Annotated in this window: 229 protein-coding genes, 2 tRNA genes and 1 pseudogene (2 of these 232 cut by a window edge); 125 read left to right on the top strand and 107 right to left on the bottom strand. The window is 70.6% G+C overall.

Annotated features, from left to right (window positions below; all coding sequences use genetic code 11):
- On the top strand, positions 1-390 hold the final stretch of the coding sequence (locus A3CE_RS0115890) for an alpha/beta hydrolase (protein WP_020641083.1). The gene continues 672 nt to the left of window position 1, outside the view; the window shows 390 of its 1,062 coding nt (coding positions 673-1,062); the start codon falls outside the window, past its left edge; the stop codon is at positions 388-390.
- Positions 391-453: 63 nt separating this feature from the next.
- Here A3CE_RS0115890 and A3CE_RS0115885 read toward each other — a convergent pair whose 3' ends face one another.
- The 3 genes from A3CE_RS0115885 to A3CE_RS0115875 form a co-directional block, all read right to left on the bottom strand.
- Positions 454-1,656, bottom strand: a complete 1,203-nt coding sequence (locus tag A3CE_RS0115885; RefSeq protein WP_020641082.1) for an acyl-CoA dehydrogenase family protein — start codon at positions 1,654-1,656, stop codon at positions 454-456.
- Between the two features lie 20 nt (positions 1,657-1,676).
- The gene (locus A3CE_RS0115880) at positions 1,677-2,972 is read right to left on the bottom strand and encodes an acyl-CoA dehydrogenase family protein (protein WP_020641081.1); all 1,296 of its coding nucleotides are present in this window, start codon (positions 2,970-2,972) and stop codon (positions 1,677-1,679) included.
- 100 nt (positions 2,973-3,072) lie between these two features.
- A complete protein-coding gene (locus tag A3CE_RS0115875; RefSeq protein ID WP_020641080.1) occupies positions 3,073-4,278 on the bottom strand; it encodes a low temperature requirement protein A in 1,206 nt (401 codons plus the stop codon).
- Positions 4,279-4,397: 119 nt separating this feature from the next.
- Here A3CE_RS0115875 and A3CE_RS0115870 point away from each other — a divergent pair, with 119 nt between their 5' ends.
- From A3CE_RS0115870 to fxsT (A3CE_RS0115855), 4 genes are all read left to right on the top strand, one after another.
- A complete protein-coding gene (locus A3CE_RS0115870) occupies positions 4,398-5,330 on the top strand; it encodes an effector-associated domain 2-containing protein (protein ID WP_020641079.1) in 933 nt (310 codons plus the stop codon).
- A gap of 93 nt (positions 5,331-5,423) precedes the next feature.
- Complete coding sequence (locus A3CE_RS0115865; protein ID WP_020641078.1) at positions 5,424-6,911, top strand: VMAP-C domain-containing protein; 1,488 nt, start codon at positions 5,424-5,426, stop codon at positions 6,909-6,911.
- Positions 6,889-7,947 carry an AAA family ATPase gene (locus A3CE_RS0115860; protein WP_043792336.1) on the top strand — a complete coding sequence of 353 codons (1,059 nt, stop codon included), beginning with the start codon at positions 6,889-6,891 and terminating at the stop codon, positions 7,945-7,947. The genes A3CE_RS0115865 and A3CE_RS0115860 overlap by 23 nt, the downstream gene beginning before the upstream one ends.
- A 1-nt stretch (position 7,948) precedes the next feature.
- Positions 7,949-12,409: an FxSxx-COOH system tetratricopeptide repeat protein gene (gene fxsT, locus A3CE_RS0115855; protein ID WP_084641579.1), complete on the top strand. Its 4,461-nt coding sequence runs from the start codon at positions 7,949-7,951 to the stop codon at positions 12,407-12,409.
- Positions 12,410-12,416: 7 nt separating this feature from the next.
- On the opposite strand, the gene A3CE_RS0115850 is transcribed toward fxsT (A3CE_RS0115855), so the two are convergent.
- Positions 12,417-13,925 carry an aKG-HExxH-type peptide beta-hydroxylase gene (locus A3CE_RS0115850; protein WP_245589532.1) on the bottom strand — a complete coding sequence of 503 codons (1,509 nt, stop codon included), beginning with the start codon at positions 13,923-13,925 and terminating at the stop codon, positions 12,417-12,419.
- Between the two features lie 706 nt (positions 13,926-14,631).
- On the opposite strand from A3CE_RS0115850, the gene A3CE_RS0115845 reads away from it, so the two are divergent.
- The 5 genes and pseudogenes from A3CE_RS0115845 (at position 14,632) to fxsT (A3CE_RS56510) (ending at position 22,508) form a co-directional block, all read left to right on the top strand.
- Complete coding sequence (locus A3CE_RS0115845) at positions 14,632-15,525, top strand: effector-associated domain 2-containing protein (protein WP_026468529.1); 894 nt, start codon at positions 14,632-14,634, stop codon at positions 15,523-15,525.
- Positions 15,526-15,639: 114 nt separating this feature from the next.
- Positions 15,640-15,918: pseudogene (locus tag A3CE_RS59885) on the top strand (effector-associated domain 2-containing protein); the annotation flags it as partial.
- Between the two features lie 72 nt (positions 15,919-15,990).
- Entirely contained in the window at positions 15,991-17,178 is a 1,188-nt protein-coding gene (locus A3CE_RS0115840; RefSeq protein ID WP_376741591.1) for a VMAP-C domain-containing protein, read from the top strand.
- Positions 17,156-18,220 carry an AAA family ATPase gene (locus A3CE_RS0115835; protein ID WP_020641073.1) on the top strand — a complete coding sequence of 355 codons (1,065 nt, stop codon included), beginning with the start codon at positions 17,156-17,158 and terminating at the stop codon, positions 18,218-18,220. The genes A3CE_RS0115840 and A3CE_RS0115835 overlap by 23 nt, the downstream gene beginning before the upstream one ends.
- Position 18,221: 1 nt before the next feature.
- Positions 18,222-22,508, top strand: coding sequence for an FxSxx-COOH system tetratricopeptide repeat protein (gene fxsT / locus A3CE_RS56510; RefSeq protein ID WP_026468526.1), 4,287 nt, complete (start codon positions 18,222-18,224; stop codon positions 22,506-22,508).
- Positions 22,509-22,514: 6 nt separating this feature from the next.
- On the opposite strand, the gene A3CE_RS0115825 is transcribed toward fxsT (A3CE_RS56510), so the two are convergent.
- Positions 22,515-24,293: an HEXXH motif domain-containing protein gene (locus A3CE_RS0115825; RefSeq protein WP_063714207.1), complete on the bottom strand. Its 1,779-nt coding sequence runs from the start codon at positions 24,291-24,293 to the stop codon at positions 22,515-22,517.
- A gap of 460 nt (positions 24,294-24,753) precedes the next feature.
- Positions 24,754-25,932 carry a TetR/AcrR family transcriptional regulator gene (locus A3CE_RS0115820; RefSeq protein ID WP_020641070.1) on the bottom strand — a complete coding sequence of 393 codons (1,179 nt, stop codon included), beginning with the start codon at positions 25,930-25,932 and terminating at the stop codon, positions 24,754-24,756.
- Between the two features lie 149 nt (positions 25,933-26,081).
- On the opposite strand from A3CE_RS0115820, the gene A3CE_RS0115815 reads away from it, so the two are divergent.
- Together A3CE_RS0115815 and A3CE_RS0115810 are read left to right on the top strand one after the other, a co-directional pair.
- Positions 26,082-27,293, top strand: coding sequence for an acetyl-CoA C-acetyltransferase (locus A3CE_RS0115815; RefSeq protein ID WP_020641069.1), 1,212 nt, complete (start codon positions 26,082-26,084; stop codon positions 27,291-27,293).
- A gap of 8 nt (positions 27,294-27,301) precedes the next feature.
- Complete coding sequence (locus tag A3CE_RS0115810; protein WP_020641068.1) at positions 27,302-29,473, top strand: 3-hydroxyacyl-CoA dehydrogenase NAD-binding domain-containing protein; 2,172 nt, start codon at positions 27,302-27,304, stop codon at positions 29,471-29,473.
- A 77-nt stretch (positions 29,474-29,550) separates the two neighbouring features.
- Here the strand turns inward: A3CE_RS0115810 and A3CE_RS0115805 are convergent, their stop codons facing one another.
- The 3 genes from A3CE_RS0115805 to A3CE_RS0115795 all read right to left on the bottom strand — a co-directional run bounded on the left by A3CE_RS0115805 (position 29,551) and on the right by A3CE_RS0115795 (position 33,466).
- Positions 29,551-31,608 (bottom strand): MMPL family transporter, encoded by a 2,058-nt coding sequence (locus A3CE_RS0115805; RefSeq protein WP_020641067.1) that lies wholly within the window; start codon positions 31,606-31,608, stop codon positions 29,551-29,553.
- A gap of 114 nt (positions 31,609-31,722) precedes the next feature.
- Positions 31,723-32,391 carry a response regulator gene (locus A3CE_RS0115800; RefSeq protein WP_020641066.1) on the bottom strand — a complete coding sequence of 223 codons (669 nt, stop codon included), beginning with the start codon at positions 32,389-32,391 and terminating at the stop codon, positions 31,723-31,725.
- 7 nt (positions 32,392-32,398) lie between these two features.
- On the bottom strand, positions 32,399-33,466 hold the full coding sequence (locus A3CE_RS0115795; protein ID WP_020641065.1) for a sensor histidine kinase: 1,068 nt from the start codon (positions 33,464-33,466) through the stop codon (positions 32,399-32,401).
- 142 nt (positions 33,467-33,608) lie between these two features.
- On the opposite strand from A3CE_RS0115795, the gene A3CE_RS0115790 reads away from it, so the two are divergent.
- Both A3CE_RS0115790 and A3CE_RS0115785 read left to right on the top strand, forming a co-directional pair.
- Positions 33,609-34,058 (top strand): DUF3761 domain-containing protein, encoded by a 450-nt coding sequence (locus tag A3CE_RS0115790; protein ID WP_020641064.1) that lies wholly within the window; start codon positions 33,609-33,611, stop codon positions 34,056-34,058.
- A 91-nt stretch (positions 34,059-34,149) separates the two neighbouring features.
- Positions 34,150-35,556: an MFS transporter gene (locus A3CE_RS0115785; protein ID WP_026468524.1), complete on the top strand. Its 1,407-nt coding sequence runs from the start codon at positions 34,150-34,152 to the stop codon at positions 35,554-35,556.
- On the opposite strand, the gene A3CE_RS0115780 is transcribed toward A3CE_RS0115785, so the two are convergent.
- The 6 genes from A3CE_RS0115780 to A3CE_RS0115755 all read right to left on the bottom strand — a co-directional run bounded on the left by A3CE_RS0115780 (position 35,553) and on the right by A3CE_RS0115755 (position 41,443).
- Positions 35,553-36,350 (bottom strand): SAM-dependent methyltransferase, encoded by a 798-nt coding sequence (locus tag A3CE_RS0115780; RefSeq protein ID WP_020641062.1) that lies wholly within the window; start codon positions 36,348-36,350, stop codon positions 35,553-35,555. The genes A3CE_RS0115785 and A3CE_RS0115780 overlap by 4 nt on opposite strands.
- Before the next feature lie 262 nt (positions 36,351-36,612).
- Positions 36,613-37,416, bottom strand: a complete 804-nt coding sequence (locus tag A3CE_RS0115775) for an SAM-dependent methyltransferase (RefSeq protein ID WP_020641061.1) — start codon at positions 37,414-37,416, stop codon at positions 36,613-36,615.
- A gap of 43 nt (positions 37,417-37,459) precedes the next feature.
- On the bottom strand, positions 37,460-39,022 hold the full coding sequence (locus A3CE_RS0115770; RefSeq protein WP_020641060.1) for an acetolactate synthase large subunit: 1,563 nt from the start codon (positions 39,020-39,022) through the stop codon (positions 37,460-37,462).
- Between the two features lie 73 nt (positions 39,023-39,095).
- Positions 39,096-40,481: an FAD-binding oxidoreductase gene (locus A3CE_RS0115765; RefSeq protein ID WP_020641059.1), complete on the bottom strand. Its 1,386-nt coding sequence runs from the start codon at positions 40,479-40,481 to the stop codon at positions 39,096-39,098.
- Positions 40,482-40,589: 108 nt separating this feature from the next.
- On the bottom strand, positions 40,590-41,066 hold the full coding sequence (locus A3CE_RS0115760; protein WP_020641058.1) for a roadblock/LC7 domain-containing protein: 477 nt from the start codon (positions 41,064-41,066) through the stop codon (positions 40,590-40,592).
- 5 nt (positions 41,067-41,071) lie between these two features.
- Positions 41,072-41,443: a hypothetical protein gene (locus tag A3CE_RS0115755; protein WP_020641057.1), complete on the bottom strand. Its 372-nt coding sequence runs from the start codon at positions 41,441-41,443 to the stop codon at positions 41,072-41,074.
- Between the two features lie 215 nt (positions 41,444-41,658).
- On the opposite strand from A3CE_RS0115755, the gene A3CE_RS0115750 reads away from it, so the two are divergent.
- Complete coding sequence (locus A3CE_RS0115750) at positions 41,659-42,480, top strand: aldo/keto reductase (RefSeq protein ID WP_026468522.1); 822 nt, start codon at positions 41,659-41,661, stop codon at positions 42,478-42,480.
- A gap of 47 nt (positions 42,481-42,527) precedes the next feature.
- Here the strand turns inward: A3CE_RS0115750 and A3CE_RS0115745 are convergent, their stop codons facing one another.
- Both A3CE_RS0115745 and A3CE_RS0115740 read right to left on the bottom strand, forming a co-directional pair.
- Positions 42,528-43,025, bottom strand: coding sequence for a DUF3830 family protein (locus A3CE_RS0115745; RefSeq protein WP_020641055.1), 498 nt, complete (start codon positions 43,023-43,025; stop codon positions 42,528-42,530).
- 2 nt (positions 43,026-43,027) lie between these two features.
- Complete coding sequence (locus tag A3CE_RS0115740; RefSeq protein WP_020641054.1) at positions 43,028-44,284, bottom strand: aspartate aminotransferase family protein; 1,257 nt, start codon at positions 44,282-44,284, stop codon at positions 43,028-43,030.
- A gap of 90 nt (positions 44,285-44,374) precedes the next feature.
- On the opposite strand from A3CE_RS0115740, the gene A3CE_RS0115735 reads away from it, so the two are divergent.
- From A3CE_RS0115735 to A3CE_RS0115725, 3 genes are read left to right on the top strand one after another with little or no spacing between them, the layout of a single operon-like run.
- Positions 44,375-45,838 (top strand): NAD-dependent succinate-semialdehyde dehydrogenase, encoded by a 1,464-nt coding sequence (locus A3CE_RS0115735; RefSeq protein WP_020641053.1) that lies wholly within the window; start codon positions 44,375-44,377, stop codon positions 45,836-45,838.
- The gene (locus tag A3CE_RS0115730) at positions 45,835-46,893 is read left to right on the top strand and encodes a tartrate dehydrogenase (RefSeq protein WP_020641052.1); all 1,059 of its coding nucleotides are present in this window, start codon (positions 45,835-45,837) and stop codon (positions 46,891-46,893) included. The genes A3CE_RS0115735 and A3CE_RS0115730 overlap by 4 nt, the downstream gene beginning before the upstream one ends.
- Before the next feature lie 60 nt (positions 46,894-46,953).
- Complete coding sequence (locus A3CE_RS0115725; protein WP_020641051.1) at positions 46,954-47,424, top strand: DUF4262 domain-containing protein; 471 nt, start codon at positions 46,954-46,956, stop codon at positions 47,422-47,424.
- Positions 47,425-47,584: 160 nt separating this feature from the next.
- Here the strand turns inward: A3CE_RS0115725 and A3CE_RS0115720 are convergent, their stop codons facing one another.
- The 3 genes from A3CE_RS0115720 to A3CE_RS0115710 all read right to left on the bottom strand — a co-directional run bounded on the left by A3CE_RS0115720 (position 47,585) and on the right by A3CE_RS0115710 (position 49,854).
- Positions 47,585-48,304: a GntR family transcriptional regulator gene (locus A3CE_RS0115720; RefSeq protein WP_020641050.1), complete on the bottom strand. Its 720-nt coding sequence runs from the start codon at positions 48,302-48,304 to the stop codon at positions 47,585-47,587.
- 1 nt (position 48,305) lies between these two features.
- The gene (locus A3CE_RS0115715; protein WP_020641049.1) at positions 48,306-49,052 is read right to left on the bottom strand and encodes a maleate cis-trans isomerase family protein; all 747 of its coding nucleotides are present in this window, start codon (positions 49,050-49,052) and stop codon (positions 48,306-48,308) included.
- A gap of 61 nt (positions 49,053-49,113) precedes the next feature.
- Positions 49,114-49,854 (bottom strand): maleate cis-trans isomerase family protein, encoded by a 741-nt coding sequence (locus A3CE_RS0115710; RefSeq protein ID WP_020641048.1) that lies wholly within the window; start codon positions 49,852-49,854, stop codon positions 49,114-49,116.
- A gap of 101 nt (positions 49,855-49,955) precedes the next feature.
- On the opposite strand from A3CE_RS0115710, the gene A3CE_RS0115705 reads away from it, so the two are divergent.
- From A3CE_RS0115705 to A3CE_RS0115695, 3 genes are read left to right on the top strand one after another with little or no spacing between them, the layout of a single operon-like run.
- Positions 49,956-50,954 carry a D-2-hydroxyacid dehydrogenase gene (locus A3CE_RS0115705; protein ID WP_026468521.1) on the top strand — a complete coding sequence of 333 codons (999 nt, stop codon included), beginning with the start codon at positions 49,956-49,958 and terminating at the stop codon, positions 50,952-50,954.
- Complete coding sequence (locus A3CE_RS0115700; RefSeq protein ID WP_026468520.1) at positions 50,951-52,333, top strand: amidase; 1,383 nt, start codon at positions 50,951-50,953, stop codon at positions 52,331-52,333. The genes A3CE_RS0115705 and A3CE_RS0115700 overlap by 4 nt, the downstream gene beginning before the upstream one ends.
- Positions 52,334-52,391: 58 nt before the next feature.
- Positions 52,392-52,649 carry a hypothetical protein gene (locus A3CE_RS0115695; protein WP_020641045.1) on the top strand — a complete coding sequence of 86 codons (258 nt, stop codon included), beginning with the start codon at positions 52,392-52,394 and terminating at the stop codon, positions 52,647-52,649.
- 428 nt (positions 52,650-53,077) lie between these two features.
- Here the strand turns inward: A3CE_RS0115695 and A3CE_RS0115690 are convergent, their stop codons facing one another.
- A complete protein-coding gene (locus tag A3CE_RS0115690) occupies positions 53,078-53,755 on the bottom strand; it encodes an ArsR/SmtB family transcription factor (RefSeq protein WP_026468519.1) in 678 nt (225 codons plus the stop codon).
- A 64-nt stretch (positions 53,756-53,819) separates the two neighbouring features.
- On the opposite strand from A3CE_RS0115690, the gene A3CE_RS0115685 reads away from it, so the two are divergent.
- Positions 53,820-54,269, top strand: coding sequence for a MaoC family dehydratase (locus A3CE_RS0115685; RefSeq protein WP_020641043.1), 450 nt, complete (start codon positions 53,820-53,822; stop codon positions 54,267-54,269).
- Here A3CE_RS0115685 and A3CE_RS0115680 read toward each other — a convergent pair.
- From A3CE_RS0115680 to A3CE_RS0115645, 8 genes are all read right to left on the bottom strand, one after another.
- On the bottom strand, positions 54,247-55,479 hold the full coding sequence (locus A3CE_RS0115680; protein WP_020641042.1) for an MFS transporter: 1,233 nt from the start codon (positions 55,477-55,479) through the stop codon (positions 54,247-54,249). The two genes, A3CE_RS0115685 and A3CE_RS0115680, sit on opposite strands and share 23 nt — an antisense overlap.
- A gap of 100 nt (positions 55,480-55,579) precedes the next feature.
- Positions 55,580-56,110, bottom strand: coding sequence for an ArsR/SmtB family transcription factor (locus A3CE_RS0115675; RefSeq protein ID WP_020641041.1), 531 nt, complete (start codon positions 56,108-56,110; stop codon positions 55,580-55,582).
- Positions 56,111-56,164: 54 nt separating this feature from the next.
- On the bottom strand, positions 56,165-56,998 hold the full coding sequence (gene pqqB, locus A3CE_RS0115670; RefSeq protein ID WP_020641040.1) for a pyrroloquinoline quinone biosynthesis protein PqqB: 834 nt from the start codon (positions 56,996-56,998) through the stop codon (positions 56,165-56,167).
- Entirely contained in the window at positions 56,995-58,059 is a 1,065-nt protein-coding gene (gene pqqE, locus A3CE_RS0115665; RefSeq protein WP_020641039.1) for a pyrroloquinoline quinone biosynthesis protein PqqE, read from the bottom strand. Before pqqE ends, pqqB begins: the two co-directional genes overlap by 4 nt.
- Positions 58,050-58,316 carry a pyrroloquinoline quinone biosynthesis peptide chaperone PqqD gene (gene pqqD, locus A3CE_RS0115660; protein WP_020641038.1) on the bottom strand — a complete coding sequence of 89 codons (267 nt, stop codon included), beginning with the start codon at positions 58,314-58,316 and terminating at the stop codon, positions 58,050-58,052. The genes pqqE and pqqD overlap by 10 nt, the downstream gene beginning before the upstream one ends.
- Positions 58,313-59,002 carry a pyrroloquinoline-quinone synthase PqqC gene (gene pqqC, locus A3CE_RS0115655; protein ID WP_020641037.1) on the bottom strand — a complete coding sequence of 230 codons (690 nt, stop codon included), beginning with the start codon at positions 59,000-59,002 and terminating at the stop codon, positions 58,313-58,315. Before pqqC ends, pqqD begins: the two co-directional genes overlap by 4 nt.
- A 3-nt stretch (positions 59,003-59,005) precedes the next feature.
- Positions 59,006-59,092, bottom strand: coding sequence for a pyrroloquinoline quinone precursor peptide PqqA (pqqA, locus tag A3CE_RS51165; protein ID WP_043790872.1), 87 nt, complete (start codon positions 59,090-59,092; stop codon positions 59,006-59,008).
- A 116-nt stretch (positions 59,093-59,208) separates the two neighbouring features.
- The gene (locus A3CE_RS0115645; protein WP_020641036.1) at positions 59,209-60,573 is read right to left on the bottom strand and encodes a WS/DGAT/MGAT family O-acyltransferase; all 1,365 of its coding nucleotides are present in this window, start codon (positions 60,571-60,573) and stop codon (positions 59,209-59,211) included.
- Between the two features lie 80 nt (positions 60,574-60,653).
- Between A3CE_RS0115645 and A3CE_RS0115640 the strand changes: the two genes are divergently transcribed.
- From A3CE_RS0115640 to A3CE_RS0115605, 8 genes are all read left to right on the top strand, one after another.
- The gene (locus A3CE_RS0115640; protein WP_020641035.1) at positions 60,654-61,829 is read left to right on the top strand and encodes an NAD(P)/FAD-dependent oxidoreductase; all 1,176 of its coding nucleotides are present in this window, start codon (positions 60,654-60,656) and stop codon (positions 61,827-61,829) included.
- Between the two features lie 71 nt (positions 61,830-61,900).
- Complete coding sequence (locus A3CE_RS0115635) at positions 61,901-63,496, top strand: thiamine pyrophosphate-binding protein (protein ID WP_020641034.1); 1,596 nt, start codon at positions 61,901-61,903, stop codon at positions 63,494-63,496.
- Positions 63,493-65,514, top strand: a complete 2,022-nt coding sequence (locus tag A3CE_RS0115630; protein WP_020641033.1) for a hydantoinase/oxoprolinase family protein — start codon at positions 63,493-63,495, stop codon at positions 65,512-65,514. Before A3CE_RS0115635 ends, A3CE_RS0115630 begins: the two co-directional genes overlap by 4 nt.
- Entirely contained in the window at positions 65,511-67,211 is a 1,701-nt protein-coding gene (locus A3CE_RS0115625; protein WP_020641032.1) for a hydantoinase B/oxoprolinase family protein, read from the top strand. The genes A3CE_RS0115630 and A3CE_RS0115625 overlap by 4 nt, the downstream gene beginning before the upstream one ends.
- Positions 67,212-67,213: 2 nt before the next feature.
- Positions 67,214-67,993, top strand: coding sequence for an SDR family NAD(P)-dependent oxidoreductase (locus A3CE_RS0115620; protein ID WP_026468516.1), 780 nt, complete (start codon positions 67,214-67,216; stop codon positions 67,991-67,993).
- Between the two features lie 4 nt (positions 67,994-67,997).
- Entirely contained in the window at positions 67,998-68,696 is a 699-nt protein-coding gene (locus A3CE_RS0115615) for a GntR family transcriptional regulator (RefSeq protein WP_020641030.1), read from the top strand.
- A gap of 5 nt (positions 68,697-68,701) precedes the next feature.
- On the top strand, positions 68,702-69,892 hold the full coding sequence (locus A3CE_RS0115610; RefSeq protein WP_026468515.1) for a CaiB/BaiF CoA transferase family protein: 1,191 nt from the start codon (positions 68,702-68,704) through the stop codon (positions 69,890-69,892).
- A gap of 94 nt (positions 69,893-69,986) precedes the next feature.
- Positions 69,987-71,255, top strand: coding sequence for an aminotransferase family protein (locus tag A3CE_RS0115605; RefSeq protein WP_020641028.1), 1,269 nt, complete (start codon positions 69,987-69,989; stop codon positions 71,253-71,255).
- A 204-nt stretch (positions 71,256-71,459) separates the two neighbouring features.
- Here the strand turns inward: A3CE_RS0115605 and A3CE_RS0115600 are convergent, their stop codons facing one another.
- The 7 genes from A3CE_RS0115600 to A3CE_RS0115570 form a co-directional block, all read right to left on the bottom strand.
- Positions 71,460-71,897, bottom strand: a complete 438-nt coding sequence (locus A3CE_RS0115600; RefSeq protein ID WP_026468514.1) for a VOC family protein — start codon at positions 71,895-71,897, stop codon at positions 71,460-71,462.
- Positions 71,876-72,073: a hypothetical protein gene (locus A3CE_RS0115595; RefSeq protein ID WP_004561810.1), complete on the bottom strand. Its 198-nt coding sequence runs from the start codon at positions 72,071-72,073 to the stop codon at positions 71,876-71,878. The genes A3CE_RS0115600 and A3CE_RS0115595 overlap by 22 nt, the downstream gene beginning before the upstream one ends.
- 134 nt (positions 72,074-72,207) lie before the next feature.
- On the bottom strand, positions 72,208-72,753 hold the full coding sequence (locus A3CE_RS0115590; RefSeq protein WP_260473721.1) for a GNAT family N-acetyltransferase: 546 nt from the start codon (positions 72,751-72,753) through the stop codon (positions 72,208-72,210).
- Positions 72,743-73,528: an IclR family transcriptional regulator gene (locus A3CE_RS0115585; protein ID WP_026468513.1), complete on the bottom strand. Its 786-nt coding sequence runs from the start codon at positions 73,526-73,528 to the stop codon at positions 72,743-72,745. Before A3CE_RS0115585 ends, A3CE_RS0115590 begins: the two co-directional genes overlap by 11 nt.
- Positions 73,529-73,658: 130 nt before the next feature.
- Positions 73,659-74,354 carry a 3-keto-alpha-glucoside-1,2-lyase-like domain-containing protein gene (locus A3CE_RS0115580; protein WP_020641024.1) on the bottom strand — a complete coding sequence of 232 codons (696 nt, stop codon included), beginning with the start codon at positions 74,352-74,354 and terminating at the stop codon, positions 73,659-73,661.
- Between the two features lie 81 nt (positions 74,355-74,435).
- Complete coding sequence (locus tag A3CE_RS0115575) at positions 74,436-75,956, bottom strand: PH domain-containing protein (RefSeq protein ID WP_020641023.1); 1,521 nt, start codon at positions 75,954-75,956, stop codon at positions 74,436-74,438.
- Between the two features lie 56 nt (positions 75,957-76,012).
- The gene (locus A3CE_RS0115570; protein ID WP_020641022.1) at positions 76,013-76,564 is read right to left on the bottom strand and encodes a PH domain-containing protein; all 552 of its coding nucleotides are present in this window, start codon (positions 76,562-76,564) and stop codon (positions 76,013-76,015) included.
- A 194-nt stretch (positions 76,565-76,758) separates the two neighbouring features.
- Between A3CE_RS0115570 and A3CE_RS0115565 the strand changes: the two genes are divergently transcribed.
- Both A3CE_RS0115565 and A3CE_RS0115560 read left to right on the top strand, forming a co-directional pair.
- Positions 76,759-77,667, top strand: coding sequence for a proteasome assembly chaperone family protein (locus A3CE_RS0115565; protein ID WP_020641021.1), 909 nt, complete (start codon positions 76,759-76,761; stop codon positions 77,665-77,667).
- On the top strand, positions 77,664-78,398 hold the full coding sequence (locus A3CE_RS0115560) for a class I SAM-dependent methyltransferase (protein WP_026468510.1): 735 nt from the start codon (positions 77,664-77,666) through the stop codon (positions 78,396-78,398). Before A3CE_RS0115565 ends, A3CE_RS0115560 begins: the two co-directional genes overlap by 4 nt.
- Positions 78,399-78,606: 208 nt before the next feature.
- On the opposite strand, the gene A3CE_RS0115555 is transcribed toward A3CE_RS0115560, so the two are convergent.
- Together A3CE_RS0115555 and A3CE_RS0115550 are read right to left on the bottom strand one after the other, a co-directional pair.
- Positions 78,607-79,593, bottom strand: a complete 987-nt coding sequence (locus tag A3CE_RS0115555) for an MCE family protein (protein ID WP_026468509.1) — start codon at positions 79,591-79,593, stop codon at positions 78,607-78,609.
- 68 nt (positions 79,594-79,661) lie between these two features.
- On the bottom strand, positions 79,662-80,849 hold the full coding sequence (locus A3CE_RS0115550) for an FAD-dependent monooxygenase (protein WP_020641018.1): 1,188 nt from the start codon (positions 80,847-80,849) through the stop codon (positions 79,662-79,664).
- A gap of 111 nt (positions 80,850-80,960) precedes the next feature.
- On the opposite strand from A3CE_RS0115550, the gene A3CE_RS0115545 reads away from it, so the two are divergent.
- On the top strand, positions 80,961-81,620 hold the full coding sequence (locus A3CE_RS0115545) for a TetR/AcrR family transcriptional regulator (protein WP_020641017.1): 660 nt from the start codon (positions 80,961-80,963) through the stop codon (positions 81,618-81,620).
- Here the strand turns inward: A3CE_RS0115545 and A3CE_RS0115540 are convergent.
- The 3 genes from A3CE_RS0115540 to A3CE_RS0115530 form a co-directional block, all read right to left on the bottom strand.
- Positions 81,617-81,892: a YggT family protein gene (locus A3CE_RS0115540; RefSeq protein WP_020641016.1), complete on the bottom strand. Its 276-nt coding sequence runs from the start codon at positions 81,890-81,892 to the stop codon at positions 81,617-81,619. The two genes, A3CE_RS0115545 and A3CE_RS0115540, sit on opposite strands and share 4 nt — an antisense overlap.
- 320 nt (positions 81,893-82,212) lie before the next feature.
- Positions 82,213-83,373, bottom strand: a complete 1,161-nt coding sequence (locus A3CE_RS0115535) for a right-handed parallel beta-helix repeat-containing protein (protein WP_020641015.1) — start codon at positions 83,371-83,373, stop codon at positions 82,213-82,215.
- Positions 83,374-84,113: 740 nt separating this feature from the next.
- Positions 84,114-84,186 (bottom strand) — tRNA-Arg (locus A3CE_RS0115530).
- 149 nt (positions 84,187-84,335) lie between these two features.
- Between A3CE_RS0115530 and A3CE_RS0115525 the strand changes: the two genes are divergently transcribed.
- Positions 84,336-85,436 carry an epoxide hydrolase family protein gene (locus A3CE_RS0115525; RefSeq protein WP_020641014.1) on the top strand — a complete coding sequence of 367 codons (1,101 nt, stop codon included), beginning with the start codon at positions 84,336-84,338 and terminating at the stop codon, positions 85,434-85,436.
- Here A3CE_RS0115525 and A3CE_RS0115520 read toward each other — a convergent pair.
- Positions 85,433-86,269: an SDR family oxidoreductase gene (locus A3CE_RS0115520; RefSeq protein WP_020641013.1), complete on the bottom strand. Its 837-nt coding sequence runs from the start codon at positions 86,267-86,269 to the stop codon at positions 85,433-85,435. The genes A3CE_RS0115525 and A3CE_RS0115520 overlap by 4 nt on opposite strands.
- A gap of 106 nt (positions 86,270-86,375) precedes the next feature.
- On the opposite strand from A3CE_RS0115520, the gene A3CE_RS0115515 reads away from it, so the two are divergent.
- The 5 genes from A3CE_RS0115515 (at position 86,376) to fxsT (A3CE_RS58625) (ending at position 89,957) form a co-directional block, all read left to right on the top strand.
- A complete protein-coding gene (locus A3CE_RS0115515; RefSeq protein ID WP_020641012.1) occupies positions 86,376-86,795 on the top strand; it encodes a MarR family winged helix-turn-helix transcriptional regulator in 420 nt (139 codons plus the stop codon).
- Positions 86,796-86,949: 154 nt separating this feature from the next.
- Positions 86,950-87,870, top strand: a complete 921-nt coding sequence (locus A3CE_RS0115510; protein WP_020641011.1) for a cation diffusion facilitator family transporter — start codon at positions 86,950-86,952, stop codon at positions 87,868-87,870.
- A 66-nt stretch (positions 87,871-87,936) separates the two neighbouring features.
- Entirely contained in the window at positions 87,937-88,281 is a 345-nt protein-coding gene (locus A3CE_RS0115505) for an RIP homotypic interaction motif-containing protein (protein ID WP_020641010.1), read from the top strand.
- Between the two features lie 7 nt (positions 88,282-88,288).
- Positions 88,289-88,438: an RIP homotypic interaction motif-containing protein gene (locus tag A3CE_RS58630; protein WP_020641009.1), complete on the top strand. Its 150-nt coding sequence runs from the start codon at positions 88,289-88,291 to the stop codon at positions 88,436-88,438.
- On the top strand, positions 88,419-89,957 hold the full coding sequence (fxsT, locus tag A3CE_RS58625; RefSeq protein WP_084641576.1) for an FxSxx-COOH system tetratricopeptide repeat protein: 1,539 nt from the start codon (positions 88,419-88,421) through the stop codon (positions 89,955-89,957). Before A3CE_RS58630 ends, fxsT (A3CE_RS58625) begins: the two co-directional genes overlap by 20 nt.
- Here the strand turns inward: fxsT (A3CE_RS58625) and A3CE_RS0115490 are convergent.
- Positions 89,954-90,661, bottom strand: coding sequence for a DUF305 domain-containing protein (locus A3CE_RS0115490; RefSeq protein ID WP_020641007.1), 708 nt, complete (start codon positions 90,659-90,661; stop codon positions 89,954-89,956). The genes fxsT (A3CE_RS58625) and A3CE_RS0115490 overlap by 4 nt on opposite strands.
- A complete protein-coding gene (locus tag A3CE_RS0115485) occupies positions 90,658-91,491 on the bottom strand; it encodes a thioredoxin-like domain-containing protein (protein ID WP_020641006.1) in 834 nt (277 codons plus the stop codon). The genes A3CE_RS0115490 and A3CE_RS0115485 overlap by 4 nt, the downstream gene beginning before the upstream one ends.
- 196 nt (positions 91,492-91,687) lie before the next feature.
- On the opposite strand from A3CE_RS0115485, the gene argS reads away from it, so the two are divergent.
- The 8 genes from argS to prfA all read left to right on the top strand — a co-directional run bounded on the left by argS (position 91,688) and on the right by prfA (position 102,225).
- Complete coding sequence (gene argS / locus A3CE_RS0115480) at positions 91,688-93,349, top strand: arginine--tRNA ligase (protein ID WP_020641005.1); 1,662 nt, start codon at positions 91,688-91,690, stop codon at positions 93,347-93,349.
- 3 nt (positions 93,350-93,352) lie between these two features.
- On the top strand, positions 93,353-94,783 hold the full coding sequence (gene lysA, locus A3CE_RS0115475) for a diaminopimelate decarboxylase (RefSeq protein ID WP_020641004.1): 1,431 nt from the start codon (positions 93,353-93,355) through the stop codon (positions 94,781-94,783).
- A 5-nt stretch (positions 94,784-94,788) separates the two neighbouring features.
- Entirely contained in the window at positions 94,789-96,099 is a 1,311-nt protein-coding gene (locus tag A3CE_RS0115470) for a homoserine dehydrogenase (protein WP_020641003.1), read from the top strand.
- 76 nt (positions 96,100-96,175) lie between these two features.
- Complete coding sequence (thrC, locus tag A3CE_RS0115465) at positions 96,176-97,237, top strand: threonine synthase (protein ID WP_020641002.1); 1,062 nt, start codon at positions 96,176-96,178, stop codon at positions 97,235-97,237.
- Between the two features lie 73 nt (positions 97,238-97,310).
- Positions 97,311-98,195, top strand: coding sequence for a homoserine kinase (gene thrB / locus A3CE_RS0115460; protein ID WP_020641001.1), 885 nt, complete (start codon positions 97,311-97,313; stop codon positions 98,193-98,195).
- Between the two features lie 410 nt (positions 98,196-98,605).
- The gene (gene rho, locus A3CE_RS0115455) at positions 98,606-100,648 is read left to right on the top strand and encodes a transcription termination factor Rho (RefSeq protein ID WP_020641000.1); all 2,043 of its coding nucleotides are present in this window, start codon (positions 98,606-98,608) and stop codon (positions 100,646-100,648) included.
- Positions 100,649-100,830: 182 nt separating this feature from the next.
- The gene (rpmE, locus tag A3CE_RS0115450; protein WP_020640999.1) at positions 100,831-101,061 is read left to right on the top strand and encodes a 50S ribosomal protein L31; all 231 of its coding nucleotides are present in this window, start codon (positions 100,831-100,833) and stop codon (positions 101,059-101,061) included.
- 96 nt (positions 101,062-101,157) lie between these two features.
- Positions 101,158-102,225: a peptide chain release factor 1 gene (gene prfA / locus A3CE_RS0115445; protein WP_020640998.1), complete on the top strand. Its 1,068-nt coding sequence runs from the start codon at positions 101,158-101,160 to the stop codon at positions 102,223-102,225.
- Here the strand turns inward: prfA and A3CE_RS0115440 are convergent.
- From A3CE_RS0115440 to A3CE_RS0115420, 5 genes are read right to left on the bottom strand one after another with little or no spacing between them, the layout of a single operon-like run.
- Positions 102,213-102,608, bottom strand: coding sequence for a VOC family protein (locus A3CE_RS0115440; RefSeq protein WP_020640997.1), 396 nt, complete (start codon positions 102,606-102,608; stop codon positions 102,213-102,215). The two genes, prfA and A3CE_RS0115440, sit on opposite strands and share 13 nt — an antisense overlap.
- Positions 102,609-102,639: 31 nt before the next feature.
- The gene (gene wsfD, locus A3CE_RS0115435) at positions 102,640-104,103 is read right to left on the bottom strand and encodes a glycan biosynthesis hexose transferase WsfD (protein WP_020640996.1); all 1,464 of its coding nucleotides are present in this window, start codon (positions 104,101-104,103) and stop codon (positions 102,640-102,642) included.
- A gap of 18 nt (positions 104,104-104,121) precedes the next feature.
- The gene (locus A3CE_RS0115430) at positions 104,122-104,553 is read right to left on the bottom strand and encodes a GtrA family protein (RefSeq protein ID WP_026468508.1); all 432 of its coding nucleotides are present in this window, start codon (positions 104,551-104,553) and stop codon (positions 104,122-104,124) included.
- Positions 104,550-105,542 carry a glycosyltransferase gene (locus A3CE_RS0115425; RefSeq protein WP_020640994.1) on the bottom strand — a complete coding sequence of 331 codons (993 nt, stop codon included), beginning with the start codon at positions 105,540-105,542 and terminating at the stop codon, positions 104,550-104,552. The genes A3CE_RS0115430 and A3CE_RS0115425 overlap by 4 nt, the downstream gene beginning before the upstream one ends.
- A 31-nt stretch (positions 105,543-105,573) precedes the next feature.
- Positions 105,574-105,819: a hypothetical protein gene (locus tag A3CE_RS0115420; protein ID WP_020640993.1), complete on the bottom strand. Its 246-nt coding sequence runs from the start codon at positions 105,817-105,819 to the stop codon at positions 105,574-105,576.
- A 147-nt stretch (positions 105,820-105,966) separates the two neighbouring features.
- Here A3CE_RS0115420 and prmC point away from each other — a divergent pair, with 147 nt between their 5' ends.
- Entirely contained in the window at positions 105,967-106,833 is an 867-nt protein-coding gene (prmC, locus tag A3CE_RS0115415; RefSeq protein ID WP_020640992.1) for a peptide chain release factor N(5)-glutamine methyltransferase, read from the top strand.
- 233 nt (positions 106,834-107,066) lie between these two features.
- On the top strand, positions 107,067-109,040 hold the full coding sequence (locus A3CE_RS0115410; RefSeq protein ID WP_020640991.1) for a M6 family metalloprotease domain-containing protein: 1,974 nt from the start codon (positions 107,067-107,069) through the stop codon (positions 109,038-109,040).
- A gap of 39 nt (positions 109,041-109,079) precedes the next feature.
- Here A3CE_RS0115410 and A3CE_RS0115405 read toward each other — a convergent pair whose 3' ends face one another.
- The gene (locus A3CE_RS0115405) at positions 109,080-111,581 is read right to left on the bottom strand and encodes a hypothetical protein (protein WP_020640990.1); all 2,502 of its coding nucleotides are present in this window, start codon (positions 111,579-111,581) and stop codon (positions 109,080-109,082) included.
- Positions 111,582-111,731: 150 nt separating this feature from the next.
- On the opposite strand from A3CE_RS0115405, the gene A3CE_RS0115400 reads away from it, so the two are divergent.
- From A3CE_RS0115400 to aroA, 13 genes are all read left to right on the top strand, one after another.
- The gene (locus A3CE_RS0115400) at positions 111,732-112,382 is read left to right on the top strand and encodes an L-threonylcarbamoyladenylate synthase (protein WP_020640989.1); all 651 of its coding nucleotides are present in this window, start codon (positions 111,732-111,734) and stop codon (positions 112,380-112,382) included.
- 74 nt (positions 112,383-112,456) lie between these two features.
- Positions 112,457-113,614 carry a glycosyltransferase family 4 protein gene (locus tag A3CE_RS0115395; protein WP_020640988.1) on the top strand — a complete coding sequence of 386 codons (1,158 nt, stop codon included), beginning with the start codon at positions 112,457-112,459 and terminating at the stop codon, positions 113,612-113,614.
- Between the two features lie 61 nt (positions 113,615-113,675).
- Entirely contained in the window at positions 113,676-114,119 is a 444-nt protein-coding gene (locus A3CE_RS0115390) for a Cg1360 family ATP-synthase-associated protein (RefSeq protein ID WP_020640987.1), read from the top strand.
- A gap of 541 nt (positions 114,120-114,660) precedes the next feature.
- On the top strand, positions 114,661-115,446 hold the full coding sequence (gene atpB, locus A3CE_RS0115385) for a F0F1 ATP synthase subunit A (RefSeq protein ID WP_026468507.1): 786 nt from the start codon (positions 114,661-114,663) through the stop codon (positions 115,444-115,446).
- Between the two features lie 55 nt (positions 115,447-115,501).
- The gene (locus A3CE_RS0115380) at positions 115,502-115,759 is read left to right on the top strand and encodes an ATP synthase subunit c family protein (protein ID WP_026468506.1); all 258 of its coding nucleotides are present in this window, start codon (positions 115,502-115,504) and stop codon (positions 115,757-115,759) included.
- Between the two features lie 29 nt (positions 115,760-115,788).
- Positions 115,789-116,349: a F0F1 ATP synthase subunit B gene (locus A3CE_RS0115375; RefSeq protein ID WP_020640984.1), complete on the top strand. Its 561-nt coding sequence runs from the start codon at positions 115,789-115,791 to the stop codon at positions 116,347-116,349.
- A 6-nt stretch (positions 116,350-116,355) separates the two neighbouring features.
- Positions 116,356-117,180, top strand: a complete 825-nt coding sequence (locus tag A3CE_RS0115370; RefSeq protein WP_020640983.1) for a F0F1 ATP synthase subunit delta — start codon at positions 116,356-116,358, stop codon at positions 117,178-117,180.
- A gap of 57 nt (positions 117,181-117,237) precedes the next feature.
- Entirely contained in the window at positions 117,238-118,878 is a 1,641-nt protein-coding gene (gene atpA, locus A3CE_RS0115365; protein WP_020640982.1) for a F0F1 ATP synthase subunit alpha, read from the top strand.
- Between the two features lie 11 nt (positions 118,879-118,889).
- Positions 118,890-119,828 carry a F0F1 ATP synthase subunit gamma gene (locus A3CE_RS0115360; RefSeq protein WP_020640981.1) on the top strand — a complete coding sequence of 313 codons (939 nt, stop codon included), beginning with the start codon at positions 118,890-118,892 and terminating at the stop codon, positions 119,826-119,828.
- Positions 119,828-121,255, top strand: coding sequence for a F0F1 ATP synthase subunit beta (gene atpD, locus A3CE_RS0115355; RefSeq protein WP_020640980.1), 1,428 nt, complete (start codon positions 119,828-119,830; stop codon positions 121,253-121,255). Before A3CE_RS0115360 ends, atpD begins: the two co-directional genes overlap by 1 nt.
- A 157-nt stretch (positions 121,256-121,412) precedes the next feature.
- On the top strand, positions 121,413-121,778 hold the full coding sequence (locus A3CE_RS0115350) for a F0F1 ATP synthase subunit epsilon (protein ID WP_013229521.1): 366 nt from the start codon (positions 121,413-121,415) through the stop codon (positions 121,776-121,778).
- Positions 121,779-121,803: 25 nt separating this feature from the next.
- Entirely contained in the window at positions 121,804-122,238 is a 435-nt protein-coding gene (locus tag A3CE_RS0115345; RefSeq protein ID WP_020640979.1) for a DUF2550 domain-containing protein, read from the top strand.
- Positions 122,239-122,341: 103 nt separating this feature from the next.
- Positions 122,342-123,580: a 3-phosphoshikimate 1-carboxyvinyltransferase gene (gene aroA / locus A3CE_RS0115340; protein ID WP_020640978.1), complete on the top strand. Its 1,239-nt coding sequence runs from the start codon at positions 122,342-122,344 to the stop codon at positions 123,578-123,580.
- Here aroA and A3CE_RS0115335 read toward each other — a convergent pair.
- Positions 123,577-124,149, bottom strand: coding sequence for a cob(I)yrinic acid a,c-diamide adenosyltransferase (locus tag A3CE_RS0115335; protein WP_026468505.1), 573 nt, complete (start codon positions 124,147-124,149; stop codon positions 123,577-123,579). The two genes, aroA and A3CE_RS0115335, sit on opposite strands and share 4 nt — an antisense overlap.
- 62 nt (positions 124,150-124,211) lie before the next feature.
- Between A3CE_RS0115335 and murA the strand changes: the two genes are divergently transcribed.
- Positions 124,212-125,486 (top strand): UDP-N-acetylglucosamine 1-carboxyvinyltransferase, encoded by a 1,275-nt coding sequence (gene murA, locus A3CE_RS0115330; protein WP_020640976.1) that lies wholly within the window; start codon positions 124,212-124,214, stop codon positions 125,484-125,486.
- Position 125,487: 1 nt separating this feature from the next.
- On the opposite strand, the gene A3CE_RS0115325 is transcribed toward murA, so the two are convergent.
- Complete coding sequence (locus tag A3CE_RS0115325) at positions 125,488-126,072, bottom strand: TetR/AcrR family transcriptional regulator (protein WP_020640975.1); 585 nt, start codon at positions 126,070-126,072, stop codon at positions 125,488-125,490.
- Positions 126,073-126,168: 96 nt separating this feature from the next.
- On the opposite strand from A3CE_RS0115325, the gene A3CE_RS0115320 reads away from it, so the two are divergent.
- From A3CE_RS0115320 to A3CE_RS51155, 4 genes are read left to right on the top strand one after another with little or no spacing between them, the layout of a single operon-like run.
- The gene (locus tag A3CE_RS0115320) at positions 126,169-126,594 is read left to right on the top strand and encodes a nuclear transport factor 2 family protein (protein WP_020640974.1); all 426 of its coding nucleotides are present in this window, start codon (positions 126,169-126,171) and stop codon (positions 126,592-126,594) included.
- Positions 126,587-127,405, top strand: coding sequence for an NmrA family NAD(P)-binding protein (locus tag A3CE_RS0115315; RefSeq protein WP_020640973.1), 819 nt, complete (start codon positions 126,587-126,589; stop codon positions 127,403-127,405). The genes A3CE_RS0115320 and A3CE_RS0115315 overlap by 8 nt, the downstream gene beginning before the upstream one ends.
- Positions 127,402-127,830, top strand: a complete 429-nt coding sequence (locus A3CE_RS58620; protein WP_245589531.1) for a hypothetical protein — start codon at positions 127,402-127,404, stop codon at positions 127,828-127,830. Before A3CE_RS0115315 ends, A3CE_RS58620 begins: the two co-directional genes overlap by 4 nt.
- Complete coding sequence (locus A3CE_RS51155; protein WP_245589530.1) at positions 127,779-128,591, top strand: alpha/beta hydrolase family protein; 813 nt, start codon at positions 127,779-127,781, stop codon at positions 128,589-128,591. Before A3CE_RS58620 ends, A3CE_RS51155 begins: the two co-directional genes overlap by 52 nt.
- Here A3CE_RS51155 and A3CE_RS0115305 read toward each other — a convergent pair.
- Both A3CE_RS0115305 and A3CE_RS0115300 read right to left on the bottom strand, forming a co-directional pair.
- Positions 128,588-129,214, bottom strand: coding sequence for a LysE family translocator (locus A3CE_RS0115305; RefSeq protein ID WP_020640972.1), 627 nt, complete (start codon positions 129,212-129,214; stop codon positions 128,588-128,590). The two genes, A3CE_RS51155 and A3CE_RS0115305, sit on opposite strands and share 4 nt — an antisense overlap.
- On the bottom strand, positions 129,214-129,837 hold the full coding sequence (locus A3CE_RS0115300; protein WP_026468504.1) for a LysE family translocator: 624 nt from the start codon (positions 129,835-129,837) through the stop codon (positions 129,214-129,216). Before A3CE_RS0115300 ends, A3CE_RS0115305 begins: the two co-directional genes overlap by 1 nt.
- A gap of 140 nt (positions 129,838-129,977) precedes the next feature.
- Here A3CE_RS0115300 and A3CE_RS0115295 point away from each other — a divergent pair, with 140 nt between their 5' ends.
- From A3CE_RS0115295 to A3CE_RS0115285, 3 genes are all read left to right on the top strand, one after another.
- Complete coding sequence (locus A3CE_RS0115295) at positions 129,978-130,499, top strand: YdbT family protein (protein ID WP_026468503.1); 522 nt, start codon at positions 129,978-129,980, stop codon at positions 130,497-130,499.
- Between the two features lie 60 nt (positions 130,500-130,559).
- A complete protein-coding gene (locus tag A3CE_RS0115290) occupies positions 130,560-131,075 on the top strand; it encodes a hypothetical protein (RefSeq protein ID WP_020640969.1) in 516 nt (171 codons plus the stop codon).
- 85 nt (positions 131,076-131,160) lie between these two features.
- Entirely contained in the window at positions 131,161-133,179 is a 2,019-nt protein-coding gene (locus A3CE_RS0115285) for a protein meaA (protein ID WP_084641570.1), read from the top strand.
- Here the strand turns inward: A3CE_RS0115285 and A3CE_RS0115280 are convergent.
- Complete coding sequence (locus A3CE_RS0115280) at positions 133,172-133,729, bottom strand: cysteine hydrolase family protein (RefSeq protein ID WP_020640967.1); 558 nt, start codon at positions 133,727-133,729, stop codon at positions 133,172-133,174. The two genes, A3CE_RS0115285 and A3CE_RS0115280, sit on opposite strands and share 8 nt — an antisense overlap.
- Before the next feature lie 71 nt (positions 133,730-133,800).
- Here A3CE_RS0115280 and A3CE_RS0115275 point away from each other — a divergent pair, with 71 nt between their 5' ends.
- Positions 133,801-134,763, top strand: a complete 963-nt coding sequence (locus A3CE_RS0115275; protein ID WP_020640966.1) for a GlxA family transcriptional regulator — start codon at positions 133,801-133,803, stop codon at positions 134,761-134,763.
- Positions 134,760-135,533: an enoyl-CoA hydratase-related protein gene (locus A3CE_RS0115270; protein WP_020640965.1), complete on the top strand. Its 774-nt coding sequence runs from the start codon at positions 134,760-134,762 to the stop codon at positions 135,531-135,533. Before A3CE_RS0115275 ends, A3CE_RS0115270 begins: the two co-directional genes overlap by 4 nt.
- Positions 135,534-135,604: 71 nt before the next feature.
- Here the strand turns inward: A3CE_RS0115270 and A3CE_RS0115265 are convergent, their stop codons facing one another.
- The gene (locus A3CE_RS0115265; RefSeq protein ID WP_020640964.1) at positions 135,605-136,150 is read right to left on the bottom strand and encodes an NUDIX domain-containing protein; all 546 of its coding nucleotides are present in this window, start codon (positions 136,148-136,150) and stop codon (positions 135,605-135,607) included.
- Between the two features lie 37 nt (positions 136,151-136,187).
- Here A3CE_RS0115265 and nucS point away from each other — a divergent pair, with 37 nt between their 5' ends.
- The 10 genes from nucS to A3CE_RS0115215 all read left to right on the top strand — a co-directional run bounded on the left by nucS (position 136,188) and on the right by A3CE_RS0115215 (position 145,701).
- Positions 136,188-136,847, top strand: coding sequence for an endonuclease NucS (gene nucS, locus A3CE_RS0115260; protein ID WP_026468502.1), 660 nt, complete (start codon positions 136,188-136,190; stop codon positions 136,845-136,847).
- Between the two features lies 1 nt (position 136,848).
- The gene (locus A3CE_RS0115255) at positions 136,849-137,058 is read left to right on the top strand and encodes a DUF1653 domain-containing protein (protein ID WP_020640962.1); all 210 of its coding nucleotides are present in this window, start codon (positions 136,849-136,851) and stop codon (positions 137,056-137,058) included.
- Positions 137,059-137,441: 383 nt separating this feature from the next.
- On the top strand, positions 137,442-138,218 hold the full coding sequence (locus A3CE_RS0115250; protein ID WP_020640961.1) for a hypothetical protein: 777 nt from the start codon (positions 137,442-137,444) through the stop codon (positions 138,216-138,218).
- 197 nt (positions 138,219-138,415) lie between these two features.
- Entirely contained in the window at positions 138,416-140,113 is a 1,698-nt protein-coding gene (locus tag A3CE_RS0115245; RefSeq protein WP_020640960.1) for a sodium:solute symporter family protein, read from the top strand.
- 9 nt (positions 140,114-140,122) lie between these two features.
- Positions 140,123-140,407: a hypothetical protein gene (locus A3CE_RS0115240; RefSeq protein ID WP_020640959.1), complete on the top strand. Its 285-nt coding sequence runs from the start codon at positions 140,123-140,125 to the stop codon at positions 140,405-140,407.
- A gap of 47 nt (positions 140,408-140,454) precedes the next feature.
- Complete coding sequence (locus A3CE_RS0115235; protein ID WP_245589529.1) at positions 140,455-141,450, top strand: DUF3558 domain-containing protein; 996 nt, start codon at positions 140,455-140,457, stop codon at positions 141,448-141,450.
- 67 nt (positions 141,451-141,517) lie between these two features.
- The gene (gene dhaK / locus A3CE_RS0115230) at positions 141,518-142,519 is read left to right on the top strand and encodes a dihydroxyacetone kinase subunit DhaK (RefSeq protein ID WP_020640957.1); all 1,002 of its coding nucleotides are present in this window, start codon (positions 141,518-141,520) and stop codon (positions 142,517-142,519) included.
- A complete protein-coding gene (dhaL, locus tag A3CE_RS0115225; RefSeq protein WP_020640956.1) occupies positions 142,519-143,148 on the top strand; it encodes a dihydroxyacetone kinase subunit DhaL in 630 nt (209 codons plus the stop codon). The genes dhaK and dhaL overlap by 1 nt, the downstream gene beginning before the upstream one ends.
- The gene (dhaM, locus tag A3CE_RS0115220) at positions 143,145-143,816 is read left to right on the top strand and encodes a dihydroxyacetone kinase phosphoryl donor subunit DhaM (protein ID WP_020640955.1); all 672 of its coding nucleotides are present in this window, start codon (positions 143,145-143,147) and stop codon (positions 143,814-143,816) included. The genes dhaL and dhaM overlap by 4 nt, the downstream gene beginning before the upstream one ends.
- A 118-nt stretch (positions 143,817-143,934) precedes the next feature.
- Positions 143,935-145,701 (top strand): 3-hydroxyacyl-CoA dehydrogenase family protein, encoded by a 1,767-nt coding sequence (locus tag A3CE_RS0115215; RefSeq protein WP_020640954.1) that lies wholly within the window; start codon positions 143,935-143,937, stop codon positions 145,699-145,701.
- A gap of 8 nt (positions 145,702-145,709) precedes the next feature.
- On the opposite strand, the gene tsaA is transcribed toward A3CE_RS0115215, so the two are convergent.
- The 3 genes from tsaA to A3CE_RS0115200 are packed head-to-tail and all read right to left on the bottom strand — an operon-like array spanning position 145,710 to position 147,381.
- Positions 145,710-146,105, bottom strand: coding sequence for a tRNA (N6-threonylcarbamoyladenosine(37)-N6)-methyltransferase TrmO (gene tsaA, locus A3CE_RS0115210; RefSeq protein WP_043792325.1), 396 nt, complete (start codon positions 146,103-146,105; stop codon positions 145,710-145,712).
- A gap of 11 nt (positions 146,106-146,116) precedes the next feature.
- Entirely contained in the window at positions 146,117-146,545 is a 429-nt protein-coding gene (locus A3CE_RS0115205; protein ID WP_020640952.1) for a nucleoside deaminase, read from the bottom strand.
- Positions 146,542-147,381, bottom strand: a complete 840-nt coding sequence (locus A3CE_RS0115200) for an LLM class flavin-dependent oxidoreductase (RefSeq protein ID WP_020640951.1) — start codon at positions 147,379-147,381, stop codon at positions 146,542-146,544. The genes A3CE_RS0115205 and A3CE_RS0115200 overlap by 4 nt, the downstream gene beginning before the upstream one ends.
- Positions 147,382-147,474: 93 nt before the next feature.
- On the opposite strand from A3CE_RS0115200, the gene A3CE_RS0115195 reads away from it, so the two are divergent.
- Together A3CE_RS0115195 and A3CE_RS0115190 are read left to right on the top strand one after the other, a co-directional pair.
- Positions 147,475-147,939, top strand: a complete 465-nt coding sequence (locus A3CE_RS0115195; protein ID WP_020640950.1) for an Lrp/AsnC family transcriptional regulator — start codon at positions 147,475-147,477, stop codon at positions 147,937-147,939.
- Positions 147,936-148,460 carry a P-loop NTPase family protein gene (locus A3CE_RS0115190; RefSeq protein ID WP_020640949.1) on the top strand — a complete coding sequence of 175 codons (525 nt, stop codon included), beginning with the start codon at positions 147,936-147,938 and terminating at the stop codon, positions 148,458-148,460. Before A3CE_RS0115195 ends, A3CE_RS0115190 begins: the two co-directional genes overlap by 4 nt.
- Before the next feature lie 2 nt (positions 148,461-148,462).
- On the opposite strand, the gene A3CE_RS0115185 is transcribed toward A3CE_RS0115190, so the two are convergent.
- On the bottom strand, positions 148,463-148,939 hold the full coding sequence (locus A3CE_RS0115185; protein ID WP_020640948.1) for an Lrp/AsnC family transcriptional regulator: 477 nt from the start codon (positions 148,937-148,939) through the stop codon (positions 148,463-148,465).
- 58 nt (positions 148,940-148,997) lie between these two features.
- Here A3CE_RS0115185 and A3CE_RS0115180 point away from each other — a divergent pair, with 58 nt between their 5' ends.
- Positions 148,998-150,128 (top strand): trans-sulfuration enzyme family protein, encoded by a 1,131-nt coding sequence (locus A3CE_RS0115180; protein WP_020640947.1) that lies wholly within the window; start codon positions 148,998-149,000, stop codon positions 150,126-150,128.
- A gap of 6 nt (positions 150,129-150,134) precedes the next feature.
- On the opposite strand, the gene A3CE_RS0115175 is transcribed toward A3CE_RS0115180, so the two are convergent.
- On the bottom strand, positions 150,135-150,347 hold the full coding sequence (locus A3CE_RS0115175) for an FmdB family zinc ribbon protein (RefSeq protein ID WP_020640946.1): 213 nt from the start codon (positions 150,345-150,347) through the stop codon (positions 150,135-150,137).
- 45 nt (positions 150,348-150,392) lie between these two features.
- Between A3CE_RS0115175 and A3CE_RS0115170 the strand changes: the two genes are divergently transcribed.
- The 3 genes from A3CE_RS0115170 to A3CE_RS0115160 all read left to right on the top strand — a co-directional run bounded on the left by A3CE_RS0115170 (position 150,393) and on the right by A3CE_RS0115160 (position 153,184).
- Positions 150,393-151,517: an alkaline phosphatase family protein gene (locus tag A3CE_RS0115170; protein WP_020640945.1), complete on the top strand. Its 1,125-nt coding sequence runs from the start codon at positions 150,393-150,395 to the stop codon at positions 151,515-151,517.
- A gap of 113 nt (positions 151,518-151,630) precedes the next feature.
- Positions 151,631-152,731: an NAD/NADP-dependent octopine/nopaline dehydrogenase family protein gene (locus A3CE_RS0115165; protein ID WP_020640944.1), complete on the top strand. Its 1,101-nt coding sequence runs from the start codon at positions 151,631-151,633 to the stop codon at positions 152,729-152,731.
- A 147-nt stretch (positions 152,732-152,878) separates the two neighbouring features.
- Positions 152,879-153,184, top strand: coding sequence for a hypothetical protein (locus A3CE_RS0115160; protein ID WP_026468501.1), 306 nt, complete (start codon positions 152,879-152,881; stop codon positions 153,182-153,184).
- A 33-nt stretch (positions 153,185-153,217) separates the two neighbouring features.
- Here A3CE_RS0115160 and A3CE_RS0115155 read toward each other — a convergent pair whose 3' ends face one another.
- Positions 153,218-153,757 carry a GNAT family N-acetyltransferase gene (locus tag A3CE_RS0115155; protein ID WP_020640942.1) on the bottom strand — a complete coding sequence of 180 codons (540 nt, stop codon included), beginning with the start codon at positions 153,755-153,757 and terminating at the stop codon, positions 153,218-153,220.
- On the opposite strand from A3CE_RS0115155, the gene A3CE_RS0115150 reads away from it, so the two are divergent.
- Complete coding sequence (locus tag A3CE_RS0115150) at positions 153,756-154,529, top strand: alpha/beta fold hydrolase (RefSeq protein ID WP_020640941.1); 774 nt, start codon at positions 153,756-153,758, stop codon at positions 154,527-154,529. The two genes, A3CE_RS0115155 and A3CE_RS0115150, sit on opposite strands and share 2 nt — an antisense overlap.
- Here the strand turns inward: A3CE_RS0115150 and A3CE_RS0115145 are convergent.
- Positions 154,517-155,332 (bottom strand): phosphotransferase family protein, encoded by an 816-nt coding sequence (locus tag A3CE_RS0115145; protein WP_020640940.1) that lies wholly within the window; start codon positions 155,330-155,332, stop codon positions 154,517-154,519. The two genes, A3CE_RS0115150 and A3CE_RS0115145, sit on opposite strands and share 13 nt — an antisense overlap.
- Before the next feature lie 133 nt (positions 155,333-155,465).
- On the opposite strand from A3CE_RS0115145, the gene ctaD reads away from it, so the two are divergent.
- The 4 genes from ctaD to A3CE_RS0115125 all read left to right on the top strand — a co-directional run bounded on the left by ctaD (position 155,466) and on the right by A3CE_RS0115125 (position 159,793).
- Positions 155,466-157,253 (top strand): aa3-type cytochrome oxidase subunit I, encoded by a 1,788-nt coding sequence (gene ctaD / locus A3CE_RS0115140; protein ID WP_020640939.1) that lies wholly within the window; start codon positions 155,466-155,468, stop codon positions 157,251-157,253.
- Positions 157,254-157,369: 116 nt separating this feature from the next.
- Positions 157,370-158,599, top strand: a complete 1,230-nt coding sequence (gene serB / locus A3CE_RS0115135; RefSeq protein WP_020640938.1) for a phosphoserine phosphatase SerB — start codon at positions 157,370-157,372, stop codon at positions 158,597-158,599.
- A complete protein-coding gene (locus tag A3CE_RS0115130; RefSeq protein ID WP_020640937.1) occupies positions 158,596-159,375 on the top strand; it encodes a peptidyl-tRNA hydrolase in 780 nt (259 codons plus the stop codon). The genes serB and A3CE_RS0115130 overlap by 4 nt, the downstream gene beginning before the upstream one ends.
- A gap of 16 nt (positions 159,376-159,391) precedes the next feature.
- The gene (locus tag A3CE_RS0115125; protein ID WP_020640936.1) at positions 159,392-159,793 is read left to right on the top strand and encodes an OsmC family protein; all 402 of its coding nucleotides are present in this window, start codon (positions 159,392-159,394) and stop codon (positions 159,791-159,793) included.
- Positions 159,794-159,846: 53 nt separating this feature from the next.
- On the opposite strand, the gene A3CE_RS0115120 is transcribed toward A3CE_RS0115125, so the two are convergent.
- The 3 genes from A3CE_RS0115120 to A3CE_RS0115110 all read right to left on the bottom strand — a co-directional run bounded on the left by A3CE_RS0115120 (position 159,847) and on the right by A3CE_RS0115110 (position 162,983).
- Positions 159,847-160,188 (bottom strand): hypothetical protein, encoded by a 342-nt coding sequence (locus tag A3CE_RS0115120; RefSeq protein WP_020640935.1) that lies wholly within the window; start codon positions 160,186-160,188, stop codon positions 159,847-159,849.
- Between the two features lie 58 nt (positions 160,189-160,246).
- Positions 160,247-162,298: an ATP-dependent DNA helicase gene (locus A3CE_RS0115115; protein WP_026468500.1), complete on the bottom strand. Its 2,052-nt coding sequence runs from the start codon at positions 162,296-162,298 to the stop codon at positions 160,247-160,249.
- A gap of 97 nt (positions 162,299-162,395) precedes the next feature.
- Positions 162,396-162,983, bottom strand: coding sequence for a biotin transporter BioY (locus tag A3CE_RS0115110; RefSeq protein WP_020640933.1), 588 nt, complete (start codon positions 162,981-162,983; stop codon positions 162,396-162,398).
- Between the two features lie 209 nt (positions 162,984-163,192).
- Between A3CE_RS0115110 and A3CE_RS0115105 the strand changes: the two genes are divergently transcribed.
- Entirely contained in the window at positions 163,193-163,810 is a 618-nt protein-coding gene (locus tag A3CE_RS0115105; protein WP_020640932.1) for a choice-of-anchor P family protein, read from the top strand.
- Between the two features lie 27 nt (positions 163,811-163,837).
- On the opposite strand, the gene A3CE_RS0115100 is transcribed toward A3CE_RS0115105, so the two are convergent.
- The 3 genes from A3CE_RS0115100 to A3CE_RS0115090 are packed head-to-tail and all read right to left on the bottom strand — an operon-like array spanning position 163,838 to position 166,388.
- The gene (locus A3CE_RS0115100; protein ID WP_020640931.1) at positions 163,838-164,482 is read right to left on the bottom strand and encodes a bifunctional 4-hydroxy-2-oxoglutarate aldolase/2-dehydro-3-deoxy-phosphogluconate aldolase; all 645 of its coding nucleotides are present in this window, start codon (positions 164,480-164,482) and stop codon (positions 163,838-163,840) included.
- Positions 164,479-165,057 carry an isochorismatase family protein gene (locus A3CE_RS0115095; RefSeq protein ID WP_020640930.1) on the bottom strand — a complete coding sequence of 193 codons (579 nt, stop codon included), beginning with the start codon at positions 165,055-165,057 and terminating at the stop codon, positions 164,479-164,481. Before A3CE_RS0115095 ends, A3CE_RS0115100 begins: the two co-directional genes overlap by 4 nt.
- 29 nt (positions 165,058-165,086) lie before the next feature.
- Positions 165,087-166,388: a nicotinate phosphoribosyltransferase gene (locus tag A3CE_RS0115090; protein WP_020640929.1), complete on the bottom strand. Its 1,302-nt coding sequence runs from the start codon at positions 166,386-166,388 to the stop codon at positions 165,087-165,089.
- Positions 166,389-166,462: 74 nt separating this feature from the next.
- Between A3CE_RS0115090 and clpS the strand changes: the two genes are divergently transcribed.
- The 3 genes from clpS to A3CE_RS0115075 are packed head-to-tail and all read left to right on the top strand — an operon-like array spanning position 166,463 to position 168,305.
- Positions 166,463-166,762 carry an ATP-dependent Clp protease adapter ClpS gene (gene clpS, locus A3CE_RS0115085; protein WP_013229464.1) on the top strand — a complete coding sequence of 100 codons (300 nt, stop codon included), beginning with the start codon at positions 166,463-166,465 and terminating at the stop codon, positions 166,760-166,762.
- Complete coding sequence (locus A3CE_RS0115080; RefSeq protein WP_020640928.1) at positions 166,759-167,316, top strand: DUF2017 domain-containing protein; 558 nt, start codon at positions 166,759-166,761, stop codon at positions 167,314-167,316. The genes clpS and A3CE_RS0115080 overlap by 4 nt, the downstream gene beginning before the upstream one ends.
- Positions 167,313-168,305 carry a P1 family peptidase gene (locus A3CE_RS0115075; RefSeq protein ID WP_020640927.1) on the top strand — a complete coding sequence of 331 codons (993 nt, stop codon included), beginning with the start codon at positions 167,313-167,315 and terminating at the stop codon, positions 168,303-168,305. Before A3CE_RS0115080 ends, A3CE_RS0115075 begins: the two co-directional genes overlap by 4 nt.
- Here the strand turns inward: A3CE_RS0115075 and A3CE_RS0115070 are convergent.
- Positions 168,290-168,670, bottom strand: a complete 381-nt coding sequence (locus A3CE_RS0115070; RefSeq protein WP_020640926.1) for a hypothetical protein — start codon at positions 168,668-168,670, stop codon at positions 168,290-168,292. The two genes, A3CE_RS0115075 and A3CE_RS0115070, sit on opposite strands and share 16 nt — an antisense overlap.
- An 81-nt stretch (positions 168,671-168,751) precedes the next feature.
- On the opposite strand from A3CE_RS0115070, the gene A3CE_RS0115065 reads away from it, so the two are divergent.
- From A3CE_RS0115065 to A3CE_RS0115050, 4 genes are all read left to right on the top strand, one after another.
- Positions 168,752-169,159: a M67 family metallopeptidase gene (locus tag A3CE_RS0115065; RefSeq protein ID WP_020640925.1), complete on the top strand. Its 408-nt coding sequence runs from the start codon at positions 168,752-168,754 to the stop codon at positions 169,157-169,159.
- Between the two features lie 66 nt (positions 169,160-169,225).
- The gene (locus tag A3CE_RS0115060) at positions 169,226-169,498 is read left to right on the top strand and encodes a MoaD/ThiS family protein (RefSeq protein ID WP_020640924.1); all 273 of its coding nucleotides are present in this window, start codon (positions 169,226-169,228) and stop codon (positions 169,496-169,498) included.
- A gap of 3 nt (positions 169,499-169,501) precedes the next feature.
- Positions 169,502-170,452 carry a PLP-dependent cysteine synthase family protein gene (locus A3CE_RS0115055; RefSeq protein WP_020640923.1) on the top strand — a complete coding sequence of 317 codons (951 nt, stop codon included), beginning with the start codon at positions 169,502-169,504 and terminating at the stop codon, positions 170,450-170,452.
- A gap of 13 nt (positions 170,453-170,465) precedes the next feature.
- A complete protein-coding gene (locus A3CE_RS0115050; protein ID WP_020640922.1) occupies positions 170,466-171,182 on the top strand; it encodes an aspartate/glutamate racemase family protein in 717 nt (238 codons plus the stop codon).
- Between the two features lie 3 nt (positions 171,183-171,185).
- Here the strand turns inward: A3CE_RS0115050 and A3CE_RS0115045 are convergent, their stop codons facing one another.
- Complete coding sequence (locus A3CE_RS0115045; protein ID WP_020640921.1) at positions 171,186-172,034, bottom strand: arylamine N-acetyltransferase family protein; 849 nt, start codon at positions 172,032-172,034, stop codon at positions 171,186-171,188.
- A 93-nt stretch (positions 172,035-172,127) separates the two neighbouring features.
- On the opposite strand from A3CE_RS0115045, the gene A3CE_RS0115040 reads away from it, so the two are divergent.
- Genes A3CE_RS0115040 through rdgB form a run of 5 tightly spaced genes read left to right on the top strand, consistent with a single transcriptional unit; the run spans position 172,128 to position 175,767 of the window.
- Positions 172,128-172,766: a rhomboid family intramembrane serine protease gene (locus A3CE_RS0115040; protein ID WP_020640920.1), complete on the top strand. Its 639-nt coding sequence runs from the start codon at positions 172,128-172,130 to the stop codon at positions 172,764-172,766.
- Positions 172,763-173,569, top strand: a complete 807-nt coding sequence (gene murI / locus A3CE_RS0115035; RefSeq protein ID WP_125592297.1) for a glutamate racemase — start codon at positions 172,763-172,765, stop codon at positions 173,567-173,569. Before A3CE_RS0115040 ends, murI begins: the two co-directional genes overlap by 4 nt.
- A gap of 29 nt (positions 173,570-173,598) precedes the next feature.
- The gene (locus tag A3CE_RS0115030) at positions 173,599-174,366 is read left to right on the top strand and encodes an MBL fold metallo-hydrolase (protein ID WP_020640918.1); all 768 of its coding nucleotides are present in this window, start codon (positions 173,599-173,601) and stop codon (positions 174,364-174,366) included.
- 22 nt (positions 174,367-174,388) lie between these two features.
- On the top strand, positions 174,389-175,165 hold the full coding sequence (gene rph, locus A3CE_RS0115025; protein ID WP_020640917.1) for a ribonuclease PH: 777 nt from the start codon (positions 174,389-174,391) through the stop codon (positions 175,163-175,165).
- Positions 175,162-175,767 carry an RdgB/HAM1 family non-canonical purine NTP pyrophosphatase gene (gene rdgB / locus A3CE_RS0115020; RefSeq protein WP_020640916.1) on the top strand — a complete coding sequence of 202 codons (606 nt, stop codon included), beginning with the start codon at positions 175,162-175,164 and terminating at the stop codon, positions 175,765-175,767. Before rph ends, rdgB begins: the two co-directional genes overlap by 4 nt.
- A gap of 4 nt (positions 175,768-175,771) precedes the next feature.
- On the opposite strand, the gene bcp is transcribed toward rdgB, so the two are convergent.
- The 5 genes from bcp to A3CE_RS0114990 form a co-directional block, all read right to left on the bottom strand.
- Complete coding sequence (bcp, locus tag A3CE_RS0115015) at positions 175,772-176,245, bottom strand: thioredoxin-dependent thiol peroxidase (RefSeq protein ID WP_020640915.1); 474 nt, start codon at positions 176,243-176,245, stop codon at positions 175,772-175,774.
- A 24-nt stretch (positions 176,246-176,269) separates the two neighbouring features.
- The gene (locus A3CE_RS0115010; RefSeq protein WP_020640914.1) at positions 176,270-176,815 is read right to left on the bottom strand and encodes a hypothetical protein; all 546 of its coding nucleotides are present in this window, start codon (positions 176,813-176,815) and stop codon (positions 176,270-176,272) included.
- Positions 176,816-177,005: 190 nt separating this feature from the next.
- Entirely contained in the window at positions 177,006-177,188 is a 183-nt protein-coding gene (locus A3CE_RS0115005) for a hypothetical protein (protein WP_020640913.1), read from the bottom strand.
- A gap of 202 nt (positions 177,189-177,390) precedes the next feature.
- The gene (locus A3CE_RS0114995; protein ID WP_026468498.1) at positions 177,391-178,278 is read right to left on the bottom strand and encodes a hypothetical protein; all 888 of its coding nucleotides are present in this window, start codon (positions 178,276-178,278) and stop codon (positions 177,391-177,393) included.
- A gap of 50 nt (positions 178,279-178,328) precedes the next feature.
- Positions 178,329-179,210, bottom strand: a complete 882-nt coding sequence (locus tag A3CE_RS0114990; RefSeq protein WP_020640910.1) for an AraC family transcriptional regulator — start codon at positions 179,208-179,210, stop codon at positions 178,329-178,331.
- A 118-nt stretch (positions 179,211-179,328) separates the two neighbouring features.
- On the opposite strand from A3CE_RS0114990, the gene A3CE_RS0114985 reads away from it, so the two are divergent.
- Positions 179,329-180,411 carry an aldo/keto reductase gene (locus tag A3CE_RS0114985; protein ID WP_020640909.1) on the top strand — a complete coding sequence of 361 codons (1,083 nt, stop codon included), beginning with the start codon at positions 179,329-179,331 and terminating at the stop codon, positions 180,409-180,411.
- Here the strand turns inward: A3CE_RS0114985 and A3CE_RS0114980 are convergent.
- Entirely contained in the window at positions 180,405-181,325 is a 921-nt protein-coding gene (locus A3CE_RS0114980; RefSeq protein ID WP_020640908.1) for a helix-turn-helix domain-containing protein, read from the bottom strand. The two genes, A3CE_RS0114985 and A3CE_RS0114980, sit on opposite strands and share 7 nt — an antisense overlap.
- 70 nt (positions 181,326-181,395) lie before the next feature.
- On the opposite strand from A3CE_RS0114980, the gene A3CE_RS0114975 reads away from it, so the two are divergent.
- A complete protein-coding gene (locus A3CE_RS0114975; protein WP_020640907.1) occupies positions 181,396-182,337 on the top strand; it encodes a saccharopine dehydrogenase NADP-binding domain-containing protein in 942 nt (313 codons plus the stop codon).
- Positions 182,338-182,433: 96 nt separating this feature from the next.
- Here A3CE_RS0114975 and A3CE_RS0114970 read toward each other — a convergent pair whose 3' ends face one another.
- The 7 genes from A3CE_RS0114970 to A3CE_RS53500 form a co-directional block, all read right to left on the bottom strand.
- On the bottom strand, positions 182,434-183,243 hold the full coding sequence (locus A3CE_RS0114970; RefSeq protein WP_020640906.1) for a MerR family transcriptional regulator: 810 nt from the start codon (positions 183,241-183,243) through the stop codon (positions 182,434-182,436).
- A gap of 4 nt (positions 183,244-183,247) precedes the next feature.
- On the bottom strand, positions 183,248-184,627 hold the full coding sequence (locus tag A3CE_RS0114965) for an amidase family protein (RefSeq protein ID WP_020640905.1): 1,380 nt from the start codon (positions 184,625-184,627) through the stop codon (positions 183,248-183,250).
- Positions 184,628-184,937: 310 nt separating this feature from the next.
- Entirely contained in the window at positions 184,938-185,177 is a 240-nt protein-coding gene (locus A3CE_RS59295; RefSeq protein ID WP_260473802.1) for a WbqC family protein, read from the bottom strand.
- On the bottom strand, positions 185,135-185,632 hold the full coding sequence (locus A3CE_RS51150) for a WbqC family protein (RefSeq protein ID WP_260473801.1): 498 nt from the start codon (positions 185,630-185,632) through the stop codon (positions 185,135-185,137). The genes A3CE_RS59295 and A3CE_RS51150 overlap by 43 nt, the downstream gene beginning before the upstream one ends.
- A 108-nt stretch (positions 185,633-185,740) precedes the next feature.
- The gene (locus tag A3CE_RS0114955) at positions 185,741-186,400 is read right to left on the bottom strand and encodes a YdcF family protein (protein WP_020640904.1); all 660 of its coding nucleotides are present in this window, start codon (positions 186,398-186,400) and stop codon (positions 185,741-185,743) included.
- A 34-nt stretch (positions 186,401-186,434) separates the two neighbouring features.
- Complete coding sequence (locus A3CE_RS51145; protein ID WP_020640903.1) at positions 186,435-187,157, bottom strand: hypothetical protein; 723 nt, start codon at positions 187,155-187,157, stop codon at positions 186,435-186,437.
- 51 nt (positions 187,158-187,208) lie between these two features.
- Complete coding sequence (locus tag A3CE_RS53500) at positions 187,209-187,508, bottom strand: helix-turn-helix transcriptional regulator (protein WP_020640902.1); 300 nt, start codon at positions 187,506-187,508, stop codon at positions 187,209-187,211.
- Positions 187,509-187,780: 272 nt separating this feature from the next.
- On the opposite strand from A3CE_RS53500, the gene A3CE_RS51140 reads away from it, so the two are divergent.
- Entirely contained in the window at positions 187,781-188,200 is a 420-nt protein-coding gene (locus tag A3CE_RS51140) for a hypothetical protein (protein ID WP_020640901.1), read from the top strand.
- On the top strand, positions 188,197-188,550 hold the full coding sequence (locus tag A3CE_RS0114940; RefSeq protein WP_020640900.1) for an ArsR/SmtB family transcription factor: 354 nt from the start codon (positions 188,197-188,199) through the stop codon (positions 188,548-188,550). Before A3CE_RS51140 ends, A3CE_RS0114940 begins: the two co-directional genes overlap by 4 nt.
- 98 nt (positions 188,551-188,648) lie before the next feature.
- Here the strand turns inward: A3CE_RS0114940 and A3CE_RS0114935 are convergent.
- Positions 188,649-188,725 (bottom strand) — tRNA-Leu (locus A3CE_RS0114935).
- Positions 188,726-188,842: 117 nt separating this feature from the next.
- Between A3CE_RS0114935 and A3CE_RS0114930 the strand changes: the two genes are divergently transcribed.
- Positions 188,843-189,064, top strand: a complete 222-nt coding sequence (locus A3CE_RS0114930; RefSeq protein ID WP_020640899.1) for a DUF3618 domain-containing protein — start codon at positions 188,843-188,845, stop codon at positions 189,062-189,064.
- A gap of 3 nt (positions 189,065-189,067) precedes the next feature.
- On the opposite strand, the gene A3CE_RS0114925 is transcribed toward A3CE_RS0114930, so the two are convergent.
- From A3CE_RS0114925 to A3CE_RS0114905, 5 genes are all read right to left on the bottom strand, one after another.
- Complete coding sequence (locus tag A3CE_RS0114925) at positions 189,068-189,484, bottom strand: hypothetical protein (RefSeq protein WP_185839868.1); 417 nt, start codon at positions 189,482-189,484, stop codon at positions 189,068-189,070.
- A gap of 204 nt (positions 189,485-189,688) precedes the next feature.
- Positions 189,689-190,246 (bottom strand): TetR/AcrR family transcriptional regulator, encoded by a 558-nt coding sequence (locus A3CE_RS0114920; RefSeq protein WP_051183912.1) that lies wholly within the window; start codon positions 190,244-190,246, stop codon positions 189,689-189,691.
- Between the two features lie 220 nt (positions 190,247-190,466).
- Entirely contained in the window at positions 190,467-190,934 is a 468-nt protein-coding gene (locus A3CE_RS0114915) for a helix-turn-helix domain-containing protein (RefSeq protein ID WP_020640897.1), read from the bottom strand.
- Between the two features lie 180 nt (positions 190,935-191,114).
- On the bottom strand, positions 191,115-192,809 hold the full coding sequence (locus tag A3CE_RS0114910; RefSeq protein ID WP_026468496.1) for an LCP family protein: 1,695 nt from the start codon (positions 192,807-192,809) through the stop codon (positions 191,115-191,117).
- Between the two features lie 157 nt (positions 192,810-192,966).
- Complete coding sequence (locus A3CE_RS0114905) at positions 192,967-195,135, bottom strand: phospholipase A2 (protein ID WP_020640895.1); 2,169 nt, start codon at positions 195,133-195,135, stop codon at positions 192,967-192,969.
- Positions 195,136-195,302: 167 nt separating this feature from the next.
- Here A3CE_RS0114905 and A3CE_RS0114900 point away from each other — a divergent pair, with 167 nt between their 5' ends.
- Positions 195,303-196,217 (top strand): hypothetical protein, encoded by a 915-nt coding sequence (locus A3CE_RS0114900; RefSeq protein WP_020640894.1) that lies wholly within the window; start codon positions 195,303-195,305, stop codon positions 196,215-196,217.
- On the opposite strand, the gene A3CE_RS51135 is transcribed toward A3CE_RS0114900, so the two are convergent.
- Positions 196,195-197,415: a GGDEF domain-containing protein gene (locus A3CE_RS51135; RefSeq protein ID WP_020640893.1), complete on the bottom strand. Its 1,221-nt coding sequence runs from the start codon at positions 197,413-197,415 to the stop codon at positions 196,195-196,197. The genes A3CE_RS0114900 and A3CE_RS51135 overlap by 23 nt on opposite strands.
- A gap of 553 nt (positions 197,416-197,968) precedes the next feature.
- A complete protein-coding gene (locus A3CE_RS0114890) occupies positions 197,969-199,180 on the bottom strand; it encodes an MFS transporter (RefSeq protein ID WP_020640892.1) in 1,212 nt (403 codons plus the stop codon).
- Between A3CE_RS0114890 and A3CE_RS59880 the strand changes: the two genes are divergently transcribed.
- Positions 199,074-199,391 carry an effector-associated constant component EACC1 gene (locus tag A3CE_RS59880; RefSeq protein WP_376741671.1) on the top strand — a complete coding sequence of 106 codons (318 nt, stop codon included), beginning with the start codon at positions 199,074-199,076 and terminating at the stop codon, positions 199,389-199,391. The two genes, A3CE_RS0114890 and A3CE_RS59880, sit on opposite strands and share 107 nt — an antisense overlap.
- 170 nt (positions 199,392-199,561) lie before the next feature.
- Positions 199,562-200,461: an SDR family NAD(P)-dependent oxidoreductase gene (locus tag A3CE_RS0114885; RefSeq protein ID WP_020640891.1), complete on the top strand. Its 900-nt coding sequence runs from the start codon at positions 199,562-199,564 to the stop codon at positions 200,459-200,461.
- A 38-nt stretch (positions 200,462-200,499) separates the two neighbouring features.
- On the opposite strand, the gene A3CE_RS0114880 is transcribed toward A3CE_RS0114885, so the two are convergent.
- The gene (locus A3CE_RS0114880) at positions 200,500-202,365 is read right to left on the bottom strand and encodes an AMP-dependent synthetase/ligase (RefSeq protein ID WP_020640890.1); all 1,866 of its coding nucleotides are present in this window, start codon (positions 202,363-202,365) and stop codon (positions 200,500-200,502) included.
- 203 nt (positions 202,366-202,568) lie between these two features.
- Here A3CE_RS0114880 and A3CE_RS0114875 point away from each other — a divergent pair, with 203 nt between their 5' ends.
- The 5 genes from A3CE_RS0114875 (at position 202,569) to A3CE_RS0114855 (ending at position 207,754) form a co-directional block, all read left to right on the top strand.
- The gene (locus A3CE_RS0114875; protein ID WP_020640889.1) at positions 202,569-203,225 is read left to right on the top strand and encodes a hypothetical protein; all 657 of its coding nucleotides are present in this window, start codon (positions 202,569-202,571) and stop codon (positions 203,223-203,225) included.
- Between the two features lie 609 nt (positions 203,226-203,834).
- Complete coding sequence (locus tag A3CE_RS0114870; RefSeq protein WP_020640888.1) at positions 203,835-206,387, top strand: sensor histidine kinase; 2,553 nt, start codon at positions 203,835-203,837, stop codon at positions 206,385-206,387.
- Complete coding sequence (locus A3CE_RS0114865; protein ID WP_020640887.1) at positions 206,387-206,803, top strand: roadblock/LC7 domain-containing protein; 417 nt, start codon at positions 206,387-206,389, stop codon at positions 206,801-206,803. The genes A3CE_RS0114870 and A3CE_RS0114865 overlap by 1 nt, the downstream gene beginning before the upstream one ends.
- Positions 206,800-207,171: a DUF742 domain-containing protein gene (locus A3CE_RS0114860; RefSeq protein WP_020640886.1), complete on the top strand. Its 372-nt coding sequence runs from the start codon at positions 206,800-206,802 to the stop codon at positions 207,169-207,171. Before A3CE_RS0114865 ends, A3CE_RS0114860 begins: the two co-directional genes overlap by 4 nt.
- Positions 207,152-207,754 (top strand): GTP-binding protein, encoded by a 603-nt coding sequence (locus tag A3CE_RS0114855; RefSeq protein ID WP_020640885.1) that lies wholly within the window; start codon positions 207,152-207,154, stop codon positions 207,752-207,754. The genes A3CE_RS0114860 and A3CE_RS0114855 overlap by 20 nt, the downstream gene beginning before the upstream one ends.
- 73 nt (positions 207,755-207,827) lie before the next feature.
- On the opposite strand, the gene A3CE_RS0114850 is transcribed toward A3CE_RS0114855, so the two are convergent.
- Positions 207,828-208,274 carry a DoxX family protein gene (locus A3CE_RS0114850; protein WP_020640884.1) on the bottom strand — a complete coding sequence of 149 codons (447 nt, stop codon included), beginning with the start codon at positions 208,272-208,274 and terminating at the stop codon, positions 207,828-207,830.
- A gap of 112 nt (positions 208,275-208,386) precedes the next feature.
- Here A3CE_RS0114850 and A3CE_RS0114845 point away from each other — a divergent pair, with 112 nt between their 5' ends.
- Positions 208,387-208,854 carry an NUDIX hydrolase gene (locus A3CE_RS0114845; RefSeq protein WP_020640883.1) on the top strand — a complete coding sequence of 156 codons (468 nt, stop codon included), beginning with the start codon at positions 208,387-208,389 and terminating at the stop codon, positions 208,852-208,854.
- Here the strand turns inward: A3CE_RS0114845 and A3CE_RS0114840 are convergent.
- The 3 genes from A3CE_RS0114840 to A3CE_RS0114830 form a co-directional block, all read right to left on the bottom strand.
- Complete coding sequence (locus A3CE_RS0114840) at positions 208,844-209,491, bottom strand: HAD family hydrolase (protein WP_020640882.1); 648 nt, start codon at positions 209,489-209,491, stop codon at positions 208,844-208,846. The genes A3CE_RS0114845 and A3CE_RS0114840 overlap by 11 nt on opposite strands.
- A gap of 86 nt (positions 209,492-209,577) precedes the next feature.
- Positions 209,578-210,381: an alpha/beta fold hydrolase gene (locus A3CE_RS0114835; RefSeq protein ID WP_020640881.1), complete on the bottom strand. Its 804-nt coding sequence runs from the start codon at positions 210,379-210,381 to the stop codon at positions 209,578-209,580.
- Positions 210,382-210,475: 94 nt separating this feature from the next.
- Entirely contained in the window at positions 210,476-211,597 is a 1,122-nt protein-coding gene (locus A3CE_RS0114830; RefSeq protein ID WP_245589526.1) for a metallophosphoesterase, read from the bottom strand.
- A 70-nt stretch (positions 211,598-211,667) separates the two neighbouring features.
- On the opposite strand from A3CE_RS0114830, the gene A3CE_RS0114825 reads away from it, so the two are divergent.
- Both A3CE_RS0114825 and yidC read left to right on the top strand, forming a co-directional pair.
- On the top strand, positions 211,668-211,940 hold the full coding sequence (locus A3CE_RS0114825; protein WP_020640879.1) for a DUF6412 domain-containing protein: 273 nt from the start codon (positions 211,668-211,670) through the stop codon (positions 211,938-211,940).
- A 63-nt stretch (positions 211,941-212,003) separates the two neighbouring features.
- Positions 212,004-212,660, top strand: coding sequence for a membrane protein insertase YidC (yidC, locus tag A3CE_RS0114820; protein WP_020640878.1), 657 nt, complete (start codon positions 212,004-212,006; stop codon positions 212,658-212,660).
- Here the strand turns inward: yidC and A3CE_RS0114815 are convergent.
- The gene (locus tag A3CE_RS0114815) at positions 212,643-213,056 is read right to left on the bottom strand and encodes a DnaJ family domain-containing protein (protein ID WP_026468494.1); all 414 of its coding nucleotides are present in this window, start codon (positions 213,054-213,056) and stop codon (positions 212,643-212,645) included. The genes yidC and A3CE_RS0114815 overlap by 18 nt on opposite strands.
- A gap of 60 nt (positions 213,057-213,116) precedes the next feature.
- Here A3CE_RS0114815 and A3CE_RS0114810 point away from each other — a divergent pair, with 60 nt between their 5' ends.
- Positions 213,117-213,887 (top strand): TetR/AcrR family transcriptional regulator, encoded by a 771-nt coding sequence (locus A3CE_RS0114810; protein WP_020640876.1) that lies wholly within the window; start codon positions 213,117-213,119, stop codon positions 213,885-213,887.
- Positions 213,888-214,035: 148 nt separating this feature from the next.
- Here the strand turns inward: A3CE_RS0114810 and A3CE_RS0114805 are convergent, their stop codons facing one another.
- Positions 214,036-214,290: a hypothetical protein gene (locus tag A3CE_RS0114805; protein WP_020640875.1), complete on the bottom strand. Its 255-nt coding sequence runs from the start codon at positions 214,288-214,290 to the stop codon at positions 214,036-214,038.
- A 5-nt stretch (positions 214,291-214,295) separates the two neighbouring features.
- Entirely contained in the window at positions 214,296-215,471 is a 1,176-nt protein-coding gene (locus tag A3CE_RS0114800; protein WP_020640874.1) for a lytic transglycosylase domain-containing protein, read from the bottom strand.
- Between the two features lie 439 nt (positions 215,472-215,910).
- Here A3CE_RS0114800 and A3CE_RS0114795 point away from each other — a divergent pair, with 439 nt between their 5' ends.
- Positions 215,911-216,597: a hypothetical protein gene (locus A3CE_RS0114795; protein WP_245589525.1), complete on the top strand. Its 687-nt coding sequence runs from the start codon at positions 215,911-215,913 to the stop codon at positions 216,595-216,597.
- A 2-nt stretch (positions 216,598-216,599) separates the two neighbouring features.
- On the opposite strand, the gene A3CE_RS0114790 is transcribed toward A3CE_RS0114795, so the two are convergent.
- Complete coding sequence (locus A3CE_RS0114790; protein WP_020640872.1) at positions 216,600-217,040, bottom strand: GNAT family N-acetyltransferase; 441 nt, start codon at positions 217,038-217,040, stop codon at positions 216,600-216,602.
- Between the two features lie 104 nt (positions 217,041-217,144).
- Here A3CE_RS0114790 and A3CE_RS56505 point away from each other — a divergent pair, with 104 nt between their 5' ends.
- On the top strand, positions 217,145-217,369 hold the full coding sequence (locus A3CE_RS56505; protein ID WP_043790860.1) for a hypothetical protein: 225 nt from the start codon (positions 217,145-217,147) through the stop codon (positions 217,367-217,369).
- Between the two features lie 46 nt (positions 217,370-217,415).
- Here A3CE_RS56505 and A3CE_RS0114780 read toward each other — a convergent pair whose 3' ends face one another.
- From A3CE_RS0114780 to A3CE_RS0114755, 6 genes are all read right to left on the bottom strand, one after another.
- On the bottom strand, positions 217,416-218,279 hold the full coding sequence (locus A3CE_RS0114780) for an SGNH/GDSL hydrolase family protein (protein WP_020640870.1): 864 nt from the start codon (positions 218,277-218,279) through the stop codon (positions 217,416-217,418).
- Positions 218,280-218,351: 72 nt separating this feature from the next.
- Positions 218,352-219,848 carry an alpha/beta hydrolase gene (locus A3CE_RS0114775; protein WP_020640869.1) on the bottom strand — a complete coding sequence of 499 codons (1,497 nt, stop codon included), beginning with the start codon at positions 219,846-219,848 and terminating at the stop codon, positions 218,352-218,354.
- Positions 219,849-220,121: 273 nt separating this feature from the next.
- Positions 220,122-221,528 (bottom strand): L-fucose/L-arabinose isomerase family protein, encoded by a 1,407-nt coding sequence (locus A3CE_RS0114770; RefSeq protein WP_020640868.1) that lies wholly within the window; start codon positions 221,526-221,528, stop codon positions 220,122-220,124.
- A 24-nt stretch (positions 221,529-221,552) separates the two neighbouring features.
- Complete coding sequence (locus tag A3CE_RS0114765; protein WP_020640867.1) at positions 221,553-222,539, bottom strand: substrate-binding domain-containing protein; 987 nt, start codon at positions 222,537-222,539, stop codon at positions 221,553-221,555.
- Positions 222,540-222,561: 22 nt separating this feature from the next.
- The gene (locus tag A3CE_RS0114760; RefSeq protein WP_020640866.1) at positions 222,562-223,563 is read right to left on the bottom strand and encodes an ABC transporter permease; all 1,002 of its coding nucleotides are present in this window, start codon (positions 223,561-223,563) and stop codon (positions 222,562-222,564) included.
- Positions 223,560-224,075 carry the 3' portion of a sugar ABC transporter ATP-binding protein gene (locus tag A3CE_RS0114755; protein WP_020640865.1) on the bottom strand. It continues 1,029 nt past the right edge of the window, so 516 of the gene's 1,545 nt are visible here — the last part of the coding sequence; its start codon lies off the right edge, out of view; the stop codon is at positions 223,560-223,562. Before A3CE_RS0114755 ends, A3CE_RS0114760 begins: the two co-directional genes overlap by 4 nt.

Here is a 224,075-nt window from a genome sequence, read left to right as displayed (position 1 = left end):
CACCTCGACGACCGCGACTACCTGGCCCAGATCGAGGCGGTCGACCACTTCATGAGCAACATGTACGCCTACCCGGGCCGCACGTTCGGCCAGCTGTACCACCGGCTGTTCCGCACGAACGACCTGGCCGAGGGCAAGGTGGACCTGAACGGCCGGATCATCTCGCTGTCGTCGGTCCGGGTGCCGACGCTGGTGGTGGCGGGCGAGAACGACACGATCGCGCCCCGGCCGTCGGTCGAGCGGGTGGTGGAGCTGCTGGACAAGGCCCCGGAGGTCCGCTTCAAGACGGCTCCCGGCGGTCACCTGGGCGTCCTGACGGGCCGCAAGGCCCGCGGCACGACCTGGCGCTACCTGGACGAGTTCCTGGACGACCGCATCGCGGCCTCCTGAAAGCCGTGAATGGCACATTGAGGGACGTAGAGTCCCTCAATGTGCCATTCACGGACTTGGGTGTTACTTGAGCTCGGCGGAAGTCTTGCCGAGGATCCGGCGGGCCACGATCAGCTGCTGAATCTGCTGAGTCCCCTCGAAGATGTCGAGGATCTTCGCGTCCCGGGCCCACTTCTCGAGGAGGGACTCCTCGCCGTAAGCCCCGGTCAGCTCGACGCACTTCAGAGCGATGTCGACGACGGAGCGTCCCGCCTTGGCCTTCGCCATCGACGCCTGCAGGGAGTTCGGCTTGCGGTTGTCCGCCATCCACGCCGATTCCAGCGTCAGCAGGTACGCCGACTCGTAGTCCGCTTCCAGTTTCAGGTATTCCGCGGCCGCCGCGTGCTGGGCGTTCGCCGGGCGGTCGTAGTCGATTTCCACCCCGGCTTCGGACAGGATCCGCTTGGTCTCCTCCAGCGCCGCGCGGGCCACGCCGATCGCCATCGCCGCCACCAGCGGCCGCGTGTTGTCGAACGTCTGCATGACGCCCGCGAAACCCTTGGCCGTGTCGATCTCCGGTGTGCCCAGGAGGTTCTCCTTGGGCACGCGGCAGTTCTCGAAGCGCAGCACCGCCGTGTCGGAGGCGCGGATGCCGAGCTTGTGCTCGACGCGCACCACCTCGAAGCCCGGTGTGCCCTTCTCGACCACGAACGACTTGATCGCCGCACGGCCCTTGGTCTTGTCCAGCGTCGCCCACACGACCACCGCGTCGGCGCGCTCGCCCGACGTCACGAAGATCTTCTCGCCGTTCAGGACGTAGTGGTCGCCGTCCAGGCGGGCCGTCGCCGTGATGGCCGCCGAGTCCGAGCCGCACGACGGCTCGGTGATCGCCATCGCCGCCCACATGCCGGAGAAGCGTTCGAGCTGGTCGTCCGTCGCCACCGAGCCGATCGCCGCGTTGCCCAGGCCCTGGCGCGGCATCGACAGCAGCAGGCCGACGTCACCCCAGCACATCTCGATCGTGCCGAGGACGACGTTCAGGTTGGCGCCGTTGCGGTTGCCCTTTTCGTTCTCGTCCTTCGAACGGCGGACGCCTGCCGCGCCCGCGCCACCCTCGCCGGAGGAGTTGAGCCCGTCCAGCAGCGCCGCGAACATGTCGAGCTCGGCCGGGTACGTGTGCTCCGCGCGGTCGTACTTGCGCGAGATCGGCCGGAACACCTCGGCCGCGGCCTGGTACGCCTGGTTGATCAGCGCGCCGGCCTTCTGGGGGACTTCCAGGTTAATCATCGTTAACGCCTTTCCGAAGCCTAGAGAAGGACGGCGCCTTCCATGACGCCGATGGCGCGCAGGTCGCGGTACCAGCGCTCGACCGGGTGCTCCTTGACGAAGCCGTGCCCGCCGAGCAGCTGCACGCCCGCGCTGCCGATCTGCATGCCCTTGTCCACGGCCAGCTTCCGGGCCAGCGCGACCTCGCGGGCGTAAGGCTTGCCCTGCTCGGCCCGCGCCGCCGCGCGCAGCGTGACCAGTCGCAGGCCCTCCAGCTCGATCGCGATGTCGGCCACGGAGAACGCCACCGCCTGCCGGTGGCTGATCGGCTCGCCGAACGCCGTCCGCTCGTTGACGTAAGGGACGACGTAGTCGAGGACGGCCTTCGCGGTGCCCGCGGCCAGCGCCGCCCAGCCCAGCCGTGACAGCCGGACCGCCTCGGTGAAGACGTCGAGCTTGCCGCCGCCGAGCAGCGCGCCCGCGGGCAACGCCACCTTCTCCAGGTGGAGCTTGCCGGTCGCGGCGCCGCGCAGGCCCATCGCGGGCTCGCTCTCGATGGAGACGCCGGCGTTCGACGACTCGACGAGGAACAGCGCCGGGCCGCGGCCTTCGAGGTCGGCCGAGACGATGAACAGCTCGGCCGCCGCCGCGCGCGGCACCAGCGACTTCACGCCGTCGAGCTGGTAACCCTTCGGCGTGCGACGCGCCTTCGTCGCGGGCTTGAACGGGTCGTAGAGCGCTTTCTGCTCCTGCAGCGCCAGCGCGGCGGCCGGGACGTGCTCGCCGACGAACGCCGGCAGGTAGTCGGCCTGCTGCTGCTCGTCGCCCCAGCTGACCAGCGCGGTGCTCACCGCGGACGGCGCGAGCACGGCCACGGCCAGGCCGAGGTCGCCGTGCGCAAGCGCTTCCGCGACGAGCGCGTTGGTCACCACCGAGCGTTCGGTGCCGACGCCGCCGAGCTCCTCGGGGATGCCGACCAGGCTGATGCCCAGCTCGGCGGCCCGGTTCAGCAGCCCCTCGGGTGCTTCGAGCTTGGCATCGGCGTCCGCGGCGGCCGGGCGCAGCTGCTCGGCGGCGAACTCCGTCACCGTCTCGACGATGAGCTGCTGGTCCTCGGTCGGCGTGAGGTCGAACAACCCGGTGTCCGCGGACGGCGCGAGCCGGGCGGGCTTGCCCAGCTTCTGCACCGACTTGAACGACCGGGTAGCCGCGCCGGCGACGCGGAAGCCGTTGCGGGTCCCCGCGGTGACCAGGCCTTCGAGGGGCTTGCGCAGCCCGGCTCGCTCGACGACCTTGCTCCCGGCCAGCTGGGTCAGCGCGGACAGGCCCCAGCCCATCGCGTCCCGTTTCCTTGGCGCAGCCATGTGGCCCTCCATCCCGTTACCTACTCGTGAGTAGGTTAACCCGGGAGGCGGCGCGACGCCAGTGCGGGGTCACTCACGAGTGAGCGGTGTGCACCTGCCTGCGCCATTCGGCGAACCGAAACCGCTCGAAGGTGACAAGTCCGAGCACGAGCCCGGCGATGATCAGCAGCAGCACGGCCGCGGGCACGTGTTCCAGCAGCGGTGTCGCCGCGACCAGCAGGACGCCGACGACCAGCCGCTGGTGGTTCCAGCTGCCGAGGTTGCGCTTGCGCAGGGAGCTCAAGGCGATCAGGTAGAGCGCGAGCCCGCCGGTCAGGGTCCAGATCGGGACGCCGTGCAGTGCCTCGCCAGGCGTGTGGTTCTCGGTGTCGGCGATGGAGAGGAAGGCCTTCTTCAGCCCGAGGGCGACGAGCACGATTCCGGCGATCAGCGGCAGGTGCAGGAAGGTGTAGGAGTCGGTGGCGAGCTTCGCGCGTTCGACCCCGGTCGCCTGGGTCAGCCGGTGCTCGGAGACGCGCGCGACGACGTCGAAGTAGGCCCACCACATGCCGGCGGCCAGCGTGAGCCCGCACACGGCGGCGCCGGCGACCAGCCACGACATCGGCAGCGCCCCGATCCCGATGCCGATCGCGACGATCGACTCGCCGAGCGCGATGATCACGATGAGCCCGAACCGCTCGGCGAAGTGCGCGGGCGAGTTCAGCCGCCAGCCGTCGGGCCCGGTGAGGTAGACGTTGAGGTAGTCGACGAGCAGCGCGACGACCCACAGCCCCAGCTGCCACGGCCCGGTGAGCGCCGTGCTCACGGCCAGGAGCACGACGCTCGGCAGCAGCCCGACGAACATCTTGAGCAGAACGCGCCGCAACCCGGGATCGCGCTGCGCGGCGCCGAGGTAGGCGACGAGGTGCAGCAGCCGCACGAGCGCGTAGCAGCCGACGAACAGCCCGGGCGCGAACAACCCGCCGGGGTGGTCGACGAAGGCCTCGGGGATGGTCAACGACACCAGGAACATCACGGTCATGGCTCCGAACATGGCGAGCCGCGCGATCCCGTGGTCGACGTGGATGGTGGTCCCGAGCCAGGCATAGCTGCACCAGCACCACCACAGGACGGCGAGCATGGCCAGCCCCTGCCCGACCCCGAGGGGGCTGAGGTGGTCGGCCATCAGCTGGGTGGTCTGGGTGATGGCGTAGACGAAGACCAGGTCGAAGAAGAGCTCGATGGTCGAGACGCGGTGATCCTCTTCCGCGCTCACCAGGTGCAGGCGTGTCGTGGGCACGCCGAATTATGGACGAAAACATGTCAGCAGGTTCCGGTTTTGTCGTAACGCCCTGCGCGAACATGGCCGAACGTGCATGGGTCTGGGACAATGAGCGACGGGACGTGGGGAGGTGGGCCGTGCATTCCTATCCGGCCGCGCTGCACCGGACGGTCATGGCTGTGGACGTCGCCGGGTACAACCACCCGAGCCGCACCATGGCCCACCTGCGCGAGGTGCACGACGGACTTTGGCGGGTCCTGCGCACGACGTTCGCGGAAACCGGCATCCCGTGGGACGTCTGTTTCGTGGAGAACACGGGCGACGGCGCGATGTTCCTCCTGCCGCCGGAGATCGGGAAGGCGGACCTGGTCGCCGAATTCCCCGCCCGGATGCACGCCGAGCTGTGCCGCTACAACCACGTCCACGCGGCGGAAGCCCAGATTCGGCTCCGGCTGGCCTTGCACGCCGGCGAGGTGGCCAAGGGCAGCCACGGTTCGGTCAGCAAGGCGGTGAGCGCGACGTTCCGCATGCTCGAAGCACCAGAGGCCAAGTCGGCGCAGAAGGAGTCGGGGGCGGACCTCGCGCTGATCGCATCGGACCTGATCTACCAGGACGTCGTCTCCCAGGACCCGGCCGCCGATCCCCGGTCCTACCGCCGGATCCCGGTGAAGGTCAAAGCCGGGGAGCACGCCGCGTGGGCGTGGCTGCGCCTCTTGGGTGCCCCGCTCGCCGGGATCGCCGTGTCGGCAACGGCGCCGGCCGTCGAACGAGTGGACCGGCCGCTCCCGTTCGCGGCGCTGGTCGAGGCGCTGCTGGCGATCACGTGCGTGCGGAACGCGGAAAGCCGCCGGCTCCTGCTGGAGATGTTCTCCCGGCGTGAGATCGCGGACGCGGTACCGCACCAGGCGGAAGACCGGTTGCACGTGATCGAATTGGCGCGCACGTGCGAACGGTACGACGGCGGGCTGGAGGAATTGCTCGCCACCGTGCGCATGCTCGATCCGGTGTCGCCGCAGGTCGAGAAGCTCGGCGCGGTGATCGCGAGCCGCTCGGCGTACGGAGTCCGTTAGCAGTTGTCCGCCTTTTGCCCCTTTTCGCGGTGCACCGGATAGGTAGACTCGCGATCTTCGGGGCACTTCGCGGGGGCGGGAGGTGGTACGCCGGTGTCGACAACGCATGGGCGCCCCCAAATCGGCATAGCGATTCGCCGGGCACTCGTCGACGTGCTGGTGGTCGCCGGCTTCGCCGATGACAAGTCGATCCGCACATTGATGGTCGCGGAGCTCCGAAGAGCGCTGGACAATCCGTTCACCGTGCCGGATCAGCTGGCGCCGCGCGCGCAGTTGATCGAAATCGTCAACGGGTGCAGCGGGATCGAAGAGGGGCTGCCGGTACTGGCCGACGTACTCGAGTTCCTCCGGCCGGGTACGAAGGAATGCACGGAGTTCCGCGCTTTGGTGGATTCCTTGCCGTTGCGAGATGTGGTATCGGCGGCGGAGCAGGAGAAATTCCGCCGTCAGCTCGAGGGATTCTCGCCGCCCGGGCTCCGGGCGGCCGTCCGCCGCGCCGCCCGGTATGTCGTACCGGCACCGCGCTACGCGGACGCGGCCGAAGCCTTCTTCGGCCTTGCGGACTTCAACGCCGCCCCTGGGGAGCTGCCACCGGTCGTGGCCTTCGCCGTGCTGATCGCGGCCGAGTGTGACGACCAACTGGCCGCCCAGCTCCGAAAATGGGCTGACGGACAGGCGCACCGCCTTCGGCTCGAAGATGCGCTCCGGGAGCTCCGGGCTCACGTGACGCCGTCGGCGTCGGGGCAGCTGCACTTGACCATCATGATCAGTCCCGACCCCGTCGAAGCGGATCTCTACGAGATTTCGCACTGGCGGCAGGACGATCCCGCCGAGTGGCCGCCACCTCGTGGGGAAACCGTTTGGACGACATCGGCCGGGCTCGAGAACGAAGTGGCGAAAGTGATCTCGGCGGCGGAAGAGGCGTGGTCGACACGCGATGCCGAAGCCGTTCTCGAGTTCGTGCTTCCGCGCGTGCTGTTGGACCTTCCGGTGCACACCTGGAACACGCAGCGTGACATCGGGGAGCCTCAACCGCTGTACATGACTTATCCGACGGTTATTCGTTCACTGGAACGGATGAGTTCCCGGCGTTCGCACCGGGTTTGGCGCCGGAGATGGACGGCCTGGACCGAGGAGCCGTCGTTCGAACGAGTGTATTTCTGCAACCCCGAGGACACCGAAGATCATCGTCGTCTCGACGCGATTCTCAGCGACGAGCGATGGCTCATGGCCGTTCTGACGCAGACACCGCCGGTGAGCCCGATTCCGGGGCGAGATGAGCTTTTCGCCGCTTTGCGCGCCGGACTGCCCGTGATCGTTTGGCACCCGACGGTCTCTTCGGAAGTCGTGCGCGAGGTGGTAGCCTGGTTGGCCGGTAGTGATGATTTGGGGAATTTGCCGGCACTGACCCGCAAGCACCGTCTCGACGCACTGGGAAATCGGTCGTCGTCTCCGGATGACGGCGTCATAGGGGATTTGGTGGTGCTATGGGACGACCCGAGCCGCACGCTCCCCCTCGGCGATGGCGGAAACGGCCCGGCCGGGGGAGGAGGTGCCGATGAGCACGACCGAGCTTCCTGACCGCACGCCGGAGTGGTGGATTTACCGGGGCACCGGGCACCCCCTGCAGGACACGCACCTGGCCGATCGGCTCCCCCCGCCGCCGCCGTGGCGTGACTTCCGGCGGGACGGCGAACCGCTCGGCGCCGACGTGCCGCAGGACGACGCCGAGACCGACCGGCGCTTGGGCGTGCAACTGAGCTTCACCGCCGGGCACGCCAACCGCACCGAAGTCGACATGGTCAACGCCGCCCTGTACCTGCGCCGTCCCCTCTTGGTGACCGGGAAACCCGGCAGCGGCAAGTCGAGCCTGGCCTACCGGATCTCCCGCGAACTGCGCCTCGGCCGGGTGCTCCGTTGGTCGATCACTTCGCAGACCACCCTGAATTCCGGGTTGTACGACTACGACGCCATCGGACGGGTGCAGGCGTCGGCGGCGCTCCGCGCCGGCCCGGTGGAGACCGGCGCGGAGGAACCACCCATCGGCGACTTCGTCCGGTTGCGCGAGCTGGGAACCGCGTTCTTGCCGCGCCGCCTGCCGCGGGTGCTCCTGGTCGACGAGCTCGACAAGGCCGAATCCGATCTGCCCCACGATCTGCTCTCGATCTTCGAGGACGGCGAATTCCTCATCCCGGAGCTCGCGCGGGACGCCCGCCAGTCGCCGGTGGCCGAAGTGTTCACGGCCGATCCCGGCTACACCGCCGAGATCGAGAACGGCGTCGTCCGCTGCTCGGCGTTCCCCGTAGTCGTCATCACCAGCAACGGGGAGCGGGACTTCCCGCCCGCCTTCCTGCGCCGCTGCCTGCGCCTGGAGATGAAGGACCCGACCCCGGCGCAGCTCGCCGCCATCGTCGCCGCGCACACACTCGACCCGCGGCAGCGCGGAGTGCTCATCGAGGACTTCGTCGCGCGGCGCGCGGCGGTCGGCGGACTGCCGGCGGACAAGCTGCTCGACGCGATCTTCCTGGCGACCTCCGGCGCCTACCAACCCGACGACCCCGGCTGGCCGTTGCTGGTCGAGGCGCTGTGGCAGCAGCTGAACCAGCAGGGCCACTGAAATGCCGGGCACCCCGGGAGGTCCGGAGGACCACGACCTGACAGCGCGGGAGGTTGCCGACGGCTTGTGGCTGATGGCCGCCATCGCCGCGAACACGACCGAGCCACCGCCTCCCGCGGAGCCACCCCTGTCTCCACGCCGCCCCGAGCCGCTCGAGATCGGCCGGGCGCATCCTCCTCCGATGGAGGAACCCGAGCACGCCGGAGTCGGGCCCCCGCCTGAACTGCCCGAACTGCCCGAATCCGACCCGATCCGGACCGGGACCGGGACCGGGACCGGCCAGGGTGCCCCGGCCGCGGGCGGCCTGCCGGGAAGGGAGGGAGCGCCGACGCCTGGCGCCGCTTCGCCGTTGCCCGACATCGGCAGGCTCGTGCGCGCCTTCCGGGCCTTCAAACGCAAGGTGCCTTCGACACGCCCGGAGGACGTCGAGCTCGACGAGGAGCAGACCGCCGAGGCCAGCGCCGAAGCGGGGATGTGGCTCCCGGTCACCAAGCGGAAGCGGCAGCCGTGGCTGGACCTGACGCTCGTGGTCGAACAGGCGCCGTCGATGGCGCTGTGGGCGCCGACCGTCGCGGCGTTCGTGACGCTGTGCCAGCGGCGGCTCGGCGTCTTCCGGTCGGTCCAGGTGCGGCTCCTGGAGACGGGGAAGGCCGGGCGAGCCGAAGGCGGCATGGTCCTGGAGCCGGTGCTGCGCGGCGGAACCCCGGAAAGCCCCGTGCGGGGCGCGGGCGAGCCCGTCGGCTCCTCCGGGCGCCGCGTGATGCTCGTGCTGACGGACGGGATCAGTGATGCCTGGCACCGGGATCTGGTGCAGCCGCTGATCGCCCGCTGGGGCCGCAAGGTCCCGGTCGCGATCGTCCACCTGCTGCCGAGGCGGCTGTGGGTACGAGGGGGCGTCGACGCTCAGAACGCCGAAATCACGACGAAGGGTCCGGTCCGGCCCAACGACTCGTACCGGGTCCGCCTGACCGACCTGCTGTCCGACGGTCTCGAGCGAGCGGAACTGACCGGGGACTCGATCGCGGTCCCCGTGCTGGAACTGGAGGAACGCTGGTTCCGCAGGTGGGCGGAGGTCGTCACCGGCCGAGCGGACGAGCCGCGGAAATGCTCGGTCATGGTGGTTCGCGACCGTCCGGCGGTATCTGTCCCTGAATCGAGTGACAATCCGGAGCCGTCGAAGAATGAGGTCACCGCTCAGGATCGGGTGAGAGATTTTCACAGCCGAGCTTCGCCATCGGCATTTCGGCTGGTCACGCTCTTGGCGGCGGTTCCGGTCGATATCGAAGTGGCGTCGGCGGTGCAGGAGGAAATGCTCCCAGGATCAGGTCCCGATCACCTGATCGAGGTATTCACAAGCGGGTTGCTCCAAAACGACGGGACCCGGCAACCATGGGAGAGGACGACGCCATGGGAATTTTCCGGCCAGACGAGGAGGGTCTTGCTCAGCGGGGCACGAAGGTCGGATACTGCCCATGCGGTCCGTGTGGCGTCGCGGCGGATCGGCGGCCAGAACCCTGTGCTGGCAAGGCTCCAGGCGGCTCTCGTGGATCCCGATTCGACACCGGACCCGGAACCCGAGACGGCGACGAGTGAGGAGATAGCTCTCGAACGAGACGTGATGAGTGCCCTGTCGGGCCCGTACCTCTCCAGAGCCGACCGGCTGAGCAGACTGGCAAAACGAGGAAGACTAGCAAGGCCGGATCGACTGGATCAGTTTGCATGGGCCGCCGAACCGAGTAAAGTCGGCGGCGATAATGTGGCGCGCGTGAGTGAGGTATTGGCTGGGGAGCTCACAGGGACCCCTGGCGAGACAACTGCGGACCAGGGGAGTCAAGAGCCGGTGGAACTAGCTTCAACCGGTGAAAAGCCGGTCACCGCCGAGAAGGCGAGCGTGGTGGCCAGTGTCGGCGCGTCTACCTCACGTCAAGTACGGCGTTCGGGTGAAGAGGTACCCCCGATCTGGGGTGCAATTCCACCCCCCAACCCCAATTTCACCGGTCGTGGCGAACTACTGGCCCAGTTGAGTGAAAAACTGGGTGCGGGCACGACGGCCGTCCTGCCTGCCGCTTTGCACGGGATGGGTGGCATCGGCAAGACCCAGATGGCCACCGAGTACATCTACCGGCACCTGCAGGACTACGACATCGTCTGGTGGATCCAGGCCACGCGGCCGACCCAGATCCACGCGTCGCTCACGGAGCTGGCCCAGCACCTCCGCCTGCCGGGGGCGTCCGAGGCCAACACCGCGGTGCCCGCGGTGAAGGAAGCGCTGCGGCTCGGCCGGCCGTACCGGCGATGGCTGCTGGTTTTCGACTCGGCGGAAGACCCGGACATGGTCCGGCCCTTCTTCCCGGTCGGCGGTCCAGGGGACATCTTGGTGACATCGCGCAACCCGAACTGGTCGGCCATGGCGCGTCCTCTGGAGGTGGCCGTGTTCGAGCGCAGCGAAAGCAAGATGCTGCTGAGCCGGCGCGGCCCCCAATTGGATGACACGGACGCCGATCGCATCTCCGAGAAGCTGGGCGACCTGCCGCTGGCCATCGAGCAGGCGGCGGCATGGCTTGCCGAGACCGGGATGACCGCCAGGGAATACCTCCGGCTGTTCGACGAGAAGGTTGCGGAGATCCTTGACACCTCGAATCCGCAGGACTATGAGACTTCGGTCGCGGCGGCGTGGAACGTATCGTTCGACCAGCTGAGTGTGAGCAGCCCGGCCGCGCACCAGTTGTTGCAGGTCTGCGCGTTCTTCGCGCCCGAACCGGTGTCGCGCAGCTTGTTCGCCGGAGTCCGCGGGCTCACGGTGTCGCCAGAACTCGACTTCGCACTGCGTGATCCGATCAAGCTGGGCCGCGCTGTTCGCGACATCAACCGGTTTGGCCTCGCGAAGATCGACCACCGGACCGACACCATTCTGCTGCACCGGCTCGTGCAGTTGGTCCTCCGGAACCGCATGACGGAGCAGCAGCGCAACGAAATGCGCCACGGCGCACACGAGCTGCTGGCGAACCTCGACCCGAGAGACCCGGGATCACCCCGTCAGTGGCAGCGCTACCAGGAAGTGCTGCCCCACATCTACGACGCCGAGCTGATCGAGTGCACGGACCAGTGGGTGCGGCAGCTGGTGATCAACCTGATGCAGTTCCTCTACCACTGGGGGGACCACGAGGGCGCGGTCACGCTCGCGGAACGCGCGGTGCGGGCGTGGGAGCGGGATCGGCTCGAACGGCATGGCAGGGGTGAAGCACCCATCGAAGACCCGCCGATGCAGGAGCTGGAGGCTTCCGAGCGGCTGGCGTTCTACCTGTGGGCAGTGGGGCGCTACGCCGACGCGGAGCAAATCAGCAAGGCTACTTACGACCGTTACCGGGAGTCGATCGGTGCCGACCGGGAAGAGACGCTCAACGCCGCACTGACCTACGCGCTGATCTTGAAGACGAGAGGTGACTTCGCGGAAGCTGCCCAGCGGAACGAAGAGATCTTCGTCAAGGCGCGTGGCTTGTTCGGGAACGACGACCCGCTCACGCTGAGTGCAGCCAACGACTATGTCGCGGCGTTACTCCTGGTTGGGAAGTACGGGCAGGCGAACGAACTGGCCGCGGAGACCTACCGCCGGTGCGTGGAGGTCTTCGGCTACGACAACGCGTCGACTGTCACGATGCAGGTCTTGATGGTGATCGCCCGGCGCGAGCTGGGCGACTACCCGTGGGCGAGGATCGAACAGCAGCAGATCACCGATCGGGTCGAGCAGCTGTACGGCGAGGACAGCATCAGCACCCTCCGCCGCAAGTATCACCTCGCGGTCGCGTGCCGGAAGGACGGCGATCACGACGAGGCCCGCAAGATCTCCGAGGACGCACTCCGCCGGTTCCGGATCCGGTACGGCGACAAACACCCGAACGCACTGGCGTGTGCTCTCGGGTATTCGATCGACCTGCGGCACGCTCACGACTTCGCCAGGGCCCGTGAACTGGGGGAGGAGGTCTTCGATCTCTATCGTGAAAACCTCGGAGAAAAGCACCCGCACACTCTCTCCGCGGCGCTCGACCTCGGGGTGACGCTGCGGCTGTCCGGCGATCCGTCGAGTGCGCGGGTGCTGGACGAGCGGTCGTTGGAGGAGTTCCGGATACAGCTGGGCGAGGATCATCCGCACACGATCGTGTGCGCGATCGACGTCGCGAGTGACCTCGCGGCACTGGATCGCGTCGAAGAGGCCGCCGAGCGTGACGCGGAGCTGCTGGACCGTTCACGCCGGGTCCTCGGCGAAGACCATCCGACAACGCTGGCAGTCCAGCTCAACCGGTCACTGGACCTCAGGACGCTCGGCCGGAGCGAAGAGGCGGACGAGCTGTACGAGGACGTCATGAGCCGCTACCGGCACGTTCTCGGCGAAGCGCATCCCGGCACGATCGCGGCGTCGAAGGAAGTCCGCGCCGACTGCGACATCGACCCGATGCCGCTGTAGCTTTCGATCAGTGGGTGAACCGGCCGATCCACCCGGCGATGACCTCGACTGCCGGTGTCGAGTCGGTGTTCGTGCGGAGTTCGCGGTGCACTGCCCGGACCAGTTCCGGACGGTGCAGCAGGGCACGTGCCGCGGGGCCGGTGGCGTGCGCCGCCAAGGCGAGCCCGAGACCGACCAGCGCGGACGGGACGTCGGGGTCCACGGCCAGCAGGTCCCGGTAGCCGTCCGCTGCCTGTTCATGGGTACCGGCCACCAACGCCAGATCTGCGCTTGTCACCCCGGGGACCATGGGGCCGTTGTCGCCGAACGATTTCCGGTCCCGGCCCAGCCGCAGCCGGATCAGGTCGGTCCGGGTGTCGGCCCAGCCACCGTCCGGGACAGGAGTCGGCATGCGTGGTTCGGGCAACCGGCCGAGATTGGGCCACGACTCCCCGCGGCGCCAAGCGTCGGCGAGGGCCGAGACAGTCCGTGCGTCCGGGCGCAGGTGACGGAGGCGCCAGGTCGCGTAGTGGTCGAGCGCCGCCGTCGTCGCCCACGCGGCCGGTTCGGCGGGCACCGGTTCCTCCCGCCACGGTGCCAGCTCGGCCGCGATCCCGTCGAGGAACCTACGTCCGGTGGGAGTGAGGCTTTCGTCTTCGTGCACCGCGCGCAGGGTGCGCCAGACCGCGGTACGCCACAGCGCGAACTCGAAGGCAGCCAGCTCATGGGCCGGCTCGGCAGCCGACAACGCCCGCCAGAACGCGGTGACCCCGAAGAACGCGTAGATCCCGTGCAGCACGCCGCCGATGGGCCGGGGATCGTCCCGCCAAGGTGCGTACAGCCGTTCCCGGCGATCGTCGTCGTGCAAGGTGGCGAGGTGCTGCACGCCGCCGAGCCGGATGTGGTGGAACTCGTGGACGAGTGCGGCCGCGAGTGGCTCGGGGTCCGTGCCGTAGGCGACGATCGCGCTGCCGAACGCTTCCCCCGTCGACGCACTCGGCAGCCGGAAGGCTACCGCCGGGGCCGGCACCAGCGATTCGAGACCGACCGGCAACGTCTCGGCCAAACCCGGCAGGTGGGTCGCCAGCAGCTGCCACGCGCCGTCGACGACAGTTCGCCAGGACTCGACCTCCAGTGCCGTGAGACGCCTGGGGGGAATCGGTTCATACAGCCCGCGATAGGGATCCACGTCGTCGAGCCTGATCGAAAGCCGCCGGTCACCGCACCAGCTCGTGACTCGGCGGACTGGTTGCCAGCCCGCGGTTTCGACGCTCAAGTCGTCCGGCAGGCGGACCTCGGTGTGCCGGTTCCGAAAGAAGACGCCGCCACTCCCGCCGGAAACCTGTGCCACCCCGAACGCCTCACCTGTGCGGAGCCGGACCATACCGAGCGTCGGCAGTGACACGTTCCCCTGCCAGATGGGAAGTTCGGCTTCGAAGTCGGCGCCGGCGTGCACAGCAGCCGCCGCGGCCAGGCAGTGCACGTGGCCGAGGTGGACCCAGAACGGGCAGACGCCGGTCACGTCCTGGCGGCACAATCGCGTGGTGTAACCGGCCCAGGTTCCGGTGTAGGGGTGAGCAAGGATCGTTTCGACCGCGGCGGGAGCCAGTTCTTGAATCCGGGCGAGCAGCTCCCACGCCGATTCGGGAGAGGGGAGTGACCCGGAAAGATCCGGTGATTTGGCGGCCTGGTCGATGATTCCTCTCAAGAGGAGCAGCCGTCTGCTCCGCTCGGCCGCGCGTAGCCGGCGTACCGAGGCGCGGCTACCGCGTCCGCGGGCGAACGCGTCGAAATCAGCCCACGACAGGCGATGGGGGGACAGTTCCTCCGAAGTCACGGTCAATCGACCCGCCGGGCGCCTCCACTGCCACTTGCTGTGACGGGGATGGAGGAAACCCGCTCGGCTGCGTGCCGTAGTGCGCTCCGCAATTCGTGGCCGTCCAAGGTGCGCAGGCGGGCGAGTGGTACCTCGCCGAGGTCGATGAGCTCCGATGCGATTCCGGCTTCCCCGTCCGAGCGTGGTACGTGCTGCATCACCATTCCCCTTTCGCAGGGAGAACGGACCCCGTCGGCCCGCTTCGCATCATCCCGCATTTCCGGCCGATGCGACAGGGACGGATGTCGTGTGCCGTCAGGGTGAAACGAGCCGGGCTGCCCGCCGCGATCGGCCGCCTTGCCGCAAGCGTGGCGAGGAGCGCGTTGACCTGTGACAATGGTGGGCGCCGCGAACTCGGGGAGGGTCGATGCCCATGGACTCGGCCGCACACCACAAGACGATCGTGGCACTGGACACCGTCGGTCGCGCCGACTCCGGGCGCGCGGCGCACCCCCTGGTCGAGCACGAGGGTTTCTGGGAACTGCTGCGAACATCGTTCGTGAACGCCGACGTTCCCTGGCATGTCCTTTTTCCGAAGAACACCGGCGAGGGCGTAGTGATCCAGCTGCCCGACCAGGTGGCGAGGACGGATCTGCTGGCTTGTCTACCCGACTGCATGCTGGCCGGGGTGCAGCGCTACAACGCCGTGCACGCCGAACGAATGCACGTGCAGTTGCGCGCGGCATTCCACGCCGGGGAAGTTTGCTCGGGGCGTCACGGCGAGGTCGTGGACGCGGCCACTCACACCTTGCGTTTGGCGGAGGCGTCCGAGACGAAGAAGGTACTGAAACACTCGGGTGCCGCGCTGGCGCTGATCCTGTCGGATTCGTTCTACAAGGACGTCGTGCGGGCCGGTTCGGCGGCGGACGTCCCGCCCTACCGCCGGATTCAGGTTTCCTTCAGCGAAACGACGACGGAAGCCTGGCTGCGTTTGTTCGGCCCCGCCGTAATCGGGTTCCCGGTTCGGGAATTGCTGTCAACGGCGACGGGCCCGGCCTTGCCGGCCTTGGTGGAGGCGTTGCTGGCAGTGCCGTGCGTCCGCGGTTCGGAAAGCCGCAGGCTCCTGCTGGAACTGTTCCCCCGCCGGGATATCGCGGACATCGTTCCCTACCATGCGGAAGACCGGCTCCACGTGATCGCGCTGGCAAGGACGTGCCGGCGGTTCACTCGCGGTCTCGCCGACCTTCTGGACGTGATCCGGCTGCTGGAGCCGGAATCCCGCCAAGTCGCCGCGCTTGCCGTGCTCATCGACGGTGGGTGACCCGGCATTCGGCCGGGTGTCGTGTTCCGGCCCGCTTCGTGTCCATCTTTTGCCCACTACTGGATTGGGGTTCGGTAGGTAAAATCACGATTCCCGGGCTCCCCGGGCGGGGAGGTGGTTCGACAGGTGTCGGCCGGTGAACGAACCCACAAACCGGGACGCGAGTTCCACCTCCCGTCCACGGTTCGCGTGGCCGTCCGTGAGGCGATCGTCAATCTGCTCGCCAATGCCGGGCTGGCCGCCGACCGGCCGAGCCGGTCGCTGTTGGTGGAGTTGATCCATGACAACCTCGGGTTCCGGCTGACGCTCTCCGAACACGCGACGGGACGGGACCAGCTGATCGACGTCGTCAACGCCTGCGCCCGGGCGGATGGCGGGATGCACGCGCTCGACTGCGCCGTCCGCATGCTGCGGCCGGGGTCTCCGGAATCCGAGCTGCTGCACCGGCTCGTGCACGAACCGCGGATGCACGACCTGCTGCCGGATTCCGAGCTGCTCTGGCTGCGTTCCGTACTTGCCGGGGTCACGCCGCCGTGGCTCGGTGCGCTCGTCCGGCGGGCGGCGAGCCCGGCGACGTGCCCGGCCGGGGAACCGGGCGATGCCTGGGAAGCGTTCTGTTTGCTGACCGAGCTGAACACACCCGCTCACGGGCTGCCGCCGGCTCTGGCCTTCATCGAACTCGTCGCCGCCAAGTGTGCTCGGACGCTCGGTGACGAGCTGCGCGAGTGGAACACCCGGCAGGCGCGCCGGGTCCAGGGTGAGGCTCGGCTGCAAGAGTTGCGCGTCGAACGTGAGCCGGGTGGCGGTGGACTGCGCCTGCACCTGGTGATCATGGTGGAAGTGGACGGGATCGATCCCGAGCGGCACGTCGTTTCCCACTGGCGTCAAGAAGATCCACAGGAGTGGCCTCCTACCCGGGGCGGGATGACGACCATTCGCGGTGAGGAGCTCGAACACCACGTGGACCGGCTGATCGTCGATGCCGAACGGGCGTGGTCGGAGTACCGCGAGGAAGTGGCACTCGAGTTCGTCCTGCCACGTGCGCTCGTGAACCTTCCGGTGCACCGATGGTGCAAGGAACACGAAACGGGCGATCCGCGGCCGCTGTTCCTCGACTACCCCATCGTCATCCGTTCTCTGGAACGAATGTTCTCCCGGCAGTGGCACCGCGCGTGGCGAATACGGTGGGAAGCCATGCTCGACAACCCCACCGCGGAACGGGTGTACTACTGTCGGCCACAGGACAGCGCGGAACGCCATCGGCTCGACGCCATCCTCAGTGACCGGCGGTGGCTGGTGATGGTGCTCGCCGGCCCGCCACCGGCCCGGCCTCGGCCCGGCGAAGACGAGTTGGCGACGGGCCTGCGGACCGGGATTCCCGTGCTGCTCTGGCATCCCGACGCTTCCCCCGAGGTTCTGCGTGAAGTCGTTGCATGGCTCCTCGACGGAGGCGGACTCGGCGACCTCCCGGCCCGGACCCAGGATTCGCGGCGGGCGGCGTTTCGTGAAGCGACTCTCCCTGTCGACTTCCGGGTCGCCCGCGACCTGGTGATCCTCTGGGACGACCCGAGCAGATTGATTTTTCTGGATGACGGCCCTTACCTGCCGGACGTGACGCGGGAGGATTCGGATGAACGAGGAAAAGCGTCCTGAGTCGTCGCCGGACTGGTGGATCTACCAAGGTACCGGCCGGCCGCTCGACGACATTTCACTGGCAGACCTGCTTCCGCCGGCGCCACCGTGGCGGGCGTTCACCGGCGGCCCCCTGTCGGAGGAGGAGGTCGTACCGCCGGACGAAGGCGAGGCGGACCGGCGACTGGGTTCCGAGCACCGGCTGACCGCCCGGCACGTCGACCCGCACGAGATCGACATGGTCAACGCAGCCCTGTACCTACGCCGCCCGCTCTTGGTGACCGGCCGTCCAGGCAGCGGCAAGTCGAGCCTGGCGTACCGAGTCGCCCGCGAACTGAGGCTCGGCCGGGTGCTGCGATGGCCCATTACCTCCCACACCACGCTCAAAGCAGGTCTCTACAGCTACGACGCGATCGGCCGTGCCCAGGCGGCCGGCGCCCGGGCGGTCACCGACCGGCGGGAGGGTGACCAGGAACCGCCGATCGGCGAGTACCTCCGGCTCGGCGAGCTCGGCACGGTCTTCCTGCCGCGCCGGCAACCACGCGTGCTCCTGATCGACGAATTGGACAAGAGTGAAGCCGACCTGCCCAACGACCTGCTCAGCTTGTTCGAAGACGGCGAGTTTGCGATCCCCGAGCTGGTGCGGATGCGCAGCCGCAGCCGTGAAGTCGAGGTCTTCACGGCCGACCCGGACGCGACGGCCACGGTCGCCGACGGCCGGGTCCGGTGTGCAGCGTTCCCCTTCGTCGTGATCACCAGCAACGGCGATCGAGACTTCCCACCCGCCTTCCTGCGCAGATGTCTCCGGCTCGAAATCCAGGACCCGGACATCGAACAGCTGTCGGCCATGGTGGCGGCGCACGCGCTCGACCCGAGCGACACTCACCGGTCGCGCATCATCGAGGAGTTCGTCAGCCGCAGCGAAGCGTACGGTGGCCTGCCGGTGGACAAGCTCCTCGAAGCGGTCTACCTGGCGACTTCGGGTGCCTACCACGAAGAAGGCGATTCATGGCCGCGGCTGATGGACGCGCTTTGGCGGCAGCTGAACTCCGTGGTGCCGTGAGATGACCGTCGAGCGGTCCGGAAACACGCCGCTGTCGTGGAGCGAGCTGGCCGACGCGGTATGGCTGGCGGCGACGCTGGGAAACCAGGCGGTACGACCAGCCGGAGAGACGAGAACGCGATCACGCCCGCCGACGCCGGAGTCGCCGGCCGAGCCACCGCCCTCGGATCCCGGGCTGGAACCGTCGGCGCCTCCACCGCCGTCCGCGCAACCCGGCCTGCCGGACGTGGAACCCGAGCCGGTTGCCGTCCGGCGGCGTCGCCCGGTCGCCGGCGGTTTCGTCCGAGACAACCTCGCGCACGACGCCGAAGGGTCACCGCGGAACAGACAGACTGCGAAACGCCCGACGATGCCGGGCGGCCCGGACATCCTCAGGGCCCTGCGGCCGCTCAAGCAGTTACGGCCGTCTCCGCGTGAAGACGAGCTCGAGCTGGACGAAGAACGGACCGCCGAAGAGGCGGCTCAGACCGGTCTCTGGCTCCCCCTGCTGAAGCCCGCGCCGACGACGCGTGTCTTGGATCTGACGGTGGTCGTCGACGCCGGGGCGTCGATGGTGCTGTGGCATCCGGAAGTCACGGCGTTCCTGAACCTGGTGCAGCAACTCGGAGCATTCCGTACGGTCAGGATTCGGTACCTCGAGACGGAAACGCGGGCGACGGACGGCTCGCTCGCGCCGGTGCTTCGCGGCGGCACCCCGGACGCGCCTCAGCACAGCGTCGCCGAACTCCTGGACTGGTACGGCGGACGGCTCATGCTCGTCCTGACCGACGGGGTCGGCGAAGCATGGCGGCGTGATCTCGTTTCGCCGCTACTCGCGCAGTGGAGCAGACGGATGCCGGTCGCCGTGGTGCACCTCCTCCCCCAGCACCTCTGGAAGAAGAGCGGCATTCCGCTGCACCGTGCCCTCCTGGCGTCGCCGGGGGCGTTCCAGCCGAACCGTCGCTACGAATTCGACCTGCCTGATGCCTGGATGACCATGGCTGATCCGGACAAAGCGGTTGCCGGTGCGGTGGCTGTGCCGGTCCTCGAACTGGACGGCCGGTGGTTCAGCTGGTGGGTGCGGCTCGTCTCGCGCTCGGTCACCGATCGGGTGCCGGCAACGGTGCTGCTCGCGCGTGACCAGCCGATGCTCGAGCCTGGGGACGACGAGGAGGTCGCTTCGCCCCTGACGGCCGAGGAAAGAGTCCGGCGGTTCCTCGGTGCCGCGACGCCACCGGCGTTCCGGTTGGCGACGCTGCTGGCCGCTGTGCCGGTAAGCCTGCCGATCGCGAGGTTCGTCCGAGCGCAGCTCGTGCCGGAAGCGGACAGCTCGCACCTCGCCGAGGTGCTCACCAGTGGGCTACTGGACTCGCCCGCGGAGGGAAGTTTCCCGGGGGAGGAAGCGGTCTTCGAGGTCCCGGTGGCGGTTCGCCAAGCTCTGCTGACTGCCGGACGGCGCGCCGACACCGTGCAGGTGGTTTCCTTGACCGGGCAGCGGTTCGGGGACCAGCACCCGGTACTGCTGAGGATCGCTGACGCGCTGGCCGATCCCGACCGCGCCGCACTGCCCGGCGAGGCTGCCGACATTTCCCTCGAACGAGTCGTCATGCGTGCGCTCTCCGGTCCGTACGCGTGGCGGGCCGAGCGACTGCAGGAGCGGGAGCGTGAACTCGCCGCGGCGGAGGCGGGTGACGAAGCCGCCGCGGACGAGGCTGCGGACGGGGTGGGGCCACCCGCGTCGGTCGAGCCGGGCATCCCGGACGAGCGGCTGGTCGCGGACGTCCGGGAAGAGGCGGCCACGTCGCTGCGCCGGGTCCGGCGGGTCAGCACGGACGCGCCGGTGATCTGGGGCGCGGTCCCGGCACGGAACCCGGAGTTCGTCGGCCGTACCGAACTGCTCGACCGGCTCAGTGCGAGCCTCGGCTCGCGTGGATTCGCGATCCTGCACGGTCTGGGCGGCCTCGGCAAGACCCAGATCGCGGTCGAGTACATCTACCGGCGGCTCCGCGACCACGATCTCGTGTGGTGGGTGAGTGCGCGCCAGGAGACCCAGATCCGGGCGTCCTTGACGGAGCTCGCCCGCCAGCTGCGGCTGCCGGGTTCGGAAGAGACTCTCACCGCGGTGCCGGCCGTCTTGGCTGCGCTCCGCGCAGGCAAGCCCTACCGTCGCTGGCTGCTCGTCTTCGACGCGGCCGACCAGCCTGAGCTCCTGCGGCCGTTCCTGCCGGTCGACGGACCAGGCCGAATCCTCGTCACCTCGCGGGACACGGCCTCCGGCTCCTTCCCCGCGGATTCGGTCGCCGTCGGTCTGTTCGCCCGGGCGGAGAGCGTCGACCTCCTGCGCAGCCGGGATTCCGCGCTGGTCGCGTCGGAGGCCAACGCGCTGGCGGCGAAGCTGGGCGACCTGCCGATCGCTTTGGCCCAGGCGGCGGCGTGGCGTGCCGAGACCGGTATCCCGGTCACCGGGTACACGCGGCTGCTGGACGAGAAGATGGCCGAGATCACGGCGACTTCGCCTCGGCCGTCGGACTACGAGATTTCCGCGACGGCCGCGTGGAACGTCTCCTTCGACGGACTGGCGACCCGCAATCCGGCCGCACACCAGCTGCTCCAAGTGTGCGCGTTCTTCGCCGCCGAACCGATCTCCCGCAGCCTGTTCGCCGGGGTGAGGGGAGTGTCGATCGCCCCGGAGCTGGACATCGCGATGCAGGACCCCGTGTTGCTGGACCGGGTGCTCAGGGACATCAATCGGTGCCGGTTGGCGAAGCTGGACCACCGGAGCGGCACCCTGCTCCTGCATCGGCTCGCACAGGTGGCCCTGCAGGCCCGGATGACCGACCAGGCGCGGACGGAGATGCGCCACGGTGCTCATCTTCTGCTCGCGAACCTCGATCCGAACGACCCCGAGTCGGCCCGTCAGTGGCCGCAGTACCAGCTGGTGCTACCGCACCTCCGGCATACCGAGCTGATCGGCTGCCCTGACCGTTGGGTCCGGCAGCTGCTGCTCAACCTGATGAAGTTCCTGTACGTCTCGGGCGACCACACGGGTGCGTTGACGCTCTCGCAGGAAGTCGTCGCAGCCTGGACGGGCCGCCACGGCGCAGAGGACGCGCAGACACTGGCCGCATCGGTGCAACTGGGGTTCGTGCTCTGGGTGCTCGGCCGCTACGAGGCGTCTTCGGAGGTCAGTAGACGGACGTTGCACCTCTACCAGCAGACCGTGGGCCCGGACTCGGAACAGGCGCTGCGGGCCGAAGTCCAGGTCGCGGTGGGTTTGAAATCCAGCGGCGACTTCTTCGCGGCCCGTGATCTCAACCGGCAGACCTACGAGAGGGTGCGACATTTCTTCGGCAACGACGATCCGACCGCTCTGAGCGCGGCGCACGACCTGGTCGTGTCGTTCCTGTTGGCCGGAGACTACGAACAGGCCCGCTGGCTCAGCGAGGACACCTATGAACGCCGGTCGGAAGTCCTCGGATACGACAACTGGGAGACCATCAGCACGCTGAACATCATGATCATCTGCCGCCGTGAGCTCGGTGACTATTCGTGGGCGCGGATCGAGCAGGAGAAGGTCGTGGAGCGGGTACGCGGTCTGTACGGCTCGGGAACCGACGGTGTCATCCGCCGCGACTACCACCTCGCGGTGGCGCAGCGAAAAGACGGCTACCAGGAAGCCGCACTGAACTTGTCGGGCAGCGCGCTCGAGCGCTTCCGCCTCAAGTACGGTTCGGACCACCCCAACGCGATGGCCTGCGCGCTGGCCCATTCAATCGACCTTCGCAACGCCGGAAACCTGCCGGAGGCGCTGGAGCTGGGGGAACAAGCTCTGTCGCTGTACCGGGAAAGCCTGGGCGATCGACACCCGCACACCTTGGCCGCCGAAGTCGACATCGGGGTCACCCTGCGCCTACTCGGGGATCCGGCCGCCGCGCTGAGGCGGGACGAGGGTGCGCTGAGCGGACTGAGCGACCGGCTGGGGCAGGCACACCCGCACGTTCTGGCGTGCTCGATCAACATGGCGAACGACTGGCACGCCCTGGGCGATGTGCAGCGTTCCCTGCGGATGAACACCGAATCGCTGGCGCGGTTGCGGAGGGTGCTGCCCGAGCACCACCCCTCCGCGCTCGCGGCGCGGCTCAATCGGGCCCTGGACCTCCAACGGCTCGGGCGGGTCCGGGAAGCGGTGAGCCAGCACCGGGACGTGCTGAGCGCGGCCGACCGGGCGTTCCGACCTGGTCATCCCGCCGTCACGGCCGCCGAGAACGCGACGCGAGCAGAGTGCGACATCGATCCGATGCCCTTGTAGCGCTGGTCAGGAGACCGCCTCACCGATCCAGCCGGCCAGTTCCTCGGCCGCCGGAGCGACACCGTCGCGGCGCAGCTTCCGGTGCACCGCGCGAACCAGCTCCGGCACGGCCAGCAAGGCGCGGGCGGCGGGTCCAGCGGACAAGGAGAGGCCCAGGCCGATCAGCGCCGGGGCGTCATCCGGGTCCTTCTCGAGTTCTGCTTGATAAGCCGAACGGGCTTCGTCGTTGCGATCGGCGACAAGGTAGTAGTCACCTTCGAGAGCGTGCGGGACGTGCGACCACAGCCGGGAAAGCCTGGTTTCGCCGTCTTCGCCCAGCAGGATCCGGATCAAGTCGGCTCGGGAGTTCGGCCACTGTCCGTCCGAAGAGGTGTCGATGCGGCCGTTCGGAACCACTGGCGGGCAGGGGGCCTTCTGCAGCCAAGCTCGGGCGAGCACCGCGACGGTCTCCGGTTCGGGGCGGATGTGGCGGAGCCGCCAGCCCGCGTAGTGGTCCGCGGCCAGCGTTTCCGCCCGACGCAGGGCTTCGGCGGTGCTCGGCTCGGACTGCCACGGACCGAACACGGTGGCGAGTTCGGCCAAGAACCGTCGTCCTGCGTCGGTCAAAGCGGCGTCGTCCCGGATCGCTTCGAGGGTCTGCCAGGTCTGGGCGCGCCAGTGGGCGAACTCGAACGCGGCCAACCGGTCGTCGGGGCGTGCCCGCGACAGCGCCCGCCAGAAGGCCGAAACACCGAAGAACGCGTAGACCCCGTGCACCAGGCCACCGAGCGGCCGGGGGTCCTCCCGCCACGGTGCGTAGAGCCGCTCGGTCCGGTCGTCGTCGTGCAGCCGGGCCAGCTGCAACAGGCCGCCCAGCCGGATGTGCTGGAACTCGTGCACGAGTGCGGCGGCCAGTGTGGCGGGATCCTCGGGCGCGGCGACCACCATGCTCCCGAAGGCTTCACCCGTCGATGCGCTGGGCAGCCGGAAGGGGACGGCGGGTTCGGGCACGACCGACACCAGGCCGGAGGGCAGAACCTCCGCGTATTCGGGCACGTGCTCGACGATCAGTCGCCAGGCTTCGCCGAGCAGGTTCCGCCAGGTCGCCAGGTCGGCTTCCACCAGCCGTTCAGGCGGGACCGGGTGGTAGAGGCCGCGGTGGGGGTCAAGGTGATCGAGTCGCAGTTCAAGGGCACGGCCGCCGGTTTCGAACCGGAACGTCCGGAGCGGGCTCCAGCCCGATGCGCCGGGAGTGACCTGCGAGCGTTCGCCGCGGATCGTGAAAGAACCGGCTTCACCGCTTACTTCGGCGGTCGTGAAATCGCCGCCTTCGTCGAGCTGTGCGGCACCCAGCGTCGGCAGCACGACGGTGTCGTTCCAGACCGGCACCCGGATCGTGAAATCCAGGCCCGCATGAATCGCCGCCGCGGCCGCGAGTGTGTGGAGGTAGCCGTAGTGCACCCAGAGCGGGCATTCACCGGTCAGTCCCCGCTTGATCAGGCGCGTGACGTAACCGGCCCAGCTCCCGGTGTAGGGATGAGCGAGAACCCGCTCCGATGCCTCCGGATCTGCCCTTTCGGCCCGCTCCAGTAGATCCCAGGCCGACGAGGGGCCGGTGAGCGGGCCGGTCAGCTGGTCGTCCGTCGTGGCCGGGTCGACGAGACCGAGCAGGAGGAGCAACCGGCGACTGCGATCGGCGCTGCGCAACAGGCTCAACGCGGCGACGCCGCCCCCGCCTGCCGCGAGCTGGTCGAAGGTGTCCCAAGGGATTGAATGCGCGTCCGGGGCGGACGCCACTTGATCCATCGTGTGCACGGTCAGCCCCTCTGGACAACTTCAGTCGACGCGTTTGGCGCCGCCACCGCTACCACTCGCTGTCACCGGGATGTGAGCGGTCCGTTCCGCGGCATGGCGCATCGAACGGCGGAGAAGGGTGGGGTCGAGTTTCCGCAGTTCGGACAGCGAGACGGAACTCAGGTCGAGGAGCTCGGATTTGATCCCCGGCCGCTCGCTGCGACGCGACGATCGCATGACGATATTACTCCTCGTCCACTTCAGAACTGTTGGAAGGCTAAACGTAAGTTAGCACGAAGAGCATCACTCTATCGAGGCACACCCTACGTTACTCAGTGTAACGCAGGGTGTGTGGTCCTCGGCTTTTGTCGACACGATTCCGGCAGTCCGCCGTCGTTTTTTCTGCTTCGGTGAGAAAGTGACGGAAAAGGGTCGGAGGTATTCACGGAATACTCGTTTGACTTCATGTCGATCAGGGGATGTCGAGAACAGTGTGCAGCAACGTCGTCAATTCGGCTTCGAAGTGCGGCCTCGACGCCACGCGGCGCGTGCGGGCCAGGTCGTTCGCTATGGTCAGCGCCGCGTGTACCGTGATCTTCGCTTCCCGCGGCGGCAGCTCCGGCCGGACCGACGAAAGCAGTGCCACCCACTGGGCCACGTAATCCCGCTGAACCCGCAGCAGATCCGCCTTGTCGCGGTCGGGCATCGTGACGCGGTCCGCCGAGAACGACACCAGCAGTTCCGGCGTGTGCAGAATCGTGTGCACGTACGACGCCGCCAGGCGGCGGAGCGCGGAGCGTTCGTCCGGAGCTTGCAGCGCCCTCTCCGCCGCCAGGGCCAGCCGGTCCGCCGCCCGGTGGCCGATCGCCACCATCAGGGCTGCCTTGCTCGGGAAGTGGCGGTACACGCTCGGGCCCGCTATGCCCGCCGCCGCGCCGATGTCCTCCATGCTCACGTCGTGGAAGCCTCGGTGGGCGAACAGGGCCGTTGCCGCGGCCAGGACCTGCTCGCGGCGGGACGGTGTGCCCAGGCCCACCACGGGTGGAGAAGGCTCGGAAGACGGCGAAGGCAGTGTGGCGTTCAGCACACCCAGGGCCAGCTCGACCAAGAGTGCGGCGAAGCGGCGGCGGGCCACCGACGTGTGGTGCACCGACACGCTGCCGAACACCGACAGCGCCGCCCAGCAGAGCAGTTCGGCGTCCTCGGACGACAGCTCGGGGCGGCGGACCTGCAAGGCCTTCGCCCACGTCGCCAGCGCCAGTGCCGACCGGCGGGCGATCTCTCGCTGGTCCTCCTTCGGCAGATGCCGGCCTTCCCAGCGCCAGAGTGCCGCGATCTCCCGGCGTTCGACCGCTTGGGTCGCGAGGCGTGTGAGCAGGGCTTCCAGCTGGTCGGACGGCCGAACCGAGTCCGACAGCGCCTCCGCTGTCGCCGCCTCGAGATCTTCGAAGCCGCTCAGGACCACGTACGCCAGGATCGCCTGCTTGTCCGCGAAGTGGCGGTACAACGCCGGTCCGGTGACGCCCGCCGCGTCCGCTATGTCCTTGATGCCGACGCCGGGGAAGCCGCGCGCGCGGAACAGCTCCGCCGCCACCGCGGCCAGCTGGGCCTTGCGGTCGCGCGGTCTGACACTGCGCTCGACATCGGTCATGGTGAAAGCACGATAGCGGGTAACGGCACAGCTGCAACCCATTGACACCATGGGGTTATCCGGCGATATGTTAATGGGCATTAGCCCTACTGGCCGGTATCATCGGCCGCGGTACGACGACGTCCGACACGCTCGCGAGGAGTAGTTCAGTGAGTAGCGAGGCCTACATCTACGAGGCGATCCGCACGCCTCGCGGCAAGAACAAGGGCGGTGCCCTGCACGGCACCAAGCCGGTCGACCTGGTGGTCGGCCTGATCAACGAACTCAAGGTCCGCCACCCGAACCTCGACCCCGCCGCGATCGACGACATCGTCCTCGGCGTCGTCTCCCCGGTCGGCGAGCAGGGCGCCGTCATCGCGCGCACCGCCGCGCTGAACGCGGGCCTGCCCGACACCGTCGCCGGCGTGCAGCTCAACCGCTTCTGCGCCTCCGGCCTCGAAGCCACCAACACCGCCGCGCAGAAGATCCGTTCCGGCTGGGACCAGCTGGTCATCGGCGGCGGTGTCGAGTCGATGTCGCGGGTGCCGATGGGCTCCGACGGCGGCGCGCTGTTCATGGACCCCGCCACCGCCTACGACAACTACATCGTCCCGCAGGGGACCGGCGCCGACCTGATCGCGACCATCGAGGGCTTCTCCCGCGAGGACGTCGACGCGTGGGCTGTCCGCTCGCAGGAACGCGCCGAAGCGGCGTGGTCCGGGGGCTACTTCGCCAAGTCCGTCGTCCCGGTCAAGGACATCAACGGTGTCACGATCCTGGACCACGACGAGCACCGCCGTCCGGGCTCCACGATCGAGGGCCTCGGCAAGCTCAAGCCCGCCTTCGCCGGCATCGGCGAGCTGGGTGGCTTCGACGCCGTCGCGCTGCAGAAGTACCACTCGGTCGAGAAGATCAACCACGTCCACACCGGCGGGAACTCCTCCGGCATCGTCGACGGTGCCGCGCTGGTGCTGGTCGGCTCCGAGCAGGTCGGCAAGACCTTCGGGCTGACCCCGCGTGCCCGGATCGTGGCGACCGCGTCGATCGGCTCCGAGCCGACGATCATGCTCACCGGCCCCACGCCGGCCACCGAAAAGGTGCTGAAGACCGCGGGCCTCAAGCCCGAGGACATCGACCTGTGGGAGCTGAACGAGGCGTTCGCGTCCGTCGTGCTCAAGTGGATCAAGGACCTGCACCTCGACGAGGAGAAGGTCAACGTCAACGGCGGCGCGATCGCCATGGGCCACCCGCTCGGCGCCACCGGCGCGATGCTGGTCGGCACCGTGGTCGACGAGCTCGAACGCCGCCAGGCGCGCCGCGCCCTGGTGACCCTGTGCATCGGCGGCGGCATGGGCGTCGCGACCATCATCGAGCGGGTGTGAGGACCACAATGGCCGAGAGCAAGACCATCCGCTGGGAGCAGGACGCCGACGGGATCGTCACGCTGACCCTGGACGACCCGAAGCAGTCGGCGAACACGATGAACGCCGACTTCCGCGAGTCGCTCGGCGTGACCGTCGACCGACTGGAGGCCGAGAAGGACTCCATCACCGGCGTCGTCATCACGTCCGCCAAGAAGACCTTCTTCGCCGGCGGCGACCTCAACGACCTCATCCAGGCGAAGCCCGAGCACGCGGTCGAGCTGACCGAGGGCAGCACCCTGATGAAGGGGCAGATGCGCCGCATCGAGCAGCTCGGCAAGCCGGTCGTCGCGGCGATCAACGGCGCCGCGCTCGGCGGCGGCCTCGAGATCGCGCTGGCGACGCACCACCGGATCGCCGCCGACGTCAAGGGCAGCCAGATCGGCCTGCCCGAGGTGACGCTGGGCCTGCTGCCCGGCGGCGGTGGCGTAGTCCGCACTGTCCGATTGCTGGGTATCCAGAGCGCGCTGCTGAACGTCCTCCTGCAGGGCCAGCGGCACCGCCCGGCCAAGGCGCTCGAGCTCGGCCTGGTGCACGAGCTCGTCGGCACGGTCGAGGAGCTCGTCCCCGCCGCGAAGGCGTGGATCAAGGCCAACCCCGAGAGCGGCGTCCAGCCGTTCGACGTCAAGGGCTACAAGATCCCGGGCGGCACGCCGTCGAACCCGAGCTTCGCGGCCAACCTGCCTGCGTTCCCGGCGAACCTGCGCAAGCAGATCAAGGGCGCGAACATGCCGGCGCCGCGGGCGATCCTGGCCGCCGCCATCGAGGGCGCGCAGGTCGACGTCGACACCGCGCTCCAGATCGAGACGCGCTACTTCATCCACCTCGCCACCGGCCAGGTCTCGAAGAACATGACGAAGGCGTTCTTCTTCGATCTGCAGACCATCAACTCCGGCGGCTCGCGGCCGGACGGCTTCGAGAAGTACACGGCTCGCAAGGTGGGCGTGCTCGGCGCGGGCATGATGGGCGCCGCGATCGCGTACGTCTCGGCGAAGGCCGGCATCGACGTCGTCCTGAAGGACGTCTCGCAGGAGGCGGCCGAGAAGGGCAAGGGCTACGCGGCCAAGCTCGAGGAGAAGGCCCTCTCACGCGGCAAGACCACGCAGGAGAAGTCGGACGCGCTGCTGGCGAAGATCAAGCCGACCGCCGACCCGGCCGATTTCGCGGGCGTCGACTTCGTCATCGAGGCCGTGTTCGAGAGCGTCGAGCTGAAGCACAAGGTGTTCGGCGAGATCGAAAGCATCGTCAACGCCGACGCGGTGCTGGGCTCCAACACCTCGACGCTGCCGATCACCACGCTCGCCGAGGGCGTGCAGCGGACCGAGGACTTCATCGGGATCCACTTCTTCTCGCCGGTGGACAAGATGCCGCTGGTCGAGATCATCTGCGGCGAGAAGACGTCGCCGGCCACGCTGGCCAAGGTCTTCGACTACACGCTGCAGATCAAGAAGACCCCGATCGTCGTCAACGACAGCCGCGGCTTCTTCACCTCGCGCGTGATCGGGACGTTCATCAACGAGGCCGTCGCCGCGCTGGGCGAGGGCGTCGAGCCGGCGTCGATCGAGCAGGCCGGTGCGCAGGCCGGGTACCCGGCGCCGCCGCTGCAGCTGATGGACGAGCTGACCCTGACCCTGCCGCGCAAGATCCGCAAGGAGACCCGCGAAGCGGTCGAGGCCGCGGGCGGCACGTGGAAGGCGCACGCGTCGGAGGCCGTGATCGACCGGATGGTCGAGGAGTACGACCGCAAGGGCCGCTCGACCGGCGCGGGCTTCTACGAGTACGACGAGAACGGCAAGCGCACCGGGCTGTGGCCGGGCCTGCGCGACGCGTTCAAGTCCGGCTCGGCCGAGGTCCCGTTCGAGGACCTCAAGGAGCGGATGCTCTTCGCCGAGGCGCTCGAGACGGTCAAGTGCTTCGACGAGGGCGTGCTGACGTCGGTGGCCGACGCCAACATCGGCTCCATCTTCGGCATCGGCTTCCCGGCGTGGACCGGTGGCGTCATCCAGTACATCAACCAGTACGAGGGTGGCCTGCAGGGCTTCGTCGACCGTTCCCGGGAGCTGGCCGCCCGCTACGGCGACCACTTCGAGCCGCCTGCTTCGCTCGTGGAGAAGGCCGCCAAGGGCGAGATCTACGAGTAAACCGTCACTAACGTTCCGAGTAAACCGCGGTTAACGTGAAGGCCACCTTGAGCTCCTCAAGGTGGCCTTCACGGCGTTTACGACGTGGGTTCCAGCGCGAAGTGCGGCAGACGGCGGTCCAGCCACCGGGGCAGCCACCAGGCCTTGGCCCCGAGCAGTCGCATGATCGCCGGGACGACCAGGCAGCGGATCACCAGCGCGTCCAGCAGAACCGCGACCGCCAGGCCGAGGCCGAACTGCGCCAGCATCCGCGACGGGTCGAGCAGGAACGCCCCGAACACCAGGACCATGATCGCGCCGGCCGCGGTGATCACGGCGCCGGTCGAGGCCAGTCCTTCGCGCACCGCCAGCCGCGCGTCGCCGGTGCGCCGCCACTCCTCGTGCATCCGCGACACGAGGAACACCTCGTAGTCCATCGACAGCCCGAACACGATCGCGAAGATCATCACCGGCACGAACGCCTCGATCGGGCCGGGCTGCGCGCCGAACCAGCCGTCGCCGAACACCAGCGTCATCACGCCGAGCGAGGCGCCGATGCTCAGCAGGTTCAGCAGCGCCGCCTTGAGCGGGATGAGGATCGACCGGAACACCACCATGAGCAGCAGCGCGGACAACCCGACGACGACCAGCACGAACAGCGGCAGCCGATCGGCGACGGCGCCGGCGAAGTCCGTCGCGGCCGCGACCGAGCCGCCGACGAGGTAGTGGCCCGGCAGGGCCGACAGGACGTCGGTCCGCAACCGCGTCACCAGGTCGGCGGTCGCCGCGTCCTGCGGTGACGTCGCCGGGAACGCGAGCACCGTCGGGCCCATCGGCGGCAGGACCCGGGCGATCCCGGGCGTCGCCGCGAGTTTCCGCTGCAGTGCGACGGGGTCGCCGTCCTCGGAGACGATCGCGAGCGGTCCGGTGAAGCCCGGCCCGAAGCCCTCGGCCAGCAGGTCGTACGCCTGGCGCGTGGTGGACCCGGCGGGGTCGGTGCTCGCGTCGGCGAACCCGAGCCGCATGCCCGCGGCCGGAAGGGACAGTCCGATGAGGACGGCCAGCCCGATCGCGAGCGGCGCCAGCGGGCGCCGTTGGACGCCGTCGGCCAGCTGTCGCCATGCCTTGCCGTGCTCTCGCCGGGCGGCATGACGGCGGATTCCGCGTTCCAGCCGCTTGCCGAGCAGCGACAGCAGCGCGGGCAGGAGCGTCACCGACGCGAGCATCGTCATCAGGACGGTGAGCGCGACCGACAGCGCGACTCCGCGCAGCCCGCCGAGCCCCAGCGCAAGCAGGCCGAGCAGGGCGATGATCACCGTCGTCCCGGCGAACAGCACCGAGCGGCCGGCGGTGTCGAGCGCTCGCCGGGCGGCGGCTTCGCGGTCGAAACCGGCCAAGATCTCGGTGCGGTAGCGGGAAAAGATCAGCAGCGCGTAGTCGACACCGACGCCGAACCCGACCAGCATCATCAGCGGCGAGGTGTAGCTCGCGATGTCGACGAAGTGCGAGACGACCGTGATGACACCCAGCGTGCTCCCGACGGCGAACACCGCGGTGAGGACCGGCAGCCCGGCGGCGAGCAGCGAACGGAACAGGAAAACGAGGATGACCAGCGCGGCGAGCAGCCCGGCGCCTTCCGCGGGCCCGCCGCCCTTGGAGATCCGCTTGATCGGGTCCCCGGCGAGCGCGACCTCGACCGGCCCGGCCTGCTTCGCGGTGTCGGCGAACTTGACGATGTCGTCGTAGGGGAGGTCGGTCGAGGCCGCGTCGAAGGTGACCGTGGCGTAGCCGATCCGGCCATCGGGCGACAGCGTCTCGAACGGTCCGGTCACCGAGCGCACGTGCGGCAGGGACCGGACATCCTCGAGCATGTGTCCGATTGCGGCTCGCTGAGTGTCGAGCCCGTTGTCGGCCTTCAGCACGATCTGCGCGCTCGCGCCGGACTGCGCGGTGTTCTTCAGCAGGTCGACGACCTGCTGGGATTCGGTGCCGGGTAGCGAGTTGTCGTCGTGGAACGCGCTCCCGGCAAGCTGTGCGGTGAACGTGACGCCGATGAGGACCAGCGCCCAGAGTGCGACGGCGAGCCACCGGTGGCGCTGCGCCCAGCCGGCCAGCCGGGCCAGGGTGCCCCCGGTGGGGCGAGTGATGGTGTCCATGGTGGAGAAGGATTCGCGAGAAGGGCCCTACTGCGCGTCGCTCGGCGGAGGACACTTCGCTTGCTCCCGGCGGTGTCCCCTAAGTCCTTTCCCGTACTCCCGGGGGAGTACGGCTCAGGGGGTCAGCCACCGCGGTGTCACCGCGCCGGACTCGTAGGCGAGGACGACGAGCTGCGCCCGGTCGCGCATGCCGGTCTTGGTCATGATGCGGCTGACGTGCGTCTTCGCCGTCGCCGGGCTGAGCGTGAGCTCGCGGGCGATCTCGTCGTTCGACAGACCAGCCGCGACGAGGGCGAGTACTTCGCGCTCGCGGTCGGTGAGCCGGTCCAGCGCCGGGGCCGGCCCCGGGCGGGTGACCCGCGCGGCGAACTCCGAGATCAGCCGCCGGGTGATGGACGGCGCCAGCAACGCGTCGCCGCGGGCGGCCACGCGCACGGCGTGGACCAGTTCTTCGGGCTCGGTGTCCTTGACCAGGAACCCGCTCGCGCCCGCGCGCAGCGCGCCATAGACGTCCTCGTCGAGGTCGAACGTCGTGAGGATGACGACCTTCGTGCCGGTGAGCGCCGGGTCTTCCAGGAGGTGCCGGGTGGCGGCCAGGCCGTCGAGCACGGGCATGCGGATGTCCATCAGCACGACGTCCGGGCGGTGGTCGTGCGCGGCCTGCAGTGCCTCGCGCCCGTCCGCGGCTTCGGCCACGACCGTGATGTCGTCCTCGCCGTCCAAAATGGACCGGAAGCCGGCGCGGACCAGCCGCTGGTCGTCGACGAGCAGAACCCGGATCATCGGCCCATCATCGCACCGGCAGCCGGGCGCACACCCGGAATCCGCCGTTCTCCTTCGGCGACGCCGTCAGCTCGCCGCCGAGCGCCCGCGCCCGTTCGGCCATGCCCCGGATGCCGTTGCCCGGCGAGGCGTCGCCGCCGCGGCCGTCGTCGTCGACCTGCACGGACAGCGCGTCGGGGCCGTAGCCGAGCCGGACGACGACGGTCTTCGCGCCGGCGTGCTTGGCGACGTTCGTCAGCGCCTCTTGGACCACCCGGAACGCGGCGTGCTCGACGTCCGGCGGCAGGTCGTGCGCGACGCCGTCGATCTCGGTGCGCACGGTCAGCCCGGACGCGCCGACGGATTCGGCCAGCTCGGCGACCCGGGACAGCGACGGCCGGTCGGCTTGGCGGAGCATGCCGAGCGTCGCGCGCAACTCCTGCAGCGCGGTCTTGCTCGCGTCCTTGATGGTGCCGAGGGCCGCCTCGGCCTGGGCGGGGTCACGGCGGTGCAGCGCGGCGCCGGCCTGGACGTTGATCAGCGCGAGGTGGTGGCCGAGGACGTCGTGCAGCTCGCGGGCGATGCGCAGGCGCTCGTCGGTGGCCCGCGCCCGGGCCTCGGCTTCCTTGGTGCGCTCGGCCTCGGCGCGGAAGTGCGCGACAGCGCCGCCGGCGACCAGGGCGACGAACCAGCCGGTCATCAGGAAGAACGCGAAGTTGTCGACGTGCCGGCCGGTCCGCGAGCTGATTTCGCCCACGGTGACGCCCGCCATCGCGGCGACGACCAGCAGCGCGGCACCGCGGATCCGCCCGGCCGCGGCCGCCGCGTACAGCGCGTAGGCGAAGGCCAGCAGGACCAGGCCGTCCGGGTCGGTCAGGGGGTAGTAGACGGCGCAGCAAACGAGCGTTAACCCGGCGACGCTCAGCGGATAGCGTCGCCGGAAGAAGAGGGCGGCGCAGCAGAGGACGGTCAGCACCCAGCCGAGCGCGGCGTGGTGGGCGGGCTTGGCGCCGTCGTTCAGCACGGCGAACAGCGAGCCGACGAGCACCGCGACGGTGACCGCGAGCTCCGGCGCGCAACGCCGCAACCAGGACATGCGCCCAGTCTAGGAGTACGGCGTTACACCCGTGGCCATACTGGAACCGATTGTTTTCCAAAATCATTTCCGGTGTAACGGAGAACGGCTTTCGATCGACATCCGCCACGTTAATTCGTCATGCTAAGGAGTCCTCGTGCGGATGAAGTTCGGTGCGGTGCTGGTCGCGGGTGTCCTGGTCGCCGGGTGTGGGGTCGGTTCCGTGCCGCCCAAGGATTCGGGCAGTGTCGGCGTTCTCGAAACGCCGACATCGACGTATTCGACACCGACGTATTCCACTCCCGCGCCGGTCGAAACCACCACTCCGGTCGCGACGACTTCCGAAGCGCCGGTGGTCACCACGGCTCCGCCGGCCACGAAGGCGGCCGCGCCCAAAACGACCGTGGCCAAGCCGAAGACCACCGCGCAGGCCGCGCCGGAACCGGCCGCGTGCGGGGCCGACTACTACCGGAACTCCGACGGCAACTGCGTCCACCGGCCCAGCGACAACCCGTCGGGCGCCACCGCGCAGTGCAAGGACGGCACCTACAGCTACAGCCAGCACCGTTCCGGCACCTGCTCCGGTCATGGCGGCGTCAAGACCTGGCTGTGACGAGAGCACCATCAGAGCGGTAATCGCCCGGCGCGTAGGTACAGTGCATGAAGTTGCATGATGCTTACTAACTACGTGCTGGGGGTGTGCTGTGTCCCGTCCCGGACGGTCGGGTCGCGCGATCGTCGTGGTGCTCGCCTCCTGCGGGCTCGTCGCGTCGTTCATGCAGACGCTGGTCGTGCCGCTGATCCCGGTCTTCCCGCGGCTGCTGCACGCGTCGGCGGCCGACGCGTCCTGGGTGGTCACCGTGACGCTGCTGGCCGCGTCCGTCATCACGCCGGTCAGCGGCCGGCTCGGCGACCTCTACGGCAAGCGGCGGATGATCCTCGTCAGCCTCGGCCTGCTCATCGCCGGTTCGGTCGTGTCCGCGACGACGAGCGCGCTCGCGTTCCAGATCCTCGGCCGCGGGCTGCAGGGCTGCGCGATGGGCGTGATCCCGCTCGGCATCAGCATCATGCGCGACGAGCTGCCGCCGGAACGCGTCGGCGGCGCCATCTCGCTGATGAGCGCGACGCTCGGGGTCGGCGGCGCCATCGGGCTGCCGGTCGCGGCCGTCGTCGCCGAGAACGCCGACTGGCACGTGCTCTTCTGGACCGCCGCTGGCCTCGGGCTGGCCTGCGCGCTCCTCATCGTCACCGTGGTGCCGGAGTCGCCGCTGCGCACGCCCGCGCCGTTCGACTACTTCGGCGCGTTCGGCCTGGCCGCCGGGTTGCTGTGCCTGTTGCTGCCGGTGGTCAAGGGCGGCACGTGGGGCTGGACCAGCGTGCCGACGCTCGGGCTGGTCGCCGCGGCCGTCGTCGTCCTGCTCGCCTGGGGCGCCTACCAGCTGCGCCGCCGCGACCCGCTGGTCGACCTCCGGGTGTCCGCCCGCCGCCCGGTGCTGTTCACGAACCTCGCGTCGATCATGGTCGGGTTCGCGTTGTACGCCATGGCGTTGTCGTTCCCGCAGCTGCTGCAGGCCCCGGCGTCGACCGGCTACGGGCTGGGCCAGACCATGGTGGAGTCGGGACTGTCACTGGCCCCGAACGGGCTGGTGATGATGCTGCTCTCGCCGGTTTCGGCGCGGCTCATCACCCGGTTCGGCCCGCGCCCGACGCTGATGAGCGGCGCGCTGGTGATCGCCGCCGGGTACACGTTCGCGATCGTGCTGATGGGCAACGCGTTCGAGCTGATCACGGCGTCGGTGATCATCGGCGCCGGGGTCGGCATCGCGTACGCGGCGATGCCCGCGCTGATCATGGGTTCGGTGCCGGTCACCGAAACGGCGTCGGCGAACGGCCTGAACTCCCTGATGCGCTCGGTCGGCACGGCGGTCTCGAGCGCGGTCATGGCGGCGATGCTGGCCCAGCTGACGATCAGCGTGGGCGGACTCCCGGTGCCGTCGCTGTTCGGCTTCCGCGCGACGTTCGCGGTGGCCGCGTTCGCCGCGCTGGCGGGTGCGCTGCTGGCGGCGCTGGTCCCGAAGACGCGGACCGCGCCGGAGCTGGTCGCCGTCTAGTTCTTGCGCGCCACCAGCGCCAGGCCGCCGCTTTCCGAAGGGTTCGGGTGGGCTTCGTCCGGGCGCCACTCGGGAATGAACACGATGCCCGGGTCGACGATCTCGAAGCCGTCGACGAGGGCATGGAGCTCGTCGGCCGAGCGCGGCGTGACGGGGTTCGCGCTCTGCTTGTACATCTCGACGGCGCGAGTAGTGCCTTCACTCTGCTGCTCGTAGGTCGCCGACGACAGGGCGAGGTAGCTGCCGGGCGCGAGCGCGTCGCGGTAGGCGGCGATCAGCCGGGCCGGGTCGCGGGAATCCGGGATGAAATGCACGAACAGCGCCATCACCACCATCACCGGCTGGTCCAGGTCCAGCATCATCTCGGTGGTGTCGTGTTCGAGGACGTCGTCGGGGAACTCGGCGTCGGCGTGCACCATCGCCGCGTTCTCGTTGTCCTCCAGGACGATCTCGCTGTGCGCGACCGCGACCGGCTCGTTGTCGACGTAGACGACCCGCGCCTTCGGGTCGACGGCCTGGGCCACCTCGTGCACGTGCCCCACGGTCGGCATGCCCGAGCCGATGTCGAGGAACTGCCGGATGCCCTGGTCCATCCCGAACCGGATGACCCGGCGCAGCCACTGCCGGTTCAGCCGCGCCCGCTCCCGCGCGTTCGGCTGCGCGGTGAGCACCTGCTCGGCGAACATCCGGTCCACGGCGTAGTTGAGCTGCCCGCCGAGGATGTAGTCGTACACGCGCGCGGCGTTGGGCTTGTCGAGGTCGATGCCCCGCCGCGCGTGCTCGTCTTGGCTCATCCGCCGCTCCCTGATCAGGTGCCCCGAGAATAGCCGCACCCGCCCGTCAGCCCGCGAGGTGACTCTTGTCGTTCAGTGTGCGCAGCGTGCGGTTGTGGAAGTAGTCGTCCTCGTGGAGCACGGTGACGCTCCCGGCGCTCGACCGGAAGCGGCGTGAGCGCAGGCCTCGACCGGCAGGCCGAGCCAGGCACCGACGACCGGCTCAGCGAGCCGCCGTGGGTGACGACCACCTGCCGGGTGGGTGCGGACGTAGACCCCCGCACTAGATCTTGCGGGCGACCAAAGCCAGCTGGCTGGCTTGCTCCGGGTGCTTGCCGACTTCGGCGGGGTCGTCCGGGCGCCACTCCGGCGTGAACACGATCCCGGGCGGGAGGATCTCGAAGCCGTCCAGCAGCGCGCGCAGCTCCTCCTTCGACCGTGCGACGACGTCGGTGCCGCTCTTCTGGTACAGCTCGGCCGCGCGGCGCACCTCCTCGCCCTGGCCCTCGAACGTGCCCGACGACAGCGCCAGGTAGCTGCCCGGCACGACCGCGTCGCGGTAGGCCGCGACCAGCCCGGCGGGGTTGCGCTCGTCCGGGATGAAGTGGATGAACGCCGCCATGATCACCATCACCGGCCGGCTGAAGTCCAGCAGTTCCTCGGTCGTCGGGTGCTCGAGGACGTCGGCCGGGAACTCGGCGTCGGCCTGCACCATCGCCGCGTTCTCGTTGTCCTGCAGCACGATCTCGCTGTGCGCGACCGCGACCGGCTCGTTGTCGACGTAGACCACCCGGGACGACGGGTCGATCGACTGGACGACCTCGTGCACGTGCCCGACCGTCGGCATGCCCGAGCCGATGTCCAGGAACTGGCGGATGCCCTGCTCCGCGCCGAAGCGCACGGCGCGGCGCAGCCACCGCCGGTTCAGCAGGGCCAGGTCCTTGGCCTCCGGCCGCACCTGGAGGATCTGCTCGGCGAACATCCGGTCGATCGCGTAGTTGAGCTTGCCGCCGATCAGGTAGTCGTACACGCGCGCCGCGTTCGGCTTGTCGAAGTCGATCCCGCGCTTCGCGTGTTCGTCGGTCATCGTCGCTCCTCGCCGTCGGTGTGACGGGAGAATAGTCCGGGTTCTACAGCAGCGGCGGCACCACGGCGTCGATGAGGTGCGGACCCGGCTCGGCGAAGGCCCGCTGCAGCTGGTCCGAGAGCTCTTCGGCGGTCGTCGCCCGCGATGCGGGCACGCCCAGGCCTTCCGCGATCTTCACGAAGTCCATGTCCGGCCGGGACAGGTCGAGCAGGTCGTTCGCCTTCGGTCCGTTCGCGGCCGCGCCGACGCGCTGCAGCTCCAGCCGCAGGATCGCGTACGCGCGGTTGTTGAGCAGCACCGTCGTGACGTTCAGGTTCTCCCGCGCCTGCGTCCACAGCGCCGAGATCGTGTACAACGCGCTGCCGTCCGATTGCAGGTTCAGCACCGGCCGGTCGGGCGCGGCGATCGCCGCCCCGGTCGCCACCGGCATGCCGTAGCCGATCGCGCCGCCGGTCAGCGTCAGCACGTCGTGGCGCGGCGCGCCGGCCGTCGCCATCGGCAGCATCAGGCCGGACGTGTTGGCCTCGTCGGCTATGATCGCGTTCTCCGGCAGCAGCGCGCCGATCACATCGACCCAGTTCTGCGGGGTCAGCGGACCGCTCGGCAGCGCGGGCCGGGATGCCGGCGCCAGCGCGGGTTCGGTGTCCGCGGCGACGAGGTCCGCGACCTCGTTCAGTGCGCGCGTGACGTCCTGGCCGACCGCCGCAAGCGTGTGCACCTGGGCGCCGTCCGGCACCAGGTCGCTCGGCTTGCCCGGGTAGGCGAAGAACGACACCGGCGCCTTCGTGCCCGCGACGACGAGGTGCTGGACCCCGTCGAGCTGGTAGGCGACCTGCTCGGCGAGGTAGCCGAGCCGCTCGATCGTCGGCAGGCCCGTGCCGCGCTCGAGACGGGACGGGAACGTCTCGACGAACACCTTCGCGCCGGTCGCGCCGGCGATCCGGCTGGCCGCGCGAAGCCCTTCCTCACGGCACGCGCCACCGCCGATGAGCAGCGCCACCGACTCGCCGGTGCCGAACACGGCGGCGACGTCTTTGACGGTGGTCGCGTCGACGGCCTGCGGCACGCGCGGCGGGACCGGCGCGCACGTCTCGCCGCCTTCGCCCCACGATGCGTCGGCGGGCAGGATCAGCGTCGCGACCCGGCCGGGCGCGTCCTGCGCGGCGGCGACCGCGGCGGCGGCGTCCGCCCCGACGTCCTTGGTGTGCTCCGAGCGGCGGACCCAGCCTTCCAGCGAGCCCGCGATGGCCTCGATGTCCGATTCCAGCGGCGCGTCGTACTGCTTGTGGTAGGTCGCGTGGTCGCCGACGACGTTGACGATCGGCGTGTGCGCGCGGCGCGCGTTGTGCAGGTTCGCCAGGCCGTTGCCCAGGCCGGGGCCGAGGTGCAGCAGCGTCGCGGCGGGCTTGCCGGCGATCCGCGCGTACCCGTCGGCCGCACCGGTGACGACGCCTTCGAACAGCGCGAGCACACCCCGCATCTCCGGAACGGTGTCGAGCGCGGCGACGAAGTGCATCTCCGACGTGCCGGGGTTCGCGAAGCACACCTCGACGCCGGAGTCGACCAGGGTGCGGATCAGGGACTGGGCGCCGTTCAGCTCGCTCATGCGCGCACCTCGCTGACGCTCGGCGCGGCCTGAGCGGCAAGCGCTGTGTTGAATGATTCGTTCGCAGGCTCACTCATGCGGTTCCTTCGGGGAAGAGAACGCCGGGGTTGAGGATCCCGGCGGGGTCGAAGCTCTGCTTGATCCGGCGCATCAGCTCGATCTTCGCCGGGTCTTCGAGTTCCTGGTGGTAGCCGGCCTTGGCGCGGCCGAGGCCGTGCTCGCCGGAGATCGCGCCGCCGAGCTCCATGCCGTAGGCGAAAATATCGGTGAGCAGCTGCTTCCGCTTGGCCGCGTCCTTGCAGAAGATCGCGAAGTGGACGTTGCCGTCGCCCGCGTGCCCGCAGCCGAGCGCACCGCCGCCGGCGGCCATCGCGAGCTCCCGCGCCTTGGCGATGAACTGCGGCATCGCGGTCCGCGGCACGACGACGTCGATCACGTCGTCGGCGCCGGCCGCCTTCGCGGTCCAGAAGGCCTTCTCGCGAGCCTCGATGAGCTTGCGCGCCGAGCTGCCTTCGAGGACGTAGACGTCGGTCGCGCCGAGTTCGCCGAGCAGTTTGCCGACGGTCTCGACGTCTTCGTGCAGCCGTCCGGTCTCGCGGTTTTCCAGCGCGACCACGAGGTACGCCTCGCTGGTCTCGCGGATCTTGTCAGGCACGCCGAGCTCGAGCTTCTCGTTGTAGACGATCGCCGCCATGGTCAGGTTGTCGATGTACTCGAGGATGTGCGGCGCGAGCCCGCTGGAGAGGATCTCCGGCACGGCGGCCATCACCTGGCCGAAGTCGCCGAAGGGGGCGAGCACCGTGGCGCCGTGGGGCAGCCGCGGGTGCAGCTTGACGGTGATCTCGGTGGCCAGCGCGAGGGTGCCTTCGGAGCCGATGATCAGCTGGGTGAGGTCGTAGCCGGTGGAGATCTTCGACGTCTTGCCGCCGGTGCGGATGATTTCGCCGGTCGGCAGCACGGCCTGCAGGCCGAGGACGTTGTGGCGGGTGACGCCGTACTTCACCGCGCGCATCCCGCCGGCGTTGGTCCCGACGTTCCCGCCGACGCTCGCGCTCAGCTCACCGGGGTAGACGGTGTAGCTGAGCCCGGCTTCGGCGGTCTTGGCGTCGAGTTCGGCGAGGGTCACGCCGGGCTGGACGACGGCGACGTGGTTGCCGGTGTCGACTTCGAGCACGGCGTTCATCCGCTCGAAGGAGATCAGCAGCCCGTCTTCTCTCGGCCGGGCGGCCCCGGACAGCCCGCTGCCGGATCCGCGGGCCGTCACGGGGACGTCGTGCTCCGAAGCGGCCTTCAGCAGCTCCGCGACTTCTTCGGCCGTTGCCGGCTTCACCACGTACGCGGGCTTCTGTGGCTCCGCCGTCAACGCTTCGTCGTGCGCGTAGTCCTCGGAGATCGCTTCGCCCGTGAGCACGTTCTTGTCCCCGACGATCTCGGCCAGCCGTGCCGTCACGTCGCCCATCGGCAGTCTCTCCTCCGCGCTGTCGCTGTGGTTACCGCAGCGTAGTACGTACCGCCGGTACGCCGCTATGAAGGTTTTTCACGTTTCTGCGCGGAGGAGCTTCCGTGGTCAGTTCGACGTGGTCAGAGCCCCCTGAAGCAGTGTCAGTGCTTGCCGGGCGACGACGTTGAACAGGCCCATGGTCGTGTCCGGCCGCGCGAACACGACCAGCAGGATGGGTTCCTGCACGGGAAAGACGCAGACGTGCCCGAGAGAGCCCTGGAACATGGCGCCCCGGGCCTCGCCGAGGCCGGCTTGTCCGACGAACCGCGTGGCGAGCCCGACGGAGGCGGCGGCCATGGCCGCGACGCTGTCGTCTTCGATCTCCTGGGTGTCGCTGGCCAGCAGCAGGCCGTCCCGGCTCGCCACCAGGAGCCCGGTGATGTTGACCCGGTCGACCTTGTCGCGGATTTCCTGAAGTGCCTTGGCCGCGGCCTTGGCGTCGGGGTGGGGTTCACGGAGCTTCTGCTGCGCCGGGACGCTCTCGGTGCTCCTCTGTCCGCGTGTGGGCAGAGGAGCCGGAGTCCCGGGTACGTCCGCCTGCATCCTGGTCACACGACCAGCTCGGCTTCGATTTTCTTGAGGTGGTGGCGCGCCAGCGCGAGGTTGGCCCGCTCCCGGTCCAGAACGAGGTACAGGAACAGTGAGGAGTCGTTTTTGCTCCCTTGCAGCAGCCGGATCAGGTGATACTGGCGGCGCAGCGTGATGAGGATGTCCTCGATCTGGTCGTTGAGCCTGAGTGCGGAGATCACTCTGAGCTTGGACCGGACGACTTCGGTGTTGCCGGCGGCCGCGGTGTCCAGGTCCAGCCAGTCGCCGCCACCCAGTGTGCCGAGTGCCATCCCGCTCTCGTAGTCGACCAGTGCCGCGCCCACCGCACCAGAGATGGAAAGGGCTTCCTTCAATGCCGTTTCGATGTTCATGGGGCTCACTTCTCCTCGGCTCCGGCGACGCACAGGCGTGGTCAGGTTCGATCACCCTAGAGTTGACCGATGCGTCCGGATATCCCTGAACGGCGTAATCACGCTAGACTGTTCGCGTTAACAACAGCGGGTAATGTCACGTAGAGTGGTTCTGCTTTGATTTAGCTCAGACTAAATCTCTGGTGGGTGACGCGAGTGGCGGCGAAGCTTCCGGCATGACCACGACGTACACCTTCGAAGACGGCTTTTCGGTGCGGCGACTGGGTTTCGGCGCCATGCGGCTCACCGAATGGGACCACGTGAAAGCCGGCGCCGAGACGGTCGCGCGCCGGGCGGCCGAGCTCGGCGTCACCTTCTTCGACACCGCGGACGCCTATGACCTGGGCCTGAACGAACGACTTCTCGCTGACGCGCTGCACCCGTACCCCGGCCTGCTCATCGCGACGAAGTGCGGGCACGCCCGGCCGAGCCGCGGCGAGTGGGTTCCGCTGGGCCGGCCCGAATACCTCCGGCAGCAGGCGGAACTTTCGCTCCGGCGCCTGCGCGTCGAACGCCTCGACCTGCTGCAGCTGCACCGGCTCGACCCGCAGGTACCGCTCGCCGACCAGGTCGGCGCGCTCGCCCGGCTGCGGGACGAGGGCAAGGTCGCGCGGATCGGGTTGTCGGAGGTCAGCGTCGCGCAGCTGGCCGAAGCGCGGGCCGTCGCGCCGATCGCGAGCGTGCAGAACCGCTACAACCTGACCGACCGCGCGTCCGACGACGTCCTCGCCTACTGCGAGCGCGAGGGGATCGCTTTCGTGCCGTGGCTGCCGATCGCGCGGGGTGACCACGCGACGGCGGGCGGCACGCTGGCCAAGGTCGCGGCCGGCGTCGGCGCGACGCCCGCGCAGGTGTCCCTCGCCTGGCTTCTCCGCCGTTCGCCGGTCGTGATCCCGATTCCGGGGACGTCGTCGATCGCGCATCTCGAAGAGAACTGCGCCGCCGCGGACGTGGTGCTTTCCGACGACGACTTCGAGCGGCTGAACGCGCTCAGGTGAACCGGCCCGGCCGCGGATACCCCGCGGCCAGGCCCCGTTCCGGGCGTTCAGGCTCGCGCGAACGAGAGCGTCTCGCCCTCGACACCCCGCAGCCAGAGGTCCTGCGCGGCCGCCGCCATCTCGGCCAGGCCCTCCTCGATCGTGGCGAACACGTTGCCCGGCACCCAGCCCGCGTCGCCGTTGATCAGCAGGTTGTTGCGCCCGTAGAAGATCGCCAGGTCGGTCGCGCCCTGGTCGCTGTGCGCCTCGCTGCCTTCGTCGTAGCCGTAGGCGGGGTTGCCGATCTCCCAGGCCGCAAAGCCGAAGTACACGACGTCGCCGGGGATCGGCGTGATCGTCGGGTTCTCCCGTCCGGGCTTGGGCTCCGCGAACGGCGGCACGAGTGTGTAGACCTCGTTGCGCGCGTATTTCGCGTGGTAGGCGGACCCGCTCTGCGGCAACGCGTCCCAGACGGCCTTGCAGGTCCGCGGGGCCTCGTCGTCCAGCAGCCGGGCACGGCAGGAGACGCCGCGCTTGTCGAGGGTGATCGTGATGTACCGGGCCATGCTCAGCTCCCCGTGACCGACGCGACGACGTCTCCCCAGACGCGCAGCGCGTCGTCGACCTGCTCGGCGGTGACGACCAGCGGCGGCACCATGCGGACGACGTTCATGTACGGCCCGCACGTGAGCAGCAGCAGGCCGTTCTTCGTCGCCGCCTGCTGCGCGGCCTGTGCGGTCGCCGTGTCCGGCTCGCCGTCGGCGGTGGTGAACTCCGACCCGACGAGCAGCCCGAGCCCGCGCACCTCGCCGATCGACGGCGTCTTGTCCGCGATCACCCGCGCGCCTTCGAGCAGCTGGCGTCCGCGTTCGGCGGCGTTCTCGACCAGGTTCTCCTGCTGGATGACTTCGAGCGTCGCGATCGCGGCTGCGCACGAAACGGCGTTGCCGCCGTACGTGCCGCCCTGAGAGCCGGGGAACGCCTTCGCCATCAGCTCCTGCGAAGCGGCGATGCCGGACAGCGGGAAGCCGCTCGCCAGGCCCTTCGCGATGAGGACGATGTCCGGCGAGACGTCGAAGTGGTCGTGGCCCCAGAACTTCCCCGTGCGGCCGAAACCGGTCTGGATCTCGTCGACGACGAGCAGGATGCCGTGCCGGTCGGCGCGCTCGCGCAGCCCCGCCATGAACTCGGTGTTCGCCGGGACGTACCCGCCTTCGCCGAGCACGGGTTCGACGAACATCGCGGCGGTCTCGTTCGGCGCGCTGACGGTCTGGAACAGGTAGTCGAGCTCGCGCAGCGCGAACTTCGTCGCGGTCTGCTCGTCCCAGCCGTAGTGGTAGGCGTAGGGGAACGGCGCGACGTGCACACCCGCCATCAGTGGGCCGATGCCGGCACTGAACCGCGTCCCGGACGTCGTCATGGTCGCGGCGGCGACCGTCCGGCCGTGGAAGCCGCCCTGGAAGACGATGACGTTCGGGCGTTTCGTCGCCTGCCGCGAAAGCCGCAATGCCGCTTCGACGGCTTCGCTGCCCGAGTTCGCGTAGAAGAGCGAGTCGAGCCCGCTCGGCAGGACCTCGCCGAGCCGCTCGGTCAGCTCGAGGAGCGGCTTGTGCATGACCGTCGTGTACTGGCCGTGGACGAGCTTGCCGATCTGCTCCCGCGCGGCCCGCACGACGTGGGGGTGGCAGTGCCCGGTGCTCGTGACGCCGATGCCGGCGGTGAAGTCGAGGTGGCGTTTGCCCTCGACGTCGTAGAGGTAAACCCCTTCACCGTGGTCGACCACGACGGGCGTTGCCTGCTTGAGCAGCGGAGAGAGCTGGGCCACAGCGTGCTCCTCGGTCGGTCTGAGCGGGTTGTCGATTGTTGACAATATCCATAGCATGGCCCCGGGACAACACGTGAGGAGCAAGTCGGGATGAGCGCGAGCACCGAGTCCGGCGTCGTCGAGGCGGTCGGCAAGGAACTGTTCATCGGCGGCAAATGGGTCGCCGCCCAGGACGGGAAGACCCTCGCGGTGGTCGACCCGGCCACCGGTAAGGAGCTGTGCCACGTCGCCGACGCTGCACCGTCGGACGGCGTCGCGGCGCTGGACGCGGCCGTCGCAGCGCAGGCCGATTTCGCCAAGATGGCGCCCCGCGAGCGCGGCGAGATCCTGCGCCGGGCCTTCGAGCTGCTGATGCAGCGTCAGGAGGAGCTTGCCCTGCTGATGACCCTGGAGATGGGCAAGCCGCTCGCCGAGTCGAAGGGCGAGATCGCCTACGCCGCGGAGTTCTTCCGCTGGTTCGCCGAGGAGGCCGTCCGCATCGACGGCGGCTTCGCCACTGCCCCGAACGGCGTCGGCCGGTTCCTCATCACGAAGCAGCCGGTCGGCCCGACGCTGCTGATCACGCCGTGGAACTTCCCGATGGCGATGGGCACGCGCAAGATCGGCCCGGCGGTCGCCGCCGGCTGCACGATGGTGATCAAGCCGGCCGCGCAGACGCCGCTGTCGATGCTCGCGCTGGCCGGCATCCTCGCCGAGGCGGGACTGCCCGAAGGCGTGCTCAACGTCCTCACGACCAGCGACTCCGGCGGCGTGATGGAGCCGCTGATCCGCGACGGGCGCGCCCGCAAGCTCTCCTTCACCGGCTCGACCGGCGTCGGCCGCAAGCTGCTCGAGCAGTGCGCCGACAAGGTCTTGCGGACGTCGATGGAGCTGGGCGGCAACGCGCCGTTCCTGGTCTTCGAGGATGCGGACATGGACGCCGCCATCGAGGGCGCGATGCAGGCGAAGATGCGCAACATCGGCGAGGCGTGCACCGCGGCGAACCGCTTCTACGTGCAGCGCGGCGTCGTCGAGGAGTTCGCGCGGCGGCTGACCGAGCGCATGCGGGCCCTGCCGATGGGCCGCGGTACCGAGAAGGATGTCGTGGTCGGCCCGCTGATCGACCAGAACGCCGTGGCCAAGGTGACCGAGCTGGTCAAGGACGCCACCGACCGCGGCGCGAAGGTGCTCACCGGCGGCTCCGGCGTCGACGGCCCCGGCCACTTCTACCAGGCCACCGTGCTCACCGACGTCCCGCAGGAGGCGCGGCTGACGCACGAGGAGATCTTCGGGCCGGTCGCCCCGATCACGCCGTTCGACACCGAGGAAGAGGCGGTGGCGAAGGCGAACGACACCGAGTTCGGGCTGGTTTCCTACGTCTTCACCAGCGATCTCAAGCGGGCGCTGCGCGTCTCCGAGGCCCTCGAAGCCGGCATGATCGGGCTCAACCAGGGCATCGTGTCGAACCCGGCGGCACCGTTCGGCGGGATCAAGCAGTCCGGGCTCGGCCGCGAAGGCGGCTCGGTCGGCATCGACGAGTTCCTCGAGACCAAGTACATCGCGGTGGCCCTGTGACGGCCTACCGCTTGGCGAGCATCCCGGGTGACGGGATCGGCGTGGACGTCACGGTCGAGGCCCGCAAGGTCCTCGACCGGGCGGCCGTCCTCTTCGACTTCGCGTTGGAGTGGAACGAGTTCGACTGGAGCTGCGAGCGGTACGCCCGGCTCGGGTCGATGATGCCGGACGACGGCGTCGAGCAGCTCTCGGCGTTCGACGGGATCCTGCTCGGCGCGGTCGGCTTCCCCGGCGTCCCGGACCACGTTTCCCTGTGGGGCCTGCTGATCCCGCTGCGGCGCGCGTTCCAGCAGTACGTCAACCTGCGGCCGGTGCGGCTGCTGCCCGGCACGACATCGGTGCTGGCCGGGCGGAAGGCCGAGGAACTGGAGCTGGTCATCGTCCGCGAGAACTCCGAAGGGGAGTATTCGGCGATCGGCGGACGGCACAACGCCGGCCGGCCCGACGAATTCGTGCTGCAGGAGTCGGTTTTCACGCGCGTCGGCGTCACGCGGATCATCCGGTACGCGTTCGAACTGGCCCGGACGCGGTCTTCCCGCGTCTGCTCGGCGACGAAGTCCAACGGCCTGATCCACTCGATGCCGTTCTGGGACGAGATCTTCGCCGAGGTCGCGGCGGAGTTTCCGGACGTCCACAGTGAACAGATGCACGTGGATGCCTTGGCGGCGCGGATGGTCCAGGCGCCGGATCGCCTCGACATCGTCGTGGCGTCGAACCTCTTCGGCGACATCCTGAGCGACCTCGCGGCCGCGATCACCGGCGGGCTCGGCATGGCACCGTCCGGAAACATCAACCCATCGGGTGAATTCCCGTCGATGTTCGAGGCGGTCCACGGGAGCGCTCCGGACATCGCGGGGCAAGGGATCGCGAACCCTGTGGCACAGATCCTGGCGGCCGCGATGCTGGTCGAACACCTGGGCGAAATCCTTGCCGCGCAAGCGATCCGGGCCGCGGTGGACCGCGTGCTCGACGAGGGCCGAGTGCGCACCCCGGACCTCGGCGGCACGGATACCACAGAACGGCTCGGCACGGCGGTGGCCGAAGCGCTGGGCTGAGTTTTTGTCGGTGCCCTCCGGCACGGTGGCCACGAGCCCACCGAGGGGGAGGAGACACCGATGTGCTGGCAGTGCGACAACCCGGACCGGCCACAGTCCGAATACCTGATGCTGCTCCGGGACGGCGTGGCCGACCGGGGCTGGCTCGTGCAGGGAGTGGAAAGATCCGGCCTGTACCCGCCATGGGCCTACACGATCGGGCTCAGCGGGTTCGGCCTGCCGGAGCTGGTCGTGACGGGCCTGCCCATGCGGGTGGCGGGTGACCTGCTCAACGGCATGGCCGAACACGCCCTGCACGCGTCGCCACCTTCGCCGGGGGAACGCATCCCGCTACGGGGCGGTCCGCTGGTCGAGGTCGTCGCGCTCGCGGAACCGTCGGCGCACCTGGTGTTCGCGGTCGCGCTGTTCGGCCCGGAAATCCGTGCGCTGCAACTGGTCCACGCGGACGACCAGGGCCGCTGGCCGTGGTCACCCGACTTCCGCGACGGCGAAGGCGGCCAGCCGGTCCTGGGGGTGCGCCGTGCCCGCTAAGTGCCCGTGCGCCGTGCCGGTCAACTGCTTTCCGGAACCCGTGCCGGCCGTCCATGCCCGCGTGTCGTCCTTCGTGGTCCGCGAACCGGCCATCCGAGTACGTGTGTCGACCCTGCGAACACGCGCGTCGGCTCTCCGATCACGCGTTTCGGCGCTCCGGTCACGCGTTTCCCGGCACCGGCGGGGCGTGTCCGCCCCTGAGGCTGGTGCCCGGCGCAAGCCGCTGCACGGCGTCCTCCATGTGGGCCTCCAGCAGCGCCAGCGCCGTCTCTTCGTCGCCGTCCCGCAGCGCCTGGATGAGCTTCGTGTGCTCTTCCACGCGTTCCTCGACCCGCTGGTACGTACTCTGCAGCGCGGTCAGGCACATCCGGGTCTCGATGAGCAGCGTCCGGGCCATCCGGACGAGCCGCTTGCTGCCGGAGGCGTTGATGAGGGCCTCGTGGAACTTGAGGTCCGCGGTGGAGAGCGCGTTCGGGTCGTCTTCGCTTGCGGCGGTCGCCATCTCGACGACGGTCTGATCGAGCAGGTCGGCGATCCGGTCACGGTCCCCGCCGCGCAGGGCGCGGAGCATGGCGGCGCGTTCGATCGCCGAGCGAGCTGCATAGATGTCGTAGACGTCGCCGGGCTCGAGGTCGATCACGAACAGCCCGCGGTGCCGTTCACTGCGCAGGAGCCCCTCGGAAACCAGATGCTGCATGGCTTCCCGGAGCGGCCCCCGTGACACCTGGAACCGTGAGGCCAGCTCGGTTTCGCCGAGCTGGGTGCCGGGCGGGAGGGCGCCGGCCATGATCGCGTCCCGCAGCTGGCGCGCGATGACGGCGGCCGTCGACTCGCGGCTGACCGGTTCGATCTCGGGCAGCGTGCCCGGTGGCAGGGCCATGTCAGGCGCTCCCGTCCGGCCGGTGCCGGAAGAGCGCGCCGAGCGAGCGGACGAGCCGGTGCTGCCCGGTCAGGCGCAGGCCCTCCCAGACGGTGACCTGGTTGGCGGTCAACACGGGCTTGCGGAGCGCGGCTTCGACGGCGTTGATCTCGGCGAGGGTGCGCATGGCGGTGTCCGGCACGAGGACGGCTTCGGCGTCTGGGTGGTCGTGGCTCACGGCGAGCTCGACGACGGCCTCCGGACTCATCGCGCCGACTTCGGCGGCCGTGATGATGTCGGCGCTGGCCATCGTGACGACCTCGATGCCGCCGGCCCCGAGGAAGTCTGCGAACAGCCGGCCGATGTCGTCCGGGTAGCTGGCGGCGACGGCGACCCGTTTGATGTCCATGGCACGCGCGGCGTGCACGAACGCGAAGGAGGTACTGGAGGCCGGGACCCGGGCGACGGCGGCGAGGCGGTCGGCCTGGTCGCGGGCGCCCTCCCAGCCGTAGACGAAGCTGCCGCTGGTGCACGCCCAGATGACCGCGGCGGGCTCGTGCTTCGCGAGGAGGGCGGCGCCGTCGGCGAGCCGGGCCTCGCTGCCGAGGTCCAGCAGCTCGGCGAGCGCGTGCTTGTCGGTGCCGTAGATGTGCTCTACCGCCAGCCGGATGTCGCCCTCGTCGACGGCCATGCCGCCGAGCAGCTGCTCGGCCAGCGGGTAGTCGTCTTCGGCCGCGTGGTCGGGGTAGATGAAACCGATGGTGGTCACGGAACCTCCGGAGGGGACGCAAATTGTCGACAATCCTAGAGGGGTGGTCAAGGAAAACCTTTCACGACACGTCACGAAGCCACCTCCCGGGTCCGACGATGGGAAGGTTCATCCGGCGCAGGCACGCCCACATCGTCAGCTGGTTCGCGGTGAGCACGGGCTTGCCGAGGGCGGCTTCCAGCGGCTCGATCACGTCGTAGGTGGGAAGGTTGGTGCAGCTGACGAAGATCGCTTCGGCGTCGCCGTGGTCGGCGGCGAGGATGCGCTCGGCGATGGTCCGGTAGCTGACCTTCCAGATGCCGCCGCCCAGCCCGAGGTGGTCGCTGGCCACGGTCTCGACGCCCAGCTCGGCGAGGAAGTCGTGCAGGGCGCGGGTGAGGTCGGCGTCGTACGGCGTGAGCACCGAGACGCGGTGGAGGTCGAGCTGCGTCAGCACTTCGGCCAGCGCGCCCGAGGTGGTGACGGCGTCCGGCGCGCCGGCGTCGCAGATCGCCTTGGTCAGCGAGCGCTCGTAGTCGACGCCGTTGACGAAGCTGCCCGACGTGCAGAGGTAGGCGACGACCTCGGGCTCGACGTGCAGCACGTCGCGGGTGGCGCCGGCCAGGTGGTGGCTGTCGCTGACGAGGCGGGCCATCTCCATGCTGACCGGCACCGGCTCGTACGGCGTGCGGGCGAGGTGGAGGGAGACCTCCATCGGCACCCAGCGCCAGAGCTCGCGCTCCAGCGCGAGGTCGAAGGGGGCGATCACGCCGATGCCGCGTTGCGCCAGCGGGCCCTCGAACGCCAGGAAGTCGAAATCCAAGGCTCAGCCTCCGGAATACGTCTGTACGTGACACGTCCGGTGCTCCGGGGGTCGTTCCTCGGATTGTTGACAATCATACGAGTGACTTTTACCGTGTCAACGTGATCGCCTCGGAAGACCGGGAAGCTCCCGTCCTGGCAGTGCTCTGTGGCGAGTCCCGCCCACCGGACATGCGTGCTGTCGAATCCGGGGCGGTCGTGCGTTACACGGATGCGGCAGGCCTTGCTGAAGCGTTGTCCGGAGCGGACGCCCTCTTCGTCTACGACTTCCTCTCCACGGCGGTGCCGGGTGCCTGGCACGCGGCCGACCGGCTGCGCTGGCTGCACATCGCCAGCGCGGGCGTCGACCCGGTGCTGTTCCCCGGGCTGCGGGAGAGCGACGTGGTCCTGACGAACTCGCGGGGCGTCTTCGACGACGCCATCGCGGAGTACGTGCTGGGCGTGGTGCTCGCCTTCGCGAAGGACTTCGCACGGTCGCACGACCTGCAGCGCGAGGGGCGCTGGCTGCACCGGGAGAGCGAGCGGATCGCCGGACGTGAGGTGGTCGTCGTCGGCACCGGGCCGATCGGCCGGGCCATCGCGCGGCTGCTGCGCGCGGCCGGGATGCGGGTGAGCGGTGCCGGGCGCCGTGAGCGCGTCGGCGATCCGGACTTCGGCGTCGTCCACGAGTCCGCGCGGCTCACGGAGTTCCTTCCGCACGCTGACTACGTCGTCGCCGTCGCGCCGCTGACCGGGCACACCAAGGGCATGTTCGACGCACGGGCGTTCGCCGCGATGAAGCCGTCGGCGCGGTTCGTCAACGTCGGCCGCGGCGAGCTGGTGGTGACGTCCGACCTGGTCGCGGCGCTCGAAAAACGGACCATCGCCGGGGCCGCGCTCGACGTGTTCGACACCGAGCCGCTGCCGCCGGACAGCCCGTTGTGGGGCATGCCCGGCGTGCTGATTTCGCCGCACATGTCCGGTGACTTCGCCGGCTGGCGCACCACGCTGGTCGAGGTGTTCACCGAAAACTTCCGCCGCTGGCGCGCTGGGGAGCCGCTGCGCAATGTCGTCGACAAGACGCTCGGCTACGTGCCGTCGGGGAACCAGGGAGACGGATGAACGACAGGATGCTGACCGCCAGCGAGCTCGTCGCCGCCTACGCGACCGGTGAGCTGTCACCGATCGAGGCGACGCAGAACGCCCTGCAGGCCATCGAAGCCCGCGACGGCGAGTGCAACGCGTATTGCCTCGTCGACGCCGACCGGGCGCTGGAGCAGGCCAAGGCGTCCGAGATCCGCTGGCGGGACGGCAATCCGATCGGCTGGCTCGACGGCGTGCCCGCGTCGATCAAGGACATGTTCCTCACCCAGGGCTGGCCGACCGTCCGGGGTTCGAAGAGCATCAGCCCGGACCAGCCATGGGACGTCGACAGCCCGGTCGCGGCACGGATGCGCGAGGCCGGCCTGGTGCTGCTGGGCAAGACGACCACGCCCGAGATCGCGTGGAAGGGCGTGACCGACAGCCCGCTGTGCGGCATCACGCGCAACCCGGCCGACCCGTCGAAGACGGCGGGCGGGTCGAGCGGTGGCAGCGCGGCGGCCGTCGCGGCCGGGATGGGCGAGCTGTCCGTCGGCACCGACGGCGGCGGTTCGGTGCGGATCCCGGCGTCGTTCTGCGGGATCGTCGGGCTCAAGCCGACCCACGGCCGGATCCCGCTGTACCCGGCGAGCCCGTTCGGCCCGCTCTCGCACGCCGGCCCGATGGCGCGGTCGGTCGACGACACCGCGTTGCTGCTGGACGTGCTGTCGATGCCGGACCACCGCGACCCGTCCGCGCTGGCGCCGCCGGTGGCGTCGTTCCGCGAGGCGGTCCGGCGGGACGTGCGCGGCCTGATCGCGGCGTTCTCGCCGACGCTCGGCTACGTCGACGTCGACCCGGAGGTGGCCGCGATCGTCGCGGCGGCAGTGCGCGCGCTGGGGGACGCGGGCCTGCACATCGAGGAGAACGACCCCGGGTTCGCCGACCCGAAGCCGGCGTTCGACATCCTGTGGTCCTCGGGTGCGGCGAAGCTGCTCGGCACGTTCCCGCCGGGTTCCGAGGCGCGGACCGACCCTGGTCTGCGCAAGGTCTGGGAACTGGGCCGCACGTGGACGGCGAGCGACTACCTCGACGCGACCGCCGAGCGGGCCGCGCTGGGCATCCTGATGGGCGAGTTCCACACCCGCTACGACGTGCTGATCACCCCGACCGTCCCGATCGCGGCGTTCGAGGCGGGACACGACGTGCCGCCGGGCAGCGGGCTGAGCGAGTGGCCGGAGTGGACGCCGTTCACGTACCCGTTCAACATGACCCAGCAGCCGGCGATCAGCGTGCCGGCCGGCCGCACGTCGGCGGGGCTGCCGGTCGGCCTGCAGATCGTCGGGCCGCGGCACTCGGACGACCTCGTGCTGGCCGTGGCGAAGCTCCTGGAGGAAGTGCGGCCCTGGGCCGCCGCCTGACCACACTTGAGGGTGAAACCCGGTCCGCGGCGACGGAAGCTGTGCCACTGTCGGCCGGGTGAACGCTCAAGGCTGGCGCTACGAACGAGCCATCCCGACCGTCGACGTCACCGGCAAACCGACCCGGGTGGTGGTCGGCCTGGTCGAGCAGGGCGACCGGCTGGCCGCGGCCCTGAGGGTGGACGATGGCAAGGCGGCGCTGGTCCCCCTGGAAACGGGCGGCGAGCTGTTGAAGGCGCTGCGCGAGACGCTGGAGAACTGGTGGCGCCTCGACGGCCACAGTGACCTGACGTCAGGACCCCGCGTCGGCCGGTAGAGAACGCGTGGTCCGGTAGCGGCAATGCGCTCGGCGTGGAAAGCAGGCTGCACGTGAGGCCGGGCCACGTCGGGCAGGCGCGCCGGGAGGTTGCGCAGGTGGGACCGGGCGGCAGGCGCGCCGGGGAGGCTGCTCACGACGGAGCTCGGCCCCGGAAGGGGCAGGCCGCGCAGGGCAGGTCAAGCCGAAGAGGCCGCGCCGGGCAGGCTTTGCAGGGAAGCCTGGTCAGGCCGGGCGGGCACGGCCCACCCTGTCCCGGGGGTTGGCCCCCGGGACAGTCTATCGGCGGGTCCCGACGATCCTGGCTTTCAGACGGCTCAGTGCTGGAGTTGTCCACATTCGGGCAGGTCTGTGGACAACGCTGCGGTCAGCCGAGACCAAGACCGTGTCCGAGACCAAAGGTCCAGGCCCCAGTCCGAGACCAAGCCTTAGACGAGGCCGAGTTCGCCCAGCCGGCGTCGTCCGGTTTCGGTGATGCGCAGGACTCTTCCACCTGGGCGGCGGCGCACCCAGCCCGCGCCGAGCAGTGCCGTCAGCAGTGCTGTCCCCAGCGCTCCCGCGAGGTGCACAGTCCTGTGGGACCAGTCCAGGCACCCGCGCACGGCCGGTCCCGCGTCCGGCAGCTCGCTGATGCCCAGCGCCACCAGCAGTGGGTGGTCGAAACTGTGCAGCACGCCCGTCTCACCCGGCGCCAGGTCGCCGATGACTCCGTCCTCGCGCAGCGCCATGGCGATGTCGATGCCCAGCTGCCCGGCCAGGTGGCCGTAACACGCGCGGGCGCGTAGCAGCGGTCCGGCGGGTGGGTCGGGCTGGAGCCGTTCCGGCAGCCGGGGTGGGGCGAGTGCCGCCAAGGTCTCCACCAGCTGGGCCACCTCCGGGCCGGCGAGCCTGTGGAGGCGTTGTCGGCCCGCTTCGGCCACCTGGACCAGACCCGATTCGCGTAGGCGGCGCAAGTGGGAACTCGCCGTCGACGGCGCGATCCCGGCGACCGCCGCCAACTTCCGGGCGGTGTGCGCGTCGCCGTCCATCAGCTGCAGCAACATGGCCGCTCGTGCCGGCTCGCCGATGGCCTGGGCGACCGACGCTATGTCGGGCTCAGCGGGCATCGCGTCAGCGTAGCCTCGGAACAGTTCGCTCCGGATCGAACCATTCCTGTGGCACCCTGCGGCCGTGACTGATCGCTACTTCGAGGACTATGTCCCGGGCGTCACCTACGAGTGCGGCAGTGTCGCGGTGACCGAGGCCGAGATCGTCGAGTTCGCCCGGCGCTACGACCCGCAGGACTTCCACGCCGATCCGGCCGCGGCGGCGGGTGGCCCGTTCGGCGGGCTGATCGCCAGCGGCTGGCACACCGCGAGCCTGATGATGCGGCTGTACGCGGACCACTATCTGTCCACTGTGTCCAGTCTGGGCAGCCCGGGCGTCGACGAGCTGCGCTGGCCGCGTCCGGTGCGTCCGGGCGTCGTGCTGCGGCTGCGGGCCACCGTGACCGAGGCGCGGCGCTCCCGTTCGAAACCCGACCGGGGGCTGGTGCGCACCCGCGTCGAGCTCGTCGACGGCGGCGGCGACATCGTGTTCAGCGCGAGCCTGCTGAACCTCATCCTGGTGCGCCCGGGCTGACCGGCGCGCGCCGGACCAGGGTTCGCACCTGACGGCTGCACAACACGAGCGCGGTCGCGCCGACGATCAGTGCCGCGCCTCCGAGCAGTGTCGCCTCGCGGCCGGCATGCTCCGCCAGGGGACCGGCGGTGATCTGGCCGAGCGGCATCGCGAGGAACGAGCCGAGCATGTCGTAGGAGTAGACGCGGGCGAGCTTGTCCGGCGGGATGTGCTCCTGCAGCGACACGTCCCACGCGACGGCGAACTGCTCGATCGTCACGCCCGAAAGGAACATCGCCGCCAGCAGCGGCAGCAGATACGGTGTTTCGCCGAGGGCCAGCATCGGCAGCGCGTCGGCCATGACCAGCGCGACCCCGACCAGCAGGATCCGCCGTGGTTGCCAGTGCGCGGCGATGACGCCGCCGACCAGGGACCCGGCCGTCTGCACGGCCAGCGCGAGGCCCCAGCCGGTGCGGCCGAAGGTGTCGTCGGCGACCAGCGGGCCAATCACCAGCAACGCGCCCGCGTTGACCGCGTTGACGATCATGAACTGCAGTACCACCAGCCACACCCAGGACCGGGCGCGGAACTCGCGCCAGCCTTCGCCGAGCTCGGCGAGCGGACGGCGGCTGGGGAGCCGTTCGCCGCGCGGCAGCCGGATCCGGCTGTACGTCAGCGCGGCGGCGAGGAACAGTACGGCGTCCCCGGCGAGTGCCCAGCCCGAACCGGCGAAGGTGACGAGGACCCCGGCCAGCCCGGCGCCGGCGATGCGGCCGGCGTTCGACAGCAGCCGGACCAGCGCGTTCGCCTGGGCGAGCAGCGGTCCGGGCACGGTCAGCGGCGTGAGCGAAGCGGCGGCGGGCAGCGAGATCGCCGAGACGGCCCCGTTGACCAGGCTGAGCCCGATCAGCAGCGGGACGGACGCGAATCCCCACAGGACGCTCGCGGCGATGGCCGCCTGCGTGAGAGCGGCGGCGGTTGCGGTGCCCTGCAGGATCACCGATCGCGGCAGCCGGTCGGCCAGCATGCCGCCGAACAGGACGAAAAGCACGTTGGCGAGCGACCGCGCCCCGACGACGACGCCGAGGTCGACGGCCGAACCGGTGAGGTCCACCACGGCGAACGCGAGCGCGAACGGCGCGACGGCATTGGCGAAGTCGGCGAACGTCCGCCCGGTGACGAGGGCGCGGAACCGCGCTTCCCGCAGCGGGGCGAGCAGGGGCGAGGTCACGGAAGCTCCTCCGATCGGACGGGGCAGTCGGGACGTCGGGGCCGTGCGGGAATGGCAGGCGAGGCAGGGGCCGCGTGAGCGGGACGCAAGTCCGGGAAACTCACGCCGGATCCTCATCTCGGCCCGCGGGAGCGGTGAGTTCGAACAGCGCCACACTCGCGCTGACTCGCACGGTCCCCGGAGACCTCGGGGGCTGCGCCGCGTCGTGGAGTTCCTGGCTCAGCGCTGTCGCCTGCTTCAGCAGCCGCGACCACACCTCCGGGTCCACCCACAACTCCGCGTCGGTCAGTGAAGCCGGGCGGTCCGAGGCGCGCTGCCCGGCCCGGCGGAGCAGCTCGTCCGCGATCGCCTTCGTCAGTAGCTGCTCCTCCGCCGGGTCGCGGCTGGTCAAGCGCTTGCCGGAGTGCGGATCGTGGCGGTAGCGCTTCGCCCGGCCGCCGCGGATGTGGACTTCCTCCGCCACCTCCAGCAGGCCTGCGTCGTGCAGCCGGCGGACGTGGTAGCTGATGTTCGCCTGGGTTTCGCCGAGTTCGCGCGCCGCCTCGGCCGCGCTCAGCGGGGTGCCTGTGAGCAGCGACAGGATCCGCAGGCGGAGCGGGTGGGCCAGGACCCGGAGGTGGTCGTGGGGCATGTTTCGAGTCTGCCACCACTGTCAAAGGGTTATTTGGGGGTCATGGTCCGCCGGCTAAAGCACGTACGACGTGCCATCCGCCGGCAACGTGGCCCCGGCGGCGAGCACGGCCGCGTGCTCGGGGGACGCCGGGTCCAGCACCGGGTTCGTGTTGTTGAGGTGCGTGAACGCCCAGCGCCCTTGCCGCCCGGCGATCCGGGCCAGGCTCGCCGTGATCGGCAGGTGCCCCATCGCGAGCTGGTCCGGTCCGCCGACGCCGGCCATCTCGTCCGATGCGAAGAACGTCCCGTCCAGCAGCACGAGATCCGCACCCGAGACGAAGGCGTCGAATCCGGCAGGCCAGCTACGAAGGCAGGGTGCGTACACCAGCACGCCGCCGGTCGCACGGTCCTCGATCCGGTAGGCGACCACCCAGGGCCCGTCCTGCGCGGCCGAGACGTACTTCGGTCGCTTGTCGCTGACCGGCAGCACGTCGACGCGCAACCCGGGGATGTTAACGGCGGATAACCAGCTCCAGCCGCCGTAGCCGTCGACGATGGCGCGAAACGGAGACAGCGCGGACAGCACCGGCTCCGGCGCCCACACCGGGAGCCCACCCGCTTCGCGCAGCATCAGCAGGCCCAGCGAGTGGTCGAGCTCGGCGTCGGTGAGCAGCACACCCCGCAGCGGGATCTCGCGCGGTCCCGGCCCGGCCCGCAGCTCCGGCGTCCCGAGGATCTGGGCCCGGATGTCCGGCGAGCAGTTGAGCAGGTACCAGCTCGCGCCGTCCGCGCTGATCGCGACGCAGTCCTGCGAGCGTGGCACCAGCCCGGAAACACAGAGGCGGCACGCGCAGTTCCACTGGGGACACCCGCCGCCCGCCGCGGTGCCGAGCAGGATCACCTTCACCGGCGCATGACCAGGTCGGTAGCCGGAGGACGGGCGAGCACCAGGTCGACGACGCCGCGCCGCGGCGACCGCGAGCACACCGGGTCGGTCGCCGCGGCGTCGCCGGTGAGCAGGAACGCCTGGCAGCGGCAGCCGCCGAAGTCGAGCCCGCGGCGGTCGCACGTGCGGCAGGGCTCGGTCATCCACTCCTCACCGCGGTAGGCGTTGAACGACGAGGAGCGGTACCAGATCTCGGACAAAGGCGTGTCCCGCACGGACGAAAGCGACAACGTCGAGATCGCCGATGCGGCCGGGCACGGTAGCACCGTGCCGTCCGGCGCCACGGTCAGCTGCCGCGCTCCCCACCCGTACATGCACGGCTTCGGGTACGGCTCGTAGTAGTCGGCGACGACGTAGACGATCTCCATCGTGCCCCGCAAACGGGCAACAGCCGCGCGGACCACCGGCTCGGCCGCGGCGAGCTGCGCCGGAGTCGGCATCAGCGCGTCCCGGTTGCGCAGCGCCCAGCCGTAGTATTGCGTGTTCGCCAGTTCCAGCCGGTCGGCACCCATCCGCTCGGCCAGTTCGATGATCCCGGCGAGCTGGTCGTGGTTGCGCCGGTGCAGTACCACGTTCAGCGACAGCGGTAGCCCGGACGACTTCACCAAGGAAGCCGCGGCGAGCTTCCGGTCGAACGCCTTGGCGCCGGCCAGCAGGTCGGCGCGCTCGCGCGTCGCGCCCTGCGCCGACAGCTGGACGTGCGCCAGCCCGCGCTCGACGAGGTCGTCGAGCCGCGACGACGTCAGGCCGAGCCCCGAGGTGACCAGGTTGACGTAGCAGCCGAGCCCGCTCGCGTGCGCGACCAGCTCGGGCAGGTCCGGCCGGGCCAGTGGCTCACCGCCGGACATGTGCACCTGCAGCACGCCCAGTTCGCGGGCCTGGGACAGCACCGACAGCCAGTCCGCCGTGGACAGCTCGGCGTCGCGGGTGGTCAGTTCCACCGGGTTGGAGCAATAAGGACAGTGCAGCGGACAGCGGTGGGTCAGCTCGGCCAGCAGGCCGAGCGGCGGGCTCACGTCCATGCGACGACCCGCCGTTCGCCCAGCCGCGTCAGCACGGAAACGACGTCCTGCGCGACCACGCCGGAGTAGCGCTGCGAAAGCGCCGTCGTGATTTCGGTGACGGACCGGGCGCCGTCGCAGAGTTCGAGCACTGCAGCCGCTGTCGGGTTCGGCACCAGGACGCCTTCGGGGAACAGCAGCACGTGCGTCTCCCGGACGTGGTCGAAGGACAATCGGACACCTCGCCGGAGCTGCGGGACCGAGTCGGCGGTGATCACGCGGCCGCCCGTTCGATCGCGTCCAGCATCGACCACAGCACGTCGCACTTGAACGACAACGCCGCGATCGCGCGGTCCTGCTGTTCGCGCGTGACGCAGTGGCGGACGACGATGTCGAGGGTGTCCTTGCCTTCGCCGGAAACCTTGTCGATGCGGTTGGTGAAGTAGGCGAGGTCTTCGCGCGAGATCCAGGAGTAGTGCGCGAGCATGTCCGCGACGCGCTGCTGCATCAGGTGCCCGGCGAACATTTCGGTCAGTCCCGAGGCGACGGCTTCCCACCACGGTCTCGTGCGCGCGAAAGTCACGTACGCGTCGACGGCGAACCGGACGCCGGGCACGACGTGCCGTTCGTCGAGAACCTCGTCCCGGTCCAGGCCGGCCGCCGTGCAGAGCCGCAGCCAGCGTTCGATCCCGCCGGTGCCGGCGCTCGCGCCGTCGTGGTAGACGATCCGGTCGAGCCACTGGCGGCGGATCTCCGGCAGCGGGCAGTTGCTGATGATCGCCGCGTCCTTCTGCGGCAGCACGCACTGGTAGTACCAGCGGTTCGCCGCCCAGATCCGCAGCCCGCGCTCGTCGAGTTCGCCCGCGTGCAGCCGGCGGTGGAACGGGTGCGTTCCCCAGTACCGGCCGGAGAGTCCGCGCAGCTCGTCGATGAATGCGCTTTCCGGAAGTGGCTCGACCGGCATCCTTCAGTCCGCCATGCGGGCCGCGTAAGCGGTGACCTCCATGGGGGTTTCGTATTCGACGAAGTCGGGGGTCGTCCACTCCTCGAGCATGTCCTGCTCCTCTCTGCGGGGGTGATCGTCGCCACCCTAGGAGCGCGCGGAGCGGACTGACCAGCGAGTTCGGAAAGATTCCTTCCGATGGGGGAGCGGGAGTGTCGGTGAGCGGGCTACCGCACCGCGGCTTCGAGCTCCACCAAGGCCGTGTCGAGGTGTGTCAGGATCCGCTGCAGGTGCGGGACGCTGCGGCGGCAGCCGGTGACGCCGAAGTCGAGGTTGTCGCCGTTGCTGGTCAGCGTGATGTTCACGGCCTGGCCGTCGAGCAGCACCGACGCTGGGTAGATGCCGTCGAGCTGGGCGCCGTTCCAGTACATCTGCTTGCGCGGGCCGGGCACGTTCGAGATCACCAAGTTGAACGGCGGCCGGGTGTTCTTGACGACGCCCGGGATCGGGGAGACGCCGAGCTGCGCGACGTTAACGGCCGATAACAACAGCGTCTGCAACGGCGTCAGCTCCGAGAACAGCCGCTTGCCGTTGCGCATCGACTGGTGGATCGTGACGAGCCGCTTGCCCGCGTCCGGCAGGTCGGTGGCCAGGTTGCACAGCAGCGCGCCGATGTTGTTGCCCGCCGCCTCGCCGGGGTCGTTCTGGCGGCGCAGCGACACCGGCACCATCGCGATCAACGGCGCGTCCGGCAGCGCGCGCTGCTCGATGAGATAGTCCCGCAGCGCACCCGAACACATCGCGAGCACGACATCGTTGCGCGACACCCCGGCGGCCGTCGCCACCTGCCGGACGCGGTCCAGCGACCACGACTGCGCCGCGAACCGCCGCGCGCCGCCGATCGGCACGTTGAGCATCGTCTTCGGCGCCTGCCCCGGCAGCGTTAGCGTGTGTTCACCGAACGCCTCGCGCGCCACCTTCAGCGCGGCCGGCGCCAGGCTCGCGAGCTGGTTGGCCGTCTTGCTCGCGGTCTGCAGGAACGACCGCGGCCGCTTCGCGCGTTCTTCGCCGGGCTTGCGCCGGCTGCCCCACCACGGCGGGCAATCCAGGTCCGCGGGGTCGTCCGAGAGCGTGCCCTGCAGCTGGCGCAGCGCCGAGACGCCGTCCATCAGCGCGTGGTGGACCTTGGTGTAGACGGCGAACCGGCCGTCGGCGAGGCCCTCGATGAGGTGGGTCTCCCAGAGCGGCCGGTGCCGGTCGAGCAGGGTGCTGTGCCAGCGTGACGTCAGCTCCAGCAGCTCGCGGACACGGCCCGGCCGCGGCAGCGCCGAGTGCCGGAAGTGGTAGTCGAGCTCGAGATCGGCGTCGTTCGCCCAGACCACGTGGCCCATGGTGTTCACCGGCCTGGCCGGGCGGCGCCGGAACACCGAGCGCATGTTCTCCGACTCCAGCAGCGAAGTGCGGATGTCTCGCAGGTACTCCGGGCCGGCGCCGTCGGGTTTCTTGAACAGCTGCAGCCCGCCCACGTGCATCGGATGCTCGCGCGTTTCGACCAGGAGGAACATCGAGTCGGTCACGGGCATCATCGCCATGGGACATCACCTTCCGCGCTCGGCACGCCGACTCTACGCGCTCGGCGTCCGCGGGTGGATCACGTTCTACTCTGGCGAGTATGACCGTCCGCGGCGCCGAGGAAACGGCCGTGCCACAGATGGCCGAATGCGTCGTGATCGGCGGTGGAGTGATCGGCGTGAGCTGTGCTTTCCGGCTCGCCGAGGCCGGCGTCGACGTGCTGCTGATCGAGCGCGGCGAGCTCGGCGGCGGCTCGACGGCGAAGGCCGCGGGCGGCATCCGGTCGTCGTTCACCACCCGCGTCAACGTCGAGCTGGGACTGCGCGGGCTCGCCGCGTACAGCGCTTTCTCCCGCGACTTCGGCGTCGAGATCGACTTCCGGCGTGACGGCTACTTGTACCTGCTCACCGACCCGGCGGACGTGCCCGCAATCGGACATTGCGCGGAGCTGCAGCGCGAGTACGGCGTCCGCAGCCACCTCCTCGATCCCGCCGAAGCCAAGGCCGTGCTCCCGCTGCTCCGGACGGACGACGTCGTCGCCGTGCTCTGGTCGCCGGACGACGCGAAGGCGACGCCGGACGCCGTCGTCCAGGGCTACGCGAGAGCGGCCCGCGCGCACGGTGCGAAGCTGCGCACCGGCGTCGAGGTCACCGGGCTCGAGCGCGACGGCGACACGCTAACCGGCGTTAACACGACGGCGGGGTCCGTGCGGACCGGCGCGGTGGTGTGCGCGGCCGGCGCGTGGTCGGGCCGGATCGGCGAGCTGGCCGGGCTGGACCTGCCGGTGCGCCCGTTCCGGCGGCAGGTCGTGTTCACCGGGCCGGTGCCCGGGCTGCCGGAATCGGTTCCGCTGACCATCGAGATGCCCTCGGCGTTCTACTGCCACCGCGAGGGTCCCGGGCTGGCGATGTCGTTCAGCGAGGACGACGGCTTCCCGGGCTTCGGCACGCGGTACGAGCCCGGCGAATGGCTGCCGCGGCTGGCCGAGCTGGCGGCCCGCCGGATCCCGGCCGTGCTCGACGCCGGCATCCGCACGGCCTGGGCCGGGTTGTACGAAATGACGCCGGACCGCAACCAGATCATCGGGGAAAGCGTCCTGTTGTCGCGGTTCTTCTACGCGACCGGCTTCTCGGGGCACGGCTTCCAGATGGGCCCGGCCGCCGGCGAGCTGATCCGGGACCTCTACCTGGGCCGACAGCCGGTAGTGGATATCGCCGAGCTCGACGTCCGCCGGTTCGCCGCGGGCACGACGAGCGCCGAGCACAATATCGTCTAAGGGCTGATTGCCAGATCGTTCAACGATCTGGCAGTATTCGGGTCGTGGCTGTGAGTGGTGCTCGGGAGCTGGTGGACGCGCTGGAAGCGCTCGGGACGGAGATCGTCTTCGGCCTCCCCGGGGTGCACAACCTGCCGTTGTGGGAGGCACTGGGCGAGACCGGCATCAAGCTCGTCGGGGTCCGGCACGAGCAGACCGCCGGGTACGCCGCCGACGGCTACGCGCGCGCCACCGGCAGGCTCGGCGTCGCCCTCGTGACCACCGGTCCGGGCGCCGCGAACACCCTCGGCGCGGTCGGCGAGGCCATGGCGTCCGCCGCGCCGGTGCTGGTCATCGCCACCGACATCCCGTCGACGTTGCGCCGTCCCGGTGTCGTCCGCGGTGTGCTGCACGAGACCTCCGACCAGCAGGCGATGTTCGCGCCGGTGACCAAGGGCGGCTTCACGGTGCGGGCCGCCGACCAGGTCGGCACGACCCTGCACCGCGCGGCGCGGCTCGCGCTGCAGCCACAGAGCGGTCCGGTCTACCTCGGCGTGCCCACCGACTACCTGCGCGAGAGCGTGCCGCACCGCCATCCGCCCGCGCCGCACCGCAAGCCCGATGTCGACGTCCCCGACCTCGCGCGGGCCGAGGCGATGCTGTCCGACGCGCGGCAGCCGTTGATCTGGGCCGGTGGCGGCGCGCTGCGCTCCGGGGCGGGCGACGCGATCGGCGCCCTCGCGGAGAAGCTCGCCGCGCCGGTGATCACCACGTTCGCCGCCCGCGGGCTGCTCCCGCTCGACCACCCGTGCCTGGCGCCGAACCCGGTGCACACGCCGGAGGTCGGCGAGCTGTGGGACGAAGCCGACGTCGTGCTCGCCATCGGCACCGACTTCGACGGCCTGATGACGCAGAACTGGCGGATGCCCAAGCCGCCCGAGCTCATCGCGATCAACGTCGACGCCGACGACGCCGCCAAGAACTACCAGCCCGACCTGACGCTCGTCGGTGACGCGCGCTCGATCGTCGAGCGGCTGCTGCCGAAGCAACGACCGGGCCTCGACGACATCACCCTGCGGCTGGCCGGCATCGGTCGGCGCGTGCGCCAGCGGATCCGCGACGAGGAGCCGCAGGCCTACGACTTCCTGTCCACTTTGGACGAAGTGCTGCCGACGGACGCGGTGCTCGTGTCCGACATGTGCGTCGCCGGCTACTGGGTCGGCGGCTTCCACCGGGTGCGGGCGCCGCGCAAGCTCGCCTACCCGATGGGCTGGGGCACGCTCGGCTACGGCTTCCCGGCGTCGCTCGGCGCGGCCGCGGCCGGCACCGGGCGCGCGATCTGCATCACCGGCGACGGCGGATTCCTCTACGGCTGCGGTGACCTGGCGACGCTCGCGCAGGAGCAGCTGCCGGTCACTGTCGTCCTCGTCGACGACGGCGGCTACGGGATGCTGCGCTACGACCAGGACCGCGAGGGCCTCCCGCACCGCGGGGTCGACTGGGACAGCCCGGACTTCGTCGGCCTGGCCCGGTCGTTCGGAGTGCACGCCGACCGCGTCTCCGGGTTCGGGCGGGCGTTCCGCCGGCTGCTCGGCGAGTTCGTCGAGTCGGACGAGCCGAACGTGCTGGTCGTGAAGGCCAAGCTGAAACCGCCGCTGAACACCTCGCCGCGGTGGTACCGGACATGAGGATCGGCGTCGACATCGGCGGCACGTTCACCGACCTCTGCGCTGTGGACGAAACAGGGATCGTCGCCGTCCACAAGATCCTGACCACGCACGACGAGCCCGCGCGTGCGGTCGAAGAGGGCTTGGCCGCGCTGCTCACGGACGTCGTGGCGGTCGAGCAGGTGGTGCACGGGACGACGTTGGTCACGAACGCGTTGATCGAGCGCAAGGGCTCACGGACCGCGCTGCTCGCGACCGCCGGGTTCCGCGACGTCCTGGAAATGCGCCGCGAGCACCGGTACGAGCTGTACGACCTGCACCTGGAACTGCCCGCGCCGCTGGTGCCGCGGCACCTGCGGTTCGACGTCCCGGAGCGGATCCTCGCCGACGGGTCCGTCCACACCGGACTCGACGAGGACTACGTCGCCAGGCTCGGACGGGAACTGGCGGACCGCGGGATCGAGGCCGTCGCGGTCTGCTTCCTGCACTCCTTCACCAATCCGGCGCACGAGCGGCGCGTCGCGGAAATCCTCGCCGAGGCCGCGCCCGGCCTGCGGGTCGCGCTGTCCTCCGACGTCGTGCCGGAGATCCGCGAGTTCGAGCGCGCGTCGACCACGGTCGCCAACGTCTACGTCCAGGACCTCACCGAGCGGTACCTGCGCGACCTCGAACAGCGGCTGCGCCGGCTGGGGATCACGCGCGCGCCGCACATCATGCTCTCCAACGGCGGTCTGGCCACAGTGGACACTGCTGCCCGGTACCCGATCAGGATCCTCGAGTCCGGACCGGCGGGCGGGGCGCTGGCGGCGGCCGCGATCGGGCCACCGGACCTGCTGGCCTTCGACATGGGCGGAACCACCGCGAAGCTGTGCCTGATCGCCGGGGGCGAGCCGCTGGTCACCCACCAGTTCGAAGTGGACCGCAAGTACCGGCTGCTGCCCGGCTCCGGGCTGCCGGTGCGGGTGCCGGTCACCGACATGATCGAGATCGGCGTCGGCGGTGGGTCGATCGCCCGCATCGACGCGCTGGGACTGCTGACCGTCGGACCCGACTCGGCGGGATCCGAGCCCGGCCCGGTCTGCTACGGCCGCGGCGGCACCGAGCCCACGGTCACCGACGCCGACCTCGTGCTCGGCTACCTCGACCCCGGCTACTTCCTGGGCGGCGCGATGCGCCTGGACGAAGAGGCCGCGCGCGCTGTCATCCGGGACAGGATCGCCGAGCCGCTGGGCGTGAGCGTCGAAGAGGCCGCCTGGGGCATCCACACCAGCGTCAACGAGGACATGGCCAACGCCGCGCGCGTCCACGCCGTCGAACGGGGTCAGGATCCGGCGAAGCTGCCGATGTACACCTTCGGCGGCGCCGGTCCGGTGCACGGCGCCGGTGTCGCGCGGGCGCTCGGAGCGCCGTCCGTCGTCGCACCGCCCGCCGCCGGGGTGCTCAGCGCCGCGGGCTTCCTCACCGCACCGCTGGCGTTCGACTTCGTGCGGTCGGCCCGCGCGGCCGTCCACGACCTGGCCTGGGAGCAGGTCGACGCGCTGTTCGCCGAGATGGAAGCCGAAGGCGCGGCGCTGCTGGCGAAGTCCGGGGTTTCGGAGGTGACGCACCGGCGCATCGCCGAGATGCGGTACGCCGGGCAGGGCTACGAAATCCGCGTCCCGGTCCGCGGCGGCAGCTGGCCCGATGCCCTGCTCGACGAGTTCACCCGCACCTACCGCGCGCTGTACCGGCGGACCGGGCCCGAGGTCGGCGTCGAGGTGCTGAACTGGCGGGTCGTCTCGAGCGGGCCGAAACCGGTCGTGACTCTGCGGCTGACCTCGGCGAACGCGTCCGGAGACGCGGGCAAGGGGACCCGCAAGGCCTACTTCCCGTCGGCCGGGGGATTTGTCGACACGGCGATCTTCGACCGGTACCGGCTCGAGCCGGGTGTTCGCGTGAGCGGGCCCGCCGTCGTGGAGGAACGCGAGTCCACTGTGGTCATCCCGCCGGGCGCGCACTGCGTCGTCCGGTCCGACGGGGCGTTGGAGGTGACGGTGTGAGTGCCGACCCCATCCTCGTCGGGCTGTTCGGCAACCGGCTGCACTCGATCCTCGCCGAACAGCAGAACGCGCTGGTCAACACGGCCTTCTCCGCCGTGGTGCGTGAATCGCTCGACTTGGCGTGCGCGGTGTTCGACTCGCGCGGCGAGATGATCGGCCAGTCCGTCGGCGGCACGCCCGGCCACATCAACGCGATGGCGACCGGCATGCACCACTTCGTCGCCGCGTACCCGCCGGAGACGCTCGAACCCGGGGACGTGCTGCTGACCAACGATCCGTGGCAGACCGCCGGGCAGATCAACGACATCACGGTGGCGACACCGGTGTTCCGGCACGGCAGGCTGGTCGCGTGGTTCGCGTCGTGCTGCCACGCGCCCGACATCGGCGGCCGGCTGGTGTCGGCCGAGGCCCACGAGGTCTTCGAAGAAGGCCTGCGGCTGCCGATCCTGAAGTTCCTGCGCGCGGGCGAGGTCAACGGCGATCTGGAACGGCTGATCCGGGCGAACGTCCGGACCCCGGAGGAGACCATCGGCGACCTGTACGCGCAGGTCACCGGCAACGAGGTCGGCGCGGCGAGCCTGCTGCGCCTGCTGGACGAGTTCGGCCTCGACAGCCTCGACGACATCGCCGCCGAGATCATGAACCGGTCCGAAAAGGCCCTGCGCGACGCGCTGCGCGAGCTTCCGGACGGGACGTACCGGAACGAGATCGCCACCGACGGCTTCGACGACGAAGAGATCGTCCTGCGCGTCACGGCCACTGTGGACGGTGACGAGATCCACCTCGACTTCGCGGGCTCGTCGCCGCAGAGCCGGCGCGGGATCAACGTCGTCCTGAACTACACGCGGGCGTACGCGTCGTTCGCCGTCAAGGCGGCGATCTCGCCGGAGGTGCCGCACAACGCCGGGTCGTTCCGGCCGGTGCACGTCACCGCGCCCGAGGGCTCGGTGCTGAACTGCCTGCCGCCCGCGCCGGTCGCGTCCCGGCACCTGATCGGGCACTTCCTGCCGTCCCTGCTGATCGGCGCCCTGCCGGAGGCGGCGATCGCGCCGAGCGCGGACGCGCTGTGGATGACCATCTGGCGCGGGCCCGGGTTCATGCTCAACGTCTTCCAGACCGGCGGCACGGGGGCGCGTTCGGACAAGGACGGCCTGAACACCACGGGATTCCCGAGTGGACTGCGCTCGACGCCGACCGAGGTGATCGAGACCATGGCGCCGCTGGTCCAGCGGACGCGCGAACTACGCGTGGACTCCGGCGGGGCCGGACGGTGGCGTGGTGGCCTCGGCCAGGTGACGTCGGTGGCCCTCCGCGGCTCGGACCCGTGGAGTGCCAACGGAAACGTGGACCGGGTGCGCGCCGCCGCGTCCGGTGTGGACGGTGGGCAGTCCGGTGCGGCCGGCCGGTTCGGCCTGTGCGGCGGGGCGGACCTGCCCATGAAGAGCCGTGTGACGCTGACGCCCGAGTCCGTTGTGGACGTCACGTTGCCCGGCGGTGGTGGGTACGGGCCGCCGCTCGAGCGGCCGGTGGCGGCGGTGCTCGCCGACGTCGTCGAGGGCTACGTCTCGGCAGAAGCGGCGCGCGAGGTGTACGGCGTCGAAGTGCGGTACCTCGGGCAGCCGGACGCGCTCGTCCGGCTGCCCGAGGACTACGTGGTGGACGAAGAGCAGACAGCGCGACTGAGAGCAGGGCAGTGAACATGGGTCGGTTGGCCGGTAAAGTGGCGGTCGTCTTCGGTGGCGCGCGGGGCATCGGCCTCGCCACGGTGAAGGAGTTCCTCGCCGAAGGCGCGACGGTGTTCGCTTCCGACATCCGTGAGCCCGCCGAAGAGATACCCGGCTACTCCATTGTGGACGCCACGGACGAAGGTCAGGTCGGCGCGTTCGTCGACGGCGTCATCGCCGAGGCCGGTCACATCGACGTGCTGTTCAACAACGTCGGCATCCACCTCGGAAAGTCCCTTGTGGACACGACGCTGGCCGAGTTCGACAACATCTTCGCGCTCAACGTGCGCGCCGCCTTCCTCGGTACGCGCGCGGTCCTGCCGCACATGATCGAGCGGAAAGCGGGCAGCATCATCACGACGTCGTCGAACGGCGGCGTGATGGGCCGCCCCGGCGACCCGGTGTACAACGCCACCAAGCACGCGCTGGTCGGGCTGATGAAGTCGATCGCCGTCGGGCACGCGCACCAGGGCATCCGCGCCAACACGGTGAACCCGGGCGCGATCGACACCGACATGCTGCGCGGCACCCTCGCGTCGCCGGAGGAGTTCGAGACCAAGCAGCACCAGCTCGTCGCCAGCACGCCCGCGGCACGCGTCGGCGAGGCATGGGAGGTCGCGAAGGCCGTGGTGTTCCTGGCGAGCGACGAGTCGCGGTTCGTCAACGGCGTCGTGCTGCCGATCGACGGCGCGAAGGCCGCGGGCGCGATGCCGGGTCACCGCTACAGCCTCGATTTCGAGCTCGGCGTCAGGTAGCGCCGTGACCGTCGATGCCTCGGGGCTGGAGAGCGAGCGACACCAGCTCGAACGCAGCGGCACGGCCGAGCGGGTCGCGGCGATCCTGCGCCAGTACGTCACCGACGGCGTCTTCGCCCCCGGTGAACGGCTTTCGGAACCGGTGATCAGCTCGGCGCTCGGCGTATCACGCAACACCCTGCGCGAGTCGTTCCAGCTGCTGGCCCACGAACGGCTGGCCGTGCACGAGCTGAACCGCGGCGTGTTCGTCCGTGAACTGACCACGGAGGACATCGCGGACCTCTACGTCGTCCGCCGCGCCACCGAATGCGGCGCCCTGCGCCGGGCGGCCGAGTTGTCCACTGTGGATCTGTCCGGAGTGGAGCAGGCGCTTCGCGACGGCCGGCTGGCGGCGGCTGCCGAGAACTGGCCCGCGGTCGGCACCGCCAGCATCCACTTCCACCAGGCCCTCGCGGACCTGGCCGGCAGCGAACGCCTCTCCGCGACGATGCGCCAGGTGCTCGCCGAAACGCGGCTGTTCTTCGTGCTGAACGAGAACACGCGGGAGTTCTACGAGCCGTTCCTCCGCTGCCACGAGGAAATCCTGCGCGACCTGCGCCGCGGCCGGTTCGACGTCGCGGAGGCGGCGCTGGACCGCTACCTTCGCGAGGCCGAAGCCCGGCTGCTGGAACTCAGCGCAACCCGGACCGGGAGAGCGGAGTGACCTCGATGCCTGCCGGCCGTACCGGATTCCGCCCGCTGGACGGGATCAAGGTCGTCGACCTGTCGCGCATCCTCGCCGGGCCGTACTGCACCCAGTACCTCGGCGAGATGGGCGCGGACGTGGTGAAGGTCGAGCCGCCCGGGCACGGCGACGACACCCGCGGCTGGGGACCGCCGTTCGTCGGCGGCGAGGCCGTCTACTACCTGGCCGCCAACCGGAACAAGCGCGGGATCGTCCTCGACCTGAAGAGCGGCCGCGGGCGCGAAGCCCTCCGGCGGCTGGTCGCGGACGCCGACGTGCTCGTCGAGAACTTCCGGCCGGGCACGCTCGAGAAGTGGGGGATCGGGTACGACGCGCTGTCTTCGCTCAACCCCCGGCTGATCCACGTGTCGATCACCGGGTTCGGGCAGACCGGGCCGTACCGCGACCGCGCGGGCTACGACCTGGTCGCGCAGGCGCTCGGCGGCGTGATGTCGCTGACCGGCGAGCCCGACGGCGCGCCGGCGAAGGTCGGGCTGCCGGTGGCGGACCTGAACGCCGGGACGTGGGCGATCATCGCGGTGCTGATGGCGCTGCAGGCCCGGCACACGACGGGCCGCGGCCAGTATCTCGACGTGTCCCTTTTGGACAGTCAGCTGGCGTGGCACGTCTATGCGGCGGGTGCGCACTTCTACGACACGCCGCGGCCGCGCCGGATGGGCTCGGCGCACCCGAGCATCGTGCCGTACCAGGCGTACCCCGTCTCCGACGGCTGGCTGATCATCGCGGTCGGCAGCGAAAAGCTGTGGCAGGCATTCTGCGGGGTGCTCGGCCTGGACATCGCTACGGACCCGCGGTTTTCGTCGAACGCGTTGCGAGCGGCCCACCGCGACGAGCTGAACTCGCTGCTCGAACCAGTGCTGCTGACGCGCGCGGCGGCGGACTGGACGAAGGACTTCGACGCGGCGGGCATCCCGGCGGCCCCGATCAACGAGATCGACGACGTCTACGCGGACCCGTGGACGGCCGCGCGTGAGCAGGTGGTGCGGCTGCCGCACCCGACGGTCGGGACGTACGTGGGCACGGGCTTCCCGGTGAAGGCGTCGGACACCCCGGCGGGGCCGACGTCGGCCCCGCCGACGCTGGGCCAGCACACCGCGGAAGTCCTCGCGGAGCTGGGCTACTCCGCCGGGGAGATCGCCGAGTTCCTGGACTGACCGGCCGGTCCGGATCCGCGAACTGTGCACGATGGAGTGTTCGCGCTTCCCGCTCCGCCCTGGTAGGGATGGGGGCAGGACTTAGGGAGGACCGATGGCAGCACAGCACGCCCTCTGGCACCCGTTCGCCGACATGGGCGCGGTCGACGGCGACCGGATGGTCATCACCCGCGGCGAGGGCTCGTACGTCTGGGACGACGCGGGCCGCCGGTACTTCGACGCGACCGCGTCGCTCTGGTACGCGAACTTCGGCCACGGGCGCCCGGAAATCACCGAAGCCGTCGCCCGGCAGCTGCGGACTCTCGACTCGTACAACCTGTTCGGCTACAACGCGAACCAGCCGGCGATCGAGCTGGCCGACCGCGTCGCCGAGCTGGCGCCGGAGCCGGGGTCGAAGGTGTTCTTCGGCTCGGGCGGCGGCGACGTCATCGACACGGCGGTGAAGCTCGCCCGGGCGTACTTCGCGCACACCGGCCGTCCGGAGAAGGTGCACGTGATCGGCCGGGCGCAGGGCTACCACGGCACGCACGGCTTCGGCACGGCGGTCGGCGGCATCCCGGCGAACACGGCGGGCTTCGGCCCGCAGCCGCCGGACTTCTCGCACGTCCCGTACGACAACGCGGCGGCGCTGGAGGCGGAGATCCAGCGGGTCGGCGCGGCTCGCGTCGCGGCGTTCTTCTGCGAGCCGGTGATCGGCGCGGGCGGCGTGCTGCTGCCGCCGGAGGGGTACCTCGAAGAGGTGGCGGCGATCTGCCGCCGCCACGACGTGCTGTTCGTGGCGGACTGCGTGATCGCGGCGTGGGGCAGGCTCGGCACGTGGTTCGGCATCGACCGCTGGCCGGTCCGGCCGGACCTGATCACGACGGCGAAGGGCATCACCGGCGGCACGATCCCGCTGGGCGCGCTGATCGTGGCACCGCGGGTGGCCGAACCGTTCTTCACGGGGGCGCCGGGAGCGCCGATCTTCCGCCACGGCGCGACGTACGCGGGCCACCCGGTGGCGTGCGCGGCGGGCCTGGCGACCCTGGACATCTACGAGCGCGACGGGCTGATTCCCCGCGGCCGGGAACTGGAGAAACCCCTGGCCGACGCGGTGTCGGGAGCGGCTGAGCACGCGCTGGTGGCGGAGGTCCGCGCGGGTCTGGGCTTCCTGGCGGCGGTGGAGCTGACGGCGGAGGTCATGGCCGCCGACCCGGGTGCGCCGGTGAAGCTGCAGCGGGCCTGCCGGGACGAGGGCGTGATCGTGCGCAACCTGGGGCGCGGTGTCGCGGTGTCACCGCCGTTGGTCGCGGCGGAGCCGGAGCTGGATCTGCTGGCGTCGGCACTGCCGAAGGCGTTGGACCGGCTCGCGGCGCAGATTTGACGCGGTGAACGACTCTTTCCTGTCCTCCGACGGCAGGAAAGAGTCGTTCACGCCCGCGTGACTGGCGCCGGGTCTCGCGTGATCGGGCCCGGGTCTCGCGTGATTGGAACCGGATCTCGCGTGATCGAGCCCGGATCTCACCTCGGCGAGCCGGCGGCGACCCCCAGCCCGCCGCCGGCTCGCCGGTGTCTCAGGAGATGCGTCTCAGGAGATGCAGAACTCGTTGCCTTCCGGGTCCGCCATCGTCACCCAGCTGTGTGGTCCCTGCTTGCCGCGATGAAGGAACTCGGCGCCGCGCGACGTCAGCTTCGCCAGCGTCGCCTCGACGTTGTCCGCGCCGACCCACACGTCGATGTGCATCCTGTTCTTCACCGTCTTCGGCTCGGGAACCTCCTGGAAGAGGATCCGCCGCGGTGGGCCGTCCGGTGGTGAGTCCGGGTGGCGGATCGCCGCCCCGGCTCTCCAGACCAGCGCACCGCGATGGGTCCGGGTTTCCTCTTCCTTCGCGTATCCCTTCGCGATCATCTCGCGGATGAAGTCCTCGTCCGTCGGTTCCACCGGCCAGCCGAGCGTTTCGGCCCACCAGTCCGCGAGCACGTGCGGGTCGGCCGTGTCCACCACTACCTGGAAGTCATGCGCCATACCGGCACGTTAACGACCGAGTCCGACATTTTCCGCAGCATCGGGTCCTCGGGCACGACCGTGAAGCGCCACTTGTCCACGCCGCCGCCCATGATCTCGGCGTAGCGGCGCGCGCCGTCGGCGTTGGCGAAACGGACCTGCTGGCCGTTCGTCAGGTGGGTGATCTTGACCGCCACAACAACCTCCCGAAGTCTGTGGGGCCGGCCCGCGGAGCTTCCCCCTCCGGGACCGGCTCGCACAGTAGAACACATGTTCGACTGCTCGCGCCACCCTCTCCCCCGGGTAGGGGAGCGAGAAGTAAAACCGCAGGTCAGAGTGGTCGAATCATGGCGACACGCGGCCAGGTGTCCAGGCCGCGGGCGGCTTCGGTGCGGCGGATCGCCCGCAGCCCGTCGCCGAGTTCCGCCTCCGGCAGGACCCGGAACCGCAGCCGCTCGTAGTACGGCGCGTTCCACGGCACGGCCGCGAACGTCGTCAGCGTCAACGCCGGCAGCCCGCGAGAACGAGCCCAGTCGGTGAGCGTCTCGATCAGCGCGCTGCCCAGCCCGCGCCGTGCGTGCGACGGCCGCACCGAGACCTGTTCGATGTGCGCGTGCCCGTCGACGACCTCCGCGACCAGGTAGGCCACCGGCCGGTCGCCGGAGTCGACGCTCACCCACGCGCGCCCGTCGGACTGGTACCCCGCCAGTTCGGCCACCGAGCCGGGGTCGTCGTCGGCGATCGCCGCCATGCCGACGTCGCGGAAGAGCGCGCCCGCCTCGCGTTCGACGTCGATCAGCGCGGGCAGGTCGTCGGGGCGCGCGAGCCGGATCACCCGGGCAGTTCTACGCGCCCCGGCGGCGGTTTCACAGCGAATAAGAGGAAATCGTCCGCTGGATGCGGATCGCGTACTCCTGCAGGGCGGTGATCGCGATCTGCCGGGCCTCTTCGGTGATCCGGGCGGCCGGGCCCGCCATGCTCAGCACGGTCGGCCGCCTGCCGATCGTCGGCACCGGCACCGAACAGGCCCAGACGCCTTCGTCGATCTCCCCGGAACTGACCGCGAACCGGTTCTCGAGCGCGTGCTTCAGCTCGTCGCGCACGGCGGTGCCGTACCGGTCCACGATCGACGTCAGCCGCCGTTCGCGTTCCAGCTCGGGCAGCAGCGCGAGCAGCATCTTGCCGGACGCGCCGAGGCCGAGCGGGATCGAATGGCCGGGCTCGAACGTGAACCGCATGGCGCGGTCGCACTCGACGCGGTCCGCGCACACGGCGGTGTCGCCGAACTGCTGGAACAGCATCACCGTCTCGCCGAGCTCCCGTGCGGCTTCCTCCATCGACGGCCTCGCCAGCCGCACCAGGTCGTTGGCCAGCTGCGCGGCCCGCGCCAGCGGCATCACCTGGCTGGTCAGGTGGTAGTGCCCCGCCCGGCCCTCCTCGAGCAGCTGCAGCTCCTTGAGCAGGGCCACGTAGCGGTAGGTCGTCGCGACCGGGCTGCCGATCGTCGCGGCGAGCTCGGCGACGCTGGCCTCCCACCGGCGCTCCGAAAAGGCCAGCAGCAGCTGGAGGACCTTGCGGGAACTGCTGGCACCCGGGGTACGGCGCGGGGAAGTGGTGGCGGAACCGTCGACGGCACTGACGGCAGGCGTCATCATGACCTCTCGGTGAGACAAAAACGACCTTCGCTATCACACGGGGTGAATAAATTAGCACGTTGTGTGAAAGAAAGGCCAGCAATCCCCGGTGGCGACCCCAGGAAAGGGGCCGCCACCGGAGACGGCGTCACATCGTGAGGAACTCGCCGGGTTTCGTCACCACGGGTGACTCGACGTAGAGCCCGCGGTACTCGTCCTGGATCCCCGAGTTGTGCACCTGCAGCGCGAGCGGGCCGACGCGTCCGGCGGTCTTGTCGGTGAACTGCAGCACTTCGACGCCCTTGCACGTCGCGGCCGTTCCCGTGAGCGGGCAGCACGCCATCCGGGCGACGCCGGTGGTCATGTCGCCGATCAGCTCGCACTGCGCCCACTTCTTGATGTCGATCTTGGTGTGGGACAGTTGCTTGAACAGTTTCCCGCCACCGTCGTTGTGGCCCGGCCGGTAGTCCCAGTGCCCGCCGTTGGGCGGCTGGAACTGGATGGCGCTCAGCGCGTCACGGATCGGGTCGGTGGTGCCCCAGATCAGCACGGTCGGTTTGTGGTTGCCCTTGACCTGCCGGACATTGAATATCCACCGAAACGTGCCGACCTGCTGTTTGTTGTAGTACAACCAGCCGCGGGCGGTGCCGTTTCCGTGGATGACCCCGTTCTTCGCCGACCACAAACCCGGTTTCGACGACGTCCACGGGCTCAGGTCGGTTCCGTCGAACATCGAGACCAGGTTGGGGTCGCCGTAGGGGTTTTCCGCGGCTGCCGCGGTGGGCGCCAGGGCTGATGCCACGACGATTCCCGCGGCCAGCACACCGAAGAGCTTCCGGAACATCTTGCCGTCCTCTCGTGAACGCGAACTGCGGTCGAGGTTTCGGACGGCGTAATGCACGCTATGAGCCGCGCCGGTGAAACGTCAACCGCGGTCCCGCTCACCGGTCAGGAACGGCGTCAGCAGGCCCGGAACGGCCCGATCGGCGAGGGCCAGCCCGTCGCTCTCGCCGACGTCGAGCACCAGGTACTTGCCCTTGCCCGCGGCCACCGGCGCGATCACCGTGACCAGCCCGGCCCGGCGCTGGAAGTACGAGCGTTCGACGACGACCCCGGTCAGCCCGTCGCAGCGCACCGCCGCCGTGCCGCGGTCGAGCGAGCCCGAGCGCGTCACCAGGTAGCGGCCGGTGAAGGCGTGCCCGAGGCCGCGGTAGCGGTCCCAGCCGACGAGCGCGGCGAACGGCACCAGCCCGAGCGCGGCCTGCCACGGCCAGTCGGGGAGCGCGCCGAGCCACGCCAGCCCGTAGAGCGCGGCGGCGAGCAGCAGCACGCCGAGGACGGCCCGCGACAGCCGCCGGTACAGCGCCCGGCGCGGGTGGCGCGTGAGCGGCGTCGCGACCGGGTCCTCGCCGAGCACGTCCGCGACGACTTCGTGCGCCCGCGCGAGCGGGGCGGGCGGCAGCAGCAGGCCGCCGCCCTTGTCCGCGCCCTTGCCTTCGCGCAGCCCGCCGGCGATGGCGACGCAGCGGGCGCCGCCGGCCAGCCGCAGCGGCAGCGGCTCGCGGATTTCGGCGCCGCGCAGGCGGTCCTCCTCGATCGACACCGACCGGGTGGTGATCAGCCCGCGCCGGATGTGCAGCGTGCCGGCGGGCTCGCGGGTGAGCCGGAAGTTCCAGAACGACAGCACGTACCCGCCGATCGACAGCAGCGAGACGAGCACCAGCAGCCCGGCGGCGGCCAGCACCAGGCTCACCCAGGCCGGCGTGTCGGCGAAGTGCCCGACGACCGTCTGGACCAGCGAGAACTGGATCGGGTCGAAGTGCAGCTCGTGCGCGAAGTGGTAGACGGTGCCGACGGTGGCGCCGACCACGGCCAGCCCGGACAGCGTGAACGGCGCGTACCGCAGCCACCGCTTGTCGACCGCGGCGATCAGCTGTTCCGGCGGCGCGGCGGCGGTCTCCGTCGCCACGGCCTCGGCTTTGCGGTGCAGCAGGAGTGTCCGCAGCCGCTGGGCCTCGGCGGTGGTGACGGCGTCCAGGACGAGCTCGTCCTTGCCCGGCCCCTTGCCGTGCGAGTGCCGCCCGGTGCCGATCCGCGCGGCGGCGAGGGAGAACAGCCGGTGCTTCGGCTCGGAAGTGACGTCGACCGTGCGGATCCGGTCGCGCGGGATGGCCCGCTGCTTGCGCAGCAGCAGCCCGGTGTGCCACTCGACCTGGGCCTCGGTGATCCGGTAGCGCGAGGTCAGCACGTGCGAGACACCGGTGAACACGGCGACCGCGGTGAAGACGAGGCCGATCCACTGCCACGGCTCGCCGTGGCCGAACAGCAGCGCGCCCAGCAGCACCGGCAGCGACTTCACCAGGTCCAGCACGGGCCGGATGAGCAGCATGCGCCGGTCGAGGTGGTGCCACGGCGCGTCCTGCGTGCCTTCGGCGGGCGGGGTCACGGCAGCTTGGGCTGTGTTTTCTGCCGCCTCCGCGGGAGAGAGTGCGTCGGCGGGGCTCACGTCGCGTCTCCGCGCACGGCCTGGGTCGTCTTCGTCAGCTCGTCGGCCAGCTCCAGCGCCCGGTCGTGCGTCAAGCCCGAGATGCGCAGCGGGCCCGCCGCGGACGCCGTCGTGACGGTGATCTTCGCCAGCCCGAACAGCTGCTCGAACGGGTCGCGCTCGATGTCGACGGTCTGGATCCGCGAGACCGGCGCGATCCGCCACTGCTGCTTCAGCCAGCCCGCCTGCGTGTAGACGGCCTCGCCGGTGACTTCCCAGCGGTGCACGCGGTAGCGCCACTGGGGCATGACGATCAGGTGCAGCGGGCCGAGCACGCAGGAGATCACCAGCGTGACGGCGAAGAAGGACGGTGGTTCGTCGCTGGTCACCACGATGACCGTCTGCACGCCGATCAGCAGGACCCAGAAGATCGCGGCGGTCACCGTCCAGTAGCCGATGGCCCGGCGGCTGACCCGGTGCGCCGGCGGCCGCAGCCGCAGCGCCGTGTTCGTGGTGTGTTCGCTCACGGCACAAGCCTGCCCGATCGGCGGCTTGCGTGCCCACGACATGTGTCACGATGGCGATCCAGTCCAGCTTCGATGGCCTGCCGTTACGATCTGCGACACCGACGGTGGAATGGATTCCCGGTCGGGCTGTGTTGTGCTTGAAGCATCGATGTATCGGCTGTGACAACCGGGGCTCCGCCCCGGGCCGGGGGCTCTGCCACCCGGACCCCCCAAAAGAATGCGAGCAGGAGGACCCGGTGGGACTCGATCCCGACGACCTGTACGAGGTGGATTCGGACGTCCCGGACCTCACCGGGGCGGTGCTGATGCACCACTTCGACGGGTTCATGGACGCCGGCTCGGCGGGCCGTCTGCTGGCCGAGCACCTGCTGGGCGGCGAGCACCGGGTGATCGCCCGGTTCGACGTCGACCGGCTCATCGACTACCGCTCGCGCCGGCCGACGATGACCTACGCGGTCGACCACTGGGAAGACTACGACGCGCCGGAACTCGTCGTGCACCTGCTGCACGACGGTGACGGGACGCCGTTCCTGCTGCTGTCCGGCCCGGAGCCGGACCACGACTGGGAGCGGTTCTGCCGCGCGGTCCGCAACCTCGTCGAGCGCTGGGGCGTCCGGCTGACCGCCGGGTTCCACGGCATCCCGATGGGGGCACCGCACACACGCCCGCTCGGCGTCACCGCGCACGCCACGCGCAAGGACCTGGTCGGCGACCACCAGCCGCTGCCGAACCGGCTGCAGGTGCCGGGCAGCCTGGCCGCGCTGCTGGAGTACCGGCTCGGCGAGTGGGGCCACGACGCCGCCGGCTTCGCCGCGCACGTGCCGCACTACCTCGCGCAGTCCACGTACCCGGCCGCGTCGCTGATCGTGCTGGACGCGCTGAGCCGCGCGACCGGGCTGAGCCTGGCCGAGGGCGAGCTGCGCGCGGCCGCGGAGCTGGCCGACGCCGAAATCAACCGCCAGGTCGCGGAGTCCGACGAGATCGCCGACGTCGTCCGCGCGCTGGAACGGCAGTACGACACGTTCATCGAAGCCTCCGAGCGGGGCAGCCTCCTGGCGGAGTCGGTCGAGCACATGCCGACCGCGGAGGAGCTCGGCTCGCAGTTCGAGCGATTCCTCGCGGAGCAGAACGGGGATGAGCGCTGACGGCACGCTACGACGAGATCGGCGTCGGCTACACGCTGGGGAGGCGTACGGACCCGCGATGGCTCGCGCCGGTGCTCGAGGCGCTGGGTGACGCGGGCACGGTGGTCGACGTCGGGTCCGGGACCGGGTCGTACGAGCCGCACGGGCGGCGGGTCGCCGCCGTCGAGCCGTCGATGGAGATGATCCGGCAACGCCGTCCCGGCGCCGCGCCGGTGGTGCGCGCGGTCGCGGAGGCGTTGCCGTTCGCTGCCGCGACGTTCGACGCCGCGCTGGCGGTGCTGACCGTGCACCACTGGCCGGACTGGCGCCGCGGCCTCGCCGAGCTGCGCCGGGTCGCGCGCCGTCAGGTCGTCCTGGCCTACGACACCCGGCTGCACAACGACTTCTGGCTGGTGCGTGAGTACGTTCCGGAGGTGGCTTCGCTGGAACAGTCGCGTCCTTCGGCCCCGGAGATCGCGGAGGCGCTCGGGGCGTCGTCGATGATCGAGCTGCCGGTGCCGTGGGACTTCACCGACGGCGTCTTCCCCGCGTACTGGCGGCGTCCCGAGGCCTACCTCGACCCGGCCGTGCGCCGGTCGTGCTCGGCGCTCGCGCAGACGGCGCCGGCCGCGGTGGACCGCGGGATGGCCCGGCTGCGAGCCGACCTGGAGTCGGGGCGCTGGCACGCCGAGCACGCGGACCTGCTGGACCGCCCGGAGTGGGACGCGGGCTTCCGGCTCATCGTGGCCTAACGTCGCGGCGGCGAGGGCGAAGGTCCTGAATGACTCATTCAGGTCTTCGGAGGTCTTGAATGGGTCATTCAAGACTTTGGGGACCGGGCCCGTGCCGTCGTGGTGCGGGCCGGGCGTTCCGGCGCCACCTGCCGCTGCGATCTGTACACAGTGGACGGTCAGGGGGAGACGACCCTGTGTGCCGCCGCCCAGGGGAGTGCCAGGCTGATCAGCCGTGGCAGCCCTCCTCGTTGAGCGGCCCGAACGACGGCAGGAGGAGCCCGCACAGGTAGCCGTCGATCCACCGGCCGCTGCCGGCGATGTTCGTGCCGAGCCGGACCAGCGGCGCGAACGCCCTGATGCCGGCGGCCATGGCGTCCTGGTTGCGCTGCAGCATCGACGTCAGCTGGTCGAGCTGGGTGAGCAGCGGGCCGATCCGCGTGTCGTTGTCGCTGATCAGCCCGGACAGCTCGGTCGCGAGCTGTCGTGAGCCGTCGAGCAGCGCGCTGATCGCCGTTTCGCGGTTGCTCACTTCGGCGAGCAGCTGGTTGCCGTCGGCCAAGAGCTGCCGGACGGCCGCGTCACGGTCGACAAGCGTCTGGGAGACAACCCGCGTGTTGCCCAGCAGCGTGGCGAGCTGGTGGTCACGGGTGGCGAGCGTGTCCGACAGCCGGGACAGCCCCGTGAGCGCGGCGCGGACGCTCCTCGGTGTGTTCGCCAGCGTCGCGGACAGCGTGTCGAAGCTCTTCGCCAGCTGGGCGGTGTCGATCCGGTCCACAGTGGACGACAGCTCGCCGAACGCCGCGAGGACGTCGTAGGGGACGCTGGTGCGTACCCGCGGGATCGGCTTCGCCGGGTCGAGCGTCCCGTCGCCCCGCGGGTCCAGGGTGAGGTACTTCTGGCCCAGCACGGTCTTCAGCCGGATCGCCGCGCCCGTCGCGTCGCCCAGCCACGCACCCTTGACCTTGAACGAAACCAGCACGTGGTCCCCGCTCAGCCGGATGTCCGAGACGCGGCCGACCTCGACGCCGGCGACCCGGACGTCGTTGCCCTCGATCAGCCCGGCCGTCTCGCCGAACTCGGCGGAATAGGTCGTCCCGTCGCCGATCACCGGAAGGGACCGCGCGTTGAGCGCGGTGAGCACGCCGAGGGCCAGCACGGCCAGGCCGACGAGCGCCGTCCTGACCGGGGCATCGGCGGCCCGACGTATTGACATGGCGTCAAGAGTGACGCACCTCACGTCGGGCCGCCAGCCGGATCCCCCGATGAGACGAAGATCGGGCCTCACGCGGCGGTGAGCGCGGGGTACTCGCGGTACTCGAGCGCGTTGGCCGCCCGGTCGGTCATCTTGAGGAAGATGCTGCCGAACAGCCGCGTGTTCAGCATCCGGTAGGCGCGGTTGCGATTGCGGATCTTCGCGGCCGTGCGCGGCGCGAGGAAGTTGCCGGCGCCCTTGCCGTTCTTCTGCCCGACCGTGGCCGGCTTGCGCAGCCGCGCCTCGTACTTCGCGAACGCTGTCACGTGGTCGCCGCCGACCGCCGCGAGCTCGCCGGCCAGCACCTGGGCACCCATCATCGCGAGCCCGGTGCCGGAGCCGCCGGGCCCGGCGCACCAGGCGGCGTCGCCGAGCAGCACGACCCGGCCCTTCGCCCAGCGGTCGAGGTGGATCTGGCTGATCGAGTCGACGTAGAGGTCGTCGGCCGTGGGCAGCGCCTCGAGGAATTTCGGCGTCTCCCAGCCGGTGTCCGCGAACAACCCCGCGAGGAGCGCGCGCTGTTCGGCCGGCTTGCGGGGGAACTCCACGCCGTCCGCGGCGAAGACCAAGCCGACGTGCAGGCGGTCCGGCAGCCGGTGGCTGCCCACGCTCAGGCCCCGGCCGGGCTCGTTGTACATCACGCTCGTGTGGTCCAGGCCCAGGTGGTTGGGCGCGGTGAACCCGGCGATGCCGAAGCCCAGGTCGCGCCGGAAGTCCCGTTCCGGCCCGAAGGCGGCGGCCCGCACACCGGAGTGCACGCCGTCGGCCCCGACGACCAGGTCGAACTTCCGCGGCGCGCCGTGGCGGAAGGTGACTTCGACGCCGTCCGCCGTCTCGGTGAGGCCCGTGACGCGGTCGCCGAAGACGTATTCGGTGTGACCGGCGGTGTGCTCGTACAGGATCCGCGCGAGGTCGCCGCGCAGGATCTCGACCTCCCCGCTCCAGGCGGCGCCGGGCACGGTCAGCGCGGGCCGCGCGTCGAGGCCGAGGACGGTCTGGTCACCCATCGCCGTCTCGTACCGGCGGACCTCGTCGAGGATGCCCATGGCGGCCAGCAGCTTCACCTGTTCGCCGCGGAAGTCGACGGCCTGGCCGCCGGGCCGCAGGCCCGGCGCGGTCTCGACGACGGTCACGCGGTAGCCGACGCGGTGCAGCCAGTGGGCCGCGGACGGGCCGGCGATGCCGGCCCCGGACACGAGCACGGTCTTGGTGGTCATCTTCAGTTCCTCTCGGGTCGGTGTGCTGACCCGAGGCTGCCCACGGCCGCTGACGGTCCCCGCACCATCCGCTGACGGCTCGGCCAGTGGTGCGCGGTTGCAGTCGCTAACATGACCCGCGTGGACCGTTCCGCCGCAGGCCGGATCCAGGAAGACGGCGAGGAGATCGTCGAGGCGCGCATCTTGGCTGCCGCCGCGCACCTCATCGCCGACGAAGGGTTCGGCAGGCTGAAGATCGGGGCCGTCTGCGCCCGGTCCGGCTACGCGCGGTCCGTGATCTTCCAGCACTTCGGTGACAAGGACGGGCTCGGGCAGCGGCTGGTCGAGCACGCCGTCGAAGAGTTCACCAACGCCTACAGCGAAGCGGTGGCGGCCCGGACGGGGTCGGCCACCGCGACGCCGATGGACATGCTGCGCGCGCTCCTGGACATCATCTTCGAGCTGATCCGCACGATGCCGACGCTCAACAAGGCGTTCCTCGCCCTCTGGGGCGACGCGGCGGCGGGGTACTCGGCCCTGCGCGGCGCGCTGACGGAGGCCGACCGCCGGTTCCGGTTCGCCATCGCCCAGACCGTGGCCAGCGGCGTCGCGGACGGGTCGATCACCGGTGTCCACGACCCCGATTCCTACGCCTCGGCACTGCTCGCGCAGCTGCGCGGGATCTCGATGGAGGCGCTGATCGACCCCGACGGCGTCGACCTGCGCGGGCTCCGCGCCGAACTGGAGCGCAGCGTCGACCGGCTGTCCGCGGGCTTCCGCGGCTCGCTTTAAAGGGCGTAGACGATCCCCCGCAGCACGATCACCCCGATGAAGACCAGCGTGAAGGCCAGATCGAGCGAAATCCCGCCGATCCGCACCGGCCGCACGACCCGCCGGACCGGCCCGATCACCGGCTCGGTGGCGGCGTAGGCCAGGCCGCGGGCGCGCCGCGCCCACGGCGGGGTGTCGGCCACCATCCCGACCCAGTCCAGCACCATCCGCGCGATCAGCACGAGCAGGTACAGGCTCAGCGCGAACCCCAGCAGTGTCCCCAAGGCACCCATGATCCCTCCGTTCTCCTACCTCGAGAACGCACGGGCGGCGCGAGGAGTGCCAGTTCTGTCCGGTTCACAGCATTTCAACAGGATCGAGCGCGCACAGCCCGCGGGCCGCGCGTCGGCGGGCGACGACTCGGCGGCGCTGGGCCCCGCGGTGAACAACGCGTTCACAGAGCTACTGCGGGAAGGGCCGGATCACCGCGCGTCGTGAGGCCGGTGTGTCGAATGGGGGATCGGGCCTGAATGAACGCCGTGCGTGGACCGGTCCACGCGACCGGTCCACGCCCGAAGTCAGGTCAGGGTCAGGGTCAGGGTCAGGGTCAGGGTCAGCCGAAGGTCACCACGAGCCGGCCGTCCGAGGCGAAGGACCACTTCATCGTCCCGGCGTACGACGAGCACCGGGACCCGTTCTTGCCGGTCCAGAACTGGTCCGAGCTGTCGACGCTGCCGGTGGTCTTGTCGTTCGAGCCGCCACTGGCGAAGCGGCACGACGTGTCGTTGCGGAACACCGAGGTGCCGGTGTCGAAGGAGAAGTTGCGTTCGGCGTTGTCGACGGCGACGTTGTCCGAAACGGACATCGTCCCGGGATTGCTGTTGTAGGTGAACCCGTGGTGGCCGTTGCGGTAGGCGATGTCGCGCCGGACGATGTGGTTGACCGCGATCTTGTCGCCGCCGAGCTTGTAGCCGTTGCGGTCGCCGTTCTTGTTGACGGTGCCGTTGCTGAGGGTGCCGTTGGCGTAGGAAAGGGAGTCCTCGATGGTCACCGGGCCGATGGGGCCGGTGTCCGTTTTGGTGAACAGGTCCCAGCCGTCGTCGATGTTGTTGTGGGAGACGTCGTAGCGGAAGACGTTCCCGGGGCCGGCGGTGAGTTTCGCGGCGAATCCGTCGGCGTCCTCGCCGTCGGAGTCGGCGTTGTCGTGGGATTCGGAGCTCACGACGAGGTTGTTCGACGGCCACTGGTCCTTCGGCGTGCTCGACGCGATGCGCGAAATCTGCAGCCCGGAATCGCGGTTGAAGCGGGTCACCACGCGTTCGACGACGTTGTTGCTCCCGCCGACGAAGATCCCGTTGTCCCCGGCGCGTTCGACGACGATGCCGGCGACGCGCCAGTACGACCCGTTGAGGGCGAGACCGCGGTTGGCCGGATCTTCCTTCATGGCCGAGAAGTTCAGCACGGGCGTCTCGCCCGGATAGGCGGACAGCGTCTTGCGCGCACTGGACGTGCCGCTGTTGGTCGGCGCAATGGTGACTGTCTGGGCGTAGGAATAGGTACCGCCCCGCAGCGAGATGGTGCCGCCGGAGCCGACGCGGGTGAGGGCCGAGGGCAGGGTGGTGGGATCCGCCTGCGTGCCGGCGGCGGAGTCCTTGCCGTTGGGGGCCACGTAGAGAGTGGTGGCCGCGGCGGCCGACGGCGGTGCCAGCGCAGCCACCGTCACCAGCGCGGCAGCTGCTGTAAGCGCTTTCTTGATGCTTCCGTACGAACTCATTGCGCGCCTCCTTGCGGGCAAGAATTGCGGAACACCGAATCCGAGAGCGCTCCCGGACATCTGGCGCGGGAACGGGATCTTCGGTGAGCCGACGGTAGCACCGGGCCCCCGGCGTCCGAGTGGGCCAAGCGGGTCGTCTGTACTGAAAACGCTTTCAGAGCTGGGAGTGCCGGGCCAGGTTTCGACAGTGCATACTCATCCGGCGCCGAAGCGCCTGGACGACGTCCCGTTCCCGTTCCGCGGCCGGGTGGTTTGGCTGACCCCCGAGCAAGGCGGCCGCACGACCGGTCCGCCCCGGACGAGCGAGCACGGTGTCTACGCCGCGAACGCCTTCGTGCCACCGAGAACGGCGGGCTCCGGCCTGGCGTCTTTCGTGCTTCGCGACTTCGAACCCGGCGCCTCGGTGACAGCCGCGATGGGCGCGCCGGCCGTACGACCTCCGCCATGCCGCCGTGAGCACCTGGCTGGCCCGCCGGAGTGCCGCCGCGACGGTCGCACTGTGGGCGGGCCAGTCGGTTGCCGTGCTGCTGAGGTCTACGCCAGCGTCCTCGACGGAGGGAGGAGGCCGCCAAGCGGCAGATCGAGCGTGTGCTCGGCACTCCGCCGCGGTGGGCGCGCACACGCATCGCACACAGACGCCCGGATTCGGCCATAGTCCGCCGTGGTCAGCCGGGTAAGACGCGAATCGGCCCCTACCGCGTTCTCGCTGGTAGGGGCCGGTTTTGCGTGTTCAGACGGGGTGCCCTCGGCAGGATTCGAACCTGCGACACCTGCCTCCGGAGGGCAGTGCTCTATCCCCTGAGCTACGAGGGCCCATCGCTGGGCGACTCCGAAAGCTTAGCGCATCTTCCGCGGCCGCTGCGGGCAGGTTCCTCGACCGGTATATCCGCTGGTCAGGTCCGTGAAGTTGATCGATTCACCACGACGTCGCTAGCGTGGGAAGCCCACCCGAAGGAGCGGACATGGCCGAGCCCTTCCAGGTAGTCCTCGACGAGGGCGACGTCGCCGATCTGCGGGAGCGGTTGCGGCGGACCCGGTGGCCCGAGGCCGAGACCGTCGGGGACTGGTCGCAGGGGGTTCCGCTCGCCTACCTCCGCGAGCTGTGCCGCGACTGGGGTGAGGAGTACGACTTCGGCTTCGCCGCGCGGCTCAACGCTTTCCCGCAGTTCCGGGCCGATGTCGACGGTGTCGGGCTGCACTTCGTGCACGTCCGGTCGCCGCATCCCGAGGCGTTTCCGCTTGTCCTCACCCATGGCTGGCCCGGGTCCGTGCTGGAGTTCCTCGATGTCCTCGGGCCGCTCACCGAGCCCGAAAAGCACGGCGGGGATCCCGCCGACGCCTTCCACGTCGTCGCGCCGTCGCTGCCCGGGTTCGGGTGGAGCGACAAGCCCGCGCTGAAGATCCCGCGGGTCGCCGAGCTGTGGGACCGGCTGATGACGTCGCTCGGCTACGACCGCTACGGCGCCCAGGGTGGCGACTGGGGCGCCGCCGTGACCAACGCGCTCGCGCCGTTCGGGCGGGTCGCCGGGGTGCACGTCAACTTCGCGCCCGTGCGGCTGGACGTCGACGACCCGACGCCCGCGGAGCGCCGGGCCCTGGCCGATCTGCAGGAGTTCCGGCGGACCGGCAGCGGCTACTCCGGCCAGCAGGGCACGCGCCCGCAGACGCTCGGCTACGGCCTCACCGACTCGCCCGCCGGCCAGGCCGCGTGGATCGTCGAAAAGTTCCTGGCCTGGACGGACAACGACGGCCACCCGGAGGACGCCGTCGACCGGCAGAAGATCCTCGACGGCATCTCCGCGTACTGGTTCACCGCGACGGCGGCCTCGTCGGCGCGGATGTACTGGGAGAACAGCGGAGGCAATCCGTCCACTGTGGATGTTCCGGCCGGGGTTTCGGTGTTCCCGAAGGAAATCGTACGGCCGTCGCGGCGTCAGGCCGAGCAGCGCTACACCGATCTGCGGTGGTTCGAGGAACTGCCCGCCGGCGGTCACTTCGCCGCGCTCGAACAGCCGGCGTCGTTCGTCGAGCAGGTCCGCGGCTTCTTCCGGCTGGTGCGCTAGGCGAGCCAGCCGGCGGTCATCCGCTGCACGGCCGAGCCGTCGCGGTCGGCGAACTTGATCGCCGCGAAGTCCTCGGCCCACTTCGACGTCTGGATCCGGAACGCGGGCGCGTCCGCCGTCATCGCGTCCAGGATCACGGCGGCGACCTCGTCGGCCGTCTGGGCGCTCTGGAAGTTCTCCGTGACACTGGCGATGTAGGACCGCAAGGATTCGGTGTACGGCCCCGCTTCGGTGAAGAGCCGTTCGTCGAGGCCGACGTTGTTGACGAACTCGGTCGCGACCGCGCCCGGCTCGACGACGCACACGGTGACGCCCTGGGCCGCGGCGACCGGCGCCAGGGCTTCCATCATGCCTTCGACCGCGAACTTCGCCGCGCAGTACGCCTCGTTGAACGGCTGGCCGATCACGCCGCCGACGCTGCTCACCGTGATGAGGCGGCCGCTACTGGCGCGCAACGCCGGCAGCGCGGCCTTCGTCGCCTCGACGACGCCGAAGAAGTTGACCTCCATCGTCTCGCGGACCGCGGAGACCGGCTCCTGCTCGATCGTGCCGATGTGGCCCGCGCCGGCGTTGTTGACCAGGACGTCGAGCCGGCCGTAGTCGGCCAGGACGCCCTCGAACGCCGTGCGGACGGACGTGGCATCGGTGACGTCGAGCGGGCGGATGTCCAGCTCGACGCCGGCGTCGGCGGCCGCCTTGCGCAGGCGGTCGGCGCGGGCGGGGTTGCGCAGCGTGGCCACCGTCCGGAAGCCCGCGCGGGCCGCCTGAACCGCCGTGGCGAGGCCGATCCCGGTCGACGTGCCGGTGATCAGGGCGACGCGGTCGTTGCTCATCTCGGAACCTCGATGTGATTCAGGTAGATGATGATTAATGTAGTGAACTAAAACCACTATAGGCATGGATGGTTCACGTAGTCAACTATCGGCCTACACTCGGCGCATGAGCGCTGACCCGATCACCGACGACGTCGTGACCCTGCTCGGCCGGATCGTCGACCGGTTCGTCGCCTCGTACGAGTCCGCGGCCGCCGCGCAGGGGCTGACGACGGTCCAGGCCAAGGTGCTCGCCGCGCTGGGGGAGCCGCTGCCGATGCACCGGATCGCCGAGAAGCTGAAGTCCGAGCGCTCGAACGTGACCGGGATCATCGACCGGCTCGAGGCGCGCGGCCTGGTGGAGCGCCGTCCGGACGAGCGCGACCGGCGGATCAAGAACATCGTGGCCACGCCCGCGGGTGCGGTGCTGGCGCGAAACTTTCGGAGGTCGCTGGGGTTCGCGGCCGAACCCCTTGCCTCGCTCGAGGCCGCCGACCGCGTCAAGCTGCGTGACCTGCTGCGCCGGATGGTCGACGTCGAAGCGTGACGAGTCCGTCCGCTGGGAAGCCCCGCCTGGTGGATTGGTCGCCACGGGCGCGCCGGGGTAGCTTTCGGGTGGGTGAACTTAGGCTGCCCTCTGTTGCATATATGCGCATCTGACTATATGTTTGGCCGGACGGAGAACCGGGAACGGAGGCGGAATGGGGCAGGGACACGGTCACGGGCACGCGATCGAACCGGCGAGCGCGTCGGGCCGGTACGTCCGGAGCCTCGCCATCGCCCTCGGCGTCGGCGCCGGCTTCATGGTGCTTGAGTTCGTCGTCGGCTTCACGACCGGCTCGCTGGCCCTGATCTCGGACGCGGCGCACATGTTCACCGACGTCCTCGGGGTCGGCATGGCCCTGACCGCCATCGTCCTGGCGCGGCGCAGCAGGCCAACGGTCAGCCGTACCTTCGGGCTCTACCGCGCGGAGGTGCTCGCGGCGCTCGCCAACGCGGTCCTGCTCTTCGGCGTCGCGGGGTACGTCCTGGTCGAGGCCATCGGCCGGATCGGCGCCCCACCCGCGGTGCCTGGCCTGCCCGTCCTGCTGGCCGCGACGGCCGGTCTGGTGGCCAACCTCATCTCGTTCGCCGTGCTGCGCTCGGGCGCGAAGGAGAGCCTCAACGTCCGCGGCGCGTACCTCGAAGTGCTGGCCGACCTGGTCGGCTCGGTCGGCGTGCTGATCAGCGGCGCGCTGACGCTGTTCACGGGCTGGCGCTACGCCGACCCGATCATCGGTGTCGCGATCGGGCTGTTCGTGCTGCCCCGCACCTGGGCGCTGGCCAGGCGCGCGCTGCGCATCCTCTTCCAGCACGCGCCGCAGGGCGTCGACGTCGGGGCGGTCAACGCCGAGCTGTCCGCGCTGCCGGGGGTGGCGGACGTGCACGACCTGCACATCTGGACGCTCACCTCGGGCATGGAGGTGGCCTCGGCACACCTGACGCTCGCACCGCCCGCGAAGCAATCGGACGTGCTGACGGAAGCGCAGAACCTGCTGGCGTCCCGGTACGCGATCGAGCACGCCACCCTGCAGGTGGAGGCGCCGCACTGCGCGCGCCGCTGCCAGGAACTCTCCTGGTGACGCTGTAACAGCGGCCCGGCCCGGGGAGACTGTCCGGAGACGACTCGACTCTGGGAGCGGTGTGCGGTGGCGATCGAAGCTGTGGAACTGGTGGTGACCGCGTTGGCGGCGGGCGCGGCTGCGGGGGCGAAGGACACGGCGACGGCGGCGGTGAAGGACGCGTACGCCGGCTTGAAGTCCGGCGTGCGGCGTCTCCTCGACCGTGAGGAGCTGGCGGACGATCCCGGCGAGCTGGCGGCGGAGTTAGCCGCGGTTAACGTGGGCGACGACGCCGAGGTGCTCGAAGCCGCGCGGGCCGTGCTGCGCGAGGCGGACCCGGACGGCACGCGCGCGGGGAAGTACAACGTCACGGTCACCGACTCGAAGGGTGTGCAGATCGGTGACGGCAACACGATGAACCTCACCTTCTGACCCTCCGATGACCGAGGATTCCGCGCCCCGGATCCACCTCGCCGGCAGCCGCGGCGTGCAGATCGGCGACGGCAACACCATGCACGTCCACCCGCGGATCGCGTGGGGGTCGATGTGGCCGGATTCCGGCGCGGACGGTGGAGTTCACCGGTCGTGAACAGTTGTTAACTGGTTTGCGAGACGCACTGTGTTCGGGGGAGCCGGCGGTCGTGCAAGCCGTCCAGGGGATGGCCGGCGTCGGCAAGACCACGACGGCCCTGGAGTACGCCCACCGCTACTACGACGACTACGACGTGGCCTGGTGGGTCCCGTCCGAAGACCCGGATCTCATCGCCGGGCGCCTGGCCGACCTCGCCCGTGCGCTGGACCTCGCCACCGAACAGGACTCTTCCGAGGTCGCGCTGGCCCGGCTGCTGGGCATGCTGCGCGCGCGTGACCGGTGGCTGCTGGTGTTCGACAACGCCGAGGACGCCACGACGCTGCAGCCGTTCCTCCCCGGCGGCGATGGGCACGTGATCATCACGTCCCGGAACCCGGACTGGGCCGGGGTCGCCGCGAGCCTGCCGGTGCGGGAGTTCACGCGTCCCGAGTCGGTCCAGTTGCTGCGATCGCGGCTTCCTGAGCTGAGTGACGCGGATGCCGACCGGGTCGCCGAGGTGCTCGGGGACCTGCCGTTGGCGGTCGACCAGGCCGCCTGGCTCCTCGCCGCGAACGGGTGGACTGCGGACGCCTATCTCGAACTGCACGCTCAGCGCATCGAGGAACTGCTGGACCGGCGCGAACGAACCAGCGGGTATCCGACCTCGGTCGCCGCTGCTTGGACCCTGTCGTTCGAGTACCTCGAACGACACCATCCCGCGGCCCTGCTTGCGCTGACCTTCGTCGCTTGGCTGGCTCCGGAACCGGTGCCGCTCACGTTGCTGACTCAGCAGGCTGATCAGCTGCCCGAAGAGCTGGCGGCGGTCGTGCGCGATCCGCTCGCGTTCGCCGACATCACGACTGTTTTGCGGGTGCGCGGCATGGCTGATGTCACGGCGACCACGGTGCAGCTCCACCGCGTGCCGGCGGCGTGGTTGCGTGCACGCGACGGCGACCATGACTGGCCCGTGATCGCTGTTCGGGTTCTTGAAGCAGGGCTTCCCGCCTACCCGTGGAACAACCCCGCGTCGTGGCCACTTTGGCGACAGTTGTTGCCTCATATCCTCGCCGTGACCGACGAAACCCGTGATCTGACAGCCGTGTGCAAGGAAGTCGCGAACGTCCTCGACCTTGCGTCCGTATATCTACGCAGCCGAGGCGATTATCGAAGTGCTTTGCCGTTGGCCGATCGGAGCTATCGGTCAAGTCGTGATTTGTTCGGGAACGACCATTCCGGCACCCTCCGACGCGCACACAACCTCGCCGGGGTCCTCGCCGACTTGGGTGAACATCGGCAGGCTTTCGAACTCGACACAGCGACGTATGCCCGCCGCAAGAGTCTACTGGGTGAAGATCATCCCGACACCCTCTTCTCCGCCCACAACCTGGGTGCTGCTCTCGCCAATCTGGGTGAGTACCAGCAGGCCCGTGATGTCTACCGGGACGTTCTCGCTCGCAGCGAGTACGTACTCGGCGGAAACCACCCCGATACCGTCGCTACCGCCCGAAACCTCAGAGCCCTCGAGAAAGCGGACTAGGCGGGCAGTGGCTGGGCGCTGCGGGCGGAGAGCATCAGCTTCATCTGGTCCATTTCCGCGCCCTGCGAGGTCAGCATGCTGTTCACCAGGGCCTTCAACGCCGGCAGGCTCGAATGCGACGCCGCGTACTGGGCCATCGCCGTGCCGCCCTGGTGGTGGCGGAGCATCAGCTGGAGGAAGTAGACGTCCAGCTGCTTGCCTGACAGCGAGCGCAGCTTGGCCAGCTCCGCGTCCGTCGCCATGCCCGGCATCAGCGGGCCGCCCGCCGGGTTCAGCGAGGACGGGGCCATCGACATGCCGCCGTCGTGGCCCTGCATCGGCTCCGTCATCCACTGCATCGGTGCGCCGATCGGCTGCTCCGGCTTGTCCCACAGCATGAGCCAGCCCTTCATGCGGCCGACCTGCTCCAGCTGGGTGCGCTCGATGTCGAACGCCAGCTGGCGGACCTCCGGGTCCGTCGAGTGGTCGCGGGCCCAGCCGGCCATCGTCACGGCCTGCAGGTGGTGCGTCGACATGTCCTGGGCGAAGCCGACCTCGACCGACCCGGCTGCCGGGGTGGCAGCCGGGTCGCTGTCGATCGTCCGGGTGAGGAACATTCCCGCCGTCGCGCCGATCAGCAGGACCGCGAGCAGCGTCCCGCCGATGATCACCCAGCGCGACCAGGCGGGCTGCTCGGTGCCGGCCTCGGTTTCTTCGGACGTCACTTGGTCGGCGTCGCCGAGGGTGCCGGGGCGCCGGTGGAAGGCGCGGGAACACCCGAAGGCTGCTGGTTCATGCCGCCCTGCTCCTGCTGCGCGCCCGCAGTGCCCTTGTAGTCCATCGGCTTGGCGTCCTTGCCCGGCTTCGACGGGTCGAACGGCGGCGGGTTGTCCGGGTCGAACTGGCCGGGGCCGAGCGCGTCACACGAGGCGCCGACCTCGGGGTAGACGCCGTTCGGGTTGGTGCGCAGGGCCGCGATGAACTCGTCGATCCGGGCGTCGTTGACGTCGTCCACCTTCAGCTGGTGGCCCCACGACTGCAGCGAGATCGGCTTGTCGAGGCCCGGGTAGGGCGACATCATCGTGTACGGCTTGCCCTTGGCGCGGACACTGAGCAGGTTCAGCGCGTCGCCGGTGATCTGCTGCGGGTTGTAGGCGATCCACACGGCGCCGTGCTCGAGCGCGTGCACCATGTTCTCGGTCCGCACCGCGTTCGGGTAGACGATGCCGGTGCAGGCCGCCCAGTAGCCGTCGTGCGGGCCGCCGAACGGCGGGGTCTTGTCGTAGGCGACGCGCTCGGTCGGGAGGATGTGCACGCTGCCCTTGTAGTCCGCGGTCACGACGCCGGGGATGCCCTTCGAGGGGTCCGGGTTCGACGCGGACGGCGCGAACGACGCGGCGGCGGCCTCGCGGTCGGCCTGCTCACGCTTCGGCGCCGACTGCACCATGTAGTAGATGATCACCGAAGCGGCCAGTGCCACGATGGCGACGACGGCGATGATCGTGCCCCAGGGCGTGCCCTTCTTGCTCACCACGGAACCGCGGGCCGCCTTCACCGCCGACCCCTTTTTCCGAGTTGTCCCGTTCGCCATGGCTCCCGCGTTCTCCCTCTGGTGGCTGCGGACGGATTCCCGCCCCGGCCAGTGTAGGGGCCACCCGTCTGATCACCGTTAACACCTCACAGTGCCACTGGCCGTGACATGCCCGAGACCGCTGCGAGCGCCGGACCTGGGCACACCTAGAATTCGGCAGGTGACTCCCGCCGCTCTCGCCGACCTGGTCCGCAGCTCCGCCGTGCAGGTGCTCGCCGCACGCGGCATCGACGACGCCGTGCTGCCGGAGCAGGTGACCATCGAACGCCCGCGCAACCCCGACCACGGCGACTACGCGACGAACCTGGCCCTCCAGGTGGCCAAGAAGGCCGGGCTGAAGCCCCGCGACTTCGCCGAGGCGCTGGCCGAGGCGGTCTCGGCGGACGACGGCGTCGCCTCGGCCGAAGTCGCCGGCCCCGGGTTCCTCAACTTCCGGCTCGCCGCGGCCGCGCAGGGCGACATCGTCCGCCAGGTGCTCGACGCCGGCGCCGCCTACGGGCGCGGTGACGCGCTGGCCGGCACCCGGATCAACCTCGAGTTCGTCTCGGCGAACCCGACCGGCCCGATCCACCTCGGCGGCACCCGCTGGGCCGCGGTCGGCGACGCGCTGGGCCGGGTGCTGGGCGCGCAGGGCGCCGACGTCACCCGCGAGTACTACTTCAACGACGCCGGTGCCCAGATCGACCGGTTCGTCCGGTCCCTGATCGCCGCGGCGAAGGGCGAGCCCGCGCCGGAGGACGGCTACGCGGGCGGCTACATCAACGACATCGCCGCCGAGGTCATCAAGGCCGAGCCGAGCGCGCTCTCCCTCCCGGAGGCCGAGCGCCACGAGACGTTCCGCCGGATCGGCATCGAGCTGATGTTCACCGAGATCAGGCAGAGCCTGCACGAGTTCGGCACCGACTTCGACGTCTACTTCCACGAGAACTCGCTGCACGAGTCCGGCGCGGTCGACGCCGCCGTCCAGCAGCTGAAGGACTCCGGGAACCTCTACTTCAACGAGGGCGCCTGGTGGCTGAAGTCGTCGGAATACGGCGACGACAAGGACCGTGTCGTCATCAAGCAGGACGGCAACCCGGCCTACATCGCCGGTGACCTGGCCTACTTCAAGGACAAGCGCAACCGCGGCTTCGACCTCTGCATCTACATGCTCGGCGCGGACCACCACGGCTACATCGCCCGCCTGAAGGCGGCGGCCGCGGCCTTCGGCGACGACCCGGCCACGGTCGAGGTCCTCATCGGCCAGATGGTCAACCTGGTCAGCGACGGCAAGCCGGTGCGGATGTCCAAGCGCGCGGGCACCGTGATCACCATGGAGGACCTCGTCGAGGCCGTCGGCGTCGACCCGGCCCGCTACGAGCTGATCCGGTACTCCGTGGACTCCACTTTGGACGTCGACCTGGACCTGCTGCGCAAGCACTCCAACGACAACCCCGTCTACTACGTCCAGTACGCCCACGCGCGCCTGTGCACGATGCTGCGCGGCGCCGCGGACCTCAGCCTCAAGTCCACTGAGGACGCCGACCTGGGCCGGCTGACGCTGCCGGTCGAGGGCGACCTGATCCGCACGATCGGCGAGTTCCCGGAAACCGTGCGCCGCGCCGCCGAAATGCGGGAGCCGCACCGGATCGCGCGTTACCTGGAGGAGCTCGCGGGCGCGCTCCACAAGTTCTACGCGGTCCGCGAGGCCCGCGTGCTGCCCAAGGGCGACGAGGAGGCCACCCCGGCCAACTACGCCCGGGTGGCTCTTTGCGAGGCGGCGCGCGTGGTGCTCGCCAACGGCCTCGCGCTGGTCGGTGTCTCCGCTCCGGAACGGATGTAAGAAATGGCGCACCCCGCGGGCCCACGGCACGCCGACGTCTATACCCACGCCGACACCTCCGGGCTTCAGCCGTCCGGGGTCGAGGAACTCGACAAGCTGCCCGCGAAAGTGTGGCCGCGCAACACCTTCCGCGGCAGCGACGGCGTCGTCCGGATCGCCGGCGTCGACGTCCGCGAGCTCGCCGAGCAGCACGGCACGCCGCTGTTCATCGTCGACGAAGCCGACTTCAAGTCCCGGTGCGCGGACTACGCCGAGGCGTTCGACGACCCGTCGCTCGTGCACTACGCGTCCAAGGCGTTCCTGTCCATCGAGATCGCCCGCTGGGTGGCCGAGCAGGGGCTGAGCCTGGACGTCTGCAGCGGCGGCGAACTGGCCGTGGCACAGCGCGCGAACTTCCCGGCCGAGCGGATCACCTTCCACGGCAACAACAAGTCGCCCGCGGAACTGGAAGCCGCGATCCTCGCCGGTGTCGGGACGGTGGTGCTCGACTCCTACTTCGAGATCGCCCGGCTGGCCGACATCGCCGCCCGCCACGATGTCGTGCAGGCCGTGCTGATCCGGGTGACCGTCGGCGTCGAGGCGCACACGCACGAGTTCATCGCGACCGCGCACGAGGACCAGAAGTTCGGGTTCTCGCTGGCCTCCGGCGACGCCGCCGAAGCCGTGCGCCGCGTGCTTAACGCTCGTTCACTCAAGCTGGTCGGCCTGCACAGCCACATCGGCTCGCAGATCTTCGACGCCGACGGCTTCGAGGTCGCCGCCCGCCGCGTCGTCGGGCTGCTCGGCGACCTGGCCAAGGAGCACGGCCCGGAGCTGCTCGACCAGCTGAGCCTGGTCGACCTCGGCGGCGGGTTCGGCATCGCCTACACCGAGAAGGACAACCCGCCACCACCGGCGCAGATGATCACGCAGATCCGCGAGATCGTCCGCAAGGAGTGCGCGTACGCGGGCCTGCCGGTGCCGCGCATCGCCGGCGAGCCGGGCCGCGCGATCGCCGGTCCGGGCACGATCACGCTCTACGAGGTCGGCACGATCAAGGACGTCTCTCTCGGGGACGACCTGTCGCGCCGGTACGTGAGCGTCGACGGCGGGATGAGCGACAACATCCGGACCGCGCTCTACGACGCGGTCTACGACGTCCGGCTGGTTTCCCGCTCCGCGGCCGACAACGACCAGCCGGTCCCAGCCGTGCTGTCCCGGGTCGTGGGAAAACACTGTGAATCCGGCGACATCGTCGTACGAGACTGCTGGCTGCCCGACACGCTGGCTCCCGGCGACCTGCTGGCGGTCGCGGCGACCGGCGCCTACTGCTACTCGATGGCGAGCACGTACAACCGGCAGCCGCGCCCGGCCGTGGTCGCGGTGCGCAACGGCAGCTCCCGGCTGCTGCTGCGGCGGGAGACGACCGACGACATGCTGCGCCTGGAGGTCTGAACACAGTGGCTGCCCCACAGGAAGGTGCCATCAGGGTCGCCCTGCTCGGCTGCGGAACCGTCGGCGGCGAGGTCGCCCGGCTGCTCACCGAGCAGGCCGGCGAGCTGGCCGCGCGGGCGGGCGTGCCGGTCGAGCTGGCCGGTATCGCGGTCCGCCGCCCGGACAAGCACCCCGAGCTGCCGCCGGAGCTGCTGACCGCCGACGCCGAGAAGCTCGTTACATCGGACGAGGTCGACGTCGTGGTCGAGCTGGTCGGCGGGATCGAGCCGGTGCGCGGCTGGCTGCTCGCCGCGCTGAAGGCCGGGAAGTCCGTCGTCACGGCGAACAAGGCGCTGCTGGCCGAGCATTCCGCGGACCTGTTCGAAGCGGCCGACGCCGCGGGCGCCGACCTGTACTTCGAAGCCGCGGTCGCGGGGGCCATCCCGCTGCTGCGCCCGCTGCGGGAGTCCCTCGCCGGCGACCGCATCACCCGCGTGATGGGCATCGTCAACGGCACCACCAACTACATCCTGTCCGCCATGGACTCCAGCGGCGCCGGCTACGCCGAGACGCTCGACGAGGCCAGCCGGCTCGGGTACGCCGAGGCCGACCCGACCGCCGACGTCGACGGCTACGACGCCGCGTCGAAGGCCGCGATCCTCGCTTCGCTGGCCTTCCACACCCGGGTGACCGCCTCGGACGTGCACCGCGAGGGCATCGCCGATGTCACCGCGGCCGACCTCGGCGCGGCCCGGATACTCGGCCGCACGGTGAAGCTGCTGGCCATTTGTGAGCGGGTCACCGACGACGACGGTGTCGAGTCGGTTTCCGCCCGTGTGCACCCGGTGATGATCCCGCGCAGCCACCAGCTCGCCGGCGTCGGCGGCGCGTTCAACGCCGTCTACGTCGAGGCCGACGCGGCGGGCGAGCTGATGTTCTACGGCCAGGGCGCGGGCGGCGCGCCGACCGCGAGCGCGGTGCTCGGGGATCTCGTCGCGGTGGCCCGCAACCGGGTCGTCGGTGGCCGCGGCCCGCGCGAATCCGCGCACGCGGCGCTGCCGGTGCGGCCGATGGGGCAGACCCCGACCCGGTACCACGTAAGCCTTTCCGTCGCCGACCGCGCGGGTGTGCTGGCCCAGGTGGCGCAGGCGTTCGCCGACCACGGCGTCAGCATCGCGGCGGTCCGGCAGAGCGACGTCGGCGACCGCGCGAGCCTGGTCGTGGTGACCCACCAGGCCCCGGACGCCGCCCTCGAGTCCACTGTGGACGAAATCAGCCGGCTCGACGTCGTCCACGAAGTTGTCAGCGTGATGCGGGTGGAAGGCGAAGACCAGTGAGCGACGCTTGCGAGCGAACCATGGACATCATGCGCCAAAAAGGATCAGACGCTGTCTCGCGGAGCGAGGCGATCGCATGATCAGGCACCCTTGGCCCGGGCTCATCGAGGCGTACCGGGACCGCGTCCCGGTCCCGGACGGCGCGCGGATCGTCACGCTCGGGGAGGGCAACACGCCCCTGCTGCCCGCGCACCACCTGTCCGAGCTGACCGGCTGCGAGGTCCACCTCAAGGTCGAAGGCGCCAACCCGACGGGATCCTTCAAGGACCGCGGGATGACCGTGGCCATCACGCACGCGCTCGCGAGCGGCCTCAAGGCGGTCATCTGCGCGTCGACCGGCAACACCTCCGCCTCGGCCGCCGCCTACGCCGCCCGGGCCGGCCTCACCTGTGCCGTGCTGGTGCCGCAGGGCAAGATCGCCATGGGCAAGCTCGCCCAGGCCGTGCTGCACGGCGCGCGGATCCTGCAGGTGGACGGCAACTTCGACGACTGCCTCGAGCTGGCTCGCAAGACTGCGAGCGACTACCCGGTCACCCTGGTCAACTCGGTGAACCCGGTGCGCATCGCCGGCCAGAAGACCGCGGCCTTCGAAATCTGCGACGTGCTCGGCACGGCGCCGGACATCCACTGCCTGCCGGTCGGCAACGCGGGCAACATCACCGCCTACTGGGCGGGGTATGCGGAGTACGCGGCCGACGGTGTGGTGAAGAACACGCCGCGGATGTTCGGCTTCCAGGCGGCCGGCGCGGCGCCGCTGGTGCTGGGCGAGCCGGTGCGCGACCCGGACACGATCGCCACGGCGATCCGGATCGGCAGCCCGGCGTCGTGGACGTCCGCGGTGGCGGCGAAGGAAGAGTCCGACGGGCTCTTCGAAGCCGTCACGGACGAGAAGATTCTCGAGGCGTACCGGCTGCTGGCCGCGCGCGAAGGCGTGTTCGTCGAGCCGGCGTCGGCCACGAGCGTCGCGGGCCTGCTCGCGACGGCCGCCGACGGCAGGCTCCCGCGCGGTTCGCGGGTCGTCTGCACGGTCACCGGACACGGCCTGAAGGACCCGCAGACGGCCCTGGCGGGCAACGTCGAGGTCGAACCCCTGGCCGTGGACCCGTCCGCGGTCGCGGCGGCCCTGGACCTGCGGTGAGCACCGGCCGGCGAACGCCCCAATGTGGCGTTCGGTGCGTCCAGCGCAACCAACGCCACATGGGGGCGCTCTCGTGACCGGGTTCAAGGTCACCGTCCCGGCGTCCACGGCGAACATCGGGCCGGGCTTCGACGCCTTCGGCATGGCGCTCGGCCTCTACGACGTCGTCGAGGTGCAGGTCACCGACGGCGGGCTCAAGGTCGAGGTGATCGACGCCGGCGCCGGTGGTGTCGCGGACGTCCCCACCGACGAGACCCACCTGGTCGTGCGGGCGATCCGCAAGACGTGCGCGCACCTCGGCGTCGAGCCGCCGGGCCTGCACCTGCGCTGCTTCAACGCGATCCCGCACGCGCGCGGGCTCGGCTCGTCCGCGGCCGCGGTGGTGTCCGGCGTCGCCGCCGGGTACGCCTTGGCGGGCCGGGACATCGACGAATTCGACGCGCTGCAGCTGGCCGCGGGCTTCGAAGGCCATGCCGACAACGCCGCGGCGAGCCTGCTCGGCGGGCTCGTCCTGGCCTGGAGCGACAGCGGGCGGTTCCACGCCGAGCGGCTCGCGCCGCACGCGTCGGTCCGGCCGGTCGTCGCCGTCCCGTCGGTGCGCTCGGCCACCGCGACCACGCGCGGCCTGCTGCCGTCGTCCGTGCCGCACGTCGACGCCGCGCACAACGCCGGCCGCGCCGCGCTCGCCGTGCACGCCCTGACGGCGAAGCCGGAGCTGCTGCTCGCGGCCACCGAGGACCGGCTCCACCAGCACTACCGCGCTCCCGCATACCCGGCGAGCACGGAGCTGGTGGCGACGCTCCGTGCACGCGGCGTGGCCGCCGCCATCTCCGGCGCCGGTCCGACGGTGCTCGCGCTGACCACCGCGGGAATACTTCCGGCGGAGGTCGGCGTTGCAGGTTTCGACGTCTTCGAGCTGCCCGTGGATCTCACGGGTGTGCAGGTTGCGGCTCAGTAAAGGCTGGGTCACGTGCCTGCCGCCGGACCCGCCACGCGGGGGGTGGTTGTTGCACCCGGCACCCGCGCGGTCTACCCTCGGGGGCGTTCGATCACCGTGCGTTTCCGCACCCGATGCCGGTCCCGGGGAATCCTCCGGATCGCATCCTTCGTCGATCCGCCGAATCCGCACCGCCTGGCACGCGGGGTAACGCGGAGGGACGCAGGCGGGTTTCCGGTCTCGGCGGTGCCGAATTCCGTGTCCTCCGTTTGGAGGACGCAAACCCCTGTGGTGGAGGCGCTCCAGCTGTGTTTCGCACGGCCGAAGAGCTCATCTCCCGTATCGGGGGGCAGATACGCCGGTTCGCGATCAGAAGCGAGCGGCAGTCCGCTGATCCGCCTGGAGGCGTGGATCGGTCAGGAAGGACATGTGTGAGCAACACCGATCTTTTGAGCGACGTGGGTAGCGACACGGCCGGTTCGAACGGCACGGCCCCCGCTCCCAAGCGGGCGGTCGGCGGGCTGACCGGTAAGACCGTCGCCGAACTGCGTTCGCTGGCTGGGGAGCTCGGCGTCGGCGAGACGACGGGCATGCGCAAGGGCGATCTGATCGCCGCGATCCGTGAGCGCCAGGGCAAGTCGCGCAAGCCGCGTGCGACGGCCGAGACGCTGCCACTGGAGGGCGTCGGCGAACCGCCGAAGGCGGCGGCTCCCAAGGCCGAGCCGAAGGCCCAGGCGCCCGCGGCCGAGACCAAGCCGGAGCCGAAGGCCGAGGCCCCCGCCGCCGCGCCGTCGGACGCTCAGCCGCAGGCCGAGCGCCCGCAGCAGGACAAGCAGGACGGCCAGCAGGGCCAGGACGGCCAGCCCGAGGAGGGCGGCCGCAGCCGCCGTCGCCGCGGCTCCAACCGCGCCGCCGGGTCCCCCGACGGCCAGCAGGGCCAGGGCGAGCGTCAGCAGGCTCAGGGCGGCGAGCGTCAGCAGGGCGACCGCCAGCAGGGCGACCGTCAGCAGGGCGACCGCCAGCAGGGCGACCGCCAGCAGGGCGAGCGTCAGCAGGGTGACCGCCAGCAGGGCGGCGACCGCAACCGCGACCAGCAGCGTCAGGGTGGCAACCGCGGCGACAACCGCAACGACCGCCAGGACGGCAACCGCCAGCGCAACCAGCAGGACGGCGGCCGCGGCGGCCCGGACCGCGACAACCGGGCCCAGCAGCAGCAGGACGACGACGAGGAAGGCGGCCGTCGCGGCCGTCGCTTCCGCGACCGTCGTCGCCGGGGCAGCGGTGGCGGCCGGGTCGAAGGCGGCTCGCCGGACACCGAGATCCGTGACGACGACGTCCTGCTGCCCGTCGCGGGCATCCTGGACGTGCTGGACAACTACGCGTTCGTGCGGACCTCCGGCTACCTCGCCGGCCCGAACGACGTGTACGTCTCGCTGTCGCTGGTCCGCAAGTACGGCCTGCGCCGCGGTGACGCCATCACCGGCAGCGTGCGCCAGCCGCGCGAAGGCGAGCAGCAGCGGCAGAAGTTCAACCCGCTGGTGCGCGTCGACTCGATCAACGGCCTGGAGCCGGACGAGGCCAAGCGCCGCCCCGACTTCACCAAGCTGACCCCGCTGTACCCGAACGAGCGGCTGCGCCTCGAGACCGAGTCGCACAAGCTCACGACCCGCGTGATCGACCTGATCATGCCGGTCGGCAAGGGTCAGCGTGCCCTGATCGTGTCGCCGCCGAAGGCCGGTAAGACCACGATCATGCAGGACATCGCGAACGCGATCTCGACGAACAACCCCGAGTGCCACCTGATGGTCGTCCTGGTGGACGAGCGTCCGGAAGAGGTCACGGACATGCAGCGGTCGGTGAAGGGTGAGGTCATCGCCTCCACCTTCGACCGGCCGCCGGCGGACCACACCTCGGTCGCGGAGCTGTCGATCGAGCGGGCCAAGCGCCTGGTCGAAATGGGCCACGACGTCGTCGTGCTGCTCGACTCGATCACGCGGCTGGGTCGTGCCTACAACCTGGCGGCCCCGGCGTCCGGCCGGATCCTGTCCGGTGGTGTCGACTCGACGGCGCTCTACCCGCCGAAGCGGTTCCTCGGCGCGGCGCGCAACATCGAGAACGGCGGCTCGCTGACCATCTTCGCCACGGCGATGGTCGAGACCGGCTCGACGATGGACACGGTCATCTTCGAGGAGTTCAAGGGCACGGGTAACGCCGAGCTCAAGCTCGACCGGAAGATCGCCGAGCGCCGGGTGTTCCCGGCGGTCGACGTCAACCCGTCCGGTACCCGCAAGGACGAGCTGCTGCTGAATCCGGACGAGCTGGCGGTCACCGTGAAGCTGAGCCGGGTGCTGCACGCGCTCGACTCGCAGCAGGCCATCGACCTGCTGATCTCGCGGCTGCGCAAGACGAAGACGAACACCGAGTTCCTCATGCAGGTCTCGAAGACCGCCCTCGGCGGCGGCGAAGACGACTGAGTCTCGGTGCGGAAGGGGTCTTCCCGGGTAGCCGGGGAGGCCCCTTCCGCGTCGGGAATAGCTGGTCAGCGGGGTGCGTTCCAGTACCCGTCAGCTCGTCTGGCAGAATTACCCGCTGAAGTCCGGCGCCGGTTCACCCCGTGGGAACGACTGGGGACCCGGAGCCAACGAGAGAGGACACCATGAAGAGCGGTATTCACCCCGAGTACGTGGTCACGGACGTGAACTGCGACTGCGGCAACAGCTTCACCACGCGCAGCACCAAGACCAGCGGCAGCATCCACGTCGAGATCTGCTCGAACTGCCACCCGTTCTACACGGGCAAGCAGAAGATCATGGACACCGGTGGCCGGGTCGCGCGCTTCGAGGCTCGCTACGGCAAGCGGCAGAAGAAGGACGCCGACGCCAAGTAGCTTTTCCCAAGGCGCCCACCCGGACTTCCGGGTGGGCGCCTTTTCTTTGAAGTAACACTGCTTGTCTTTGGTTTCCGGTGCGGAGAGGTGGCTGAGGTGGATTCGAGCTCGCTCAAGGGGCTGCTCGCCGAACACGCGGAGCTGGAGACCCAGCTGGCGGATCCGGCGGTGCACGCCGACCAGGCGCGCGCCCGCAAGCTCGGCCGCCGCTACGCCGAGCTGTCGCCGGTGGTTCGAGCCGTCCATGAGCTGGACACTGCCCGCGACGACCTCGCGACGGCGAAGGAGCTGGCGGAGGACGCCGAGTTCGCCGCCGAAGCCGAAGAGCTGACCGCGCGGATCCCCGAGCTGGAGTCGAAGCTCACCGAGCTGCTGCTCCCGCGCGACCCGTACGACGGCTCCGACGTCGTGATGGAGATCAAGTCCGGCGAGGGCGGCGAGGAGTCGGCCCTGTTCGCCGGCGACCTGCTGCGCATGTACCTGCGCTACGCCGAGCGTCACGGCTGGAAGGCCGAGGTCCTCGACTCGGTGGACTCCGACCTGGGCGGCTTCAAGGACGTCACGCTGTCGATCAAGAGCAAGACGGCGGTCGTCGACGGCGTGTGGTCGCGCCTGAAGTTCGAGGGCGGCGTCCACCGCGTCCAGCGCGTGCCGGCGACCGAGTCGCAGGGCCGCATCCACACGTCCGCGTCCGGGGTGCTCATCTACCCGGAGCCGGAGGAGGTCGAGGTCGAGATCGACCCCAACGACCTGCGCATCGACGTCTTCCGGTCCTCGGGCCCGGGTGGCCAGAGCGTGAACACGACCGACTCGGCGGTCCGGATCACGCACCTGCCGACCGGCATCGTCGTTTCGTGCCAGAACGAGAAGTCCCAGATCCAGAACCGCGCGCGGGCCCTGCAGGTGCTGCAGGCGCGGCTCCAGGCGATCGCGGAGGAGGAGGCGGCGGCCAAGGCGTCCGACGCCCGCCGTTCGCAGGTCCGCACGGTCGACCGCTCGGAGCGGATCCGCACGTACAACTTCCCGGAGAACCGCATTTCGGACCACCGGGTGAACTACAAGTCGTACAACCTGGACCAGGTCCTCGACGGCGAACTGGACGGCGTCCTCGACGCTCTGAAGACGGCGGACCGCGAAGAGCGCCTGGCGGCTCAGTCGGGCTGAGTCGCCGGCTCCCGGGGGAGCAGCCAGCACAGGCAGAACGGGTGCCCGGCCGGGTCCGCGTAGACCTGGAAGTCGTCCCCGGACGTGTTCCCCGCCGCCGGTTTCAGCACCGTGGCGCCGAGGGCCGTGACGTGCTCGTGCGCTTCGGCGAAGTCCTCGACCCAGAGGTCGAGGTGGATCTGCTGCTTCGTCGGACCATCCGGCCACTCCGGCGGCACGTGGTCGGGGGCGAGCTGAACGCCGATGGACGGCGCGCCGTCCACCATGACCATGTGCCAGTCACTGTCCTCGTCGACCTCCCCGCCGAGAACGCCCGCCCAGAAGCGGCTCTCGGCCGCGAGGTCGGCGGCGTCGAAGGTGACGACCTGGTGCCTGATCCGCATCGCCCCAGTCTGCCGGAGCGCGCCACCCGTGTCAGCGGACCGCGGGCTCCTCCGGCTCGCGGAACGCGTCGAACACCTCGGTCGCCGGCTCGGGCTCCTCGTCCGGCTCTTCCTCCGTAACCGGCGGGGCCGGCCGCGGGAAGAAGCTCAGCACCGCGAACACCGCCGCCAGGAACGTCGGGAACAGCGTCAGCAGCTGGTGCTTCACGCCCTCGACGCCCTCGCCCAGTGCGGACAGCCCGAACTGCCCCACCGCGAACAGCAGCAGGAAGAACACCACGATCCCGTACTCGCGCGCGCGGCGGCGGAACGCGCGGACCCCGGCCCAGCCGATCAGCAGCCAGAACGGGACCAGCACGAACAGCCCCAGCGGGGCCGCCAGCGCGGACAGCCCGGACAGCACCGGGACCCGGTACTCCTGCGCCATCGGCGGCAGCCCGGACGTGTCGGGGAAGCTGCCGAGCCGGGAGGGGCGCGCCGTGAGCGTGTCGGTCGCGCCCTGCTGGAGGATCTGCAGCGTGCGGCCCGGGTGGGACGCGTAGTACTTGACCACGTTGCGGCGGCTGATCTTGTCGCGGAAGCCGTTGTAGTCCGCGTCCTTCCACGGGCTCACTTCCCACCAGCCCGTGCCGATGAACTTCTTCGCGGCCGGCGGCAGGCCCAGGGCCGCGAGGTCGGCGTCCGTGTCGTGCTTGCCGTCGACGATGCTGTCGAACACCACGTGGTACATGTTCGCTTCGCGGTACTCGGCGTTGGCCGGGTCGCCTTGGGACTGCACCACGGCCGTGCCCGCGCCGACGACCAGCAGCACGCCCAGCGGCACCAGCCACCGCGCGCGGCCCTTCGCGCCGAGCGGCCGGACCAGCACCAGCGCCAGCACGAACAGCGGGATCAGCAGCAGCGTCTGCGACTTCGCGTTGATGCCGATCAGCGCGCCCCCGACGGTCAGCGCCGCGCCCCAGTACCGCCACGCGCCCGTGCGGTGCATCAGCAGCAGCCCGCCCGCGGTCAGCAGCATCCCCAGGAACCCGGCGCCCTCGCTGAGCACCGAGGCGAAATAGCCGAAGAACGCCGAGTCGGCCATCACGAGCAGCAGCAGGACGGCGGCGATGACGCGGTTGCGGCGGCTCAGCTCCAGGCCGAGGACGGTAGCCGCGACGCCCGCCGCGACGAGCACGCACGTGATCGCGCCGAGCACCAGCAGGTTGAGCTCCGCCGACGAGCCGAGCACCTTCCCCAGCTTGCTCGCGAACCAGTCGAGCCACGCCTGGCTCGAGATGTAGTCGGTGTGGCACACCTGGCCGGGCCCGTAGCTGAGGTGCACGTAGAACTCGGGCTTGATGTCGGGGTGCCGGCCGCCGAGGTCGCACAGCAGTCGCCAGCCGTCGCCGTTGTCGGCCATCCCGATCGGCCTCGGCACGAGGAACCGGAGCAGCAGAACGCCGAGGGACAGGACGAAGACGCCCAGGCCGAAGCGCAGTTCACGGGATCGCACCCGGAAGAGCGTACGAGATCACGCTGAGTCGGCGGGTGCGGCACCGGGTACCGGGCTCACCGGGCGGTGCCGGAACACGACGTAGTGGTAGAGCAGGTAGTTCCAGAACAGCCCCACGACGATCGCGGCCCCCTTCGGGACCAGCAGGTTAACGCCGGTGAACATGTGGCTGACCAGCCAGATGACGAAGAACTGCACCACCCAGAGCCCGAACGCGGTGACGCCGAAGAACAGCAGTGCCTGGCGGCGCAGGTCGCCGTCCTTCGCCCGGAAGGTGAAGTTCCGGTTCAGCGTGAACGACAGCAGCATGCCGGCCGTCGTGGAGAGGAAGTTGGCGACGAACACCGGCAGGCCCAGCGTCGCCAGCAGCGCGTAGCCGAGCACGTCGACCAGCGTGTTGCCGATCCCGACGATCCCGAAGCGCACCTGCGTGGCCGTGACAAGTCTCATCGGGCGGCGCTCCGGCTGTCTTCGGCGGACTCGGGGACCCCTGTGCGCACCGACGCCACCGTGTACAGCGGCCGGTTCTGCACCTGCGAGTACGTGCGGCCGACGTAGCTGCCGAGCACGCCGAGCATGATGATCTGGATGCCGCCGAGGAAGAACATCGCGATGGTGATGAACGCCCAGCCGGGCACCGCGGTCTCCGGCGCGAACAGCTTCACCCCGACGACGTAGAGCACGCCGACGAAGCTCAGCAGCGAGATCAGGTACCCCATCCGCGTGATCATCCGCAGCGGCGTCACCGAGAACCCGAGGATGCCGTCGGCGGCGAAGCGCAGCATCTTCGTCAGCGGGTAGCCCGTGACACCGGCGTAGCGCTTGTCGCGGTCGAACAGCACCGCCGTCTGCTTGAACCCGACGTAGCTGACCAGGCCACGCAGGAACCGGTCGCGTTCGCGGTACTTGCGCAGCTCGTCGACGACCTTGCGGTCGACCAGCCGGAAGTCACCGGTGTTCTTCGGGATTTCGACCGCGGCCATCTTCTGCAGGAACCAGTAGAACGCGGTCGCGGTGTACCGCTTGAACGGCGAGTCCTGGCGCGACCGGCGCTGCGCGTAGACGACGTCGTAGCCCTCTTCCCACTTCTCGAGCAGCTCGAGCGCCACTGCGGGCGGGTCCTGCAGGTCGCTGTCCATGACGATCACCGCGTCCGCGTCGACCAGGTCGAGCCCGGCGGTGACGGCCAGCTGGTGCCCGAAGTTGCGGGAGAACTCGATGACCGTGACCCGCGCGTCGCGCTCGGCCAGCTCGGTGAGCCGGGCCAGGGAGCCGTCCCGGCTGCCGTCGTCGACGTAGAGGAAGCTGAACTCGTACCGCCCGGCCAGTGGCGCGGTGACCTCGCCGACCGTGCGGTGCAGCACGTCGATGTTCGCTTCCTCGTTGTAGATCGGGAAGATGAACGCGACCCGGCGGCGCGTGGTCGGCTCGGTCGGCACTGGCGCTCCCGTGGGTCGGCGTCTCGGCATCCTAGGGTCCGGCGACGGCCTCGGCGAAGGTGGTCATCCGCCGCTCGAAGGTCCCGGCCGGGCCGAAGTGGACGGCCACCGCGTCCGCCCCCGCCAGGATATACGCGCGGAACAGCGCGACGACGGCGGCGAGATCGGTGCCGTCCCACTCCATCCTGGCGGTTAACCGCGGTTCACGGCCGGTCGCCATGGCCTTGAGCTTGCCGGCGCGCTCGCCGAAGTCGGCGGGGGACAGGCCGGCGCTCATCCAGCCCGCCGCCGGAGCGCGTTGGCCGGGTACTTGTCGGCCGGGCGCTGAGGGCGCCTCGATACGCTGGACGGCGTAGGACCGGCGCGTGTCCTCACGGGGCAGTTCCGCCTGGTGTGCCAGGCTTGACGAGGTGAAGGACGACGAGTGAATCGGCAGCCGCTGCGCTTGGCCATCATCGAGGCCACCCGGATCCTCGAGCGCGCGGGCGTCGCCTCGCCGCGGTTCGACGCCGAGGTGATCGCCGCGCACGTGCTCGGGGTCGAACGCGGGCGGCTGCCGATGGTGCCGCTGGTCGATCCGCCGGTCGTCGAGGCCATCGGCCAGCTAGTCCAGCAACGCGCGAAGCGGATTCCGCTGCAGTACCTGACCGGCTGGGCCGCGCTCGGGGACATCACCGTCGCGGTCGGCGCCGGGGTGTTCGTCCCGCGCCCGGAGACCGAGCTGCTGCTCGAGTGGGGCGTCAAGTTCCTGCAGGGCCGGGAGTTCCCGGTGGTGGTGGACCTGTGCACCGGCTCCGGCGCGCTGGCACTGGCGGTCGCGCACGCCCGGCCGGACGCGGTGGTCTACGCGGTCGACGTCGACCCGCAGGCGCTGGCCTGGGCGCGCCACAACGCCGACGTCCACGCGGACGCGGGCCACACCCCGATCCGGCTGTACTCGGGCGACATCGGCGACCCCACGATGTTCGCCGAGCTCGACGGCCTGGTCGACCTGGTGCTGTGCAACCCGCCGTACGTCCCGGAGGGCACGCCGGTGCCGCCGGAAGTGGCGGAGCACGACCCGCCGCGCGCGGTCTTCGCCGAGGAGAGCGGACTGGCGGTGATCCGCCACGCGATCGCGGCGGGTGCCCGGTTGCTGCGCCCGGGCGGTGGGCTGGCGATCGAGCACGACGACACGCACGGCTCGGCGGTCCCGGCACTGGTCCGGGCTCGGCGGGTGCTGACCGGGGTCGAGGACCACGCGGACCTGACCGGCCGGGCCCGGTTCGTGACCGCGCGCCGGCTGGGCTGAGCAGCCCCCGTTTTCCACGCTACCGGCAGGCACCGACAGTGCGCGGGTTTCTTCGTGCGCGGAGCCGGACTTGTCCACCGGGCCGGGCTTTGCGGGGCTGACAACCGGTCAGACTTTCGTCGTGGGGCAAGCGGGTAAACCTCCCGTCGCGGCAGAACTCCGGCAGCGCGGCTCAATACGGTCGATCACCGGGAACCACCAACCCCCGTGGGTTCCCAGTGAAGGAGCCGCAGATGCGCCCCAGCACCCCGAAAGCGCTCGCCCTGCTCGCCGCGGTCGCCGTCCTGACCGGGCTCGGCACCGGCACCGCCGCGGCGGAACCGCTCACCCGTGACTGGCCCGCCCCGATCGACGCCGCGCACTGGGAGAACCAGGACCACATGACCTGGTCCGACTACCGCAAGGTCCCCGGCACGAACTGGGCCGACCCCTCGCTCAAGCCGACCCAGCGCACCTTCAAGGGCGCCGTCGTCCTCGCCGACTACCCGGACCAGGACTTCGTCGTCACGAAGCCGGTGCACTCGACCGTCTTCGGCAACCCCGCCCCGGCCGCCGCGAACATCCCGCGGGCCCAGGTCGCCCGGTACTACCAGGACTTCCTCAACAAGCCCGAGGCGCTCAACAACGGCCACACCATCAACGAGTACTGGATGGAGGACTCCGGCGGCCGGTTCGGCGTGCAGCTGACCGCGTTCGGGCCGTACCGGATGCCCGGGAAGTCCTACGAATACGGCATGGAGTTCCAGCCGAGCGCCTGCCCGCCCGGCGCGAACTGCACCCGCGACATCCGCAAGGACGCCGGGGACGCCTGGCGCGCCGACGTCGGCGACACCGCGAAGCAGTTCGACTTCGTCTTCTACCTCTCCGCCGGCCAGGACGAGAGCTCGACCTGGCAGGAGTTCGGCGAGATGAAGTTCGGCACCAAGGAGAACGTGCCCGACAGTTTCGGCCCGCCGAACCACGACCTGCCCAACTACGCGGCCACCCGGTACGTGCCGTGGACGTCGTGGGCGTCGGCCGCCAGCATCTGGCCGAACGCCCAGGACGGCAGCTCGGTGCAGGCCGAAAGCTCCGGCCAGTCCACCTACGCCCACGAGTTCAGCCACATCCTGGGCATCGGCGACAACTACAACAACCCGTTCGGCGTCCCGCCGTCCCGCAGCTACAGCGGACCGTGGGACATGCTGTCGCGCGGCACGTTCAACGGTCCCGGCGGCCCGCACACGCGCTGGCAGATCCCGGCGACGCAGGGCAGTTCGATGGGAGCCCAGCACCAGCTGCGCAACAAGCTGAAGCTCGGCATCGTCGACCCGGTGGACGTGCTGCAGCTCGACCGGAACGAGCTGGCGTCGACCGGCCCGGTGTCGGCGCGCATCACCGCGCGTGAGGCCGAAGCCCAGCCGGGGGCGTTCACCGGGCTGAACATCAAGCTCACCGGCGGCGACAAGGCGCCGAAGTGCGACCGGTCGAAGGACCCGTTCTGCGACGGCGGCGGCTACGACAACTACACCGTCGAGGTCGTCGACCGGATGGGCTCGGACTCCTTCGCGCCGGACTCCGGCGTCATGATCACCAAGACGAAGAACAAGGACAACGCGCCGTTCGACTGGGTGATCGACGCGAACCCGCAGGACATCGGCATCACCGACTACACGAAGCCGGACGGGACACCGGCGAAGATCACCATCGGCGACTACCGGCAGCTCAACGACGCCCTGTTCAAGGCGGGCACCGAGGCGTCGAGCCCGTACGAGTACACCGACCAGGCGAACCGGCTGCGGTTCCTGATCACCGACGTGGCCCGTGACCGTCGCGGCATCCTGTCGTACTCGGTGACGGTGGCCTCGCTGGACGGCGCGGGCAGCCAGGCCCGCGGAGCGGCACTGACTCCGGCCCTGCCGTCCGTCGCCCGCGGCGGTCTCGCGACGTGCGACTTCGGCCTGCTCAACACGGGTTCGGCCCGCGGCGCCCAGACGCCGTACGACACGGACACGTACCGGCTGAGCGTGTCGACGGACTCCCGCGGCTGGGCGGTCCGCCTGCCGAACGAGCTGGCCACGGCGAAGTTCGGCGGGTACGTGAAGGTACCGGCGTACGCGAAGCGGAGCCAGGGCGGCGACCTCGCGGCCCGGGTGAAGCTGACGGCGACGTCGGTGAGCGACCCGTCGAAGACGGCGACGGCGAGCTGCACGGCCTTCGGCTTCTGACGCGCGTCCGGCCGGGCCGCCGCGAGACGGCCCGGCCGGTCACGGCGGCTGACGCACGGCGGACGTCGGCGCCCCGCCGCCGGGCGGGGTCGTCGAGTCCGCCGGGGACGGCTTCAGCAGGACGCCGACCGCCGCACCCGCCAGTGCCGTCGCGATCGTCGTCGCCGCGGCCACGGCCACGGTCGTCACCGGCGTGACCAGGGCGGTGAAGCTGCGGAAGTCCCGGACCCGCCCCCACCGCAGCCCGGCCGCGCGCGCGAGCCGGCGTTCCCAGAGCAGGCCGAGGCCGATCGACAGCACGGTCACCTGGCCGGTCCGGATGGCCAGGGCGACCCACACCGTCTGCGCCGGCGAATACGGCGCGGTCGCCATCGCCAGCAGTTCCGACGGCAGCAGCGCCAGCAGCAGGAAGCCGGCCTTCACCGTCGGCCGGTCGCCCCGGACGACCGGGTAGAACAAGCCGAACAGCCCGCCGTAGGCCACCCAGCGCAGCAACCGGGCCAGCTGCTGCAGCTGCGTCGCCGTGGTCATCAGGCCGAGTTCGACGTCGGAGCCGAAGAAGATCAGCCAGCCTTCGTAGGTCATCATCGGCAGCGCCAGCACGGCCGCCGTGGCCGCGCCGAAGAGCATGTTCTCCCGTGGCGTGACCCCGCCACCGGAGCCGAACGCCTCGGCTTCCGGCGAAATGCCCGATTGCGACGGCGGCCGGCCCACCGTTTCGTCCCACACGGCCCGCAAGCCGGCGACCGAAGTCCCCTCCTTCGCCGCCCGTTCCGGCGCGGCGCGGACGATCGCCACGCCGACGCGGTCGACGAAACGCTGCCACAGCTCGTTCCGCACGAGATCGCGGTGCTCGGGCGCCTTGATCCTCGCCAGGCGCATGCCCGCCTCGGTGCGTTTCCGCGGGATGAGCCAGCGCAGGGTCACCACCAGCGACAGCGCCGCCACGGCCGGGCCGAGCAGCGTCAGGTACGCCGGGATCGCGGCGGTCACCGCGACGGCGATCGCGGCCGCCCGGGCCAGCGGCTCGGCGTAGAGGCCCGCATCCGCCGAAAGCCCGTACAGCTGGACGATCAGCAGCGCCAGCAGGGTCAGCAGCAGCACCGTCGCGGCGCCGACGCCGATGCTCATCGGCTGGCCGAGGGCGGGGACGCTGATCAGGCCGCGCGGCGGATCGCGCAGCAGCGTCACGAGCGGCGCGAGCAGGAGCACGCCGAGGACCACGGCGGCCGCGTACCCGAGCTTGAGGTGCCGGCGGAACAGCAACGGCACCAGCGCGACCGGCACCGGGGTCAGCAGCACGCCGATGCCGAGCGCGGCAACGGTGCCGTAGTCCAGCTGCGCCTGCTCGAACAGGAAGTCCAGGACGACCGCGCCGGGGACGAGCGAAAAGCCGAGCATCGCGGCGGCGAAGGTCAGGCCGCGGGGCTCGATCAGGCGGGCCGCCACGGCCAGGAACAAGCCCGCGACCACCGCCCCGGCGAGCATCGGCAGGAGGCCGTCCCGCGGCGGCCGGGCGACCGCGATGCCCGCGGCGGTCAGCACCACCGCCAGCACGGGCAGGTAGCGACGCAGACCGCCGGTGAACGCTCGTTCACCTGTCGTCCACCGGCACCAGCCGGCGGTGAGGACCGGCGCGACGACGACGATCAGGGCGAGCACCGCGTCCCGCACCGCCCGGCGGAGGTCCGGGACCGCGGCCGACTGCTGTGTCCACAACAGCACGGTCGCCAGCACCGGCGCGGCGGTGAGGTAGACCGCCGCGCCCCGCCGGAGCGGACGCCGCAGCCGGTGCCGTGAGCGGGCGCCCGCCACCAGCAGGATCAGCCACGGCACCGCCATCGCCAGGTGCCAGAGGATCGGCCCGCGCGTCAGCGAGAAGACGTTCGTCGCCTCGGACGCCTCGGCGGCCGACGGGTCGACGCCGACCGAGACGTACAAGGCGTTCTGCACCCGGCCGGTGAACGTCAGCGCGTCGCGGCTCACCTTGGCCGGCTCGTCTCCGCCCGAGCGCACCTGGGTGATCGCCACTCCGGCCGCCCGCACGTTCAGTGTCCGGAGCGCGACCTGGCCCCTCCGGTCGCTGTCCGACTTCTCGACCAGCACCTGGGCGCGCACCTGCACCGGACGGCTCGACACGAGGAGCCGCGCGTTGAGCCCGGTGGGGCCGTACTCGACGACCGGCGCGGTGTAGGTCCCGTCCGCCGGGCCACCGGCCACCATGTGCGCCAGGGCGGCACCGCCGACGATGCCGCCACCGACGGCCGCGACCAGCGGATCGGTCCGGGGGACCGTGATGACGTAGTCGGTGTGCGCTTCGATGCCCCGCAGGCTGGTGCGGAAGGCCACGGTCACGTCCGCGACGCGGGACAGTGACGCGCCGGCCGCGATGGCGGCGTCCTGTGCGGCGGAGTACGGGGTCAGCGGCGGAAACACGACCTGCCGGGTGGGCTGCAGGCTCCCGGCCACGACCGCCGCGGCCACGGGCACCGCCGCGAGCAGCCCGGCCAGCGCGTACCGGATCGGCATCCGCAGCTCCATCGACCCACGGTAGGCCGGTCCGTGGGAGGAACCCGGCGTCCGTCGATCAAGTTCGCCGGGACGGCTCAACCGGGGCCGGAGTTCGTGGGCAAGCTGTGATCCCCCGGGTGTAACGGACCCCGGTCCCGGGCGGGACTACGCTTGGCCGTCATGAGCGTGGTCTACGACTGCAGCAAGCGGGAGACCCGGGCCGACGGGCTGGCCGCCGCCGCGGGTGCGGTGCGGTCGAGCAGGCTGGTCGTCCTCCCGACCGACACCGTCTACGGCATCGGCGCCGACGCGTTCGACGCGGGTGCCGTCCAGGCGCTGCTGCGCGCGAAGAACCGCGGCCCGGACATGCCGGTCGGTGTGCTCGTCGGCTCCTGGTCCACTGTGGACGGACTGGTGCTCGGCGTGCCGCCGCAGGCGCGTGCGCTCATCGAAGCCTTCTGGCCCGGCGACCTCTCCATCGTGCTGCCGCACGCGCCGAGCCTGCAGTGGAACCTCGGCGACGCCCGCGGCACGGTGATGCTCCGGATGCCGCTGCACCCGGTGGCACTGGAGCTGCTGCGCGACGTCGGGCCGATGGCCGTCTCGAGCGCGAACGTCTCCGGCCGCCCGTCCGCCAGCACCGCGCAGGAAGCGCAGGAACAGCTCGGCGACTCGGTCGCGGTGTACCTCGACGGCGGGTCGAGCGGCGAGGCCGTCGCGTCGACCATTGTGGACCTCACGGGCACCGAACCGGTCGTGCTGCGCGAGGGCGCGGTCTCGAAGACCTCCGTCGCGGAGGTGCTCGGTGTACCCGCGGAATCGTTGGCCTGAAGCCGGATCACGGGTGAATCCGTGGCACGATAGCGTGTCGCGGGTGACCCCGACCCCGCGAGCGTGACGCACCCGTGCCGCCCACATCCGGTCTCCTCCCCATCCGGGAATACATCCTCGTCGCGCTGACCGCGACGGCCGTGACCTACCTGCTCACCGGCGTCGTCCGCCGGATCGCGATCCGGGTCGGCGCCATCGCCAACCCCCGCGCCCGCGACGTTCACGTGGCCCCGATCCCGCGGATGGGCGGGGTCGGCATCTTCCTCGGCGTCGCCGGCGCGATGGGCCTGGCCCACCAGCTGCCCGCGCTGTCGCACGGCTTCGACGCCTCGTTCGACTCGGTCGGCGTGCTGCTCGCGGCCGGGGTGATCTCGCTGATCGGCGCACTCGACGACCGGTTCGAGCTGGACGCCTGGACGAAGCTGGCCGGCCAGGTCATGTGCGCCGGGATCCTGGTCATCTTCGGCGTGCAGTGGGTGTCGTTCTGGGTGCCGTGGGGCGGCACCGGCGCCTCGTTCGGCTCGGTGCTGGTGCTCGACAAGAACCAGGGCGCGCTGCTCACCGTCGTGATGGTCGTCGTGATGGTCAACGCGATGAACTTCGTCGACGGCCTCGACGGGCTGGCCGGCGGGCTCGGCTTCATCGCGGCCACCGCGACGTGCGCGTTCTCGCTCGGGCTGCTCGACAGCTCCGGCGGCGACGTCGGCACCTACCCGCCCGCGCTGATCGCGGCCACGCTCGCCGGCGCCTGTCTGGGCTTCCTGCCGTACAACTTCCAACCGGCGAAGATCTTCATGGGCGACTCCGGGTCGATGATGATCGGCCTGATGCTCGCCGGCGCGACGACGTCGGCGTCCGGGCGCGTGCCGTACCCGCAGTTCAGCGGCAAGGACGCGATCGCCCTGCTGTCGCCGCTGGTGGTCGTCGCGGCGGTGCTGTTCGTGCCGCTGCTGGACCTGATCATGGCGGTCGTCCGGCGCACGCGCCGCGGCGAAAGCCCGTTCGCGGCCGACAAGATGCACCTGCACCACCGGCTGCTGGAGATCGGCCACTCCCAGCGCCGCGCGGTGCTGCTCATCTACTTGTGGGCCGGGATCCTCGCGTTCGGCGCGGTGTCGGTGACGCTGTTCGACGACGCCGCGGCGCTGTGGATCATCGGGGCCGGCCTGGTCTTCGCGGTGGTCGTCTCGGTCGTCCCGCGGCTGCGCTCGCGCAACCAGCCCGGTACCTAGTCCGCCGGGGTGTCCGCCGGGGTCTCTACACTCGGGTGTCGAACCGAGCAGGGAGCCAGGTGTGAGCGAAACCGAACCGCACGAGCAGGAGAACCCGCACGCCGAGGTGGTGCTGCAGGCGGCCCGCGCGATGACGAAGGCCTCGCTGCTGGTCACCCCGCCCGCCGTGGTGGTGTGCATCGCGTTGTTCAGCATCCTGAACGGCCTGCCCGGTTTCCTGGGCTCGCTCGTCGGCGGGGTGCTCGCCATGCTGGCGTCGCTGTCCACGCTCGGCCTGATGAAGTTCAGCGCCGGCCAGGACCCGATGTTCGTCATGGTCATCGCGCTGGGCGGGTACGTCGTGAAGGTCGTCCTGCTCTTCGGGGCGCTGACGCTGCTGAAGGGCGTCACCGCGCTGCACCCGATGTCGCTCGGCATCACGATGATCGTGGCCATCCTGCTGGCCGCCGCGGCCGAGTTCGCCGCCTTCCGCAAGACCAAGATCCCGACGATCATCCCGTCCTGACGCTGTCCGTTTCGCCGCGGGCTTCCGTAACTCTTCGTGCACCCGCCTGCGGCCGCCCGAGTGTGACCGGGACCACAAAAGTGCGCTTCCGTGCGGACTGCGGACGGTGACCGGGACCCGGCCGAAGCCGGTGCCTGCGGCGTTCCGGACCCGGTCCCGGCGCGCACCGGACCTCGGTCCCGGGATGACCCGGGACCTAAGTCCTGGGCTGATCGGTTGGTTAGGAGTACGCCTGTCCGGCACTGATTGACCTGCTGGTATGGTCCGCGTCAAGGGTGGCGGCCTCGGCCGCACGCTCCCTAAGACGAACCGCGATCAGCAGTGTGGCGACCGTGTCGTTCCGCCTCTCGCCGCTGGTCCGAAGTAGACAGCAGGGCAGTGTTCACGCGAGACAACCCCGTGTGCAGAACGTGAAGCCGTGTTCATCGCACAGTGGGGCAGCCGCCTCCGACGTCCCGATACGTATCGGGTACGTTAAGTCCAGATCGTGACGATTCCCCCGGCGGAGTGAACGCCGGCCGGGAGAACCGGAAGGAGCGCAGTGGGTGCGCTGGTATTGACCGAGGGTGCGGTGTTCGCGCCGCCCGGCGCCGGAAGCTTCGAGTTGCCGGCGTTGTTCGGTGGAGTCACCAAGCCGATGCTGCTCGTCGTGCTTTCGGTGGTCATCATCGCGACGTACTTCCTGCTGGCGACCCGCAAGCTCAAGGTCGTTCCCGGCAAGGGACAGTTCGTCGCCGAGTCGATCTACGACTTCAGCCGCAACAGCATCGCGCGCGAGCAGATCGGCTCGAAAGACTTCAAGCCGTTCGTGCCTCTTGTTTTCGCGTTGTTCACTTTCATTCTGGTGAACAACCTCTACGGAATCATCCCCCTCCTGCAGTTCCCGACCATGGCGCGGTTCGGCTTCCCGGTCGCCCTGTCGGTCCTCGTCGTCTACCCCGTGTACCACTACGCCGGGTTCAAGCGGCATGGCTTCAAGGGGTACTTCAAGAAAGAGCTGGCGCCGCCGGGCGTGCCGAAGGCGGTGCTGCCGCTTTTCTCGCTGATCGAGTTCGCGGAGAAGTTCTTCCTCAACCCGCTCACGCTCGCCATCCGTGTTTTCGCCGCCATGTTCGCCGGGCACCTGATCCTGGCGGTGTTCACTCTTGGCGGCACCTTCCTGCTCACCGAGACGTCGGGCTGGGCGCTGAAGCCGGTTTCCCTGGTGGCGTGGATCTTCGCCATCGGGATGACCTTCCTCGAGGCCTTCATCCAGGTGCTGCAGGCCTACATCTTCGCCCTGCTGTCGGCCGGGTACATCGGCGCCGCGCTGGCGTCGGAGCACTGAGAACACAAGCCCCCGATCCACGCGAGCGCGTGGACCGAAGTGAAGGGAAATGCACGTGAGCAACATCGTTCTGGCCCAGGCCGCCGAGCAGGCTGTCAACATCAACCCCGGCCTCGCCGCCATCGGCTACGGCCTGGGCGCGATCGGCCCGGGCATCGGTGTGGGTCTGATCTTCGCCGCCGTCATCAACGGCACCGCGCGTCAGCCGGAGGCTCAGGGCAAGCTGCAGGGCATCGGCTTCTCGACCTTCGTGCTGACCGAGGTCCTGGCGCTGATCGGCATCGTCATCTACTTCATCGCCTCCGCCGCCTGAGTCCTCGGCTCATCGCTTAAGGAGACGCCGTGCTGAAGAGTGCTCTGGTCCTCGCCGCAGAGGAAACAACGCACAACCCGATCATCCCCGACATCTCGGAGCTGATCCTCGGCATCGTCGCCTTCCTGATCCTGCTGTTCATCCTCAAGAAGTACGTCGTCCCTCGCTTCGAGGCCGCGTACGAAGAGCGTGCGCAGAAGATCGAGGGAGGCATCGAGAAGGCCGAGCGGGCCCAGGCCGAGGCCGAAGAGGCGCTGGCCAAGTACAAGGCCCAGCTGCATGAGGCCCGTACCGAGGCCGCGAAGATCCGCGACGACGCCCGGCTCGAAGCCGAGCAGATCAAGGCGGAACTGCGGGCGGACGCCGAAGCCGAGTCCCAGCGGATCGTCGCACAGGGCCAGGCTCAGCTGCAGGCCCAGAAGGCGCAGATCATCGCCGAGCTGCGGGCCGACATGGGCCGCAACGCCGTGGAGCTGGCCAGCCGCATCGTCGGTGAGTCGCTCGAAGACGAGGCGCGCCGTCGTGGCACCGTCGACCGGTTCCTCGCGGAGCTGGACACCGCCGGTGCCGCTGGTGGAGCGGGGAAGTAGACCGGAATGACGCTGCATGCTGCGAGCCGTGAAGCGCTCGGCCTCGCCGAGGAACGCCTCGGCGAGGTTCTGGCCGACGCAGGAGCGGACTCGGCCACCGTCGGCGACGAGCTGCTCTCCGTCGTCGACCTGCTGGACCGGGAGATCGGCCTGCGCCGGGCGGTGAGTGACGCCTCGGCGACGCCGGAGTCACGCTCCGAGCTGGTGCGCCGGCTGTTCGACGGCAAGCTGTCCGAACCGGCCCTCAAGGTGCTCGACGCCGTGGCGGGCAGCCGCTGGTCCAGCCCTCGTCAGCTGGTCGACGGACTCGAGTCGCTCGGGCACTCCGCGCTGCTCACCGCGGCCGAAAAGACCGGCAACATCGACGCCGTCGAGACCCAGCTGTTCCAGGTCGCGCGCGTGGTGGCCCGCCACCCGGAGCTCGAGACCGCACTGGCGGACCTGGCCGGTCCCGCGGATGCCAAGCGGAACCTGGTGCGCGGGCTGTTCGCCGACAAGGTGGACGTGGTCACCGAGACCCTCGTCGAGCAGGTCGTCCGCCGGGCCAAGGGGCGCGGTGTCGGCGTCGGGCTCGACGCGCTGGTGAAGCTGGCCGCGGACCGCCGTCAGCGCTCGGTCGCCTACGTGACCAGCGCGAGCGCCCTGACCGACGAGCAGGCCGCCCAGCTGGGCGCGAAGCTGACCGACATCTACGGGCGGTCGATCGCGCTGCACGTCGAGGTCGACCCCAGTCTCGGCGGCGGGCTCGTCGTCCGCGTCGGCGACGAGGTCATCGACGGGAGCGCGGCGGGACGGCTGGCGGCGCTGCGCAGGCGGCTGGCCCGGGCATAGCCCCAGGTCACACAAGACTTTGCATACTGGCAAGAACGAAGCGAGAGCGGGAAAGACATGGCCGAGCTGACGATCTCCTCGGATGAGATCCGTAGCGCGATCGAGAACTACGTCTCGAGTTACGCCCCGGACGTGAGCCGGGAAGAAGTTGGCGTCGTGATCGACGCGGGTGACGGTATCGCCCACGTCGAGGGCCTCCCCTCGGCCATGGCCAACGAGCTGCTCGAGTTCCCCGGCGGCGTCCTGGGCGTCGCACTGAACCTGGACGCGCGCTCCATCGGTACCGCGATCCTCGGTGACTTCGAAAGCATCGAAGAGGGCCAGCAGGTCAAGCGCACCGGCCAGGTCCTGTCGGTGCCGGTCGGCGACGGCTACCTCGGCCGCGTCGTCAACCCGCTGGGCCAGGCGATCGACGGCCTCGGCGACATCGAGACCACCGACCGCCGCGCGTTGGAGCTGAAGGCCGCCTCGGTGGTCGAGCGCCAGCCGGTGTCGGAGCCGCTGCAGACCGGCATCACCGCCATCGACGCGATGACCCCGATCGGCCGCGGCCAGCGCCAGCTGATCATCGGTGACCGCAAGACGGGCAAGACCGCCGTCGCCGTGGACACGATCATCAACCAGAAGGCCAACTGGGAGACCGGCGACCCGAAGAAGCAGGTCCGCTGCATCTACGTCGCCGTCGGCCAGAAGGGCTCGACGATCGCCGCGGTCAAGAAGTCCCTCGAGGACTCGGGCGCGATGGAGTACACCACCATCGTCGCGGCCCCGGCTTCGGACTCCGCCGGCTTCAAGTGGATCGCGCCGTACACCGGCTCGGCCATCGGCCAGCACTGGATGTACGAGGGCAAGCACGTCCTCATCGTGTTCGACGACCTGACCAAGCAGGCCGACGCGTACCGCGCGATCTCGCTGCTGCTGCGTCGCCCGCCGGGCCGCGAGGCGTTCCCCGGCGACGTCTTCTACTTGCACTCCCGCCTGCTGGAGCGCTGCGCGAAGCTGTCGGACGAGCTGGGCGCCGGCTCGCTGACCGGTCTCCCGATCATCGAGACCAAGGCGAACGACGTGTCGGCCTACATCCCGACCAACGTCATCTCGATCACCGACGGCCAGTGCTTCTTCCAGTCGGACCTGTTCAACGCCGGTCAGCGCCCGGCCATCGACGTGGGTATCTCGGTCTCCCGCGTGGGTGGTGCCGCGCAGGTCAAGGCGATGAAGTCGGTCTCCGGCTCGCTCCGGATCGACCTGTCCCAGTATCGCGAGCTGGAGGCGTTCGCCGCCTTCGCCTCGGACCTCGACGACGCGTCGAAGGCGCAGCTCGAGCGCGGTGCCCGGCTGTACGAGGTGCTCAAGCAGCCGCAGTACTCGCCGATCCCGGTCGAGGAGCAGGTCTGCACGGTGTGGCTGGGCACGAACGGCCACTACGACTCGGTCCCGACCGAGGACGTCCGCCGCTTCAACCACGAGTTCCTCGACTCGGCCCGCCGCAAGCACGACGACGTCCTGGGCGCGATCCGCGACACCGGGAAGTTCGAGGACGAGACGGCCGACAAGCTGGTCGCCGCGGTGAACGAGTTCAAGAAGGAGTTCACCACCTCCGAGGGCAAGTCCCTGGCCGAGGCGGACGCCGACGCGATGGACGCCGACAAGGTCGGGCACGAGACCGTCAAGGTCAACAAGCCCGCTCCGAAGAAGTGAGCTGATAGCTCATGGCCGCACAACTCCGGGAACTCCGGTCGCGCATCAAGGCGACCAAGTCGATCGGCAAGATCACCAAGGCGATGGAGCTCATCGCCACCGCGCGCATCACCAAGGCGCGGGCGAAGGTCGCCGCCTCCCGGCCGTACGCGGACGAGATCACCAAGGTGCTCTCGGCGCTGGCCGGTGCGGCGGCCAACCTCGACCACCCGATGCTGGTCGAGCGCCCGAACCCGAAGCGGGCCGCTGTCCTGGTCGTGACCAGTGACAAGGGCCAGTGCGGTGGCTACAACTCCAACGTGCTGCGCGCGACCGAAGAGCTGCTCGCCCTCCTGCGTTCCGAGGGCAAGGAGCCGCAGGTCTACGTCACGGGCAACAAGGGCCTGAACTACTACCGGTTCCGCAACCGCCCGGTCGAGGATGGGTGGACGGGCTTCTCCGACCAGCCGACCTACGCCGGCGCGGTGGCGGCCGGTGAGGCCCTCGTCCAGTCGTTCATGGCCGGCGTCGACGACGAGCACGGCAACACCGACGGCATCACCGGTGTCGACGAGATCCACATCGTCTACACCGAGTTCGTGTCGATGCTGACGCAGCGCCCGGTCGCCAAGCGCGTCGCGCCGCTCGAGGTCGAGTACTCCGAGGGAGAAGAGGAGAAGCCCGCCGGGTTGCTCCCCAGCTACGAGTTCGAGCCGAGTGCCGACAAGCTGCTGGCCGCGCTCCTGCCGAAGTACATCAACACGCGGCTCTACGCCGCCTTCCTCGAGTCCGCGGCGTCCGAGCTGGCCGCCCGCCGGACGGCGATGAAGGCCGCGTCGGACAACGCGAACGACCTGGTCGGCAACCTGACGCGGGAGATGAACCAGGCCCGCCAGGCACAGATCACCCAGGAGATCTCCGAAATCGTCGGTGGCGCGAACGCGCTCACCGCAGCAGGAAGTGATGATTGATGACCAGTACTGAAGCCCCGCGCGCCAAGGGGCGCATCGTGTCGGTGACCGGTCCGGTCGTCGACGTCGAGTTCCCGCGCGGTTCCGTTCCCGAGCAGTTCAACGCGCTCAAGGTCGAGATCGAGTTCGAGCAGCTGCGCAAGACGGTGACCCTCGAGGTCGCCAGCCACCTGGGCGACAACCTCGTCCGCACCATTTCGCTGCAGCCGCAGGACGGCCTCGTCCGCGGTGCCGAGGTCACCGACACCGGCGGCCCGATCACCGTTCCGGTCGGCGACAAGGTCAAGGGTCACGTCTACAACGCCCTCGGCGAGTGCCTCGACGAGCCCGGCTACGGCGACGACCTCGAGCGCTGGGGCATCCACCGCAGCGCGCCGTCCTTCGACCAGCTCGAGGGCAAGACGGAGATGCTGGAGACCGGCCTCAAGGTCGTCGACCTGCTGACCCCGTACGTCCAGGGTGGCAAGATCGGCCTGTTCGGCGGTGCCGGCGTCGGCAAGACGGTGCTCATCAAGGAGATGATCACCCGTGTCGCCCGGAACTTCGGTGGTACCTCGGTGTTCGCCGGCGTCGGCGAGCGCACCCGTGAGGGCAACGACCTCTTCCTGGAGATGTCCGAGGACGGCGTCATCAACGACACCGCCCTGATCTTCGGCCAGATGGACGAGCCGCCGGGCACGCGTATGCGCGTCGCGCTGTCGGCGCTGACGATGGCGGAGTACTTCCGCGACGTCCAGAACCAGGACGTGCTGCTGTTCATCGACAACATCTTCCGGTTCACCCAGGCCGGCTCGGAGGTGTCGACCCTGCTGGGCCGCATGCCGTCGGCCGTGGGTTACCAGCCGACGCTGGCCGACGAGATGGGTCAGCTGCAGGAGCGGATCACCTCGACCCGGGGTCGCTCGATCACCTCGATGCAGGCGATCTACGTCCCCGCGGACGACTACACCGACCCGGCCCCGGCCGCGACGTTCGCCCACCTGGATGCCACCACCGAGCTTTCGCGTGGCGTGTTCCAGAAGGGCATCTTCCCGGCGGTGGACCCGCTGGCGTCGACGTCGACGATCCTCGACCCGGCCATCGTCGGCGAGGACCACTACCGCGTGGCTTCCGAGGTCATCCGGATCCTGCAGAAGTACAAGGAACTGCAGGACATCATCGCGATCCTCGGCATGGACGAGCTCTCGGAAGAGGACAAGCTGACCGTTCAGCGCGCGCGCCGCATCGAGCGGTTCCTGTCGCAGAACATGCTGGTCGCCGAGGCGTTCACGCAGATCCCGGGCTCGACGGTGCCGCTGTCGGAGACCATCGAGTCGTTCGACCGCATCTCCAAGGGTGACTTCGACCACTACCCGGAGCAGGCGTTCCTGGGTATCGGTGGCCTCGAGGACCTCGAGAAGAAGTACAAGGAAATCACCAAGAAGTGACTTCATGAGGGCGGCGGGGGCAGTGTCCACTATGGACTCGAGCCCCCGCCGTTCGCCTATTTGAATCCAAGCCGCCTCCGCGGGAAGAAGTACGTCGGCGGGGCTTGAGTCGGACCTATTACACTCGGTGGTAACACCCCGAGCGAAGGAGTGCTACGTGGCTGAGATGTCCGTGGAGCTGGTGGCCGTCGAGCGCCGTCTCTGGTCGGGTACTGCCACTTTCGTGGTGGCCCAGACCACCGAGGGTGAGATCGGCATCATGGCCGGTCACGAACCCGTGCTCGGGCAGCTCGTCGAGGGCGGCGTGGTCAAGGTGACGACCACCGACGGCGAGACGGTCTGCGCCGCCGTGCACGGCGGGTTCCTCTCCGTGACCGGCACCGGGGTGAGCATCCTCGCCGAGAGCGCCGAGCTTTCGGACGAGATCGACGTAGAAGCGGCGAAGGCGGCCCTGACCGGGGACGACGAGACCGAGCGGGCGAGGGCCTCGGCCCAGCTCCGCGCAGCGGGCCAGACGGCCTGAGCGCGAGACGGGCAGGAGCCGGGCCGTGAAGATCATCGTGGTCGTAGCAGGGCTCCTGATCGTGCTCGCGGTGCTGGCCGCCTGGTACGGCCAGCGGTGGATCCGGATGCGCCGCGGTGGCGGCGTGAGCGTCGCGCTGCGGTGGCGTCCGGACAACCCGCGGTCCAGCTGGCACCTGGGGCTGGGCCGCTACGAGGGCGACGAGTTCGTCTGGTACCGGGTCTGGAGTCTGCGGACCGGCGCGGACCGCGTCTTCCAGCGCGAAAGCATGCAGATCGCCGACCGCCGGGACCCGTCCGGGACCGAGGCCTACGCCGTTCCCGAGGGCTCGATCGTGCTGCGCTGCGAGTCGGCGACCCAGGAGGCGATCGAGATCGCCATGGGGCCGGGTGCGTTGACGGGCTTCCTTTCGTGGCTCGAGTCCGCCCCGCCCGGGCGACGCCTCCCGCGCGCCTCCTGACGCCGAGATACCCCTCCCATCACGCGAGTGACGCGCCCAATCACGCGAGTTGCGCTCCGGATCACGTGAGTTCCGGGTTTCGGGCACTCCGTAGACTCGGGTCGTGACCCTCGTCGAGATCCCCGGCTCCAAATCCGTCACCGCCCGTGGCCTGTTCCTGGCCGCCGCCGCGCACGGGACCACCGTGCTCGGCCGTCCGCTGCACTCGGACGACACCGAGGGCTTCGCCGAGGGCCTGGTCAAGCTCGGTTACCGCGTCGACCGGCAGCCGGGCGCGTGGACGATCGAGGGCAGGCCGTCGGGCCCGCGTGTCGCCGAGGCGGACGTCTTCTGCCGCGACGGCGCCACGACGGCCCGGTTCCTGCCCGCGCTGGCCGCGGCCGGCACCGGCACGTTCCGCTTCGACGCGTCCGGCCAGATGCGCCGCCGCCCGCTCGGGCCGCTGACCGACGCCCTGCAGGAGCTGGGCGTCGACCTCGAGTTCGGGGGCGAGCCGGGCCACCACCCGCTGACGGTCCGCGCGAACGGCATCAAGGGCGGTTCACTGATCCTCGATGCCGGGTTGTCGTCGCAGTTCCTGACGGCGTTGCTGCTGGTCGGGCCGCTGACCGCGGAGGGGCTGCGGATCACGGTGACCGACCTCGTCTCGGTGCCGTACGTCGAGATCACGCTGGAGATGATGCGCCGCTTCGGCGTCGACGTCCGCCGCGAGGGTCAGACGTTCGTGGTCCCGGCGCAGCCGTACCGGGCGTGCGAGTACCCGGTGGAGCCGGACGCGTCGACGGCGAGCTACTTCCTTGCCGCGGCGGCGGTCACCGGCCGCACGGTGACCGTCCCGGGGCTCGGCTCCGAGGCGCTGCAGGGTGACGTGCGGTTCGCCGACGTGCTGCGTGAGATGGGCGCGCACGTGGAGCTGGGGCCGGACTCGGTGACGGTCGCCGGTCCGTCGGACGGCCTGCGCGGGATCACGGTGAACATGCGCGACATCTCGGACACCGTCCCGACCCTGGCGGCGATCGCGCCGTTCGCTTCCGGTCCGGTGCGCATCGAGGACGTCTACAACACGCGCATCAAGGAATGCGACCGGCTCGACGCGTGCGAGGAGAACCTGCGCGCGATGGGCGTCGAGGTCGAGACGGGCCGCGACTGGATCGAGATCCGGCCCGGCCGGCCAACGGGCACGCTGGTGGCGTGCCGCCGCGACCACCGGATCGCGATGGCGTTCAGCATCACGGGCCTGCTGGTCGACGGCATCACGCTGGACGACCCGGACTGCGTGAAGAAGACGTTCCCCGGCTTCCACCAGGCGCTGGGGACCCTGCGGGAAGGCTGGGGGATCTAGGACTTCCCGCCCGGCTGCCACAGCACGTCACCGTCGGGGTTCGCCAGCCTCGCCAGGATGAACAGCAGGTCCGACAGCCGGTTCAGGTACTTCACCGCCACCGGGTTCGTCGTCTCCGGTTCCGCCTCGTGCAGCGCCCAGGCCGACCGCTCCGCCCGCCGTGCCACGGTCCGCGCCTGGTGCAGGAACGCGGCTCCCGGCGTCCCGCCCGGCAGGATGAACGACGTCAGCTTCGGCAGGCGCTCGTTGAACTCGTCGCACCAGCCTTCCAGGCGCTCGACGTACTTCTCGGTGATCCGCAGCGGCGGGTACGGCGGGTCGTCGGAGATCGGCAGGCAGAGGTCCGCGCCGACGTCGAAGAGATCGTTCTGCACCGCACGCAGCACTTCCGCGACCTCGTCCGGCAAGGTGCCCATCGCGATCGCCAGTCCCAGCACCGAGTTCGTCTCGTCGGCGTCCGCGTAGGCGCCCAGGCGCGCGGACGTCTTCGGCACGCGCGAGCCGTCTCCGAGGGCGGTCGTGCCGTTGTCGCCGACCTTCGTGTAGACGCGGTTGATGCGAACGACCATGAACCCCACCATAGCGGCCCCCGCCCGGGCCGAATCCCGGCGAGAGGGCATGATTGGCGGCCATGAGCGAGCACTTCGACGTGCATGGCGGAGCCCGGCTGGTCGGCGAGGTCGACGTGGTCGGTGCGAAGAACAGCGTGCTGAAGCTGATGGCCGCCGCCCTCCTCGCGGAGGGCACCACGACCATCACGAACTGCCCGCAGATCCTCGACGTCCCGCTGATGGGCGACGTGCTGCGGAGCGTCGGCTGCGAGGTCGTCATCGAGGGCGACACCGCCACCATCACCACGCCGGCCGAGCTGTCGCACCGCGCGGACTCGGCGGCGATGGGCAAGCTGCGCGCGTCCGTCTGCGTGCTGGGGCCGCTGGTCGGCCGGCTGAAGCAGGCCGTCGTCGCGCTGCCGGGCGGCGACGCGATCGGCTCGCGCCCGCTGGACATGCACCAGAACGGCCTGCGCAAGCTGGGCGCGACGAGCACCATCGAACACGGCTGCGTCGTCGCGAAGGCCGAGACGCTGGTCGGCGCGCAGATCTGGCTGGACTTCCCGAGCGTCGGCGCGACCGAGAACATCCTGATGGCGGCCGTGCTGGCCGAGGGCACCACGGTCATCGACAACTGCGCCCGCGAGCCCGAGATCATCGACATCTGCACGATGCTCACCGAGATGGGCGCGAAGATCGAGGGCGCCGGAACGTCGACGCTGACCGTCCACGGCGTGGAGCAGCTCCACCCGACCGAGCACCGCGTGATCGGCGACCGGATCGTAGGCGCGACCTGGGCGTTCGCCGCCTCGATGACCCGTGGCGACATCACCGTGCGCGGGGTCAACCCGCACCACCTCGACCTGGTGCTGAACAAGCTGCACCAGGCCGGCGCGGACGTCGAGACGTTCGGGGACAAGGGTTTCCGCGTGATCCAGCCGGAGCGCCCGAAGGCGGTCGACTGGGTGACGCTGCCGTACCCCGGCTTCGCGACCGACCTGCAGCCGTTCGCGGTGGCGCTGTCGGCGGTGTCGGAAGGCACGTCGATGATCACGGAGAACGTCTACGAGGCGCGCTTCCGCTTCATCGAGGAGATGGTCCGGCTGTCCGGCGACGCCCGCACGGACGGCCACCACGCGGTGGTCCGCGGCGTCGAGCAGCTGTCGAGCGCGCCGGTCTGGGCGTCGGACATCCGCGCCGGTGCGGGGCTGGTGCTGGCGGGCCTGTGCGCGGACGGCGTCACCGAGGTCTGGGACGTCTTCCACATCGACCGCGGCTACCCGCACTTCGTCGAGAACCTGAACCGCCTGGGTGCCGACATCAAGCGCGTCGCCGGTGAGCCCGAGCGGAAGTGAGTCAGCCGCCCAGCGCGCGCAGGGCGTACACCACCAGCCGGTCCACGTAGTCCGGCTCCGCCTCGGCCTGCCGGACGACGAGGCGCCAGTAGATCGGCGCCGCCAGGACGTCGAGCGCCATCTCCATGTCGAGGTCTTCGGGCAGTTCGCCGCGCGCGATGGCCCGGCGCAGCATCGCCTCGCCGACCTCGCGGCGGGGGCCGCCGATGGCCCCGCGCAAGCCGTCGCCGTGGTCCGGGTTGCGGGCGTCCTCCGCGATCAGGTCCGGCAGGATCCGCGAGAACAACGGGTGCGTGAGCCAGTCGATCAGGGCCTGCATCGTTTCGCGCAGGTCGCCACGCAGTGAACCGGTGTTAACCTCCGCCGCGCGGGTCACGCTGAACTCCGTGACCACCGAGGCGATCATGTGGTCCTTCGACGCCCACCGCCGGTACAGCGCGCTCTTGCCGACGCCGGCGCGTTTAGCCACCGCTTCCATCGAGAGCCGGCCGTAGCCCTGTTCGGCGAGTTCCCACATGACGGCTTCGGTGATGGCCTGCGTGACCTCGGGCTGGAGGACCGCGGCGCCGGTCGGGGTGCGTGGCATGGGTCGCAGTCTAGCGGGTGGACGAGACGGTACCGTCCCGTCTATTCTTGACGTTGGGACGGTACCGTCTCGTCCAAACGTTTCGAAGGAGTTCCCATGCAGCCACGAGACCTCGTCGAGCACGCACTCGGCCGGTTGCTCGCGCACGACATGGCCGGGTTCGCCGGGCTCTGGGCCGCCGACGGCGTCCTCGAGTTCCCGTTCGCCGGTCCGGGCTACCCCACCCGGCTGAACGGCCGCGACGCGATTCGCGAGTATCTCCGCGACTACCCGGACCTCCTCGACATCCGCGAGGTCACGGCCAAGACGGTGCACGAGACCGCCGACCCGGCCGTGGTCGTCGTCGAGTTCACCGTCGCGGGAGTCGTGGTGGCGTCACGGAAGCCGTACGAACTGTCGTACATCGCCGTGATCACGGTCGAGGGCGGCGAAATCCGGCGTTACCGCGACTACTGGAGCCCGCTGGCCGCGGCCGAGGTCCTCGGCGGCGTCGAAGAGCTGACGGCGGCCTTCAGTGGCTGACGTCCTGGTCCTCGGCGGCACCGGCACGACCGGCCGCCGGGTCGTCGCGGGCCTCCGCGAGCGGGGCATCCCGGCGCGGGTCGCCACGCGCAAGCCGGGCGAGGCAGGCCAGGTCCGGTTCGACTGGACCGATCGCGCCACCCACGCGGACGCCGTGCGCGGCGCCACCGCCGTCTACCTCGTCGCGCCGATCGGCGAGGCCGCACCGGCGGCGCTGGTGGAGCCGTTCCTGGCGGAGGCGTTCGGCGCCGGGGTCCGGCGGGTCGTCCTGCTCAGCTCGTCGGCCGTCACCGAGGACAGCCCCGGGCTCGGCGACCTGCAGCGGCTGGTGCGCGCGGCACCGGAGTGGACCGTGCTGAAGCCGTCCTGGTTCATGCAGAACTTTGCCGGTGAGCACCTGGTCGCCCAGGGCGTGCGAGACGGCGAGATCGTCACGGCCACCGGCGACGCCCGGGTCGCCTTCGTCGACGCCGGTGACATCGCGGCGGTCGCCGTCCGCGCTCTGACGGACGCGGCGCCGCACAACACCGAACACGTCCTGACCGGCCCGGCCGCCCTCAGCTACGCCGAAGCCGCTGCGGTCGTTTCCGCCCGCCTCGGCCGGACGGTACGGCACCGTCCCGTCCCGGCCGCGGAGTACACCGCCCGGCTGACGGCTTACGGGCTGCCGGCGGAGTTCGCCGCCGTCCTCGCCGCGCTCGACGAGGACATCCGGCGCGGCGCCGAAGACCGCGTCACCGCGACCGTCGAACAGGTCACCGGGCGGCCCGCCCGCACCTTCGAAGCCTTTGTGGAAAAGGAGATCCGATGAAGCAGCTCCTGTTCGAAGACGACCCGCAGTTCTGGTTCGAAACCCTGCGCCTGTTCGGCCACGCGGCCTACGGCGGCTCGGACTTCGGCGAAGTGCTCGCCGCGGCGTCGGGGGTGACGCCCGGCGACTACGACAGCTGGCACGACGCCTACCGCGCCCTGGCCGACCGCCTGTACGCGGAAGCGGCCGACGCCGGCCCGGTGACCGTGCGGGACCTGCTGCTGCGCGCGTCGACGTACTACTTCTCGTCCGAGTTCTTCCTGCACGGCGACCCGGCGGACCCGCGGATCGCGGCGGCCTACGACCGCAGCGTCGAATGCTTTCGGCGGTCGGGGGTCGCCGAGCCGGTCGAAATCCCTTATGAGGGAACGGTTTGCGTGGTTACCTCTACCGCGCGCCGGGTGCGGGACCGAAGCCGGTGCTGATCATGCACAACGGGTTCGACGGCAGCGCCGAGGAACTCCACTTCATGGGCGCGGCGGCGGGCGCCGAGCGCGGTTATCACGTGCTGACCTTCGACGGGCCGGGCCAGCCGAGCGCGGTCCGGCGGGAGAAGCTGGTGTTCCGCCCGGACTGGGAGCACACCGTCACGCCGGCGGTGGACTTCGTGCTCGGGCTCGACGACGTCGACCCGGCGCGGATCGCGCTGCTCGGCGTCAGTCTCGGCGGCATGCTGGCGCCGCGCGCGGCGGCGTTCGAGCCCCGGCTGGCGGCGGTCGTCGCGGTCGACGGCGTCTACGACGCGGGCGCCGCGGTGACGTCGATGCTGCCGTGGTCCCGCGAGGAGATCGTCCGGCGCGCCCGGGCGGAGCACGACGAGGAGTTCGACGCGCTGCTCACCGCGGGACGGCAGGCCAGCCCGATGCTGCGCTGGGCGTGCGACCACGGCCGTTACGTCCTGGGCGCGGCGACCGACCGCGAGTTCGTGGCGAAGTACCTGGAGTACACGCTCGAAGGCGGTGTGGCGGAGAAGATCACGTGCCCGGCGCTGGTCTGCGAAGCGGCGGACGACCTGTTCTTCGGCGGCGAGACCGAAACCGAGCCGCGGCGGCTGTACGCGCACCTGAACGCACCGAAGACGCTGATGACGTTCACGGCGGAGGAAGGCGCGGACGCACACTGCCACGTCGGTGCCCAGCGGCTCGCGGCCGGCCGGATCTACGACTGGCTGGACCGGACGCTCTAACCCTCGAGGGCCAGCGCGGCGCCGAAACCGACGAGCGCCACCCCGGTGGCGCCGTCCATCGTCCGCCGCACCCGGCGGCGCTGCAGCCAGCCGCGGACGCGGTGCACGAAGAACAGCAGCAGCACCTGCCACACCAGCCCGAAGGCCGCGACGGTGTACGCCAGCAGCAGCGCGTCACCCTGGTCCGTCACGCCCGGGGTCAGGAACTGCGGCAGCACCGACAGGTACAACACGATCACCTTGGGGTTGGTGATGTTGGAGAGGAACCCTTCGCGGAACCGCCGTCCCGGGGTGGCACGGGCCTTGCGGACGTCGTCGAGCACCTCGTATTCGCCGTGCCAGGCGCCGCGCAGGGCCTGGACACCCAGGAAGACCAGGTACGCCGCGCCGAGCCACTTCACCGTCTCGAACACCGGCTGGGAGCGGGTGATCACCGCGCCCAGCCCGAGCGCCGCCGCCGTGCCCTGCAGGACGTTCGCGACGGAGATGCCGGCACACGCCCAGCCGCCGCCGCGGGCGCCGCCGGTGAGGGCGTTCTTGAGCACGACCATCGTGTCCGGGCCCGGCATCATGGCCAGGAACGCCATCATCCCGGCGAAAGCGGCGTACGTGCTCCACGTCATCAGGACTCCAAGGCGAGGGCGGCGCCGAACCCGAGCAGCGCGGTGCCGGTGACGCCGTCCAGGGTACGGCGCACGCGGCGGCGCTCCAGCCACGTCCGCACGCGGTGCACGAACAACAGCAGTACCACCAGCCACAGCAAGCCGAGCACGGCGACGGTGTAGGCGAGCAGCAGCGAAGCGCCGAAGCCCGACTCGGCCGTCAGGAACTGCGGCAGGACCGACAGGTACAGCACGATCACCTTGGGGTTGGTGATGTTGGAGAGGAACCCTTCGCGGAACCGCCGGAAACCGCCGCCCCGGCTCCGCAGGCCCGGTTCGACGGGGGCGTAGTTGCCGCGGAACGCGCCGCGCAGCGCCTGGACGCCGAGGAAGACGAGGTAGGCCGCGCCGACCCACTTGAGCGTGAGGAACACCGGCTGGGAGCGGGCGATGAGGACGCCGAGCCCGAGCGCCGCGGCACTGCCCTGCACGGTGTTGGCGGTGAAGATGCCGAGCGACGCGAGCAGCCCGCCCCGGAACCCGCCGGACAGCGCGTTCTTCAGCATCACCATCGTGTCCGGTCCCGGCGCGAGCACGATCAGGATCACGATGACCAGGTAGCTCCCGTACACACTCCACGTCACGGCTGTCCACGCTAATCGACGGCGGCCGCCCGGTCTCGCGGATTTCGGTCACAGCGACCGGCCCGATACGGAGGGTGCGCGAGCCCGTACGGCGCGCGTGGCGCTCGGCGGCGGGCGTCCCGGCGGAGTACTGTTCGGCCATGTCAGCAGGGGAAATCGATCTTTTGCCCGGTGAGCGCGTGCTCTGGGCGGGAGAACCGGTCCAGCGCCCGCTCTACGTCGCCGCGGACGGGGTGATCGCCCCTGCCGGACTCATCCTCGCCGCCGCCGCGCTCTGGTTCCTGCTCACGAAGCAGCCGAGCGGCCTCACGATGGCCGCGGCCGTGGTGGCGCTGGTGCTCGGCCTCTACGGCGCGGCCGGCCGGTCGATGGTCCGCTACCTCGCGCTCGGGCGCACGACCTACGCGGTGACCGACAGCCGGATCATCGCGCGCTCGGGCCTGTTCCGGCAGAAGGAACGCTCCAGCGAGCTGGCCGGCCTGTCGGCGCCGGTCCTCAAGCCGGGAACGTCCCGCACCGGCACCATCGCGTTCGGCGAGTCCGGTTCGGTGACGCTGATGGGCGTCGGCGAGCCCAAGCGGGTCCGCGACCTGCTGGCCAAGGCCATCGACGAGGCCAAGGGCCGCCAGGCCCCGCCGGAACCGGACAGTTCGGCCGCCTGAGGGGCAACCCACCAGGGGGCGCCGGGCGTAAGTCCGGCAAAGACCACTGGGGAGGCGACGGTGGACCTGTCGGCGGACGGGCAGTTGCCCGGTGAACGGCTGCTGTGGTGGGGACGGCCACAACGGCTCACCCTCACTCTGCTGGACTGGGGCCAGTTCGCGATCGGTCTGCTCTGGGGGATCGCGACCATCGTGATCCCGGTGGCCAGGCACGACCCGCTGTCGTTCCTCGCCTGGGTCGTCGGGGTGGGCGGTCTCGCGTCCCTCTGGGGGGCGGTCGCCGCCAGGGTGCGGGCGCGGCGCAGCGTCGCCTACCTCGTGACCGACCGGCGGATCGTGCTGGCCGATCGCTTCTCGGGAAGGACTCGCGCGTCGGCGTATCTCGGCACGCTGCCGCCGCCGTTCGCCCGGATCCGCCAGGACGGCAGCGGAACCATCGTCTTCCGCAGTTCCTCGCGGTTCGGTCTGATGCCTGCTCGTTCGTCGGTTCCCCTGCTGGTGTCGGGCCTGGTCGCCGTGCCGGAGGCCGGGCGGGTCCGCGACCTGATCGCGTGGGCACAGGCCGGGCAGGCCTGACCTCACCCGGACGTGTCCGATTGCACTGCTCAGCTAAGTTACCGGCCGGTACACTCGATGAAACGTCCACCGCCGGAGGTGCCCAGTGCCGTACCCAACGGACCGCGAGCGAGACCGCCCGTGGGTGATGCGCACCTATGCGGGGCACTCCTCCGCGGCCGCGTCGAACGAGCTCTACCGGCGCAACCTCGCCAAGGGTCAGACCGGCCTTTCGGTGGCCTTCGACCTGCCGACCCAGACCGGCTACGACCCGGACCACCAGCTCTCCCGCGGCGAGGTCGGCAAGGTCGGCGTGCCGGTGTCGCACCTCGGCGACATGCGGCGGCTCTTCGACGGCATCCCGCTCGCCGAGGCGAACACGTCGATGACGATCAACGCGCCCGCCATGTGGCTGCTCGCGCTGTACGTCTCCGTGGCGCGTGAGCAGGCCGAAGCCGAGGGCCGGGACGTCGACGAGGTCCTCGCCAAGCTCACCGGCACCACCCAGAACGACATCATCAAGGAGTACCTGTCCCGCGGGACCTACATCTTCCCGCCCGGGCCGAGCCTGCGGCTGATCACCGACATGATCGCGTGGACCGTGCACCACGTGCCGAAGTGGAACCCGATCAACATCTGCAGCTACCACCTGCAGGAAGCCGGGGCGACGCCGACGCAGGAGGTCGCGTACGCGCTGTGCACCGCGATCGCCGTGCTCGACGCCGTCCGCGACTCCGGGCAGGTCGACGAGGTCGACATGGCCAAGGTCGTCGCGCGGATCTCCTTCTTCGTCAACGCCGGCGTCCGGTTCGTCGAGGAGATGGCCAAGATGCGCGCGTTCACCGCGCTCTGGGACGAAATCACGCGGGACCGTTACGGCGTAACGGATCCGAAGGCGCGCCGCCTGCGCTACGGCGTCCAGGTCAACTCGCTGGGGCTCACCGAGGCCCAGCCGGAGAACAACGTCCAGCGGATCGTGCTGGAGATGCTCGCGGTGTCGCTCTCGCGCGGCGCCCGCGCCCGCGCGATCCAGCTGCCCGCGTGGAATGAGGCCCTCGGCCTGCCCCGGCCGTGGGACCAGCAGTGGGCGCTGCGGATGCAGCAGGTCCTCGCGTTCGAGACCGACCTGCTGGAGTACGAGGACATCTTCGACGGCTCGCACGTCATCCAGGCCAAGGTCGACGAGATCATGGCCGGCGCGCGCGAGGAGATCGCCCGCGTGCAGGGCCTCGGCGGCGCGGTCGCCGCGGTCGAGAGCGGCTACATGAAGTCGCAGCTGGTCACCTCCCTGGCCGAGTACCGCCGGGGCATGGAGAACGGCGAGCGGGTGCTGGTCGGGGTCAACAAGTTCGCGACGACCGAGCCGTCGCCGCTGCAGGCCGAGGGCGCGAAGGCGATCGAAACGATCGACCCCGCCGTCGAGAAGGCCGCCGTCACCGCGATCGAGGAGTGGCGCACCCAGCGTGACAACGACGCCGTCGAGCGGTCCCTGGCCACGCTGAAGGAACGCGCGCAGACCACGGAAAACCTCTTCGAGGCCACTGTGGACTGTGCGCGGGCCGGCGTGACCACTGGCGAATGGTCCGGCGCGCTGCGCGAGGTGTTCGGCGAATACCGGGCGCCCACCGGCGTTTCCGCGTCCGCCGTCGCCGGCGTGGGCGACCCGGAGCTGGAGCGGGTGCGCGCGCGGGTCCGGGAGACCGGAGCCGAGCTGGGCGAGCGGCTCCGGATCCTCGTCGGCAAGCCGGGGCTCGACGGCCACTCCAACGGCGCCGAGCAGGTCGCCGTCCGGGCTCGCGACGTCGGCTTCGAGGTCGTCTACCAGGGCATCCGGCTCACGCCCGAGCAGATCGTCGCAGCCGCCGTGCAGGAGGGCGTGCACGTCGTCGGGCTGTCCGTGCTCTCCGGCTCGCACCTGGAGGTCGTCCCGCACGTCGTCGACGGCCTGCGCGCCGCGGGCGCGGGCGACGTGCCGGTGATCGTCGGCGGCATCATCCCGCCGGACGATGCCGCGCTCCTCACCGAGCGCGGCATCGCCCGCGTGTTCACGCCCAAGGACTACGAGCTCACCGGGATCATGGACGGCATCGTCTCGCTCATCCGGGAGCGCCACGGCCTCAGCTGAGCCCGGCCAGGATGTCCTTTGTGGACTTGACGGTCGCGAAGCCGCCGCCGTGCAGGTTGGTCGCCGTCGCGCGGCTCAGCTCGTCGGCGGTGAGCACGCTGCCGTCGGGACCTTCGAGGTCGAACGTGAACGTCGCGTCGAGCGCGAAAGTGACGTCGTAGCCGAGGTTCCCGCCCATCCGGGCGGTGGTTTCGCAGCAGAAGTTCGTCTGGATGCCCGCCAGGACGAAGCTCGTGATGCCGCGCTTGCGCAGCCAGGCGTCGAGGTCGACGTCGCCGATGAAGGCCGAGTTGACCTTCTTGCCGAACACCAGATCCGGCCGCGCGCCGTCGAGTTCCGGCTTGAAGTCGTTGCCCGCCTGGCCGGGGCGCAGCGGCGAGTCCGGCTTCGTCGAGTCGTGGTGCACGAGCACCACCGGCAGCCGCCGCGCCTGCCACGCGTCGAGCAGCGCCTTGATGTTCGCTTCGGCCCCGGGGTTGTCGCGCGGTCCCCAGACGGGCTCGTCGAAGCCGCGCTGGACGTCGATCAGGATGAGTGCTGTTTCGGTCATGTCGTCGAGTCTCGCGGGATCCACCCGCGCCGGGGAGTGGCAGAACACGCGCGATGCGGTACTTTTCTGCCATGCGCACGATCGGCGTTCTGCTGCTGCCGGGAACCCGGATGTTCGACCTCGCGGTGATCGCCGAGGTCTGGGGCCAGGACCGGACCGACAGCGGGATCGGCCCGTTCACGGTCCGGCTGTGCAGCCGGGGCCGCGGACGCACCGCGACCTCGCCGTTCGGTGAGATCGTGGCCACGCATGGGCTCGCCGGGCTCGACGGCTGCGACCTCGTCCTGGCGCCGGGTCGCGACGACCCGCTCGCTTCGGTGCCACCGGCCGCCGTCGCGGCGCTGCGCCGGGCACACCGGGCGGGGACGACCGTCGCCGCGCTGTGCTCCGGCGCGTTCACCCTCGCCGCCGCCGGCCTGCTCGACCGCCGCCCGGCGACCACGCACTGGCGCGACTTCGACGCGCTGACCCGCGTCGCGCCGCGGGCGGACCTCCAGCGCGACGTGCTCTACACCGACGACGGCGGCGTCCTGACGTCGGCGGGTGTCGTCGGCGGCCTCGACCTCTGCCTGCACCTGGTCCGCCGTGACCACGGCGCCGACGTCGCCGCGACCCTCGCGCGCCGCCTGGTGATGCCCCCGGCCCGCGAGGGCGGGCAGCGGCAGTACGTCGACAACCCGCTGCCGCCGGCCGCCGCCCAGCCCGGCATGTCGTCCACAATGGACTGGGCGTTGGCCCGGCTGGGTTCCGGGATCGGCGTCGAGGACCTCGTCGGGCACGCGCGGATGAGCGAGCGGACGTTCCACCGCGAGTTCGCCGCGGCCACGGGCGTGACGCCGGGCCGCTGGCTGCGCGTCCAGCGCGTCCGGTACGCGCAGCGGCTGCTGGAGACGACGTCGCTGCCGGTCGAGCGGGTCGCGGAGCGCTCCGGGCTGGGGACGGCGGCGAACCTGCGGCGGCGGATGCGGGCCGAGGTCGGCGTCGGGCCCGACAGCTATCGGCGTACCTTCCGGCGGGTTACCGTCGAGGCATGACCGAGTACGAGCACATCCTGGTCAAGCGCGACGGCGACACCGTCACGATCACCATGAACCGCGCGGCGCGGCGCAACTCGCTGTCCGCGGGCCACCTGGCCGAGCTGCTCGCGGCGTTCCACGAGGCGGGGACGTCCGACGCGACCGGCATCGTGCTGGCCGGCGCCGGGCCGGTGTTCTCCGCCGGGCACGACTTCCACGACGTCGCCGAGCGCGACCTGATAGGCGTGCGCGAGCTGCTGACGCTGTGCACGGACCTGATGAAGACCATGCAGTCGGTGCCGCAGGTCGTCGTCGCCCGGGTGCACGGCCTGGCCACGGCGGCGGGCTGCCAGCTCGTGGCGTCGTGCGACCTCGCCGTCGCGGCCGAGTCGGCGGGCTTCGCGCTGCCGGGCGGCAAGGGCGGCTGGTTCTGCCACACACCCGCGGTGCCGGTGGCGCGCTCGATCGGCCGCAAGCGGCTGATGGAGCTGGCGCTGACCGGCGACGTCATCGACGCGCCCACCGCGCTCGACTGGGGCCTGGTCAACCGGGTCGTCCCCGACGACGAGCTGGACGACGCCGTCGCGGAGCTGCTGGCGCGCGCGACCCGCGGCAGCCGGGCGAGCAAGGCGATGGGCAAGGTGACGCTGTACGCCCAGCTCGACCGGCCCGAGGACGACGCGTACGCGATCGCACTGGAGGTCATGGCCGCGGCGTCGCAGCTGCCCGGCGCCCGCGAAGGCAGGGCGGCGTTCCTGGAGAAGCGCAAGCCCTCCTGGCCAGACTGAGCCCCGATGCCATGAAGGGCACCCTCATGGCCTTAAGCGTCATGAGGGTGCCCCTCATGGCAGTCGACCGCTCAGGGCCGGTGCCGCTCGACGAGCATGAGCTGGGCCCACGCGGCGATCGACTGCGCGTCGGTGATCTCGCCGGCGAGGATCATCTTCTCGACGTCCGCACGCGTGAACCAGGCGCTGCGCATGTCCTGCTCCTCGTGCTCGCGCTCCGGCTCGCCTTCGGTGATGTCCGTGGCAAGGAACACCCAGCCGCGCTGGCTGCTCATGCCGGCCGCGACGTCGAGCTTGCCGAGCGTGGCCATCGAGCCGGCGCGCAGCCCGGTCTCCTCGCGCAGTTCGCGCGCGGCGAGCTCGGCGGGTGGCACGTCGGCCAGGCCGGGCGCGGTGCCCTGCGGGAACTCCCAGCGCCGCTCGCCGAGCGGGTAGCGGAACTGCTCGACCAGCCGGAACCGGTCGCCGTCCTGGGCGATGACGAGCGCGTAGGCCGGCTTGTCGATCACGCCGTAGATGCCGGCCGAGCCGTCGGAGCGGCGAATCTCGTCCTCCCGCACGGTCATCCAGTCGTTCCGGTACACCTCGCGGGACGCGACACGCTCAATGGGGTCCACGCGCCCAGTATCACCGACTCTGTCCTACCCTCCTCGGGTGCGTCTCGTGATCGCGCGGTGCCAGGTCGACTACGCTGGCCGGCTGACCGCCCACCTACCGATGGCCACCCGCCTGCTGCTCGTCAAGTCCGACGGCTCGGTGTCGGTGCACTCCGACGACCGTGCGTACAAGCCGTTGAACTGGATGAGCCCGCCTTGCTGGCTGATCGAGGACGGCAACCTCTGGATCGTCGAAAACAAGCAGGGCGAGAAGCTGGTGATCTCCATCGAGGAGGTCTTCCACGACTACTCCCAGGCGCTGGGCGTGGAACCGGGCCTGCAGAAGGACGGCGTCGAGGCGCACCTGCAGGCACTGCTGGCGGAGCACATCAAGACTCTCGGCGACGGCTACACGCTGGTCCGCCGCGAGTTCCCGACGGCGATCGGCCCGGTCGACATCATGGCCCGCGACGCCGACGGCCGGTCGGTGGCGGTCGAGATCAAGCGCCGCGGCGAAATCGACGGCGTCGAGCAGCTGACGCGCTACCTGGAGCTGCTCAACCGTGACCCGCTGCTGGCGCCGGTGCAGGGCGTGTTCGCGGCCCAGATCATCAAGCCGCAGGCCCGCACGCTGGCCGAGGACCGCGGCATCCGCTGCCTCACGCTGGACTACGACGAGCTGCGCGGCATCGAGTCCGACGAGTTCCGGCTGTTCTGACGTGGTCGAGCCCGGACGTCACGTCCACTACAAGGGTGGCGAGTACGAGGTGCTCGGCGTGGCCCGCCACAGCGAGACCGAAGAGGAGCTCGTGGTGTACCGCGCGCTCTACGGCGACATGGGGCTGTGGGTCCGCCCGGTGACGATGTTCACCGAGACCGTCGAGACGCCGGGCGGCCCGGTGCCGCGGTTCCGGCGTGTGACGGACTGAAGCCGTACCGTTGAAAAATTGGTCCCGAGACCGCCCGAAGGGGCGCCTCCGGGTGTCGATACCGAATCGATGCGGAAATCAATGTATCTGATTCTTCGTTGAATACTCCGCCAGGAAATCGTTGACCCGATAGCCCCTTGGGTAGTGAGCAGATATTTTTTCGCGGTGATTCCTGCGCTGTTCGGGTGATTTCGGGAACCCATTAGCCGAACTCGTGCCACACTCGATTCGAGGGGTTCCGCCGGTGTGTCCGGCGTGGCCGGAGGGTGGTGCGCTCGGCCGTCTTTCTTCGTCGTGCCAACGTTCAGTCCGCCTTCGAGCTCGGTGCGCGCATCCCATCCGGCCGGTGCGCGTGCGTTTTTGCCTGCACGGAGGAGGAAGTCATGCGTTATCGCCCACTCGGTTCCGATCCGGTCGACCCGCGCCTGGGCCGGTTCATTCCGGACGACTGGCGGCACGTGGAAAGGTATCCGTTCGGCGCGCTGGCCGCCGAACACCGGCCCACCCGCTCGCCGGTCGTGATCGGGGTCAACTGGTACTCGGCGTTCGACAGCCCGGAGCAGGACGAGACCTCCGGCGAGTTCTTCATCGCCAGGGCCGGCGTCAAGAAACTCGGCCACATCCGCGGCGGGCACTGCGTGTGTCTCGAGCCCGGCGGCACGCCGGACACCGATGCCTTGTACGCGTTCTACGACCAGGGCCACGAAGGGGCCTGCGTCGGCTTCGGCTGGTCGCGGTGCATGTCGCTGTTCAACGGCAGCGAGTACGCGGCCCGCTGGCTCTGGGACTCGGCCAAGAAACGCGACGAATGGCCCGAAACCAACCCCGGTGACGACAACGGCACGTCGGTCCGGGCCGCGGCCGAGGTGCTCAAGGCCGCCGGGCACGTCCTGTGGGACGACTCCTACGCCGCCGACGACTGGCAGGCCCGGGAGAAGTACGCCCCCGAGGCCAAGCAGGGCATCAAGGCGTTCCGCTGGGCGAAGTCGGTCGACGACGTGCACTCCGTGCTCACCAACCCGCGTGCCGACGAGCTCGGCGCCGTGCCGATCCTCAACTCGTGGGGCCCGGGTTACCCGCACCGGACCTACCTGCCCGACGAGGTGCTCGCCAAGCTGATCGAAGAGGACGGCGAAATCGCCATTCCGACCGACCGCTGATCGGCGCCCGCTCCCGCGGCGCGTGACAGAGGGCGCGTCTTCCCTGGTCAAGACCGGGAAGACGCGCCCTCTGTGCACTTTGGACACGTCAGCGTGCCGACCCTGAATCCATGCAGTACTGTCCGGATCCGACAGGGTGGTGGCTATTCCTGTCGGTTATTGTCCCGCTTGAAAAAGTACTGCCGGAGGTGGGTCGGGTGCTCGTCCTAGCCGATGCGAACCTGCGACTCGACGCGAGTGCGATCGACTACATCGAGTTGGCGTTCTACTTCGTGCTCGTGCTCGGCATCGGATATCTGGCGCGACGGCAGGTGTCGAGCAGCCTCGACTTCTTCCTGTCCGGCCGTTCACTGCCGGCCTGGGTCACGGGCCTCGCGTTCATTTCGGCGAACCTGGGCGCGGTCGAGGTCATGGGCATGTCGGCCAACGGCGCCAAGTACGGCCTGCCGACCGTGCACTACTTCTGGATCGGCGCCATCCCGGCGATGCTGTTCCTCGGCATCGTGATGATGCCGTTCTACTACGGCTCGAAGGTCCGCAGCGTCCCCGAGTTCATGCGGCGGCGCTTCGGCAAGCCGGCCCACCTGGTCAACGGCATCAGCTTCGCCACCGCCCAGATCCTGATCGCGGGTGCCAACCTGTTCCTGCTGGCCAGCGTCGTGAAGCTGCTCCTCGGCTGGCCGCTGTGGGTGTCGATCGTCGTCGCCGCCGCGATCGTGCTCTCCTACACCGCGCTCGGCGGCCTCTCCGCGGCGATCTACAACGAGGTCCTGCAGTTCTTCGTGATCGTCATCGCGCTGGTGCCGCTGACGATCATCGGCCTGGTCAAGGTCGGCGGCTGGCAGGGCCTGGTCGGGAAGGTGACCAACAGCCCGGGCGGCACCGCGCAGCTGCACTCGTGGCCCGGTGACAACCTGACCGGCTTCGGCAACAACATCCTGTCGATCCTGGGCATCGTCTTCGGCCTCGGCTTCGTGCTCTCCTTCGGTTACTGGACGACGAACTTCGTCGAGGTCCAGCGCGCGATGGCGTCGAAGAGCATGTCCGCCGCGCGCCGCACGCCGATCATCGGCGCGTTCCCGAAGATGCTGGTCCCGTTCATCGTGATCATCCCCGGCATGATCGCCGCGGTCACGGTGTCCGAGTACGTGAAGGACAAGCAGATCCTGCTGGACGGCGGCACGGCGCCCAGCGGCGTGACGTTCAACAACGCCCTCCTGCTGCTGATGCGCGACCTGCTGCCGAACGGCATGCTCGGCATCGCGATCGCCGGTCTGCTGGCTTCCTTCATGGCCGGCATGGCGGCGAACCTCAGCTCGTTCAACACCGTCTTCACCTACGACATCTGGCAGACCTACGTCCAGAAGGACAAGCCGGACCACTACTACCTCAACTTCGGCCGCGTGGTGACGTCGGCGGGCACGATCCTCGCGATCGGCACCGCGTTCATCGCGTCGAGGTCCAGCAACATCCTGGACTACCTGCAGGACCTGTTCTCGTTCTTCAACGCGCCGTTGTTCGCGACGTTCATCCTCGGCATGTTCTGGAAGCGGATGACCCCGCACGCCGGCTGGAGCGGCCTGGTCCTCGGCACCGGGTCCGCGGTCACCGTCTGGGCCCTGTCGAAGACCGGGGTGCTGGGCCTCACCGGCCAGGGCATCAGCTTCGTCGCCGCGGGGACCGCGTTCGTCGTCGACATCGTGGTGAGCGTCGCCGTCTCGCTGGCGACCCGGCCGAAGCCGGACGACGAACTGGTCGGGCTCGTCTACTCGCTGACGCCGAAGGAAACCCGCCGGCACGACGACACCGGCGAGAACGCGGGCTGGTACCGCAGGCCGGGCCTGCTCGCGGGCATCGTGCTCATCCTGACCATCGCCCTCAACGCCATCTTCTAGGAGGTCGGAATGGCTACCGAGTCCCAGCCGCGGGCGCGCAAGGCAGGCGCGTTCGACATCCGGCTGATCATCGCCCTGCTGATCGGCGTCTACGGGGTCATCCTGACGATCATGGGCGCGGCCTTCACCTCCGACGAGCAGCTCGCGAAGGCCGCCGGTGTGAACATCAACCTGTGGGCCGGGATCGGCATGCTGGTGGTCTCCGCGCTGTTCATCCTCTGGGCCAAGCTCCGCCCGCTCGTCGTGCCGGCCGAACCCGAGAGCGGCGACACACCGGCCGCCGCGGGCGAATAGCCGGGTTGTCCGGACAGCGGCGCGAGGTTGCCGCTACCGTGCTCGACGTGTTCCCCGACGTTCGCCGCTGTCTCCCGAAGCTGTTCCTGCTGGTCACGGCCCTCGCGCTGCCGCTGGCCGCGTGCGGGCAGGACCTCGGAAAGTCCAACTTCGCCCGGACGACGGTGCCCGCCGCGGCCGGCACCGGCCAGGTCGCCGACGGCCCGATCACCGACGCCGCGGTGGCGGCGGACGTGCTCCGCGTGATCCAGCCGTGCCAGTTCCTGACCAAGGACGCCCTCGGCGCGCTGGGCCTCGGCACGGTCGACGACGACCCGTCGCCGTCGTCGATCGCCTTCGACACGTGCAGCAACAAGGTGAAGGACCCCGGCGGCAAGGAAATGCGGCTCGAGCTCGAGATCGGCAGCACGACCCTGCTGCCGCGGGCCGACAAGACGACCGGCCGGGCCGGCGGGCTGCCGCTGCGGGTGAACAAGACCGGCGACACCGGCTGCACGGCCGCGGCGATGACCGCGCTGAACCCGGATCTGGCGCTCGCGGTGTCGGTCACCTACGCCGGCGACCCGTGCCGTCCCGGGCAGGCGCTGGTCGAGGCCGTGGTGCAGAAGGTGCACAACTCGCCGGAGAAGTACTCGACGCCACCGGGCACCGTGCTGACCGCCGACCCGTGCGCGATGGCCGACACCGCGGCGGTCGCCTCCGCCGTGCCGTCGGCGAAGGCCGCGCCGACGGGCCTGCACTCCTGCTGGTGGAAGAGCACCGCCGCGGGCCCGGAGGTGACGGTCGGGTTCCTGCCCGGCCTGCCCCCGCTCGCCGGCGACGGTTACTCCAAGGTGGACCTCGGCAACGGCGTCACCGGGTTCCAGAAGCCCGGCACCGCGAGTTCGGCTCGGTGCAAGGTCCAGTGGCAGCACCGGCCGTGGCAGGGCGACGACGTCGAACTGGCCCAAGTGGACTACAAGGGGTACGACGACAAGGGCGACCCGTGCGGCAAGGCGGTGGCCGTCGCGAAGAACGTGGTCACCAAGCTTCCCCGGGCTTGACCTGGCGGTGGGCCGCCCGGGGAGGTAGGAAGAGGACACCCACCCGCCGACGTTGCCGGAGGCTGCCGTGAAGAAGATCATCAACGATCCGGCGAACGTGGTCGCCGAGTCGCTGCGGGGGCTCGCCGCCGCGCACGCCGACGTCCTGCGCGTCCAGTACGACCCGGACGTCGTGATCAGAGCCGACGCGCCGGTCGCGGGCAAGGTCGCCGTCATCTCCGGCGGCGGGTCCGGGCACGAGCCGCTGCACGGCGGCTTCGTCGGCCAGGGCATGCTCGCCGCCGCCGTGCCCGGCGCGGTGTTCACCTCGCCGACGCCGGACGCCGTGCAGGCCGCGGTCACCGCGACCACCGGCGACGCGGGCGCGCTGCTCATCGTGAAGAACTACACCGGCGACGTGCTGAACTTCGAGACGGCCGCCGAGCTGGCCGCGGCCGACGGCCTCGAGGTCCGCAGTGTCGTGATCGACGACGACGTCGCGGTCAAGGACTCGACGTACACCGCGGGCCGCCGCGGGGTCGGCGGGACGGTGCTGCTGGAGAAGATCACCGGCGCCGCCGCCGAGCGCGGCGACTCGCTCGACGCCGTCACCGCGCTGGCACAGAAGGTGATCGGCCAGGTGCGGTCGATCGGCGTCGCGCTCACCGCGCCGACCGTGCCGCACGCCGGTACGCCGAGCTTCGAGCTCGGCGAGGGCGAAGTCGAGTTCGGCATCGGCATCCACGGCGAGCCCGGCCGCGAGCGGATCCCGCTCGAACCGGCCGACGCGCTGGTGGCCCGGATGGTCGAGGCGGTGGTCTCGGACCTGCCCTTCGCTTCGGGCGACCGCGTGCTGCTGTTCACCAACTCCATGGGCGGCACCCCGCTCGTCGAGCTGTACCTGGCCCACGGCATCGCCGAGCGGCTGCTGGCCGACCGTGGGATCGTGGTCGAACGCCGGCTGGCCGGGCCGTACATCACCAGCCTCGAGATGCAGGGGATGAGTCTGACGGTGCTCAAACTGGACGACGAGCTGACCGAGCTCTGGGACGCCCCGGTCAACACCGCGGCGCTGCGGTGGGGGCTCTGATGACCTGCAAGGCCGAGGGGGTCGCGGCGGCCGTGCGCGCCGCCGCGGCGGTGGTCGCCGAGCACCGCGTGGAGCTGATCGACCTCGACCGCGCCATCGGCGACGGCGACCACGGCGAGAACCTGAACCGCGGCTTCTCGGCCGTCGTCGCGGCGCTCGATTCCGCTGTTCCGGACACCCCCGGCGGGGTGCTCAAGCTGGTCGCGACGACGTTGATCTCCAAGGTCGGCGGAGCCGCGGGCCCGTTGTACGGCACGGCTTTCCTGCGCGCCTCGGCCAAGCTCGGCACCGCCGGCGACCTCGACGTCCCGGCCCTGCTGGACGCGCTGCGCGCCGGGCTCGAAGGCGTCCAGGCCCGCGGGAAGGCCGTCGGCGGCGACGCGACCATGGTCGACGCCCTGCTCCCCGCGGTGGCGGCCGCGGAAAAGGCGGCCGAGGACGGCGGCGACGTCGCCGCGGTGCTGACCGCCGCCGCCGACGCGGCCGACCGCGGCGCGGAATCCACAGTGGACCTGGTGCCGCGGAAGGGCCGCGCGTCCTACCTCGGCGAACGCGCGGTCGGGCACCTGGACCCCGGCGCCCGTTCGTCGGCGCTGCTGCTGCGGGCGTTCGCGGAGGCCGCCCGGTGAGCGTGGGAATCGTGCTCGTGTCGCACAGTGCGAAACTCGCCGAAGGCCTGGCCGAGCTGGCTGCCCAGATGGCGCCGGACGTCACCATCCTGCCCGCGGGCGGCCTCTCGGACGGATCGATCGGCACGGACTACGACGAGGTCGTCGCGGCCACCCAGCGCGCCGACCGGGGCGACGGGGTGGTGCTGCTCTACGACCTCGGCAGCGCGCAGATGACCGCCGAACTCGCCGTCGAATCGCTGGCCGACCCGTCGGCGGCCATCGTCGCGGACGGCCCGCTGGTCGAGGGCGCGATCGCCGCGGCGGTCGCGGCGCAGGCCGGGCAGGACCGCAAGGCGGTGGCGGAGGCCGCCGCGACAGCCGGGATGCCCGAGGACCTGGCGCCCGCCGAGGCCACGGCCGACAGCGCCGAAATCGAGCTGGAGCTGCACAACGACGTCGGGTTGCACGCCCGGCCGGCCGCGTTGCTCGTGCGCGCGTTGAGCGAGTTCGACGCGGAGGTCACCATCCGGCTCGGCGACCAGGAGGCCGACGGCCACAGCGTGCTGGCCCTGATGTCGCTCGGCGCCCGCCAGGGCGACCGGATCCGCGTCCGGGCACGCGGCCCACAGGCCTCGGCCGCGTTGGAGAAGGCAACGGAGCTGGTCGACGGCAATTTCGGCGAGTGAAGCCGGGCGCTCGGCGGGGTGACTTGAGCGGTACTGACTCGATTCCGTCTGGGCTTCCGGCGGTGCCGCGTGGCAGTATCGGGGCAATTACCAGCGAGTAACATCTCTGGAGGCCTCGATGGCGCGGGAAATCTCGACGGTCGGTGTGGTCGGCCTGGGCACCATGGGGGCGGGAATCGCCGAGGTACTCGCGCGCAGCGGGCTCGACGTCGTCACGGTCGAACTCGACGAGGCCGGCGTCGCCCGCGGCCGCGGGCACCTCGAGCACTCCACGGAACGGGCGCTCGCCGGCGGCAAGCTGGATGCTCCCGGTCGCGAGGCGTTGCTGGGCCGGATCCGGTACAGCACGTCGCTGTCGGATCTGTCCGAAGTGGACCTCGTGATCGAGGCGATCCCGGAAAGCCTCGAGCTGAAGGCCGACGTCTTCACCGAGCTGGACAAGATCACCCGGCCCGAAGTCGTGTTCGCGTCCAACACGTCGTCGCTGTCGATCACCGAGATCGGCGTGCACACCGCGCGTCCGGGCAAGGTCGTCGGCATGCACTTCTTCAACCCGGCACCGGTGCAGAAACTCGTCGAGATCGTGAAAACCGTGGTGACCGAGCCGGACGTGGTCACCGAAGTCGTCGAGTTCGCCGAGCGGCTCGGCAAGGTGCCGGTGGTGATCGGCGACCGGGCCGGGTTCATCGCGAACGCGCTGCTCTTCGGCTACCTCAACCACGCGGTGCGGATGTACGAGCAGCGTTACGCCACGCGCGAGGACCTCGACGCCGCGATGCGCTTCGGCTGCGGCTACCCGATGGGCCCGCTCGCGCTGCTCGACCTGATCGGGCTGGACACCGCGAACGAGATCCTCGACACGATGTACCACCAGTCCCGCAACCGCCTGCACGCGCCCGCGCCGCTGCTCAAGCAGATGATCACGGCGGGCCTGCTGGGCCGCAAGACCGGCCGCGGCTTCTACACCTACGACGCCCCGGACTCGCCCAACGTGGTCTCTTCCGGTGTGGTGTCCACAGTGGAGAGTGTGCCGCCGCGCCCGGTGGCGCGGGTCGGTGTGATCGGTACCGGAACGATGGCGACCGGAATCGCGGAGGTGTTCGCCAAGCGCGGCCTCGACGTCGTCCTGCGGGCCCGGAGCCTGGAGAAGGCACAGGCGTCGGTGGCTCGCGTCAAGAAGTCACTCGACAAGGCGGTGGTCAAGGGCAAACTGTCCGAAGAGGACGCTGCGGCCGCTTTGGGGCGGATCACCCCGGTCACCGACTTCGAAGCCCTGGCCGACGTCGACCTGGTGATCGAAGCGGTGGCCGAGGAGCTCTCGGTGAAGCAGGCGGTGTTCGCGGCCCTCGACGAGGTGGTTCGCCCCGGCGCGGTCCTGGCGACGACGACGTCGTCCCTCCCGGTGATCGAGTGCGCGGCGTCGACGTCCCGGCCGTCCGACGTGGTCGGTCTCCACTTCTTCAACCCCGCACCGGTGATGAAGCTGGTCGAGGTGGTGTCGACGATCGCGACCGCGCCCGACGTGGTGGCGACGGCGAGCGCGGTCTGCGCCGCGGTCGGTAAGCACGCCGTCCACTGCGGCGACCGCGCGGGCTTCATCGTCAACGCGTTGCTGTTCCCGTATTTGAACGACGCGGTGAAGATGCTGGAGGCCCACTACGCGGGCGCGAACGACATCGACACGGCCATGAAGGTCGGCTGCGGCCTGCCGATGGGCCCGTTCGAACTGCTGGACGTCGTCGGCTTGGACGTCTCCCTGGCCATCCAGCGGACGCTCTACAACGAGTTCCGCGAAGAAGGCTTCGCGCCGGCGCCGTTGTTGGAGCACCTCGTGACAGCCGGGCGGCTGGGCCGGAAGACCGGGAAGGGCTTCAAGGACTACTGATCAGCTGCTCAGCGCTCGGCCACCTCGCCGAGGACCGGTTTGACATCGAGCACCGGGGTGCCGTCGATCGCTTCCAGGCCCGTCACCGTGAGCGTGCCGTCCTCGACCGCCGTCACCGTGACCGTGTGGAGGCCGATCGGGTTCGGGCGGTCCGGCGAGCGCGTCGAGAACACTCCGGTGCTCGGGCGGTTCCGGTCGCCGCGGGGGTGGACCGCCTGGACGTCGCGGTCCGCTTCGTGCAGCCACGTCAGGAGCACCAGGCGATCGCCCGGCCGGAGGTCGGCCGCCGCCGGGGTGAACTCCGGCGCGAACACCACTCGCGACGGCGGCGCGCCCTCGTCGCCCTGCTTCGGGGCCGTCGCGCGGTCCGTCAGGGACGACTCGATGCGCGCCACCGGGCGCACCTCGTAACTCGTCACTTGTAGTAGCCCTCGACCGGCACGCGGGCCTCGTCGAACAGTGCCGGGCCCTCCAGTTCGTGCCCGCCCCACGTGAGCGGCGGGCGCAGCGTGAGGAACTGTTCCGTCGACAGCGCGAACACGACCCGCCCGAGCCCGGACCGCTCGATCGCGCCGGTGCACATCCCGCACGGCTGCGTGCTGGTGAACATCGTCGTGGCCGCCGCGGTTTCCGGGTCCAGGTTCTGCGCCGCCCAGCGGGCGAGCTTCAGCTCGGGGTGGGCCGTGATGTCGTTGTCGGTCAGCGACGTGTTGCGGTCCTCGGCCAGGATCTTCCCGTCGGCGTCGGCCAGCAGGGAGCCGAACGGCGGGTTGCCGTGTTCCTCGCGCGCTTCGCGGGCGAGCTCGATCGCCCGCCGCAGCAGGGCTTCTTCGGTGTCCTTCACCGGTTCTCCTTCCAGGACGCGGCCACCGCCGCGAGGTCCCGCCACGCCGCCTCCGGGCGGAGGGTTTCGGCCGGGTCCGAGTCGAACGGGTCGAGCACGACGGTGTCCGCCCCCAGTGCTCGGAGTTGCGCCAGGTCGTCCACGACCTGGTCGAGCGTGCCTTCGCCGGCCCGGCGGTCCGGCCCGGTCACCGGGGTGCCGGTCAGCCGCAGCAGGATCCGCGGCGCGAAGGACGGCACGGGCCGGTCGCCGGCCAGTTTTTCCAACCGTGCCAGGGTTTCCCGGAAGCCGGCCATGGTCAGCCGCAGCGGGTGCCAGGCGTCGGCGAGTTCCAGTGCGCGGCGCAGCCCGGCGTCGCTGTGCCCGCCGATCCACAGCGGGATCGGGCCCGCGCGGTAGTCGTCGTGCCCGGCCCACGCGGCGCGGATCGTCCGCAGGTACTCGCTGGTGAGCTTCCCGCGCTGCTCGAACGGCACGCCCAGGGCGTCGAACTCCTGCTTCGCCCAGCCGATGCCCGCGCCGAGCACGAACCTGCCGCCGCTGAGTGCGTCGAGGTTCGCCGCCATCCGCGCCACCAGCAGGGGATGCCGGTACGGCACGACCAGCACCGTGGTGCCCAGCCGGACCCGCCGGGTGACGCCCGCGAGCCACGACAGCGTCGTGAACGGTTCGTAGAACGGCGCGGGGTACTGCTCGGCGACGTCCGGCGTGATCGCGATGTGGTCGGACACCATGAGCAGGTCGAAGCCGAGCCCTTCGACCGTCCGCGCCCAGGCGCGCAGCACGCCCGGGTCGGTGCCGGGCCCGAAGTTGGGGACGTTCACGCCGATCTTCACCGGAAAAGGCTATCGACGTTTTGCCCGGATCCGGAAGGAAATGATCGCGGCGTTCGTGGCGTTCCGCCGTGGATCCCACGGTATGTTCGGCAAATGACCGAGAGTCTCGATCCGACGGACTGGGCCATCCTGGTCGAGCTCCAGCAGGACGCCCGGCTGCCGCTCACCGAGCTGGGCCGCCGGGTGAACCTCAGCGCGTCCGCGGCGACCGAACGGCTCCGCCGGCTCGAGACCACCGGTGTGATCACCGGCTACCGCGCGGAAATCGACCTCGGCAAGGTCGGCTACCCGGTACTCGCCGTGGTCCGGCTCAAGTACCCCGGCAGCAGGCACGAGGCACTGCACAAGCTGCTCGGCGAGCGCTCCGAGATCCTGGAATGCCTGCGCACGACCGGCGACGACTGCTACACGCTCAAGGTCGCCGCCGCCTCCATGGCCCACCTCGAGCGCACGATGGACGAGCTGGCCCAGTTCGGCGGCACGACCACCAACGTCGTCTACAGCCAGACCCTGCCCTACCGCGGCCCCCGGGAGCCTGCGCATAACCTCGACGCATGACCTCGGCTCATGACCGCATCGTCGTCTACGGCGTCACCGGCTCGGGCAAGTCGACGCTCGCGGCCCGGATCGCCGAGCGCACCGGGCTGCCCTACGTCCCGGCTGACGACCTCACCTGGCTGCCGGGCTGGGTCGGGGTGCCGGACGAGGAACAGATCCGCCGGATCGCCGAGGTGTGCGCGGGAGAACGCTGGGTCCTCGACGCCGCTTACAGCAAGTGGAAGGACGTCGTGCTGCCCCGCACGCAGCTCATCGTGGGTCTCGACTACCCGCGCTGGCTTTCGCTGGGCCGCCTGGTGCGCCGGACGGCCATGCGCTCGGTGGCTCGCGAGCGGATCTGCAACGGCAACGTCGAGTCGTTCCGGCAGATGTTCTCCGCGGACTCGATCATCCGCTGGCACTTCACCTCGTTCGCGAAGAAGCGGGCGCAGATCCGGGAGTGGGCCGCGGAGCCGCCGGGGCCGGCGGTGGTCCGGCTGACGTCTCCACGCGAGACGCGTCGCTGGCTCGAGACGCTCTGAGTTCAGGCACCCGGGGGGAGCAGCGGGCCGCCGCTCCAGTGCTGGAACACCAGGTTCGTGTGGACGCGGGCGACCTCGTCACGCGCGGTCAGCTCGTCGAGGACCAGGCGCTGCAGCTCGCCGGCGGAGCTGGTCGCGACGTGCGCGAGGAAGTCGTCCGGCCCGGTCAGGTGGTAGACCGCGCGCACCTCCGGCAGCGACAGCAGGTGCTCGACGAACGGGTCCACCAGCGGCCGCCGGTGCGGGCGGACCTGGACGAACAGGAACGCCTCCAGCGGCCGGCCCAGCTTGGCCGCGTCGACCGACGCGTGCTGCCCGGTGATCACGCCGGTGTCCCGCAGCCGGGCGACGCGGTCCAGGCACGTCGACGGCGCGATGCCGACCGCGGCCGCCAGGTCCTTGTTGGTGATCCGGGCATCGTTCTGCAGCAGACGCAGAATCTCGAGGTCCACCGGACTCAGTTCGACGGAAGCGGACATCGCCGAATGATATCCGAGAGTATTGCCGCTGGTCCGGCGAAAGCTCGACGATGCTGCCATGACTTCCTCGCTGCGCACGCGAGCCGTCCACGCCGGCCGTGACGATCTCACGGACCTCGGCGTGCACGCCGCTCCGCTCGACCTGTCCACGACCTACCCGTCCCGCGACAGTGCCGCCGAAGCCGCCCGGATCGACGAGTTCGCCGCCGGCGGCGAACTCGACGGCCCGCCGATCTACGGCCGCGTGGGCAACCCGACCGTCGAACGGTTCGAGCGCGCGCTCGCCGAGCTGGAGGGCTTCGACCACGGCGTCGCCTTCGCCAGTGGCATGGCCGCCGTCTCGGCCTGCCTGCTTTCCGCGGTGGCGCAAGGGAAACGCCACGTCGTCGCGGTGCGCCCGCTGTACGGCTGCAGCGACCACCTGCTCGAGTCCGGGCTGCTCGGCACCGAGGTCACCTGGGCCGCGCACGGTGCTTGTGCCGATGCCGTCGCCGCCGCGCTCCGGCCGGACACCGGGCTGGTGTTCGTCGAGACGCCGGCGAACCCGACGCTGGCCGAAGTGGACATCGCCCAGCTGGCGGCTGCCTGCGGGGACGTGCCGCTGGCGGTCGACAACACCTTCGCCACCCCGGTGCTGCAGCGCCCCGGCCGCCACGGCGCCCGGATCGTGCTGCACAGCGCGACGAAGTTCCTCGGCGGCCATGGCGACGTGATGGGCGGGATCGTCGCGTGCGACGCCGAGGAAGCCGCGCGGCTCCGGCAGATCCGCTTCGCCACCGGCGGCGTGCTGCACCCGCTCGCCGGATACCTGTTGCTGCGCGGGCTTTCCACGCTGCCGCTGCGCGTCAACGCCGCGTCCGCGACCGCGGCGACGCTGGCCGCACGGCTCGGCGAGCACCCGGCCGTGACCGCCGTCCACTACCCGAGGGTGGGCGGGCCGCTGGTCGCGTTCGAGGTCGACGGCGACCCGCACGCCCTGATCGGCGCGGTCCGGCTGATCACGCCGGCCGTCAGCCTGGGCAGCGTCGACACGCTGATCCAGCACCCGGGTTCGATCAGCCACCGGATCGTCGACGAGGGCGACCGCCATGGTGCCGGCGTGTCCGACCAGCTGATCCGGCTTTCCGCCGGACTCGAGGACGTCGAGGATCTGTGGGCCGACCTCGAGCAGGCGCTGAAGGCGCTCTGAGACCGGTCAGCCGCAGCAGCCGCCGCCACAACAGCCACCGCCACCGCCGGCCGGGGCCGCGGGACCACTCGCGGCCCCGGTGAGGGCGACCGTGGTGAGCAGCTTGACGGTGTCGGCGTGGCCTTCCGGACAGGCCGCCGGCGCACCGGATTCGCTCATCGGGCGCAGGAGCTCGAACGTCTCGGTGCACTCGCGGCAGCGGTAGGCGTAGGTCGGCATGCCGCGATTATCGCCGCAGCCGCCCGGGGATGGGAAGCTGGGCGCGTGCAGCCGCCATCGCTCGCCGACGTCCCGCACCTCGGCCAGGTCGTCCCGTCCCTGCTGGCCACGCTCGGAGTCCCCGGCTTCGGCAACACGCTGGCGCTGCCGGAGGCGCGCAGTGCCGGGGTGCTCCTCGTCGACGGGCTCGGCTGGGAGCTGCTCGCCGAGCACGCCGCGGACGCCCCGGTGCTGGCCGAGCTCGCCCGGGAGCCGCTGCGCGTGGGCTTCCCGTCGACGACGGCCGCCGGCGTCGCCGCGATCGGCACCGGGCTCGCGTCGGGCGAGCACGGCATGGTCGGCTACACGTTCGAAATGCCCGGCACGGGCGTGCTCAACGCGCTGCGCTGGCGCAGCCACGAGGACGGCAGCGACCTCCGCGGCGCGCTCCCGCCCCGCGAGGTGCAGCCGCTGCCGACGACGTTCGAGCGGGCGGCCGCGGCCGGGATCGACGCCGCGGTGGTCTCGTCGGCCCAGTTCGCCGACACAGCACTGACGCGGGCCACCCAGAGCGGGGCGCGTTACGCCGGCGTGCACGCGCTGGGCGACCTCGCCGCGCGGACGTTGTCGGTGCTCGACGGCCGGGCGTTCTGCTACGCCTACCACAGCGAACTGGACCTGCTCGGGCACGTCTACGGCCCGGGTTCGGCCGCCTGGCGGATGCAGCTTCGGCAGATCGACCGGCTCGTCGAGTCCCTTGTGGACGGTCTGCCGCCCGGTGCGCTGCTCGCCGTCGTCGCCGACCACGGGATGGTCACCCTCGACGAGAAGCTCGACCTCGAAGACACCCCGGAACTGCTTTCGGGTGTCCGGACGTTCGGGGGCGAGGTCCGGGCCCGGCACGTATACACCGAGCCGGGCGCGGCCGCGGACGTCCTCACGGCCTGGCGGGAGGTGCTGGGCGAGCGGGCGTGGGTGCGCTCGCGCGAGGAAGCCGTCGCCGAGGGCTGGTTCGGGCACACGGTCAGCGACCGGGTGCTGCCGCGCATCGGCGACGTCGTCGTCGCGGCCCGGGACCGGTTCGGGATGGTGCGGGGGCTGGCGGAAGCCGTGGAGGCGTCGCTGGTCGGGCAGCACGGCTCGCTCACCACCGCCGAACAGCTGGTTCCGCTGGCCCTCGCCCAAGGCTGACCCGTATCCGGAGGGCGTACCCGGAGGGCCGGCTCGCGTGGCCGCCACCGGGAACTTTCCCGCTCCCCGTGCCGACCTGTCCACTGCGTACCGGACTGAGGGGAGTGGGCGGAATGAGCGTGCTGGACGGGATCGGGGTCGTCGGGGCGGGTGGTGAGGGGCGGGCCGTGGCCGCCCACCTCGCCGCGCTGGAGCTGCCCGTGTACCTCTACACGCGGGATCTCGAGGCCGTGGAGGAGATCGCGCGCCGCCGGGAGATCGTCGCGCGCGGGGTGCTCGACGGGCGGTTCCCGCTGCGCGAGGTGACCGCGGACCCGGCGGGCCTGGCCGGGTGCGCCGTCGTCCTGGTCGCCACCGTGACCACCGCCTACCCGGAGGTCACCGCGCTGCTCGCGCCGCACCTCAGTGCCGGGCAGGTCGTGGTGCTGTTCTCGAGCAAGCTGTGCGGGAGCGTCGAATTCGCCCACGCACTCGCCGCCGCCGGGGCGCCGGACATCGACGTCGTCGAGACCGACGCGCTGTTCGCCGCACGGCCGTCCGGGACCGACGGCGTGACCGTGCTCGGCGTCAAGCGCTGGAACCTGATCTCCGGCAGCACCGCGGCCGCCGCCGGACGGCACGCCGGGCTGCTGCGAGAGTGGTTCCCGATGCTGGAGCTCGCGCGCAACCCCGTGGAACGCGGCCTGCACGACTTCGGCGCCGTCGCGCACGTGCCGATCGCGCTCGCCAACCTCGGCACCATCGACCGGGCGGAGGAGCTGCTCTTCTACGTCGAAGGCGTTTCCCCGCGCACGATCGCCCTGCCGGACCGCACCGAGGCCGAGTTCGCCGCCGTCGCGCAGGCTTACGGGGCCCGGTTGCTGCCCACGACCGAGGTCCTCGACCGCTACTACGGCTGCCCGGCCACGACGCTGCTCGACGCGTTGCGGACCGTGGAGCCGTACCGGACGATCGCCGCGCCGACCAGCCTCGACCACCGCTTCCTCACCGAGGACATCCGCTCCACGCTCGTGCCGCTGCAGGCACTCGCGCGGTGCGCGGGCGTCGCCACGCCGATGGTCGACGCCGCGATCACGATCATGTCCGTGCTCGGCGGCGAGGACTACCGCCGGACCGGCCGGACGCTGCACCGGCTCGGCTGGGACGGCCTCGGCCACGACGCCATCCTGCGCACGCTCGGGCAACCGGCCGCGGTGGGTGGCCGCGCGGCCTGAGGCCCGACGGGCACCACCCGTGCCGGGAAGGCATCACGTGTGATCCGGGAGGCATCACGCGTGATCGGAGGGACATCACGTGTGATCGGACGGACGACTCGCGTGCCTGGAGGGTCGGGTCGAGGGGTGGCCGCTACCGTTTCGGGCGTGCCTCGACGCAACCGTCCCGGCCGCCGGCCGGACGGCGGGCCGCCCGAGCGTGACCTCGGTGCCGCGACCGGCTGGGCACGCGCCGAGTCCGGGGCCGACGGGGACTGGCTGGTCCGGACCGTGCCGGGGGCCCAGGCCACCAAGTTCTACCGCTGTCCCGGCTGCGACCACGAGATCCGGCCGGGTACGCCGCACCTCGTCGTCTGGCCTGCCGACGAGACCGGCTCGGTCGCCGACCGGCGGCACTGGCACCGCGCCTGCTGGGAAGCCCGGGCGAGGCGGCGGCCGCACCGCCGCCGGTGATTCTCTCTCTGGAGTTTTCAAACAACGCCCGGCTCAGCGCCGGTAGTGCCGTGACATCGCGCCGTCGTACATCTCCTCCGTGTACTCGGTGAAGCCGAGCCGCTCGGCCACCCGCAGCGACGGTTTGTTCGCGATGCTCACGCTCGCCAGCACCGGCACGGACGGCAGCTCGCGGGCGCACCACTCCAGGACCGCCAGTCCGGCCTCGACCGCGTAGCCCTTGCCCCACGCGGACGGCCGGAACCGGTAGCCGAGGTTCAGCACTTTCTCGCCGTGGAACTCGCGCAGCCGCACGCCGCACAGGCCGAGCACCTCGGTGCCGCCGCGTTCGAGCACCGCTGGGTAGCCGAAGCCGTGCTCGGCCCAGTGCGCGAGCCAGGCCGAGAACATCTCCGACGCGCGCGGGACGTCGGGCGGGTCGGGGTGGAAGCGATTGGTGCGTGGGTCCGTGTGGATGTCGACCATCGCCTGCCGGTCCGCCTCGTGGAGCGGACGCAGCAGCAGCCGGTCGGTTTCGATGTCGGTGAACACGTTGGCGAAGCTAGCCGGGGGGTCCGACAAAATGACGCGCATGACCGAACTCCCGCTGGTCCTCCTCCACGCCTTTCCGTTGGATTCCCGCATGTGGAACGCGGTGCGCGAGCCCCTCGCTTCACACGTCCGGGTGATAACGCCGGACCAGCGCGGGCTCGGCCGCTCGCCACTGCCGGAGTCCCCGCGCGAACCGAGCCTCGAAGACGCCGCGCGGGACGTCGTCGCCCTGCTCGACCGGCTCGAACTCGGCCGGGTGGTGCTCGGCGGCTGCTCGATGGGCGGCTACCTCGCGATGGCCGTGCTGCGGCTGGCTCCGGAGCGGGTCGGCGGCCTCGTGCTCATCGACACCAAGGCCACGCCCGACACCCCCGCGGCCGCGCAGACGAGGCTGGACGTCGCGGCCCGCGTCGAGCGGGAAGGCACCAAAACCTGGCTGGCCGAGGCCAACCTGCCGAACCTGCTGGCCGCGTCGACGCGGGAGCGGCGTCCCGAGGTCGTCGAAACCGTCCGCGAGATCATCGAATCCCAGCCGCCCGCCGGGGTTTCGTGGACGGCGCTGGCGCTGCGGACCCGGCCCGATTCGCTCGATCTGCTGCGTGACTGCGGGGTTCCGGCGCTGGTCGTCGTCGGGGAAGAGGACCCGATCACCCCGGTGGCGTCGGCGAGCGAAATGGCCGGGGTCATGGACGGCGCGACGCTCGTCGTGCTGCCGGGCGCCGGCCACCTGACCCCGCTGGAGGACCCCGCGGGCGTCGTCGAGGCGATCCTGTCCTGGTACCCCGCGACTCACGAGCAGACTCACGAAAAGTAAGCGGCGAGCGCGGAGCGGGCCTCGGGAAGCCGGTGCGGGAACCGCTTCGCGATGACGAAGCGCCATGCGACGGCGAAGAGTTCTCGCAACCGCGTACACGCACGAAGGGCCTCTTCGTCGACGTCGCCCGGGTACGCGGCGAGGTACTCCGGGCCGCCTTGGCGAGCCAGGATGCCGAGATCCCAGGCGAGCGGCCCGAGCCAGGTGTCCTCGAAGTCGAGCCAGCAGGGCCCGGCCGCCGTCGCGATCAGGTTGCCGGGGTGCGCGTCGCCGTGCAGCGGCCGGCCGGGGCCCTCCGGCAGCGCGGCTTCGATCCGGGCGGCCTCCGTGCGCAAGCGGGGGTCGAGGCCGTGCCGGCCGAGGATGCGCTCCAGGTCGTCGAGCGGCCCGCGGCGAGGCAGCTCGCCCGGGTACTCGCGCAGGGCCGCGTGCACCTCCGCGAGGGAGCGCGCGACGACGTCCGGTGCGTACCGGTGGTCCGGATCGTGCGGGGTGTGGTGCCAGAGCGTGACCGGCAGCCCGTCCGCGAAATGGGGTCCCGCCGGGGGGTCCGTGGCGGGTGAGACGACGAGCACATCACGGTCCGTGAGGAACCTCGAGAGCGCGACGTCGCGCTCCAGCCAGGCCGCCGGTTCCGGCCGGAGCAGCCGGGTCGTCGCGGGCACCCTGGCGACCAGCGGACCCAGCCTCACCAGCACGTTCGACCGTTCGTGCAGCACCTCGGGATCGTGGGCGGGCAGGCCGAGCCGGGCGGTGACGGCGCGGGCCGCACGCACCGCCGCGCGGGTGTAGTCGTCGGCCACGCCCCGATCTTGCCAGCCGGTGCGCGCGACTGTCGGTAGCGAGGGCTACGATCCCCCTAAGCCGCCGGATCGGGTCTCCCGAACCCGGCGGCCGGACGTTGACCACCACAAGGTTTCAGTGTTGGAGGCAGGAGTGACGGCCGTAGCCCCCAAGCCGATCGCCACGCGCCCGTACCCCGCGCGCGAGTCGGTTAAGGGTTCGTACCTGCTGCGGTTGTTCCGCACGACGGACCACAAGCAGATCGGGATCATGTACCTGGTCACGTCGTTCGCCTTCTTCATGGCGGGCGGCGCGATGGCGATGCTGATCCGCACCGAGCTGGCGCGGCCCGGGCAGCAGTTCCTGTCCCAGGAGCAGTACAACCAGCTGTTCACCATGCACGGCACGGTGATGCTGCTGCTGTACGCGACCCCGATCCTCTTCGGCTTCGCGAACTTCGTGCTCCCGCTGCAGATCGGCTCGCCGGACGTCGCCTTCCCGCGGCTGAACGCGTTCTCGTACTGGCTGTACCTCTTCGGCGGCCTGATCGTGATGTCCGGCTTCCTGACGCCGGGTGGCGCCGCCGACTTCGGCTGGTTCGCCTACACCCCACTGTCGGACGCCATCCACTCGCCGGGCGTCGGCGCGGACCTGTGGATCTCCGGCCTGATCGTCGGTGGTCTCGGCACCATCCTCGGCGCGGTCAACATGATCACCACGGTGGTCTGCCTGCGCGCGCCGGGCATGACGATGTACCGGATGCCGATCTTCACCTGGAACATCCTGGTCACGAGCATCCTTGTCCTGCTCGCCTTCCCGATCCTGACCGCGGCCCTGATGGGCCTGCTGGCGGACCGGCACCTCGGGGCGCACGTGTTCGACCCCGAAAACGGCGGCGTGATCCTCTGGCAGCACCTGTTCTGGTTCTTCGGCCATCCCGAGGTGTACATCGTCGCGCTGCCGTTCTTCGGCATCGTGTCGGAGATCTTCCCGGTGTTCAGCCGCAAGCCGCTGTTCGGCTACAAGAGCCTGGTCTGGGCGACGCTGGCCATCGCGGCGCTGTCGGTCGCGGTGTGGGCGCACCACATGTACGCCACCGGCGCCGTGCTGCTGCCGTTCTTCTCCTTCATGACGTTCCTGATCGCCGTCCCGACCGGCATCAAGTTCTTCAACTGGATCGGCACGATGTGGAAGGGCCAGCTGTCCTTCGAGACGCCGATGATCTTCTCGATGGGCTTCATCGTCACGTTCCTCTTCGGCGGCCTGACCGGCATCCTGCTGGCCGCGCCGGCGATCGACTTCCACGTGTCGGACAGCTACTTCGTCGTCGCGCACTTCCACTACGTGCTCTACGGCACGATCGTGTTCGCCACCTTCGCCGGCATCTACTTCTGGTTCCCGAAGATCACCGGCCGGATGATGGACGAGAAGCTCGGCAAGTGGCACTTCTGGACCACGTTCATCGGCTTCCACGGCACGTTCCTCGTCCAGCACTGGCTGGGTGCCGAGGGCATGCCGCGCCGGTACGCGGACTACCTGTCCAGCGACGGGTTCACCACGCTGAACACGATCTCCACGATCGGCGCGTACATCCTCGGTGCCTCGACGCTGCCGTTCATCTGGAACGTCTTCAAGAGCTACCGGTACGGCGAGATCGTCACGGTGGACGACCCGTGGGGCTACGGCAACTCGCTCGAGTGGGCGACCTCCTGCCCGCCGCCGCGGCACAACTTCACCGAGCTGCCCCGGATCCGCTCCGAGCGGCCGGCGTTCGAGCTGCACTACCCGCACATGCTCGAGCGCATCCACAAGGAGGGCGAGATCGGCTTCCTCGGCAAGCAGAAGAGCAACAGCCACGCGGCGCCGTCGCAGCTGCTGACCGAAGCGGTGATCCCGGGAGACCACTCGCAGGACAACGCGAGCGAGCAAGGCGACAAGTAGCCCCCTGATCGAGTGAGCGCGTGCCCGGCTGATGTGAAGCCGGGCACGCGCTCTACTTATGTCCGGGTTCGGACCGGCAGACTGGCCGTGCAGCGTTGCCGAACGAGGGATGCCCAGTGACCCAGACCCCCGTCCTGATCACGACGACCGGCCCCGACAAGCCGGGCGTCTCGTCCGTGCTGTTCGCCGTGCTGACGCGCCACGACGTCGACGTGCTCGACGTCGAGCAGGTCGTCATCCGCGGGCAGCTCGTGCTCGGGGTGCTCGCCGGGGTCTACCGCGACCCGGAGGGCCTGCAGGAGGCCGTCGAGCAGGCGCTGGCGTCGGTCGGCATGGAGGTCGACGTCAAGATCGGGCCGGCGATCGGCGACGACCCGTTCGCGCTCGGCCGCCGGGACTCCTCGCACGTGCTGGTGGTGCTGGGCCGCCCGGTCACGGCGCGCGGCTTCTCGGAGGTCGCCCGCCGGATCGCGTCGCTCGGCGCCAACATCGACGCGATCCGCAGCGTCGCCGACTACCCCGTGACGGGGCTGGAGCTGTACGTCTCGGTCGACCGGGACACCCCCGAGGCCGACGCCGCGCTGCGCACGGAGCTCGCCGACGCGGCGGTCGAGGCGGGGATCGACATCGCCGTGGAGCGGGCGGGCATCATGCGCCGCGCGAAGCGGCTGGTCGTGTTCGACGTCGATTCGACCCTGATCCAGGGCGAGGTCATCGAGATGCTGGGCGCGCACGCCGGCGTCGAGCCGGAGATCCGCGAGATCACCGAAGCGGCCATGCGTGGCGAGCTGAACTTCACCGAGTCGCTCGAACGGCGGGTCGCGCTGCTGGCCGGTCTCCCGGCCTCGGCGATCGACGAGGTCGCGGCGTCGATCGAGCTGACCCCGGGTGCCCGGACGACGATCCGCACGCTCAAGCGGATGGGCTTCCGCACCGGCGTGGTGTCCGGCGGGTTCATCCAGGTCATCGGTGGCCTGGTGGCGGAGCTCGGGCTCGACTTCGCGGCGGCGAACGAGCTCGAGATCGCCGACGGCAAGCTCACCGGACGGGTGATCGGCGACGTCGTCGACCGCGCGGGCAAGGCGAAGGTGCTTCGCCGCTTCGCGAACGAGTACGACATCCCGCTCGAGCAGTGCGTCGCGGTCGGGGACGGCGCCAACGACATCGACATGCTTTCGGTCGCCGGCATGGGCGTCGCGTTCAACGCCAAGCCCGCGTTGCGCGAGGTGGCCGACACCGCGCTGTCGCACCCTTACCTCGACGCCGTGCTGTTCGTCCTCGGCCTCACCCGTGGTGAGGTCGAAGCGGCCGACGCCGCCGACGGGCTCGAGCTGATGCGTCCGTGAGCAGCGTTCTCGACCCCCTGGGCGCCCGCTACGCCTACTGGCTGGGGCTCCCGGCCGAAGACACTTCGGACACCTCCGACGAGCTTCCCGGCGAAGTCCGGGCGATGCCGGTGATCCTCCGCATCGAGCGGGCCGAGCCGCCGGGCCGCACCCCGCTGCTGGAAGCCGCCGCGGCGGCCGCGCTCGCGGTCTGTCTCGACGAGCGTGCCCAGCCCGGCGGCGACTGGGCCGAGCCGATGCACGCGTGGCTCGACAACCGGATCCGGAAGGTCGCGCGGCGGGCGCGGGGCGCGCACTGGGCAGCCGTCCAGGACCTGCCGGGGATCACGGTCGAGGTCGACGGCGCCGAGGCGCGGGCCCTGCTCCCCGGCTTGGTCACCGAGACGCCCAAGGAGGTCGCGCGGCTGCAGATCTCGGGCAGCGAACTCCCACCCGACGAGCCCGGTCAGGTCCCGGACGGCGTCCCGCTGCTGCTGCTCAACCCGCACGTGCCGATGACCGTCGGCAAGGCCGCCGCACAGGTCGGCCACGCCACGATGATCCTGGCCGCGCTGCTGGACGACGGGCAGCGCACCGCCTGGGCCGAGCAGGGGTACCGGACCGCCGTGCGCGCGGCGAGCGTCGCGCGGTGGAAGGAACTGCACCCGGGTGACGACCCGGAAGGCGCGTGGCGGCGCGACCGGGTGATAGCCGTCCGGGACGCCGGGTTCACCGAGGTCGACCCGGGCACGATCACGGTTCTCGCCCAGTGGGCGCCGGAACAAGCGGCTTCCTGAGCCGGTTGGAGCGGGCATGGGACTCGAAGTACAGCGCGACGGGCAGCACGCGTTCGTGGGGCGCAACGACCGGGGTGCGGAGGTCCGGCTGGGCCGGGCAGGTGCCGAAGGGGCGTTCTCACCCGCCGAACTGCTCCAGATCGCGGCGGCGGGCTGCAGCGCGGTGACCGCGGAAGAGCTGATCACGCGGCGGATCGGCGACGACGCGAAGTTCCGGGTCGGCGTCACGGCCGACCGGCGCGAGGGGGCTTCGGAGCTGGACGCCGTCCACGTCGCTTTCGATGTCGACGTGTCGACTTTGACGGCGGATCAGCGGGACGCGCTGGCCGGCGCCGTGGACCGGGCGATCGACCGGCTCTGCACGGTGAGCCGCACGCTCAAGAAGGGGATTCCGGTGACGGAGGAGTTCCCGGCTTAGGGTCGGCGGCGACCGGGATCAGGTTCTCTTCGTCGCAGGCCGGGCAGCGCACTTCAGTTCTGGCCGGATTCCCAGACGACGTAGGCCTGGTCGGCGTCGGTCGTCATGGCCTCGATGAACTTCTCGTTGTCGAAGCCCGGCAGGGACTGCAGCCGCTCGATCAGCGCGTCGGCCGCCGGGTCGCCGCTCGGCACCGCCGTGCCCTTGCCGTCGGTGCCCACCAGCATGAAGAAGACGTCTTCGTTCCACGGGCCGTCGGGGATCACCCTGACCATCACCGAGGACAGGTCGGACCACGTGACGGCCTCTTCGCTGCCGTCCGCGAGCCGCCGCCGCACTCCGGTGTCGTCGACGCTGACGGTCCGGGACTGGGCGCTGGACGAATCCTGGGTCAACCGGTGCTCCCTTGTTGCTTCGGTGGGTTCACCGTACCGGGCGTCGCGGCGGACCGCGTCACGCGGGCGCGGCTGCGTCCAGCCGGCGCAGGGCGTCCCGCACCACCTTCGGGTCCATCGTCGGCCAGAACGGCGGCAGCGAAGCGCGCAGGAAACCACCGTACCGGGCGTTCGCCAGCCGCGAATCCAGCACCGCCACCACCCCGCGGTCGGTGACCGACCGGTGCAGCCGCCCGGTGCCCTGCGCCAGCAGCAGGGCCGCGTGCGTGGCCGCCACCGTGAGGAACCCGTTGCCGCCGCGGGCTTCCACCGCGCGCTGCCGCGCCGAGGACACCGGATCGTCCGGGCGCGGGAACGGGATCCGGTCGACCACCACCAGTTGCAGTGACGGCCCCGGCACGTCCACGCCCTGCCACAGGCTGAGCGTGCCGAACAGGCACGTGCGGACGTCTTCGGAGAACTTCTGGACCAGCAGCGACGTCGCGTCGTCGCCCTGGCAGAGGATCGGGAAGTCCAGTCGTCCGCGCATCTCCTCGGCGGCCTGCTTGGCGGCCCGCATCGAAGAGAACAGGCCCAGTGTGCGGCCGCCCGCGGCCTCGATCAGCTCGGCCAGCTCGTCCATTGTGGACGGTACGAGGCCGTCGCGGCCCGGCGGCGGCAGGTGCTTGGCCAGGTACAGGATGCCGTTGCGCCGGTGGTCGAACGGCGAGCCGACGTCCAGGCCGGTCCACTTCGGCCCGGAATCGGCGTCCGACGGCACTTCCTTCTCCGTCGCCGCTCCCGGCGCCTGCTCCACGCGGGCCGCGCCCGGCGGGAGACCCCACTGGCGCGCCATGGTGTCGAACGTGCCGCCCAGGGTGAGCGTCGCCGACGTCAGGATCGTCGTGTGCTGGTTGAATACGCGCTCGCGCAGCAGCCCGGCGACGCCCAGCGGCGCCACCTTCAGCGCCGGCGGCCGCGGGTTCGACGCGTACTTGTCGCCGGAGAGCCAGACGACATCGCGCTGGTGCGCCTGGTCCTCGTCGAACGCCTCCAGCAGCCGGACCGCGGTGTCGTGCACCTCGTCGAGCAGCGACCGCGCCAGCTTGCGGGCCGTGGCTCCTTCGACGTCCTCCTTGCGGTCGGAACCCAGCGCCGTGATGCACGCGTGCGCGGCGTCGCGCACCGCCGGGATGACGCCCTTCAGCGGCCGCGGCAGTTCGTCCATCCGGCCCGCCGGCAGGTCGTCCACGATGAGGGCGAGCCCGTCGCCCGCCTCCAGCAGGCGATCGGCGACGTCGGCGTCGATGAGCTTGCCGCAGCGGCGCGCGGCCGCCGCGCACATCGCGCTGGTCAGCTCGCCGGTGGCGACCGAGGTGACCCGGTCGACCAGGTCGTGGGCCTCGTCGATGATCACCACGTCGTGGTCCGGCAGGACCTGGTAGCCCTGCAGCGCGTCGATCGCCAGCAGCGCGTGGTTCGTGATGATGACGTCGGCGCGACCGGCCTCGGCGCGGGCTTTCTCGGCGAAGCAGTCCGTGCCGATCGGACAGCGCGAAGCACCGAGACATTCCCTCGCCGTCACGGAAACCTGGCGCCACGCCTGGTCGGTGACACCGGGGACGAGCTCGTCGCGGTCACCGGTTTCGGTGTCCGACGCCCACTCCCGCAGCCGCGTGACCTCCTTGCCCAGCCGCGAAACCGCGAACGGGTCGAAGAGCTGGGCGTCCTCCGGCTCGTCCGGCGCGCCGGAATCCAGCCGGTGCAAGCACATGTAGTTGCGGCGGCCCTTGAGGATCGCGAAGGTCGGTTCGCGGCCCAACGGCTTCTTCAACGCCTTCGCCAGGCGCGGGAGGTCGCGGTCGACGAGCTGGCGCTGCAGCGCGATCGTGGCCGTGGAGACCACGACCGTGGCCTCCTTCTCGACGGCGTGCCGGATCGCGGGCACGAGGTAGGCCAGTGACTTGCCGGTGCCGGTGCCTGCCTGCACGGCCAGGTGCTCACCGGTGCGGATGGCGCGGCCGACGGCGTCGGCCATCTGGACCTGCCCCGGTCGTTCGGCACCGCCTACGGACTCCACCGCGTGGGTGAGGAGTTCGAGGACGCCGGGGAAATCAGTTCGGGCGGGCACAGCGACACATTAGCCGCCGCCCCCGACAAAGATCGGTGCTCCGTCGCGAACGGGCCGTTCGCGCCGTGGGGGACCGGGGTCCCCCACGGCGGGAGGGTCAGTCTTCGGTGCGGCGCGAAACCAGCTTCCACGTCAGCGGCAGCAGGCCGGCGGCCACGACGATCTTCAGCGCGTCCCCGGCCAGGAACGGCGTCACACCCTTGGCGAACGCGGTGGACAGGCCGAAACCGGTCGAGGCCATCAGCCACGGCACGCCGAACGCGTAGATCACGACGTTGCCGAGCACCATGGTGCCCGCGGTGCGCGCCGGCGTCCGGTCGCCGCCGCGGCCGGCGAGCGCGCCGACCAGGGCACCGGCGAAGACGAACCCGACGATGTAGCCGGCGCTCGCGCCGGACAGGCCCGAGGTGCCGTGCTGGAACCACGGCACGCCCGCGGCGCCGACCAGCAGGTACACCAGCATGGACGCGGCACCGCGCGACATGCCGAGCGACGCGCCCACGAGCAGGGCGGCGAACGTCTGGCCGGTCATCGGCACCGGGCTGCCCGGCACCGGGATCGTCAGCTGCGCGGCGGCGCCGGTGAGCACGGCACCGCCGGCGACCAGCGCGATGTCCCGCACGAGCGAGCCGGGGACGAGGTCGGCCAGCACGGGCCGCTTGCCGGCGATGGACAGCGAAGACACGAAACCTCCCGAGGTGTACAGGCGACGATCGAGGTTAACGCTCGTTACCGTCCCGTGGGCCTCCCGAGTTGCGTTCCTCACCGGCCACTCGTCCGGGTGGACCCGATCAGGGTGGGCGCCGGACCGGCCGATGACGAAGGGCATAGCTGCGATCTGTCACGGAACCGAGGAGGCCGAGCATGCGAAACACGAGGAAGAGGACATATCGGTTGCTCGCGGTGACGACGCTGGCCGTCCCGTTCCTCGCTGCGGCGGCCCCCGTGACGTCCACCGGATGGGCGTCTTCCGGTTCGGTGGACGTGACGATCGACAACGAGCACGTCGTCACCGGCGAACTGGCGAAGTGCACCGTCGACGGCCCGTACAAGGGCTGGACGCCGGGGGGCGCCACGGGTGACATCGCCGCGTTCGGGGCCGGCGACACCGGCTGCGGGCGGTCGGGCGAGGTGTCGATCGCGCAGGCGTCCGGGCACCGGTTCGAAGCCACCGTGCTCAAGCGCTACGGCGGTCCGGTGCTCAGGGTGCGCACCTACTCCGCGAAGTGCGCGACGACCGCGACCGGCAGCGGCGGCGAGGTGGCGATCGGCGCCGTGGAGGGGGTCACCGTGCCGGAGCAGATCCCGCCGAACCACCGGATCGTCATCCCCGGCGGCGCCGCGGGCACCGCGCTGGCGACGGTGATCCTCAACGAGACCGTGACGCCCCAGCCGCCGGACGGCAGCCTGGTGACGCACGCGGTGCACGTCAAGCTGTTCCCGCAGGGCGGCCCGGCGAGCGGCGACATCTACCTGGGCACGGCCGCCTGCGACCCGTTCGGTAAGAAGTAGCGCGGCACTTTCACGTGAAAGTGCCGCTCAATGCGTCGTGAAGCGGCTCGCGGCCGCGACGAACTCGCCCGCCCGCGCGGCCAGGTCCGGCAGGCTGCCGCCGGACGAGAGCGCGTCGCCCAGCAACGGCGTCGCCGCGGCCACCGCGATCGCGCCCGAGCGCAGGTAGCCCTCGACGTCGGCCAGGTGGACGCCGCCGGTCGGCACGAGCGGGACGTCCGGCAGCGGGGCCCGCACCGCGCGCAGGTAGGCGAGCCCGCCCACGGCGGCGATCGGGAACACCTTCACCGCGGCCGCGCCGAGCCGCCACGCCTGGTCGATCTCCGTCGGCGTCAGCGCGCCGCAGATCACCGGGGTGTCCAGGGCCGCTGCGCGCTCGAGGACCGCCGGGTTGACCGTCGGCGTGACCAGGTACGCCGCGCCCGCGTCGACCGCGATGTCCACATCGGACGGTTCGCGGACGCTGCCCGCGCCGACCAGCGCGGCTTCGCCGAGCGCGAGACGCAGCGCGGTGATCGCCGCGGGCGCGCCCGGCGTCGTCAAGGTCGCTTCGAGCAGGCGGACGCCCGCCGCGTGCAGCACCATCGCCGCGTCGGCGAACCGGGACGCGTCCGGCGCCCGCAGGATCGCGACCAGCCGGTGCTCCGCCAGCGAAGCCTGCAGATCCTTCACGCGGCCGGCGGCACGGGAGCGGTGCCGGTGTACGCGACGCCCGCTTCGTCGAAGTCCTTCAGCGTCGCGTCGACCGTCGGCTGCGAACCGCCGACGGTCAGGTCCAGCAGCACCCGCACGCCGAAGCCCGCCTTCGCCGCGTCGAGCGCCGTCGCGCGGACGCAGAAGTCCGTCGCGATGCCGACGACGTCGACGTCGGTGACGTCGTGCTCGCGCAGCCAGGCTTCCAAGGACTTCCCGTCACGCGCCGCACCCTCGAAGCCGGAGTACGCGGCGCTGTATTCGCCCTTGGAGAACACTTCGCCGATCGGGACGACGTCGAGCGCCGGGTGGAACGAAGCGCCCGGCGTGCCGGCGACGCAGTGCACCGGCCAGCTGTCCTTGAAGTCCGGCGTCTCGCTGAAGTGGGCGCCCGGGTCGATGTGGTGGTCCCGGGTGGCCACGACGTGGCTGTACCCGCCTTCGGCGGCCTGCTTCGAGATGCCGGCGGCCGCGGCGGCCCCGCCCGGCAGGCCGAGCGAACCCCCTTCGCAGAAGTCGTTCTGCACGTCCACCACGATCAGGGCGGTCCCCATGGTCGAACTCCGTTCAGAGACAGTGTCGTTCAAAGAAACAGCGTCGGGATTGCGGGCTCGCCGTGCGAGAGCTTGAGGCCTTCCCACGGCAGGCTGACCAGACCGCGGCGCAGCCGCTGCCTGGCGTCGTCGAGCGTAGGCAGATCCGGCGCCGGACGGCCAGCGCGGATCAGCGGGATCTGCAGCGGCCGGTCGTTCGCCTCCGGCTCGGGCGCTTTCGAACCGGAGGCCCAGACGACCTCCTCGACCGCCGTGCCGGTGCCGCGGTGGCGCCGCAGCGCGGACTTGCGGCCGCCGCGGGACTCCTTGTGCGCGCTGCGCTTGGCGACCGGCTTGCCGTCCACTTCCACCAGCTTGTAGACCATCCCGGCGGTCGGCGCGCCCGAGCCGGTGACCACCGAGGTGCCGACGCCGTAGGCGTCCACCGGCTCCGCGCGCAGCGCCGCGATGGCGTGCTCGTCGAGGTCCCCGGACACCACGATCCGGGTGTCCTTCGCCCCGAGGGAATCGAGCTGCTCGCGCGCGCGGCGGGCGAGCGGGCCGACGTCGCCGGAGTCGATCCGGATCGCGCCGAGTTCCGGCCCGGCGACGCGGACCGCGGTTTCGATGCCGGCCGTGATGTCGTAGGTGTCGACCAGCAACGTCGTGTCCGCACCCATCTTCCCGACCTGGGCGCGGAACGCCGCTTCTTCGCTGTCGTGCAGCAGCATGAAGGCGTGCGCGACGGTGCCGCGGGTCGGGATGCCGTAGCGGCGCCCGGCTTCCAGGTTGGACGTCGTCGCGAAGCCGGCCAGGTAGGCGGCGCGCGCGGCGGCGACGGCGGCGTACTCGTGGGTGCGGCGGCCGCCCATTTCGATGATCGGACGGCCGTGCGCCGCGCCGGACATCCGGGCCGCCGCGGACGCGATGGCGCTGTCGTGGTTGAGGATCGACAGCACCAGCGTCTCCAGCAGCACGCACTCGCCGAACGAGCCGGTGACGGTGAGGATCGGCGAGCCCGGGAAGTACAGCTCGCCTTCGGGGTAGCCGTCGATGTCACCCGAGAACTCGTAGTCCGCCAGCCAGGCGAGCGTCGCGTCGTCGACGACCGCGGTCGCTTCCAGCTGCGCCAGTTCGGCGTCGGTGAAGCGGAAGTCCGCGATCGCGTCCAGCACGCGGGCGGTGCCCGCGACGACGCCGTAACGCCGCCCGTCCGGCAGCCTCCTGGCGAAAACTTCGAATACGCAGGGCCGCGCGTGCGTCCCGTCGGCGAGCGCGCTGCCCAGCATGGTCAGCTCGTAGTGGTCGGTGAGCAGCGCAGTGCTGGCCGTGACCGGCTCCGGTGAACCCATGGGGTAAGCCTATTCACCCACATGGCCGGACCTGGCGCGGCGTACCCCGTCCCCTCCGTGACACCATGGGGTGCATGTCCACGCCTGTCGCATCCGAACAGACGCAGGTCGAACCGGCCGGTGCCGAAGTCGCCGAGTCGGACACACCGTGGCGGACCGTGGTGTGGAACGACCCGGTCAACCTGATGTCGTACGTGACGTACGTCTTCCAGAAGCTGTTCGGCTACAGCCGCGACCACGCCACCAAGCTGATGCTGGACGTGCACCAGAAGGGCAAGGCGATCGTGTCGTCCGGCAGCAAGGAGAAGGTGGAGACGGACGTGGCGAAACTCCACGCGGCGGGTCTGTGGGCCACCATGGAGCAGCCCTCGTGAACGGTTGGCGGCGCAAGGGCGCGGTGATCCACGCGGGGTTCGAGCAGCAGGAAGCGGCCGTGCTGCGCGGGCTGGTCAGCCAGCTCGAGGACATGCTCACCGCGCGGGCCGAAGAGGCGCCCCAGGACGAGCTCGCCGAGCTCACCGGCATCCGGACCGGGCCCAGCGAGTCGCCGGACGACCCGGTGCTCTCGCGGCTGCTCCCGGACTTCCACAAGCTCGACCCGGACAACCCGTCGCGGGAGGACATCGACTCCGTCGCGGCGATGCGGTCGCTGCACGAGCCGGAGCTGCTCGACATCAAGGTCGGCGTGGCGAAGATCGTGCTCGACACGCTGCCCCGCGACGGCGGCCACGTCCGGCTGACCGAGGAGCAGGCCGACGCCTGGCTGGGCGCGCTCAACGACGTCCGGCTGGCCCTGGGCACGGCGCTCGACGTCACCGAGGACATGCCGGACGAGCTGCCCGAGGACGACCCGCGGGCGCCGCACCTGGGCGTCTACCACTGGCTGACCTGGGTGCAGGAGACGCTGATCCAGGCGCTGACCGGATGATCACCGACGTGCCCGGTGTCCTGGTCGGGCACCACGAGCGGGTCGGCGACGGCTGGGCCACCGGGACGACGGTGGTCCTGGTGCCCGAGGGCGCGGTCGGCGCGGTCGACCAGCGCGGCGGCGCGCCGGGTACGCGGGAGACGAACCTGCTGGAGCCGGAGAACCTCGTCCAGCGGGTCAACGCGGTGTGCCTCTCGGGTGGGTCCGCGTACGGCCTCGCCGCGGCCGACGGCGTGATGCGGTGGCTTTCGGAGCGCAACCTGGGTTTTCCGGTGGGCACGCAGCCGCACGAGGTCGTGCCGATCGTGCCCGCGGCCGTGCTGTTCGACCTGCCGCGCAGCGACTGGGGCAACCGGCCCGACGCGTCTTTCGGCTACGCGGCCTGCGACGCGGCTGCCGCCTCGTTCTCCCAAGGGACGGTCGGCGCGGGCGCGGGCACGGCCGTGGGGTCGTTGAAGGGCGGGATCGGGTCGGCGAGCGAAGTCGTCGGCGAGTTCACCGTCGGGGCGCTGGCGGCGGTCAACGCGGCCGGCGAGGCCGTGGACCTGACGACGGGCCGTGCCTACGCGGCCGACCACGGCGACTTCGGCGTGACGTGGCCTTCGCGGCCCGCCGACCTGCCGTCTCGCCGGACGGACCTCAACACGACGATCGGCGTGGTGGCGGTTGACGCGGCGCTGTCGAAGGCCGAAGCGCGGCGGATCGCGGTCGCGGCGCAGGACGGGCTGGCGCGGGCGGTCCGTCCGGCCCACACGATGTTCGACGGCGACACGGTGTTCGCGCTGGCCACGGGGGCGCACGAGCTGCCGGACGCGAGCGGCCCGTTCGGCGCGGCAGCGCGCCCGGCGGCGCTCGACGCGCTGTGTTCGGCGGCGGCGCGGGTGTTCGCGCGGGCGATGGTGCACGGCCTGCTGGCCGCGACGACCGCGGGCGGGGTGCCCGCCTACCGGGACGTCTGGCCGGAAGCGTTCGGTCAGCCGCCCGGGTAGGGGTCCTCGGGCAGGGCGTCGCCACTGACCTCCAGGTTCGCCGCGCGGACGGACGCGATGTACTCCTCGTCGATCTCGAGGTCGATGCCGCCGACGGACAGGATCGGCCCGAGCGAGGGGTGGATTTCCAGCGGGCCCAGTTCGGTGTCACGCGGCAGGCGTTCCCAGATCTGCTTCGGCCGGTTCAGGGTCCAGCGGCTGCAGGCCAGCAGCGTGACGTGCCGGTCGGTCACCATGACCAGGAACCCGACGCGGGCGTGCATGCGGTTCACGTACAGCGACATCCCGGGGATGAGGTACTGGATCCGCTCGCCGGTGCCGAGGTACGGGCGGCACCGATCGCGTACCTTCGACGACAGCGGCATCCGTCCAGTATCCCCAGAACCGCTGGTGAGCGGTATGTCTCATCAGGTGGACCCGCCCTGTCCACCACCTAAGATGTCGGTGTGCTCCGGATCCGCCGTGAACTCGTCGACGAGATCGTCGCCCACGCCCGCCGTGACCACCCCGACGAGGCGTGCGGGGTGATCGCCGGGCCCGAAGGCTCCGACTCCCCAGAGCGGTTCATCCCCATGCTGAACGCGGCCCGCTCGCCGACGTTCTACGAATTCGACTCCGGCGACCTGCTGAAGCTCTATCGCGAGCTGGACGCCAACGACGAGGTGCCGGTGGTCATCTACCACTCGCACACCGCGACCGAGGCGTACCCGTCGCGGACCGACGCGTCCATCGCCGCCGAGCCCGGCGCGCACTACGTGCTCGTGTCGACCCGCGACCCCGAAGTGCACGAGTTCCGGTCGTACCGGATCGTGGACGCCGAGATCACCGAGGAGCCGGTCGAGATCCTCGACTGACCCCCACCGGAATAACCGCCGCGCCACCGGCGTCTGCGGGTAAGAACCCACCGGAGGTAAGAACCCATGGCCGTGACCGTCTCCATCCCGACCATCCTGCGCACCCACACCGGCGGCGAGAAGTCCGTCGAGGCGAAGGGCGCGACCGTCCTCGAGATCATCGACGACGTCGAGTCCCGGCACGCCGGCATCAAGGCGCGCCTGGTCAAGGAGGAGAAGCTGCACCGCTTCATCAACGTCTACGTCAACGACGAGGACGTGCGCTTCTCCGGTGGCCTCGAGGCCGAGGTCAAGGACGGCGACACCCTGACCATCCTCCCCGCCGTGGCCGGTGGCTGATCGATGGCTCGCTTCGAGTCCCTGCTCGACGCGCTCGGCGGCACCCCGCTGGTCGGGCTGCCCCGGCTCTCGCCGACGCACGACGTGCGCCTGTGGGCGAAGCTGGAGGACCGCAACCCGACCGGCTCGGTCAAGGACCGCCCCGCGCTGGCCATGATCGAAGCCGCCGAGCGCGAGGGCAAGCTGCGGCGCGGCTCCACGATCCTGGAGCCGACCTCGGGCAACACCGGCATCTCGCTGGCCATGGCCGCCAAGCTCAAGGGCTACGGGCTGGTCTGCGTGATGCCGGAGAACACCTCGACCGAGCGCAAGCAGCTGCTGCAGGCCTACGGCGCGCGGATCGTCTTCTCCCCGGCCGCGGGCGGCTCGAACGAGGCCGTCCGGCGGGCGAAGGAGCTGGCCGAGGCGAACCCGGACTGGGTGATGCTGTACCAGTACGGCAACCCGGCCAACGCCGACGCGCACTACCGCGGCACTGGCCCGGAGCTGCTCAAGGACCTGCCGACGCTGACGCACTTCGTCGGCGGCCTCGGCACGACGGGGACTTTGGTGGGGGTCGGCCGGTACCTGCACGAGGCGAAGCCGGACGTCCAGGTCATCGCGGCCGAGCCGCGCTACGGCGAGCTCGTGTACGGCCTGCGCAACCTCGACGAGGGTTTCGTGCCGGAGCTGTACGACCCCAGCGTGCTCAACGGCCGGTTCTCCGTCGGCGCGTACGACGCGCTGCGCCGGACGCGCGAGCTGCTGGAGCACGAAGGCATCTTCGCGGGCATCTCGACGGGCGCGGTGCTGCACGCCGCCCTGGCGGTCGCCGAGAAGGCCGCGGCCCGGGGCGAGCGGGCGGACGTCGCGTTCATCGTCGCGGACGCCGGGTGGAAGTACCTCTCCACGGGGGCGTTCACGGGATCACTCGACGAGGCGGCCGAGCGGCTCGACGGACAGCTCTGGGCGTAGGCATCCTGATGGCATGAAAGTCATCGGGCTGCTCGGCGGGATGAGCTGGGAATCGTCGATCGAGTACTACCGGTTCGTGAACGAACGGGTGAAAGCCGTCCTCGGCGGGTTCCACTCCGCGCACACCGTGCTCTACTCCGTCGACTTCGCCGCGATCGAAGCCATGCAGGCCGACGGCCGCTGGGACGAGGCCGGGGCCGAGCTGAACCGCGCCGCCAAGGCTCTCGAGGCGGCCGGTGCCGACTTCGTGGTGCTCTGCACCAACACCATGCACAAGGTCGCCGACCGGCTGGAAGCAGGCCTCGGCATCCCGCTTGTGCACCTCGGCGACGCCACCGCCGCGGCCATCAAGGCCGCCGGGATCCGCCGGGTCGGCCTGCTCGGCACCGGGTTCACCATGGGCCAGCCGTTCTACCGCGACCGCCTGGCCGCGCACGGTCTCGACGTGCTCGTGCCGGACGCCGGCGACCGCGAACTCGTGCACCGGGTGATCTACGACGAGCTGGTGCTCGGCGTGGTCAAACCCGAGTCCCGCGAGGCTTACCGCGCGGTGATCGCGCGGCTGGTCAACAGGGGCGCCGAAGGCGTCATCTACGGGTGCACCGAGATCGAGCTGCTCGTCAGCCCGGAGGACTCCCCGGTGCCGACCTTCCCCACGACCCGCCTGCACGCCGACGCCGCCGTCGACTACGCGCTCGGCAAGATCCCGCTGCCGGCGCCACCCGGCTGAGAGTCACACGGCGACCACCGGGTCCCCGCTCGTGTGGGCCTCGTGCTGCGCGACGACCTTCCGCCACAGCAGGTCTCGCTCCTCGGCGGTGAACTGCGCCGGCCGGACGCCGAACACGTCACCCGCCGCCGTCCACCAGTCTTCCGGCGACTCGACCAGCTCCTTGGCGCCGTGCCGGCTCAGCGTCAGCGCCCGCAGGGTGTCGACGCCGGTCGCGTCCCGCCGCTGGAGCACGCAGACCCGCACGAACCCGGACTCCGGCGCCATCGACAGCCAGGCGTGCTTCTCGGCGAAGTCGGCCATTTCCGCGGGGCCGGGTGCGAAATCGAAGCCGGTGAAGCTGCCCGACGGGTCGTGCTCGAACCGCCAGCCGCCCGGCGCCACCTCCGACGGCCGCAGCCGGTAGGTGTGCGGACCCTGGACGTAGGTGCCTTCCCGGAGGGGGAGCGGCTCGTGGATGCCGTCACCCAGCCCGACGTCCACCAGCCAGCTCGCCGACGGGTCCTCGGGCAGGCCGGTGACGGTGAGGGCCAGGTGGTTCCGGCCGACGTTCGGCGCGTCGCCGGCGCCCTGCACCCCGCCGAGGTGGCGCGTGACCTGATAGCCGAGCGCGCGCAACAACGCCGAGAAGGCGCCATTGAGGTGGTAGCAGTACCCGCCGCGGCCCCGCAGGATCCGCGCGAGCGACGCGGCCGGGTCGAGCGGGGTCGGCCGCCCCAGCTGGATCTCCAGTGGTTCGTACGGCACGCGCTCCACGTGTGCCGCGTGCAGCCGCCGCAAAGCGGCGAGCCCCGGCGGCTCGGCGCCGAGGCCGAGCCGCTCGAGGTATCCGGTGACGTCCAGGTTCCCCATGCCCGCCACGCTAGCGGCAGGCACCGACAAAATCGCGGGATCAGGGATTTCACCCGAGGTGGAGCGCCTACGCCCCGACGTAGCCTCGAAAGCGTGAGCACTCCGATCCCCGCCCCGGAAACCGACGCCGCCAAGCGCGTGCTGCCGCCGAAACCGAAGGCGGCCGCGCTCGTCGCGCTGTCGTTCACCCTGCTGCTCTACCTGGTCGAGCTGGCAGACGTGATCCTTCCCGGCGACCTCGACCAGGGCGGCATCCACTCGCGGGAGCTGTCCGGCTTGGACGGTGTGCTGTTCGCGCCGCTGCTGCACGCCGGCTGGTCGCACCTGTTCGCGAACACGGTGCCGGTGCTCGTGCTCTCGTTCCTCGCGATGGCCGCCGGAATCGGCCGGTTCGCGCTGGTCACGGCCATCATCTGGGTGGTGTCCGGGCTCGGCGTGTGGCTGATCGGGCCGGCGAACGGCGTCACCATCGGCGCGTCCGGCCTCGCCTTCGGCTGGCTCGCCTACCTGCTGGTCCGCGGCATCTTCAACCGCGCGGCCGGGCAGATCCTGGTCGCGCTCGTCCTGCTCGGCGTGTGGAGCGGCATGCTGGCCGGGCTGCTGCCGGGCCAGCCCGGCGTCTCCTGGCAGGGCCACCTCTTCGGCGCGCTGGCCGGCGTCCTCGCGGCGTGGCTGACCACCCGCCGGTCCCGCAAAGCCGTCCCGGCGGCGGCGGGTAACCTCGAAGGGTGAAGCCACCGCCCGCTGATGCCCCGATCGGTGTGTTCGATTCCGGTGTCGGCGGGCTGACCGTGGCGAGGGCGATCCTCGAGCAGCTCCCCGCCGAGCAGCTCCGCTACGTCGGCGACACGGCGCACAACCCGTACGGCCCGCTCCCGATCGCCACCGCCCGCAGCTACGCGCTCGCGGCACTCGACGAACTCGTGGAAAGCGGTGTGAAGGCCTTGGTCATCGCCTGCAACACGGCGTCCGCGGCCTGCCTGCGCGACGCCCGCGAGCGCTACGACGTCCCGGTGATCGAGGTCGTCCTGCCCGCCGCGCGGCGGGCCGTCATCGCCACGCACACCGGCCGCGTCGGCGTGATCGGCACCGAAGGCACCGTGCGGTCGCGGGCCTACGAAGACGCCTTCGCCGCGGCGCCCGGCATCACGCTCACCAGCGTCGCCTGCCCGCGGTTCGTGGACTTCGTCGAGCGTGGCATCACGACCGGGCGGCAGGTGCTCGGGCTCGCGCAGGGCTACCTCCAGCCGCTGCTCGACGCCGAGGTCGACACGCTCGTGCTCGGCTGCACGCACTACCCGCTGCTGCAGGGCGTGCTGCAGATCGTGATGGGGCAAGAGGTCACGCTCGTTTCGAGCGCCGAGGAGACCGCGAAGGACCTCGTCCGCGTCCTCACCGAACGGGACCTGCTGACCACGAGGGACACTCCGCCGCGGCACGAGTTCCTCGCCACCGGCTCGGCCGAGCCGTTCACCCGGCTGGCTCAGCGGTTCATGGGCTTCGCCCCGGGTGTCCTCGCTCCCACCACCGCGTGAACGGCTCTTCCGACGCTTAGGGTGTCGTCGTGCGACTGACCATCCTCGGGTGCTCCGGCAGCATCCCCGGGCCGAACGCCGCGGCGTCCGGTTACCTGCTCGAAGCCGAAGGCTTCCTGCTCGGCCTCGAACTCGGCAACGGCACACTGGCGCAGCTGCAGGCCGTGGCCGACCCGTTCGACCTGGACGCCCTCGTGCTCACGCACCTGCACCCCGACCACTGCGCCGACGTCAGCGCGCTCACCGTCCTCCGCCGCTACCACCCGGCGCCGCCGTACCCCGCGCGTCCGCGCCTGCTGCCGCTGTACGCGCCGCCGGACGCGCCGACGCGGCTGGCGAACGCGTACGCGCCCAACGAGACCGAGCGGGCCGTCACCGACCTCACCGACGTCTACGCCTTCCACCCGCTGCGGCCGGAACCGTTCCGGATCGGGCCGTTCGACGTCGTCGCGGTCGAGGTCGACCACCCGACGCCGGCGTACGGCCTGCGGATCTCCTACGGGGGCCGGATCCTCGCCTTCACCGGCGACACCGGGCCGTGCGCGGCGCTGAACGAGCTCGCCGACGGTGTCGACCTGCTGCTCGCCGAGGCGTCCTGGACGGACTCGGCGGAGCGGCCGATCGGTGTGCACCTGTCCGGCAAGCAGGCCGGCGAGCTGGCGCGCGACGCCGGGGTCGGGCGGCTGCTGCTCACGCACATCGCGCCGTGGACCGACCCCGGCGCGGTCCTGGGCGAGGCTTCGGCCGAGTTTCCCGGAGCCGAGGTCGTCAAGCAGGGTGCCGTCTACGACGTCTGAACGACGGTCATAGAGTGCACCCGTGGCTCGTAAAGATGGCAGGAACGACGACCAGCTCCGCGACATCAAGATCACCCGGGGGTTCCAGCAGTGGCCTGCGGGGTCCGTGCTGATCGAATTCGGCAACACGCGGGTGCTGTGCGCGGCGAGCGTCACCGAAGGGGTGCCGCGCTGGCGGGCCGGCTCGGGCCTCGGCTGGGTGACGGCCGAGTACGCGATGCTGCCGTCCGCGACCAACACGCGGGGTGACCGCGAGTCGGTCAAGGGCCGGATCGGCGGCCGCACGCACGAGATCTCGCGGCTCATCGGCCGGTCGCTGCGGGCGTGCATCGACCTGGCGGCACTGGGCGAGAACACGATCGTCATCGACTGCGACGTCATCCAGGCCGACGGCGGCACCCGCACGGCCGCGGTGACCGGTGGTTACGTGGCGCTGGCGGACGCGATCACGTGGCTGGGCGCGGCGAACCGGCTCAACGACCCGCAGCCGCTGTCGTCGTCGGTGGCCGCGGTGAGCGTCGGCGTGGTCGACGGCCGGGTCCGGCTCGACCTGCCGTACGAAGAGGACTCGCGCGCCGAGGTCGACATGAACGTGGTGGCCACGGACGCGGGCACGCTGATCGAGGTCCAGGGCACCGGCGAGGGCGCGACCTTCGCCCGGTCCACTTTGGACACGATGCTGGACATCGCGCTGGCCGGCTGCGAAGAGCTGACCCGGCTGCAGAACGAGGCGCTGGCGCTGCCGTACCCCGGCGAGCTGCCGGAGCCGCGTCCGGACAAGAAGAAGGGCTCGAAGTGACGAAGCTGCTTCTGGCCACCCGCAATGCGAAGAAGCTCGGCGAGCTTCGAAGGATCCTTGCCGCGGAAGGGATTTCCGGCATCGAGGTGCTCGGTCTCGCGGACGTGCCCTCGTTCCCCGAGGCGCCGGAGACGGCCCCGGACTTCGAGGGCAACGCGGTGGCGAAGGCCCGTGACGCGGTGGCGGCCTGTGGTTTGCCGGCCATCGCCGACGACTCGGGTCTCGCGGTCGATGCGCTGAACGGCATGCCGGGCGTGCTGTCGGCCCGGTGGTCGGGACGGCACGGCGACGACGAAGCGAACCTCGACCTGGTGCTGGGGCAGCTGCGGGACGTGCCGGACGAGCGCCGCGGGGCGCAGTTCGTCTGCGCGGCGGCGCTGGTGCTGCCGTCGGGGGAGGAGACGGTGGTCCGCGGCGAGTGGCGGGGCACGCTGGTCCGGGAACGCCGTGGTACCAACGGTTTCGGCTACGACCCGATCTTCCGGCCGGACGGCGGGAGCCGGACGTCGGCGGAGATGGAGCCGGCGGAGAAGGACGCGGCTTCGCACCGCGGGCGGGCGCTGCGCGCCCTTCTCCCTGCCTTGCGAGAGCTGGCCGGCTAGCCCGTCAGGAAGCCACGCGGAGGTCGCGGATCAGCTTCGCCACGTGGCCGGTCGCGCGGACGTTGTACCAGGCGTTGGCGATCTTGCCTTCCGGGTCGACGACGAACGTCGAGCGGATCACGCCCAGGTACGTCTTGCCGTAGTTCTTCTTCTCGCCGTACGCGCCCCATGCCGCGATCACGGTCTTCTCCGGGTCGCCCAGGAGCGGGAACGTCAGGTTCTCGTTCGAAGCGAACTTCGCCAGCTTCGCCTGCGTGTCCGGCGAGATGCCGATGACGCGGTAGCCCGCGTCGTTCAGCTCGGCGAGGTTGTCGCGGAAGTCGCAGGCCTGCTTCGTGCAGCCCGGGGTGCTCGCCGCCGGGTAGAAGTACACGACGACGGACTCGCCGCGGAAGTCGCGCAGCGACACCTCCTTGCCCTCGCTGTCGGGCAGGGTGAAGTCCGGGGCTGCGTCACCGGGGGAGAGTCGCTCGGTCATGCCCCCGAGCTTAACGGCGCCTGGTCAGGCGGGGCCGAAGTAGGTGACCGCCGTGGGTTCGGTCGCGCTCGGCCGGATCTGCAGGCGCAGCTGCGTCTGCTCCTGCGGCACCGCGAACGCCAGCGTGAGGTGCACCGAACGGCCCGGCGGCACGTCCTTGCCGGCGTCGGTGATGCCGGTGAACCCCTGGGTCGTGTCCACGACCTGCTTGACCGGCGCGCCCGCCGAGGTGGCGGTGAACGTGAGGCCCGAAAGCTTGTACGTCGTCGAGCTGTCGTTCGTCAGCTCGACGTCGAACACCGCGCCGCGGGGGCTTTGCGGGTACGCCGACGGGCTGGGCCGGAACGACTTCGGGGAGCCGACGGAGATCGTGAGGCCGCTGGCGAACCGGTGGTCGGCGCCGAACTTCAGGTCGTTGGCCGCCTGCGAAGCCGCCGCTCCGGCGCCGGCGGGAGAGCCGGCCGCGCCGAGCGCGGCGGTGCCGCCCTGCGTCGAAGGGATCCCGCACGCCACCGCCAGGCCCAGCAATCCTGAGGTGAACATGATCTTGCACGTGCGCGCGAGCGCCATCGCGGGTACTCCAGTCGGCGGGTCGGGGTGCCGTTCGGCAACGGGGATGCCGGGCGAACCCGCTCCACTCTGGCCGTGATCGCGCGCGGTTACGAGGCGCGACGGGGGGTTGTCGCGCACCTGGTGCCGCCCCGTGGCCAATCCGTGACCGGAACGGCACGGCTGGTGACAATCTTTGCCCACATGCCACTTAAACCGCGAGCGCGAACAACAGGATGAAGATCGCCACGCCGGCCACCCACGCGGCCATCAGCCAGCCGAAATCGCGGATCGGGTCGACCGCGCGGCTCTCTTCGCCGGGCACGTACACGCCGCGCTCCTCGAACCAGTCGGCCCAGCGGGCGAACCAGCGCAACGGGTTGCGCGACGACATGCTTCACCTCCGGGAACCGGCTTCCCGGTCACAGTACGGGTTCGGCCGGGTCGACCGGAAGGCGCGTGCGGCCGCCCGTCCGAGTGGCCGGGTCGGCCAGGTGGGCCGCCCCCGGATGGGCGAACGGACCGCCCGCGCCGCTCACCACTCGCTACCCGAAAACCCACGGCCGGGTGAACCTCGTCGTCGCTCGTGTAGAAGCTCAGGCGACTCCGTTGCGCTGCAGGATCGAGACCGCGCGGACGGTCGCGTAGCCACGCCATTCGAGTGCCGCCGCGGGCGAGTAGCTCGCGAAATCCACCCGCCAGCCGCCGTCGTCCTGCTGCTCGCCGGCGAGCCGACGCAGTTCGGCTTCGATGACGCCGTTGGCGAACAACCTGCGTGCCGGGCGGTGCGGCACGGGCGCGAAGTCCAGGGCACGCAGGGTTTCCCCGTCCGAGCCGCCGTCCACCGGGGCCAGCCCGTCGGGTGGGACGAAGGTGGCCAGGTGGTCCAGCAGCGACGAAGCCTCCGCGTCGAGGTCGTCGGCGGCGTCCAGGAACTGCACCGCGAACGACAGCGCGATCGCGTGCGGCGCCGAAGAAAGCTCGCGGATGGCGCGGAAGCAGTACCGCGTCGCGGCCGCCAGCCACGGGTGCTCGCGCACGGCCCGGTCGTGGCGGGCGACGCGCAGGGCGACGCCGGCGGCGAACGCCGTGCTCTGCAGCGTCGCCTCCGCCGGATCGGCCTGGACCCAGAACGGCGCGCACCCCGCCGGGTCGGCCACGGGCAGCGCGAACGGCAGACCACCGTCCGGCGTGGAAACCGACGCCAGCCAGTCACACAGGTAAAGGGCGTTCGAGGCCTGGTCGGGGGCGATCTCCTCGAAGACCTCGAAGGCGTGGAGGGCGCCGCCGGGCTGGCTCTCCGGTGCCCGCAGGTCTGGTTCGAGGCCCCAGCCGTAACCGCCGTCGGGGTTGAGGTAGGCGTCGAGGGCGGTCAGCACCGCGCGAGCGTTCGTTTCGCCGCTGAGCAGTTCGAAGCGGCGTCGGTCGAGGACGCGGGCGTGCGTCGCCATGAAGGACGCGGCTGCGGAGAGGTTTACCGGCATGCGACCAGCGTCGCACCCGGCAGGGGCAGCAGTCTTGAACGGATCGGGCCTCAGGGCAGCTGCCGCCCGGTGGGCACGGCGGCCGCGCGCAGCCGCGCCGTGTCCTGGCCGGGCGGGGCGCCGAACTGACGGCGGTACTCGCGGTTGAACTGTGACGGGCTGTCGTAGCCGACGAGGTGCCCGACGCCCGCGACGTCACCCGCGCCGGCCAGCAGCAGCGACCGGGCTTCCTGCAGGCGGATGCGCTTCTGGAACTGCAGCGGGCTCATCGCCGTGGCGGCGCGGAAGTGGCGGTGGAACGCCGACGCGCTCAACCCGCTCAGCCGGGCGAGCTCCTCGATCCGCACCGGCTCGGCGTAGTTGTCCCGTAGCCACCGGATCGCCCGGCCGACGTGGGCCAAGCCGCTGTCGGTGAGGCCGATCCGGCGGACCAGCGCGCTGTGCGGGCCGGTCAGCAGCCGCCAGAGGAGTTCCCGTTCGATCAGCGGCGCGAGCACGGGCGCGTCGGACGGGTGGTCGAGCAGCCGCAGCAGCCGCAGCACGGCGTCCAGCAATTCCGGGCTCGCGTCGCCGGTCGCGAGCGGCGACGCCGGCGTGCGGCCCGGCGGCGCCCGCAGCAGCAGCGGGGCGATCGCCGCGGGCCGCAGCGCCAGGCCGACGCCCAGTGCCGGCGTCCGCGGCGTGGCCCCGACGAAGTGGCCGGTCACCGGCACCTCCGCGCCGACCAGCAGGTACTGCCCGGCGCGGTACTCGTGCACCTGCTCGCCGAGCAGCAGGCGCTTGCCGCCGTCGGCCATGACCACCAGCAACGGCTCGGCGAGCGAGTGGTGCGGCTCGCTCGACTCCACTTTGGACAGCAGCAGGCCCGGGATCGGCGTTTGCAGGTCGGTGCGCACGTGGGCGGCGACGAGGGTGCGGAGTTCGGTGAGCACCAGTCCAGGTAAGGCGTGCTGAGCGGATCGTGCAAGAGGTCGCGCCGATCGATCTACCGTCCGGCAACGTCTTCACGGTTTCCTGAGGTGGCCCGATCCGACACCCAAGGAGCGTTTCGTGCCACTCGACCACTACGTCACCCTCGGCCGGTCCGGCCTTCGTGTCAGCCCGTTCGCGCTCGGCGCGATGACCTTCGGCGAGGACCCCGGTGGCGCCGGCTGCGGCGTCGAAGAGTCCGAGAAGATCCTCGCGACCTATCTCGACCTCGGCGGAAACTTCGTCGACACGGCGAACTTTTACACCAACGGACACTCGGAAAAGATCCTCGGCGACTTCTTCGCCGCGCATCCCGGCCGTCGCGAGCACGTCGTGCTGGCGTCGAAGTTCTTCGGCAACATGTTCCCCGGTGACCCCAACGGCGGCGGCGCCGGCCGGGCGTCGATCATCGCCCAGCTCGACGAGACGCTCCGGCGGCTGCGAACCGGTCACCTCGACCTCTACTGGCTGCACAACTGGGACCGCAACACGCCGATCGAGGAGACCCTGCGGGCCCTCGACGACCTCGTGCGCGCCGGCAAGATCCGCTACATCGGCTTCTCGAACACTCCCGCGTGGGTCACCGCGCAGGCCCAGACGACGGCGTCGCTGCGGGGCTGGACGCCGTTGGTCGCGCTGCAGGTCGAGTACTCGCTGCTGGCGCGGACGGTCGAGGGGGAGCTCGCGCCGTTCGCGTCCGACCAGGGGCTCGCGCTGGTGCCGTGGAGCCCGCTGAAGAACGGTTTCCTGTCCGGCAAGTACCGGCGCGGCACGGACGTCGCCGATTCGGCCCGTGCCGCTTTCGTCGGTGGTCCGTCCGACGCGGAGTTCGCCGTCATCGACGTCGTGGCCGAGATCGCCGGGGAACTCGGGACGACGTCCGCCGCGGTGTCGCTGGCCTGGCTGCTCGCGCGCCGCGGAACCGTCGTCCCGATCGTCGGCGCGCGGCGGCTGGAGCACCTGACCGGCAACCTCGCCGGGCTGGACGCGACGCTCACTCCCGCGCAGCTGGCCCGGCTGGACGAGGTTTCCGCGCCGGAACTGGACTACCCGGCTCCGATGCACGGCGCCCAGCGGGCGATGCTGCAGTTCGCGGGCACGACGGTCGACGGCGAATCGTCCACTGTGTACCCGCCGTTGGCCGGGAGCGACGTCCGCTACTGACTGCGGAACGTGCGGCGGTAGGTGTCCGGTGGCACGCCGACCGTGCGGTTGAAGTGCCGCCGCAACGTCGTGGCGGTGCCCATGCCGACCGCGTCCGCGATCGCGTCGATGCCGGAGTCGGTGTTCTCCAGCAGTTCCTGGGCACGGCGGATCCGCTGGGTCAGCAGCCACCGCAGCGGGGTCGTGCCGGTCGCCGAGCGGAAGCGGCGGCCCAGGTGACGGGAGCTCATGTTCGCCTGCCGGGCCAGATCGTCCACCGTGAGCGGCCGGTCGAGCCGGGCCGTGATCCACGGGAGCAGCGAAGCCAGCGGGTGGTCGTCGCGCGTGGGCACCGGGGCGGTGACGAACTGGGCCTGGCCGCCGGCCCGGTGCGGCGGCACGACCAGGCGGCGGGCGACGTCGTTGGCGGCCGCCGGGCCGTGGTCGGCGCGGACCAGGTGCAGGCAAAGGTCCATCGCGGCGGCCTTGCCGGCGGAGGTCAGCACGCTGCCGTTGTCGACGTAGAGCACGTCCGGGTCCACCGTCACCCGCGGGTACCGCGCGGCCAGGACGCCGGTGTGCGCCCAGTGGGTGGTCGCGCGCCGGCCGTCGAGCAGGCCCGCGGCGGCCAGGACGAACGCGCCGGTGCAGAGCGAGGCCACGCGTGCGCCGCGCGAGTGGGCCGCGCGCACCGCGTCGACCAGGTCGGCGGGCGGGTCGGCGTCGACGTCGGCCCACCCCGGCACGATCACCGTGCCGGCGCGCGCCAGCCGGTCGAGCCCGTGGTCGGGCTCCAGCAGGAACCGGCCGACGCGCACGGCGTGGCTGCCGCAGACCGCGAAGTCGTACCGGGGGTGATCGCCGAACACTTCGGTGGCGATCGTCAGCTCGAAGGCGAGCATCCCGTCGGTGGCGGCCAGCGCGACAGCGTGCATGTCCGAAAGTGTACGCACCACGTCGTTCCGGACACTGTCGCCGGCGAGCGGCGGCCGCCAGGATGGCCTCATGACTTCGGTACTGGTTTACGGCGCTTACGGACACACCGGCCGCTTCGTGGTGGCTGAGCTGCGCGAACGCGGTTTCACCCCCATCCTTTCCGGCCGAGACGCCGCGAAGCTGCCAGGCGGCCGGCCGGCGTCGGTCGACGACCCGGAGGCCCTCGACCGGGCCTTCGACGGGGTGGCGGCCGTGATCAACTCCGCGGGCCCGTTCGCGGTGACCGCCCTCCCGGTGGCCGAGGCGGCCGCCCGCGCCGGCGTCCCGTACGTGGACGTCGCCGCCGAGATCGAAGCCAACCTCGACACCTTCGAGCTGGCCACCGGTCCCGTGGTGGTGCCCGCGATGGCGTTCTTCGGCGGCCTGGGCGACCTGCTGGCGACGGCGGCGATGGGCGACTGGCCGACGGCCGACGAGGTGCACGTCGCGTACGGCCTCAGCGGCTGGAACCCGACGGCGGGGACCCTCGCCGCGGGCCAGGTGTCCCGGGACCGCCGCGGCAGCAAGCGCATCCGGTACGCGGGCGGCCGGCTGGAGTACCGCGACGACGCCCTGCCGACGCGGGAGTGGGCGTTTCCCGGCCCGCTGGGTACCCGGCCCGTCTTCGGCGAATTCTCGATGGCCGACATCGTCACCATCCCGCGTCACCTGCGCGTGCCGGACGTGACCACCTACATGACGGTCGACGCGGCGAACGGCCTGGCCGCGGCCGGCCGGCGCGACGCGGCCGAGACGTTCGTGGTCGACGTCGTGGTGCGTTCGGGCGGCGAGGAACGCCGGCTCACCGCCCGAGGCGAGGACATCTACGCGGTCACCGCGCCGCTCGCGGTGGAGGCGGTGGAGCGGATCCTGACCGGGCGGACCCGCGTGAAGGGCGTCGCGTCGGCGGGGGAGATCTTCGACGCGCCCGACTTCCTGCGGGCGCTGGCCCCGCACATCACGGTCGAATAGGAGAGGACGTGCGGGAGCCGAGTGCCCTGGTGCCCACGGCCGGTCCGATGGACCACGCGGACCTGCCGCATGCCCGGGAGCGGATCGCGCCGAGCCTCACCGAAGGGGTTCCTGGAGCTCGGTGATCCACCTCGCCGGGTCCTCCGGGCACTCGAGGTAGAGCTCTCGCTGGGGGCCGCCCGAGCGGCGGCCGGTGGCCTCCAGCCAGCGGACCAGCGCCTGCCAGCTCGGCAGCACGAGGTCGATCGCGCCGCGGTGCACCAGGGTGGCCGCTTCGGTCTCGGGCAGGTCGACGATCTCCAGCCCGTTGCGCTCGCCGTCGGTCACCGACGCGGGGATCGCCGCGTGGACGACGACCTCGTTCTCGCCGAGCTGTTCGTAGAAGCAGGTCAGGCGGCCGGCGGGGGTGATCGCGGGCGCGCCGCGCAGGCGCTCGCCGAGTTCGGCGCACAGCGGGCGCACGACCGGGCCGATGTCCTGGGGCCGGAAGCTCGCCGCGGTGCCGGTGAGCTCGGCCAGCCGCGTCGCCGGAAGCCGCTTGACGACGATGCCGGGGATGGGCAGGCCCTCGTCCTCCAGGGTCCGCAGCCGCGCCTCGACCTGCGTCAGCCGCTCCAGGCCCGCGGCCACCGCCTGCTCCAGTTCGGCCCGGCGCAGCGTCAGCATCGCGCGGACCTGCGCCACGCCGACGTCTTCGGCCAGCATCGCCCGGACCTGTTCGAGGGTGAAGCCGAGGTCCTTCAGCGCGACGATCCGGTTGAGCCGGGCCAGTTGCGCGGCTTCGTAACCGCGGTGGCCGGTGGCCGGGTCGACGGACACGGGCCGCAGCAACCCGATCGCGTCGTAGTGCCGCAGCATGCGGACCGAGACCCGGCCGTGCCGGGCGAACTCGCCGATGGTGAACACCGCTTCAGTCTCCCGGCGGCGGCGTGAAGCCGCCGGCCACCTCGGCCGCGAGCTCGGCGAAGGTGAGGGCGGTGTCGTCTTCGAAACGCGGGCCGAGCACCTGCAGGCCGACGGGCAGCCCGCCGCGCGACAGCCCCGCCGGCGCCGCCACCGCGGGCAGGCCGGGCAGGGACGCGTGCGTGATCCAGAAAACCTGGTCGTCGTACCGGCGTTCCCCCTCGGCGGTCGCGATCATCCGGTCCGCGAACGGCCGGTCGTCGTGGGGGAACGCCGTGGTGAAGCCGACCGGGCAGAGGAAGACGTCGACGTCCTCGAAGTACCGGGCCCAGGCGGCCCGCGCGGCCATCCGCTCCCGTTCCCGCGCGACGACTTCCGTCAGCGGCGCGAAATCGGCATCGGGCTGCTGGTGGGCGAAGAACAGGCCGACGTGGAAGCCGAAGGTCTCGGCCGCCCGGACCGGGTCGACGCCGTCGGGCCAGCCCTCGACGAGCTTGACCCCGGCCCGGCCGAGCGCGTCCACGGCGTCGGACAGGACTGCGCCGACCTCCCCGGTCACCGGGGCCCCGGGGTGGTCAAGGACGAAACCGGCACGGAAGCCGTCGAGCCGGGTGTGGCGCGGCGGCGGCAGTTCCCAGCGGTACGCCTTGGCCGCCTCGCCTTCGGGACCGGCGGTGACCCGCAACGCCGTCCGCAGGTCACCCGCCGAGCGCGCCAGCGGCCCGACCGCGGACAGATAGGTCATTTCGCTGGGCAGAGCCGGCGGGCCCGGCGGCTGGAACCCCCGCTGCGGAACCAGCCCGGCGGTCGGCTTGAGGCCGTAGACACCGCAGAAGCCGGCCGGGATCCGGATCGAGCCGACCAGGTCCGAGCCGTATTCCAGGTAGGTCAAGCCCGCGGCCAGCGCCGCCGCGCCGCCACCGCTCGACCCGCCGGGCGTGCGCGCAGGGTTCCACGGGTTGCGCGTCCGCCCGTGGATCCCGCTCACCGTCTGCCCGAAGTCCTCGAGCATCCGGTGCACGTTGGACTTGCCCACGACGATCGCCCCGGCCGCCCGCAACCGCGCGACGACCGTGGCGTCCCAGTCGGCGACATAGCGGGCGAAGTCCGGATTTCCCCAGGTGGTGGGCATCCCGGCGACGTTGAAGCTCTCCTTGACCGTCATCGGCACGCCGTGCAGCGGACCGGCGTGATCCCCCCGCGCGAGCGCCGCGTCCGCCTCGGCCGCCGCGCGGAGGGCTTCCTCACGGCGCAGCTCGACCACCGCGTTCACCACGGGGCCGACCTGGTCGATCCGGGCCAGCAGCCGTTCGGTCAGCGCACGGGAGGTGAGTTCGCCCCCGCGGACCTCGGCGGCGGCTTCGGTCGCTGTCAGGAAGGGAGTCATGGCTTCCGGTTTAGCCCCTGACACCGTGTCAGGCGCAAGCATCGGCAGGAACGGGGAGGAACGTGAGCCTAACCGGCAGGAGTACGGTCTCCGCCACAGCGTCGTCTTGGTAGTCCACGAGCAAGGGCGGACGATCGCCGAGCCAGGCAGCCTGGGGCAACATGCAATCTGCTACAGGTTGATTGATCTAGGCATACTTACTGCGTGGCAATCGAGCTTGAGGACCGAAGATTTACTTGTCGCACTATCTTGAAGTCTTGTTTCAAGGATATTCTGAAGTTGTGGGCTGCTGCTTTTGAGCTGAGTGTCGTCAACCGGCTACGAGCAGACGGACACCAGCGCGTCCCTCTGTCGCAATGGCGCCAAGTGCGGACAGCCGGTTCCATTCCGGCCTCGGCTCGCCGACTGCCGGGACGTACTGCACCGCCACTCCCAGTTCGGCGAAGGGCTTCTCGTCCAGGTACTTCGCGCCGCCCGTACCACAGAGATAGGTGGTAGCACCGACGGTCACTGCCAGGTCGGCCAGCCGTTCGGAGCGGCCGGGTCGCACGGCGAACGTGCTGCTACGCACGATCTGTCCCGACCATCCAGAGCGCGGAGCATCGCCGTGGTGGAGGCCTCGGTCACGTCGACCAGTTGGGAACCGGGCTGGGCGAGAGGCGCAACTACCTCCAGCAGGTCTGCGGCCTCGGACCAGTGGGGACTGCGGCCAAAGAGCTGTTGGGCCAGATGCCGCAGCCGGCGGGCACTGGAGCCAGGCTCGGCGAGCGTCATCTCGCGGATAAGGGAGGCACGACCCCGCGGCCGGTGGACCGGGAGCGTCAGCCAGACGGCGGCTGTCGGCTGGCTGGGTGGCGCCAGCCGCATGCGGTGCTGGTAGTCGCGGGAGTTGAACTGCACATCGTCAAGCACCACCCAGACGTCGGCGGCCGAGAGCTTGGCCAGCGTCGACAGGCGGGGGAACAAGTTGGGCTGATGAATGGCGCAGACGCGGCCAGCAGTCATACTGTGCCGATCGTTACTAATCCGACCACAGTCACGGCCGAATTGCTTCGTAGCAACGGTTACGTGCCGCGTGGCGTCGGCCTGCTTTTGGTCGGATTAGTAACACTGTCATGATCGCAGCAAGCGACTGTCGAAGCCAGCGACCATCAGGCGGTCATAGGCAGCCTGAACCGCTGGCGGCACCGGCTGCGGGATGGCAAAGCCGTGCTCCGGGTAGACCATGACCCGCTGCAGATCGCCGATCATCATGTCGACGACCTCGGCCGCGTTCCCGATGGTCTTGACGTACTCCTCCAGCGTCAGGGACGCCGAGGTGCAGATCGGGGTGACTTCCGGCCAGAGGCAGCGGCAGGTGGCGAAGGCACGACGTTCCATGTAGGGCATGGAGATGAGGAGCACGGAGTCCGGCGTCAGCCCGGCCGCGGCAAGGACTGCGCGGGCGAGCGTGATGTTGGCGCCGGTGTTGGTGGCCTCGGGCTCGACCAGGATGGCGGTGTCCGGGACACCCAGCTCCAGAGCCCGTTCGCGGAAGTGGACGGCTTCGCCGCGCGGGAAGAGGTGCGCGGTGTCGCGGCTGGTGGCGCCGGTGAAGACGACCACCTGAAACAGGCCACGGTGGTACAGCTCGGCGGTGTAGTCGGCCACGCCAATGTCGTTACAGCCGAGGGCAATGGCGGCGGCAGCAGGCGCGAGCTCGTGGTGGACCTGGTGGAAGTCCCAGACGGTTTGGGCGTCTTGCCACTCGGACTCAGTGAGTTGCCGCTTCACGACGGGTCGTGCTCCTCGGGCTCGGCGGGCGGGCTTACGCCTGCTGCTCGTACGCCCGGCGAATACCCGTGATGGCCTGTAGTTGATGCATCATGCCGTACTCGGTCGAGGTGGTGGCGGTGCCCTCCAGCAGCTTCAACCCACTGTCGGCGGTGGCTGGGTCGGACAGCAGGAGGTGGCCGTGGGCGGTATCGAGGCGAACGCGCTGCATGGGAGCGTCGCCGGGGCGATGGTCGAGTGCCACGTCAAGGGCGGCCGTGGCCTGGCGCAAGTCGCCGTCACCGCGATACGCCAGTGCCAACTTCTGGTAGGCCACGGACCAGTCCTGCGGTTCTTCGAGAGCTTCGAATTGCTGGATGGCAGGCCGGATGAACGTGATGGCGGCAGCCCCCTCGCCTGCCTTACTCAGCGCCGTCCCCACCCAGAGCAAGGCACGGGTGCGGTCGCGGGCGTCAAGCCGGTCGTCAACGGCCAGCCGCTCATACCGTCGGGCGGCGGCTTCGAGCTGGCCACCCATCTCGTCGAGGACGGCGAGCTGGAGTTCGAGCTGAGCCACCCGCCGGTTTGACTGCAGCTCGGCGAAGACCGCCATGGCTTGGCGGTAGCTCTGCCGCGCGGACAGCGGCCCGGTAAGCACGCCTTGGTCTTGGCGCAGGTCACCGCGCAGGCGCAGTGACCGGCCGTAGAGGTGGAGGGCACGGCCCTCGCAACCGGGCACGAGCTGGCCGGTCCAGCGGTCGAGGAGCAGTTTCGCCAAGGTGAACTCTTGCCGTCCGAGACAGACAGCCGCCCGGTCGAGGTCGTCGGCTCAGGAGTCGTAGTCGGGCTGGCGGCTAGGTGCGACCGCGCCAGCCGGCGACGGCAGCGCCACCGGACTTGACGCTTCGGTCGTGGTGGCCTGGCCCTCGGCCAGCAGCGCTTCGAGCTGCTCCCGGCTGACCCCGAGCAGCTTGGCTAGCTTCGGCCGCTTGTACGGCAGGGGTTCGGACCGGCCGCGCTCCCAGTGCCCGACGGTGGTGGGGTCGACGTTCAGGGCGTAGGCCAAGGACTCTTGCGTGTAGTAGGCCGCCTTGCGTGCCCGGATGAGCCGGGTGCGTCGGCCGCCCATGATCGTCTCCTGTCGTTACGCCCTGGGTTCGACACATTACCGCAGGTCAGACCCGTCGAACGCAAGGTCTGGTCCGGATCGGCCCCGGTTTGGCTCCCTGGTGGGTCCGGTGACGGCCGGGAAGGGTCGGTTCTGGCATCCCGGCGGCCGGCTGACCACCTCATTTCCTGCCTCCGAGGTCACGGGCGAACTCCCCGCACGCTCCACCGTTCCCCGCGAAGTCCTGGCTGTCGGGATGCCGTCCATGACCGGCGACGACCAGGACGAGACCCATGACGACTTCACCGCTCCTGCAGCTTCCCGAGACGGCGGAGCCGGCCTCGGCGGTCCAGCTGGGTTACGGCTACATGCGGGTTCCGGCCCATGTGCCGGACCACAAGGTGCGGCACCTTGAGCAGACGGTCATCCGGTTCGCGCAGGGCCACGGATTGACCTTCGCCGGGTTCTTCTTCGAGTTCCACTGTGGCTCGCGGGAGGCGTTCGACGAGCTGGTTGCCGAACTGGTGCGGACGGGAGCGCGGCACGTGGTGGTGCCGAGTTTGCGGCACCTGGCGCTCCACGCGCAGCTGCAAGTGGCGATGTGCACGTACTTGGATGAGTTTGCGGGAGCGGAAGTGCTGGCGCTGCGACACCCGGGAGCCCGACGGACGGAGCAGCGTCGTTTGCCGGCCGGGGCGGGAGCACCGGCATGAGCAGGACGTTTGCCGCCACCCATGACACCGTGCTGCCGGACCCCTTGCGCGTGCATCTGCTGTGTCTGCTGCGCGACGCGCAGTGGTGCCGGTTCACCTTCTTGTGCCAGGCCACGGGGGTCAGTCAGGACCGGCTCAAGCGTCAGTTCTTCGCGCTACGAGCGGCCGGGTACGTCGATACGCGGCGGGGTGCCGGGCAAGAGGGTTGGGCGCGGCTGACGGAGCACGGTGTGCGTCAGCGTGATGCCTACCTGGCGCGCCTCGCCGGCCTGGCCGGACAGTCAGCGGACCAGATAGCGCAGGGCCGGCACGAACAGCCGGACTGGTTCGCACTGGTGAGCCCGTCATGAAGCCGGGAACGGCCCGGCAGCCGCGCTGAGGCAACCTCGGGCAAGCGGGCACCCGGAGTCTCGGTCACCGCGGAGCCGGGATCCGTAAAAGGACCTTATGGTGGGCCCGGAGAGACTCGAACTCTCACTGGCACGGACCTAAACCGTGTGCCTCTGCCAATTGGGCTACGGGCCCCAGTACTCCCGGAAGCGTAGCGCGCGGCGGGTCCCGCTCGCCGGGCGTGCCGGTGCGGGACTCCGCGAGGCGGCCCGCTAACGTGGGCGCCAGAGTCCCATGCGGCGAGGAGGACACGTGGCCCGCGACCCCGAGACGATCGAGCGCGAGATCGAGCAGGCTAGGACCGCCTTGGCGGTGACGCTCGACCAGCTGACCGTCAAGGCCGACCCCAAGAAGCTCGCGGACGCGGCGAAGAACGGCGTACGCGCGAAGCTGGACAACCCCAAGGTCAAGTTCCCGCTGATCGGCGCGGGTGTCCTGGTGCTCGTCCTGCTGGTGCGCAAGCTCCTGAAGTAACGCTCAGGCCTGCTTCGCCGGCGCCTTGGCCTCGGCCGGCGCCGGGGTGGCCGGCTTCTTCGGGTCTTCGACGGCCTTCGGGAGCTGCTTGCTCGGCGGCAGCTGGGGCTTCTTCTCCGCCGAAACCGGGGTCTGCTGCTTGGGCACGCTGCCGGGCGGCGGGACCTCGAGCGGCGGGAGCTTCGGGAGCGTCAGCCGCGCGGTCATGTAGGCGCTGGTGAAGTCCAGCGCGCTGCCGTTGATCAGGTGCACCACCGTCGTCCTGGCCTCACCGGCGAGCTGCTCGACCAGCTGGTCGGCCCGGTCGCGCGCGGCGATGATGCCGGGTGCCCGGGCGGTCAGCTCCTTGCCTCGGCCGCTGACCGTGATCGCCCAGTCGGCGTCCTCTTGGACGTACGTCGCCGTGATCGCTTCCACCATCTGCCTCACGCCCCTCTCCTCCACGAGATGCTTTGCACAACCGTGACGCCGCCACCGCGTTCCCATGACGCGGATGCCGCGCCCCTCCTCCGGTCGTGAAAGTCCAGCACACTTTGTACCGTGTCATCGATACCGTAGAGCAACTCTGTGTCACAAGACACGACAACTCTGAGTGACCATCAAATGGCCCAGCGCACGCGCAGGCTAGCGTGCACGCTCCCGCAGGCCGCTCCACAGCACGTCCATCGCGTATTCGGTGGCCAGTTCGGGGCTCACTTCGTCGTGCCGTTCGCACCAGATCGCGAGCCGTTCGCACGCGCCGACCACGAATTCCGCGGCCGCTTCGGCCCTCAGGCCGTCACCGCTGTCGAAGTGGCCGCTCATGAGCGCGGCGATCAGGTCGGTCTGCTGGCGGCGGGTTTCCTCGACCTCCTCGGCGGCCGGCGTGCCGATCAGCGCCATCTCGTGCCGCAGCAGCGACCACGCCTGGCGTCGCTCCCGGATGAAGACGAAGAACGCCAGCAGGCCGCGCCGCAGGGCGTCCTCGGCCCCGGTCGCGCCGGCCGTCGCCTGCTCGGTGACTTCGCGCAGGACCGCCCGTGACTGCCTGATGCAGGCGAGCAGCAGGCCTTCCTTGGAGGTGAAGTACTCGTAGAGCATCGGCTTCGAGACGCCCACCAGTTCGGCGATCTCGTCCATGGACGCCGCCGCGTAGCCGCGTGCCGAAAAGACCTGCTCGGCGACTTCGATCATCTGCCGCATCCGCTCGGCCCGGGGCATGCGTTTGCGCTTCGCGGTCGTCACGGGCGCCACTCTACCGTTGGTAACCTACTTTGAGTAAGGTGGACGACGGGTAACGGGAAATGGGAGGCGCGTACGCGGTGTCGTGAACGACTCTTTCCTGTCGTCGGACGCCATGAACGAGTCGTTCACGACATCCGATGACCGCCGCGGAGCGCCCCTCATGACAAGCGGGCCGGGATCACCGGGAGGCGTAGCGGCGGAGACGGGCGATCAGGTCCACGGTCGGCAGCTCGCACAGCTCGGCCATGCGTTCGAGCGCCGGCAGGTCGAGGGCGACCTCGCCGGCGTGCTCGCCCGCCTGCCGCAGGCGGTCTTCGGCCCAGCGGCGCAGGGAAAGCAGGTCGGCGGGCGCGTCGGCGACGACCTTGCGCAGGTCGACGCGGACCCGGCCGGGCTCGTCGACGAACACGCGGCGGTGCACCTTGGCCAGCAGGTCCTGGGGCAGCTCGTCCATCGCGACGCACAGCTCGACCAGGCGCACGACCGAGCACTGTCTGGTGCCCAGTTCGTAGGTGGCCAGCGTCTGCAGCGAAATCTCGCTCTGCAGGTGCTGGTTCAGCTCCTTGCGCGTCCACCCTCGGCTGCGCCGGAGCTTGCGGAGCTCGTCTCCGAGTACCCGCTGATACTCCTCAGCGTCGATCAGCACATCAATGTCCCCTGCCGTGCGCTCCCGCGGCACCCGTGCGGTCGTGATGATTCCCGTGCAGGTGCACCCTCACGTGTATGTAAGTGCGCTGGAGCTCTGCCCTTACGCGGATTCGGGCATGTCTTTGATACCGATTGCGCGAGTTAGGCCGAACGGGTTAACGGCAGGTGGCTGAGCGGCTCAGTTGACGCAGGGCACGCCCTCGGCGGTGATCGGCTTCTCCTCGTCGGCGGCCGGTGGCGCGGCCGGTGACGAGGCGCCCGCGGCCGCCCCGGCGCCGCTGCTGCTGGCGCCGGCGTTCGAACTCGGGGGCTCGTAGTCGGCGCCGAGGAACACCATCACGTGCCCCGCCTTGACGCTCTTGTCCTCCTGGATCGTCGGCGAGCCGCCGAGTGCGTCCGCGACGGCCTGGCCGGGGCCTTTGCCGCCCTTGGGCACCCAGATCACCGTGGTCTTGCGCGCGGTCGCGGTCGACGTGTCGCCGGCGGTGAAGCCCTTGCCCTGGAGGGTCTTGGCGACGCTCGCGGCGAGGCCGGTGCGGGTGGTGGCGTTGCGGACGTCGACCGTGGTCGCCTTGTTCGCGCTGTTGTCGGCCTGCTGGTCCGACGGCTGCTGCTCACCCGGCTGCGGCCCGGCGAGCCCCTGCACGAACTGCTTCACCTCGGCCGGGTCGACCTGGATGGCCGAGCCGTCTTCGGGGGTCTTGTAATCGACGTTCTTCACCGGGATGGTCCGGAACTCGAGCTGGCCGCCGGTCAGGCCCTTCATCTGCTGGGCGAACCCGAAGATGTCCCAGTTCTGGTTGAGCACGACCGACTTCTTGATCGCGTCGATCAGGTCGGTCAGCTTCGACGGGCTGGTCAGCGTGCCCGCCGAGAGCACCTTGCGCGCCATGCCGGCCATGAACACCTGCTGCCGGACGACCCGGTCGAGGTCGCCGCGCGGCAGGCCGTGGCGCTGGCGGACGAACTCGAGCGCTTCGACACCCGAGATCGTGTGCTGGCCCTTGGTGAAGTTGGCGCCGGAGTACTCGTCCTTGACGTTGTTGTTGAGGCAGACTTCGACGCCGCCGATGGCCTTGGTGATGTCGCTGAAGCCGAGCAGGTTCACCGCGGCGTAGTTGTCGATGGTCGAGCCGGTGAGCTGCTCGACGGTCTTGATCAGCTCCTTCGCCCCGGCCTGGTTGGCCTGGACGTCGAGCTGTTTCGGATCGGTGACGCCCTGCTTCTGCAGGTTCTTGCGCTCCTGCAGCATCGCCCGGGCGTAGGCCGAGTTGATCTTGTGCTTGCCGTAGCCGCCGGGGATGTCGACGTAGGTGTCGCGGGGCAGCGAGATCGCGACGGCCTTGCTGCCGTCGTTCGGGATGTGCACGAAGATCAGCGAGTCGGTGTTGAGCTCGCCGTCGGACTCCCCGGCGCGCAGCTCGTCAAGCACCTCGCGCGGCAGCGGGTTGCCCTGGGCGTCGGTCCGGCTGTCGAGGCCGACCAGCAGGATGTCGCGGGCGCCGTCGGCGGGCTTGTCGCCACCACCGCCGTCGCTGAGCACGTTCTGGTAGTTCAGCCCGTTCACCAGGCCCTGCATGGCGGCCCACGCGTACCCGGTCAGGCCCATCACCAGCAGCGACACGACGGCCAGCGAGATCTTCCCGCCGCGGAAGGAGCTGCGGCGGGCCCGCGGCGCCGGCCGCGGTTGCGGGCGGGCCGGCTGGGGACGGCGTGACCCCGCAGCGCCGGTGCGGCGCGCGTCCGCCGGCTCGCGGCGCGGAGCGGGGCGGCGCGACGGGGTGCCGCGCCCGGTGCCGGCCCGGCCTGGCTCTTCCTGCCAGGGCCGGGCGGGGCGGCGGCCGCCTTGCCCGTTCCGAGGCGGGTGATCCACGCGGGCGACTCCTCACTGGTTCGATCGGGTGATGCCGGGGGTGGTGCTAAGGGATGGGACGCATGGTGCCTTCCCCGGGTTGCCGTAGCGTTACACATCCCCCCACGAATGTGTCATGCACCACCCAGTTTCCCGCATCTTCGACGGTTTCGCCTGGTCAGGACGGCGCATTCGCCGGTCCCCGGACGGGCAGGAGCGTGCCGGCGGCGGCGAGCAGGGCGAACCCGGCCGTGACGGCGTGCAGCGTGACGCCGAGGAAGCCGGGCGTGCTGCCGTCGGCGGCGAACAGCAATGAGGGCGCGCACGCCAGCGCCGTGGCCAGCCAGGTGCCGGTGGCCGCGCCGGCCCCGATCCGGATCGTGTGCAGCAGGAAGACCCCGAGCAGCAGGTGGACCAGGCTCTGGATCGGGTCGAGCCGCAGGCCCAGCAGGTCGGCGTCGGCGGCCACCCCGCCGAACCGGGTCAGCGCGAAGCCGAACACGCCGAGCGTCGCGTAGCCGATGCCGAGCCCGGCCGCGGCCCGGGTGAGCACCGCCGTCCGGCAGTGCTCACCCGGCCGCCGGACGTGCTCGGCCGCGCGCGGTTGCCGTGGCCCGTGGGTGTGCCGCTCGAACCACCAGAAGACGCAGGTCGCGGGCACCGCGAGCAGCCCGACGGCGACCAGCGTCCGGGGCCGGAGCAGCCAGCCGATCCCGTCGGCGATCCGGCCGGGCAGGTACACGACGGCGACCAGCAGCAGCATCGCGGCGAGGAACGCCAGGTAGAGGCTCATCGGCGCGCGCAGCACGAACCGGGAGGCGCCGGTGACGGCGGGCCGCGCGCCCAGCCGCGCCAGCGGGCCGGCCAGAAGCCCGAGCACCCCGAGCTGGACCAGGCCGAGCAGCAGCACACCCCACGGCGGGGCCGAGAACGCCGCCGGGGCGCCCGGGCTGCCGAGCAGGACGGGTGGCCCGCCCCGCAGGACGCTCACTCCGGCGAGCCCCGCGACACCGGCGGCGGTGGTGACGGCGAGCAGCCGTCGAGACAGGCGTACGCCGTCAGCGTGCGCGAAGGCGAGTTGCTGGGCGAGAAGGGCGAGCGCGAACGTCGCCGCGTAGCGCGGCAACGGTGAGCCCGACCAGTTCGCGGCCAGTTCCCCCGCGGCGAACAGGGCGACGAGCGCGGCGACCGCGCTCACCGGCGCCCGGCGGTGCAGGGCCAGCAGCGGCGGCGTGCAGACGATCGTCAGCAGGTAGACCCCGAGCAGCCAGAGCGGGTGCAGCGCGATCCGCATGACGGTCGCCGTGGTGCCCGCCGGGATGCCGAGCAGTTCGAGCGCGAGCGGCGTCAGCAGCGCCACGACGGCGAAGATCAGCGCCGGCCGCAGCAGCGGGCTGGCGCGTTCGGCCAGGTAGTGGCGGTAGCCGCCGCCCGCCTCCTGCTCGGAACGCCAGCCGGCCGCGTTGAGGTGGCCGCCGGCGAAGAAGATCACCGGGGCGAGCTGGGCGAGCCAGGTCAGCGGCCACAACGCCGATTCGGGCGCACCCGCCCAGTCCGCGAGCGCCGTCACGGATTCCCCGAGCAGCAGGAGGACGACCCCGCCGGCCCCGAGCAGCGCCCACCGGCCGACCTCTCGGGGAACGGCCGTGGGGACCGGCGTCCGTGGCTCGCGGCGGGCCCGCAGCCAGCCGCGCAGCCGGAACACCAGCAGGCAGCCGATCACCAGCACCCCGGCCACCATCGGGCCGATCGGATCGCCGACCGGCGGGCCCCAGCGCTGGTGCCAGGAGTTGACCACCAGCCCGGCCGAGTAGAAGGAGGCGACGACCCGGCAGCTGACCGCCGAGTTCATCGGGTTGAGGTCGCACGCGTGGTGCATGTCGTAGGACAGCCGGTCGTCGAGGGCTTCCCGGGCCTCCGGGCCGAGCGGGTGGCCCTTGCGGTCGGCGTACCGCAGCAGGTCGTAGCCGAGGTCGTGGGCCTTGCACGGCACGGCGTAGTCCCACTTCGTGTTGTCGTCACCCCACGGCGTCGAGCAGCCGCCGTCGACGTGCACGGCGCGGACGGTGCCGTCGCGGGCAGGCAGGGCGCCCGGGGTGACGCCGCTGAGCGCGGTGAAGTCCTTCGGCAACCGCGCGAGCGCGTCGGGGTGCGGGCCCGGCTGGACCAGCGCCTCGATGGCGTTCTGCGCGGCCAGCACGTCCCCCGTGGGCGGGCCCTGGTCCGGCGGCGACGGCGGACGCGAGGCGATCAGCCCGAACGCGAACACCACCAGCAGGACGAGCAGCAGCCAGCCGGACGTCGACCACGGTCGGCGGATGCGTGGTGGTGCGGACGGGCCGGGCATGCCGTCCAGGGTGCCAGCCCCGCCACCGCGCCGGGATGGGGACAACCCCCGGGATCCGGTGCGGCTTTCTTCTATGCTGCCCGCACGGCTGCCCGTTCTTCCCTTCCGCCGCCGGATCGCGCCCCCGAGACTCGAAACGGGGGGCACGGCGACCAGGAGGGCGTGCTGTGGCCTCGACCGACCTCGAAAACGTGCCCGTGGAGAACACCGTGCGCGCCTTGCGCCGGCTGGCTCCCGGTGCCGCCCTGCGCGAACCGCGGACGCCCGAACTGCGCGCGCTCGCCCGTGCTCTGCGCGACCACGCGCCGTCGGAGCTGGCGCGCACCCATCCCGTGCCGGTCGCCCGCGTGGTGCTGGCCGGCCAGCTGCGGGCCCTCGACCGGGCGGTGATCGGCTTCTTCGGCGCCTGCCATCCGGCCGGCCCGGAAGCCGCCCGCCTGGCCCGGGCCGCTCACTACAGCAGAACCCGCCACAGCAGAACCCGTCGCGCCGGGCCGTTGCTCGACCGGCTGCGGGCCGAGCCGGGGCTGCGGGCGGCGGCGCTGGGCTGGGCGGAGGCCTGCGGGCACCGGATCCTCGCCGGCGAGCTGCGGGGCGTCCCGGAGGTCCCGGCGGCCGGCGACGGGCGGCTCGCCGCGGAGCTCGCGGTGGCCGCCCTGCTCCCGGCGCCGGACCGGGGCGGCCGCGTCCCGAGCGGTGACCTCGTGCGGACCGGAAGCGCTTTCCTCGACGTCCGCTCGCTGCGCATCGGCGACCGCGGGTTCCGCGTCGACGTCGAGTCGGCCGCGCCGGTGGAGCTGGTGCGCGACGAGGAGGGGCTGACCCTGCGGGCGCTCTGGTGGAAGGGGCTCGGCCGGGTGACCGACGACCTCGGGCACGAATACCTCGTCCTGGCCAAGGACCCGGCCGGGACGCCGAGGGCGCGGCACTGGTGCCACCCGCGGCCGGCACCCGGCGCGCGCGTGCTGCGGCTGGAGTCCGCGGGCTACCGCGGCGAGCGGCTGCGGCTCGACGTCGCATCGGCCGGGTCGTCCGCCGACGTGCTCGTCAAGCTGGAGCTCACGGTCCGGCTGGGGGCGTGAGGCTGTCCGGCGCGAAGCAGACCTGGTCGCGGCCGTTCTCCTTCGCCAGGTAGACGGCGGCGTCGGCGGAGTGGAGCAGGCGCTCGAGGGTGTCGCCGTGGCGCGGGTGACGGGCCACGCCGATCGACGTCGTCCGGTCGGCGATGGTCGCCGGGTCGCCACGCTTGTCCGTGGTCACGATGTGCAGCTTGGCAATCGCGATGCGTATCCGTTCCGCCGCTTCCCAGGTCGCCTCTTCGTCGATGTCCGGCAGCAGAATGAGGAATTCCTCACCGCCGAAACGGCCGACCAAGTCGCTCGGTCTGGTCACTTCGTCGAGGGTTTGCGCAACTGTGCGCAGCACGTCGTCACCCGCCGGATGCCCAAAGGTGTCGTTAATCCACTTGAAGTGGTCGAGATCGACCATCAGGAGTGCCAGTTGATCACCCGATCGAGCGGTCCGTTCCAGTGCCCGCTCCGCCGACTCGGACCAGCCGCGCATGTTGAGAATGCCCGTTTTCGGATCCGTCCGGACGTCGTTCTGGAGCTGGTCGAGTTCCGCGAGGCGATTGAAGACCACGGTGACCACGGCCATCACCGCCACCATCGGCGGCACGGTGGCGAGCAGAATCGCGGTCACCGCGCCGAGGCCGATGGTGATCGCTTCAAGCATGTTGTCGGCCGGGCTGCCCAGGACGTTACGGACGGTCGGCTCGGAAGACATGCCGAGCGCCAGTGCCCCGCCGACGTAAACGATCTGGATCGCCTCGTAGATGGCGCCGGTGAGGGCGATCGTGGCGAACTCGTAGAGGAAGTCGCTCCAGCCGGAGCCGGAGAAATGGGGCCCGAACGAGGTGTAGGCGAGGTGGGCGAGCACCCCCGCGAGGCCGTGCGTGATCGAGGAGAAAATGAAGTTGTGCGCGGGTCGGCGGGCGATGAACCAATGCTGGAGCCGGACCACGAAGATGACGAAGAGGATCAGCGGTACCGGCAGGATCATCGCGGCCGAAAAAGTCCACACCGCGGTGAGGTCGATCAGGACCGTCTTTTTGCGGTTTCGCCGCCGTTCTTCCTGGCGCTGGGTCAGCTGAATGTGGACGGTCGCGCCGACGGCGAGGATTCCGAAGTTGACCCAGTCGCGGGGGACGAGCGCCTGTGAATGGGCGAGGGAAATGGCGAGCACGGCGACGGCGAGCGCTTCGCTGCCGAGCATGAACAATACGACCCGGGGGCGACGGCGCCAGAGTGCCCAGTTCCGCGGCGAGAACGGGTGCTCGCGCCAGACCGTCCCGGGTGGACCACTGGGCGTGGTCGCCTGGGCTGGTCCTTCGTGCGGCACCGGCGGCCGCGGCCCGCCTCGGTCCGCCGGCGCGCCGCCGCCGGTCGCGGCGTCGTCTGGTCCGGGATGCAATTGGTCACCTCCTTTCCAGCGTACGTGGGGCGCTGAGTAATCTCATCGGTACCTGCCAGAGTGTTCACGCATTCCGTGGGCGGGTACCATCCCACTGCAACGGAACTGACGGGTCCTCGGTGGAACTGCCGGGAACGCGGACCAGAAACATCTTCAGGCTCCCCACACGGAGGTGGCACCGTTGAGCAACCGCGATCTCTGATGCGCCAGCGAATTGTCCTCGCCCCCATTACCCCCGAGAGGCGGCAACCGTGCGCAACCGCGACCTGTGACCGGCCGAATACCATTCATGATCTTGACTGTGCGGAGAGGTGGCGTCCGATGGCCAACCGTGACCTCTGAACCGCGGCTCATGACAGGCTCATGACAGCCGTGGTCCCGGTTCCGCGCCGACCCGGTGCCAGGCGAACCCCACCGGGACGGCCAGCAGCAGGCCCACGGCCCCGGCGAGCGCGACCGTAGTGCCCGCGGAACCGATTCCCTGGGCCACCAGCCCGCCGATGCCCACGCCCACACCCTGGGCGACCCGCAGCCCGGTCCGGTACAGCCCGCCGGCGCTGCCCCGGATGTCGTTCGGCACCCATGTGATGAATGTGGCGGACACCGTGATGACGTACGCGCCGGTCGCACCGGCCAGCGCGAGCAGGACCAGCGCGAGCCACAGGTTCGGCCGCAGCGCGAACGCCGCCAGCGCGGCCAGCGGCAGCGCGGCCAGCACCCCCAGCAGCTTGCGGCGGTGCTCCGTCGAGACGTACCGCGAGAGCAGGAACGTGCCCAGCACGAACCCCAGCGGGTCGGCGGCCAGCAGCCAGCCCACCGCCTGGTCGCCCGCGCCCAGCTGGGCGGCGAGCGGCGCGGCGAGCCCCTCCGGGATCACCGCCAGGCCGACGAGCCAGGACAGGTAGAGCAGCACCCGCAGCCGTTCGTCGCCGAAAACCTGCCGGACGGCGCCGAACCACGGGGCGCCGCCGTCCCCCGCCGCCGGGCGCCGCAGCACCATCAGCCGCACGGCGACGGCCGAGACCAGGAACGTCAGCGCGTCGATCGCCAGCGCCCACGACGTGCCGATGGTGGTCACCAGCAGGCCGCCCGCGGCGAGACCGGCCAGCATCGCGGTGTTGTTCGTGATCCCGCGCAGGTCCTGGCTCTGCAGGTAGACGTCGTCGGCGGCGAAGATCTCGCGGCCGAGCGCGTTCTGCGCCGCGTTGGCCGGCGCGTTCGCCAGCCGGGCGAAGACGAACAGGACGAACAGCCAGCCCATCGGCATCCCGGGCACGGCCATCAGCCCGGTCAGCACGGCCTGCGCGAACGAGCCGGTCACCAGGACCGTCCGGCGCGGGAACCGGTCGGCGAGCTGCGAGAGCCCGAGCCCGCCGGCGAGCGCGGGCAGGAACGTCAGGGAGTAGACGACGGCCGTGAGCAGCGGCGACCCGGTCCGGTCGAAGATCAGGACGGCCAGCGCGACGATGGTCAGCTGGTCGCCGAGCATCGACTGCGTCTCGGCGAACCACAGCGCGCGGAATTCGTGGTTGGCCAGGACGGCTCGGAGCCGTGGTGTCGCGCGCGTCGTCACCTCGTCACCACCGTCCCCCGATCGAGTGAATATGGATCGTCCGCATTGTGCCTCGCCAGTGACGACCCCATCCGGGGGAGTCACCGCCGACCTCCCGGAAGCACTAGCAGTATGGCTCCGGCTACGCCCCGATGTCCCCGGAACGCGCGTCGCTCACCCGCGGGAGAAACCGATCGGATTACCCGCGGACGAGGGCAGTTGGCGGCCGTGACCGGCTCGCGGGTACCTGCGGACTGATCGAACCGGACTCGCTCGGCGCAGGGCGGCGGCCGCTCGTCGTCGCGCCGATGCCGCGTTGGACCGAATGGGCCAAGACTGGACAGTGAGCCGGCCGGGGTGGACGGAACGCGCGCCGTCGGCGCTGCAGATCGGGGAGAAGCGATGGACGGGTTGATGCAGGGCAAGGCGGTCGTCGTGACCGGTGCCGGCCGGGGGCTGGGCGAGGCGTTCGCGGTGCACGTCGCGCGCGCGGGCGGGGCGGTGGTCGTCAACGACGTCGACGCGGAGCTGGCCGAGCGGACGGCGGCGAACATCCGGGCGCACGGCGGCCGCGCCGTCGCCAGCGGGCACAGCGTGGCAGAGGCGGGCGAGGCGCAGGAGATCGTCGACCTGTGCGTCAAGGAGTTCGGCGGGATCGACGGGCTGGTCAACAACGCCGGGCTGAACTACGAGGCACTGCCCTGGGAGGACGACGCCGAGCAGGCGCGCGAACTCGTCGCGGTCAACGTCCTCGGCGTGGTGAACACCGGGCTCGCCGCGATCAAGGCGATGGTCGACGCGGGCACCGGCGGCTCGATCGTCAACATCTCCTCGGGCGCCTCGCTCGGGCAGCGCAAGCTCGGCGTGTACGCGGCGAGCAAGGGCGCGGTCGCGTCCCTGACCTACTCCTGGGCGCTCGACCTCGAGGACGTCGGGATCCGCGTCAACGCCGTCTGCCCGCTCGCCCACACCCGGATGGTGTGGAAGTCCGAGCGGTCCCTGCGGGCCTGCCCGCCGGACCGCACGCCGTCGCGGATCGCGCCGGTCGTGCTGTTCCTGCTCGGCGACGGCTCGGACGGCATCACCGGCCAGATGATCCGGTGCAACGGCCCGCAGCTGCACATCATGGGCCAGCCGTTCCTCAAGCAGCCGATCCTCGAGCGCCCGGTGTGGGACACCGAGACCGTGCAGAAGGCGTTCGACGAGGTCTTTTCCGCCCACCTGGAGAACTACGGCCTGGAGAAGCGCGTCCCGCCGAGGCTGCGCAAGTGGACGGACACGACCTCGCCGCGCACCGCCTGACCCAAGCGCCCCAATGCCACATTGGGGCGCTTGGGCGGCTACGAGCCCGTGGCTGGTTCGGGGTCGCGGACGGCCGCGTAGAGGGCTTCGATGTCGGCCGAGTAGCGGTCGTTGATGACCCGGCGCTTGAGCTTGAGCGTCGGGGTCAGCTCGCCGGACTCGGGCGTCCACGCCTTCGGCAGCACGTGGTAGCGCTTGATCTGCTCGATCCGCGCGAGCCTGCTGTTGGCCGACTCGACCGCGCGTTCCAGCTCGGCCCGCACCGCCGGGTGGTTCGCCAAGTCTGTGAGGTTTTCGGGGGCGGCCTCGACGCCGTTCGCCGCGGCCCAGCCGGGCGCGATCTCGTCGTCGAGCACGATCAGCGCCGTCACGTACGGCCGGTCGTCGCCGATCGCGACCGCCTGGCCGATCAGCGGGTGCTCCTTGAGCAGGCCCTCGACCCTCGTCGGCGCGATGTTCTTGCCGCTCGAGGTGATGATCAGTTCCTTCTTGCGGTCGGTGATCGTCACGAAGCCGTCTTCGTCGATCGTGCCGATGTCGCCGGTGGCGTACCAGCCGTCGGCGTCGGTGGCGTCGGCGATCGTGCCGTCCTCCTGCAGGTAGCCGAGGAACACGATCGGGCTGCGGACCAGCAGCTCGCCGTCCTCGGCGACCTTCACCTCGACGCCTTCGAGCGGCTTGCCGACGCTGCCCGCGCGGAACGACCCGGCGGAGTTGGACGTCGCCGCGCCGGTCGTCTCGGACAGGCCCCAGACCTCGCAGATCTCGATGCCGAGGCCGGCCAGGAAGTAGATGATCTCGACCGGGATGGCGGCCGCGCCGCTGGAGGCGACCAGGAGCTTGTCGAGCCCGAGCAGGGCGCGCACCGGGGCCAGCGCGGCTTCGTCGGTCTGCTTGATCTTTTCGGCGAGCTCGGCGGGCACCGGCTGCCCGGCGCTGCGCAGCTTGTAGCCCTGCTGCAGCAGCTCGTTCGCCTGCAGCAGCGCGGTGCGCCGGTCCTCCGGCACGCTGCCGAGCATGTTCTTCAGCGCGGCGACCATCTTCTCCCACACGCGCGGCACGCCGAAGAAGCTCTGCGGGTGCACCTTGCCGAGCGCGCCCGCGACCGCCGTCGGGTCGGCGAGGGTGTGCACGTGGCCCGCCCACACGATCGGCAGGTAGATCGACAGCTGGCGCTCGGCGATGTGCGCGAGCGGCAGGTAGGCGATGTTCGTCGCGTGCATCGGCGGGTGGTGCAGCTCGGTGACCGCGTACGCCTGGTGGATCGCGTTGCGGTGCGACAGCACGACACCCTTCGGGTCGCCGGTCGTGCCGGAGGTGTAGATCATCGACAGCGGGTCGTCCGGCTGGATGTCCGGCCAGGACCGTTCGAACGCACCGGGGTCGGCCGCAAGCGCTTCCCGGCCCTGGGCTCGAAGGGCGTCGAGCGAGACGAAGCGGTCGTCGTCGCCGGGGAGCGCGGTTTCGTCCATGACCACGATGTGGCGCAGGGCCGGGAGGTCGTCGAGCACCGGCCGCCAGCGCGCCAGCTCGTTCTCGCCGCCGAGCACCACGACCGGCGCCGCGCTGTGCCGCGCGACGAACCGGATCTGGTCCGGGCTGAGCGTGGCGTAGGCGGTGCAGGGGATCGCGGCGAGGTGCGTCGCGGCGAGGTCGGCGACGATGTGGTCGGGGCAGCCGGGCGCCATGATCAGCATGCGGTCGCCGGTGGCGAGCCCGAGCCCGGCCAGCCCGCGGGAGACCTCGGCGATCGCGGTGCGGAACTCCCGCCAGGTCAGCGTCGGCTGCCCTTTGACGTCGAGCGAGGTGATCGCCGGCAGGTCCGGGTACTCGACGGCGTTGCGGCGCAGCAACCGCGGGATCGTCTGGCCTTCGGTCTGCTCGGCGACGGACGGGGTGGTCAACGCTGGCCTCCTCGGTGCTCCGGTTGGCCACACTGTAGGGGCTCCCGGCGCGGGGGGATAGACAATCGCGGCCAGGTCAGACGTCCCCTTCACATCGGTGTTCGCGGTCAGCTCCCCACGACTGTCCACAGTGCACACGGGCGTCCGCGCGCGAACCGCGCTTCAATGGAGGGACCACGTCCGGTGGACCACAGGGGGAACCGATGACCCGGTCGGCTCGTGAACTGCTCGAGGAGATCCAGGCCGAGCTCGCGCCGCGCGACGACGACAACCGCCTCGTCCCGTCGATCACCGCCGGCCGCGCGCCGCGCGCGGTGTTCGCCGCGCTGGCCGCGGAGGAGAAGCTGATCACGCTCAGCGACTGGCGGAGCTTCCACGCGCTGGCCGCCCGGGCCGACGAGCCGCACGCGCGCGTCTTCTTCGGCGGTCTCGCACCGGGTGAGCAGCAGGCGAACGGGATGCTGGACGCGTTGCTCGCCGCGACTGGTCCGGACCATGGCAAGGAACGGCCGCGCGCGGGCTGCCAGGCCTACCCGGCCTACGTCGCGTGGCTTGCGCTCAACGGCGAGTCGTCCGCGACCGCGGCCGGGATCTTCGCCAACTTCGCCGCCTTCGGCCGGTACTGCAAGGACGTCGCCGTGGCCATGCGGCAGCACTACGGGTTCACCAGCGAGCAGTGTGCCTTCTTCGACTTCTTCGCCGCGGACGTCCCCGAGATTGAAGAACAAGCACTCGCCGCGATCCAGGCCGGCCTCGACGGGCACCGGCTGGACAAGCGCGAGGCGCACCGCTGCGCCCGGCTGTTCCAGAGCTACGAGCTGCTGTTCTGGAACACCCTCGCCGACGAGTTCCCCGGCTGACGGCCGGCGTTCGCCGGGGGCCCGGTCGCGGAACCGGTACCGGAGCCACGGTGGGTGCCCGGACGAGCACGCTTGCGGAATACCGGGAATTCCGCCGTGATTTCCGGTGAATCCGTGGCAGCGACCACGATGACAGCCTATTTTCGCTTTGGGGACGCCATCCGGCCCGGATGAAGTGCCCGCGCGAGGCCGCGGCCGCGAAGTCGTGATGTTCGTCACCGAACGATTCGGCGCTGTCGTACGTAGTGGGCCCGGCCGGGACGCGCGGCGGATCCGGGAGCGCTTCCAGTACTCACATACGTGCGTGGAACGCAAAGTGGCCCTGCGACGAAGGTCACGACTTGCAGTGGTGGACTTTCGAAGCGCAGGCAGCAAGTGTTGAGGGGTCACCGTTCCAAGATCACGTTCTCGCCACGGACTTGACGCGCCCAGAGGGGCTGCCTAACGTCGTCGCGGGCGAAGAGACCACGGTGATGTTGATCCGGCTGGTCGGAATCCGGGTGCAGACCACCTCGGGCGACCCGAAACCATGTACTGCCGGAAGGAAAACGGACCCAGGTGAAGCAGATTTCTCTTCGACGCAACCGGGGATCCTCGATTCGGAAGCGCGTGCTCACGATCGCGCTCGTCCCCAGTGTCGCGCTGTTGCTCGTCGGCGTGGCCCTCGCGGGCTACCTGATCTACGACGCCGTCACGGGCCGGGACTACACCAACCGCATCCGTGGCTCGGAGGCGCCGTCGATCCCGTTCCTCGCCTCGCTGCAGCAGGAGCGCCAGGCCACGCTGAGCCTGCTCGCGGGCCAGAGCAGCCAGCGCGCCGCGCTCGCGGCGGTCCGGCCCAAGACGGACGAGAACGCCGCGAAGACGATCGAGTACCTCAAGGACAACTTCGCCGACTACAGCGACACCCCGCCGAGCGTGCTGAAGAACATCACCACGTTCTTCGGGCTGTTCCAGCAGCTGCCCTCGAACCGTCAGGCGATCGACGGCGGCCAGATGCAGATCGGCCAGGCCTTCGCCTACTACAACAAGATGATCGACCAGTTCATCGACGGCGTGACCGGGCTCGCGCAGAACGCGCGCGGCGCCCAGAACGCCTTCGACCGGCTGACCGCCATCCCGCTGTTCACCGCGGCCGACGCGATGCAGCGCAGTGACGCGCTCGCCGCCGCCGGGCTGGCCGCGGGCGGGCTGACCAACGACGACTTCCGCACCTACGTCGGCCAGGTCGGTGCCTACCACGCCCAGCTGGACGCGTCGGCGTCGAAGCTGATCCCCGAGGTCAAAGCCAAGTACGACCAGTTGCTGGCCAGCCAGCCGTGGCAGACGGTGACCCAGGTCGAGACCGCGTTCCTGCGCGGCGACCTGTCGAAGCTGCCGGTGCCGCAGGACCAGTGGCGCACCGCCGCCCGCCAGGTCGGCACCGCGCTGATGGGCATCTTCGTCCTGCAGAGCTCGAACGCGAGCCAGGCCGCGATCGACGACGCGGACTCGACGTTCACCGAGTCGCTGATCGCCGGCGTGGTCGCGGTCCTGTTCGCGGTCTTCGTGGTGTTCGTCGCCGTCCGGCTGTCGAACCGGCTCATCGGCCGCCTGCACCGGCTGCGCGAGGACACCCTCGACGCGGCCGAGGTGCGGCTGCCCGAGCTGGTCGCCCGGGTCCAGGCGGGTGAGCCCGTCGACCTCGAAGAAGGCGGTCACTTCCTCGACCACGGCACCGACGAGATCGGCCAGGTCGCCGACGCGTTCAACAAGGCGCAGCAGACCGCCATCGCGGCCGCCATCGACGAGGCGAAGACCAGGGAGGGCACCAAGGCGGTGTTCCTCAACATCGCCCACCGCAGCCAGGTCATCGTGCACCGCCAGCTCAAGGTGCTCGACCAGGCCGAGCGCAAGCAGGAGGACCCGGAGCAGCTGGACACGCTGTTCCAGCTCGACCACCTCTCCACCCGCGCCCGCCGGAACGCGGAGAACCTGATCATCCTCGGCGGCGGGCAGCCGGGCCGTCAGTGGCGCAACCCGGTCGGGCTGGCCGAGCTGGTCCGGGGCGCGTCCGCCGAGACGGAGGACTTCGCCAGGGTCAAGACGGCGGTGCTGCCGCAGATCGCCGTCCGCGGCCCGGTCGTCGGCGACCTCGTGCACCTGCTGGCCGAGCTGATCGACAACGCGACGGCGTTCTCACCGCCGCAGTCGCGGGTCGAGATCCGCGGCAACGTGGTCGGCAAGGGTGTCGTGATCGAGGTCGAGGACCAGGGCCTCGGGCTCGAGCCGGACCAGACCGAAGAGATCAACACGATGCTGGCCGACCCGCCGGACTTCGGGATCATGGCGCTGTCGGACGAGCCCCGCCTCGGCCTGTTCGTGGTCGCGCGGCTGGCCGCGCGGCACGGCATCCAGGTGCACCTGCGGGAGTCGGCCTACGGCGGCACCCGGGCCATCGTGCTGGTGCGCACCGACCTGCTCGCCCCGCTCGCCGAGAGCGAGCCGGAGCAGCCGATCACCCCGCCGAAGCCGGAGCTCGTCCCGAACCCGGTCGAGCCGGAGACCACGGCCAACGACGAGGTCGCGCCGCTCAAGCGGCCGGTCCGCCGCCCGGCCCGCCACCGCACCGAGCCGCCTGCCGCGCCGCCGGCGCCCGTGACGGCTCCCGCGGCCGTGACGCCGCCCGCGGTCGTCCCGCCGGTCACCGTCCCGCCGCCTGTTCAGCAGCCGTCCGTGCAGCAGCCGCCGTCAGCGCCGACGCCGGTCCCGGTCGGGTCGGTTTCGGAGCCGATGAGCCAGCCGACGCAGGCCCAGCCGGTCGCCCCGGTGCGGCCGCCCGCCCCGCCCGCCCGGATCTCGCGCCCGGCGCGTCCGGCCGCGCAGCAGCCGGCGTGGCCGCCGCAGGAGCCGCGGGCCGCGTCGACCCCCGAAGGCCGTCCGCAGCAGCCGCGCCGCCCCGAGGCACCCGGCCGCCCGCCGCTGCCGCAACGGCGACGTCAGCAGAGCCTCGTTCCCCAGCTGCGGGAGGACAAGCCCGTGGCGGCCGCGGAGCGCGAAGAGGTCAGGCTGGATTCGCCGGAGGTCGCCCGCAGCAGGCTGTCCGCCTTCCAGCAGGGCACCCGGCGGGCCCGTGACGAAGAGTTTTCCGAGAACGACGACATGTACGGAGAGCGCGAGTAATGGTCAACTCAGGCGCCCACGAGCTCGACTGGCTGCTGGACGACCTCGTCAAGCGGGTCGCCGGGGCGGACCGGGCGGTGGTGCTGTCCTCGGACGGCCTGCTCATCGGAAGGTCGGGCAACCTTTCCGAGGAAGACGCAGAACACCTTTCCGCGGTCGCTTCGGCGTTCCAGAGCCTGGCCCGCGGGACCGGACGGCACTTCGGCGGCGGCAACGTCCGTCAGACGATGGTCGAGATGGACCACGCGTTCCTGTTCGTGACGGCGGCCGGACGGGGCGCCTGCCTCGCCCTGCTGGCCCGCGAAGACGCGGACATGGGGCTGGTCGCGTACGAGATGAACCTGATGGTGAAGCGAGTCGGACAGGTCCTCACCTCCGCGCCCCGCACCGGCGCCGGCGTCCAGCCGACGCCATGAGCGCACGGCACGAAGCCTGGTTCGACGACGAAGCCGGTCCGCTCGTCCGGTCGTACGCGGTCACGGGCGGCCGCACCCGGTCGGACACGCTCGGGCTCGACCTCATCACGCTCGTGGTCGCGCTGCGTACTGCGCACGAAGCGGGCATGCTCGAACCGGAGTACGCGCGCATCATCGCCTTGTGCCAGCGGCCCGTCTCGGTGGCCGAGGTGGCCGCCCGGGTGGACCTCCCGCTGCCCGTGGTGAAGGTGATGCTGAGCGACCTCATCGAGCAGAACCTGGTGCTGTTCCGTACCGCGGCACCGGCGCAGGAATCCCCCAACCGACACGTATTGCAGGCGGTTCTTGATGGCATCCGGAAACTCTGACCCCCGGCGGAACCTGACCGCGACCGCGGTCAAGGTACTCATCGCCGGCGGGTTCGGGGTCGGCAAGACCACGATGGTCGGCTCGGTGAGCGAAGTGCCGCCACTGCGGACCGAAGAGGTCATCACGACCGCGTCCGAGGGAGTCGACGACCTGGCCGGCGTCGAGCAGAAGACGACCACGACGGTCGCGCTCGACTTCGGCCGCATCACGATCAACCCGGACCTGATCCTGTACCTGTTCGGCACGCCGGGGCAGGACCGGTTCTGGTTCATGTGGGACGAGCTGGCGGAGGGCGCGCTCGGCGCCGTCGTGCTGGCCGACACCCGGCGGCTCGACAGCTGCTTCGCCGCGGTGGACTTCTTCGAGCGCCGCAACCTGCCGTTCGTCGTCGGCGTGAACTGCTTCGACGGCGCGTACCGGTACGGCACCGAGGAGGTCCGGCAGGCGCTCGACGTCGGCATGGACGTCCCGCTGCTGCTGTGCGACGCCCGCGAGCGCGAGTCGACCAAGCAGGTGCTGACCAGCCTGATGGAGCACGTGATGGCGCGGTCCGACCTGGCAGCCGCCCAGGGCGGCTACTGACCCGAAAAGCCCGTGAATGGCACATTGAGGGACTTAGAGTCCCTCAATGTGCCATTCACGGACTTTTGTGGGTTCAGCGGCGGCGGCGCTTGAGCAGGTTGTCGAGCGCGAACCGGCCCGGGCCGATCGCGGCGAACAGCAGGAAGACCCACGCGTAGACCGCGGCGGGCTCGCCCATGTTCTGCAGCGGCAGCAGGCCCATCGGGGCGTGCACGGTGAAGTAGGCGTAGGCCATCACGCCGGACAGCAGGATCGCGGCCGGCCTGGCGGCGAGCCCGGCGAGCAGCAGCAACGCGCCCCCGAGTTCGAAGACGCTGCCCCACCAGCCGGGGAACGAGCCGAACGGGACGCCGCCGCCCTGGCCGTCGATCCCGCCGAAGAAGCCGAATCCCTGCAGGCCGTGGAAGCCGAACAGGAACGAGATCACGATCCTGCTCGCGCCGACCACGATGCCGGTGACCTGGGTCTTGGCCGGGGTGGTGGCGGTGGTCTGGGTCTCGCGGGCGATGGTGGCGGTCATGGTGGGTTCCTTCCCTGGGTTCCGCTGGTCTTCTGCCTACGCGTCGAGCGGGTCACCGCCGGATCGACAACCCCGCCGGAACTTTTTCCACCGGGTTCGGCATGCTGGGTGGATGGCGGGCAAACAGAGTGCCGGGCTCCTGCTCTACCGCGGCCGCGGCGACGACGTCGAGGTGCTGCTGGGGCACATGGGCGGGCCGTTCTGGGCGAAGAAGGACGCGGCCGCGTGGTCGCTGCCCAAGGGCGAGCTCGACCCGGACGAGCCGCCGGAGAAGGCGGCGCGGCGCGAGTTCGAGGAAGAGCTGGGGCTGCCGGCACCCGGCGGCGAGTACGTCGAGCTGGGCGTGGTGAAGCAGTCGGGCGGCAAGGTCGTCACGGCGTGGGCGGTGGAAGCCGACCTCGACCCGGCCGCGGTGGTGCCCGGGACGTTCTCGATGGAGTGGCCGCCGCGATCGGGCAAGCAGCAGGAGTTCCCCGAGGTCGACCGGGTGGCGTGGTTCTCCGTGGCGGTCGCGCGGGAGAAGCTGGTGAAGGGCCAGCTGCCGTTCCTGGACCGGCTGCTGGCGCTGGTCAGCGGCTGAGCAGGGCCTCGAGGGGCTTGGCGGCGAACGACGGCAGCACGACGTCCGCCAGCCCGAAGTCGAGGTTCGCGGTGATGGCGTTCGGCACGGCGACGCAGGTCAGCCCGGCGGCCTTGGCGGCGGTGACGCCGTGCGGGGTGTCCTCGAAGGCGATGGCCTCGCCCGCACCGGCTCCGAGCGCGTCGAGCGCGGCGAGGTAGAGGTCCGGATCGGGCTTGGCTTTGTGGCGGTCCCCGGTGAGGACGGCGTCGAAGTAGCGGTCGATGCCGAGCCGTTCGAGGTGCGGGTTCACCCAGGCCCCGGACGAGCTGGAGGCGACGGCGAGCTTGAGGCCGTGGTCCTTCGCGGTCTCGAGGTAGCTCCGGACGCCTTCGCGCGGACCGAGGGTTTCGAGGAGCTCCAGGACCCGGGCGCGCGTGTGGGGCCGCATCGCTTCGGGATCGATGCCCGGAGCGTGCTCGGCGAGCAGGGCGAACATCGCGGGCGTGGTGTGCTGCGTGCCGATGACGGCGTACCAGGCTTCCATCGGCAGCTCGGTGCCGTGGTCCCGGAAGACCTCCTGCCAAGCCTGCAGGACGGCGGACTCGGTGTCGGCGAGCGTGCCGTCGAAGTCGAAGACCAGGGCGCGGGTGGGCACGTCTGCACCCTGCCCGGTCGGTGATCGTCCAGGCAAGGGAGTTGTGACGAGACCGGAAGGCCTCGACAGCCCGGCCTGCCCCGTCTTCAGGCCGCCGCCTGGCTCAGGAAGAACTTCGTCAGCAGCGGGGCCAGTGCGGGTGCCTTCACGAGGTGCGTCTGGTCCGGCAGCGTCCGGTACTCCGCCGACGGCAGGACCTTCGCCAGCGCCGATACGCCGTTGCGCATCCATTCCGGGCTCCGGCCGCCGTCGATGGCCAGGGTGGGGATCTTCACCTCCGGCCAGGCCGCCGGCAGCGGGTGGCCCGACTGGTGGTCCGCCACCAGGGCCGTGTCGTACGGGATCGTGTGGGCCACGCGCTTGAGCTTCACCCAGAACGGCATGATCCGCATCATCGCCACCGTCGCCTTGCCCAGGCCGACGCCTTCGGTCATGAACATCTTCACCGCCTTGCCGCGCTTGCCCTCCCGCAGCGCCGCGTCGAGGCGCGCCGGGTAGTCGGCCGGGACGCGGGGGCGGGTGTCGTCGACCACGAACGGCGGTTCGTACACCGCCAGCTTCGGCACCGTGAGACTGCGAGCCGCTTCGAGGGCCAGTGCGGCGCCGGAGGAGATGCCGAACAGGAACGCTTCGCCGCCCGCCTCCTTGACCAGCGCGGCGATGTCCTCGACCTCGCGCCCGACCGTGTACGGCCCGGTGTCGGTGCTCTCCCCGCGGCCGCGGCGGTCGTAGGTGTACACCGTGAAGTGCGCGGCCAGCTCCTTCGCCAGCGCGTCGTTGGGGGACGAGCCGCGGTAGCACATCGCTCCGTCGACGAGGACGAGCGCGGGGCCGGATCCGGCCCGGGTGTAGGCGATCTTCGTGCCGTCTGCGGAAACCGTCGTGCTCATGGAACTCTCCTCGTTTGGCCGGGTGACCGTACGAGGACAGCCTGACAGCCGACTATTGACACTGTCAAGACAAAAAAGTTTTTCGGTGATCCTCTCAGGCGCGGCGCAGGGTGAGGAGCGTGATCTCGCTGGGCGCGAAGATCCGGAACGGCGGGCCCCAGAACCCCGTGCCCCGGCTGTTGTACAGCTGGGTCTCCCCGTGCCGGGTCAGGCCGGACAGCGTCGGCTGGTCGAACCGCACCAGGAAGTGGAACGGCCAGATCTGCCCGCCGTGCGTGTGGCCGGAGATCTGCAGGTCGACGCCCGCCTCGCGGGCCTCGCGGACCTGCTTCGGCTGGTGGGCCAGCAGCACCACCGGGACGTCGGCGGGGGCGCCGTCCAGCGCGCGGGCCAGGTCGGGGCCGTGGCCGGGCAGGCCGGACGCCGTGCCGGTCGGGTCGTCGATGCCGGCGAAGAGGATCCGGTCGCCGCCGCGTTCGAGCAGCGTCGAGCGGTTGTGCAGGGTGTCCCAGCCGAGCCCTTCCATGTGGTCGAGCCAGGCCTGCGCCTCGCCGAAGTACTCGTGGTTGCCGGTGATGTAGAACCGCCCCAGCCCGGCCTGGACGCCGCCGAGCGGGTCGACCTGCTTGCGGCGCCGCGCCACCGCGCCGTCGGCGAGGTCGCCTGCGTGGCAGACGACGTCCGCCTCCAGGGCGTTCACCGCCGCGACGACCTCTTCCGACCACTTCGTCCGGTCGATCGGGCCGAAGTGGGTGTCGGTCAGCACGGCGACGCGCAGGCCGTCGAGCCCGGGCCCGAGCCGCGGGATGACGACGTCGACCGCCTTCACCGGCGGCACGCGCATGGCGACGCGGTTACCGTGCACGAGCAGCGTGACGGCGACCAGGGCCGTGATGCCCGCGACGATCCGCGACCGCGCCGGGTCCTCGACGCCGAGCAGCGCGACCCGCAGCACCAGGCTCAGCACGGACCAGCTGAACAGCACCCAGATCACGGCGAGCAGGGAGTCGCCGAGGCGTGCGCCGCCGTCACGCTGGCGCCGGCCGTGGCCGCGGACCATGGCGACCGGCATGGTCACCAGGCCCAGCGCGAACACCGCGGTGCCGGCGATCGTGGCCGCCGTGCCCCAGTCCGGCGCGAGCACGAGCGTCCACCACGGGACGGCGAACAGCAGGAGCAGCGCCAGGATCGGCACGACGACTAGTTGGCCTCTCATCGAACCAGGTTACAGCCCATCGGGCTGTTAGCGTTTTCGCTACTCTGGTGGTGGAAGGAAGGGGGGCGCCGTGCACACGTTGCTCGAGCTGGCGTTCCCCGTGCTGGCCAGCCCGACCGCGCTGGTCGCCTTCGCTTCCCTCGCCGCCGCGAGCCTCTTGGTCGTACTGCTCGTCGGCAGCACCCAGCGCGCCGAGCTCGCGCTCTGGTCGGCGCCGGTGCGCAGCCGCGCCACGGCGTTGCGCCGCCGGGCCCGGCGCGCCGAGTCGATCCGGCTCCGCGACCCGGGCAGGCCGGGCCGAAGCCGCCCACGAGCACCCGGTTCCCGCAGCACGGCTGCGTAGGAACCGCTTCGACGCAGCCATTCCGCTCACCCTCACCCCTTCCACTCATGCGGAGTGCTGCCCATGTTCGGCTTTCTCGACGTGCCCGTCGAAGGCGCGTACCACCTGATCCAAGCGCTCACCGGCCCGCTCTCGACGGCGCTGGCCATCGTCGTCTTCACCCTCGGCGTGCGGCTGCTGCTGCACCCGCTCGCCCGGTCGGCGGTCCGCGGCGAACGTGCCCGGGCTGCCCTGATGCCGGAAATCGGGGCCCTGCGGGAGAAGCACGGTGGCGATCGGGACCGGCTGGCCGCGGAGGTGACGAAGCTGCAGCAGGAGTCCGGGACCTCGCTGTTCGCCGGCTGCCTGCCCCTGCTGCTGCAGCTGCCGTTCTTCACGGTCATGTACCGGCTGTTCACGACGGCCACGATCGGCGGCGAGCCGAACTCGCTGCTCGGCGCGACCCTGTTCGGGACGCCGCTGGGCGCACACGGCCTGGCCGGCAGCCCGCTGGTGTTCGTCGTCGCGGCCGGGCTCGCCGTCGTCGCGTGGTTCTCCGTGCGGTGGCAGGACCGTCACCGCGACGCCACCGCGGCCGTTCCCGGTGGGAAGCTGCTGCGGCTGCTGCCCTACGGCAGTGTGCTCGCGACGCTCGTCCTGCCGCAGGCCGCCGGCATCTACCTGCTCACCACGACCGCGTGGAGCACGGCGGAGCGGGCGTTGTTACGACGCGGCTCGTAAGCGCCGCCAATCCGTCACGGCCTCCTCGACGTCCACCAGCGCCACCGTGAGCGGCGGGCCGGTGTGGTGGTTGAGGTAGGCCTGGCGGATCCGCCGGTTGAGGTCCTCGACGAGCTCCCGCACGCGCTGTTCGGTGCGTTCCGCCGCGAGGGTCTCCGGCAGGTCCTGGACTTCGCGCTTGAGCGCGAGGGCCGGCGGCAGCAACGCCTTCGTGTCGTGCCCGCCCCTCCTGACCTCGCGGAGCACCCAGTCGGTGGCCGCGTCGTTGCCGGTGGGTTTCGGCAGCGGCTTCCCGGTGCCCGGCAGGTCGTCGAACTCGCCGCGTTCGCGGGCTTCGGCGAGCTGGCGGTCCACCCACCAGCGGAAAGAGACCTTGGGTGGTTTGCGTCGCGTCATCTGTCACACCCCCTGTGTCCGCTTCCAGGGTAATCTCCGAGCGAGGAGCGAGGGGAGCGCATGACCGTCGAACGCACTGGTGCCGAGGACGTCGACCGCACGCTCGCGCTGCTCTGGCGGGCCCGCGGCGGTGCCCCCGAACCGACCAGGGGCCGTCGCCCGACGCTGACGATCGAGCGGATCGTCGCCGCCGCGATCGCGGTCGCGGACGCCGACGGGCTCGCCGCCGCGTCGATGCACCGCGTCGCCAAGGAGCTCGGCGCCGGCACGATGACGCTCTACACCTACGTGCCCGGCAAGGCCGAGCTGGTGGACCTGATGGTCGACGACGTGCTCGTCGAGCGGCGGCTGCCCGGGCCGGGCGAGCCGCGTCCCGGCGACTGGCGCGAGCAGGTCGCGCTGTACGCCGAACGGACGTGGCAGGCCTACCGCGGGCACCCGTGGCTGTGCGAGGTGTCGCGAGTCCGGCCGCCGCTCGGGCCCGGTCAGCTGGCCGGGCAGGAGTACCTGCTGTCCATTATGGATGGTCTGGGACTGTCGCCGCGGCAGGCGGTCGCGGCGGCCAGCGGGATCGGCACGTACGTCGACGCGAACGCGGCGCTCGGCGCGGAGGACGCGCGGCTCGAACGCAGCACCGGTCAGTCGACCGAGGCCTGGTGGCACCAGCGGTCTTCGTTCTGGGAGAACTACTTCGTGGTCGACGCGCACCCGTCGATGAACCGGATCTGGCTCGGCGGCGGGTTCGACCAGAGCGCCAAGGCCCAGGGCGACACGGCGTACGCGTTCGGCCTCGACCGGATGCTCGACGGCATCGAGGCCCTGGTCCGCTAGAGCCAGAGCGCTCGCCCACCCCGGCAAGGCTCGATCGCCCGGGCCAAAGGTCTTGAATGACTCATTCAGGACCTCCGAAGACCTGAATGAGTCATTCAGGACGTTCGCCCTCGCCGCCGCGCGGTCAACGAAGCTCGGACGCGCGACACTAGCGGCGGCTGCGCCACCGCGACCGGCGCCGCTCCTGCCGGGGCACCGCGGGTGGTTCGCCGTCCCCGCGCAGGATGTCGCGGCACACCGGGTCGAACCGGCCGGGCGCCTCGATCATCGGTGCCGCCAGCACGACGTGCCCGCACACCGCCCGGAACCGCCCGTCGTGCCGCCCCGCCGCGAACTCCTCCTCGGTGACGGCATGGGTGTAGCCGTCGGTGTCGCAGCGGATGTGCACCAGGAACGGCTCCACCGCGCTCAGCCCGCCGGGCTGGTGGTGGTCGTCTCGGTCGGGGTGCCCGCGGTGTCGGCCGGGGTGTTGGCCGCCGTGCTCGGCGTGGTGGTGGTGGTCGAGGTCGTCGTCGGCGGGGTGGTGGGCGTCGACGGCGGGGTGGCCGGGTCCGTGGTGGGGGTCGGCTTGGTCGGCGTCGGCTTGGTGGACGGCGGGGTCGTCCCCGGCGGGGTGCTGCCGGCCGGCAGCGAGCCCGGCGGTAGGGCGGTCACCGGCGGCGCGGGCGGTGCCGGGGGCGCGGGCGGCGCCGGGATGGCCGCAGGGCTGCCCGCCGCGGCGGCGTCCGGGGCGTCGGGCGCGCCGATCGGCACCTGGCTGTCGGGCAGCTGGGCCACCCCGCCGCGGTAGGCCGCGGCCCACGCCATCACGGTGTCCACATAGGACTGCGAGTTGTTGTAGCGGCGCACGGCGATGCGCTGTCCCGCGTCCGTCGAGAGGTCCAGGCCACCCGAACACAGGTAGCGCGCGGTGGCCAGTGCCTCGTCGTAGATGTTGTTCGGGTTCGACACGCCGTCGCCGTTGCCGTCGGAGGCGTAGCCGCGCCACGTCGACGGGATGAACTGCGTCGGGCCGACCGCGCGGTCCCACCGGGCGTCGCCGTCGTACTTGCCGCCGTCGGTGTCCGGGATCGCGGCGAACGCGCCGGCCCCGTTGAGCACCGGGCCGAGGATCGGCTCGAGCGTGTCGCCCGCCGCGTTGACATACCCGCCGCGCGCGTGGTTCGACTCGATCCGGCCGATGCTCGCGATCAGCGCCCAGTCGAGGTGGCAGTTCGGCTGTTCCTTGGCGAGGATGTCCGCGGCGTTCCGGTACGCCTTGACCATGCTGGCCGGGATGCCGAGCGGCCCGGAGATGCCCGCCGAGCCGGCGCGCCCGCCCGGCACGACCAGCGGCTCGGGCAGCGGCGGCTGGGGCAGGCTGCCGTCGACGGCGATCGGCGGCATGACGATGTTCGGCTGCTGGAGCGGCGCGGCGGCCCGGTCGGGCAGGACATTGCCGTTGCCGGCGTCGGCGACCACGACCGGCGTCGGCAGGCCCGTCGTCAACGTGGGCAGCACGACGAGCGCCCCACCCGCGAGCGCGGCCGCGGTCCGCCGGACCGCCGATCGCGTGCTCTTGCGACGTGGCCGGTGCTTCGGCATGGTCGTCCCCGCTTCCCTCGATCTTCGCTGATCGCCTCACCCGATCGGCCCCACCCACCGGTACTGACCGGTAGGAGCAAGCTATCCGATGGAACCGAACTTTGGCGAATGGAACAGCGAAAACCGGCCGTCACCGAGAAGTTCGTCTGGATGGCACAAAACCTTCGTAGGAAATCTGTCGGATTCACCAGAACTTGACGGGGTGCCGAGGACAGTTTGTCCGCGCCTTCCATGGGGTCTTCCACGGGGCCTTCCCTACGGTCCTTCCCCGCGGACGCGCTCGCCGTCGGCGGCGCGGATCCGGCCGCTCGCGAACCCCGCGCGCGCCAGGCCGGTCTCAACCGCGGGTGAACGAGCCTTTACAGAACGCTGGACCATTCCTATGATCGGCCGTCCGGACGCGTTGCCGCCGTCCGGCCGGCCCATGGTGGAGGGTTTGATGGCACGCAAGGCTCCGCGCCGAGAGCGGGTCCGTGGGCAGGTCACTGTCGCCGACTTGCTGGTCCGGTCCGACGCGGCGCGCGACCGTTATCGCGACGACGACACAGTCGTGCTGCCGCGGGCGCGTCATCGTGAGAAACCGCAGGTACTGCGTTCGCTGGCGCGGCTGCGGGTGTTCTCGGTGGTCGCCGGGGCGCTGGCGTTGACCGGCGGGGTCAGCGCGGCGGTGTCGATGCCGGTCGAGCGGAGCGCGGGCGCGGCCTGGCCGCCGGTCGGCCTGGAACCCCCGGCGGTCGCGCTGGTGCCGTTGCCGCCGCCGTCGCGCGGCGTGCGGCCACCGGTTCAACCGAATCCGGATTCCGTAGCACCGACCGGGGAATCAGAGGGAATTTCTCCGGCAGCCGTCGAGCCGGAACCGGATTCCGTCAACCCGGTCGTGCACCGCGGGAAGCTGGCGCGAGCGGTGAAGGTCGTCGGCAAGACGAAGGTGCCGGAGTTGGCGAAACCGAAGCCGCACCAGCAGGTGACGCCGGTGCGCCACGAGATCCCGGACGTCCCGCTCTGGTCGCGCGGCCGCCCGGCGGTCCCGGATTGGCAGGCGCCGTCCGCGGGCCATCGCCCCGGCGGGTACTTCGGCGGTGGCCACCACGGTTGCGGCGGCGGTGGGGGCCGGCACCGTCGCTGACGTTACGAGCCGAGCGGAATCTGGTACTGCATGAACCGCTTGTCGAGCGCGACCTGGTCGTAGAGCCGCCGGGCGGCGGTGTTGGAAGCCTGCGTGTGCCAATAGACACGGGCGCACCCCCGAGCCCGCGCCCACTCGGCGACGGCTTCGATGAGGGCCCGGCCGACCCCGCGTCCCCGGGCTTTCGTGTCGGTGAAGAGGTCTTGCAGGTAACAGACGTCGGCCGAAGTGGTGCTGACGTGGGTGAGGAAGTGGACGATGCCGACGAGTTCGCCGTCGAGCCGCGCGCCCAGTGCGTGCATCCGCTCGCCGCTCGCGAATTCCCGCCAGGCTCTGTCCACCCACTGCGGCGCGAGTGTCCTGCCGTAGAAGGTGTTGTAGCCGGCGAACAGGTTTTCCCAGGTCGAGCGGTCGTCGATGGTGAGATCCCCAGTAATGATCATGTCGCGAGGCTAACGCACCGGACAGAACTCGCCAGTAAGGTGACGAACCCGAATCTGATTCATATGATCGGGGTCCCGGTCGGCAAATCAAGCGGAGGTTCCCGATGGCGCGCACGGCGCACCGTGCCAATGGCAGGCCAGTCACGGTGGGGGAGCTGATGCTCCGGCCGGATGTCCACGGCAGGCGCCGCCCCGAAGACCTCGAAGTGCTGGAACTCGCCTACCGGATGCGACGCAGGATCGGCCCGGAGCCGGCGGTCCGGGCGCCGTCCCCGGGCGCTCGCGCACTGGCGGTGGTCACCGGCCTCTGGCGGCGCCGGCCGCGGTAGTGCTTTTTGCCCAGGCGCCGGTTTGCCGTTCCGAGGTCCGGCGAAATCAATGACGAGCAACAGCCACGGCAAGAGCGGTAGTCAAAGCCCAGTGGCCGGCAGCGGTGGGATGAACATCGCAACCTCCACTCGGCAGCGAAATCAACAACCCGGCGGCGCAAGGATCCCCACCGGCACGCAGGGAAGCCCATCGAAACGCCGTGAATCCGTCGGCGACAAATCCGTGGTAACGACGTGTCACCTGAGCCAAAGCCGCGTCCGTGGCCTTCACCCGCGCGACCTGAGCCGGATCGCGGTAGTCGAGCGAGTAGTACGACACCAGCGCCAGGTCGCCGCGGTAGTGGGCGCGCACCGCCCCGAGGATCGTCGCGAGGTTCCGGCTCACCTGGTCGAGCGCGGCCGGCAACGAGCTCGTGCAGTGGTCCGGCGTGGTGTCCTGGCAGAGGAACAGGTCGTTGGCACCGATGGTCAGCGTCACCAGCCGGGTGTCCGGGTGGGTTCGCAGGTACCGCACCGCGTACTCGACCTGGGTTCCCGGATAGCTGACGTGCAGCGGGAACAACGTTCGGTAGCCGGCCGGGGAACCGAGGGAGTTCTCGCAGCCGTTGCTCTGCGCGCCCGGGGTCAGCATGCTCGCCGTCGTTTCGCCGGGGCAGGACGCGTTCGCCAGCCGAAGCCCGCGTAGGGACGCGTATTTCTCCGCGTATCCGCGGAAGTTGGCTGGGTTCAGGTAGTCCGCGGGCGGGGTGACGGCGCCCGGCCGGTAACCGAACGCCACCGAATCACCGAGGGCGAGGTACCCGCCGTGGCCGATCCTGGCTTCGGCCGGCGCCGTCGTCAGCGAAGCCAGCGCGAGGACGACCGCCGCTCCGATCAGGATCCGGTGGAAAGTCCTGCCCCTGAACCCCATGTCCGGCTCCCTTCCCCGCAGCGTCGCGTGGCCGGAACCGATTCTGCTCGTTCCGGCCACGCGACGGAAGCGTCAGAAGCCGGTTGTCGAAGGCGGTTTCGGTCCGGCGACCCGGGCCTGTGCCGTGCCCGGCTCGACCGCGGCGCAGTGCGTGCCCTCGGCCGGCAGCTTGCCGGTGATCAGGTAGTCGTCGGTCGCCGTGACCACGCACTGGCTTTTCTTGAAGTACGCGCCGTGGCCCCAGCCGTCGTAGGTGAGCAGCGTGCTGCCGCTCTGCCGGGCGGCGGCACGCGACCACGCGTACGGCGTCGCGGGGTCGTGCTTGCTGCTCAGCATCAGCAACGGCGGCGCACCGTGCAGCCGCAGGGGGTGCTGCGGGTTGTCGGCCTGGCTGGGCCAGCCGATGCAGCCCGTGATCGCGGCCCAGCCCAGCGAGCTGACTTTGACGTCCGGGGCGAACGCCGCGGCCGCACGACGGTAGGTCTCGAGTTCGGCGAAGTTGTGCACCGGCAGACGCCAGTCGTCGCAGAACACGCTCTGGAACACGGTGTTGACCGGGATGTCGTCCTTCAGCTTCGCCGACGCGGCCGGCTTGGTGCCGTCCGCGAACGACTTGAGCGTTTTCGCCAGCAGGTCCCAGTCCGGGCCGTAGAAGTGAGCCCGGATGATCGACGCGAGGTCCAGCGGCGTGATGGGCTCACCGCTCTCCGGGTCCTTCAGCTCCCCGCGCGCGGCCTTGTTCTGGAGGGCGCGCGTCAGCTTGGAGACGTCTTGTCCGTGCAAGGCGCAGCTCGGCGTCCGGCCGCACCACGCGGCGAACTCGCCGAACTCCGCCTGCACCGACTGCGTTTCGCTGTTCAGGAACCCCCATGTGGTGAACTGCGAGTGGTCCATGTTGCTGTCCAGCACGAGCGCGCGGATCTTGTCCGGGAACAGCTCGGCGTACTGCTGGCCCATCAGCGTGCCGTAGGAGACGCCGTAGTAGGTCAGCTTCCGGTCGCCGAGCGCGGCGCGGATGACGTCCATGTCCCGCGCGACGCTCTTGGTGTCGCCGAACCGCGCCAGCGGCCCGGTGAGCCGGGCGCAGCTTTCGCCGAGCTTCCGGTTGTACTGCGCGAGCTGCTCGAACTCGGCCTGGTTGCGCGGCACCACGGGATGGTCGGCGATCAGTTCGTCGAGCCCGCACTTGATCTGCGTGCTGGCGCCGACTCCGCGCGGGTCGAAGCCGACGGTGTCGAACCGCTTGGTGATCTCCGGCGAGAGTGTCCAGCCGTACTTGACCTCGTCCACGCCCGATCCGCCGGGGCCGCCCGGGTCCATCAGGATCGAGCCGATCCTGGCTTGCGGGTCCGTGGCCTTGCGCCGGGCGAGCGCGACGGTCGTGGTGCCGCGGTCCGGGTGCGCCCAGTCGATCGGCACGGTCACCGCGCCGCAGTCGATCTCCGGCGCGTCCGCACACGGCTTCCAATCGACGGTTTCCGCCGCCGAAGCCGGTGCCGCCGTCAGCAGGCTGCCCAGTACCGCTGCCGCCGCCACGGCCGTCAGCAGCCGCTTGCGTACCTCTGCCATCGCCAGCCTCCCCTTACCGACCGTGCCTGACCGGCTCCAATAAATCACCGATCCGGTGCGCGCGCCAGCTTCCCAGGTGAACCGGGCTGAGACGTCCACTGTGGACGATTACCCGGCACGCCGCCGGCCGGTGAGGCTGACCCCCAGGTGCAGTCTCACCGGCCGGCGGCGTCGCACTGCTGCCGACCGTAAAAGATCAAGCAAGGTCGAAGTCGATAGGCGAACCGAGCAGCCCCCGTTTTCCACGCCAGCGGCAGGCACCGACAGTTTTGCTCAGCCACGGGTGAACTCGTCCAGGGTTATCCCCAGCAGCTCGCACACCTCCCTCAGCTCTGGCCGCCGGTCACCCGGTACCGCGTGGATGTGGTTGGCGCCGAAGCGCGCGAGGAACGTCTCCGCGGGCACGTCGAGCCGGGCGAACGCGTGGGGCCACTCCGGGGTCGACTGGGCTTCGAGCGCCGCGGTCGTCGCGTCGTCGTAGTTCTCGAACTCGCCCAGCATCAGCTGCAGGCGGTAGGCGCCGTCGAGACGGGTCAGCCGGGCCAGCGTCATCCGGCCCGGTGCGGCGATGTGGTGTACCGAAGCACCGCCGGCCGGGAAGAAGAACACCTCCGGATGCAGGGTCACGCGGGCCAGGTTCTCCGCCGGGTCGTCGCTGCGGGCGGCGAACCACGTCGCGTGCTGGCCGGAGTTGCACAGGTCCCAGATGTCCCGCTCGGCGTGGTAGTGGCGGACGTCCGCGAACAGCACCGGCGTGCCCGACAGGTGCTTCATCAGCTGCATGGTGAGCGCGCCGTCCATGTCGGCCTCGGTGGCGCAGACGTGGGTTTCCTTCGGCCCGTTCCAGTCGTACGGGTCGTTGAGGAACGCCTCGGCGACGTCCATCGTCGCGAAGTGCTGGGTCAGCTCGGGCTGGCCCTTGACGCCGGTGAAGTCCAGGTGCCATTCGTCGATGAGCGACCGCATCGCGAGGTACGCCCCGATCTGCCGCTCCAGCAGATCGGGGGTCAGCTTGACGCCGTCGTAGCGCACAGTCGCGTGCCGCTCCAGCCACTCCCGCGCCGTCCGCTTCTCCGCCGGGTCGGCCGCTTCGGCGCGCCGGACGACCTCCCACTGGTCGATCTCCTCGACGTCGACGCCGAACTGCCGCTGCCACTGGTCGGTGTTGGCGACGGCGGTGTTCATCCCCATCGGCCGCCCGCCGATCCGGCCGAACGTGCTGCCGCGCAGCTTCGCCACGGCGGCCGCCGCGTTCCCGCGCGGCCCGATCGCGGCGGCGGCGGACGACGGGCCGCCCCAGAGCCGGCTGTGCCGCCGCCCGATCTGGTCCAGCGCGCCGCCCGCGGCGAGCATCCCGACCATGCCGGGCTGCACCGGGTCCGGGTTCGCCACCAGGACCAGCGGCCCGCTGAGCGCGCCCGCGGCGAGCATCGTGAAGTGCGGGAACGCCCAGACGCAGTAGTGCAGCACGGTCAGGTCCACTCCGGCCGCTTCGATCTCGCGGGCGACCGAGGTGGCCACAGTGCTGGCGGACACCGGCGCCGAAGCCCGGACGACCTCGTGGCCCGCTTCGGCGAGGGCCGCGGCCAGCCTGTCCTCGGTGCCGCGGACGAAACCCACGATTCCACTGTGGACGTAGTCGCGGCCGTCGGAGAGGCTGATCAAGCCGATGCGTGCCATGCGGAATCCTTTCGTGGGCCGCGCTCAGCGGTTGGCTTTCGCGTACACCTCGGCGGCGTTCGCCCGGGTGACGAGCTGCGTCGGCAGCAGCTGCGTCTTCGGTGGCCTGGCGCAGTCGAGCAGGATGCTCTTCGCCGACGCCACCGCTTCGCGGCCGCCCGTCGGGTAGACGAACGTCGCCGCGAGGCGGCCCGCTTCGACCGCCTTGATCCCACCGGGCGGGATCGGCAGGCCGTCGATGCCGAGGAACTTGACCTTCTGATCCAGGCCGGCCGCCTTCGCGGCGAGGTAGGCGCCTTCGGCCATCGGGTCGTTCTGGGCGTAGACGGCCTGGATCTCCGGGTGCGCCTTGAAGATCGCGTCCGCCTGCTGCTGGGCCTTCTCGCGCAACCAGTCAGCATCCACAGTGGTCACGATGTCGATGCCGCGGCCCTCGATGCCCTTCGCGAAGCCGTCCTGGCGTTCCTTGGCCGGGGTGGACCCGGCGAGCCCGCGAATCTCGGCAATCTTCCCGCCCCGCGGCAGGATCTCGTCCGCCAGGTACTGCCCGGCCTGCCGTCCGATGTCGACGTTGTCCGCGCCGATCCACTGCGTGTACGCGTCGCCGTCGACCTTGCGGTCCAGCACCAGGACCGGGATGCCCTTGTCGTAGGCCTTCTTCACCACCGCCGTCAGCGGGGTCGCCTCGTTCGGGCTGATGACCAGCAGGTCGATCCGCCGGGTCAGGAAGTTTTCGACGTCGGCGACCTGCTTGGCGTTGTCCTGCTGCGCGTCGGCGAACTCGACGGTGAACTGCGGGTACTGCTTCGCCGCCCGGGCGATGTCGTCGTCCATCTGCTTGCGGTACGGCTCGCCGAGGTTGGCCTGGCTGACCCCGATGGTGTACTTGCCGTCCTTGCCCTTGCAGGCCGGCGCGGACGTCGAAGCGCCCTGGCCGGAGTTCTCGTGCGTGGTGCCGCAGGCAGTCGCGGCCAGGACGAGCACGAGGATCGCCCAGTGCTTTCCGGACATTCCTTCTTCCCCTCTTTCGCGGTCAAGACACCGGACGCAGCCGCTGCAGTCCGGCGGCGGCGACGATCACCAGGCCCTTGATCAGCAGCTGCACGTTCGGGTCGACGCCGGTGAGCGCCAGGATGTTGTTGAGCACGCCCAGCAGGAGCGCGCCGGCGACGGTGCCGGACACCGAGCCGCGGCCGCCGGACAGCGCGGTGCCGCCGATCACGACGGCGGCGATGGCGTCGAGCTCGTAGCCGCTGCCGTCGTTCGGGCTGCCCTGGTTCAGCTGGCCGGCGTGGATGATCCCGGCGAGCGCGGCCAGCAGCCCGCTCAGGCCGTAGACCAGCACCTTGACCCGCGTGACGGCGACGCCGGACAGGCGCGCGGCCTTCTCGTTGCCGCCGATCGCGTAGACGTGCCGGGCGAACGCGCTGGTGCGCAGGAACGCGATGGCCGCGACGGCGACCACGGCGAAGATCACCGCCGGGATCGGCACCAGCCCGTTGAACGTCCGTTCGCCGAGCAGGGAGAACGCGACCGGGGCCTCGCCGGGGCCGTCGCCGTAGGAGATCTGCACGCCCTGCCCGCCCGACCAGATCCGGGCGAGCCCGCGAGCGACCTGCAGCCCGGCCAGGGTGACGATGAACGCCTGGATGCCGAACACCGCCGACGCGATCCCTTGCAGCAGACCGAAGACCAGGCCCGCGGCCAGCACGACGAGCACGGCCGGGAGCACCCCGAGGCCGTCGTCGACCAGCAGGACCGCCGAGCCGACCGCGGCGAGCCCGAGCACCGCGCCGACCGACAGGTCGATCCCGCCGATGAGGATCACGAACGTCATACCGACGGCGATGATGCCGATCTCGGAGATCGCGCGGACGACGTTGAAGAGGTTGTCGCTGGTGAGAAAATCCGGGAAGCCGTCGTGGGACGGCGAAAACGCGATCGCCGCGGCGAGCACGAGGACCAGGCCGAACAGGCTCTGGAAGCGGAACAGCGCGTTCGCGACCCGGCCGGGCAGGAATTCGGTGGCGGTCATCGGATCCCTCTCGTCGCGGCGCCGCCCATCGCCGCGGCGAGCAGCTCGGCCTCCCCGGCGTCGTGCGTGTCGAGCTCCTGGCCGCCGCGGCCTTCGTGCAGGACGACCACGCGGTCGCACAGCCCGACCAGCTCGGCGGGTTCGGACGACGCGAGCAGCACGCCGATGCCACGCGCGGCTGCGGCGGCCAGCAGCTGGTAGATCTCCGCCTTCGCGCCGACGTCGACACCTCGGGTGGGCTCGTCGAGCAGCAGCAGTTCCGGCTCGGTGAGCAGCGCCCGGCCGAGCACGATTTTCTGCTGGTTGCCACCCGAAAGCGTGCCCGCAGGATCGGCGAGCGCGCCCTTCACGTTCAGCTCGCGGAGCACCTCGGCGACGGTTTCGTTCTCGCGTCGCCGGGTCAGCAGGCCTGCCGTCGCCAGTCTGTCCACAACGGACAGTACGGTGTTCGCCCGGACCGAATGATCCAGGGCCAGGCCCGCGATCCGGCGGTCCTCCGGCACCAGCGCGAG

This window comes from Amycolatopsis balhimycina FH 1894 (assembly GCF_000384295.1).
In the GTDB taxonomy this organism is placed as follows: Bacteria; Actinomycetota; Actinomycetes; order Mycobacteriales; family Pseudonocardiaceae; genus Amycolatopsis; species Amycolatopsis balhimycina.
The sequence above is the reverse complement of the archived record's forward strand: the minus strand, read 5'-3'. Positions and strand labels throughout refer to the sequence as shown.

Bases quoted from the DNA above. Each gene is read 5' to 3' on its own strand.
- A3CE_RS0115195 (WP_020640950.1), top strand. From the start codon at position 147,475: ATGACCGAGAGTCTCGATCCGACGGACTGGGCCATCCTGGTCGAGCTC.
- dhaL (WP_020640956.1), top strand. From the start codon at position 142,519: ATGACCTGCAAGGCCGAGGGGGTCGCGGCGGCCGTGCGCGCCGCCGCG.
- pqqA (WP_043790872.1), bottom strand. From the start codon at position 59,092: ATGCTCGAGGAGTGGACGACCCCCGACTTCGTCGAATACGAAACCCCC.
- A3CE_RS0114790 (WP_020640872.1), bottom strand. From the start codon at position 217,040: ATGATCATTACTGGGGATCTCACCATCGACGACCGCTCGACCTGGGAA.
- A3CE_RS0115250 (WP_020640961.1), top strand. From the start codon at position 137,442: ATGCGTTATCGCCCACTCGGTTCCGATCCGGTCGACCCGCGCCTGGGC.
- A3CE_RS0115795 (WP_020641065.1), bottom strand. From the start codon at position 33,466: ATGTCCTGGTTGCGGCGTTGCGCGCCGGAGCTCGCGGTCACCGTCGCG.
- A3CE_RS0115690 (WP_026468519.1), bottom strand. From the start codon at position 53,755: ATGCCCGCTGAGCCCGACATAGCGTCGGTCGCCCAGGCCATCGGCGAG.
- A3CE_RS0114810 (WP_020640876.1), top strand. From the start codon at position 213,117: ATGACCGTCGAACGCACTGGTGCCGAGGACGTCGACCGCACGCTCGCG.
- A3CE_RS0115845 (WP_026468529.1), top strand. From the start codon at position 14,632: ATGCCCATGGACTCGGCCGCACACCACAAGACGATCGTGGCACTGGAC.
- A3CE_RS58620 (WP_245589531.1), top strand. From the start codon at position 127,402: ATGAAGCAGCTCCTGTTCGAAGACGACCCGCAGTTCTGGTTCGAAACC.
- A3CE_RS0114815 (WP_026468494.1), bottom strand. From the start codon at position 213,056: ATGACGCGACGCAAACCACCCAAGGTCTCTTTCCGCTGGTGGGTGGAC.
- A3CE_RS0115420 (WP_020640993.1), bottom strand. From the start codon at position 105,819: ATGAGCGCCGGCCTGTCCCCCGCCGACTTCGGCGAGCGCGCCGGCAAG.
- A3CE_RS0115370 (WP_020640983.1), top strand. From the start codon at position 116,356: ATGACGCTGCATGCTGCGAGCCGTGAAGCGCTCGGCCTCGCCGAGGAA.
- A3CE_RS0115325 (WP_020640975.1), bottom strand. From the start codon at position 126,072: ATGCCACGCACCCCGACCGGCGCCGCGGTCCTCCAGCCCGAGGTCACG.
- A3CE_RS0115165 (WP_020640944.1), top strand. From the start codon at position 151,631: ATGAGCGTGCTGGACGGGATCGGGGTCGTCGGGGCGGGTGGTGAGGGG.
- A3CE_RS0115055 (WP_020640923.1), top strand. From the start codon at position 169,502: ATGGCTCGCTTCGAGTCCCTGCTCGACGCGCTCGGCGGCACCCCGCTG.
- clpS (WP_013229464.1), top strand. From the start codon at position 166,463: ATGTCCACGCCTGTCGCATCCGAACAGACGCAGGTCGAACCGGCCGGT.
- A3CE_RS0114975 (WP_020640907.1), top strand. From the start codon at position 181,396: ATGACTTCGGTACTGGTTTACGGCGCTTACGGACACACCGGCCGCTTC.
- A3CE_RS0115840 (WP_376741591.1), top strand. From the start codon at position 15,991: ATGCACGACCTGCTGCCGGATTCCGAGCTGCTCTGGCTGCGTTCCGTA.
- A3CE_RS0115430 (WP_026468508.1), bottom strand. From the start codon at position 104,553: ATGAGACTTGTCACGGCCACGCAGGTGCGCTTCGGGATCGTCGGGATC.
- A3CE_RS0114770 (WP_020640868.1), bottom strand. From the start codon at position 221,528: ATGGCACGCATCGGCTTGATCAGCCTCTCCGACGGCCGCGACTACGTC.
- A3CE_RS0115050 (WP_020640922.1), top strand. From the start codon at position 170,466: ATGAAAGTCATCGGGCTGCTCGGCGGGATGAGCTGGGAATCGTCGATC.
- A3CE_RS0115790 (WP_020641064.1), top strand. From the start codon at position 33,609: ATGAAGTTCGGTGCGGTGCTGGTCGCGGGTGTCCTGGTCGCCGGGTGT.
- rpmE (WP_020640999.1), top strand. From the start codon at position 100,831: ATGAAGAGCGGTATTCACCCCGAGTACGTGGTCACGGACGTGAACTGC.
- A3CE_RS0115510 (WP_020641011.1), top strand. From the start codon at position 86,950: ATGGGGCAGGGACACGGTCACGGGCACGCGATCGAACCGGCGAGCGCG.
- A3CE_RS0115860 (WP_043792336.1), top strand. From the start codon at position 6,889: ATGAGCACGACCGAGCTTCCTGACCGCACGCCGGAGTGGTGGATTTAC.
- lysA (WP_020641004.1), top strand. From the start codon at position 93,353: ATGGCGCACCCCGCGGGCCCACGGCACGCCGACGTCTATACCCACGCC.
- A3CE_RS0114830 (WP_245589526.1), bottom strand. From the start codon at position 211,597: ATGAGAGGCCAACTAGTCGTCGTGCCGATCCTGGCGCTGCTCCTGCTG.
- A3CE_RS0115240 (WP_020640959.1), top strand. From the start codon at position 140,123: ATGGCTACCGAGTCCCAGCCGCGGGCGCGCAAGGCAGGCGCGTTCGAC.
- A3CE_RS0115675 (WP_020641041.1), bottom strand. From the start codon at position 56,110: ATGCCCCACGACCACCTCCGGGTCCTGGCCCACCCGCTCCGCCTGCGG.
- A3CE_RS0115700 (WP_026468520.1), top strand. From the start codon at position 50,951: ATGAACGACAGGATGCTGACCGCCAGCGAGCTCGTCGCCGCCTACGCG.
- A3CE_RS0115515 (WP_020641012.1), top strand. From the start codon at position 86,376: ATGAGCGCTGACCCGATCACCGACGACGTCGTGACCCTGCTCGGCCGG.
- A3CE_RS58630 (WP_020641009.1), top strand. From the start codon at position 88,289: ATGACCGAGGATTCCGCGCCCCGGATCCACCTCGCCGGCAGCCGCGGC.
- A3CE_RS0115175 (WP_020640946.1), bottom strand. From the start codon at position 150,347: ATGCCGACCTACGCCTACCGCTGCCGCGAGTGCACCGAGACGTTCGAG.
- A3CE_RS0115070 (WP_020640926.1), bottom strand. From the start codon at position 168,670: ATGCCGCTGTCGTCGAAGGTACGCGATCGGTGCCGCCCGTACCTCGGC.
- A3CE_RS0115585 (WP_026468513.1), bottom strand. From the start codon at position 73,528: ATGACGCCTGCCGTCAGTGCCGTCGACGGTTCCGCCACCACTTCCCCG.
- pqqE (WP_020641039.1), bottom strand. From the start codon at position 58,059: ATGGACGTGAGCCCGCCGCTCGGCCTGCTGGCCGAGCTGACCCACCGC.
- A3CE_RS0114775 (WP_020640869.1), bottom strand. From the start codon at position 219,848: ATGGCAGAGGTACGCAAGCGGCTGCTGACGGCCGTGGCGGCGGCAGCG.
- A3CE_RS0115400 (WP_020640989.1), top strand. From the start codon at position 111,732: ATGAGCGTGGTCTACGACTGCAGCAAGCGGGAGACCCGGGCCGACGGG.
- A3CE_RS0115780 (WP_020641062.1), bottom strand. From the start codon at position 36,350: ATGAGCCAAGACGAGCACGCGCGGCGGGGCATCGACCTCGACAAGCCC.
- A3CE_RS59880 (WP_376741671.1), top strand. From the start codon at position 199,074: ATGGTCAGCTGGTCGCCGAGCATCGACTGCGTCTCGGCGAACCACAGC.
- A3CE_RS0115410 (WP_020640991.1), top strand. From the start codon at position 107,067: ATGCGCCCCAGCACCCCGAAAGCGCTCGCCCTGCTCGCCGCGGTCGCC.
- A3CE_RS0114845 (WP_020640883.1), top strand. From the start codon at position 208,387: ATGGCGGGCAAACAGAGTGCCGGGCTCCTGCTCTACCGCGGCCGCGGC.
- atpD (WP_020640980.1), top strand. From the start codon at position 119,828: ATGACCAGTACTGAAGCCCCGCGCGCCAAGGGGCGCATCGTGTCGGTG.
- A3CE_RS0114940 (WP_020640900.1), top strand. From the start codon at position 188,197: ATGAGCAGGACGTTTGCCGCCACCCATGACACCGTGCTGCCGGACCCC.
- A3CE_RS0115580 (WP_020641024.1), bottom strand. From the start codon at position 74,354: ATGTTCCGGAAGCTCTTCGGTGTGCTGGCCGCGGGAATCGTCGTGGCA.
- A3CE_RS0115805 (WP_020641067.1), bottom strand. From the start codon at position 31,608: ATGGACACCATCACTCGCCCCACCGGGGGCACCCTGGCCCGGCTGGCC.
- A3CE_RS0114965 (WP_020640905.1), bottom strand. From the start codon at position 184,627: ATGACTCCCTTCCTGACAGCGACCGAAGCCGCCGCCGAGGTCCGCGGG.
- A3CE_RS0115125 (WP_020640936.1), top strand. From the start codon at position 159,392: ATGGGACTCGAAGTACAGCGCGACGGGCAGCACGCGTTCGTGGGGCGC.
- A3CE_RS0114920 (WP_051183912.1), bottom strand. From the start codon at position 190,246: ATGCGGCAGATGATCGAAGTCGCCGAGCAGGTCTTTTCGGCACGCGGC.
- A3CE_RS0114995 (WP_026468498.1), bottom strand. From the start codon at position 178,278: ATGCCGGTAAACCTCTCCGCAGCCGCGTCCTTCATGGCGACGCACGCC.
- A3CE_RS0114765 (WP_020640867.1), bottom strand. From the start codon at position 222,539: ATGTCCGGAAAGCACTGGGCGATCCTCGTGCTCGTCCTGGCCGCGACT.
- A3CE_RS0115605 (WP_020641028.1), top strand. From the start codon at position 69,987: ATGGCAGCACAGCACGCCCTCTGGCACCCGTTCGCCGACATGGGCGCG.
- A3CE_RS0115810 (WP_020641068.1), top strand. From the start codon at position 27,302: ATGGCCGAGAGCAAGACCATCCGCTGGGAGCAGGACGCCGACGGGATC.
- A3CE_RS0115545 (WP_020641017.1), top strand. From the start codon at position 80,961: ATGACCCGCGTGGACCGTTCCGCCGCAGGCCGGATCCAGGAAGACGGC.
- A3CE_RS0115775 (WP_020641061.1), bottom strand. From the start codon at position 37,416: ATGACCGACGAACACGCGAAGCGCGGGATCGACTTCGACAAGCCGAAC.
- A3CE_RS0115540 (WP_020641016.1), bottom strand. From the start codon at position 81,892: ATGGGTGCCTTGGGGACACTGCTGGGGTTCGCGCTGAGCCTGTACCTG.
- A3CE_RS0115835 (WP_020641073.1), top strand. From the start codon at position 17,156: ATGAACGAGGAAAAGCGTCCTGAGTCGTCGCCGGACTGGTGGATCTAC.
- A3CE_RS0114980 (WP_020640908.1), bottom strand. From the start codon at position 181,325: ATGCACGCTGTCGCGCTGGCCGCCACCGACGGGATGCTCGCCTTCGAG.
- A3CE_RS0115800 (WP_020641066.1), bottom strand. From the start codon at position 32,391: ATGATCCGGGTTCTGCTCGTCGACGACCAGCGGCTGGTCCGCGCCGGC.
- A3CE_RS51140 (WP_020640901.1), top strand. From the start codon at position 187,781: ATGACGACTTCACCGCTCCTGCAGCTTCCCGAGACGGCGGAGCCGGCC.
- A3CE_RS0115090 (WP_020640929.1), bottom strand. From the start codon at position 166,388: ATGGGTTCACCGGAGCCGGTCACGGCCAGCACTGCGCTGCTCACCGAC.
- A3CE_RS0115760 (WP_020641058.1), bottom strand. From the start codon at position 41,066: ATGCAGGCGGACGTACCCGGGACTCCGGCTCCTCTGCCCACACGCGGA.
- atpA (WP_020640982.1), top strand. From the start codon at position 117,238: ATGGCCGAGCTGACGATCTCCTCGGATGAGATCCGTAGCGCGATCGAG.
- A3CE_RS0115320 (WP_020640974.1), top strand. From the start codon at position 126,169: ATGCAGCCACGAGACCTCGTCGAGCACGCACTCGGCCGGTTGCTCGCG.
- A3CE_RS56505 (WP_043790860.1), top strand. From the start codon at position 217,145: ATGGCGCGCACGGCGCACCGTGCCAATGGCAGGCCAGTCACGGTGGGG.
- A3CE_RS51150 (WP_260473801.1), bottom strand. From the start codon at position 185,632: ATGACTGCTGGCCGCGTCTGCGCCATTCATCAGCCCAACTTGTTCCCC.
- A3CE_RS0115525 (WP_020641014.1), top strand. From the start codon at position 84,336: ATGGCCGAGCCCTTCCAGGTAGTCCTCGACGAGGGCGACGTCGCCGAT.
- A3CE_RS0115185 (WP_020640948.1), bottom strand. From the start codon at position 148,939: ATGTCCGCTTCCGTCGAACTGAGTCCGGTGGACCTCGAGATTCTGCGT.
- A3CE_RS0115275 (WP_020640966.1), top strand. From the start codon at position 133,801: ATGCGCACGATCGGCGTTCTGCTGCTGCCGGGAACCCGGATGTTCGAC.
- A3CE_RS0115600 (WP_026468514.1), bottom strand. From the start codon at position 71,897: ATGGCGCATGACTTCCAGGTAGTGGTGGACACGGCCGACCCGCACGTG.
- A3CE_RS0115735 (WP_020641053.1), top strand. From the start codon at position 44,375: ATGAGCGCGAGCACCGAGTCCGGCGTCGTCGAGGCGGTCGGCAAGGAA.
- A3CE_RS0115610 (WP_026468515.1), top strand. From the start codon at position 68,702: ATGCCTGCCGGCCGTACCGGATTCCGCCCGCTGGACGGGATCAAGGTC.
- A3CE_RS0115305 (WP_020640972.1), bottom strand. From the start codon at position 129,214: ATGACGTGGAGCACGTACGCCGCTTTCGCCGGGATGATGGCGTTCCTG.
- A3CE_RS0114800 (WP_020640874.1), bottom strand. From the start codon at position 215,471: ATGCCGAAGCACCGGCCACGTCGCAAGAGCACGCGATCGGCGGTCCGG.
- murA (WP_020640976.1), top strand. From the start codon at position 124,212: ATGAGCGAGCACTTCGACGTGCATGGCGGAGCCCGGCTGGTCGGCGAG.
- A3CE_RS0115270 (WP_020640965.1), top strand. From the start codon at position 134,760: ATGACCGAGTACGAGCACATCCTGGTCAAGCGCGACGGCGACACCGTC.
- A3CE_RS0115825 (WP_063714207.1), bottom strand. From the start codon at position 24,293: ATGGATCAAGTGGCGTCCGCCCCGGACGCGCATTCAATCCCTTGGGAC.
- A3CE_RS0114850 (WP_020640884.1), bottom strand. From the start codon at position 208,274: ATGACCGCCACCATCGCCCGCGAGACCCAGACCACCGCCACCACCCCG.
- A3CE_RS0114855 (WP_020640885.1), top strand. From the start codon at position 207,152: ATGGCATCCGGAAACTCTGACCCCCGGCGGAACCTGACCGCGACCGCG.
- A3CE_RS0115885 (WP_020641082.1), bottom strand. From the start codon at position 1,656: ATGATTAACCTGGAAGTCCCCCAGAAGGCCGGCGCGCTGATCAACCAG.
- A3CE_RS0115190 (WP_020640949.1), top strand. From the start codon at position 147,936: ATGACCTCGGCTCATGACCGCATCGTCGTCTACGGCGTCACCGGCTCG.
- A3CE_RS0114795 (WP_245589525.1), top strand. From the start codon at position 215,911: ATGGCACGCAAGGCTCCGCGCCGAGAGCGGGTCCGTGGGCAGGTCACT.
- A3CE_RS0115095 (WP_020640930.1), bottom strand. From the start codon at position 165,057: ATGGGGACCGCCCTGATCGTGGTGGACGTGCAGAACGACTTCTGCGAA.
- thrC (WP_020641002.1), top strand. From the start codon at position 96,176: ATGATCAGGCACCCTTGGCCCGGGCTCATCGAGGCGTACCGGGACCGC.
- A3CE_RS0114760 (WP_020640866.1), bottom strand. From the start codon at position 223,563: ATGACCGCCACCGAATTCCTGCCCGGCCGGGTCGCGAACGCGCTGTTC.
- A3CE_RS0115555 (WP_026468509.1), bottom strand. From the start codon at position 79,593: ATGTCAATACGTCGGGCCGCCGATGCCCCGGTCAGGACGGCGCTCGTC.
- fxsT (WP_084641579.1), top strand. From the start codon at position 7,949: ATGCCGGGCACCCCGGGAGGTCCGGAGGACCACGACCTGACAGCGCGG.
- A3CE_RS0115180 (WP_020640947.1), top strand. From the start codon at position 148,998: ATGACTTCCTCGCTGCGCACGCGAGCCGTCCACGCCGGCCGTGACGAT.
- A3CE_RS0115520 (WP_020641013.1), bottom strand. From the start codon at position 86,269: ATGAGCAACGACCGCGTCGCCCTGATCACCGGCACGTCGACCGGGATC.
- A3CE_RS0115755 (WP_020641057.1), bottom strand. From the start codon at position 41,443: ATGAACATCGAAACGGCATTGAAGGAAGCCCTTTCCATCTCTGGTGCG.
- yidC (WP_020640878.1), top strand. From the start codon at position 212,004: ATGTTCGGCTTTCTCGACGTGCCCGTCGAAGGCGCGTACCACCTGATC.
- A3CE_RS0115620 (WP_026468516.1), top strand. From the start codon at position 67,214: ATGGGTCGGTTGGCCGGTAAAGTGGCGGTCGTCTTCGGTGGCGCGCGG.
- A3CE_RS0115440 (WP_020640997.1), bottom strand. From the start codon at position 102,608: ATGCGGATCAGGCACCAGGTCGTCACCTTCGACGCCGCCGACCTCGCG.
- A3CE_RS0115155 (WP_020640942.1), bottom strand. From the start codon at position 153,757: ATGCGCGTCATTTTGTCGGACCCCCCGGCTAGCTTCGCCAACGTGTTC.
- A3CE_RS0115750 (WP_026468522.1), top strand. From the start codon at position 41,659: ATGACCACGACGTACACCTTCGAAGACGGCTTTTCGGTGCGGCGACTG.
- A3CE_RS0114875 (WP_020640889.1), top strand. From the start codon at position 202,569: ATGACCCGGTCGGCTCGTGAACTGCTCGAGGAGATCCAGGCCGAGCTC.
- A3CE_RS0115405 (WP_020640990.1), bottom strand. From the start codon at position 111,581: ATGGAGCTGCGGATGCCGATCCGGTACGCGCTGGCCGGGCTGCTCGCG.
- A3CE_RS0114925 (WP_185839868.1), bottom strand. From the start codon at position 189,484: ATGGTGGAAGCGATCACGGCGACGTACGTCCAAGAGGACGCCGACTGG.
- A3CE_RS0115045 (WP_020640921.1), bottom strand. From the start codon at position 172,034: ATGGGGAACCTGGACGTCACCGGATACCTCGAGCGGCTCGGCCTCGGC.
- A3CE_RS0115010 (WP_020640914.1), bottom strand. From the start codon at position 176,815: ATGGCGCTCGCGCGCACGTGCAAGATCATGTTCACCTCAGGATTGCTG.
- A3CE_RS0115745 (WP_020641055.1), bottom strand. From the start codon at position 43,025: ATGGCCCGGTACATCACGATCACCCTCGACAAGCGCGGCGTCTCCTGC.
- A3CE_RS0115725 (WP_020641051.1), top strand. From the start codon at position 46,954: ATGTGCTGGCAGTGCGACAACCCGGACCGGCCACAGTCCGAATACCTG.
- A3CE_RS0115820 (WP_020641070.1), bottom strand. From the start codon at position 25,932: ATGACCGATGTCGAGCGCAGTGTCAGACCGCGCGACCGCAAGGCCCAG.
- A3CE_RS0114885 (WP_020640891.1), top strand. From the start codon at position 199,562: ATGGACGGGTTGATGCAGGGCAAGGCGGTCGTCGTGACCGGTGCCGGC.
- bcp (WP_020640915.1), bottom strand. From the start codon at position 176,245: ATGACCGAGCGACTCTCCCCCGGTGACGCAGCCCCGGACTTCACCCTG.
- A3CE_RS0115360 (WP_020640981.1), top strand. From the start codon at position 118,890: ATGGCCGCACAACTCCGGGAACTCCGGTCGCGCATCAAGGCGACCAAG.
- A3CE_RS0115645 (WP_020641036.1), bottom strand. From the start codon at position 60,573: ATGGCGATGATGCCCGTGACCGACTCGATGTTCCTCCTGGTCGAAACG.
- A3CE_RS0115535 (WP_020641015.1), bottom strand. From the start codon at position 83,373: ATGAGTTCGTACGGAAGCATCAAGAAAGCGCTTACAGCAGCTGCCGCG.
- A3CE_RS0115335 (WP_026468505.1), bottom strand. From the start codon at position 124,149: ATGGTCGTTCGCATCAACCGCGTCTACACGAAGGTCGGCGACAACGGC.
- A3CE_RS0115770 (WP_020641060.1), bottom strand. From the start codon at position 39,022: ATGAGCGAGCTGAACGGCGCCCAGTCCCTGATCCGCACCCTGGTCGAC.
- A3CE_RS0114780 (WP_020640870.1), bottom strand. From the start codon at position 218,279: ATGGGGTTCAGGGGCAGGACTTTCCACCGGATCCTGATCGGAGCGGCG.
- A3CE_RS0115060 (WP_020640924.1), top strand. From the start codon at position 169,226: ATGGCCGTGACCGTCTCCATCCCGACCATCCTGCGCACCCACACCGGC.
- A3CE_RS53500 (WP_020640902.1), bottom strand. From the start codon at position 187,508: ATGGGCGGCCGACGCACCCGGCTCATCCGGGCACGCAAGGCGGCCTAC.
- A3CE_RS0114905 (WP_020640895.1), bottom strand. From the start codon at position 195,135: ATGCCCGGCCCGTCCGCACCACCACGCATCCGCCGACCGTGGTCGACG.
- A3CE_RS0114865 (WP_020640887.1), top strand. From the start codon at position 206,387: ATGGTCAACTCAGGCGCCCACGAGCTCGACTGGCTGCTGGACGACCTC.
- pqqC (WP_020641037.1), bottom strand. From the start codon at position 59,002: ATGCCGGTCGAGCCACTTCCGGAAAGCGCATTCATCGACGAGCTGCGC.
- A3CE_RS0115295 (WP_026468503.1), top strand. From the start codon at position 129,978: ATGTCAGCAGGGGAAATCGATCTTTTGCCCGGTGAGCGCGTGCTCTGG.
- A3CE_RS0115880 (WP_020641081.1), bottom strand. From the start codon at position 2,972: ATGGGCTGGGGCCTGTCCGCGCTGACCCAGCTGGCCGGGAGCAAGGTC.
- fxsT (WP_026468526.1), top strand. From the start codon at position 18,222: ATGACCGTCGAGCGGTCCGGAAACACGCCGCTGTCGTGGAGCGAGCTG.
- A3CE_RS0115550 (WP_020641018.1), bottom strand. From the start codon at position 80,849: ATGACCACCAAGACCGTGCTCGTGTCCGGGGCCGGCATCGCCGGCCCG.
- A3CE_RS0115640 (WP_020641035.1), top strand. From the start codon at position 60,654: ATGACCGTCCGCGGCGCCGAGGAAACGGCCGTGCCACAGATGGCCGAA.
- A3CE_RS0114860 (WP_020640886.1), top strand. From the start codon at position 206,800: ATGAGCGCACGGCACGAAGCCTGGTTCGACGACGAAGCCGGTCCGCTC.
- A3CE_RS0114835 (WP_020640881.1), bottom strand. From the start codon at position 210,381: ATGAGCACGACGGTTTCCGCAGACGGCACGAAGATCGCCTACACCCGG.
- A3CE_RS0115215 (WP_020640954.1), top strand. From the start codon at position 143,935: ATGGCGCGGGAAATCTCGACGGTCGGTGTGGTCGGCCTGGGCACCATG.
- A3CE_RS0115765 (WP_020641059.1), bottom strand. From the start codon at position 40,481: ATGGGCGACGTGACGGCACGGCTGGCCGAGATCGTCGGGGACAAGAAC.
- A3CE_RS0115630 (WP_020641033.1), top strand. From the start codon at position 63,493: ATGAGGATCGGCGTCGACATCGGCGGCACGTTCACCGACCTCTGCGCT.
- A3CE_RS0115075 (WP_020640927.1), top strand. From the start codon at position 167,313: ATGATCACCGACGTGCCCGGTGTCCTGGTCGGGCACCACGAGCGGGTC.
- A3CE_RS0115005 (WP_020640913.1), bottom strand. From the start codon at position 177,188: ATGTCGTCGCGCAACCCGTTGCGCTGGTTCGCCCGCTGGGCCGACTGG.
- A3CE_RS0115720 (WP_020641050.1), bottom strand. From the start codon at position 48,304: ATGGCCCTGCCACCGGGCACGCTGCCCGAGATCGAACCGGTCAGCCGC.
- A3CE_RS0115150 (WP_020640941.1), top strand. From the start codon at position 153,756: ATGACCGAACTCCCGCTGGTCCTCCTCCACGCCTTTCCGTTGGATTCC.
- A3CE_RS0115280 (WP_020640967.1), bottom strand. From the start codon at position 133,729: ATGACCGAAACAGCACTCATCCTGATCGACGTCCAGCGCGGCTTCGAC.
- A3CE_RS0115570 (WP_020641022.1), bottom strand. From the start codon at position 76,564: ATGTCGTGGGCACGCAAGCCGCCGATCGGGCAGGCTTGTGCCGTGAGC.